Source organism: Microbacterium sp. USTB-Y (assembly GCF_023703415.1).
Taxonomy (GTDB): domain Bacteria; phylum Actinomycetota; class Actinomycetes; order Actinomycetales; family Microbacteriaceae; genus Microbacterium.
In genome coordinates this window covers 1-226,001 of the sequence record NZ_JAGMTU010000006.1, presented here as the reverse complement: position 1 = coordinate 226,001, position 226,001 = coordinate 1, and the positions used below count along the sequence as shown (strand labels likewise).

Here is a 226,001-nt window from a genome sequence, read left to right as displayed (position 1 = left end):
GGCCTTCACCTACATCGCCTACACGCTCACCGAGGTCAGCGGCTTCGCGTCGAGCATGGTGCCGTGGCTGCTGGTGTTGTTCGGCGTGGGACTGTTCCTCGGGAACTGGGCCGGCGGCAAGGCGGCAGACCGGTCGATCGACGCGACCCTCCTCGTCTTCATCGCGGCCCTCCTCCTCGTGCTCGTGGGTTTCGCGCTCGTGGCATCGAGCGGGCCGGCCACCGTCGTCGCGCTCTTCCTCATGGGCGGCTTCGGGTTCGGCACGGTCCCCGGCCTGCAGTCGCGGATCATGGGCTATGCCGCATCGGCCCCGACACTGGCTTCCGGAGCGAACATCGGGGCGTTCAACGTCGGCAACGCCCTGGGCGCCTGGGCCGGCGGTGTCGGCATCGCAGCGGGCCTCGGCTACACCTCCCCCATCTGGATCGGCGCCGGGATCACCGCGCTGGCCCTCGTCGTGATGGCCGTAGCAGCCCTGGCCGCCCGCCGCGGCGGCGCCGGCGCGCGCACCACGACGCCGGCCACCACGACCGCGACTCCGGTCCCCGCGGGCTCGGGGCGCTGATCCCGCTCCCCTTCGGCGACACCCCGCCGCCGCATCGACACTCTTCGCAAACCGACAGAAGGACGAACGACATGACCGTTCCCACCATCACGCTGAACAACGGCGTGGCCATGCCCCAGCTCGGCTTCGGGGTCTTCCAGGTCCCCGACGACGAGACCACCGCCGCCGTCGCGAGCGCCCTGCAGACCGGGTACCGCAGCATCGACACCGCGGCGATCTACGGCAACGAGCGCGGCGTCGGTCGCGCGATCGCCGAAGCCGGCATCGCGCGCGACGACCTGTTCATCACCTCGAAGGCATGGAACGCCGAGCAGGGCTACGACGCGACCCTGCGCGCCTACGACGCGAGCCTGGAGAAGCTGGGCCTGGACGCCCTCGACCTCTACCTCATCCACTGGCCCGAGCTCGGCGACGGCGACTACGCCGGCACCTGGCGCGGGCTCGAGGCGCTCTACGCCGAGGGCCGGGTGCGCGCGATCGGCGTCTCCAACTTCGAGCCGGTCCACCTCGCGCGGATCCTCGAGACCGGATCCGTCATCCCCGCCGTCAATCAGGTGGAGCTGCACCCCGCCTTCCAGAACCGCGCGGTGGTCGCGGCGGACGCCGCCGCCGGCGTGGCGACCGAGGCCTGGAGCCCGCTCGCCCAGGGCGCGGTGCTGCAGGATCCGGCCGTCACCGCGATCGCCGCCCGGCACGGCCGCACGCCGGCGCAGGTCGTGCTGCGCTGGCACCTGCAGCAGGGTCGCGTGGTGATCCCGAAGTCGGTGACGCCGAGCCGCATCGCCGAGAACTTCGACGTGTTCGGCTTCGACCTCGACCCCGCAGAGCTCGCCGCCGTCGACGCGCTCGACCGCGATGGACGCACGGGCCCGCACCCGCAGGAGTTCCACGGCTGATCGCCCGACGAAGCGAGTGGATCCGGTCTCAGTAGACTGGATCCACTCGCGGGAGTGGTGAAATTGGCAGACACGCAGGATTTAGGTTCCTGTGCCTCCGGGCGTGTGGGTTCAAGTCCCACCTTCCGCACATGAGCGCCGGGGCGGCCGCAGGCCACCCGCCGGCGCCCTTTCCGTTCCGTGCGCCGCACTCCCAGCCGGACGAGACCTGGCCGCTCTAGACTGCAGAGCAGCCGGCATCTCGGCATCACTCCAGCGACGACTCCACGGACGGGAATCACCTGTGCACCACGCCGCCCTCATCCCCTGGCTCGACCCGAACGTCATCATCAACGGCGCCGGCCCCTGGGCGCTCGCCGTGGTGCTGTTCATCATCTTCGCCGAGACCGGTCTGCTCATCGGATTCCTGCTTCCGGGTGACACGCTGCTGATCATCTCGGGTCTGCTCACCCACACGAACCACGTGTTCGGGGTGGACATCTGGGTCGTCGGCCTGCTGATCGCCCTGGCGGCCTTCCTCGGCGGCGAGGTGGGCTATCTGATCGGGCACAAGGGCGGTCCCGCCGTGTTCGAGCGCAAGGAGTCCGGCCTGTTCAGCCGGAAGAACGTCGAGCGCACGAACCACTTCTTCGAGCGCTTCGGCGGACTGACCGTGATCCTGGCGCGCTTCGTGCCTGTGGTCCGCACCTTCGCGCCGGTCGCGGCGGGAGTCGGGCACATGCCGTGGCGCAAGTACAGCCTGTACAACCTCATCGGCGCGCTGATCTGGGGCTTCGGCCTCACCTACGTCGGCTACCTCATCGCGTACATCCCCTGGATCGCCGACCTCGTCACCAAGTACATCGACGTGATCCTGCTCGGCGTCGTCGCCCTCACGCTCGCGGTCACCGTCTGGCACTACCTCAACGAGCGGCGCAAGGCGAAGAAGGAGTCCGCCGCAGGGATCCCGGCCGTCGAGCCGGAGATCTGAGCCGGGCTCAGCCCGCGTCGCGGACGCCCGCGTCGCCCTTCTCGGACGAGGCGGCGCGCGCGGCCTTCGACTTCTCGACGCTCGCCCGCAGGGCCTCCATGAGGTCGATGACCTCGCCACCCTTCTCGGCCGGCGCGAACGTCTCCTCCGTCTCGAACGCCTCCCCCTTCTCGATCTTGGCGTCGATGAGGGTGCGCAGCTCGACCTGGTACTCGTCGACGAACGCGTTCGGATCGAAGTCGCCCGAGAAGCCCTCGACGAGGCTCGCGGACAGCTCCAGCTCCTTGTCCGAGATCGTGACGTCCTCCGTGAGCGCGGGGAAGTCCGCCTCGCGCACCTCGTCGGCCCAGAGCAGCGTCTGCAGCACGAGCACGTCGCCGCGCACCCGCAGCGCCGCCAGGCGCGTCTTCTGCCGCAGCGTGAACCGCACGATCGCCGTCCGATCGGTGGCTTCGAGGGTCTTGCGCAGCAGCACATAGGCCTTGGGGGACTTCGAGTCCGGCTCCAGGTAGTACGCCTTGTCGAGCGTCAGCAGATCGACCTGGTCCGAGGGCACGAACTCCACGACGTCGATCTCGCGGCTGCGCTCGGCGGGCAGCGACTCCAGGTCCTCCTTGGTCAGGACCACGGTCTGCGTCTCGTCCTGATAAGCCCGGTCGATCTCGGAGTAGGCGACGGTCTCGCCGCAGATCTCGCACACCCGCTTGTACCGGATGCGCCCGCCGTCCGCATCGTGCACCTGGTGCAGCGCGACATCGTGGTCCTCCGTCGCCGAGTACACCTTGACCGGCACGTTGACCAGGCCGAAGGTGAGCGAGCCCTTCCAGATCGTCCTCATGGCACCAGTACACACCACGCGCACGGGGGCGGGATAGCCTGACCGCATGGCAGAGGGCCCGCAGTTCGTGCGCATCGGCGAGCGAAAGCTGCGCGTCACGAACCTCGACAAGGTCGTCTATCCCGAGACCGGCACCACCAAGGGCGAGGTCATCGACTACTACGCGCGGATCGCCCCGCTGTTGTTGCCGGTCGTCGAGGGACGCCCCGTCACGCGCAAGCGCTGGGTCGAGGGCGTCGGCACCGAGGCGGATCCGCAGGGCTCGTTCTTCGCGAAGCAGCTCGAACCGGGCGCCCCCGGGTGGATCCGCCGCCAGGAGATCCCGCACTCCGGCGGCGCCAAGGACTACCCGCTCGTCGACGAGGTCGCGACCCTCGTCTGGATGGCCCAGGTCGCCGCGATCGAGCTGCACATCCCGCAGTGGCGCTTCGCCCCCGACGGGGGCCGGGGCAATCCCGATCGGCTCGTGCTCGACCTGGATCCGGGTCCGGGCGTGACTCTGGCGCAGTGCGCGGAGGTCGCCTTCCTCGCCCGCCGGATCCTGGACGGGATGGGCATGGACGCGGTGCCCGTGACGAGCGGCAGCAAGGGCATCCACCTGTACGCACCGCTTCCCGGCGACCGCACGAGCGACGAGATCTCCGCCTTCGCGCACGCCCTGGCGCGGGCGATCGAGACCGATCGGCCCGACCTCGTCACGAGCGTCATGACCAAGACCCTGCGCGCCGGGAAGGTCTTCCTCGACTGGAGCCAGAACAACGGCAAGAAGACGACGATCGCGCCCTATTCGCTGCGCGGCCGCCCCCAGCCCTGGGTCGCGGCCCCGCGCACCTGGGAGGAGCTGCAGGATCCCGACCTCCGCCAGTTGCGGTTCGACGAGGTGCTCGAGCGGGCCGGGCGCGGGCTCGATCCGTTCGCCGCGATCACGGCCGCGGCTCCGATGCGGGCCGCAGCCTCGACCCGGGCCGCGACGCCCCATTCCGGGGCATCGGACGCCGGGGAGTCCGGCTCCGCTCTCCCCCGCAGCACGCCCCCGCGCCTCGACGCTCCCCAGGCGGAGACGCCGGACACCCCCGTCCCCGTCTACTCCCCCATGCTCGCGGAACACGGCACGCCCGGCACGGCGCGCGGGCTCGGCTGGGCCGAGATCAAGTGGGACGGGATCCGCGCGATCGGCACCTGGTCGGGGGGCCGCTTCCGGCTCAGGGCCCGCAGCGGCACCGACATCACGGACCGCTATCCCGAGCTCACCGCCGACGGCGCTCCGGGCTTCCCGGTCGGGGAGGCCGTGGTCGACGGCGAGATCGTGGCGTTCGACGCGGCGGGCCGGCCCAGCTTCCACCGCCTGCAGGATCGGATGCACCTGACCCGGGCGCGCGAGATCGAGCGCGAGGTCGTCCGCACCCCGGTGCGCTACCACCTGTTCGACCTGCTGCGCCTCGAGGGCCACGACCTGACCCGTCTGCCTTTGCGGGATCGCCGGGAGCTGCTGGAGCAGATCGCGACGGACCTCCCCGCACCGGTGATCGTGCCGCCCGTCTTCGACGATGTGGACGCCGCCCTCGCGACCAGCGCCGCGCTCGACCTCGAAGGAGTGGTGGTGAAGGATCCCGCCTCCGGGTATCTTCCCGGCGCACGCTCCCCGCGGTGGCAGAAGCTCAAGCTCACCCGCACCCAGGAGGCGGTGATCGTGGGGATCCGGCCCGGGAAGGGCGACCGCGCGGGGCGCATCGGGTCGCTGCTGCTCGCCATCCCCGAGCCCGCGCTGCCGTCGGGGCTGCGCTACGTCGGACGCGTCGGGACCGGCTTCACCGACCGGGCGCTGCACGACCTCGGCGCACGGCTGGAACCGCTCCGCTCCTCCGCGCCCGCCGTGGACGGCGTGCCGGTCGCCGACGCCTCGGACGCGCTCTGGGTGCGCCCCGAGCTCGTCGGAGAGGTGGAGTTCGCGAACTGGACCGACGACGGCGTGCTGCGGCACGCGCGATGGCGCGGACTGCGGCCCGACAAGCGCCCGGACGAGGTGGTCGTGGAGGGCTGAGACCCTGCGAAGCCCTCAGGGACCGCCCTCAGGCGTGCACGGCCTCGCAGTCGCCGGCGCTGCCGGATCCCGAGGCGTCCGGCTCGATCTGGAACGTGGAGTGCTCCACGTCGAAATGATCCGCGAGGCAGGACTGCAACTGCGCGAGCAGACCCGACGCGCCCCCGTCGGCGAATGCCGCGGGCTGCACGGACACGTGCGCGGTGAACACGGGCGCCCCGCGGGTGAGCTGCCACACGTGCACGTCATGCACGCCGGTCACACCGGGGTAGTCGAGAAGGTGCTGACGGATCTCGCTCACCGCGGTGCCCTTCGGCGCCGACTCGGCGAGCACCGAGAACACCTCGCGCAGCAGCGAGACCGCCCGCGGGATGATCATCGCGGCGATGATGAGCGAGGCGATGGCGTCGGCGGGCATCCAGCCCGTGGTGATGATGACGATCGCGGCGACGATCACCATCGCGGAGCCGATCAGATCCCCCATGACCTCCAGGTACGCGCCGCGCACGTTGATGCTCGTGCGCTGCGCGGCGCTGAGCAGCCACATCGAGACGCCGTTCGCCACGAGCCCGACGGCGGCGACGGTCAGCATGAGGGGACCGGCGACCTCGACCTCGGACGGATGCAGCAGCCGCGAGACGCCTTCGAACGCAACCCAGGCGGAGAGCAGGATGAGGATGATCGCGTTGACGAGCGCTCCGAAGACCTCGGCGCGCTGGTATCCGAAGGTGCGCCGGTCGTCGGCGGGACGGGCGGCGACCGCGCTCGCGATGAGCGCGATGACGAGGGCGGATGCGTCGGTGAACATGTGCGCCGCGTCGGCGAGCAGTGCCAGCGACCCGCTGAGGATCGCCCCGACCACCTGCACCAGCATGATCGTGCTGGTCAGCGTGAGGGAGATCGCGAGCAGGCGACGGTGACCTGCGGAGCGGATCCCGGAGGCGGGGGCGTGATCGTGCATGCCTCCAGGGTAGAGCCGGGATCCCCCGGTCGGAGGCGTTTTCGCCTAGTCGGGAATGGGGATGATTCTCACTAGCGACCGACGCGACCCTGCCGGGCCGCGACCGCCGGGTTCAGAGCTCGGCGAGCAGCGGCACGAGCGCCACGAAGGCGCGCGCGCGATGCGACTGCGCCTGCTTCTCGTCGGAGGTGAACTCCCCGACCGTGCGCTTGGGATCGGACTGCCCCTCGGGCACGAACACCGGGTCGTAGCCGAATCCGCCCTCGCCGGCGGGGGCGTGCGCGAGGCGGCCCGGCCACTCGCCGCGGACGGTCCATTCCCGCCCGTCGGGCAGGGCGAGCGCGATGACGCTGACGTAGCGGGCGGCTCGGTGCGGATCCGCGATGTCCCGGAGCTGGTCCAGGAGGAGCTCCCGGTTCGCGACGTCGTCCTTCTTCTGCCCCGCCCAGTACGCGGAGAACACCCCGGGCGATCCGCCCAGCACGTCCACCGCGATCCCCGAGTCATCGGCGAGCGCCGGGAGTCCCGTGTGCGCGGCCGCGGCGCGCGCCTTGATGAGCGCGTTCTGCTCGAAGGTCACGCCGTCCTCGACGGGCTCCGGTCCGTCGTAGCCCACGACCTCGAGATCGGGCCGGGTCGCGGCCACGATCTGGCCGAACTCGGCGACCTTGTGCGCGTTGTGCGTCGCGAGGACGATCCTCACGCCCGCTCCTCCGCGAGGGTCGCCACCTGGCGGTCGCGCAGGTCGGCGCAGCCGTTCACGCCGAGCTCGAGCAGGGCGTCGAGCTCGCGCTTGTCGAAGGGGGCGCCCTCGGCGGTTCCCTGCACCTCGACGAAGAGACCGCGTCCGGTGACGACGACGTTCATGTCGGTCTCGGCGCGCACGTCCTCGACGTAGGCCAGATCGAGCATGGGCTCGCCGTCGATGATGCCGACCGAGACCGCCGCGACGGAGTCGTGCAGCACCTGGGCCTTCTGCCCGATGAACTTCTTGCGCCGACCCCACTCGATCGCGTCGGCCAGGGCGACGTACGCCCCGGTGATCGCCGCGGTCCGGGTGCCGCCGTCGGCCTGCAGGACGTCGCAGTCGATCACGATGGTGTTCTCGCCGAGCGCCTTGGTGTCGACCACGGCGCGCAGGGCCCGGCCGATCAGGCGGGAGATCTCGTGCGTGCGTCCGCCGATGCGGCCCTTGACGCTCTCGCGGTCGTTGCGGTCGTTGGTGGCCCGCGGCAGCATCGCGTACTCGGCCGTGACCCAGCCCTTGCCCTTGCCGGTCAGCCAGCGCGGCACGCCGTTGGTGAACGACGCCGTGCACAGCACCTTGGTGTTCCCGAAGCTGATGAGGGCGGATCCCTCGGCCTGGGCGCTCCAGCCGCGCTCGATCGTGATCGGGCGGAGCTGGTCGACGGTGCGGCCATCGGCACGGACGGTGGACTCGGTCATGGGATCTCCTTGAGGTGGGGAAGGTCGATGACGCCGGTCTGCACCAGCCGGACGCCGCGCACCTCCTGGCCCATCAGGCGGTTGGCGAGGGCGGTGAAGTCGTCGGCCGAGGCGCCGGTCGCCTCGTACACGTAGCGCGGGCGGGCATCGGTCGAGGCGAGCAGGTCGCCGCGAACGAGCTGCCGGTACACGTCGCCGGCGGTCTCGTCGTCGCTGGAGACGAGCGAGACGCCCTCCCCCATGACGTAGCCGATCGCGCCGCGCAGGAACGGATAGTGCGTGCAGCCCAGCACGAGCGTGTCGACCTCCGCATCGCGCAACGGCGCCAGGTACTCCTCGGCGACCCGGAGCACCTCGGGGGTGTCCGTGATCCCCGCCTCGACGAACTCGACGAAGCGCGGGCATGCCGCCGTGAACACGGCGAGGTTCTCATTCACCTCGAGCATGTCCTGATACGCGCGGGATCCGATCGTGCCGATCGTGCCGATCACGCCGATCCGGCCGTTGCGCGTGGTCGAGATCGCCCGGCGGACGGCCGGGCCGATCACCTCGACGACGGGCACGTCGTAGCGCTCGCGGGCATCGCGCAGCATCGCCGAGGAGGCGGTGTTGCACGCGATCACGAGCATCTTCACGCCCTGGTCGACAAGGGTGTCGAGCACTTCGAGCGAGTAGCGGCGCACGTCGGCGATGGGCTTCGGCCCGTACGGCGAATGGGCCGTGTCGCCGATGTAGACGAAGGACTCCCGGGGCAGCTGCGCGCGGATCGCGCGCGCCACGGTGAGGCCGCCGACTCCGGAGTCGAAGATCCCGATCGGCGCGTCGTTCATGATGATCCAGCCTAGTCGGCGCACGCGTCCCCACGCGCAGGTCGCGCCCCGCGCCCGTATGCTGATCGCCATGACCGCGTCCAGCGCCCTCAAGACCGATCGCTACGAGCTCACGATGCTGGAGGCGGCGCTGCGCGACGGCACCGCCTCGCGGCAGAGCGTGTTCGAGCTGTTCTCCCGGCGTCTGTCCGGCGGACGCCGCTTCGGAGTGGTGGCCGGCACCGGGCGCCTGCTCTCCCTGCTTCGCGACTTCCGGTTCGGCGACGAGGAGCTGAGCTACCTCCGTGACGCGAAGGTCGTGGATGCGGAGGCGCTCCGCTACCTCGAGGGCTATCGCTTCTCCGGCACGATCCGCGGCTACCGCGAGGGCGAGCTGTACTTCCCCGGATCCCCGATCCTCACGGTCGAGGGCACCTTCGCCGACGCCGTGATCCTGGAGACCCTGGCGCTGAGCGTGCTGAACCACGACTCGGCCGTCGCGACCGCGGCCTCGCGGATGAGCATCGCCGCCGGAGAGCGCCCGCTGGCCGAGATGGGGTCCCGGCGCGCCGCGGAGGACTCGGCCATCGCGGCCGCTCGGGCCGCGTTCATCGCGGGCTTCGGCGCCACCAGCAACCTCGAGGCGGGGCGCACCTGGGGCATCCCCACGATGGGTACCGCGGCGCACTCGTGGACCCTGCTGCACGACAGCGAGGAGGACGCCTTCCGCGCCCAGATCGCCGCGCTCGGCACCGGCACGACGCTGCTCGTCGACACCTACGACATCCGGCAGGGCGTCGAGACGGCCATCCGCGTGGCGGGCACGGAGCTGGGCGGGGTGCGCATCGACTCCGGCGACCTGCCGATCATGGCGGCCGAGGTGCGCGCGCAGCTCGACGAGCTCGGCGCGACCGGCACGCGGATCACCGTGACCAGCGATCTGGACGAATACGCGATCGCTGCCCTCGCCGCGTCGCCGGTGGACGCCTACGGGGTCGGGACCTCGGTCGTCACCGGCTCCGGCTACCCCACCGCGAGCATGGTCTACAAGCTCGTCGCCCGCCAGGGCGCGGACGGAGGCTGGGTCGCGGTGGCCAAGGCTTCGGCGGACAAGGCCTCGAAGGGCGGGCGCAAGGCCGCGTTCCGGGTGCTGGCCGACGGGGTCGCGCAGTCCGAGACCGTGCTCGTGGCCGACGGCTTCGAGGAGCTGGGTGCACAGGACCACCCCGAGGGGCGTCCGCTGCAGGTCACCCTCGTCGAGGGCGGCGAGATCGACACCGCGTTCGAGGGCCCCGCCGGCACCGTCGCGGCCCGCGAGCACCACCTCCGGGTGCGGGAAGAACTGCCGGTGCGCGCCCTCGCGCTCAGCAAGTCGGATCCGGCGATCCCCACCGTCTTCGAGGACGTCCGCTAGACCCGGGCGTTTCCCGAGCGAGAGGCGGAGCGACGCGTCGAAAGGTCGTCAGCCGACCATCGACTCGTAGATCTCCTTGCAGGTGGGGCACACGGGGAACTTCTCCGGATCACGACCCGGGGTCCATTTCTTTCCGCACAGGGCCCGCACGGGCTTGCCGGTCAGAGCGGACTCGAGGATCTTCTCCTTCTTCACGTAGTGGGAGAACCGCTCGTGGTCTCCCGGCTCCTGGAGCTCCTCGTTGAGGAGCTGCTCGAGTTCGCGATCGAGGGTGGCGACGCCGCCCTGATCCGGGGCGTCCAGCGGGGTACTCATGACGGCGAGTCTAATCGCGCGGCGCCGCTCGGGCGCCGCGCGATCGAGGATCCGTGATCCGCTCAGACCGTCTCGACGAACTCCATCAGCTCGGCACCGCGTCGATCGAACGCCCAGGCACCCGTGCGGACGCCCGCGGCGAGGACCACCACGCCGGTGACCAGCCCGGTCCACACCGCCGGCGCCGTCGACACCGTGTCGTCGGTGAGCGCGTGCCACGCCAGCAGAAGGGTGGGCAGGCTCAGCACCACGGCTCCGATCAGGGCCCCGGCCTGGCCCAGCGCGCCGCCACGCGAGCGCTGCGGCTGCTGGAAAGGGCTGTCGCCGGGACGGGACACGCCGTACGGCGCCACCGCCGAGACCACGCTGGAGATACCGAGGCCGGTCAGCAGCAGGCTCGTGACCACGCCGATGAGCACCGGGAGCAGCGACCAGCGTCCGATCACCGCGAGGGTGACCGGGATCGCCACCGCGAGCGTCGGGACGGCGATGAGCACGACCGGGACGAGGCGTCCGAGTCGATCGGGCACCCCGCGGACGCCGCTGGCGACGTGGATCCAGAACGCCGTGGAGTCGTAGGCGACGTCGTTGTGCGGCAGCCATCCGAAGAACAGGGCCATCACCGCGACCGGCAGTGCCGCGGCGACCGAGATCGGCACACCCGCGACGAGCAGCGGCACGGCGGTGAGCACTCCGGCGACGGGCACGATCACGACGTTGATGATGTAGCGGCGATCACGCAGCCAGTACACGAGGCTCCGCGCCGCCACGGCGCCGAACGCGTTCGACGGCAGCAGCGCGAACCAGCCGAGGCCGGGTCGCTCGCGCACCGCAGTGGGCCGCTCCCGGGTGGTCAGGGCACGGTGCACGAGCGCGAGCCAGCCTGCCGCGACACCCGCGACGCTCAGCACGGCGACGACCCCGGCCACCCAGGCGGCGCCGGTCTGCCCTGCGGTGACCAGGAACGGGAAGGCCGCGGAGGCGCCGAGGGGCGTCATTCCGAGCACCGCGGCCGCCGAGTGCAGGAGCGGCGGAACCGCGCCGGCCCAGCCGAGGGAGGCGACGAACACGCCCACCGGCACGGCCACCACGATCACGGCGAGCGCGAACAGCGCAGTGAGCTCCCGCGAGCGCCGCTCCGGCAGCAGTCGAGCACTGAGCGCCATCCCCGCCCTCGCCGCCAGCACCGCGGTGGCGAGCGTGACCAGTCCGGACAGCACGGCGACCGCCCACGGCGCGCCGAACGAGATCGCGACCCCGACCACCGCCCCCTGGACCAGCAGCAGGGCCAGGCTCGGCACGCTGACGAAGGCGGCGAGCGCGAGGATCGCCGGGAGCCGCCGCTCGTCGACGCCGAAGACGGCGAAGCGGCGCGGATCCAGCTGATCCACCGAGCCTGCGAGGATGGGCGCGACGAAGAAGCCCAGCACCACGGCCGAGCTGCCCAGCACGATCACCGTGTGCGCGGCAGCCTCCGAGGTCTGCGACAGGCTGCGGATGGCGATGACGGCGACGGCCGTCGCGGCGGCGGTGAGCAGCAGCGCCGCCACCGTCCTGGCCACCCGGCTGCGATCGCCGCGCAGGGCGCCGAGCGCGAGCATCAGCCTCAGGCGGAGAACGTGTGCAACCACTCCAGGCCCTCCACCTCGCCGGCCGAGCCGGACAGCTCGACGAACCGCTGCTCGAGGGTCTGGCCCGCCCGCACCTCGTCGACGGTGCCCTCGGCGAGGACCTCTCCGCCCACGATGATCGCGATCCTCTCGCAGACCTGCTCGATCAGGTCCATGCCGTGACTGGAGAGGATGACCGTGCCGCCGTGGGCGACGTACGCACGGAGGATGTCGAGGATGACGCCGGACGACACCGGGTCGACCGACTCGAACGGCTCGTCCAGCACCAGCACGCGCGGGGAATGGATCATCGCACCGGCGAGCATGATCTTCTTGGTCATGCCGGCGGAGTAGTCGGAGACCACCCGGCTGAGCGCGCCGGTCAGATCGAAGGCGCGGGCGAGATCCGCGACGCGCTTCTCGACGACATCGGCGGCGAGGCCGCGCAGCAGCCCGTAGTAGTGCAGCAGCTGTCGGCCGGTGAGCCGGTCGAAGGTGCGCAGCCGGTCCGGCAGCACACCGAGCGCCTTCTTCGCCGCGGCGCTGTCGGCCCTCTGGTCGATGCCGCTGATCAGCACCGTCCCCGCGTCCGGGCGCAGGAGCCCCGCGATGATCGACAGCGTGGTGGTCTTGCCCGCGCCGTTCGGGCCGACGATGCCGTAGAAGGACCCCGCGGGGGCGGTCAGGTCGATGCCGCCGACCGCGACGGTGTCCCCGAAGCGCTTCACCAGCCCGCGGACGACGAGCGCCTGACCCTCGTGCGACGCCGGTACCCGGTCGTCTTCGCCCGGAGCATCAGGCTCGGGCGCCGACGGTGCCGGAGCGGCCGCGCTCTCGGCGCCGATCCCGACGGGGTCGGACGGCTCGTCCGCCACGGCCGGTTCCGATGCCGTCGTGCTCTCCGGCGCGGTCGGTGCGACCGGCACCTGCTCGGCTTCCGTCACCGCTGCGTCCGCCGTCGCCTCCGCCGCCCTCGACGTGGCTTCCCCCACCGGCCCAGCCGCCCCAGAATCGCTGTCCACAGAAGCATCATGCCCTGCGGCATTCCCTTCAGGCGAGGGGTTCTCGACGGTCTCGTCCGCCGCAGGGGTCGTCTCCTCCGCGGCGGGGACGGTTCCGGCGCCGGCGGTGGCCGTGTCATCCACCGTGGCGGTCGTCTCCTCCGCGGAGGAGGTCGCCTCGTCCGCGGTGGTGGTCACCTCGTCCGCGGAGGTGATCGTCTCCGCGGTCGTGGTCGTCTCGTCGACGGTCGTCGCCGGATCGGCGGGGGCGGTGGGCGCCTCACCCGCGGTCGCGGCCGCAGCGGCAGCGACAGCGGCAGCCGTGGGAGCCTTCCGTGGCGCCCGCCGGGCAGTCGTAGCCTTCGGGGTGGTGCTCTTCGCCGGGGTGCGCTTCGCGGCCGCGGTCCTCGACGCGGTGGTGCTCTCCCCCGCGGCGGCGCTCTTCGCGGCGGCGGTGCTCTTCGCCGTCGTGGTCTTCGCGGCCGCGGTCTTCGCCGTCGTGGCCCTCGCAGCCGTGGTCTTCGCGGCGGTGCTCTTCGCGGTCGTGGTCCGCGGTGTCGCGGCCTTGGCCGCTGCGGTCCGGGCCGTCGAGGTCTTCGCGGCTTGCCGCTTCGGCGCAGCGCCGGCGCCTTCGTCCGCGGCGCCCCCCGACGCTGCGGCGGGTGCCGTCGCACTCTTCGCGGCCGTCGCCTTCTTCGTCGTCGTGCGCGCCGTCCGCGCGGGAGCCGGCGTCGCGGCCTTGACCGCCGCGACCTTGGCCGCCTGCGCCTTGGCGTTCTCGGAGGCGGCCTGCGCCTTGGCGGCGGCCGCCTTCTCGTTCGCGGTCTTCGTCGCGGCGGTGCGCGCCGCGGTCGTGCGCGCTGCCGTGCGCTTGGCCGTGGCCGAGCGCACGGCAGCGGCCTCCCCTTCGGCCTTCACGCGCGCGGTCTGCGCGGCCGACTCCTTTGAGGTGCCGGAGGCGGTCCGGCGAGGCCTCGAGGGAGGAGAGGAATCTTTGGGCGCATGGGGGTCATGGGATGCTCCGGTCATGCCTTTCACGGTATCAACCGACGACGGCGAGGACGGGGGCGACGACCCGAACCGACGTGATCGGGGCCGGAACCGGATCCTCTGACGAACCTGGGAATGCACCGAGCACTCGATAACGGAATGGCATCTCGCCCCTCCTCCGCATGTCCCGCGCGGGGCGGATCGATACCATGGCTTCTGGCACGAGGAAGTGTCCCATCGGTGACTTGACCGTGAACACACGTAACAGGAGCATTTCTGTGACTCTTCAGACCATCATTCTGGCTGCCGGGATGGGCTCGCGCCTCGGGCGCTCCCTCCCCAAGCCGCTGACCGAGCTCAACGACGGACGCTCGATCATGCAGCAGCAGCACGACAACATCCATGCGGCCTTCGGCGAAGACGTGCGCATCACGACCATCGTCGGCTACCGCGCCGAGACGATCATCGAGGCCTTCCCCGATGTGAACTACGTGCACAACGAGCGCTACGACCAGACCAACACGTCCAAGAGCCTCCTGCGCGGTCTCTCCGCGACCGGACGCAGCGGCGTGCTCTGGATGAACGGCGACGTCGTCTTCGACCCGCGCATCCTCGGCCGCGCGATCGCGTTCATCGAGCGCGACCAGTCCTTCGTCACCGTCAACACCGCCAAGGTGAGCGACGAAGAGGTCAAGTACACGGTCGACGCCGAGGGATACATCAAGGAGCTCTCCAAGACCGTCAAGGGCGGCATCGGCGAGGCCGTCGGCATCAACTACGTCTCCTCGCGCGACAAGCAGGCGTTCCTGCGCCAGCTCCAGCGCGTCGACGACCAGGACTACTTCGAGCGCGGCCTCGAGCTGGCGATCGTCGAGAACGGCCTCCTCCTGGAGCCGATGGACATCTCCGACCTCTACGCGGTCGAGGTCGACTTCGCCGAGGACCTGGAGCGGGCGAACCTGTTCGTCTGACCCCCCTCCCTCCGAGCGGGCCCGTGCGATAAGCACGGGCCCGCTCGCGTTAACGGCCGATCTTCAGACGGAGCCGTCCTAGGCTCTGGTCCATGGGGAAGAGCGATGCGAAGCGCAGCAAGCGCGACCAGTCCGTGCAGCGGATCCACTCCCTGCCCGACGACGCCCCGTGGGCCGGCGGGCTGCCTCCGGCGGGATCCTCCGAGCACCCGATGCACATCCGCGGTCTCGACCGGGTCCTCGCCGTGCAGCGTCCGCTCGTGCTCGCGCACATCCGCAGCATCCGGCTGCGGCACCCCGACGCCACACCGTCGCAGATCATCACGCTGCTGGAGCGCCGTTACCTCGCCGCGGTGACGACCGGAGGAGCCGCGGTCGGCGCGACGGCCGTGATCCCCGGCATCGGCACCGGGGTCACCCTCGCGCTGTCGGGCGTCGAGACCGCGGGGTTCGTCGAGACGACGGCGCTGTTCGCCCAGTCGATCGCCGAGGTCCACGGCATCACCGTGGAGAATCCCGATCGCGCCAGGGCGCTCGTGATGACCCTCATGCTCGGCAAGGAGGGCGTGGATCTGATCCGCCAGCTCGCCGGGCAGGCGACGGGCAAGGGCGCAGGCCGTCCCGCCTACTGGGGCGAGCTCGTGACCAAGTCCCTCCCCCGGGCGGCGGTGGGTCCGCTGGCCGACCGGCTCAAGAGCATGCTGATCAAGCAGTTCGCCGGCGTCGGCGGCGCCTCGTTCCTCGGCAAGGCGCTTCCCTTCGGCGTGGGGGCGGTGATCGGCGGCGCGGGCAATCACGTGCTGGGGCGGCGCGTGCTGACCAGTTCCCGTCGTGCCTTCGGGCTCCCGCCGCAGACGCTGCCCGCCGAGCTCGAACCGCAGGAGGGCGCCCAGCGCATCGAGCGCAGGATCGCCCGGGGTGCGCAGCTCGCAGGCGCCGCCGTCGCCGGAGCGGCCGGATCCGCGGCGCGCGGCGTCGGCGTGGTCGGCCGACGCGCGGCGGAGGTCGTGCGACGCCGCCCCGCGCCGGTGTCGGCACCCGAGGCGCCCGGCCCGGAACTGCATCCGACGGCGCCGGATCGGGAGCTCTGAGCGGTCCGCACAGCGGCGCTTCCGGAGGAGTTCTGCACAGCCGTCGTCGCGACCGCGTCCGACGGCGCCGAGCCGTCGGCACCCGCTCTTATCGTGGCGCCATGACCCGCCCATCCGATCCCCCGTCGGCACGGTTCCCCGACGTCTCGTACCCTGTGCCCTGGCGCGTCGATCGGCGCGATCGCACGCATCCGGTCGTGACCAACGCCGACGGCGGCCTCGATTTCGTGCGCGCCTTCGCCCGCACCTCGACGAATCCGGGGCGCACCCTGCTCTGGGGAAGGGTGCGCCCCGGCGAGCAGATGGAGATCTGCCTGTGCGACACCGACGTGGACGACGTGGTCGTCACCCTGGCCTGGTTCCGCCCGGAAGACGGCCTGGAGTACGTCTGGCGGTTCGTCGTCTGAGCGCCGCGGCCGCCGCGGTACTCTCGAATCCGCTCCCCGGGGAGCGCCGAGAACGAGGACGGGATCATGAGCTCTACACTGACCGGCAACAGCCGCACCACACGGCTGGCGCTGCTCGTGGGCGTCGCCGCCGCAACCGTGGGCATCATCTACGGCTACGACTCCTCCAACATCGGCGGGGCGATGCTGTACCTGGCCAAGGACTTCCACCTCGATCCCGCCGCGCAGTCCTGGGTCACCACCACGGTGGTCGTCGGCGAGATCCTCGGGGCGCTCTTCGGCGGCGCGCTGGCCAACCGCATCGGCCGTAAGCCGACCATGGTCGCCGTCGCCCTGGCCTTCGCCGTGTTCTCCCTGCTGTCCGGTCTCGCCCCGGCCCTGTGGGTGCTGGTCGCCGCCCGTTTCCTGCTCGGACTCACCATCGGCGTCTCGGTCGTCGTCGTCCCGGTCTTCGTCGCCGAGTCCGCGCCCACCCGCTCGCGCGGCGCGTTCCTCGTGCTGTACCAGGTCGCCACCGTCTCCGGCATCATCCTCGGCTACCTCGTGGCCATGGCCCTCGCGCCGACCGAGAGCTGGCGATGGATGCTGGGGCTCGCGGCGATCCCCGGCGTGGTCATCACCCTGGTCCTGCTGCGCCTGCCCGACACCGCGCGCTGGTACGTCATGAAGGGCCGCACCTCGGAGGCCCGTGCCACCCTCGCCCGCATCGAGGGCCCCGAGATCGACGTCGACGCCGAGATCGAGACGATCACCGCGGGCTTCGCCTCCGCGCACACCGCATCGTGGCGCGATCTGCTGCGCAAGCCGTTCCTCCGTGCCACGCTGTTCGTCGTCGGACTCGGGTTCTTCGTGCAGCTTACCGGCATCAACGCGATCGTCTACTACAGCCCCCGGATCTTCGAGGCGATGGGGTTCACGGACGACATCGTGAAGCTGGGACTCTCCGCCCTGGTCCAGGTCGCCGGGCTCGTCGCGGTCTTCATCGCCCTGCTCGTGATCGACCGGATGGGGCGCCGCCCGGTGCTGCTGATCGGCATCGGAACCATGATCCTGGCGAACCTGCTGCTCGTGATCGTGTTCGCGATCGGGGGCGGCCACTTCGACGGCGCCCTCACGATCGCCGGGTTCATCGGACTCGTGCTCTTCACCGCCGGCTTCACGTTCGGTTTCGGTTCCCTGGTCTGGGTCTACGCCGGCGAGGCGATGCCGGCGCACCTGCGCTCGCTCGGTGCGAGCGTGATGCTGACGAGCGACCTGGTGGCGAACGTCATCGTCGGCGCGCTCTTCCTGACGATGCTCAATGCCCTCGGCGGCGCGGGCACCTTCGCCGCCTTCGGGGTGATCGCGATCCTCGCCTTCTTCTTCGTGGTGTGGCTGGCTCCCGAGACCAAGGGGCGCCCGCTCGAGGACATCGGCCAGTACTGGCAGAACGGCGGACGCTGGTAGCCCGACGCGCCCGGACGGCCCTCCCGCCGGTCTTGCAGGCCGGACGTGCAAGGATCGACGGGTGAGCCACCCCGACCCGTCCTCCCCCGGCGCGGATGCCCCGCTGTCCGGCGCGGGCGTGTCGTTCGTGATGCCGGTGCTGAACGAGCGCACCTATCTCGAGCACGCCGTGGAGTCGGTGCTCGCGCAGGACGTGGACGGCCCCACGGAGCTCGTGCTCGCGCTCGGCCCGTCCTCCGACGGCACCACCGACCTCGCCGAGCGCCTGGCGGCCCGCGAGCCGCGGCTGCGGATCGTGCACAACCCGGCCGCCGACATCCCGGTCGGCCTCAACGCGGCGATCCGCGCCAGCGCGCATCCGACCATCATCCGGGTCGACGCGCACTCCGAGCTCTCCCCCGGGTACGCCCGGCGCGCGATCCAGACGCTGGAGCGAACCGGCGCCGCGAACGTCGGAGGGGTCATGCGTGCCGACGGCCGCACCCCGTTCCAGGCGGCCGTGGCCCGCGCGTACAATTCGCCGGTCGGTCTCGGCGGCGGCAGCTACCACGGAGGGACCAGGGAGGGAGCCGCCGAATCGGCCTACCTGGGCGTCATGCGCCGCAGCGTGCTGGACGAGGTCGGCCTGTTCGACGAGTCGATCCGCCGCGGCGAGGACTGGGAGCTCAATCTGCGGATCCGCCAGGCGGGGTACGCGGTGTGGTTCGATCCGCAGCTCGCGGTGACCTACTGGCCGCGGGAGAGCTGGATCCGGCTGGCGCGGCAGTTCCGCTCGACCGGAGCCTGGCGCGGCGAGCTGGTGCGCCGCTACGGGCGCAGCAACGGCGTGCGCTTCTTCGCGCCCCCGGCGCTCCTCGTCCTCCTCGCGCTCGCCGTGGTCACGGGGGTGCTGCAGCTCACGGGCGTCCTCTCGGGCGTCGCCGGCGTGATCGCGTCGGCGGTGTATCTGCCGCTCGTCGCCTATGCGCTGCTCGTGATCGCGATGGCGCTGGCTCCGGGGCGCCCGACCGATCCGCCGCGGAGCCCGCGGGAGCGCATCTGGACGCTCGCCGTGCTGCCGACGATGCACCTCTCCTGGGGGCTCGGGTTCCTCATGGGCGTGCTGCGCGGCGCGCACGACACGGTCGACACCTCACGGCTCGGCACGCGGAACACCCCGCTGCCCTGAGCGGCCTCCGCGCTCGGCGGCCCCGGGCGGGACGGCTCAGCCGTCGAGCCAGCCGAGATCCAGGATCCGGTCGACGACCCGCGCGGACGCGGACCCGTCGTCGCGGCCGTTGAACTGCGCCTGCCAGGCGACGTAGGACGCGGCGTGCTCCGCGACCGCCGACACGTCGGAGAGCGCCGCCACGAGCTCCTCCTGCGTGCGCACAAGGGGGCCGGGCGCACGGGCCGGGAGGTCGAAGTAGAAGCCGCGGAGCTTGCCGCGGTAGTGCTCGAGATCCGGCACCAGGAAGTAGATGGGCTTGCCGGTGGCGCTGAAGTCGAACATCACCGACGAGTAGTCGGTGATCAGCGCATCGGCGGCGAGCAGCAGCTCCGCGGTATCGGGATAGCCGGTGACGTCGATGACCCGGGATCCGGCCTGGTCGCGGCCGGGGCGGATGGTGCGGGAGTGGCCGCGGACGAGCACGACCGCGTCGGCGGCCTCGGCGAGCGCGGTCGGATCCAGGAAGTCGACCATCTCCGACCGGTCGTCCCGCCAGGTCGGCGCGTACAGCAGCACCCGCTCCGACGGACCGATGCCGAGCGCATCGCGGATGCGCGCGGCATCGCCGGTGACGAGCACATCGTTGCGCGGGTAGCCGTCCACCCACACCGGCCGCTGCAGGAAGGCGTAGGCCTTGCGCAGCACCCGCTCCGCGTACGGGTTCTGGGCGAGCAGGGCGTCCCAGCGTCGCGATTCGCGGAACACGGCGAGCCAGCGCCGCGGGTGCAGGCCGGGGCGATGCAGGGCGAGACGCTTGAGGGGCGTGCCGTGCCAGGTCTGGAGCACGCGTTGCCCGGGCTTGCGGTCGAAGCGGCGGCGCAGCCAGTCGTTCACCACGAGCAGCCGTGCATCGGCACGCGCCCGCCACCACTCCGGCGATCCTTCCACGACCGCGATCGCCCCCTCCGGGACCGGGATCGAGAGGTCGACCACGCTCCAGTACCGGGTCACTCCTGGGGCGCGCGCCGCGAGCTCGCGGTCGATCGCGCCCGGGTTGCAGCCGCTGGACTGCCCGTAGAAGGACTCGAAGAACACCGCGTTCTCCCCCGCGCCGGGAAGCGAGGCGTAGCGCCCCTCCAGGGCGAGCCGCCCCTCGGCGGTCTCGTACACCGGGTCGACCGGCGGGTCGATGCGCACGGCGCCGTCCGCGCCGACGCGGAGCCCGGCCAGCACGACGGTCTCGAGCACGGGCACGTCGACCGCGCGTCCGTCGAGCAGGAGCGCGTAGTCGCCGCTCGGCAGCGGGAGCACCGGCCCGCCCCATCGCGCAGCCTGCAGCGGCAGCACGGCGCTCCAGCCGCGGTCGTCCCGGTCCGCATCGACGCCGGCCCGGGAGACGGCACGGCGGCCGGCGAGCTCGATCTCGGCGGGAGCGGTCCCCTCTCCGCCGATCAGCAGCGCCTGCTGCTCCTCGTCGACGCGGACGCTCGTGACGCGGCTCGTCATGGGGTTCCCTTCGCTGCGGGGGTCGGGCGGGCGGCGCTCCTGGCGTCGCCGGTACGGGCGAGGATCGCGCCGAGGACGCGGGCCGTGTTCCGGCCGTCCCGATGGGCGTGCATGCGCGCGCTGAGCGCGCGGGAGAGCTCGGCGCGGCGGTCGCGCTCTTCGACGTCGGAGAGGGTCGCCTCGAGCTGACCCCCGGCCTCCGCCCAGTCGCCCGCAGGGTCGCCGCCGGCGACCTCGGCGTACGTCCCGTAGAAGCCGCGGGCGGCGGCGTACTCCTCGGGATCCGGGGCGAGATAGACGACGGGCATGGACAGCAGCCCCACGTCATAGGCGAGTGACGAGTAGTCGGTCACGAGCACATCGACCGCGGGCAGCACGGGCGTGATGTCCGCGACGGTCGAGGAACCGATCATCCGCACGCGGTCTGTGGGGACCGGCGGGCTGTAGTCGCCCTCGCCGAGCGGGTGCGAGCGCACGAGCAGCACGCTGTCGGTGCGCTCCAGCACGCCGAGCAGATCCGCCCACTCCGCAGCGGTCGGGACCGAGGGGTCCGGCGCCCCGTCCCGCCAGGTGGGCGCGTACAGCACGACGCGCGCGCTGTCCGCGATCGGTCCGACCGCGGCGTCCCGTCGCGCGATCGCGCGCGCTCGGCGTTCCTCCGGATCCCCGGCGGAGAGCACGTCGACGCGCGGCTCGCCGGTGACGAGAACCTGCCGGACGCCGAGGGCGAACGCCGATTCCAGGCGCCCGCGGGACCGGTCGGATGCGGCGGGGAGCACCCGGATGCGCCGGGTCTGGCCGCGGTACAGGAACCCGAGCAGGCGCTGCAGCGGGACGAAGCCCGGCAGGAACGCGCTCTGCACGGTGGCCGGGGAGTCCAGCCCGATGCGCTTGAGCGGGATGCCGTGCCAGAGCTGCACGATCACAGGAGGGCGTGGGAACGCACCCGAGGTGGCGTACCGGTTGACGTCGCCGAAGCCGTGCGTGACCACGACCACTCCGGCCCGGGCGGTCGCCCACCAGCCGCGCAGACCGCTCTTCGGGATCGACCTGATGCCGAGTTCGTCCGCATCGCGTCGCTCGCGCTCGGACCCCGTCAGCCAGAGCGGCTCGAGACCGCTCTCCACGGCCGCGTGCCAGAGGGCGAGGGCGCCGTCGCCGATGCCGGCGCCGCACCCGATCACCCAGCCCCGCCCCCGCGGGACGACGAGGGTTCCCAGCCTGCCGAGCAGATACAGCGGGATCCTCAGCAGCTTGCCGGCGTTACCCGCACGGAAGGAGAAGGACGCCACCCCGCGAGCCTACCGGCCGGGGACTCGGTGCGGAAAAGGAGAGCGCCGCCGTCCCGGCCACAGCGCGGATTCGCGCCCCCGACGGAGAAGACGCCACCCGCGACGTGTCGCGGGTGGCGTCTTCCTCAGCGCAAGGATCAGGAGCGGCCGCTCACGGGGCGAGGGTCCCCAGGGTGACCTTGATCTCCTGGCTCTGACCGTTGCGGACGACGGTCAGCGTGGCCGTGCTCCCCCCGGCGACGGAGCGCACCTGCGCGGTCAGGTCGCTGGCGTCGGTGATCGGGTTCCCGTTGAAGCCCGTGACGACGTCGCCCGCCTGGATGCCGGCGTTCGCCGCGGCGCCCCCGTTCGTGACCGACGCGATCGCCGCGCCGACGACCGTCGCGCCCTTCTGAGCGCTCGCGTCCTGCACCGTCGCACCCAGCAGGCCGTGCGTGGCCTTGCCGTCGGCGATGATGTCGTTGGCGATGCGCTTGGCGATGTTCGACGGGATCGCGAAGCCGACCCCGATGTTGCCGGACTGTCCCGACGAGGAGGACGAGGATCCGGCGCTCGCGATCGCGACGTTCACTCCGATGAGCTTGCCGTCGCTGTCGACGAGTGCGCCGCCCGAGTTGCCGGGGTTGATCGCCGCGTCGGTCTGGATGACCGAGATCGAGATCGTCGCGGCGGAGCTCTGCGAGCCGGAGCCGCGGCCCGGGATGTCGAACTGGAACGGCTGCTGCGAGCCGTCCTGGTTCGGGCTCTGCTGCTGGTCGCCGCTCGAGCCCTGAGACGGGGCCGCCGAGGACTGGATCTGGATGCTGCGGTTGAGCGCGCTGACGATGCCGGTCGTGACGGAGTTGGAGAGCCCCAGCGGCGCGCCGACGGCGACCGTCATGGACCCGACGTTGAGCTTGGACGAGTCGGCGAACTCCATCGGAGTCAGGCTCGAGCCGTCCTTGACCTGGATCACCGCCATGTCGTAGGTCGCGTCGATCCCGACCACGGTGGCCTCGAGGATGCGGCCGTCCGAGGTCGTCACCGTGATGGCGGGGTCGGAGACCTCGCCGTCCAGGGTCACCACGTGCGCATTGGTGAGGATGTGCCCCTGCTTGTCGAGCACGATGCCGGATCCGGATCCTGCGGCGCTGGATCCCGAGACCTCGATCGTCACGACCGACGGCACGGCCTTCGCCGCGATCGCCGTGGCTTCCGACACGGACTCGGGGTTGTTCACGGTCACGGTGCTGGGCCCCGTCACGCCCTTCGAGGACGACGAGCTCGAGGCGGTCAGCGAGCCGTAGCCGACCGCGCCGCCGACGCCGGCGATGCCGCCGACCAGGGCCGCCGCGATGATGATGGCGGCGATCTTGCCGCCGCCGACGCCGCTCTTCGCCTTGTGCTCGATGGTCGGGGTCGCGGCCGCGCCGAAGGCGGCGCCGGTGTGGACGCCCGGGTGACCGGGGTTGCCCGGCTGTGCCGGGTGGGCCTGCCCCTGCGGCGCGTACATCCCGGTCGGCGGGAGGGGAGTGGTGGGAGCCGTCGCGCCGGCCTGTGCGGCGGCGTCGGCGGCGGGGGTGGACGAGAACGCCGGGGGCACGGAGTGTCCGGCGTCGGGGTGAGGCGTCTGCTCGTTCATGTCTGCTCCTTCGAACCTTGCCCTTACAGACTGACGGCCGTTTCTGTGTTTTTCTTATGCCCGCTGGGAGATTCCGCTATGGCGTTACCCTGGGCGCCATGGGAATCCTTCCGGGCGCATGGCGCCGCACCGCGGCCGGCGCCGGCCTGCTCTCCGAGGCCGGCGAGGTCGCCCCCACCATCTTCGCCGAGATCTCCGCGCTCGCGGCCCGCACCGGGGCGATCAACCTCGGGCAGGGCTTCCCGGACGAGGACGGGCCCGCGGAAGTGCTCGAGGCCGCGCGCACCGCCATCCTCGAGGGCGCCAACCAGTACCCTCCGGGGCGCGGCGTGCCCGATCTGCTCCAGGCGATCGCCGAGCATCAGCATCGTTTCTACGGTCTCGAGGTGGATCCGGATCGCGAGGTCGTGGTCACGGCGGGTGCCACGGAGGCGATCGCCGCGGCGCTCCTCGCGCTCGTGGACGGGCCCGCCGACGAGATCGTGGTGTTCGAGCCGTACTACGACTCCTACGCCGCCATCGCGGCGCTGAGCGGCGCGACCCTGCGCACCGTGCCGCTGCGCCTGCCCGATTTCCAGCCCGACCTCGAGGAGCTCGCCGCGACGGTGACGGATCGCTGCCGCGTGATCCTCGTGAACGATCCGCACAACCCGACCGGCGCGGTGCTCAACGACGCCGCGCGGGCGGAGATCGTGCGCCTCGCACACGCGCACGACGCGATCATCGTCACCGACGAGGTGTACGAGCACCTCTCGTTCACGGCGCCGCATGTGCCGATCGCGACCCTGCCGGGCGCCGCCGAGCGCACGCTCACGATCTCCTCCGCGGGCAAGACCTTCGCGGTCACCGGATGGAAGATCGGCTGGATCCACGGGCCGGCCGAGCTCATCACGGCAGTGCTCAGCGTCAAGCAGTTCCTCACCTACGTCAACGGAGGCCCGTTCCAGCCGGCGGTCGCCGTCGGATTGCGCCTGCCCGAGACGTTCTTCACCGATGCGGCGGAACGACTGCGGGCGAAGCACGACCTGCTCGCGGAGGGCCTCGCCGCGGCGGGCTTCGAGGTGCACCGCCCCGACGGCGGCTACTTCACCGTCGCCGACGCGACCGCGATCGGGGGCGTCGATGCGGATGCGTTCTGCCGGACCCTCCCCGAGCGGATCGGCGTGGCCGCGATCCCGCTCACGGCGTTCGTGCGCCCCGAGCACCGCGACGCCTACCGGGGCCTCGTCCGTTTCGCCGCGTGCAAGCGGCCCGAGGTGATCGCCGAGGCGTCGGAGCGGCTGGCCGGGCTGCGGTAGTCCGCGCGCCGCGATCAGCGCGGCGAGACCCGGTAGCGCCGCAATCGCAGCACGGGGTTGACCTCGCGCACCCGTGCGACCGCGGCGGGATCGAGCTCGGCGACCGCGATCCCCTCCCCCGTGCCGACCCCGGCGACGACGACGCCCTGCGGATCGACGACCGCGGAATGACCGACTCCCACCGGCACCGGGTGATCGGCCGCGACGACGTAGGCCGTGCTCTCGATCGCCCGCGCCGCGAGGAGAGTGGTCCAGTGGTGCTCCTTGAGCGGACCGCGCACCCACTCGGCGGGGATGACGAGCACGTCGGCCCCGGCGTCGACGAGGGTGCGCGCCACCTCGGGGAAGCGCAGGTCGTAGCAGGTCATCAGCCCGAACGTCAGGGCGTCCACGACGAACGTCGCCGCTCCCCCGACCCGGCCCGGCTCGATCCACCGCGACTCGGTCTGCCCGAACGCATCGTACAGGTGCTGCTTGCGGTAGACCGCCAGGATGCCCGTGGCATCCACCGCGACGACCGCGTTGCGGATCCGCCCCTCGTCCGCGCGCTCCACCAGCCCCGCGACGATCACGGCATCGTGCCGCGCGGCGAGGCGGCGCAGCTCACCGGTGAACTCGCCGTCGAGGTCCTCCGCGTTCGCGGCGAGGGTCTCGTCGAACGGGTCCACGAAGTAGCTCGAGTACTCCGGCAGCACGACCACCCGCGCCCCGCGCGCCGCCGCGCCTGCGACGAGCGCGCCGATGCGCTCGCGGTTGGCGGAGCGATCCGCCACGGGCGAGAACTGGCAGACGGCGACGATCACGGATCCGGAGGGCATGGATCCATCATCCCGTACGGGCGACGACCGCGCCCGGCCCGGACGGCATCCGCGTCAGAGCTCCCAGCGCCGCATGATCGGCACTCCGACCCGCGACGCGAGCGCGCCGAGCGCGGCGATCGCGCGGCGCGTGGCCGCCGGAAGATGGGCGGCCTGCACGGCGCTGTATTCGATCGCCGGCTCCCCTCCGCGGAGCCGCTTGAACTGCGCGGCGCCCGCCCTGAGGTTGAGCTCGGCGCCCCGCTGCCGCGTCGAGCGCAGCACGTGCGCCATCAGCAGACGGTAGAGGCCCGCCTGCTGCGGCCAGGACGTGTCGTAGCCCACGACGGGTGCGGTGAGCGCCGCGCCCTGCCCGAACATGCCCACCACCGCCCGGAGGGTTCCCTCCGCGTCGCGGAAGCCTGCGAGCTCGAGCAGGCCGGCACGATGCCAGGCTCGGAGGAACGCGGCGCTGTAGCGCGGGTTCAAGGTCGAGTACTTGTGCAGGTAGAGCTGCGCGTACAGTCGCTCGGCCTGCGCGAAATCCTCCTCCGTGAAAGCGTCGTGGCGGACCGCGGTGAGCTCCGTGCGGTCGAGAAGCCGCAGATCGCGGCGCAGGTCCCTGCTCGGGCGCACCGCGGAGAGATCGCGGAACAGGTAGACCTGACGGCTCGGGATGAGCGTGAAGCCCGCCTCCGCGGCCGCGCGCAGCCAGTCGGGGTGCTGGACGGCGTTCAGCGAGCGCATCCAGATCGCATGCTCGGGCCAGCGCTCCCGCGCCTCCCGGACGAGCCGGTTCAGGTCGATCCCGGCGAGGTCGGGATGCAGGTTCGTGCTCAGCAGCCAGTTGTCCACCGCCACGGCCCGATCCAGGCGTCGGCGCCGCATGCCGCGGTCCACGCCGGCGATCGTCGCGCGCAGCGGAGGACGCAGCAGCCCGGGAAGAAGCCGCTCCGATTCCTCGAGCGCGTACCGCCCGTAGGTGGTGGTGGGCGAGCACACCCAGGCGTTGCCCGGAGGCTCTGATGCGTCGTTCACGGTGACGGGGAGGATCAGGTCGCCCGCCGTCACCGCGTCGATCCGGGTGACGAGATTGCCGGCGAAGTACGTGGAGTCCTGCCCGCGGTGCACGTCCAGGAACGCCCGCGCCTTCTCCGCGAAGAGCGCGTGCGGCACGCTGCCGGGACGGCTCACTCCGGACCGCCGGGAACGGAGGCCGACGGCGCCCCCGAGAGAGCCGGCCGCGCCTCATCGCCGTCCCACTCGATGTCCGCCGTCGCAGCCTCACGCAGACTCTGCCGCGCGGCGCGCGCCCGCCTGGCATGCCCGGCGAGGTCGCGCAGCCCGCCCCGCAGCGGCGCGCGATCCCCGGCGACCGCCAGCACATCCTCTGCGGCCCGCCGGTCCGCCGCCCACTGCGCGATCCGTCCGGTTCGCACGGCCTCGCGCAGGCCCTCGGTGAGCATCATCGGCGCGATCATCCGCGGCCGCGGATCGATCGGCTCGATGCAGCCGTCGAGCTCGCCGGCGAGCGCCGCGGGCAGCGGGTCGTCCGCCCCGAACAGGTGCAGGCCGCTCGTCGCGCGCGGATTGCACTCGAGCGGGCGGATCCGGCCGTCGGCCTGCCGGATCCAATCCAGCGAGATCTGCCCGGTGAAGCCGATCCCGGCCACCAGCCGCCGTACCTCCGCACGGATGAGGTCGTCCCGAGCGGGGGCGAAGTAGAAGCTCGCACCGCCGGGCATCGACCATCGCGGGCGATACACGGCGTGGGCCAGCACGCGCCCCCGATGGGCCACGGCGTAGGAGCACCGTTCATCGCCGGTGAGCAGCTCCTGCACGACCCAGGCGCCGCCCTCCCCCAGTTCCGGCGCGTCCCGCGGGATGCCCGAGGCATACCGCCGCACGTGCACGCCGAACCGGGAGAACTCGGGTTTGAGCACCACGCCGCGTCCCTGCGCCCATGCGCGCGCCTCACGCAGCGTGCGCACCCGGGCGGTCTCCGGAACGTCCAGCCCGTGCTCCGCCGCGAGGACCGGGAACTCCGCCTTGCTGTGCAGGCGGCGGAGCGTGCCGAGCTCTTCGGCGAGCACCGACACGTACTCGGGCAGCCGGTGCCGCCACCGCGCGACGTGGAAGACCTCCTCGCACGTCGGCAGGACCAGATCGATCGCGTGCGCGCGCACCGCCCCCTCCAGGTCGGCGGCGAAGCGCTCGGGCTCGCGCCGGGGCGAGGCGAGTCGCACGACCGAGGCGACCGACACCGAGGATCCGCTGATCCGGCAGGGCGCGCTGTCGGCGACCCGCGCGGTCCAGCCCGCGTGCGCGAAGCGGCGGGCGAGATCGAGCGCGACCGGGGCGCGACCGCCCAGGATCAGCACGTTCGGCATGTGCGGCGATCCCTTCGAGCCGGCGCCGTCGCGGAGCGCGCGGCGGGTCCGGCCAGTCTAGGCGCGGCCCACCCGCGGACCTGCGTCGATCCCGCCCCCGAACGGCGCCGCCGTCCGCGGGCGGGAGGAGAATGGGAGCACGGCCCGCGGCACGTCACCGGAGCCGGAGGAGGCGGTCCCCATGACCCCGCTCATCATCCTCAGTGTCGTGGTGATCCTCGCGATCATCGCGTTCTTCCTGTCCGCGCGGATCGTGCGGCAGTACGAGCGCGGCGTGGTGCTGCGCTTCGGCCGTCTGCACAACGTGCGCGAGCCGGGGATCCGGTTCATCCTCCCCCTCGCCGACGTGCTGATCCCGGTGTCGCTGCGGATCGTGACGATGCCGATCCAGTCGCAGGGCATCATCACCAAGGACAACGTCACCGTCGGCGTCTCGGCGGTCGCCTACTTCCGGATCCAGGATCCGGTGAAGTCGGTGATCGCGATCGAGAACGTCCGCGCCGCGATCGATCAGATCGCGCAGACCACGCTGCGCCGGGTCGTCGGCCAGCACCACCTCGACGAGATCCTCTCCGACACGGCGGCGCTGAATGCGAACATCCGCGAGATCCTGGACGTCACGACGGTCGAGTGGGGCGTCGAGGTGACCCTCGTCGAGCTCAAGGACATCCTGCTGCCCGACTCGATGAAGCGCGCGATGGCCAAGCAGGCCGAGGCCGAGCGGGAGAAGAGGGCCAAGATCATCGCCGCGGAGGGCGAGGCGCTCGCCGCCGCCCAGCTGGGCACCGCGTCGGACACGATGATGTCGCACCCCCTCGCACTCCAGTTGCGCACCCTGCAGACGCTCGTCGAGATCGGCGTGGACAAGAACACGCTCGTGATCGCGCCGGCCCCGCTCGTGAACTCGATCGGCGACGTGATGAACCTGATCGATCGGGAGGCGGCGGTCGCGCAGATGCGCGCGCACTAGCGACGGCGGCCGCGATCCGGTCTCCGAAGCGCTGAAGAACCCGGGAAAGCCGAAGGCCCCCGATCGGGATTTCTCCTGATCAGGGGCCTTCTCTTGTTGCGGGGACAGGATTTGAACCTGCGACCTCCGGGTTATGAGCCCGGCGAGCTACCGAACTGCTCCACCCCGCGGCACAAGAAATGAGCTTAGCACGGGATTCGGCAGTGCGCGAATCGGGACCCCTTCCGACTACTTCCCGGGCGTGTTGGCGTTGCCCTGCAGCTGGATCAGCTTGTTCACCGCATCGGTGAGCTGCTGATCCGCGGTCGCGAACGCCGCGAGGTCGCCCGCCTTGAGCGCCGCGTCGCGGGCGAGCATGGCCGCCTTGGCGTCCGACAGCGCGGCCTGGAACGCCGCATCCCCCGTGGGAGCCGTCGTGCCCGTCCCGCTCCCGGTGCCGGGCGTCGGCGTGGGCGTCGGGGTGACGTTGCCGTCACCGCCGGTCGCGCCGGCGTCGCCGCCGAAGAGCTGATCCAGCGCCTCGGTGAGGGTGTCCGCGAAAGCGATCTTGTCGCCGAACGCGACCAGGATCTTCTGCAGGCGCGGCACCTGCGTGCCGCCCGAGGACTGCACGAACACCGGCTGCACGTAGAGGAAGCCGCCGCCGACCGGCAGGGTCAGCAGGTTGCCGTGGGTGACCTTGGACTGCCCCTGCTTGAGCAGGTTCAGCTGCTGGCCGACGGTCGGATCCGAGTCGAACGAGTTCTGCACCTGGCCGGGGCCCGGCACGGTCGTATCCGCATCGATCTCCAGCATGCGCAGCTTGCCGTACGAAGCCGACTTCTTGCCCGACGTCGACCCCGCGTCGGCATCCACCGACAGGTATCCCATCAGCACGTTCCGGCTGTTCGCCCCCTGTGATGCGGGGATGAACGTCGTGTACATCGAGAACTGCGTCGCGTCCTGTCCCGGCATCTTCATGCTCAGGTAGTACGGCGGCTGCAGTTCGGGGTTCGCCGAATCGCTCTGCGGGTCGTTCGGGGTCTCCCAGAGGTTGTCCTGGCGCGCGAAGGACGCGGCGTCGTTGACGTGGTAGGTGCCGAGCATGGCGCGCTGCACCTTGAACAGGTCCGTGGGGTAGCGCACGTGGCTCATCAGCTGCGACGACATGTCGCTGATCGGCTTGAGCGTCGACGGGTAGATCTTCTGCCACGTCTTCAGCACCGGATCGGTCGGATCCCAGGCGTACAGGGTCACCTTGCCGTCGTAGGCGTCGACGGTCGCCTTGACCGAGTTGCGGATGTAGTTGATGTCGTCCGTCACGAACCCGGGCTGCGTGTTGACGGAGTCGCTGATGGCCTTGGGCAGGTTCACCGTCGTCGAGTACGGGTAGCTCGAGCTCGTGGTGTAGCCGTCGACGATCCACACGATCCGACCGTCCACGATGCTCGGGTACGGGTCGCTGTCGAGCGTGAGGTAGGGCGCGGCCTTCTGCACGCGCGTCGCCGGGTCCCGGTCGTAGAGGATCTGGGAGTCCGGGTTCACGCTGTCCGAGAAGAGGATCTGCTCGGACTGGAACTTCAGCGCGTACAGGAGCTTCGTGAAGAAGTTGCCGATGCGGGGGCCGCCGTCGCCCGTGAAGGTGGTCTTCGTCTGGTTCTCGCTCGAGTCCTGACCGCGCGGGTAGTCGATCTCGATCGGGGACGTGCCCTTCGGGGCGCCCACGATCGAGTAGGGCGGCGAGTTCTCACCGAAGTACACCCGCGGCTCGAACTTCTCGCTGTTCGTCAGCACGCCCGAGGTCGGGATGCCCCGCTCCAGGAACACCGGCTCGCCGTCGTCCGTGCGCTGGTTGCCCGCCGCGGCGACCAGGCCGTAGCCGTGCGTGTACACGAGCGTGCTGTTGTTCCAGGTCGGGCTGGGGATGCGGTTCGTGTCGATCTCACGGACCGCGACCACCGCGTCCTGCGTCTTGCCGTCGATCGCGTAGCGGTCGACGTCGAGCTTCGTCGGGAACTTGTAGTAGCTGCGGTACTGCTCCAGCTGCTGGAAGGTGGGGCCGATGACGTTCGGATCCATGATCCGGATGGACGCCGTGGTGTCGGCGTCGCTGCGCAGCTGCCCCGTCTCGGCCGTCGTCTGCGCCTTGAACGGCGTGGTCTCCACTCCGTCGATGCCGTAGGCGGCCTTCGTCGCCTTCAGGTTGCGCTCGTAGTACTGGGCCTGCAGCTGGTTCTGGTTCGGCTTCACCTGGAACGTGTTCACGGCCCAGGGGTAGGCGATGCCCAGTACGAGCGCGGCGACGATGAGCAGTGCGGTCGCCGCAAGCGGGAAGCGCCAGCGGCCGATCACCGCGGTGACGAAGAACAGGACGGCGACGAGCGCAGCGATGATCGCGAGGATCGCGAGGCCGGGGATCGTCGCGTTGACACCGGTGAACGCCGCACCGGTGATCTTGTCCTCGGGCGCGGTCAGGGTCTTGTACCGGTCGACCCACAGGCTCACGGCCTGGACCAGCAGGTACACGCCCGCGATCACGGCCAGCTGCACGCGCGCGGCCTTGGAGATCCGCAGCTCCCCCTGGCCGATGCGCACCGAGCCGTAGAGGTACAGCACCAGGGCCGACACCAGCAGGCACAGGATCAGGACGGCGGAGACGAAGCCGAGCAGCGCCTCGTAGAAGGGCAGGTCGAACAGGTAGAACCCGGTGTCGAGATGGAACTGGGCATCGGTCTGCCCCGTGGCGGTGCCGTTCGCCCACTGCCACACGATTTCCCACTGCCCGGCCGCGGCGAAGCCGGCGAACAGGCCGAAGAACACCGGCATCCCCCACATCGCGAGGCGCCGCAGCGGCTCCACGACCTCCTGATAGCGGTCGAGCTGCGAGCTCAGACGCACGTACACGGGGCGCAGGCGATAGGCCAGCTGGATGGCGACGAACATCGGCGCCGCCATTCCGAGGAAGCCGACCACGAACATCGTGGCCGTGGCGATCCACCGGGTGGTGAGCACCTGGGCGAAGTTCAGCTGGTCGTACCAGAGGAAATCGGTGTACATCGTCGCGAACACGAAGAACGCGGCGATGAGCACGGCGAGGATCACCACCGTCGCGAGGACGATGCGTCGGGCAGTTCGGGGCGCGGCCGGTGCGGGTGAGGTCACCGTTCCATCCTAGGTCGGCGGATTCCCGTCGTCCTGAGCGCAGCCGCGGCCGGCTTCGCCCGTCGCGAACGCACCCCCGCCTGCGGCGGCTACTTCTTGACGTCGGCGGCGGTGCAGGCGGGGAGCTTCGCGACGTCCCCGCCGTCGGCGATGACCTTCAGCGCATCCAGCGACTGGCTCAGGCTGTCGGTGCGCACGACCGTGAGACCCGAGGGGATGTGCCCGTAGACCTCGTCGCAGTTGGATCCCGGGGCGAGGAAGTAGGTCGCCCCCGCGGAGCGGGCGCCGTAGAGCTTCTGCCTGATGCCGCCGATGGGACCGACCGTGCCGTCGGCGGTGATGGTGCCGGTGCCCGCCACCTGCTTCCCGCCGTTGAGCGCACCGGGGGTCAGGGTGTCGATGATCCCGAGCGCGAACATCATGCCGGCGCTCGGCCCGCCCACGTTGTCGAGCTGCAGCTTCACGTCGACCGGGAAGCTGTACTCCTGCTGCAGGGTGATCCCGAGCAGCCAGCGGCTCGTACCGTCGACGGTCTGCTCCCGCGGGGTGACCGAGACGTCCTGGCGCTGTCCGTCGCGCTCGATCGTGAGCGTGACCGGGGATCCCTTCGCGTCCTGGATCTCGGCGCGCATCGCGTCGGAGTCGGCGGGGTTGGCGCCGTTCACGGCCACGACCGTGTCGTCCTTCTGGAGAATGCCGTGCGCCGCGCCGTCATCGGTGACCGAGGCCACCTGGATCGTCACCGGGACCGTGTAGCCCAGCTCGCGCAGGGCCGCGGCCGTCGCCTCCTGCTGCGAGTCGACCATCATCAGCTGGTTCGCCTGATCGCGCTGGGTCGTGGTGACGCCCTGCGGGAACACCGCGTCCACCGGGACGACCGCCTTGGACGAGTCGAACCAGGCCAGCACGATCTGCATCCAGCTCGGCGGCGCCTCCCTGTTGCCGACCACCTGGACGGTGGTGAGGTCGAGTGCGCCCTTGGTCGGGTGCGTCTCGGCGCCGCTCACGGAGATCAGCGGCACGCTCTTGCCCTGGGCGTCCTTCACCTCGCCCAGCGTGTTGAAGACCGGCCCCGGCTGCTCGATCACGTACGGGAGCGGAAGGAACGTGAGCACCAGCAGCGCCGCGAGCGAGGCGATGAACGCGATGAGACCGATCCGACCTGCGCGGCTGGAGCGCGTGCTCGTCACTGTGTCTCCCCCCGGGGTCGTGGATGCTCGTTCGCGAGCGGCGTACAGCGGGGCGGCCCGGTTCGGGGCACTCCCACTGGTGGTGCAACTAGCGTAGTCAGCACGGGCTATACACGTGCTGAGAGGGCTCCCCATGGCTGACAACGACCCGAACCCCGACGACTTCATGGAGATGCTGCGCCGCATGCTCGGCGGATCGGCGGAGGGCCTCGATCTGAGCGCCCTGCAGGGCATGGAGGGGCTGAACATCGACCCCGCCATGATGCAGCAGCTGATGCAGCAGATGCAGCACGCGATGAGCGTCGACCCCTGGGAGACCGCGCTGCGCCAGGCGCTGCACATCGCCAACCGCGACGGACTGGGCATCGACTCCGGAGCGCGGTCGTCGATCGCCGACGCGTTCGCCCTCGCGGACCTGTGGGTCGGCGAGGCGACCACGATCTCCGAGCTGGGCTCGCCTCCGCGCGCGCTCACCCGCGGCGAGTGGGTCGAGCAGACCATGCCGGTGTGGAAGGAGGTCGCGGCCCCGGTGTCCACGAGCATCGCCGACGCGCTGATGAGCGCGCTCGAGGGGCAGACCCCGGAGGAGATGCAGGGCGCCGTGCAGGGCGCGGGCCGTCTCATGCGCGGCATCGGCAGCTCGGTGTTCGCGATGCAGTTCGGCCAGGTGCTCGGCAACCTGTCGCTCGAGGTGGTCTCGGGCGGCGACGTCGGGATCCCGGTCCTGCCCGCGGGCACCGCGGCCGTCATCCCGCAGAACCTGTCGGCGTTCGGCGAGGGCCTGGAGATCCCCGAGGACCAGATCGCGCTGTACCTCGCGGCCCGGGAGATCGCCTACGCCCGCCTCTACCGGCACGCGCGCTGGCTGCACCTGCACGTGATGACCCAGATCACCGAGTTCGCGAAGGGCGTGACCGTCGACGTCGCCAAGCTCGAGGACGTGGCGGGGCGCCTGGACCCGTCCAACCCGGAGGAGCTGCGCGAGGCGATCGAGGGCGGCGCGCTCCTGCCCGAGCTCTCCGAGGTGCAGCGCGAGGCGCTGGAGCGCCTGGAGAACCTCATCGCCACGATCGACGGCTGGGTCGACGTGGTCACCACGCAGGCGACGTCCCGCCTGCCCGACAGCGTCCGCATCGCGGAGGCCGCCCGGCGGCGCCGCGCGGCAGGCGGTCCGGCCGAAGACGCTCTCGGCGCGCTGGTCGGGCTGAAGATCCGTCCCCGCCGGCTGCGCGAGGCCGCGGCGATGTGGCGCGCGGTCACCGACGCGGTGGGTGTGGAGGCCCGCGACGCCCTCTGGGACTACCCCGATCTGATGCCGGACGCCTCGGACATCGACGACCCCGCCGCACTGGTGGCGCGCCTGCAGGCGCGCGCCCGGGGCGAGCAGCCGGTGCAGGACGAGATGGACGAGGCGCTGGAGCGCCTGCTCCGGGGCGACGACTTCGGCGGCCCCGATGCCCCCGGCGACGACCCCGCACCGGACGCACCGGCGTCGGACGGCCCGGACGGCGGATCCGGCGAGAAGCCGGTCTGAGCGAGTTCTCCACCGATTCCGGAACGGGATCCGGCCGCGGCGGCGATGCGGTCATGATCGGGGCATGCCCACGATCCGACTCGACCCCGCGCTGCCCGTGCTGTGGCGCGATGCCGACTGCGTGCAGCTCGGCGCCGACGCCGCTCTGACGCTGTCCGTGGACGGACCATGGATCCCGCGGATGCTGCAGAAGCTGACGCACGGGATCGACGAGCGCGCGTTCGAAGTGGTCGCCCACGGCCTCGGCGCGCCGCTCCCCGCGGCACGCCGGCTCCGCGCCCTGCTCGGTCCGGCTCTCGTCGGCGATCTCCCCCGCTCCCTCGTGCGCCTCGACGCCGCCGCGGTCGGCGTGCGCACAGCGCTGCGGCTGGAGGAGGCGCTCGCGGACGCGGGCGTCGACGTCACCGACGCCCGCGACGCCGTCACCGTGGTGGTGCGCCACGGTGCGGTGGCGGCGCGGGATGCGATCGGTCTCCTCGCCGACGACCGCCCTCATCTCCCGGTCGCCATCGACGCCGGAGGATCCACGGTCGGCCCCCTGGTGGTGCCGGGGAGCACGCCGTGTCTCTCCTGCCGCGACGGCCACGATCGCGCGCGGGACCCCGCCTGGGCGGCCCTGCACGTGCAACTGCTGGAGCGCGATCCGGGACGGGTGCCGTTGCGTGCCGTCGCCGCGGCCGCGGACGCGGCGGCGGACCTCCTCGCCGTGCGAGCCGAGTCGGAGCGGGACGGATCCGGCCGGCGGATCAGGATCCGCCGCGACGGGACCCGATCATCGCAGACGGCGGAATTTCACGCAGACTGCCTCTGCCGATCTCCGCGAGGAAGCGCGAGGGACGCCGCCCTGCCCGATCCACGTCGCGCGACCAGGTCAGCGTCAGCGCTCGCGCGGCCCGCGTGACGCCGACGTACGCGAGGCGCCGCTCCTCGTCGATCGCCTCGAACCCGCTCGCGTACGAGATCGGCAGGAGCCCCTCCGAGCACCCCACCAGATACACCTCGGGCCACTCGAGACCCTTCGCCGCATGCAGCGTGGACAGGGTCACGGTGCGCAGCACGGGTTCGTGCTGGTCCTTGGCCCGCGCGAAGAGGTCATCGGCGAAATCGCGCATCGTGGTGCCGACCGGCGCGTCCTCGGCGAGACGCAGCACCGCGCGTCGCGCCTCCCAGGCGTCGCGCAGGGCTCCGCCGGCCTCGGGAGGGTCGTCGCTGTACCCGAGACCGCGCAGCACATCCCGCACCGCGTCGAGGAAGGAGTGCTGCTGCGGGGCCACGGCGGCCGCCCGCAGGGCCTGCACGGCCTGGCGCACCTCCGGCAGGTCGAAGAAGCGCTTGCCGCCGAGCACGGTAGCGGCCACGCCGGCGGCGGCGAGCGCCTGCAGCAGCGCCGCGGACTGCGAATGCGCCCGGTAGAGCACCGCGATCTCCTCGGGCGGCACGCCGGACGCGATGCGGCCGGCGATCGCGGCCGCGACCCCGCGGGCCTCGTCCGCGTCGTCGTCGAACGCGACGACCACCGCGGTCTCCGCCACCGCGCGTTCCGCGGGCGCCCCGGCCTGCGACGCGGCCGACTGTACCGCAGGGACGAGCTCGAGGGCTCCGGGGCGCCCCTTCATCAGAGCGTTCGCGACGTGCAGCACTCCCTCGGCGGAACGGTAGTTGGTCTCCAGCCGCACGACCGTGGCATCCGCGTGCCGCCGGGCGAAGTCGAGGAGGTAGCCCTGATCGGCGCCGGCGAACGAGTAGATGGTCTGGGACGCATCGCCCACGACGCAGAGGTCGCCCCGATCGCCGAGCCACAGCTCCAGCAGACGGTGCTGCAGCGGCGAGACGTCCTGGTACTCGTCCACCGTGAAGTGCCGGTACTGCTCGTGCACGGCCGCCGCCACCCGCGGTTCGGCCTCCAGCATGCCGGCGCAGGCGAGGAGCACGTCCTCGAAGTCGAGCTGATGCCGGTCGTCCTTGAGGGTCTCGTAGGCGCGGGAGAGATCGGCGACCTGACCGGGATCCAGCCGGCCGATCGATCGGCCGCGGGCGGCCGCCTCCTCGATCGAGAGCATCGAGACCTTGCGCCACTCGATCGCGGACGCCAGGTCCCGCAGCGTCGCTGTGTCCGGCCGCAGCCGCAGCATGTCGGCGGCCTGCGCGAGCAGGCGGACCTTGTTGTCGACGATCGCCGGGGCCGGGGCACCGGCCAGCTGCGGCCAGAAGAAGCCGAGCTGCGCGAGCGCCGCCGCGTGGAAGGTACGGGCGGAGACGCCCTGCACCCCGAGGCCGCGGAGGCGACCCCGCAGCTCACCGGCCGCCTTCGCGGTGAACGTCACCGCCATCACCCGTGCCGGGGAGTACGCGCCGGTCTCCACGCCGTGCGCGATGCGATGCGTGATCACGCGCGTCTTGCCGGTCCCTGCCCCCGCGAGGACCGCCACCGGTCCGCGCAGCACCGATGCGGCCTCCCTCTGGCGTTCGTCGAGTCCGTCGAGCGCGCTCACCGCCGATACCAGTCGACGATGAGGCGATGGGCGATGGACGCCTCGCCCGGAAGCCCCACGGGCCCGTCTCCGGCGAGGGCGGATCCGATCTCGGCGCGGCTCAGCCAGCGCACGTCGACGATCTCCTCGCCGTCGCCGTGCACCTCGGCGTCGTCAACGGCCGTCGCGTGGAACCCCACCATGAGCGAGCGCGGGAACGGCCACGGCTGCGACGAGAAGTACGTCACATCGCGCACGCGCACCCCCGCCTCTTCGAACAGCTCGCGGTGCACGGTGGTCTCCAGCGCCTCCCCCGCCTCGACGAAGCCGGCGAAGCAGGAGTAGAAGCGGCCCTTCCACTGCGCGTTGGCCCCGAGCAGGAGCCGCTCGCCGTCGGCGCTCTGCACGGCGACGATGACGGCCGGGTCGGTGCGGGGGAAGTGCTCGCGTCCGCAGGACCCGCAGTGCCGGGACCAGCCGCTCTGCCGCAGCTCGGCCGGGCTGCCGCACGCGGGGCAGAAGCCCGCGTCGCGCAGCCAGCCGGCCAGGGCGATCGCCGCGACGACCAGCTCGCCGTCGGCCGCGTCGACGAGGGGAAGCGCCTCGCGCAGATCGCTCCAGCGCGGAGCCCAGGATCCATCGGCGTCGGTGTCGTCCTCCGGCTCCTGCAGCGCGAGCAGCAGCCCGCTGCCGTCCGGCCTGCGGCCCAGCAGCGCCCACTCGCGGGTGCGGGCCAGCACGGCGTCGTCGGCCGGCACCAGGATGAGGCCGTCGCCCAGGGGCACCCGGCGCTCGCGCACCACCAGGACCCGGGTGCGGGGATCGGCGCGCAGGCGCGGCAGCGTCTGCGGATCGTCGCGCCACTCCGCCGCGCGGTCGAGCGATGCGCCCTCGGAGGCGGCGTCGGCGAGAGGCGCCACGCCGACGGCGGATGGTTCGGGGACGGTCTCCGGCACGGTCACGACTCCCCTTCTCACAGGCGTGGCGGGCCCTGTGCGGACGAGGCTCGACCTACCCTGGTGACATGGCTCGCTCACCCTTCACTCTAGCCGCGGCGGTCACGGCGGCGGTGCCCGGAGCCGATGTCGTCGGCGTCCGCGCCCTGTCATCGGACGGCGACGCCCGTTTCGACTCCGCCGTGGCGACCCTCGCGGACGGCACGGAGGTCGCGATCCGCGCCTCGAACGATGACGAGACCGCCTCCGAACTCGCCCGGGAGAGTCTGGCGCTGCGCGCGCTGACCCCCGGCGCCCGCTCGATGCTGCGCTTCGACGCGCCGGAGCACCTGGGCGACGGCCGGGTCGGCGACGCCCGCGCCCTCGTCACCACGCTGCTCCCCGGCTTCCAGATCGACGCCGCCGACGTGCCGCCGGGTCCCGGCGCCGCGGTGGCGATCGGCAAGGCCATCGCCGGCGTGCATGCGCTGCCGGCCTCCGTGGTGCGCGGGGCGGGCCTCGCCGAGCGCACCCCCGCGGACGCCCGCGACGACGTCCGCGTGCTCATCGACCGCGCTGCGGCCACCGGACGCGTCTCGGCGCGGCTCACCGTGCGCTGGCGCGAGGCGGTCGACGCCGACGACCTGTGGCGGTTCGAGTCCGCGGTCACCCTCGGCGGCGCGCATGCGGAATCGTTCCTCTTCGCCGATGACGACGAACGCGGTCCGCGCGTCACGGGGGTGCTCGGCTGGCACGCGCTCGCGATCGGCGACCCCGCCGTCGACCTCGCCTGGCTCACCATGGCCGCGGACGCCCGCGACGACGTGCTGGACGCGTACGCGTCCGCGACGCTGCGCGCCCCCGACGCCGGCCTCGGCATCCGCGCCCGCCTGCTCGCCGAGCTCGAGCTGGCGCGCTGGCTGCTGCACGGCCACGACACCCACCGCCCCGACGTCGTCGACGATGCCGCGCAACTGCTCGATGCCCTGGCGGACGGGATCCACGACGACCTCGCCCCCCGGGCGAGCGCGGGGGCGGGGGTCGACGAGGCGATGTCGGCGCTGGACCGTGTTCCGGCGACGGGGGCCACACGCGTCGACACCTCCATGCAGACCGACGCCTACGATGCCAGCGCCTTCGTGGGGATCACGATGGACGACACGTCCGCGTTCGGTCCGCGGGGGCTGTCGTCCGAGCGCGACTCCGCCGCGGCGGCGGACGAGCACCGGGACTCCGCGGACGCGGCCACCGACGACGCCGCCGACCGGGACGCGCAGGATCTCACCGCGACCGGCGCGCTCGAGGATCTGGATCCGAACGCCACCGAGGACCTCAGCGACCTGCGCCCGTCCGCCGAGGTCCGCGACGACCGCGACTCCCGGGGCGACGAGGACGACCGTCCGGCCCGCTCCGGCACGCTGCTGCCCAGCGAGGGCGGGATCGCCGGCTCGGAAGCGGACGTCGCCGACGCTCACCGTGCGGCGCGCGCCGCGTTCCAGCGCTGGACCAGCGCCTCCTCCGAGTAGACCGTGTCGCCGCGGAGCACGAGGTCGTCGGCGACGTAGAACAGCGCGACGTCGATCTCCTCGAGCGGCACGCCGTAGCGGCGGTGGTACGCGAGCCGATACAGCGCGAGCTGCAGCATGCGCTCCTCGCGCTCCGCCGCAGTGGCCGGCGGTCGCCCCGTCTTCCAGTCGACGATCTCGATCCGCCCCCCGCGATCCGCACGACGATAGACCGCGTCGAGCTTGCAGATGACGATGCGCGGCGGCTCCCCCTCGCCCACCGGGAGCGCGAAGTCGATCTCGGTCTCGACCGCGATCGGCTGCAGCTGCGCCCACTCGCTCCGTTCGAAGACGGCCCGCAGACGGGCGAGGTCCTCGGCGTCCGCACGGGCGATCTCGTCATCGGCCGGGGCGTCCAAGCCGCCCGATGCCCCGGGAGCGGCGAAGTCGTCGTCGAGATCCCAGAGCGCATCGTCCAGCGAGGTGCCGACGCCCACGGATCCGGACCGGTGCTCGACCCAGGCGTGGAACAGGGTGCCGAGTCGGGTCTGCCGATAGGGCCGCTCGGGCATCGGCCGGGTGAGGGCGCTGATCGTGCCGCGGTAGTCGGACACGTAGTCCTTGAACCGCGACGCGGGAACGCGCGTCGGGGCGTCCGCCGCGGTTCCGCGCTGACGGGCCGCGCGCTCGGCGAGCAGTCGCTCGAGCTCCTCCGTCGGCGTGGCGCGCTCCGCATCGCTCATCGCCCGGCGCACCTCCTCGGCCGCCGCGGTCACCCTGCCCCGGCGGGCGCCGAGCGGATCCAGCGGCCACGCGCTGGTCCGCGCAGCCCCCTCGTAGGGGTTCTCCGCACCTTCCGGCTCGCCGATCGGATCGAGGCCGAGCACCTCGATCGCCTCGGCGAGGTAGGGGCTCACCCGGCGCGGGTTCTTCTGCCCCGACCAGTGCGCGCCGGTGAGGAGCAGGTCGGTGCGCGCGCGGGTGACGGCGACGTACGCGAGCCGCCGCTCCTCGGCCCGCTGATAGTCGCGATAGGCGTCCTTGAACCGCCGCAACGCCCCGCCATGCGGATACTCCTTGGTCTCGCCGGCGAGGAGGGAGGCCTTCGCGGCCTTCTCCCGCTTCGCCGGATCCGGCCCCGCGGCCTCGCGCGCCGCATCGGGATCCCAGGAGAACCGCGGCAGGGCCGCCGCGTCGCCGCGCAGCGCGAACGGCACCACGCCGAAACCGAACCAGCCCTGCGTGTCGGCGATGCGGCCGGGCAGCTCGTCCTCGACGAGGCGGACCACCGCCACCGCATCCCATTCCAGCCCCTTCGAGCCGTGGATCGTCAGCAGCTGCACGACGCCGGGCTCGGGCGGCTCCGTGCGGGGCATCAGCTCGTCGGTGACCTCGGCCTTGTCGAGCCACGCGAGCAGGCTGGAGATCGTGCCCCGGTCGTCGGCGGCGAGGAACGCGCGTACCTCGTCTCCGAAGGCGCGCAGCTGGGTCGCCGCGACCCTGGCGGGCCCGCGCGTCTCGTTCACGGCGAGCTCGATGTCCAGCCGCAGCTCGATCTCGATGAGCCGGATCAGCTCGAGGATCGGCTGCCCCGCGGCGCGCCGCAGCCGCTCCAGCAGGTCTCCGGCCTGGCGCAGCCTCGCCCGCCCCTCCGCGCTGATCCCCTCCAGGAGCCGGTAGTCGTCGCGCGCGGTGCGCACGAAGTCGACGGCGTCCACGATCGAGACCGCCTCGTCCGCGCCCTGGGACGAGCGCAGCCGCTGCTTGAGCTCGTCGCCGAGGGGCGCGAGCGCGCCGTCGCGCTGGGCGAGTTGCGCGGCCAGGTCGTAGAGCGCGCCCATGTCGGCGACGCCGATGCCGAACCGCGGCCCCACCAGCAGCCGGATCAGGGCGGATCCGGCCGTCGGGTCGTGGATCACCCGCAGAGCGGAGACGACGTCGACCACCTCGGGCGTCGCGAGCAGTCCGCCCAGCCCGAGGATGCGGTGCGGGATGCCCCGGGCGGCGAGCCCGGCCGCGAACGTCTGCATGTGCCGCTTCGAACGGAACAGGATCGCGCCCGTGTGCGGCCGCCCCGCGGCCGCTTCGTCGTGCGCGGCACGGCGATCCGCGAACCAGCGCGCGACCTCGTCGGCCTCGTCGTCGACGGTCTCCGGGAAGCGGACCTCGACGCGGCCCTGCCCCGATCCCGGACGCGGCTCGAGCGCGGGCACGTCCAGTCCCGGCCGCTGCAGCGGCTCGAGCACGCGGTTCGCGACGTCGAGGATCCGCGCATCGTTGCGCCAGCTGGTCATGAGCGAATAGCTCGCCGGCGCCTGCTCCTCGGCGAAGGTGCGCCCGAATGCGTAGAGGTTGTCCGCGCTCGCACCGCGCCAGCCGTAGATGGACTGATGCGGATCGCCCACCGCCATCACGGCACCGTCGCGGAACAGCGCCGACAGGAACCGGGTCTGGATGACCGAGGTGTCCTGATACTCGTCCAGCAGCACGACCCGATGCTCGGCGCGCAGTTGCGCGCGCACCTCGGGCGAGGCCTCCACGATGTCGAAGGCGCCGCCGACCTGATCCGCGAAGTCGAGCACGCCGCGGCGCTCCTTCTCGGCCCTGTAGTCGCGGACGAGTCCGGTGAGGACGGGCATCGCCCGCAGGTTCGCGACGATCTTGTCCAGGTCGGTCTGCGGCAGGAAGGGCTCGAACTCGTCCGCCTGCCGGGCGGCGATGCGCATCATCGCATCCAGGTCGACGCGATGGTCGAGCACGTCCCCGGCGAGGCGCTGCACGGCGTCGATCACCCCCGTCGCGCTGCGCTCGATGTCGCCGAGCCCTGCATGATCCGAGCGCAGCACGACCGCCCGCGCGATGAGCCACGATGCCGACTGGCTGAGCATCGCCGAATCCGGGTCGCGGCCGATGTGCGCGGCGTGCTCGCGCACGATGCCGTCCGCGAACGCGTTGTAGGTCGACACCCGGGGCCGGCTGATGAGGTCGTCCGCGGAGCGCGGGGCGGTCGGATCCCAGCCGGTGTCGAAGCGCTCGGCGAGCGCGTCCAGCACCTCCCGCTGCAGGAGCGCCCGCTGAGCGGGCGTGCGAGCGGCGTCCAGGCGGGCGAGGGCGCCGGTCGCGACGATCTCCGGCAGGTGCGGCAGCAGGCCGCGTCGGCCGTACTCGTCGATGCGGTCCAGGCGCAGTGCGATCCGCTCGGCCAGCTCTCCCGCGGCCTTGCGCGTGAACGTGAGTCCGAGCACCTCCTCCCGGGCGACGAGCCCGTTCGCGACGAGCCACACCACGCGGCCCGACATGGTCTCGGTCTTGCCGCTGCCCGCACCGGCGACCACGAGCGCCGGTACCGGCGGCGCCTCGATCACCCGCTGCTGCGCCGGGGTCGGCGACGGCAGGCCCAGGGCCGCGGCGATGTCGGTGGCGGCGATGCCGTGCCCGCCCTCCCAGCCGGCCGCTCCCGTCGCCGCGCTCACGCGCTCACCGCCGGGATCGTGTGGATCCGGCAGATCTCGACCCGGTTCGCGGAGGTGTCCGCGCAGTGCGCCTCGACCTGGGCGGTGAAGCTCGACGCGGCCATGCCGCGGCCCGCCTCGACGACGCGGTCCAGGAACCGCTCGCGGGCCTCGTCCTCCAGCCGGTGCTGGTGCGCGACCCGGTAGGTGCTCCGGCCGATCGTCTTGGAGACGATCACGAGACGTGCACCGGCCAGCCCGTCCGGATCCGCCCCCGGCACGAGCCCCTCCTCCACCGCCAGCTGATACGCCGCCAGCTGGGCGTGCTCGCGCACCTTGTCCTCCGTCACGTTCGTCTCGCTCTTGCCCGTCTTCAGATCCACCACGACGACCCGCTCCTCGGCGGCGCCTGCCGACATCGGCGCCCAGTTGCGGGCCGGCCCCCGGGCCTCGGCATGGTCGCCGGCCCCGGGCGGATACGCCTCGACCCGGTCGATCGCTCCGCTCACGACCACCTGTCCCGCGGGGCGCTCGGGATCGACCGGATGCGTGCGCGGCTGCGCGTCGGGATCCAGTTCGATCGCGAACCGGAACGTGCCCTCCGCGGAGAGCAGCCGCCCCTCGTCGCGCTGGACCGCGGCGAGGTAGTCGTGGAGGCTGTCCAGGTACTGCTCGGCGCGGCGTCGTTCCTTGGCCGCCATCCAGGGCGCCTCGAAGTCGAGCTCGCCCCAGCGCTCGTCGAGCACCGCCCGCATGCGCTCCCGGTCGCCGTCCGGGACGCGCTCCATCGCCGCATGCACGATCGTGCCGATGCCGGCGGACGGCGAGCTGCTCGTGTCCCCGCCGAGCGCCGCGATCGCCCAGTTCACCCCGCAGGTCTCGAACGCCTCCAGCCGGGACGGCGAGACCCGCACGGAGCCGGTCTCCAGGTCCTCCAGCGGACCGGCATCGGACACGGGCCGCACGCCGAACCACTCCCCCGGATCCGCGCCCGGCACCTCGGCCTCCGCGAGCAGGCGCAGCTGCCCCGCCGCAGCGGCACGCGCCGCCGGATCCGCCGAGGTCGTGAGCACCCGGCGGTGCCGGGCCACGAGCCCGCGCAGCGTGAGCGGGTGCGCGTGCCGCTCGTCGACCGGCAGCGGATCCGGCAGGAAGCCGAAGAACGCGCTCGGACTCTGATCGTCGTCGTCCACGGCGGTCACCAGCAGCCGATGGCGGGCGCGGGAGGCCGCGCGCACGAAGAGGCGCAGCTCGTCGTGGAGCGCGGCGCGGCGCCGGTCGAGCGTGGAGTGCACGTGCTCCGGCTCTCCCGAACGCGCGGCACCGGTCGCCTCGACGAGCCGCCAGGTCTCGAGCAGGCCGCCGCGCAGCCGCACGTTCGGCCACACCCCGTCCTGCACGCCCGCGATGACGACGGCGTCGAACTCGGTGCCGAGCGCGGTCGCCGGCGTCATCAGGGTCACGGTCCCCGGCCGCTCCGGCGCCGAGAGGGAGTCCTCCGGCACCTCGCTGTCGAGGATGTCGTGGATGAACGCCTCAGGGCCCTTCTCCGGCGCGCGTTCGACCGATCGCTTCGCCGCATCGAAGAGGGCGACCAGCGCGTCCAGGGCGCGCGCGGTCTCCGTCCCCGCCGCACCGGAACCCCGCGCCGAACCGCCCGAGCCCGGCCCGTCGGCGATCTCCCGCCAGGCGACGGCGAGCCGCCGGCCGTCCGGCGCGCGGGAGCCGTCCCACACCCGCCAGAGCAGCTCATGGATCGTCTCGCCGCGCTGCCAGCCCTCGCGCACCTCGCGCAGCACCGTGCCGAAACGGTCCGCCGTGCGCGCCTCGGCGGTGTCGACGCGGGCGAGCTGAGCGGGCTCCGCGATCCCGTCGCGCAGCAGCAGCCGCGCAGGGGCGGATCCTCCGGCCTCGAGCTCGAGGTGCCGCAGCCGTGCGCGCAGCCGGCGCAGCCCGACGCCGTCCAGCCCTCCGAACGGCGTCCGCAGCGCCTCGGCGAGCAGCTGCGGGTCGCGCTCGGCCGGCTCCGTGAGCGCGAGTCGGACGATGCCGACGATGTCGCGCACCACGGTCTCGCTGCCCAGCGGACGCTGCACGCCGGCTGCCCTGGTCGGAACCTCCCGGGCGGCGAGCTCGGCCTCGAGCGCGGCGACCTGGCGGGTGTCGTGCGCGATCACCGCCATCCGCTCCCACCGCACGCCCTGCAGCAGGTGCCATTCCCGCAGCGTCCGCGCGATGAGATCGTGCTCCTCGTGGGGCGAAGGAGCGATGTACGCCTGCACCGCGCCGGGATGATCCGCCGCGTCGGACGCGATGGGGGCTCTGCGGTGCTCGACCCGGCCCGATGCGCCGATCGTCTGCACGACGGTGCGGGTGAGCGCGGTGAGCGGCGGATCCTGCCGATGCGGCTCGTCGAGCACATGGACGTCACCGAGCATGCCCACCAGCTCCGCGAACAGTTCGGGCCCGGCCCCGCGGAAGGCGCCGGAGGAGATGTCCGGATCCCCGAAGGCGAGCACGGCGACGCCCCGCGCGCGCAGGGCGTCGACCAGCGCCACCCCTCCGGCGGTGAGCTCCTGCGCGTCGTCGATGAGCACCGTGCTCAGCCGGCTCAGGGCGCCCAGCTCGTCCGGTGCTGCGCCGCGCAGGGTCGTGGCGGCCTCGGCCAGCAGGTCGGCTGCGTCCCGGTGCGCGGAGCGGGCGCGGTCCAGCACCCGGCGGTAGGAGCGGGCGAAGGATCCCACCGCGCGCCAGGCGGGACGCTCGGAGGTCTCGAGATCGGCCAGGGTCAGGCCGAGCTCGGTGCACTCGGCGAGGAACGCGCGCAACTCCGATCGGAACGCCCGCGACGCGCGCACGGTGGCGCCGAGGCTCTCCGGCCAGCGGCTGCGGATCCCCTCGCGCTCGTCCTCCGCGTCTCCCGCGAGGAGGTCGGCGATGATCCGGTCCTGGTCGGCGCCGGTGAGCAGCGCGGGCGGCTCGAGGCCCGCATGCACCATGGCCCCGCGCACGAGCTGGAACGCGAAGGACCCGAGCGAGCGCGCCATCGGTCCGGGCGTGGCGACCCGCACGCGCACGCCGATCCGATCGCGCAGAGCGGTGGCCGCCTGCCGGCTGGGCGTCAGCGCGAGCACCTGCTCGGGAGCGAGGCCGCGCTCCAGCAGCGTTGCGACGCGCTCCACCAGCGCATGCGTCTTGCCGGTGCCCGGGGCTCCGATCACCGTGCCGACGGCGTTCGCCGGGGCATCGATCACGGCCGCCTGCGCGGGAGTCGGAGCGGAGGCGTCGGGCATGCCTCCACGCTATCGGCCGCGGCCGACATCGATCCGGCCGAGCAGGACGTCCATCCACGGAGAACATCGAAGCAGCCGGTCTCGGGAACTGCGGCCGGGTCGGCGGCGCTGCTCAGGCGAGTTTTTCGGTGCGTGCTCTGCCGCCGGGGCGGGGTGGGGCACCGGTTCCGAGTGGGGGCAGGAACCAGACCTTCGCGTGGATGCCGGTGCCATCGACGCGGATGGTCCAGTCGTTGTCGTGGACGAGGTGGTGGCAGGTCTCGCACAGCAGCACCCCGTTGTTGAGGTCGGTTTCGCCGTGGTCGCGGGCCCACCACGCGATGTGGTGCGCTTTCGTCATCCCGGGTGGGAGCCCGCAGAACGCGCACCCACCATCGCGTTCGACCAGGGCGAGACGCTGCGCGCGACTGAACAACCGCCGATCCCGCCCCCAGTGCAGAACCTCCCCATCCTCCCCGCACACCCACCGGCTCACCCCGCCCCCGCCCGCCATGCGGCGCACCGTGTCCATGCTGACGGGCTGGTCGAGCCCGTCGATGAGCCCGAACCCGGTCCCGGCCTCCAGGTCGGTCGCGTTCACGCGGACGATCACCGTCGCCCCGTTCAGGGTCCCCTTGCCCTCACAGGTCAGGGCGTGCTCAGCGAGGTGCACGAGCGCGTCAGCCTGGACCTGGACCACCGTGCGCCGATCCGCGTCCGGCGCGTTCGGATCGCGGCCGTCCCGCTTCGCGGCGAACTCCGCCGACACGAACCCTCCGATCGCGGTCTTCACCGCCGCACCCCGCACAGGGTCCAGGACCGCGGTCACATGCAGCATCCCCTCCCGCTCGAACAGGGTCACCGACGCCCGGGCCCGCAGCTCCTCCTCCCGCGGGGCCACCCCGTCCGGATCCAGGTGTGCCTCCAACCGGGTGAGCATCCGCCGCACCTCATCGTGCGACAACCCCGGCGCCTTCCCGACCAGGAACTCCTCCGCCTCCGCGGTCTTCTCCCGCCCCACCCTCACGATCATCCGGTCCAGAAACCCCACGATCACCCCGGCCGTCGCCGCCCCGATCCGCCCCGCGACCAGCGCCTCCCGCACATGAGGGAACTTCGCCGGCAACACCTCCCCGACCAGGTTCGCCCGCGGCGCCGTCGCCTCACCGACCTTGACGAGTCGGGCCGCATCACCGGTCGACGCCCCGGTGGTCGTCGCGATCAACTGGGCCGTGTTCCGGAACCCCTGCTGCCTCGCCAACGACCCCGGCCCCAACCCCGGCCGGGACTCCTCCGCCAACCGGGCAGCCACCTCCGCATGCACCCCATCCGCGGTGCGCTTCACCCGCCCGATCGCCTCATTCACCGCCACCAACTGCGCCCGCGACAATCCCGCCCCGGACGCCGCCGCACCCCACGCATCCACCAGAAGCCGAGTGGCCTCCAGGAGCGGATCAAGAGTGCTGGTCATACCCCGATTCTACCGAGAATCGAAACTAGCTTCGAAAGTTATCCACAGGCATTCCCCTCTTGCTCTGAGGAGTCCCCGCGCGCAACGGCGACGGACCGCCGAAGAGGATCCGGGGCATCCGACCCGACAAGGCCCGGCACCGGGCTCCGCAATCGCCCTCGGCGAACACCGCCCCGCACACGATCCCACCCCGCAGAGCCCGCGATAGAGTGACGGAACCTCAACCTTTCAAGGAGCATTCCGTGGAGATCCGCATCGGCATCATCAACACCGGCCGCGAGCTCAGCTTCGAGACCTCGGCCGACGCCTCCGAGGTGCGCGCGGCCATCGCCGGCGCGCTCGACCAGGGCGCGAGCCACGTCGAGCTGAGCGACACCAAGGGCAACTCCTACATCGTGCCGACGGCGAGCCTCGGCTACGTCGAGCTCGGGACCGAGGAGTCCCGCCGCGTCGGCTTCGTGGCCTGAGCCCCGTGTACATCCTGCTCGCGCTGATCGCCGCCTGCGTGCTGGGCGTGATCGTGCACTTCGCGATCCCCCATCGGGATGTGCGAGGGGTCGCGCTCGTCCCGGCGGTCGCGACCGCGGTCGCCGCGGCGGCCTACACGCTCGGGCAGTGGGCCGGGTTGAAGGAGTCCAGCTTCTGGCTGTGGCTGATCGCCCTCGGCGGTGCGGTCGTGGTCTCCGCCCTCGTCGGAGTGGTCCTCACCCGCGTGCGGCACCACGGCGACGCGGTGCGGCGCGCGGAGCTCGGCGTCTGAGCCGACGGTGACGGCCTCCGCGAGCGGGGACCGTGTCCGCACCCTGCGCGGGATCAGGATCTGCCTCAGCATCCTCATCCTCGGACTGATCGTGAGCGGCGTCACCGCCTTCCCGCTGCGGGAGGAGCTCGGCCTGGCCGCCAGGATCCTGGACGGATCCCCCGTGTCCGCGCTCTTCCCCGACGCTGCCGGGTGGGTGGACCGCGTGGCCGCCGCCCTCGCCGACACCGGCGCGCGATACCCCTTCCTCGCCTACGGCACGGATTGGCTCGCCTTCGCGCACCTGATCATCGCGGTGGTGTTCCTGGGCCCGCTGATCGATCCGGTGCGCAACATCTGGGTGATCCAGTTCGGGGTGATCGCCTGCGCCGGGATCATCCCGCTCGCCCTCATCGCGGGAACGCTGCGCGGAATCCCGCTGGGGTGGCAGCTCATCGACATGTCGTTCGGGATCCTCGGGGTGATCCCGGTCGTCATCGCCTGGCGGCTGACCCGGCGCCTCGAAAGGCTTCCGGTCGAGGCGGGCTGAGCCCGTCGCCGGTCCCGCCTGCTAGGACGCGAGCCCCATCGCGTCCATGCGCCGCGCGTGGGCGCCCATCAGCTCTGTGAAGACCGGCTCGAGACGATCGTCCTCGGCACCGGGCAAATGCGGGCGCAGCGCGGCACGCGCGACGAGGATCGTGTCGCCGACGAGTCTCCGGCCCCACATCGACAGCAGGGAACGCCACTGCTCGTCGCTCGCGATCGTGGCCTGCACGATCCCGATGATCTCGTGGCGGTCGTCGGCCTCGGAGAGGATCGTTGCCACCTTCGCCCCGGTCTCGCCGTAGCTGGACGCGAGCGCGATGTAGAAGTCGTCGAGCATGCCGGCCGTGAGGTAGACCGCGAGCATGGTCTCCGCGATGCGCGGGCCGAGGGTCTTGCGGCGGAACGCGTCCAGCTGCTCCCGGAACGGCAGCATCACCTCGGTCGGGTCGTCCCCGTGCGCGGTGATGATGTCGACGATCCCGCGGTGCTTGACCAGGGCGGCGCCCGCGGCACGCGAGAGGATCTCCTTCTCCGCGAGATCGCTCGTGGCGCGGATGAGGCGCGTGAGCGTCTCGAAGTAGCCCAGCTGCAGATACGCGGCCTGGCCGAGGAAGGTGTTCAGCTCGGGCGCCAGCTCGGCGAAGTCGACGCGGGTCGCGTCGCCCACGTCGCCCCGGGAGCGGAGCACCAGGGCGCGTCGCGGCGCCTTGTCGCGCTGCCAGAACCACCTCACCACGCGCCCAGCCTAGTGGAGCCGCTCCCCCGGGATCGGCGGCGGCGCGCACCGTGCGCACTCCGCTCCCGGAGTCGGGGGCGCACTCCGGTAGGCTGGATCCCGCTCCGGCGACGGATCGGAGCCCCGCGCCTGTGCATTCGGATTCGGCGTGGACCCCATCAACGAGGCGGCGCCGCGATCGCAAGGCCCGCCGGACAGGCAATCAAAGACTGTGACTTCTTTCGCCGATCTCGGCATCGATCAGGACATCGTGGACGCCCTCGCGGCGAAGGGCATCGTCGACGCCTTCCCGATCCAGGAGCAGACCATCCCCCTGGGCCTGCCCGGCCAGGACATCATCGGACAGGCCAAGACCGGCACGGGCAAGACCTTCGGCTTCGGCATCCCCGTGGTGCAGCGCCTGGGCCTCGACCCCGAGCCCGGCGTCAAGGCGCTCATCGTCGTCCCCACCCGCGAGCTCGCGGTGCAGGTGTACGAGGACATGGACCTGCTCACCTCCGGCCGCTCCACGAGCGTCGTCGCGATCTACGGCGGCAAGGCCTACGAGGGCCAGATCGAGCAGCTCAAGGCCGGCGCGCAGATCGTCGTCGGCACGCCCGGCCGCCTCATCGACCTCGCCAACCAGCGCCTGCTCGACCTCTCGCACGCCACCGAGGTGGTGCTCGACGAGGCCGACAAGATGCTGGATCTCGGCTTCCTGGCCGACATCGAGAAGATCTTCTCCAAGGTCCCCGCGGTGCGGCACACGCAGCTGTTCTCGGCGACCATGCCCGGCCCGATCGTGGCCCTGGCGCGCCGGTTCATGACGAACCCGATCCACATCCGCGCGAACGACCCCGACGAGGGCCTCACCCAGGCGAACATCCGCCACCTGGTCTACCGGGCGCACTCGCTCGACAAGGACGAGGTCATCGCCCGGATCCTCCAGGCCGAGGGCCGCGGCAAGACGGTGATCTTCACGCGCACGAAGCGCGCGGCCCAGCGTCTGGTCGACGAACTCAGCGACCGCGGCTTCAACGTCGGCGGTGTGCACGGCGACATGGGGCAGGACCAGCGCGAGCGCTCCATGGCCGCGTTCAAGGCCGGCAAGCGGGACGTGCTCGTCGCGACCGACGTCGCCGCCCGCGGCATCGACGTCGATGACGTCACCCACGTCATCAACCACACCATCCCCGACGAGGACAAGACGTACCTGCACCGCGCGGGCCGCACCGGCCGCGCCGGCCGCACCGGCATCGCGGTGACGTTCGTGGACTGGGAGGACCTGCACAAGTGGGCCCTCATCAACCGCGCCCTCGAGTTCGGCCAGCCCGAGCCGATCGAGACCTACTCGTCCAGCCCGCACCTGTACGAGGACCTCGACATCCCCGCCGGCACCAAGGGCCGCCTCGTCACCGCTCCGGTGTCCGAGAAGCCGGCCCGCAAGCAGCGCGAGCCGCAGCGTGCGACCGAGGCCGCCGCCGAGGGCACGAGCGAGGGCACGACGCGCCGTCGCCGCCGCCGTCGCCGTGCGGCGGAGGGCGTGGGATCCACGTTCACCGAGGGCGCCGAGACCGCCGTCGCCAAGGGCGCACCGGCGGGCGACGCCGACCGCGGCGCGGAGGGATCCGGCACGCACGACGGCCAGGGCGCCGAGCACCACGACGGCAAGCCGGCCGCGCAGCGTCGTCGCCGTCGGCGTCGCCCCTCCGGGGGCGCGGCCGGTGGCAGCGCCCCGCAGACCGGGGCCTGAGGCTCCCTCCCGGTCGCGGGCGCTCAGCCCCCGACCGGGTAGACCGGGGCCGCTCCGGATCCGCGGTCGATGATCCGCTGCAGCATCGCCGGGGTCGTGGTGTTCTCACCCGGCACGTTGGGCTTGCCCGCCCCGTGGTAGTCGCTGGATCCGGTCACGATGAGGTCGTGCTCGGCGGCGATGCGGTGCAGCCAGGCCCGCCCTTCCGGGGTGTTCTCGCGGTGGTCGATCTCAAGGCCCGCGAGGCCCGCGTCGATGAGACGGCGCAGCGTCGCGTCGGTCATCCGCTCCCGGCCGGCCGGATGGGCGATCACGGCGACGCCGCCGGCGGCGGCGATCAGCTCGATCGCGGTGACCGGATCCGGCGCGTAGTGCCCCTCGTAGTAGCCCTCGCGCGGGTGCAGGATCCCGTCGAACGCCTCGCCGCGGTCACGTACGATGCCCTGCGCGACGAGCGCGTCGGCGATGTGCGGGCGCCCGACGGTGGCGTCGGGGTCGGTCTGCTCCAGGACGTCCTCCCAGCGCAGCGGATAGTCGCGGGCGATGTTGCGGACGATCCGCTCGGCCCTGCCGATCCGGTCCTCGCGGATCCGTGTGGTCTCCGCGACGAGATCCGGATCCGTCGGGTCGAACAGGTAGGCGAGCACATGGACGCTGCGCCACCCGTCCTTCGACGACATCTCCATGCCGGGGATGAAGGTCATCCCGTGCGCGGCCGCCGCGGCGGCTGCCTCACCCCAGCCCGCCGTCGTGTCGTGGTCGGTGAGCGCCAGGGTGCCCAGGCCCTGCTGCGCCGCCTGCGCGACGAGCTCGGCCGGATCCTCGGTGCCGTCGGAGCGGTTCGAGTGCAGATGCAGATCGATCGGGCCTGCGAACAGGGCGGGTCGCGGCGTCGGATCGGCATCGGTCATCCTTCGAGCGTAGCGATGCAGGGGCGCCACCGGCGCACGGCGCTTCCCCGGCTCCGCACCAGACGGCTCACAGACGCGGTCGCCTAGGCTCGAGGGCGATGCTTCGTCTGATCGGGATCCTGCTCACCGTCCTCTTCGCGATCGCTGCAGCGGTCGTGACCTGGCCGCAGTTCTTCCATCTGGAGCAGACGTTCCCGATCACGCAGATCGTCGCCTCCCGGGCGGTGCTCGTGCTCGCGTTCGCGGGCATCCTGCTGCTCGCCCTCCTGCTGATGCTCGCCCGGCCCCTGCGCGGGTTCGCGGCCTCGATCGCCCTGATCGCGCTGCTCGCCGGCGGCGCGTCGGCGGGGATCCTCGCGCTGCGCGGAGTCGACACCGCCGACGCGCTGCCGGCGAAGGCGGCGAAGAGCGTGCGGGTACTCGCGTGGAACACCGCGGGAGAGGCCGTCTCCGCGGACGAGATCGCCGACACCGTCGTCGCGCAGCAGGCCGACATCGTCGCCCTGCCCGAGACCACGGAGGCGGTCGGCGAGGACATCGCGCTGAAGCTGCGCGAGGCGGGGCACCCGATGTGGGTGCACCATGTGCAGTACCGTCCGGAGGTGACGCAGGGGCCGGATTCCTGGCAGACGACCGTGCTCATCTCCCCCGCCCTGGGCGACTACTCGGTGATCCCCTCCTCCGCCGACGGATCGAGCAACACGTCCTCGGTGCCCAGCGCGGTGGTCATGCCCGTGAGCGGCGACGGCCCGACCGTCGTCGCGGTGCACACGGTCGCCCCGCGGCAGGACGAGATGGACGGCTGGTCGCAGGATCTGCGCTGGGTGGCCGATCAGTGCCCCGCCGGAAAGAACGTCATCCTCGCCGGCGACTTCAACGCGACGCTGGACCACATGGCCGGCCTCGGCACGGCCGGAGGGGACCTCGGCGCCTGCCGCGACGCGGCATCGCGCACCGGCTCGGGCGCCGTCGGCACCTGGCCGACGTCGGTGCCCGCGCTCGTCGGCGCGCCGATCGATCACGTCATGGCCACCGAGCAGTGGCGGCCCTCCGGATCCGCTGTGCTCCCCGCCGGCGCCGGCGGGAGCGATCACCGGGCGCTCATCGTGCAGCTGGAGCCCGCGAAGTCCTGAGGCCGACCGGCCGCGCGCTCAGCGGCTCGAGCGCACCCGGGCGACGAGCGCCGCGATCCCGCGCCACCCGACGAGGAACACCAGCAGCGTCACCGTGGCGACGATGATGAACGCGACGGCGGTGGTGCCGCCCGCGAGGACGCGCAGCAGCATCCCCAGAACGACGGTGATCACGACCAGTCCGACGCCCGTGCGCAGCGGCGCGGCCGGCGCCCGCCACGCCCGCAGCACCAGCCAGCCGACCGCGAGACCCGCGAGGAAGGGCCAGGCCGTCTCCAGCACGCCCAGGGCATCGACTCCGTGCTCGTGGCTCGCACGCCCGATCGCGGCGAACACGATCACGAGCACGACGTCGATCCCCGCGGCCCACGGCCAGGACGGAGCGGATCGGCGGACGGAAGCGGCTTCGGTCATGCCTCCACGCTAGCCCGGCCGGCTGTGCGCTCGGACGGCCTCGGCCCGCGGACCGGCGTCCGCACGCGATGGGTCCGCCGGTGCTCTGCGCGAGGGAGTGTGTGACGATCAGCACAGCCCGGCACGATCTGCACACGGATCCGGCCGATCCGTGTGCAGATCGTCACAACGTGTGCGGATCGTTGCATGGCCGGCAGACGCCACGCGAGAGGGCGGGGCGACGCGGTGAGAGGATGGATCCATGACCTCCGAGCAAGACACGATCGAGCAGCCGGGCGACGCCGCCACCGCGACCACCTCGACCACGACCAACCGCCGCCAGCCCTTCCCCCAGGGGTTCCTCGACACGATCTCCACAGGCTGGGCCGAGCGACCCGAATCCCTGCCCGCACCGCGCGCGCAGGCAGAGTACGCGGCCGCCCGTCGCGCCGCCGTCTCCGCGGCCTTCCCCGGCAAGCGCCTCGTGATCCCGGCCGGATCCCTCAAGCAGCGCAGCAACGACACCGACTATCCGTTCCGCGCCCATTCGGCGTTCGCGCACCTCACCGGGTGGGCCGCCGACTCCGAGCCCGACTCGCTGTTGGTCTTCGAGCCCACGGCCGGCGGCCACGACGTCACCCTGTACTTCCGCGAGCGCGCCGACCGCACCACGAGCGAGTTCTACTCGGACGCCACGATCGGAGAGTTCTGGATCGGCCCGCGTCCCGCCCTCGCCGGCGTCGCCGCCGACCTGGCCGTCGCCACCGCGCACCTCGACGACTTCGCCGCGGGCGAGTCCGACCTCGTGGTCGACGAGGACGACGAGCTCACCCGATTCGTGTCCGAGTTGCGCCTCGTCAAGGACGAGTACGAGATCGCCGAGATGCGCCGCGCCGTCGAGATCACCGCGAACGGCTTCGACGACATCATCCGCGACCTTCCGCGGGCGGTCGCCCACCCGCGCGGCGAGCGCATCGTCGAGGGCGCCTTCCACCAGCGCGCCCGTAGCGACGGCAACTGGGAGGGCTACGACACGATCGCGGCATCCGGTCCGCACGCCTGCTACCTGCACTGGACGCGCAACGACGGCGCGGTGCTGCCGGGCGACCTGATCCTCATCGACGCGGGCGCCGAGGCCGACAGCCTCTACACCGCCGACATCACGCGCACGCTGCCGGTGAACGGCACGTTCAGCGACGTGCAGCGCCGCATCTACGACACCGTGGTCGAGGCCGCAGACGCCGCGTTCGCGGCGGCGCAGGTCGGTGTGCCGTTCCGCGAGGTACACGGCGCCGCGATGGACGTCATCGCCCGCCGCACCGCCGAGTGGGGCCTGCTTCCTGTCTCCGCCGAGGAGGCGCTCGACGCCGACAAGGGCGGCCAGCACCGCCGTTACATGGTGCACGGCACGAGCCACCATCTCGGCATCGACGTGCACGACTGCGCGCAGGCGCGGCGCGAGATGTACTACGACGGCCTCATCGAGCCGGGCATGGTGTTCACGATCGAGCCCGGTCTGTACTTCCAGATCGACGATCTGACCGTGCCCGAGGAGTACCGCGGCATCGGCGTGCGCATCGAGGACGACATCCTCATCACGGCCGACGGGCCCGTGAACCTCTCCGCCGGCATCCCGCGCACCTCGGCCGAGGTCGAGGCGTGGATCGCCCGCGTGCAGGGATCCGCGTCCTGACCGAGGACATGCATCCGGGGCAGCTCCGGGTGGGCGAGGCCGCCGCGGCCGCACGGATCGCGGCGGCCTTTCCCGAACTCGCGGGGCTTCCCGTGTCCGCGCTCGCGACACCGGGTACGGTGAACGCGCTGTTCCGGATCGGCGCGACGCACGTCGCGCGCTTCCCGCTGCAGCCGACCGCGCATGCCGAGATCGCCGCCGAGGTGGCCGCACTCGAGGAGTTCGCCGCGGTCGCGCCCTTCCCCGCTCCGGTCCCCCTGGGCGTCGTCGACGGCGACGCCGCCTACCCCTCGGCCTGGTCGGTGCAGACGTGGATCCAGGGACGCACGGCGGCGGAAGCGCTCCCCGACGCGGATCCGGGTCCGCTCCCCGGCCTCGCCGACGATCTCGCGCACCTGATCGGGGCCCTCCGCCGCGCCTCGCTGCGCGGACGCTCCTTCGACGGCCGCGGCCGCGGCGGAGACCTCCGCGTGCACGAGGAGTGGATGACCGAGTGCTTCGCGCGCAGTGAGCACCTGCTCGACGTCGCCGCGGCGCGCTCGCTCTGGGCACGGCTGTCGCGGATCCCGCATCCCGGCGTCGAGGTCCTGTCGCATCGGGACCTGATCCCGCCGAACCTCGTGCTCTCCGAGGACGGGCGGCTCGACGGTGTTCTCGACGGCGGGTCCTTCGGCCCGGCCGACCCCTCCCTCGACCTCGTGATCGCGTGGCACCTGCTCGGACTCGACGACCGGCGCCGGCTCCGTGCGGCCCTCGGCTCCGACGACCGCGAGTGGCGCCGCGGGGGCGCGTGGGCGCTGCAGCAGGCGATGGGCCTGGGCTGGTACTACGAGCGGACGAACCCGGTCATGGCCGCGCTCGGTCTGCGCACGATGGGGCGCCTGCTGGAGGATCCGGATCTGGTGGGCTGATCGCCGGATCGGCTGGATCAGCCCACTGGGCCGCACTTACACGGACCGACTCCTCATGGCATGCTCGCGCAGCGCGTCCGCCATCTGTCGAACGGCCTGCTCGATGATCGGACGCGGAGTCGCGAGGATGAAGCGCAGGTGGCCCTCCCCCGCCGGGCCGCAGGCCAGCCCGTCCGTCATCGCGACGCCGGCGTGCTCGCGGAAGAACTCGGCCGGCGATCCTTCGATGCCCAGAGCCCGGGCGTCCAGCCAAGCGATGTAGGTGCCCTCGGGGGCGCGGTAGCCCATAGCGGGCATGTGCGCGGCGAGCAGCTCACCCAGGACGCGCCGGTTGCCGTCCAGGTAGCCGAGGGTCTCGGCGAGCCACTCCCTGCCTTCGTCGAATGCCGCGGTCGTGGCGACGACACCGAGGTTCGCCGTGCCGTGCTCGGCCCACGCGACCTCGGGGCGCGCCCAGGTCTCGGCGTCGGCATCGTTCGTGAGGATCACCTGAGCCGCCTTGAGACCCGGCAGGTTCCAGGCCTTCGAGGCGCTCACCGCAGTGATCGTGTGCGCCGCCGCAGCGGGACCGGTGCTCGCATACGGCACATGCCGGTGCGGGGCGAACACGAGAGGCGCATGGATCTCGTCCGAGAAGACCCGCGCTCCGCGCCGTTCCACGACGGCGGAGACGGCCTCCAGCTCGGCCCGCTCGAACACCCGCCCGAGCGGGTTGTACGGATTGCAGAGGATCAGCAGGCCGCCGCCGTCCGCCAGCGCCCGGTCGATGCCGTCGAGGTCGTACACGGAGCGACCTCCGTCGACGAGCATCGGCACTTCGATGATCTCCCGGTCGTGCATCGCGGGGATCGTCAGGAACGGCATGTACGCGGGCGTCGGGAGCACGATCTTCGACCCGGGGGTCGTGAAGAAGTCGATCGTGGTGCGCAGCGCGGTCAGCACGTCCGGGACCGGGCGGATCCGCTCGGCGGGCACCTCCCAGCCGTAGCGGTCGCGCTGCCAGCGCGCCACGGCGTCGGCCATCCGATCCCGGACCGCCGCGGGCAGGTAGCCGGTCAGCCCCCGGTCGAGGGCGTCCCGGATCGCCGCATCGACCGCAGGCGCCGCAGGGAAGTCCATCTCGGCGACGAACGCGCCAATCGCCTCGGGGAAGACCGACCACTTCAGACTGCCGTTCTCCCGCAGCCGATCGATCCCGATCGCGTCCAGCTCCTCCGCCGTGCTCATACCCCTGCTGCTCCCATCCTCACGAACTCCGCGACCAGCGGTGCGATCCCCGCGCCCACCTCGGCGGGCGGGCGCTTGCGCCCCTTCACCTCGAACGAGTGCCCGCCGCCGTCGACCCAGGCGATCCGGGCGTCCCGGCACGAGGCGACCGCGTCCTCGAGCTGCGCGAGCGGCTGCACGAACGGGTCGTTCGTCCCCTCCACGAAGAGCTGCGGCTGCCGCACCGCGGGCAGGTGCTCGATCCGCGGCTTCTCCGGCTTGCCGGGCGGATGCAGGGGGTACCCGAGGTAGGCCAGGCCGGCGACGTCGAGACCGGGCTCCTCCGCGGCCGCCATCGACGCCATCCGGCCGCCGTACGACTTGCCGCAGCCGAACACGGGTCCCCGGGTGCGCCGTCTCGCCTCCGCGACCACGGCGCGCCAGGTCACGATGGCGTGCGCGGCCGGTCCCGGCATCCGCCGGCCGGCCTCGAGATACGGGAAGGTGAAGCGCAGGGTGTGCAGCCCGTCGGCCCGCAGCGCCGCGGCGAACCCGAGCAGGAAGGGATGATCCATCCCCGCCCCGGCGCCGTGGGCGATCACGACGAGCGGTGCGTCCTCGACGGGCGCCGCGAGCGCGGGTCCGAAGACGGCGGAGACCTCGACGCCACCCGCCGGAAGCGGAACCGGAATCGGGAACCGCTCCTCGGCGGACTCCGTCATCGTGAGGAGCCGTCGCCCGGCTGCTCGTCGCCCTCCGGCTGCGGGCCCTCGTCGCCCTGCGGGGCGCCCTCGGGCGCGGGGGCCGGGGTGACCGGCGGCGCGGCGACCGGCTCGGCCGGCACCGGGGACGCGGGGACCGCGGGGGGCATCGGCGGCATCGGCGGACGCTCGGGGGTCACGCGCTCGCCGTAGCGCGGCGGCTCCTCCACGCGCTCCCCGTACTGCGGCGGCTCGGCCGCGGTCGCGGACGGCGCGGGGCGCGGGATCGGCGTGACGGCGCGCCCCAGCACCTGGCGCGCCTTGCCGACGGAGTCCGGCAGCACGGTCACCTCGTAGTGGTCGGCCTTGAGCTGCATGACGCTCGCGTAGTCGCGGCGGCGGCGCACGATCGAGTAGGTGATGAGGCTGAGGATCATGCCGATCGCGACGCCGACGAACAGGATCCCGATGAAGGCCTGCATGGGGACCGAGGGGTTGCCCAGCACGAAGATCGCCGAGAGGAAGAGCCCGATGAGCACGCCGTTCACGGCGCCGGAACGCGCGGCGTTCGCATACCCGAGGCGTCCGGTGACGCGCTCCACCGTCTGCACGCCGACGCCGACGATCGCGATCGCCCTGGCGGGGATCTCGCCCGCGATCAGCTGCGAGACGAGCTTCTGCGCGGCCTCGTACTCGGCCACCGTGGCGACCGTCTCGCCGATCTCGCCCGCCGGACCCGACGCATTCATCATGCTCATCGGTCCATTGTTCCACGCGGCCGTCCGGAGTCCGCCGGATGCCGTCACCCGCCCCGGATCCCGAGGTGCAGGACAGTACGCTGGAAGCATGAGCACACAGCGGGTTTTCGTCGCGCGCCTGGCCGGGTGCGCCGTGTTCGACCCCGCCGGCGACCGGATCGGCAAAGTCCGAGATGTCGTCGTCGTGTACCGAAGTAGCGCGGCCCCCCGTGTGATCGGCCTGGTGTGCGAGATCCCCGGCCGCCGCCAGGTCTTCCTCTCCATCGGACGGGTCGGATCGATCAGCACCGGGCAGGTCATCACGTCGGGGCTGATGAACGTGCGCCGGTTCAAGCCGCGCAACGGCGAGGTGCGCATCATGGCCGAGCTCATCGGCCGCCGGGTCGACTTCGCGGACGCCTCCGGAACGGCCGTGATCGAGGACGTCGCGATCGAGCCGAACCGGCTCGGCGAATGGTCGGTCAGCCAGCTCTTCCTGCGCAAGCCGAAGACCAGCGCATCTCCCTTCGCGAAGGGTCCCACCACGTTCGCGACCTGGACCGAGGTGCGCGAGCATCACCGTCCCGGCGAGGCGCAGTCGGCCGAGCAGCTCGTCGCGACGTTCTCCGAGATGCACCCCGCCGACCTCGCGAACACGCTGCTCGACCTCCCCCAGCAGCGCCGCATCGAGGTCGCCGAGGAGCTCCCGGACGAGCGGCTCGCCGACGCCCTCGAGGAGATGCCCGAGGACGACCAGATGGACATCCTGGACCGGCTGGGCGACGAGCGCGCCGCCGACATCCTGGACCAGATGGAGCCCGACGACGCCGCCGACCTCCTCGCCCAGCTCCCCCAGGGCCGTCTGGAGCACCTCCTCGAGCTGATGGAGCCCGAGGAGGCCGAGGACGTGAGGATGCTGCTCCGCTACAGCCCCGACACCGCGGGCGGGCTGATGACGCCGGAGCCGATCATCCTCTCCGCCGACGCCACCGTGGCCGAGGCGCTGGCGCTGATCCGGCGGCACGAGCTGCACCCCGCCCTCGCCGCGGCCGTGTTCATCACGCTCCCGCCGTTCGAGACCCCCACCGGACGCCTGCTCGGAGTGGTGCACTTCCAGCGCATGCTGCGCTATCCGCCGCACGAACGGCTGGGCGCGATCGTCGACGACACACTGGAACCGGTGCCCGCCACCGCTTCCGCCGCGGAGGTGGCGCGCATGCTGGCCAGCTACGACCTCGTCTCGCTCCCGGTCGTCGATCAGGCGCACCGGCTGGTCGGCGCGATCAGCGTCGACGACGTGCTCGACTACCTGCTGCCCGATGACTGGCGCTCGCACGACGCGGACACGTCCGTCCCGACGCAGGGCGCGGCCGGATGATGGCGAAGTCGGGCCGCCGGGGCCTGGATCTGCCCCGCGGTCGCTCCGGCATGCTCGGGCGCAGCGCGACCTCCTCCGGCTCGAGCGACACCTTCGGGCGCTTCTCCGAAGCCTTCGCGCGCGCGATGGGCACCTCGGGCTTCCTCATCGGGATGAGCGTGTTCGTCATCGTCTGGCTGTGGTGGAACATCGCCATGCCCCGGGACTGGCAGTTCGACCCCGCCGCGACGAACTTCACGCTGCTCACGCTGATCCTGTCGCTGCAGGCGTCCTACGCCGCCCCGCTGATCCTGCTCGCGCAGAACCGTCAGGACGACCGGGATCGGGTCCAGATCGAGCAGGACCGCCAGCGCGCCGAGCGCAATCTCGCCGACACCGAGTACCTCGCGCGCGAGATCGTGGCGCTGCGGATGGCCCTCGAGGAGCGCTCCTCGCAGGGCGTCACCCGCGAGGTGCTGCGCGCCGAGCTCCGGGCGATGCTGAGCGAGCTGCGCGACGAGGATCCGGCGGAGCAGACTCCGTGACCGCCGATCTCGCCGCCGCGGTCCGTCGTGCCGTCGGCGCCGTCACCGACCCCGAGCTGCGCCGCCCGCTCGCCGATCTCGACATGCTCCGCGACATCACGGTCGACGGGGCCGTCGCACACGTCGGCATCGCTCTCACGATCGTCGGCTGTCCCGCGGCGACCCGGATCGAGGCCGATGTGCGCGCCGCGGCAGCCTCGGTGCCCGGCGTCGAGGGCGTCGAGGTCGCGGTCGGGGTGATGACGCCGGACGAACGGCGCGCCCTGACCGATCGCCTCCGCGACGGCAGGGCTCCGCGGCAGATGCCCTTCGGCCCGGACTCGCTCACGCGCGTGATCGCGGTCACGAGCGGGAAGGGCGGCGTCGGGAAATCGTCGCTCACCGCGAACCTCGCGGTCGCCCTCGCGGCCCGCGGCCGCCGGGTCGGTCTCATCGACGCCGACGTGCACGGCTTCTCGATCCCCGGTCTGCTCGGCATCGCCCCCGGCACGCAGCCCACCCGCATCGACGACCTCATGCTGCCGCCCGTCGCGCACGACGTGAAGGCGATCTCGATCGGGATGTTCCTGCGGGAGGGCGAGTCCGTGGTGGCCTGGCGCGGCCCGATGCTGCACCGCACGGTCCAGCAGTTCCTCACTGACGTGTTCTTCGGCGACCTCGATGTGCTGCTCATCGACATGCCGCCCGGCACCGGCGACATCGCGATCACCCTCGGCCAGCTGCTCCCGCACGCCGACGTGCTCGTGGTGACGACACCCCAGGAGGCGGCCGCAGAGGTCGCTATCCGCAGCGGCCTGGTGGCCCGTCAGACGGGTCAGCGCGTGATCGGCGTCGTGGAGAACATGGCCGCGCTCACCCTGCCCGACGGCAGCTCGCTCGACCTCTTCGGCTCGGGCGGCGGGCAGGCGGTGGCGGAGGCGCTCTCGCAGGATGCGGATCCGGTCCCGCTGCTCGCCTCGGTGCCGCTGAGCCCCGCGCTGCGCACCGGCGGTGACGCGGGTGTGCCCGTCGTGCTCGCGGATGCGCGCGACCCTGCCGCGGGCGCGATCCTCGCCGTCGCCGACGCGATCGACCGCGCGGGTCGCGGTCTCTCCGGCAGGCGGCTGCCGGTCAGCCCGCGGTGAGCGGCCCCGATGGGGCCGTTGAGCGAGGACGCGCGAAGCGCGACCGAGACGAAACGCGGCACCCTCGCGAGGTGACCGCGTTTCGTCTCCCTCCGGCTCCGCCGGTGCTCGCTCAACGCCCCCGAAGGGGACGTCAGGTGGCTTCGCTGTCGTAGGGCGGCAGCTCTTCGGCGGAGAAGACCTTGGGCGCCCGGGAGGCCGGAGCGTCCGGCGCCGGTTCTGCGGACGCGGAAGCGGCGTTCATCGCCGTCGCGGAGGCCAGCAGCGCCGCCGCCGATCCCGCAGCGGGAGCCGCGGCCGCGGGCGTCTCGGCCGCGACGGCCGGCGCCGCGGGGCGCGCCGGGGCGGGGCTGTCGTCCATCAGCGCATCGCGGATGATGCGACGCGGGTCGTACTGACGCGGATCGAGCTTGCGCCAGTCCAGCTCGTCGATCTCGGGGCCGACCTCCTCGCGCATGCGGTCCTTGGCGCCGCGCAGGTAGTCGCCGGCCCGCTTGACCAGGCGCGCGAACGACTCCGCATACCGCGGAAGCCGCTCGGGGCCCACGAGAAGGGCCGCGATCACGCCGATCACGAGGAGCTTCTCGATGGTGATGCCGAAGAACATGTCACAAGGGTACCGCCGCGCCTGGCCGCATCGGACACGCAGGACGCCTACGCTCGTAAGATATGCGGCGCACTGAGTGACCGCGAGGGAGTCGAAGTGAGCGAGCAGGACGCCAACGCACGGTACGTACGCGAGGCCATCGTCGAACCGGACGAGATCGCCCGGGCGCGTGCGCATGCCGTCGAGCTCGGCGCGCAGCCCATCAGCGCTGCCGTCGGCGCGCAGATCGCCCTGCTCGCTGCGGCCTCGGATGCCCGTTCGATCGTCGAGATCGGCACCGGCGCCGGCGTCTCGGGGCTGTGGCTGCTGCGCGGCGCTCCGAAGGCGGTGCTCACCTCGATCGACAACGAGCCGGAGCATCTGGCCGCGGCGCGCAGCGCCTTCCAGGACGCGCGGATCGCCCCGACCAGGGCCCGCTTCATCGCCGGCCGGGCCGCCGACGTGCTGCCGCGCATGAACGAGGCCGCCTACGACATCGTGCTGGTGGACGCGGATCCGGAGAACGTCATCGAGTACGTCGAGCACGGTCTCCGGCTCGTGCGCGCGGGCGGAACGGTGCTGGTGCCCCGTGTCCTCGCCGGCGGGCGGGTCGCGGATCCGGTGCAGCGCGACGACGTGACCGTCGCCTACCGCTCGCTCATCCAGGAGACCCAGCAGTCCCCTGCCGTGCTGGCGGCGCTGAACACGGCGGGCGAGGGGCTGCTCCAGCTCACCGGCGTCTCCGTCTGAGCGGGAGGGCCTTCCCTCCGGAGCGCGAGGAAGACGTCCGGGAATGACGAAAGGCCCGCAGAACGCGGGCCTTTCGACGATCTGAAAGAACTCAGGCGGCTGCCACGACGCTGCTCAGCACGTCGTGCAGCTCCTTCGCCTCGGCGTCATTGACGGAGACGACCAGGCGCCCGCCGCCCTCGAGCGGCACGCGCACGATGATCAGCCGGCCCTCCTTCACGGCCTCCATGGGTCCGTCGCCAGTCCTCGGCTTCATCGCTGCCATCGCGGTGCTCCCTTTCCTCGGTGGTCTACAGCTTCCATATTAGTGGGTGCTGGGACACCGCTTACCGCTTCGGCGCCCGAGGAGCTCAGGGCACGCGCCAGAACGTGTCCGCATAGCCGTAGACGTTCGCGATCCAGACCCACTGGAGCCACAGGCAAACGATGAGCACGCCGACGCGGAGCCACCACGACCGTCGCCAGCCGACGGCGCCCCACAGCGGCGCGAGCGGGAACAACAGCCGCAGCGTGCTGGACTGAGGGAAGAACACCGCCAGCAGATAGAGCGCATAGCTCGCCGCGTAGAGCCGGATCTCGGGCCCGAGCCGCCGCACGCCGGGGCCCGCGATCAGCGCCGCCGCGAACAGGGCGACGAGCACACCGAGGACGACCAGCCCGAGCCAGCCGGGCAGCCCGAGCATCTTGGCCCAGTACGGCATCGCCGACAGCCAGCCCTCGAACGGGGAGAACGACGGCTTCCCGTCCTGCGGCATCCAGAAACCGCGCCAGCTCAGCTCGGTCTCCAGATAGGCGTTCGGCACTCCGGTCGCGATGCCCGCGATCACCTGCCAGGCGAAGCCCACGGCCACGGCGAGCGCACCGAGGCCGAGGTAGTGCGCGATCTCCCGGCCCCTCAGCGGATCCGTGCGGCGCCGGAGCCATCGCAGCACGAGCATGAGACCGAGCATCAGCGCGAACGCGAGCACACCGGGGCGGGTGAACCCCATGAGCACGATGAGGGGGTACAGCCGCACGTAGCGCCGGCGGATGAGGCCGTCCAGGGCCAGGAGCAGGAACAGCATGTTCAGCACCTCGGCATAGCCGACCTGGAAGAGGGCGCCGAGGGGTCCGGCCGCGAAGAAGATCACGGTCCAGACGGCGGCCATCCGGCCGATCCTGCCCCGCATCATCCGGAAGAGGACGAGACAGCAGAAGTATCCGGCGATGAGTGAGACGATCGCGGCGCCGACGGGCCAGCCGCCCTCGCCGAACGGCAGCCCGACCACCTGCGAGACCCAGGAGTACACCGGCAGGAACGCCCACGAGTTCTGGGTGACGTGTCCGTCCGCCCCGAGCGGCAGAGTGGTCGGATAGCCGTAGACGGCGATGTACCAGTACCACTGCGCGTCCCAGCCGCTCACGAACGAGGCGATCGTGGCGTGCGCGCCGAACCTCGATCCGGGGCCGCCGGAGAGCCCGGTCGCGATCAGCAGCAGCGCCGTGGTGATCAGGCGCGCGCCGAGGTAGACCGCGAGGATGCCGGCCCAGGCGGGCGTGCGGGCGTAGACGCGTCCCGCCCAGCGGGGCAGGGCCGCGAGGTCAGACACCGCGAAGCCAGGATCGCAGACCCTGCTCCGTGGCGGTGATCTGCGCGATCGGAACCCGCTCCTCGTCGTGGTGCGCGAGATGCGGGTCGCCGGGTCCGTAGTTGACCGCGGGGATGCCCAGCGCGGAGAAGCGCGCGACGTCGGTCCAGCCGTACTTGGGCTTCGGCGTCGCGCCGACGGCGGCGACGAACTCCTGCGCGATCGGCGCGTCCAGGCCGGGACGCGCACCCTCGGCGACATCGGTGATCTCCACCGTGAAGCCGGCGAACACGTTGCGCACGTGCGCCTCGGCGTCGGCCGCGGACTTGCTCGGCGCGAACCGGTAATTGACCTCGACCTCGCAGAGATCGGGGATGACGTTGCCGGCGATGCCGCCGCTGATGCGGACCGCGTTCAGTCCTTCGCGGTACTCCAGGCCGTCGACCGCGATCTCGCGGGGGCGGTACTCGGCGAGGCGCGCCAGGATCGGCGCCGCGCGGTGGATCGCGTTCTCGCCGATCCAGGCCCGCGCGGAGTGCGCGCGCACCCCGGTCGTGCGGACGACGGCGCGGAGGGTGCCGTTGCAGCCGCCCTCGACCTCGCCGTTCGAGGGCTCGCCGAGGATCGCGAAATCGGCCCGGAACAGTTCGGGCCGGCTCTCGGCGAGCAGCTTGAGGCCGTTGCGGGCCGCCTCGACCTCCTCGTTGTCGTACCACATCCAGGTGATGTCGACGGCGGGATCGACGAGTTCGGCGGCGAGCTTCAGCTGCACCGCGACCCCCGCCTTCATGTCGACCGTCCCGCGGCCCCAGATCATCGGCACGCCGTCGATCTCGACGTCGCGGGTCGGGACGTTGCCGTTGATCGGCACCGTGTCGATGTGACCGGCGATCGCCACGCGCTGCGCACGACCGAGGTTCGTGCGGGCGACGATCGTGTTGCCCTCGCGGATCACCTCGAGATGCTCGCGATCGCGCATCGCCTCCTCGATGAGGTCGGCGAGATGCGCCTCGGATCCCGATTCGCTGGGGATGTCGCAGATCGCGCGGGTGATGTCCGCCGCAGAGGCGGTGAGATCGAGCGGCATGTCCCCCACCCTAGCGCCGCGTCATGAAGCCGAAGCTGGAGGCGCCGATTCGCTACCGTGGTTCCATGACCGACGCGCGCACGATCCATGGCTCAGGGCTCACCACGATCGCGGGTGACGGCACCGTGCTGGATGCGTGGTTCGCGGAGATCGGCACCGATGCCCCCTCCGCCGGCGATCTCGCCGCCGCCGCGCTGACCCTCGAGTCCTCCGCCGGGCCCGACGAGCGGCGGAACGTGACCGTCGAGCTCGTGCAGCTGACGATCGACCTCGACGACGCGCCGGCCTCGACGGCGGACGCCTACCTCCGGTTGCACGCGCTCTCGCATCTGCTGGTGCGCCCGAACGAGGTGAACCTCGACGGGATCTTCGCGCACCTCCCGAACGTCGCCTGGACCAGCGCCGGCCCGATGCTCCCCTCCGACGCTGCGCGCCTCCGCCCGCTGCTGCAGCGGGCCGGGATCCAGATCACCGGGGTCGACAAGTTCCCCCGGCTCACCGACTACGTGCTGCCGGCCGGTGTGCGCATCGCCGATGCCTCCCGGGTGCGCCTCGGCGCCCATCTCGCCCCGGGCACCACGGTCATGCACGAGGGCTTCGTGAACTTCAACGCCGGCACCCTGGGCGCGTCGATGGTCGAGGGCCGGATCTCGCAGGGCGTCGTGGTCGGCGACGGCTCCGACATCGGCGGCGGATCCTCGATCATGGGCACGCTGTCCGGCGGCGGCACGCACCGCGTCTCCATCGGCGCGCGCACGCTGCTCGGCGCGAACGCGGGCATCGGGATCTCCCTCGGCGACGACTGCATCGTCGAGGCGGGGCTGTACGTCACGGCCGGCACGAAGATCGTGCTCGCCGACGCGGCCCCGACGGCCGACGGCGGCCGCCCGGTCGTCAAGGGCGCCGAGCTCAGCGGCGAGAACGGGATCCTGTTCCGCCGCAATTCGCTGTCGGGAGCGGTGGAGGCGGTCCGCCGGGCCGGGGTCGGAGTGACGCTGAACGAGGCGCTGCACGCCTAGGCGCGCAGCGATCCGATCGCGAGTCCCAGCACGCGGCGGCGCTGCGCCTCGTCGTCGTAGGCGACCGCGCTGACTCCGGCGATGAGCTTGACGACGTCGGCGATCGCGAGATCCGCCTTCACCGCGCCGGCGGCCTGGGCGCGCGCCAGGAGCGGCTCCCCCGCTCCGAGCATCACCCCGCGGCACTCGGCGAACACCGAGGACTCGCGGTTCAGCCCGTCCAGCAGCACGTGCTTGGTGCCGACGTATTCGACGAACCGGTCGAGCCAGGTCTCGAACGCCGGTCCGGGCTCGAGGTCGGCGACCTCGTCCGCGGCATCCGCGAGCGCGGCGACCTCGCGGAGGTAGAGCGTCTCGATGAGGTCGTCCCGCGTCGGGAAGTTGCGATACAGGGTGCCGATGCCGACACCCGCACGACGGGCGATGTCCTCGAGGGAGGCGTCGGATCCGTCCTCGGCGAACGCCTCGCGACCCGCGACGACGAGCGCGTCGAAGTTGCGCGCCGCGTCGGCGCGGCGCGGGCGCCGCTCCTCCAGCGTCGTCGCCGCCCGGTTCTGACCGCCCATCGCGTCGTCCCTTCAGAAAAGCCTTCAGAAAAGTCTCGGAAGACCCCTTGCAAAACGGAGGCGCCCTCCGGTACCGTCAATCCGGAGGCAGCCTCCGTTCGGAGGTCTCCTCCCACTTTACCTCTCTCATCCAGGCTTCGGAAGGGAACTCATGTCCCGCTCATCCACCTCGATCCTGGTCGCCATCGCCGTGGCGGTCTCGTCCATCGCACTCCTGCAGAACCTCGTCATCCCCCTCGTCCCCCTGGTGCAGGCCGAGTTCGGCGTCAGCGCCGATGCGGCCAGCTGGACGATGACCGCCTGGCTCATCGCGGCCGCGGTCGCCACGCCCACGCTCGGCCGCGTCGGGGACCTGCGCGGCCGGCGCACCACCTTCCTGATCACCCTCGGGGTCACCGCAGCGGGCGACGTCCTCGCCGCCGTCGCACCCGGCCTCGAGATCCTCATCGTCGCCCGCGTGCTGCAGGGCATCGGCGGCGCTCTGTTCCCGCTCGCCTACGGACTGCTCCGCGACGCCCTCCCGCGGGAACGCGTGACCGGCGCGATCGGCATCGTCAGCGCCGTCATCGGCATCGGGGGCGCCGCGGGCACCGTCCTCGCCGGCCCGCTCGCCGACCTGGTCGGCTGGCGCGGCACGTTCGCCGTGCCGTTCCTCGTCGCCGCGCTCGGCGCTCTCCTCACCCTCGCCGTCGTGCGCGACACGGGCGTGCGCGCCCGAGGCCGGGTGAACACGCGGTCCTCCGTGCTGCTGTCGCTGTGGCTGGTGGCGCTGCTCGTGCCGCTCAGCACCGGCGCGCGCTGGGGCTGGACCTCTCCTGCCGTCCTTGCGCTGTTCGGACTCGCCACCGCGGCCTTCGCCGCATGGATCGTGTCGGAGCTGCGCTCCGCAGAGCCGCTCGTGGATCTGCGGCTGCTCGCCTCGCCCGCAATCTGGCCGGTGAACGCGGCCTCGCTGCTCATCGGCGCCGGCGTCTTCGCCTTCTGGGGCTACCTGCCGCAGTTCCTCGAGCTCACCGAGTCGGCCGGAGGTGCGGGTCTCACGGTGCGCGACGCCGGCCTCATGCTCGTCCCGATGCTCATCGGAATGAGCGGCGTGGGCTTCGCCACCGGCGCGCTGAACCGGATCCTGTCGCTGCGCACGCTGCTGGTGATGGGCTCTCTGCTGATGGGTCTCTCCGCGGCGTCCGCCGCCCTCGCCCACTCGGCACCGTGGCAGCTCGCCGCGGCGGGCGCCGGGTTCGGGATCGGCTGCGGCCTGGCCTACGCGGCTTCCGCGGGGATCGTCGTGCAGAGCGTGCCCGCCGCCGTGACCGGTGTCGCGACCGGGGTGAACGCCAACCTCCGCACGATCGGCTCCGCGATCGGCTCCGCGGCGACCGGTGCGATCGTGTTCGGCGCGGCTCCGCACGGCACGGGCTCCGGCTTCGCCACCGCCTGGATGCTCGTCGCGGTCGCCACGCTCCTCGCCGGTGCCATCGTCTGGGCGGTGCGCACGCGTCCTGCGGCGACGACGTCCGCGACCGCGCTCCCCGAGCTCGTCGAGGCGTGAACCGAGGATCCGGGGATCCGCGATAGGATGGACCCGATGTCGGATCTTCCGGCATCTCGTCGCCATCCCGGATCCCTGGATTCATCATCCCTGGAAGTGGAGCCCCGCTCCCCCTCGCGATCCGGTTCTCGAGCGGCGACCTCTCGCGTCGACAACGACGCCCTTATGCGGCCGGCGAATCCGGCCCAGGAGATATCCATGCCTTCCTTCCTCGATCTCGGCGTGCCCGCGCCGCTCGCCGCGGTGCTCGCCGCCGACGGCAAGACCGAAGCCTTCCCCATCCAGCAGGGCACCCTGCCCGACTCGCTCGCCGGTCGCGACCTGCTCGGTCGTGGCCGCACCGGCAGCGGCAAGACCCTCGCGTTCTCGATCCCTCTCGTCGCCCGGCTCACCGGCGCGACCTCCCGCCCGCAGCACCCGCGCGGCCTCGTTCTCGCGCCGACGCGCGAGCTGGCCACCCAGATCGCGGCGACCATCGCCCCGCTCGCGAAGGCGGCGGGGCTGCGCGTCACGACCGTGTTCGGCGGCGTCAGCCAGCGCCCCCAGGAGGAGGCGCTGCGTCGCGGCGTCGACATCGTCGTGGCCTGCCCCGGCCGCCTGGAAGACCTCATGAAGCAGGGCGTCGTGCGCCTCGACGAGGTGCGCGTCACCGTGCTCGACGAGGCCGACCACATGGCCGACCTGGGCTTCCTGCCCGGAGTCACGCGGATCCTCGCGGCGACCCCGCAGGGCGGCCAGCGCCTGCTGTTCAGTGCGACGCTGGACAACGGCATCGACGTGCTCGCACGCCGCTTCCTCTCGAACGCGGTCAGCCACGAGGTCGACGAGTCCAGCGTCCCGGTGGGCGAGATGACCCACCGTGTGCTCGAGGTCGCCGACGCTGAAGCCAAGAAGACCCTCGTCCAGACCCTCGCCTCGGGCACCGGCCGGCGCATCCTGTTCACACGCACCAAGCACCAGGCGAAGAAGCTCGCCAAGGTCCTGACGACGGCCGGGATCCCCGCCGTCGACCTGCACGGCAACCTCGGCCAGAACGCCCGTGAGCGCAACCTCGCGGCCTTCTCCGCCGACCCGGCCGAGGGCGGCGTGCGCGTGCTCGTCGCCACCGACGTGGCCGCGCGCGGGGTGCACGTCGACGACGTCGACCTGGTCGTGCACGTGGATCCGCCCGCCGAGCACAAGGCGTACCTGCACCGCTCCGGGCGCACCGCGCGCGCCGGCGCCGCAGGCACCGTCGTGACCGTCCTCCTGCCCGAGCAGCGGCGCGACGTGAAGGACCTGCTCCGCAAGGCCCAGATCACCGCGGCGATCGAGCAGGTCTCCGCGGCGTCCCCCGCGGTGTCCGGCCTGGTCGGCGAGACCGCGCCCTACGTGAAGCCCGCGCCGAAGCCGGTCGCGCAGCAGCCCGCCAAGAAGAAGCCGGCCGCCGCCGGCAGCGCGACCCGCCAGCGGCAGGGCCAGCCCCGTCAGGGACAGAGCCAGGCGCAGCCCCAGGGTCAGCGGCGTACCGCGGCATCCGGTGATGTCGCCGCCGCGCCCGCCCGCCGTCGCCGTCGTCGTTCGTCGCGTCCGCAGGGCACGCCGAGCGCCCGCTGAGCCGCAACGCGATGCAGTGAGGGCGGGGATCCGATCGGATCCCCGCCCTCACTGCATCATCGCGCCGTCGGCTCAGCCGCGGCGGAAGTCGCGCTCCGGGGAGCCCGTGTAGAGCTGCTGCGGACGGCCGATCTTCGTCTGCGGGTCGAGATTCAGCTCACGCCACTGCGCCAGCCAGCCGGGCAGACGGCCGATCGCGAACAGCACCGTGAACATCCGCGTCGGGAAGCCCATCGCCTTGTAGATCACGCCGGTGTAGAAGTCGACGTTCGGGTAGAGACGGCGCTCCTGGAAGTAGTCGTCCGCGAGCGCGATCTCCTCGAGCTCCTTCGCGAGGTCCAGCAGCGGATCCGTCACGCCGAGCTCGGCGAGCACCTGGTCCGCAGCGGCCTTGACCAGCTTCGCCCGCGGGTCGTAGTTCTTGTAGACGCGGTGCCCGAAGCCCATGAGCTTCACGCCGTCTTCCTTGTTCTTCACCCGCTCCACGAAGCGCTGCATGCTCTGACCGGAGTCGCGGATCTGCGCGAGCATCGTCAGCACGGCCTCGTTCGCACCGCCGTGCAGCGGGCCCGAGAGCGCCTGGATGCCGGCCGAGATCGACGCGAACTGGTTCGCCCCGGTCGAGCCGACCAGGCGCACCGTGGAGGTCGAGGCGTTCTGCTCGTGGTCCTCGTGCAGGATCAGCAGCAGTTCGAGGGCCTTCGACATGACCGGGTTGATCTCGTACGGCTCGCTGTGCACGCCGAAGTTGAGCTTGAGGAAGTTGTCCACGAAGCTCAGCGAGTTGTCGGGGTAGAGGAACGCCTGACCGATGCTCTTCTTGTGCGCGTAGGCCGCGATCACCGGGAGCTTGGCGAGCATGCGGATCGTGTTCAGCTCCACGTGCTCCGGGTTGTGCGGATCCGACTCGTTCTCGTAGTACGTCGACAGCGCGGCGACCGCGGAGGACAGCACCGCCATCGGGTGCGCATTGTCGGGAAGGGCCTGGAAGAAATGCTTCAGGTCCTCGTGCAGCAGGGTGTGCCGGCGGATCTTCTCGTCGAAGTCGGCGAGCTCGGCGGGCGTGGGCAGCTCTCCGTAGATGAGCAGCCACGCGACCTCGAGATAGGAGCAGGAGTTCGCGATCTGCTCGATCGGGTAGCCGCGATAGCGCAGGATGCCCTGGTCGCCGTCGATGAACGTGATCGCCGACTTGGTCGACGCCGTGTTCACGAACCCGTAGTCCAGCCCCGTGTGCCCGGTCTGCCGGGTGAGGGTGGAGAAGTCGATGCTGCTGTGTCCGTCGGTGCCGTGCAGGATCGGGAACTCCGCGGTCGTCTCGCCTACCGTCAGCGTCGCCTTGGTCGGCCGCTCGCCCGCTGCGCTCACGCAGTCCTCCTCATGCGTCTGTCGATTGGGGGATGTGCGATCGGTGCCGATGGGCCCGGATCGCGACGCTTCTACAGCCTATCCCCCGTGCGGTCCTACTGTGAAAACAGCCAAGACTGAAGCGGGAACGACTGTGGAGACCTACGAAACACTCCCCCGGAGCCGCTGCGCTGCCGCCTCGATGCGCTCGAGCGGCGCCGTGAGGGACAGCCGCACGTGGTCGGCGGAGTGGCCGCCGTAGAACGGCCCCGGACCGGCCAGGATCCCGAGGTCCGCCAGGCGCCCCATCGACTCCCAGGCGTCGCGCCCCTCGGTCGCCCACAGATAGAGACCGGCCTCGGAGCCGTCGATCCGGAAGCCCGCCTCGACGAGCGCCGGCCGCAGCGCATCCCGGCGCCGGCGGTACAGCTCCTTCTGCGCGGCCACATGCTCGTCGTCGCGCAGGGCGACCTCCATCGCGTGCTGCACGGGGGCCGGCGGCATCAGGCCGAGGTGCTTGCGGGCCGTGAGGATGTCGCCGACGATGCGAGCGCACCCCGCCACGAACGCCGCCCGGTAGCCGGCCAGGTTCGACTGCTTGCTCAGCGAGTAGACGCTGAGCAAGCCCGATCGGGTACCGCCGGTGACACGAGGATCCAGCACGCTCGGCACGCGTTCCGTGGCCCACGGCCCGTCCCAGCCGAGCTCTGCGTAGCACTCGTCGCTCGCGAGGACGGCGCCCAGCTCCCGCGCACGACGCACGGCCTCGGTCAGCTCCTCGACGGTCCAGGTACGGCCGTCGGGGTTCCCGGGGGTGTTGATCCAGATGAGCCGCGCGCCCTCGGGCCAGAGCGCCGGGTCGTCCTCGCTGACGACGGTCGCGCCGACGACCTGTGCGCCGACGGCGTAGGTCGGATAGGCGACCCGCGGCTGCACCACGATGTCCCCCTCGCCCAGGCCGAGCAGGGTCGGGAGCAGGGCCACCAGCTCCTTCGAGCCGATCGTGGGCATGACGTTGTCCACGCGCAGGTCGGGGACGCCCCGGCGTCGGGCGTACCAGTCCACGATCGCCTCCCGCAGCGCCGGAGTGCCCACGGTCTGCGGGTAGGAGTGCGCGTCCGTGGCCTCGGAGAGCGCCCGGCGGATGATCTCGGGCGTCGGATCCACCGGCGATCCGATGGCGAGGTCGACGATCCCGTCCGGATGCGCGGCCGCGCGCTCACGGAACGGGGCGACCGCGTCCCAGGGGTAGTCGGCGAGGTCGCGGACGCTCATGACGTCACTCGCCCTGAGGCGGGAGAGCGGCGATGACCGCGTGGTCGTGATGGATCACGCCGACCTTGGCGGCGCCGCCCGGGGACCCGATCTCGTCGAAGAACTCGACGTTCGCCTTGTAGTAGTCGGCCCACTCCTCGGGCAGGTCGTCCTCGTAGTAGATCGCCTCCACGGGGCAGACCGGCTCGCAGGCGCCGCAGTCCACGCACTCGTCGGGGTGGATGTACAAAGAGCGCTCACCCTCGTAGATGCAGTCCACAGGGCACTCGTCGACGCACGCGCGGTCCTTGACGTCGACACAGGGAAGAGCGATCACATAGGTCACCGCCCCAGTCTACGACCCGTCGGCGGGAGCCTCTCCCTGACCCCGAGGATCCTGCCTCTCCCCCGACCCCTGCCTGTCCGCCGGCCCCTGAGCCTGTCGAAGGGCGGCCTGCTCCTGCTGGATCCGGCGGATGCGCGAGAAGTCGGGCCAGGCTGCGACGAGCAGCACCATCCCGGCGACCGTCCAGGTCCACACGACGCCCAGCAGGTCGTTCGGCACGATCACCGAGCCGCCCGGGCCGCGTCCGGAGATCACGATCATCCCCGCGAGCATGCCCAGGCCGGTGAGGAGCGCCGCCCAGCGGTCGCGCAGCAGCAGGCGCACCGCCAGGAGCATCCCGCCGCACGCGATCACGCCGAGCACGATGCCCGCCCAGCCGAAGCCCCAGAGCGAGGAGGCGTGAGTGACGGTCGCGGCGAGCCCGAAGACCACGCCCACGATCAGCAGGGCCACCCAGGAGAGCACTCGATTGAGCCAGGATCCGCGCACGCCTCGAGCTTACGCGGCCACCCTGTCCGCCGCCCTCAGGCCGCCCAGCCCACCAGGCGCAGAAGGGCGGCCACCACGGCCGCGGCGATCACCACGACGAGGAACGACTGCCGCAGCCACAGCAGCCCGGCGGCCACGAGCACCGCAGGGACCCGTGCGTCCACGACGATGTGCTGCCCCGAGGCGAGCGCCTGCACGGCGACGAGGGCCGCCAGCAGGGCGACGGTGAGCAGATCCGTGATGCGCGCCGGCCGCGGCGCCTCCAGCACCGAGGCCGGCACGAGGTATCCGGCCGCCTTGAGCGCCAGACACCCGATCGCCGCGAGCAGCACCGCGTTCCACAGCGTCATGCCTCTCCCCCCGCCGGTTCGGCTCCCTCGCGCCCCAGCCAGTTGAACCACCCGACGACGACGGCCACGAGCGCGGCGACGAGCACCGGCAGCCCGGGGATCAGCACGGGCGTGAGCGCGGTCGCCACGGTCGCGGCGGCGATCCCCACCGCGATCGCCTGGCGTCGGCGCAGCCGGGGCCAGAGCAGGGCGAGGAACGCCGCGGCCGCCGCCGCGTCCAGGCCATAGGTCCTGGGATCCCCGAGGACGTCGCCGAGCAGCGCGCCGAGCAGCGTCGTCAGATTCCAGCCGGCGTAGATGCCGAGCCCGGTGATCCAGAAGCCGAGGGTGCGGGCCCGCGGCGAGGTCTGCGCGAGCGAGACCGCGGTGGACTCGTCGATGGTGAAGGGGGCGGCGGCGGCGCGCTTGAGCGCACCACGGCCGATCACCGGAGACATCCGCATGCCGTAGGCGACGTTGCGCACGCCCAGCAGCAGCGCCGAGGCGATCGCCGCCGGCGCCGCCGCGATCCCGCCGGCGCCGATCACACCGACGAAGGCGAACTGCGACCCGCCGGTGAACATGAGCAGACTGAGCACGCAGGTCTGCCACACGTCGAAGCCGCTGGCGACGGCCAGCGCCCCGAACGACACGCCGTAGGCGCTGGTGGCGAGGGCGACGCCGAGCGCCTCACGGCGCGCGCCGCGGACCTCTGCGGCGATCTCGTCGCCGTCACGGTCGACCGTTCGCTCCTCTGAACGCATGACGATCATTCTGAACATCGGCGCAATGTTTGTCAAGGCGAACGATCGTTTGGAATACTGGCCGCATGGATGATCTCCGCGAGCGCATCTCCCGATCCCTCCGTCGCGAACGCGAGACGGCCGGGATCTCCGTGTCCGAGCTCGCACGCCGCGCCGGCGTCTCCAAGGCCACGGTGTCGCAGCTGGAGAGCGGATCCACCGGCCCGAGCGTCGAGACGCTGTGGGCGATCGCCGACGCGCTGGGCCTCCCCTTCGCCGCATTCGTCGAGGAGCGCGTCAGCGCCCCGACCCTGATCCGCGCCGGCGAGCACGCCGGCGTGCCCTCGGCAGCGGCACAGTATCTGGCGACGCTGATCGCGGCCTGTCCCCCGGGTGCCCGACGCGACCTGTACATCATCCAGGCGGAGCCCGGCGAGCCGCGCCGCTCCCAGCCGCACCACGTCGGCACCACCGAGCACGTGGTGCTGATCAGCGGGCGCGCGCTGGTCGGCCCGGCGGACGGGGCCGTCGAACTGCGCCCCGGCGACTATCTGTCCTACCCGGGCGACGCCGGGCACGTCTTCGAGGCGCTCGAGCCCGGCACCTCCGCCGTGCTCGTCTCCGAGCTGCGCTGACCGGCGCCGCGCACGAGAAAGGCCCGCCTGCCGGAGCAGACGGGCCTTTGCGCGGATCAGGCGCCCGAGTCCTGGCGCTTCTGACGCGAGGCCTCGCGGCCGCGGACGGTCGCGTCCAGGATCACCTTGCGGATGCGGACCTTCTCGGGGGTGACCTCGACGCATTCGTCGTCACGGGCGAACTCGAGGCTCTCCTCGAGGGTCAGCAGGCGCGGCGGCGTCATCGACTCGAAGTTGTCGGCCGTGGAGGAGCGCATGTTGGTGAGCTTCTTCTCCTTGGTGATGTTCACGTCCATGTCGTCGGCGCGCGAGTTCTCGCCGATGACCATGCCCTCGTAGACCTCTTCGGTGGGCTGCACGAAGAACGACATGCGCTCCTGCAGGGCGATCATCGCGAAGGGGGTGACCACGCCGGAGCGGTCGGCGACGATCGAGCCGTTCTGGCGCGTCGTGATCTGACCGGCCCACGGCTCGTAGCCGTGCGAGATCGCGTTCGCGATGCCGGTGCCGCGGGTCGTGGTGAGGAACTCGCTGCGGAAGCCGATGAGCCCGCGCGAGGGGACGATGAACTCCATGCGCACCCAGCCGGTGCCGTGGTTGGTCATGTTGTCCATGCGCCCCTTGCGGTTCGCGAGGAGCTGGGTGATCGCGCCGAGGTGCTCCTCCGGCGTGTCGATCGTGAGGTGCTCGAACGGCTCGTAGGTCTTGCCGTCGATCTTCTTCGTGACCACCTGCGGCTTGCCGACGGTGAGCTCGAAGCCCTCGCGACGCATGTTCTCGACGAGGATCGCGAGCGCGAGCTCGCCGCGGCCCTGCACCTCCCACGCGTCCGGACGCCCGATGTCCTCGACCTTGAGCGAGACGTTTCCGATGAGCTCGCGGTCCAGGCGGTCCTTCACCATGCGCGCCGTGAGCTTGTGGCCCTTGACCTTGCCCATGAGGGGCGAGGTGTTGGTGCCGATCGTCATCGAGATCGCGGGGTCGTCGACCGTGATGGCCGGGAGCGGACGCACGTCCTCGGGATCCGCGATCGTCTCGCCGATCGTGATGTCGGCGATGCCGGCGATCGCGACGATGTCGCCGGGGCCGGCCTCCTCCGCGGGGTAGCGCTCGAGGGCGCGGGTCTTCAGCAGCTCCGTGATGCGGGCGTTGCTCGTCGAGCCGTCACCGCGCACCCAGGCGACGGTCTGCCCCTTCTTCAGCGTGCCGTTGAAGACGCGCAGCAGCGCGAGGCGGCCGAGGAAGGGCGAGGAGTCGAGGTTCGTGACCCAGGCCTGCAGCGGCGCCTCGTCGTCGTAGGCGGGAGCCGGCACGTGCTCGAGGATCGCCTCGAACAGCGGCTCGAGGTTGTCGTTGTCGGGCAGCGAGCCGTTCTCGGGACGCGTGCGCGAGGCCGCGCCGGCGCGGCCCGAAGCGTACACCACGGGGACGTCGAGCAGGGCGTCGACATCGAGGTCGGGGACGTCGTCGACGAGGTCGGATGCGAGGCCCAGCAGCAGGTCGTGCGCCTCCTCCTCGACCTCGGCGATGCGCGCGTCGGGACGGTCGGTCTTGTTCACGAGCAGGATGACCGGGAGCTTGGCCTCGAGCGCCTTGCGCAGCACGAAGCGGGTCTGCGGCAGCGGGCCCTCGGACGCGTCGACGAGCAGCACCACGCCGTCGACCATGGACAGGCCGCGCTCGACCTCGCCGCCGAAGTCGGCGTGACCCGGGGTGTCGATCACGTTGATCGTGATCGGGGTGTCGGTGTGCGCGCCGTTGTAGGTGATCGCCGTGTTCTTGGCGAGGATCGTGATGCCCTTCTCACGCTCCAGGTCGTTGGAGTCCATCGCGCGCTCTTCGACGTGCGCGTGCTCGCCGAAGGATCCGGTCTGGCGGAGCATGGCGTCGACCAGCGTGGTCTTGCCGTGGTCGACGTGCGCGACGATGGCGACGTTGCGGAGATCGGAACGGAGGGCGTGCGCCATGAAGGAATCCAATGCAGATGGGGTTTCGCCCGGGATTCCGGACTCTTCAGGATACAACACGGCACCTGGACGGAGCCTTACGCTCATCAGACGGCCCCGTACGCTCATCACATGAAGATCGCGGTCCCCCTGTCCCCGCCGGATGCCCCGTCCCGGATCCGGATCGGCTGGGAGATCGCGATCGTGCTCGCGCTCGGGCTGGGCCAGTCCGCCGTGTACGCGATCGTGCAGCTCATCGACAGCGCGACCCGCTCCACGCCGATCGCGCAGCAGAGCACGTCCCTGAACCCCGCACTGTCCAGCCGGGAGGTCTTCGACCTCCTCTACCAGCTGCTCGGTCTCGCCTTCGCCGTGGCGCCCGTGCTGCTGGTGTGCTTCCTGCTGTGGCGCCCGACGCGGCCGCATCTGGGCGCACTCGGCCTCGACGGCCGCCGCATCGGACGCGATACGGCCTGGGGCACTGGCCTCGTGCTCGCGATCGGCGTCCCCGGCCTCGCGCTGTACGTCGCGGGGCGCGCGCTCGGACTGTCGCTCGCCGTGGATGCGGGATCCGCGAGCGCCTACTGGTGGACGATCCCCGTGCTGCTGCTGTCGGCGGCCCGCGCGGCGCTGCAGGAGGAGTTCGTCGTCCTCGGGTACCTGTTCGCCCGCCTGCGCCAGCTCGGCTGGAGCCCCTGGGCCATCGTGCTCGGCACGTCCGTCCTCCGCGCGAGCTACCACCTGTACCAGGGCCTGCCGGGTTTCGTCGGCAACCTCGCGATGGGCCTCCTGTTCGGCACCCTCTTCCTGCGCAGCGGCCGCCTGCTGCCGTTCCTCGTGGCGCACTTCCTCATCGACGCCGCCGCGTTCGTCGGCTACCCCGTGGTCGCGGCCCTGTGGCCGTCCCTGTTCGGGATCGGCGGTCACTGACCCCCGCCCCGCCCCGTCGCCCCGTCGCCCCGCCCCGTCCCGTCCCGTCGCCCCGTCCCGCCCCCTGACCGCGAGACCGAACCTGCGTCCCGAGACCCGCGTTGCCAACGTCGGTTTCGGGACGGGAGTTCGGTCTCGCTGACGACGGCTGTCGTCCTCCACAGGCGGGAGGTGCGGCGGGTTCCTCACCGTTGCGGCGATGGGCCCCCGGGTCGTCCGGAGCGTGGTGAGAATCAGGGGGATGAACGGCACCTCCGAATCCATCGCTGTCGACGGGATCGCCCCCGTCCCGATCGAACTGCTACGAGAGCGCAGCCCGCTGAACGCGAGTCGCCTGAACCGGGCCTGGCATCGCGGCGAGATCATCCGGATCATGCCCGGTGTCTATGCCGAGTCGAAACGCTGGCAGACGCTGCCGCCGTGGGCTCGCTACCTCGCGCACGTCCATGCCGTGGCGCTGAAGAAGCCGGACGCCGTGTTCTGCGGCGTCTCCGCGGCCGCCCTGCGCGGCGTCTATCTCGGCCGGCCCGATGAGCCGGTCCATGTGCTCGAACCCCTCGGATCCAGTCGGCTCGCCGGCAGGATCCGTGTCCACACCGGCGGCCACGAGCGCGTGATCGAGGAGGTCGGCGGAACACTGCTCACCGGGATCCCGGATACGGCCGTGGATGTCGCGCGCTCCGTCCCGCCGATCGAGGGCCTCGCGTACGTCGACGCGCTGCTTCGTCGCGCCAGGAATCCGAGGCCGGACGAGCTGCGAGCTCTCAACGAGAGCCGTGAGACCTCACGCGGTCGCAGGAATGCACGATGGGCGCTCGAACGCGCGACCGGCGTGCCCGAGAGTCCGCTGGAGTCGCTGAGCCTCGGAGTCATGGAGGCGGCGGGGTTCGAGCTTCCCGAGCTCCAGGTCGAGTTCCACCTGGAGGGATGCGTCGATCGCGCGGACTTCTTCTGGCGGAGCAGGAGGATCATCGGCGAGGCCGATGGCCGGATCAAGTACGACGGAACGCTTCAGGATCCGATGAGCGCGATCATGCGGGAGAAGCAGCGGGACTCCCGTCTGCGCCGCCAGGCCTCGGGCCTCCTGCACTGGGGCTGGAGCGAGGTCCGGGACTTCGCCATCCTCACCGGCATCCTGATGAGCGCCGGCGTGCCGCGCCCGCATCGCCGGGACGCGGCGCTACTCGCGACGCTCCGGGATCTCGCGTGACGGTGCGCGGCCACCGCACCGTGAGACCGAACCTGGCGCACGAGACCGACGATGCGATCGCGAGTCTCGGCACGGAAACTCGGTCTCACGGTCGCCCGCCGGACGGCCGGAGCAAGGTACCAACGGACGGCCGCACGCCGGACGAACGGACCGGACGGACGGCCGGGTCAGCGGGTGACGGCGATCGCGATCGCGGCCCAGACGACGATGACGACCAGCGCGCCGATCGCCGGCCAGTCCCAGCTGCGCCGGATGGAGGCGTCCACGCCCTCGCCCGTCGTGCCGACCGGGCGCTCCACCGCGTTCTCCCAGCGGGCGCGCACGTCGGTGAGCGCCTGCAGACTCTGCGGAACGGTGACCTCGCCCGAGCGCTTCATCCGTGGCGACTGGATCCGGCCCGGGCCGCCCCAGCAGGCGAGCTTCCGGCCGTCGTCGAGTGTGAAGTCCAGCTGCCAGCGCAGATCGAGCTCGGTGACCCTGCGCCAGCCGAAGCGGGTGCGGCGCAGGAAGTTCTGCACCGAGGCGCCCTCCTCGTCGACGTGCACCATCGACGCCACGCTCACCACGTAGATGAGCCACAGCACGAGCAGGACCCAGGGCACGAACAGGAGCATGAGCCCCCAGCTGCCCCGCACCACCGCGTCGCCGAGCAGGAACACGGACAGCACCGCGCACACGACGAGAACGGCGACACCCGTGGTCGCGCGGTAGGTCCGCGCGCCCACGGGCGTCTGATCCATCGAGCTCACGCGCTGCGACCGCCCAGGGCGATCGAGACGCCCGGGATGGCCTGGAGCAGGCGCTCCGTGTACTCCTGCTGCGGGTTCGCGAAGATCCCGTCCACCGTGCCCTGCTCGACCAGCTTGCCCTTCTCCATCACGCACACCAGGTCGGCGGCGACGCGCACGACGGCGAGGTCGTGCGTGATGAACAGGTACGTGAGGTCGAGCTCGCTCTGCAGCTCGGCGAGCAGCTTCAGGATCTGGTCCTGCACCAGCACGTCGAGCGCGGAGACCGCCTCGTCGAGGACGACGATGTCGGGCTTGAGCGCGAGCGCACGCGCGATCGCGACGCGCTGACGCTGACCGCCGGACAGCTCGTTCGGATACCGCGTCGCCAGCTCCCGCGGCAGCGAGACCTGATCCAGCAGCTCGAGCACCCGCGCGCGGCGCGACGCCTGGTCGCCCACGCCGTGGATGTCCAGCGGCTCCGAGATCGTGTTGCCGATGTTGCGCAGCGGGTCCATGGACCCATAGGGATCCTGGAAGACCGGCTGCATGCGCCGGCGCAGCGCCAGGGTCTCGCGTCCGGAGAGACCCGAGATGTCGGCGCCATCGATCTGGATCGTTCCCGAGCTCGGCTCCTCGAGCTTGAGGACCATCTTGGCGACGGTCGACTTGCCCGAGCCCGACTCGCCCACGAGGGCGAGCGTCTTGCCGCGCGGGATGTCGAAGGACACGGCGTCGACGGCACGGAACGGCACACTGCGGAACGACCCCTGACGGATCTTGTAGTCCTTGGTGAGCTCGCGCACGCTGACGGTCGGCGGGATGCCCGCGATGTCCTCGCTCGTCTCGATGCCGCGCTTCTCGACCACGGCCTGGATCCGCTGCGAAGCGATGCTCGGGGCTGCGGCCACGAGCTTCTTCGTGTACGGATGCAGCGGGTTCTCCAGGATCTCCCGGCTCGGTCCCGCCTCGACGATCTCGCCGTTCTGCATGACGATGATCTTCTCGGCGCGCTCGGCCGCGAGCCCCAGGTCATGCGTGATCAGGAGCACCGCGGTGCCCTTCTCCTTGGTGAGCCCCGCGAGGTGGTCCAGGATCACGCGCTGCACGGTCACGTCGAGCGCCGAGGTGGGCTCGTCCGCGATGAGCAGCTTCGGGTCGGCCGCGAGGCCGATGCCGATGAGCGCGCGCTGGCGCATGCCGCCGGAGAACTGATGCGGGTACTGGTGCAGGCGCTTGGCCGCGTCCGCGAGTCCCGCCTGCTGGAGCACCTCGATCGCGCGGGCCTCGATCTCCTTGCGGCCCTGGGCGAGCCCGTTCGCACGGATCGCCTCCTTGACCTGGAAGCCGATCGACCACACGGGGTTGAGGTTGGACATCGGGTCCTGGGGCACGTACCCGATTTCGCGACCGCGGATCTTCTCCATCTGCCCCTCGGTGAGCGAGGTCAGCTCCTGACCGTCGAGCATGATGCTGCCCGCGGTCACGTGCCCGGTTCCAGGCAGCAGATTGATGATCGCGGAGGCCGTGGTGGACTTGCCCGAACCGGACTCGCCCACGATCGCCAGCGTCTCGCCCGCATACAGCTCGAGGTTGACGCCGTGCACGACCTCGCGCGAGCTCTTCTGCGTGTCGAAGGCGATCCTCAGATCGCGGATCTGAAGAAGCGGTGTGTCGGTCATCGCAGTCATCGACGGGCCCTCGCTCTCGGGTCGAGGGCGTCTCGCACGAGCTCGCCCAGCATGATGAACGCGAGCACCGTGATGGTCAGCGCGATCGAAGGGTAGATGAGCGCCATCGGGGCGACGCGCAGCGAGGCCTGGGCCTGGCCGATGTCATTTCCCCAACTCATCGTGTCGGATCCGAGTCCCACACCGAGATACGACAGAGTCGCCTCGGCGACGATCGCGGCGGCGAGGCTCAGCGTGGTGATCACGAGCAGCGGTGCGATCGCGTTCGGGATGACGTGCGAGATGAGCGTGCCGAAGCGCGACTTCCCGAGCGCTCGCGAGGCCGTCACGAAATCGGCCTGGCGCACTCTCAGGACTTCCGCACGCACCACGCGCGCCGTGGACGCCCATGCGAACCCGCCGATCGCGAACGCCAGCGTGAACACGTTGCGGTACTGCGCAAAAACGCTCATCACGACGACCGCTGCGAGGATGTAGGGAATCGAGAAGAAGATGTCGCCCACGCGGGACAGCACCCCATCCAGCCAGCCTCCGTAGAAGCCGGCCAGGGCGCCCATGACGAGGCCGATGATCGAACCGATGAGCGTCGCGATGATGCCGACGGAAAGCGACGTCCTCGCTCCCCACACGGTGCGGGCGTAGATGTCGCAGCCCTGGAAGGTGAAGCCGAGCGGATGCCCGGCTGCGGGACCGCCGTTCGAGTTCGACAGCTGGCAGTTGTTGTTCGGCGGCGTCTGCGTGAACAGCGTCGGCCAGACGGCCATCAGGAGCACGATGAGCACGATCACCAACGAGATCCAGAACATCGGACGCTTGCGGATGTCGGACCAGGCGTCGCGCCAGAGGTTGGACGGCTTGTCCGCGATCTTGATGGCGTCGACGGCGACGGTGCCCTCGGGGATGGGTGCGACGTAGTGCGTCGCGCTGGTGTCAGACATAGCGGATCCTCGGGTCGAGCAGGCCGTACAGCAGATCCACGAGCAGGTTGACGAGCACGTAGATGATCACGAACACGGTCACGAAGGACACCACGGTCGGTCCCTCGTGCTGCTGGATCGCGTGGAACAGCGTGTTGCCGACGCCGGGGACGTTGAAGATCCCCTCGGTGACGGTGGCGCCGACGAGCAGCACGCCGAAGTTCGTGGCGGAGTTGGTGATCACCGGGATCAGGGAGTTGCGCAGCACGTGCACGGGGATGACGCGTCGTCGCGGCAGACCCTTGCTGTAGGCGGTGCGCACCCAGTCCTGGTTGAGCGTGTCGATGACCGAGCCGCGCATCAGCCGCATGCTCGTCGCGTACAGGCTGACGCCGAGCACGATCGCCGGCAGCCAGAGGTCGCCCCAGTCGTTGTCGGCGCCCACGGTCGGGCTGAACCACTGCAGCTTGACCGCGAGGAAGTACTGCGCGAGGAACGCGATGACGAAGATCGGGATCGAGATGAAGATCAGCGACAAGACGAGCATCGAGTTGTCGAAGATCTTGCCCTTGCGCAGCGCGGAGAAGGTGCCGATGATGATCGCGAGCACGAACTCGAGCGCGATCGCCATGACTGCCAGACGCCCCGTGACCGGCAGCGTCGCCGCGAGCACGTCATTGACGGACCGGCCGGAGAACGTGGTGCCCATGTTCCCCTGGAAGATGCCGACCAGGTAGTACCAGTACTGCACGATGAACGGCTGGTCCAGGTGGTACTGAGCCGTGAGAGCCGCGTGCAGCTGCGGGCTCGGCTGCTTGTCGCCGAAGAGCGCCGCGATCGGGTCGCCGGGCATGGCGAACACCAGAAAGTAGATGAGCAGGGTGGCCCCGAGGAACACGGGGATGACCTGCAAGAGGCGTTTGAGGATATATCCGAACATTCGCCCTCCCTCCAGATGAGGAGGCGCCTCGGGTCCCCGGCACGATCTGTGCGGGTGCGACGCCTCGCTGAGAGAATCGTGTCACGTGTTCGACGTGCACGACACTTTGGGTTTGCGCTGTTTTGACAGCGCGCGAGGCGGTGACGTGGTCGTCACCGCCTCGCGGGTGTGATCCCTCGGGCCGGTCAGCCCTTGGTGATCTCGTAGTACAGCGGAACCGAGTTCCAACCGAACTGGACGTTGTTCACGCCCTTGGCGAAGCCGCCGTTCACGTTGGAGTACCACAGCGGGATCGCCGGGAGGTCCTGGAGGAGGATCTCCTGCGCCTGCGAGTAGTCCTTCGTGGCCTCGGACTGGTCGGAAGCCGAAGCGCCCTTCGCGAGCAGCGCGTCGAACTCGGGGTTCGAGTAGTCGCTGTCGTTCGACGAGGCCTTGGTGCCGTAGAGCGGCTGCAGGAAGTTGTACTGCGCCGGGTAGTCCGCCTGCCAGCCGGTGCGGAACGCGGTCTGGATGGTGCGGGCGTTCACGTCCTTGCGGAGCGAGGCGAAGTCGACGTAGGGGTTGCCCGAGGCGTCGATGCCGAGGTTGTTCTTCAGCTGGTTCGAGACCGCGTCGACCCACGCCTGGTGGGAGGAGTCGGAGTTGTACGCGATCTGGAACTTACCGGACCACGGCGAGATCTTGTCGGCCTCGGCCCACAGCTCCTTCGCCTTCTTGGCGTCGAACTTCAGCACGTCGGCGCCCTTGAGCGAGTCCGACCAGCCCGCGATGACCGGCGAGGTGAAGTCGCTGGCCGGGGTGCGGGTGTTGTTGAAGATCGTCTTCGTGATCGCCGCGCGGTCGATGGCGAGCGAGATCGCCTCCTTGCGGAGCTTGCCCTCGTCGCCCGTGAAGTGCGCCAGGTTGCCCGGAAGGGTGAACGACTGGAAGATCGCCGCCGGCTGGTTGACCGCACGGTCGCCCAGGTCGGACTCGAACGTCTGCTGCGCCGAGGCGGGAATCAGGTCGATGACGTCGACCTTGTTGCTCTGCAGGTCGGCGTACGCGGCGTCGGCGGTCGCGTAGAACACGAAGGTCACGCCGCCGTTCTTGGCCTGACGCGCACCCTTGTAGCTGTCGCTCTTGACGAGGTCGAGCTCGACCTTGTGCTGCCACGCGCCCGTCTTGGCGAACTTGTACGGGCCGTTGCCGATCGGGTTCTCGCCGAACGCGGCCATGTCCTTCAGACCGGCCTCGGGGATCGGGTAGTACGCCGAGTAGCCGAGACGCTGCGAGAAGTCCGCCGCGACCGGGTTGGAGAGCTTGATCGTGAAGGTGTAGTCGTCGACCTTCTTCAGACCGGTCAGCGGGGAGTCCGCGTCGGCGCTGAAGCCCTCGATGTCGCTGAACCAGGACTGGTTGAGCTGCTTGTTCGAGAACAGCGCACCGTACTGCCAGGCGTTGATGAAGCTGTCGGCGGTGACCTTCTCGCCGTTGGAGAAGGTGTTGCCCTGCTTGACCTTGATCGTGAGGTCACTGGCGTCGTCGACCTTGATCGATTCGGCCATGTCGTTGACGAGCTTGCCCTTGGCGTCGTAGAACGCCAGACCGGCGAAGATCGAGTCGAGGATCTTGCCGCCGCCGACCTCGTTGGTGTTGGCGGGGAGCAGCGGGTTCTCGGGCTCGCTTCCGCTCACACGGATGATCGACTTCGAGTCCCCACCCGTCGAGGCGGTGGCGTCGCCGCCGGACTTGCTGGAGCAGCCGGCGAGGGCGAGTGCGCCCGCCGCAAGCAGCCCGATGCCCGCGAGGGCGATCTTGTTGCGCTTCACGTTGTGTCCTCCTGTGGACAATTGACAGCAATCTGCGCACTCGTCGTCGAGTGCTCAGGGATACTCGAGCCTAACCGCCGATCCGCGGATCGCACGAATGCGCGGCGTTAACCGTTATTCACTGGTGACCTGAACGACGAGACGCCCCGGAAGCGGATTCCGGGGCGTCTCGACGGCTCTTCATCGGGTCCCGACGACTACAGCGCGAACGCCTCCACGGGCGGGCAGGCGCACACCAGGTTGCGGTCGCCGTAGGCGTTGTCGATGCGACGCACCGGCGGCCAGTACTTGCCCGCGATGAGCGCATGCGTCGGGTAGGCCGCCTGCTCGCGGGAGTAGGCGTGATCCCACTCCCCCATGAGCAGCGAGGCCGCGGTGTGCGGTGCGTGCACGAGCGGGTTGTCGTCGGCCGGCCAGACGCCCGCGGCGACCTCGGCCGCCTCGGCCCTGATCTGGATCATGGCCTCGACGAAGCGCTCCAGCTCACCGAGGTCCTCCGACTCCGTGGGCTCCACCATGAGCGTGCCCGCGACGGGGAACGACATGGTCGGGGCGTGGAAGCCGTAGTCGATGAGGCGCTTGGCCACGTCGTCCACGGTGATCCCGGTCGCCTCCTTGAGCGGGCGCAGGTCGAGGATGCACTCGTGCGCCACCCGGCCCTGTTCCCCCGAGTACAGCACCGGGTAGTGCTCGCCCAGGCGCGCGGCGACGTAGTTGGCCGCGAGGACCGCCGCCGCCGTCGCGTCGCGCAGGCCGTCGGCGCCCATCATGCGCACGTACGCCCACGAGATCGGCAGCACACCGGCGGAGCCGTACGGCGCCGCGGAGACCGGACCGCCCTCGAAGACGTAGCCGCCCGCGTGCGTCTCGCGCTGGGCCTGCGGGTGCCCGGGCAGGTACGGAGCGAGGTGCGCCTTGGCCGCGACCGGGCCCACACCGGGGCCGCCGCCGCCGTGCGGGATCGCGAACGTCTTGTGCAGGTTGAGGTGCGAGACGTCGCCGCCCAGGTCGCCGAACCGGGAGTAGCCGAGCAGCGCGTTGAGGTTCGCGCCGTCGATGTACACCTGACCGCCGGCCGCGTGCACCGCCGCCGTGATGTCGAGCACGTCGTGCTCGTACACGCCGTGCGTGGACGGGTAGGTGATCATGAGCGCAGCGATCTCGTCGGCGTGCTGCGCGATCTTGGCGCGCACGTCGTCGAGGTCGACGTTGCCCAGCTCATCGGTCGCGACGACGACCACCTTCATGCCGGCCAGCACCGCCGAGGCGGCGTTGGTGCCGTGCGCGGACGACGGGATCAGGCACACCGTGCGGTGATCGTCGCCGTTCGCGAGGTGGTAGCCGCGGATCGCGAGCAGGCCCGCGAGCTCTCCCTGCGAACCGGCGTTCGGCTGCAGGGACACCGCGTCGTAACCGGTCACGTCGGCGAGCCACGCCTCGAGCTGGTCGATCAGCTCGAGCGTGCCGCGCACGTCCGCCTCCGGGGCGAACGGGTGCAGCTGCGCGAACTCGGGCCAGGTGATCGCCGCCATCTCGGTCGCCGCGTTGAGCTTCATCGTGCAGGATCCGAGCGGGATCATGCCGCGGTCGAGCGCGTAGTCCCGGTCCGCGAGGCTCTTCAGATACCGCATCATGGCGGTCTCCGAGCGGTGCGCGTGGAACACGGGATGCGTGAGGTACTCGTCCTGACGGGCGAGGGCCGCGGGCACGCTGGTGACCGGGATGTAGGCGAAGGATCCCTCTCCCGCGCCGAAGACCGTCGCCACCGCGAGGATGTCCTCGTAGGTCGTGGTCTCGTCGGCGGCGATGCTCACCGTGTCGGCGTCGACCGGGTTCAGCAGGATCCCCGCCGCGTGGGCGTCGGCGACGAGCGCCTGCGCCCGGCCGGGGACGCGGACCGTGATCGTGTCGAAGTAGTCCGTGTGCACGATCTCGGCGCCGGCCTTCTCCAGCTGGGTGGCCAGGAAGCGCGCCTTGGACGCGACGCCGGTCGCGATCTCCCTGAGCCCCTCCGGGCCGTGGTAGACCGCGTACATCGAGGCCATCACGGCCAGCAGCACCTGGGCGGTGCAGATGTTCGAGGTGGCCTTCTCCCGGCGGATGTGCTGCTCGCGGGTCTGCAGCGCGAGGCGGTAGGCCGGGTGGCCGTCCGCATCCTGCGAGACGCCGACGAGGCGACCGGGGAGCTGCCGCTCCAGACCGCTGCGCACCGCCATGTAGCCCGCGTGCGGCCCGCCGAAGCCCATCGGCACGCCGAAGCGCTGCGTGGTGCCCACGGCGACGTCGGCGCCGAGCGATCCCGGCGAGGCGATCAGGGTGAGCGCGAGCAGGTCGGCCGCGACGACGGCGAGGGCGCCGGCGAGGTGGGCCGCGTCGATGACCGCGGACGGATCCCAGATCCGGCCGGAGGCGCCCGGGTACTGCACGAAGACGCCGAACAGCTCCTCGGGCAGCGTCTCGCCCGCGGCGAGATCGCGCTCGACGAGCTCGATGCCGACGGCGTCGGCACGCGTCGCGAGCAGTGCCTTGGTCTGCGGGAGCGCATCGGCGTCGACCACGAAGACGGAGGAGGCGGACTTGGATCCGCGCCGCGCGAGCAGCATGCCCTCGGCGACCGCGGAGGACTCGTCGAGCATCGACGCGTTCGCGGTGTCGAGGCCGGTCAGCTCCGAGACCATGGTCTGGAAGTTGATCAGCGCCTCGAGCCGGCCCTGCGAGATCTCCGGCTGATAGGGCGTGTAGGCCGTGTACCAGGACGGGTTCTCCAGCACGTTGCGCTGGATCACGCTCGGCGTGATGGTGCCGTAATAGCCCAGGCCGATCATGGCGCGGTTCACCGTGTTGCCGTCGGCCAGGGCGCGCAGCTCGGCGAGGGCCTCGGCCTCGCTCGCGGCGGCCGGAAGCACGCTGACGCGGTCTGCCGCCGAGCGGATCGAAGCGGGCACGGCCTCGCGCATGAGCGCATCGACGGGGCGCTCATCGGCGCCGTACGCGATGCCGATGGCGTCGAGCATCGCCCGCTGGGCGTCGGCCGTGGTGCCGATGTGGCGGTCTGCGAACGAGGTCACTCTCAGCCCTCCGTGTGCGCCACGTACGCGTCGCGGTCCAGCAGACCGTCGACCGCGCCCGCGGCGAGGGAGACCTTGATCAGCCAGCCGCCCTCGAAGGGGGCGGAGTTGACCAGCGACGGGTCGCCGACCACGGCGTCGTTGATCTCGACGACCGTGCCGTCGACCGGCGCGTAGAGCTCGGAGACGGACTTGGTCGACTCGGCCTCGCCGAAGACGTCGCCGCGGCTGAAGGAGGTGCCCACGGCCGGCAGCTCGACGAAGACGATGTCGCCGAGGGCGTCGGCGGCGAAGTCGGTGATGCCGATGGTGGCATTGTCGCCGTCCACGGCGACCCACTCGTGCTCTTCGCTGTAGCGCAGGGTGTTCAGATCGGTCATTTCTTCCTCCGGTAGAAAGGCAGGGCGGTGAGGGATGCGGGGATCTTCGTCCCGCGGACGTCGAGGAACAGGGGCACGGAGCCGTCGGCGACCGCGGGGTCGACGAAGGCCATCGCGATCGGGTGGCCGAGCGTGGGGCTGAGGGCGCCGCTGGTGATCTCGCCGACCACCGTGCCGTCCTCGCTCACGACCGCGTACTCCGCACGGCCGGCTCGGCGGCCCTCGGCGGCCAGGCCGACAAGCACGCGCGCGCCCTCGGCCGGCGTGATGCCGTCCTTGCCGACGAAGCTCTCCTTGTCGGCGACGACGACGCGGCCGAGACCGGCCTGGGCCGGCTTCGTCTCGCGGTTCAGTTCGTGCCCGTAAAGGGGCATGCCGGCTTCGAGGCGCAGGGTGTCGCGTGCGGCGAGACCCGCGGGGACGAGCCCGTGCTCCGCGCCGGCGGCGACGACCGCGTCCCAGAGCGCCGCGGCGTCCGCGGCGGCCACGAGCAGTTCGAACCCGTCCTCGCCCGTGTAGCCCGTGCGCGCGAGCAGCAGCGGCTTGCCGTCGTAGTCCGCACTCGCCCAGGCGTAGTACTTCTGCTCCGCCCAGGGGACGGAGACCTCGTCGATGCCCGCGGTCTCCGCGAGGATGGCCTCGGCGTTCGGACCCTGCACGGCGATGAGCGCGTAGTCGTCGGAGACGTCCGCCACGACGACCTCGCGATCGGCGGTGCGGGCGAGCAGCGCCTCGCGCACGGCGTCGCGGTTGCCCGCGTTGCTGATGATGAGGAAGTCCTCGTCGCCGAGCCGGTAGACGATGACGTCGTCGATGATCCCGCCGTCCTCGGCGAGCAGGAGGGAGTACTTCGCCTTGCCGACCGCGAGAGCCGAGAGCCGGCCGGCGAGGGCGTAGTCGAGATACTCCGCGGCGCCGGCGCCGCGGATCGTGAACTCGGCCATGTGCGAGATGTCGAAGATCCCGGCCGCCTCGCGCACGGCGTGGTGCTCGGCGAGGTCGGACGTGTAGCGGACCGGCATCTGCCAGCCGCCGAAATCGGTGAACGAGGCTCCGAGCGCCTCGTGGCGCTCGCGGAGCGGGGTGTAGCGGGCGTCTGTCATGGAGCTCTCCCGTGCGGATGGGTGAGGATCCGGGCGGCGCGCGGATCCGAGAACTCCCCCTCTGTCATGGGCCTGAGAGCTTCGCCCGCGCGCGTGCGCGAGGGCTTTCACCGTCGGCGGATCCGTCGTGAAGCAACAAGAGGTGGAGATCCGCGGGGATCTGCTCACCGGGGTTTCGGCTCGGACGCCTTCGGCGGCCTCGCTCAACCCGATTTCTTGCTTCGCTCGAAATCGCTTTTCAGAGCGGCCGGATCTGCGCGGTGCGGTTACCTGAGAGATTGGCGGGGAGGCTTGCTCCTTCGGTGTCCGGCTGCGATCACCGGACTCTCCCGCGCGGACCATGCGGCCACGTGTTCAGTTGATCCCCCCAGCATAGCGGCACGGCCCGCGCGGGCGCAGGGGTCGGCGGGCCATCGTCGCCCGAACGGGGATCCTCGCCCTAGGCTCGTGGTGTGACCCAGGCGAGGACAGAGGACGACGCGATCCGCGTCGCCGTCTCGGCCGTCATCTTCTCCCTGCGCGCCTCGGACGACGGCGACCGGCTCATGCTGCCGCTGGTCCGGCGCACCCGGGAGCCGTACCGCGGGATGTGGGCGCTGCCGGGCGGCTGGCTGGGCGTCGACGAGGACCTCGACGCGGCCGCGGCGCACACCCTGGCCGAGACGACCGGACTCACGCCGAGCTACCTCGAGCAGCTGTACACGTTCGGCGACGTGGATCGCTCACCGAACCGTACGATCTCGGTGGTCTACTGGGCCCTGCTCCGCTCGGACCTCGTCGACGCCCAGCGCTCGGCGGCCGGCGCGCCCGAGAACGTCGAGTGGCTGGACGTGGACGCGATCCCCCCGCTCGCCTTCGATCACAACCGCATCGCGGCCTACGCCCTCGACCGCCTGCGCAACAAGGTCGGCTACAGCCGGATCGCGGCGGGGCTCCTCCCCGACGAGTTCACCCTCGCGGAGCTGCGCGAGGTCTACGAGACCGTGCTCGGACGGCGTCTGGATCCGTCGAACTTCCGCCGCCTGCTCGAAGGCTCGGGCGAGCTCGTCCCCACCGAGTCGTTCCGCACCGGCAACCATCGGCCCGCCCGGCTGTACCGCTACTGCTCCGAGAGCTGAGCCCCTCAGGGCGCCGCGCTCCCGGGCCCTCCCGCCCCTCCGCTTGCACTTCTGGTCATTTCGACTTAATGTGCACTCAGCGACACTAAATGTCGATTCGACCAGAAGGCGGCGCGCCATGTCCTCCTCCCCCCTCCTCGATCCCTCCGTCGATCACGCGCTTCAGCTGATCGTCACCGGCGCCTCCACCGAGGAGACCTGCGCGACCGATCTCGCCGCCGGCCCGTGGAACTTCGACACCGTCCCGGGGTACGGCCCCGGATCCTCGATGGGCGACGTGATCCCCACGGGCGCCCCGCGCCAGGGCGAGCTGCCCGCGTCCTACCGCGAGGCCGCGGAGCCCGAGCTGCACGAAAGGATCCGGGCCGCGAAGGCCGCTCTGGGCGAACGGGTCGTGGTGCTCGGGCACTTCTACCAGCGCGAGGAGGTCGTGCAGCACGCCGACTACGTGGGCGACTCCTTCCAGCTCGCGACCGCGGCGAAGGAGCACCCGGATGCGGAGGCGATCGTCTTCTGCGGCGTGCACTTCATGGCCGAGACCGCGGACCTCCTCTCCGGACCCGACCAGGCCGTGATCCTGCCGAACCTCGCTGCCGGCTGCTCGATGGCCGACATGGCCTCGATCGACCAGGTCGAGGAGTGCTGGGAGCAGCTCGCCGAGGTCCTCGGCCCGCTCGACGCACCGGATGCCGACGGCCTCGTCCCCGTGATCCCCGTCACCTACATGAACTCCTCCGCCGCGATCAAGGGCTTCGTGGGCCGGCACGGCGGCATCGTGTGCACCTCCTCCAACGCCCGCACGGTGCTGGAGTGGGCCTTCGCGCGCGGCCGCCGCGTGCTGTTCTTCCCCGACCAGCACCTCGGACGCAACACGGCGAAGGCGATGGGCGTGCCGCTCTCCGAGATGCCGCTGTGGAATCCGCGCCGTCCGCTCGGCGGGTCCTCCGCGGCGGAGCTGCAGGACTCGCGCGTCATCCTCTGGCACGGGTTCTGCTCCGTGCACCGCCGCTTCACCGTCGCCCAGATCGACCAGGCGCGCGCCGCGCACGCCGGCGTGCGGGTGATCGTGCACCCCGAGTGCCCGATGGAGGTCGTGGACGCCGCGGACGAGGCCGGATCCACCGATTTCATCCGCCGTGCGATCGACGCCGCGACCGAGCCCACGACGTTCGCGATCGGCACCGAGATCAACCTCGTGCGCCGGCTCGCCGCCCAGTATCCGCAGCACGAGATCTTCTGCCTGGATCCGGTGGTCTGCCCGTGCTCCACGATGTACCGGATCCACCCCGGCTACCTCGCCTGGGTGCTCGAGGAGCTCGTGGCGGGACGCACGCCGAACCGGATCACGGTGACCGCCGATGTGGCGGATCCCGCGCGGGTCGCGCTCGAGCGCATGCTGGCGGCACGCCCTCCGGTGGCGGTCGGCTGATGGACGTCCTCGTCGTCGGCGGCGGCATCGGCGGTCTCACCGCGGCGCTGCACGCGCACGAGGCCGGCCATCGCGTCACGATGGTCGTGAAGGACGCCCTGGGCGACGGCGCGACCGCGCTGGCTCAGGGCGGGATCGCGGGCGCCTACGGGGCCGGCGACTCCCCGGCCGCGCACGCCGAGGACACCCTGGTCGCCGGATCCGGTCTGTCCGATCCCGAGGCCGTCGAGGTGCTGGTCGGCGACGCGAGCGCGCGGATCGCCGAGCTCATCGCGCGCGGCGTGCCCTTCGACCGCGACGCCGGCGGGGCGCTGCGGCTCGGGCTCGAGGCGGCGCACTCGGCGGCGCGCATCGCACACGCGGGCGGCGACGCGACCGGAGCCGGGATCTCCGCCGCGCTGTGCGCCCGGCTGCGGGAGACGGGTGTCCCGGTCCGCGAGCATGCGGTGCTCGCCGATCTGCTGACCGCCGACGGTCGCGTGCGCGGCGCGCTGCTCCTCGCGGAAGGCCGCCTCCAGGAGGTGACCGCCGACGCGGTGATCCTCGCGACGGGCGGCGCGGGCCAGCTGTTCCGCCACACCACCGCCCCGGTCGTCTGCACCGGCGACGGCATCGCCGCGGCGCTGCGCGCCGGCGCGGCGGTCGCCGACCTGGAGTTCGTGCAGTTCCATCCCACGATCCTCGTCTCCCCCGGTCCCGCCTTCCTCGTCTCCGAGGCGGTGCGCGGCGAGGGGGCGACCCTCATCGACGACGACGGCCGGCGGTTCGCGTTCGACGCGCACCCCGACGGCGAGCTCGCCCCGCGCGACGTCGTGGCGCGTGCCATCGTGCGCCGCGCCGCCGAGCAAGGCTCCCCGGTGCGGCTCGACGCCACGGCGCTCGGGGCCGACCGGCTGGCCGCGCGCTTCCCGACGATCGACCGGGTGACGCACGAGCGCGGCTTCGACTGGGCGCGGGAGCCGATCCCGGTGACCCCGGCGGCGCACTACCTCATGGGCGGCGTCGTCACCGACGTCGACGGACGCACCACCCTGCCCGGATTCTTCGCGGTCGGCGAGTGCGCCCGCACCGGGGTGCACGGCGCGAACCGGCTCGCCTCGAACTCGCTGCTCGAAGGCGCGGTGTTCGGCGCACGCGCGGCGGCGGCGCTCGTCTCGGCCCCTCCGCGGGACTCCTCGAGCGCGCCGCAGCAGCCCCGGGAACAGGCGACGGGTGTCGAGGACGGATCCCGCCGGACCCCGTTCTCCCGTCCCGCCCTGCAGGAGCTCATGTGGGACCTCGTCGGTCCGCTGCGCACCCCCGACGGGCTCGGACAGGCGCTCGCGACGGTCCGCTCCTGGCGCCCGCCGGAGGGCCTCACCCGGACGGCCGTCGAAGACCGCAACCTGCTCCAGCTCGCGGAGGCGATGATCGCGGCCGCCCTCTCACGCCCGGTCTCGGTCGGCGCGCATCACCTCGAAGCCCCCGCCCTGATCGGAGCGCGATGATCACCCCCGCCGTCCTGAACCGCGTCGTGGGCGCCGCCCTGGAGGAGGACGCCCCCTGGGGCGATCTGACCAGCACCGCCCTGCTCCCCGTCGATGCGACCGCCACCGCCGACCTGGTCGCCCGCGAGCCCGGGGTGTTCGCGGGGGGCGACGTCTTCACCGCCGCGTTCGCGCTGACCGACCCGACCATCTCGGTGGATCTGCACTTCGCGGACGGCGACGCCTTCGCCGCGGGTGACGTGCTCGCGACCGTGACGGGATCCGCCCGCAGCGTGCTCACGGCCGAGCGAGTGGCGCTGAACTTCACGCAGCGCCTCAGCGGCATCGCGACCCTCACGGCCGCCTACGTCGCCGCCGTCGACGGCGCCGGCCCCGACGGCAAGCGGGTCCGGATCGCCGACACCCGCAAGACCACGCCGGGTCTGCGCGCCTTCGAGCGGCACGCCGTCGTGGCGGGCGGCGGGCGCAACCACCGCTTCTCGCTCTCCGACGCGGTGATGGCGAAGGACAACCATCTCGCCGTGCTGCGCAGAGGGGGGCGGGATCTCGCGACGGCGCTGCGCGAGGCCATCGCGACACTGCCGCACACGACGCACGTCGTGGTCGAGGTGGACCGGCTGGACCAGATCCCCGCCGTGCTCGAGGGCGGTGCGGACACCGTGCTGCTGGACAACTTCTCCCTCGACGACCTCCGTTCCGGTGTCGCACTGATCGCCGGCCGTGCGACGGCGGAGGCCTCGGGCGGCGTGAACCTCGACACCGTGCGCGCGATCGCCGGCACCGGGGTCGACGTCATCTCGGTGGGTGCGCTCACCCACTCCGCGCGGGCGCTGGACCTCGGGCTCGACGTGCGGATCGACTGACATGAGCGGTCCGCTGTACCTGGATCACGCGGCGACCTCCCCCGTGCGCGCCGAGGTGCTCGAGGCGATGGCACCGTACCTCACCCGGGCGTTCGGCAACCCGTCCAGTCACCACACGGTGGGCGAGACCGCGGCGGCGGGGCTGGAGGACGCCCGCGCGCGCGTCGCCCGTGTGCTCGGCATGCGCACCGGCGACGTCGTGTTCACCGCCGGCGGCACCGAGGCGAACAACCTCGCGGTCAAGGGCATCGTGCTCGCCGCGCTCTCCCCGGGCCGCCGTCACGTCGTCACGACGCCGATCGAGCACGAGTCGATCCTGGAGTCCGTGCACCACCTCGAGCGCTTCCACGGCGTCGAGTCGACCCTCGTGCCCGTCGACGGCACGGGTCGGGTGGATCCGTCCGACATCGCGGCCGCGATCCGCCCCGACACCGCGCTGATCGCCGTCGGGCACGCGAACAACGAGATCGGCACCGTCCAGGACATCGCCGGCATCGTGGCCGCGGCGGCGGGCTCGGGCCGGATCCCGGTGCACGTGGACGCCGTCCAGTCCGCGGGCTGGCTGCCCCTGGCCGGCCTCGGGGCCGATGCCGTCGCGATCGCCGGGCACAAGCTCGGCGCTCCCAAGGGGATCGGCGCGCTGGCCGTGCGCGGACGCGTGCCGCTCGAACCGCTCGTGCACGGCGGCGGCCAGGAGCGCGGCCGCCGGTCGGGCACCGAGAACGTCGCCGGCGCCGTCGCGCTGGCGACGGCGCTGGAGCTCGCGGAGGCCGAGCGCGCCGCGGCGTCGGCGCAGGTCGGCGCGCAGTCCGCACGGCTCATCGCCGGCGTCCTCGCCGCCGTGCCGTCGGCGCGTCTCACGGGGGATCCCGTCCGGCGGCTGCCCGGCACGGTGAGCTTCACCTTCAGCGAGGTCTCCGGCGAGGCCGTGCTGCTCGAGCTGGAGCGTCGTGGCGTCGTGTCCTCGAGCGGATCCGCGTGCGCGGCCGGCAGCGACGAGCCCTCGCACGTGCTGCTCGCCTGCGGCGTCGCACCGGCCGTCGCGCAGACCTCGGTGCGGTTCACGCTCGGCCGCACCGGACTCCCCGGCGACGCGCCGGAGCGGCTGGCCGCGCTGGTCGCCGATGCCGTGGCCGCCGTGCGCTCCTGACGGCCGGCGCACGGCGCGAGACCCGCCGGCGCCACCGACCGGGCGCGCTCCTAGACTGACAGGGTGCCTGCCCCGCTCGTGACCGTGATCGTGCCCGGGCGCGACATCGCCGCCTTCGCTCCGGCCGCGCTGGACTCGTTGCGCGCGCAGACGCTGACCGCATGGCGGGCCCTGCTCGTCGACGACGGATCCGCCGACGACACCGGACGGATCTTCGCCGCCGCGGCCGAGGCGGATCCGCGGTTCGCAGTGCTGCACCACACCGAGCCCCGCGGGCTCGGCGGCGCCCGCAACGCCGCGCTCGACCTCGTCGACACCGACTACGTCGGCTTCCTGGACGGCGACGACGAGCTGACCCCGTTGGCGCTCGAACGCCTCACCGGCACGCTCGCCGCGAGCGGCAGCGACTTCGTGGCCGGTGCCTACGTGCGCTCGCGCTGGGACGGCGAGCGCTACGCGCCGGGTCGGATCCAGCCCTGGGTCGCGGCCGCGACGGATCCGGAGCGCCTGGGCACGACGATCTTCGACCACCCGGCCGCGTCGGCGAACATCGTGGCGTGGTCGAAGGTGAGCCGCACCGGTTTCTGGGACGGCCTGCGGTTCCCCGAGGGCGTCGCCTACGAGGACCAGATCGTCGCACAGCGCATGTACACGTCGGCGCGGGCCTTCGACGTGATCCCCGACGCCGTCGTCCGGTGGCGCCTGCGCGCCGACGGCAGCTCGATCACCCAGGGCAAGGACCGGCTGCCGGTGCTGCGCGACTACCTCGCCGCCCTCCGCGGCGGAATCGCGGTGCTGCACGATGCGGGCGCCCATGCCGCGGTGGCCGCTAGGCTCGGTCTCATCCTCGCGATGGACGTGCCGCCGCTCCAGGAGATCGCCGGCACCCACCCCGACCCCGCCTATCCCGCGGCGGTCCGAGCCTTCCTCGACGAGCTCGAGGCGCTCCCGGAGTTCACCGACGCCCTCGTCGATCCCTCCCTCGTCGCCGCGCTGCGCTGGTAGCCGCGGCCCGTCCCCGACCGCGCGCGCCCTGCGTCGCCGTCAGAAACAGGACCACCATGAACGCCTACCTCTCCGAACTGTTCTCCCTCGACGGCCGCACGGCCGTGGTCACCGGGGGCAGCTCCGGCATCGGCCGCGGCATCGCGACCGCCCTCGCGCGAGCGGGAGCGGCGACCGTGATCGTCGCGCGCGGCGCCGAGCGCGTCGACGAGACCGTGCGCGAGCTCACCGACCTCGGCTGCCGCGCCGCCGGCGTCGTCGGCGACCTCGGCACCCGAGAGGGGATCCGTACGGTCGCCGAGGCCGCGGCGGCGCCGTTCGGTGAGCCGGACATCCTCGTGAACTCCGCCGGCATCAACATCCGTCCCGCCTTCGCCGACATCACCGAGGACGACTGGGACGCCACGATGACCGTGAACTCCCTCGCCCCGTTCCTGCTGGGCCAGCGCTACGCCGTCGGCATGGCCGAGCGGGGCTATGGCCGCCTCATCCACATCAGCTCCCAGCAGGCCCATCGCGCCTTCGTGGGCAGCGGAGTCTACGGCGTCTCCAAGGGCGCGGTCGAGTCGCTCATGCGCTCCGAGGCCGAGGCGTGGGGAGGCACCGGAGTGACCAGCAACACCCTCGTCCCCGGATTCGTGCTGACTCCGCTGAATGCGCGTCTGCAGGAGGATCCGGTGCAGATCGCGGCCCTCGCGGCGCGGACGATGATCGGGCGCAACGGCCTTCCCTCCGATTTCGCGGGGGCGGCCGTGTTCCTCGCCGGCGCGGGCTCGGCGTACGTCACGGGGCACTCGCTCTTCGTCGACGGCGGCCTTTCGGCGCACTGAGTGTCGGATCCGGGGGTCGTCGCCGGTCCCCGGATCCGCGCTCAGGCCGAGCGGATGTCGTCGTCGATCCTCGCCGCCGCCACCTGCTGGGCGGCGAGATCCGCGTACAGGCCGCCGTGCGCGAGCAGCTCCGCGTGCGTGCCGGACTCGACGATCCGCCCCTCCTCGACCACGTGGATGACATCGGCGCCGATCACGGTCGACAGGCGGTGGGCGATGGTGAGGGTGGTGCGGCCACGGGCCGCCTCGTCGAGGGCCTCCTGCACGACGCGCTCCGAGACCGTGTCCAGCGCCGAGGTCGCCTCGTCCAGCAGCAGCACCGGCGGATCCTTCAGCAGCACCCGTGCGATCGCGATGCGCTGCTTCTCGCCGCCCGACAGGCGGTACCCGCGCTCGCCGACCACGGTGTCGTAGCCCTGCTCGAATCCGGCGATCACGTGATGGATGTTGGCCGCCGTGCACGCCGCGACCAGCTCGTCTTCGGTGGCGTCCGGCTTCGCATAGAGCAGGTTCTCGCGGATCGTCGCGTGGAAGAGATACGTCTCCTGCGAGACGATGCCGATCTCGTCGATGATCGACTCCTGCGTCAGCGTGCGCACGTCGGCGCCGTCGAACAGCACCGCTCCCCCGCTCGCCTCGTAGAGCCGGGGCGCGAGATACAGGATCGTGGTCTTGCCCGCCCCCGAGGGTCCGACGAAGGCGACGTGCTGCCCGGGCTTCGCGGTGAACGAGACCCCCTGCAGCGTGTCCCGCGCGGCCGGCGATGCGTCCGGATAGCGGAAGCGCACGTCACGGAACTCGAGCAGTCCGCGCGGACCCGGGGCGGCGGTCGCCGGCAGGGCGTCGGGGGCGTCGGTGATCTGCGGCACCATGTCGAGGTACTCGAAGATGCGCGCGAACAGCGCCTGCGAGGTCTGCACGTCCAGCGCCACGCGCATGAGCCCGATCAGCGGCATGAGCAGCCGCGCCTGCACGGTGGTGAACGCGACGATGGCGCCGGCGCTGATGGACCCGGTGCCTCCGGCGACGAGGAAGCCCGCGACCAGGTAGATGATCGCCGGGACGCTCGACATCAGCACCGAGACGACGGCGAAGAAGCCCTGCCCGCTCATCGCTGTACGCACCTGCAGACGGATCTGCGTGCGGTTCTGCGCCTGGTACCGGGCCGACTCGGAGCGCTGCCGGTTGAACGACTTGGACAGCAGGATCCCGGAGACGCTCAGCGTCTCCTGGGTGATCGCGGTGAGCTCGGACAGCGACTCCTGCGTCTCGCCCGCGATCCGCGCCCGCACCTGGCCCACGCGGCGCTGCACGAGCACGAGGATCGGCATGACGCAGACCGCGATGATGGTGAGCCGCCAGTCCAGGAGGATCATGGCGACGAGCGAGGCGATCACCGTCACGGTGTTGCCGAGGATGCTCGTCACCGTGCTGGTGAGGACGCCGGAGACCCCGCCGACGTCGTTCTGCAGCCGCGATTGGATGACCCCGGTCTTGGTACGGGTGAAGAAGCCCAGCTCCATCGCCTGCAGATGCTCGAAGAGGCGCACCCGCAGGTCGCCCGTCACGCTGTTGCCGACGGTCGAGGTGAGCCAGGTCTGCACGACGCCGAGCCCGGACGAGAGCAGGTACAGGCCGATCATCGACACGACCAGGGTGACCAGGAGCCCGAGCTGCGGACCGGAACCGTCCTGGGGGAACAGCGCGTCGTCGAAGACGCGCTGCACGAGCAGGGGAGGGATGACGCCGAGCGCGGCGCCGAGGACGACGAGCAGGACCGTCGTGAGGATCCGGTTCCGGTAGGGCCGGAACAGCGTCACCACGCGGCGACCGAGGTTCGGGATCCGGGGCGCCTCGGCGTTCTGCCTGCGCTGAGCCGCCTCGTCCACGGGCCGGCCGCCGCGCGCGCCGCCCATCCTGGCCATCATGCTCATCCGCTCACCCCTGCCCGCCGCGGGTCACCTGCACCTTCGGCACCCCGCAAGCGTATGACCACGAGCTCGGCACGGGCTTCGCGCGCGGGCCCCGTCCGCTCAGGGCGCAACGTCGCGGGCGCGGTCCAGCGGCGATGCCCCGCTTCAGGGAATGGAATGTCCGACCCTGTGGTTACGCTGATAGTCGCTGGTCGCTCTGCCGGCCCATCCCCCATCTTTCGCCCCCGCCGAGCCGGAGGAACACATGTCTGCCATCGATACCGGATCCACCCCCGCCGTCTCCGACGGGGGTCTGATCCCGCGCCGCGACATGGGCGTGATCTGGGTCCTGCTCGCCGCCGCATTCGTCGCGATCCTGAACGAGACGACGATGAACATGGCGATCCCGCATCTCATCGACGATCTCGGCATCACGCCGCTGGCGGCCCAGTGGGTCACCAGCGCCTTCATGCTCACCATGGCCGTCGTCATCCCGACGACCGGCTTCCTGCTGCAGCGCTTCACCACGCGGCAGATGTTCCTGACCGCGCTCGCGCTGTTCTCGGCGGGCACACTGCTCGCCGCGCTCGCGATCGGCTTCCCGATGCTGCTCGGTGGCCGCATCGTGCAGGCGTCGGGCACGGCGATCATGATGCCGCTGCTCATGACGACGGTGATGAACCTGGTGCCGCCGTCGTCGCGCGGCCGCATGATGGGCCGCGTCAGCATCGTGATCTCGCTGGCCCCGGCGATCGGCCCGACGCTCGCCGGCTTCCTGCTCGATCACTTCAGCTGGCGCTCGATCTTCGTGGTGGTGCTGCCGATCGCGCTGGTCGCGATGTTCATCGGCTGGCGCTGGCTCACGAACGTGGGCGAGCAGACCCACGCGCCGCTGGACGCGCTGTCCATCGTGCTCAGCGCGTTCGGCTTCGGCGGCCTCGTGTTCGGGCTCAGCCAGATCGGCGAGCTCTCCGGCGGCGAGGGCTCGCCGCTGCCGATGGCGATCGCGCTGATCGTGGGCGCGATCGGACTGGCGCTCTTCCTCTGGCGTCAGGTCGTGCTGCAGCGCAAGGACGATGCCCTGCTGGATCTGCGCGTCTTCGCGTCGCGCGACTTCTCGCTCTCCATGGTGCAGATGTTCCTGCTCTCGATCGCGTTCTTCGGCGCGATCACCGTGCTGCCGCTGTTCCTGCAGAAGGGCCTCTCGCTGGGCACCACCGAGGCCGGCCTCGTGGTGCTGCCCGGGGCGCTCGCGATGGGCCTGCTGGGACCGGTGATCGGCCGGATCTACGACGCCCGCGGCACGAGGATCCTGCTGATCCCCGGCTCGATCCTCGCCGCGAGCATGCTGTGGCTGTTCACGACCCTGAGCACCAGCACGCCGGTGTGGGTGCTCATCGTCGCGCAGACGCTGCTGTCCATGGGGCTCGCACTGTCCTTCACGCCGCTGTTCACCGCGTCGCTCGCCTCGCTGAAGCCGAGGTTCTACTCCTACGGCAGCGCGGTGATCTCGACGATCCAGCAGGTCGCGGGCGCCGCCGGCATCGCGGTGATGATGGCGGTCTTCACGGTGATCGTGAACGCGAACGGCGGCACCGAGCAGCCGGCCGCGGTGGCCGCGGGCTCCCGCACGACGTTCGTGATCGCGGCAGTCATCGCGACGCTGACGATCGTCGGCGCCTTCGTGATCCGCAAGCCGGAGGACCAGCCGCACGAGGAGGGCACCGCTCCGGCGATGCACTGACCTGGGCCTCCGCCACATTCGAGTCGTCCCCCTGCGCACGGTCCTTTGGTGGTGCTCTGGGGGACGACTCGCGTTCTGTGGAGAACTCGACGCATGATCCGCCGTGCTGCGGCACTGTTTCCAGGCATGGGATGGCGAGAGCTCGCGGGAGCGCAGGACGGTCTGATCACGCGCGCACAGCTCCGCGCTCACGGGATCGACAACGACGCGGTGCGACATCGAATCGCGACCGAGCGCTGGGTCGCCCGCTCGGCTACCGTCATCGGCACCACCACCGGTGGCCTCACCCGTGCGCAACGGATGCGACTCGGCGTTCTCCATGCCGGCGCTCCGGCGATCATCGGCGACCTCAGCGCCGCCGAGGTGTCCGGCCTGCGCAGCTGGCACCGTGAGGAGATCACGGTGCTGGTTCCCCGGGGCAGCGATCTGGGGCAACCCCTCGCCGGGATCCGGTTCGTCGAGACCCGGCGATCACTGGCCGCGATGCGCGATCCTGCTCGCCGGCTTCCGACATGCCGGTTGGAGCCCGCGATACTTCACTTCGCGGCGTACCAGCACTCCCCGCGCACCGCCGAGGGCGTCGTTGCGGCGGCGGTTCAGCAAGGCCTGACCACTCCGGCACGACTGGCTGCCTGGATCCCCCGGATGCGACCGCTGCGATGGGCACGGATGTTCCGCGAGACGCTGAGCGAGATCGCGGACGGGGCCCAGTCAGTCGCCGAGCTCGATGTGCTCCATCTCTGCCGTGCCTTCGGGCTGGCCACGCCTCGGCGCCAGACCATGCGCCGTGGCACAGACGGACGGGCCCGCTATACCGACTGCGAATGGTCGCTTCCCGACGGCAAGACGCTCATCCTCGAGGTCGACGGCGCGTTCCACATGGAGGTCGCGCACTGGGAGGCGGATCTGGCACGCCAGCGTGCGCTCGCCGCGCCGGATCGCATTCAGATCCGCTGCACATCGCGCGAACTTCGGGACTCACCGGACCGCATCGCTCGCGACCTGCGCCTCCTCGGCGTTCCACGCGCCGTATGACCGCGTCGTCCCCCTGAGCACGGCCCATAGGTCGTGCTCAGGGGGACGACTCGAATGTGGGAGGTCAGTCCTTCGCGCCCGGGAGACGGCAGAAGCCGCCGATGCAGAGTCCGGCGTCCGTCGCTTCGTCGCCCGCAAGCAGGGTGAGTCCCGGCGCGGCCGCCGGCGTCGGACGCTCGGCGTCCGCGGGGGCCTGCGATTGGGGGTCAGCTGCCGTGGTCATCCCTCGATGCTACGCCCGTCCGGATCGGACGGCGCCGTTCTCGGGATCCGGCACGGCGAAGCACGGTGGCGGATGCCCACCCATACCGTCCGGCGCGCGCCAGGCGTAGTCTTCGCTCGGGCGCTGGCACTGGGGTCCTCCCGCTCAGGAGGCGCGCCGGCGCGGACGCGAAGGAGCTTCCCATGATCATCAGCACTCCCCCCGCGGAGACCGCCGAGGGACATGTCGCCGAGATGTACGCCGACGACCTCTCCTCGGACGGGTTCGTCTTCGCCCACACGAGAGCCATGGCGGTGAACCCCGAGGCGCACGCCGCGTTCATGGCCCTCATCGCGGCGATCGTGCCGTCGATCGGCATCCGGGTCTACGAGGCGGCGACCCTGGGCGCGGCGAGGGCGATCGGCTCTCCGCACTGCCTTCTCGCCCACGGACGCAAGTCCCTCCGGGCAGAGGTCCTCGACGACGAGGCCCTCGCCGCTTTCGCGTACCGGGACGACAGCGGCTTCACCCCGGCCGAGCGCGCTGTCGTCCGCTACGCCGAGCGCCTGTCGTCGGATCCGCGATCGATGACGGACGCCGACACCGGAGCACTCCGCGATGCCGGCTTCGACGACCGCCAGATCGTGGACATCACGCTGGCCGCCGCGGCGCGCAACTACTTCAGCCGTGCGCTGCTCGCGCTCGCCGTGCCGACGGAGGACGTGCCGGGACTGACTCCCGAGACGGCCGCCGCGCTGCGCGCCGCCGCCCTCTGACAGCGGAGATCGCCCGCCGGTCCTTCGGTGGGAAGATCCTCCGAATCGGCCCGAAACGCCGCAACGCGGTTGAGGGACCGGCCCGTACGAGGAATCGTGGCCCGGACATGTCGTGACCGCGACGTGTCCGCAACCGGAAGGAGTGCCTCATGCTCACCTTGACCGACAGCGCCACCGCGCTCGTCACCACGCTCGTCCGTCGTCGCACCGACGCGGAGGGCGCGGGACTGCGCATCCACACCGCCGATGCCGCAGGGCAGGCGGACCAGCATCGCCTGGCCGCCGATGTCGTCGTCGCGCCCGAGCCGGATGACCAGATCCTGGATCTGCCCGGTGCTCCCGTCTTCCTGGAAGGGGAGGCCGCCGTCGTCCTGGACGGCAAGGTCCTCGACGCGAACGTCACGGACGAGGGCGCGGTGTCGTTCTCGCTGCTGCCGCAGGCCGTCTGACCGCCCCGCGGCCGGGCCCGGGCGGACGTCCTTCACGTCCGCCCGGGCCTTCTTCATGCGCAGCACGGAATACGCCGGGCCCTACGGTGGACGGATGTTCAAACGCCTCGCCGCACGCGTGTTCTGGACCTGCAGTCGCTGGTCGCTCCGCAGCGAGCCGGCGCCGACGCGCCCGACCGTGCTCATCGGCGCACCGCACACCTCGAACTGGGACTTCGTGCTCATGCTCGGCATCGCGTGGCGGCTGGGGATCGACGTGCACTGGCTGGGCAAGAAGAGCCTGTTCACCGGCTGGCGGGGCCCGATCATGCGCCGGCTCGGCGGCATCCCGGTCGATCGCTCGGATCCGGCGCGCGTCGTCGGCGAGGTCGTCGAGCAGATCCGCACCGGCGCGGTGTTCGGGCTGGTGGTGACGCCCGACGGCACCCGTGGCGGCAACGACCACTGGAAGAGCGGCTTCTATCGCATCGCCCGCGAGACAGGGATGCCGGTGACCCTGGGATATGTCGATCGCAGCACCATGACCACGGGCCTCGGACCGACCCTCGATCTCACCGGCGACGTCGCCGCGGACATGGATCGGATCCGTGCCTTCTACGCCGACAAGGCGGGAGTGCGCCCCGAGCGCCGCACCGAGCCGCGACTGCGCGAGGAGCTGGCGGCGGTCATCCCAGCCCCGTGACGAGATTGATGATCGTGCCGAGGATGAGCGCGCCGAACACGTAGGCGATCGTCGTCTGAGCGATCACGATCCGCCGGATCGCGTTGCGCGTGACGTTGGTGTCGGCGACCTGGTAGGTCATGCCGAGGCCGACCGAGAAGTAGGCGAAGTCGGTGTACTCGGGATCCTCGTCCTGATTGAAGAGGATGCCGCCGGATCCGTCGTAGTAGAGCTTCGCGTAGCGCAGCATGTAGTCGGCCTGGATCAGCCCCCACGAGGCGGCGACGCTGAGCACGGCGCTCCCGGCGAGGGCGAACTGCACCCAGCCGTGCGCATGCCGGGCCTGCAGCACGACGACCAGCACGGCCGCGATGCTGACGAAGCTCCCGATCACGGCCACGACCCGGGCGATGCGGCGGCCGGGGTCCTCCTCGGTGGCGTGCGAGCGCGTCTGCTCGGCGTTCATCGGCCACACCACGAGCAGGATCCACACGGTGCTGACGAGCGCCAGCGTGCCCCAGGCCGCGAGGAGTCCTGCCGCCAGCCCCAGGGAGGGCGTGACGGCGAAACCGACCGCGGTTCCGGCCAGGATCGCGACGGCGGTGCGCACACGCCAGCGATGGCGCAGGGGAAGCGGGCTCACCTCGGAATGCTAACCCGCATGCCGACTCATGCCGGGGAGCGCTCGGGCTGGCAGTGCGGGCAGAACTGTGCAGAGGCGCCGGAGAACACCCGGTCGACGATGGTCGTGCCGCACACCGGGCACGCCTCGCCGCCGCGGCCGTGCACGGCCATCGCGGCGACCTTGGCCGGCTTGAGCTGTTCGGGCGCCAGGCCGCGTCGGTCTGCGACGGCGGCGCGCAGCACCGTGGTCGTGGCAGCGAACAGTCGATCCCGCTCGTCGCCGTCGAGCAGCGCGGCGTGCACCGCGGGGGCGATCCGCGCGCGATGCAGGATCTCGTCGGAATAGGCGTTGCCGATTCCCGCGAGCGACGTCTGCTCCTGCAGCAGTGCCTTGATCTGCTTGCGCCTGCTGCCCAGGGCGCGCTCGAACGCGTCGCGGGCGAAGTCGGGACTCAGCGGATCCGGTCCCAGCGCGGCGATTCCCGCCACGTCCTGCGGGCCGTCGACGACGGAGAGCGTGACCGCGAGGAAGTCGCCGGTGTCCACGATCCGCATCGCCGCACCGTCGTCGAGCACGATCCGCGCGACCTCCGGCACGAGCTCGTCGCCGGGCTGCTCCCCCGCGTCCAGCCAGCGGATCCATCCGTTGCGCCCGAAGCCGAGCATCAGCCAGCCCTCCGGGGTGTCGAAACCGACGTGCTTGCCGAATCGGGTCAGACCGTCGATGCGCGCGCCGACGAGCGATCCCGGCGGCCGGTCGCGCGTCTTGACCACGCGGAACTCATCGATCTCGACCGCGGCGATGACGCGACCGCGGATCCGCTCGTCGAGGAACTCGACCAGCGCCTGCACCTCCGGAGACTCGGGCATGCGCCCCATCCTCGCATCGGGGTCGGACATCCGCGCGCCTGGAGGTCATGGCAGACCCAGGAAGTCCCGGAGCCAGAGGTCCACCTCGCGCATCGTCGCGACGTCGACCTGACCGAGCGCGCCGGTGATTCGGTCCCGGGTGATCGTGCGCGGCTGTTCCGTCAGCGCGAAAGTCGCTCGCGGCAGGGTCAGCTCCGGTCCGCGCAGGCGCACGTGATTGGGCCAGCCCCGATCGACGCTCGACGCCGGGACGACGATCGCGAGGCTGTCCGCCTGCTCCAGGAAAAGGTCGCTCGCGATGACCAGGACTGGCCGGCGACCGGAGTGCTCCCGTCCGCGCGTCGGATCCAGATCGGCCCAGACGACGTCGCCCCTCCGTAGCGTCGTCACGTCGTCAGTCCGCCAGCGCGATGTCCCACTCGTGGAACTCATCCCAGTAACCGCCGTCGGCCGCGCTGACAGCGCGGCCGAACGCATCCATCCGCCTCCGCCGTTCATAGGCATCCAGAAGGCGCTCGATCAGACCCGCTGCCGAAACGCCCGTCGCCCGTGCGTCGTCGTTGATCCGATCGCGCAGCTCGGTCGTCACCTTGATGGTGGTCATCGCCATGCTCCGATTCTAAGGCGGACGTATACCGATCCGTATACCTCCTCTCTGATCCCCCGCGTCGAGGATGCCCGCTCGCGCTCCCGGGGAACGCGTTCGAGGCGAGATCGGCGCGAAACCCGGAAGGTGCCCGGGTTGTGGAGGCCAGCCGCACGTCAGGCCAGCGCGACCTCGTCGTGCCGGGCGACGGCGAACTCCTGCCCCGGGTAGCGGAGACCGGAGAAGTACATGTTGGTGTGGGCGACGATCTGCTCGCCCGTGATCCGGACGCCGTCCACGGTCGCGTCGACCGTCGTGTGCGCATCGCGCACGAGCGTGACGTCGTAGCCCTCGGCGGCTGCCCGCTGCGTGGTGGTGCGCACGCAGAAGTCCGACTGCGCGCCGGCGACCACCAGGCGAGTCGCGCCGAAGGCATCGAGCACCTCCTGCAGATCGGTGCCGGCGAAGGCGTCGCGGTAGCTCTTGCGCACGAGCGGCTCCCCGTCGGCACGCGCGAGCGGCGAAGCGAGCTCCCAGTCGGGCGTGCCCACGCCGACCGGATCGTGGTGCACCCACACCACCGGAACCCCTTCGCTGCGCGCCCGGCGCACGAGGGCGTCGGTCCGCTCGAGCACTCCGCGCTCGTCGAAGCAGCCGGGCATGACGCCGTTCTGCATGTCGATCACGAGCAGGACGGTGCGTTCCGGCGAGTCCGCAATGGACCCGATCATCAGTCCCAGGCCAGGTAGTCCTCGATGGCGAAGGCCGTGTCGACCGGATCGCTCACCGGGAACAGGTGGCCGCCGCCCTCGATCGTGACGACGCTCGCGCGCTCCTTCGCGGAGTCGCGCAGCTTCTCGCCGTTCGCCGGGGGCATGACGTCGTCCGCGGACCCCTGGATGATGAGGATCGGCACGGAGGGCGCGATCGGCACGTCGACGTCCTCGACCCCGAGCAGCAGCACGCCGAGAGCACGGTCGGTGCGCTTCGCGGACAGTGCACGGGCGACGGTCCCGCCGACCCCGTGGCCGCCGATCCAGGTGGCGCCGATGCCGACGTGATCCATCACGTCGCTCGCGTCCTGGACGCGCTCGTCGAGCGTCGCGTCGTCGGCGGCGCGGTTGCCGATCCGCAGCACGCGGATCCCCTCGCCGGCGAGGATGTGCGCGACCGAGCCGAGCGCGCCGCCCTCCAGGCCGCGGCCCGGGATCAGCACCAGAACGGGCCCGTCGCCCTCCGACATCTCGTCGACGTAGGGGATCGCGCGGCCATCGGGTTCGAAGATGCTGTTGTTCTCGGTAGTCACCGAGCCATCGTACCGAGTCCCGCCGCGGCCTCTGCTGGGCCGGCGTCGGGACAGGAGAGCCGATCCGGATCCTCGTTCCGGGCTCGAGAGCCCGGAATCCCGCGGCGTACGATCGCGAGAGGGCCCGTGACCGCACGGGCGACGCGAGGAGCGGCGATGACTCAGTACATCATCTACTTCAACCAGCAGTGGGTGGGCGATCACAGCCCCGAGTGGTTCGCGGAACGCGGGCCGCTCGCCAATGCCGTCGTGTCGGACATCAGGGACGCCGGGGCCCTCGTCTTCGCCGGAGGCGTGCACGAGGACGATGCTGCGGCGTTCACCGCCGACGCGACGAGCGGAACGACGGTGATCGACGCGGGACCCTTCGCCCCCACCGAGCAGCGCATCGGCGGCCTCACGATCATCGACGTCGCCGACGACGACACCGCGAGGCACTGGGCGGGCAGGATCGCCGAAGCCTGCGGCTGGCCCCAGGAGGTGCGCCGGGTCAGCTGACCTGATCGTCCTCATCCGGTTCGGCGCGGAGCAGATCCGCGATCTCCTCCTCCGGTCGAGGTGCGATGTTCTCGTCGACCTCGAGTTCGGGGATCGTCGGCTCACCGGGTGCCGGGACATGCGGTGCCGTGGGCTGCTCATCGCTATCGGACATGGGCCGTGCCTCCTCTGGACGACACCGTCATCCTACGAGCCTCGCGTGCGCGGGGACGCTCAGCGCAGAACCCGATCCACCCAGTCGTGGATCAGCGCGCGGAGCAGCTCGGGCCGCTCGTGCGGCAGCGCGTGCCCGGCGTCGTCCAGGACCGCGGCCGTCGCGCGCGGGTAGCGGTCCACAAGATCGAGCGCGGCGGCGTACCCGACCGTCGAATCGAGCCGGCCCGCCACGACGAGCGTCGGCCCGGCGAACGGTGTGCCCTCCCCCGGCGCGAGCTCCCACTGCTCGGCGATCCGCTCCATCGCGCCCTCATCGGCGAGAGCCATACCGGGCACCACGAACCGCTCGTACCGCTCCAGCATCTCCGGCGTCTGCACGACGAAGTACCCCCGGAACTCGTCATCGCCGAGATCGCCGGATCCGTCGATCACGCGATGCTCCGGTACATCCCGGGTGTCCGGAAGCAGCGGGCAGACCAGGGCGAGGCCCGCCGTCCGCTCGGGATTCCGCGCCGCAATCGCCCGCGCAAAATGCGCACCCGCCGAGTGGGCCACGAGGAGCCAGGACTCGCCGTCGCTCACCTGCTCCGCGAAGTCGAGGAGCACGACCACGACGTCCTCTGCGCTGCGAAGATCCTCCGGCGCCGACGTGCGGCCCATGCCTGGCAGATCGGGATAGATCCTCCGGACTCCGCGGATCCCGGAGAACGCCGGCTCGAAGCAGGCCTCGGACTCGCGATGGTCGACGCCCGCGCCGTGGAGGATCAGCGCAGGAAGTCCCCGGCCATGCTCGACGTAGTGCACCGAGGTCTTGCTCCCGCGCGCTTCCACGACCCCACGGTAGTGCGCCGGTCCACGCGACGACACCCTCCCGGTGAATCCGTGTGCAGCGCATCGTGCGACGAAGCCCCGTACGCTGGACGACGCCGCGATCCGCGCGCGAGAGGACGGATTTCCATGAAGATCACCCACCTGAGGGGATTCGTCGCCGTCGCCGAGGAGCTGCACTTCCCGCGCGCGGCAGCCCGCCTAAGCATCCCGCTCGCCGCGCTGTACTCGTCCATCGAGAAGCTCGAGGAGGAGGTCGGGCACCCGCTCGTCACCCGCGGCGGTTCCACCCGTCTGACCAGTGCCGGCCTTCTCCTGCTCCCCGAGGCGCGGGACAGGATCGCCGCGGCGCCCACGCCTCCGCAGAAGTCGGATGCGCCGTCCGGCGGCAAGGCGAAGGCGTCCAAGGGAAAGGGCCGGGCACCCGCCGTGAAGGGCCAGCCCAAGCCCTACAAGAAGCGCCAGGGACGCTGACCCGGACTCGAACCCTGGCTTCAGGGGCCGGGCTCGGAACGGAGCAGCTCGGAATCGTTCCACATCACCGGCATCGCGCCTACCGGCTCGAACTGCAATCGCGCGTCATTCGACGGCACGAGACAGATGACCAGACTCTCGCGAGATGGAGCGACCTCCACGACTTGAGTCTCGCCACTCCTCAGCGTCTGCGATTCAACCGCTCAAGACGGGCTTCCAGCGCCGCGGTCTCCTCGGAATCCGAGAGCACGCCTGCCTCGATGACCTCCCGCATAGCTTCGACGTCGTCGTAGAACGCTCGGAAGACCGTCGGCACATCGATCGCATGGTCTGGGCGGGAGAGCACCGTAATCGTCTCGCCTGGCCGGACGAATCCCGGCCGCTCGACGGACAGATAGGCACCTGACAGGCCATGATCGACGAACCGCTTGAGCCAGCCCGCCTCCCCCATGTGCATGCGGAACGTGCCGCACGGGATCCGGGGTCCCTCGACCCGGAGCACCACGGCGTCCCCCACCTGCCAGCGCTCACCGATGAGCGCGTGGTCGATATCGATACCGGTCGTGGTGAGGTTCTCCCCGAACATGCCGTCATCCAGATGACGACCGAGCTCCTTGCCCCACCAGTCCAGCTCCTCACGGGAGACCGCGTACACGGCTTGATAGTCGCCGCCGTGGTGCTGCCGGTCGCCGATGAAGTCACCCACGACGCCGCTGCCGAGTCCCCCGTGCTTCGAGCCGGGTCGTCGCAGCTCGATAATCTCCACCGGCCGCTTATGGATGCCGGTAGGGGTGTCCTTGGCGGCGTTCGGTCGCTCCGCGCCGACGTTCACTGAGACGACATGGGCCATTGTGGCTCCCTTTCCAGTCTGCCGAAATGGCTCTGCAGACTGATCTGTATCTGAACGCAACCACGTTCCCCGGTTCGCAGAACGTCATGCGAGGGCACGAGCCATCACCACTTGCTGAACGGGCATCACGGAGCGCTTGAACTCGTAGCCGACGAATGACCCGTGCACGATCGCTTCCGAGCTGACTTCGCGCCCGCGGACGAAGGGCGGGCAGGGCGCGAGTCGGACCCCGGTCGGAGCCGTGTCAAGCAATATTCGCATCCGTCCAACGAAAACAGATCCGTCAACCCACTCATCCGCGACCAGGAGCAATGACATCGAGGCCAGCGGCCCGCGCCGCTTCAGCAAGCCGATGGTCGTACGTGAGGACGGCATCGACGTCCAGGCGGATCGCCGCCTCCAAATGGAGTGCGTCGAGAGTGCGCAGATAGGGCATCGGCAAGAACCCCGCCGAGCGGTACACGGCACGATCGAGCGCCGCAAGAGAAACGCCCTCGAGGATCGCACTGACCTTCGCCTGGTCCCGTCCCTCGCGCACGGCCATCCGACGCAGCTCCGTCTCGAGCAGATCGCTCGAGACGAGGCTGACGTCCGCACCGTCGAGCCACTCCACCAGCGCCTCGGTCTCGACCTGGGAGATGAGAAGCGCTCCGAATGCGGAGGTATCGACGTAGACGAGTGGAGCGCTGCTCACACCCGGTCCTCGCGAAGCTCGTCGACGATGCGCGACAAGAGTCGATCACTCTCGACGGGCTGAGGGCTCAGCGCGGCCCAGCCTCCGACGCGCTTCGCAGCCCGAACGATCGGCAGCGTGGCGGCGGGCGCGTCGAGCGGGACGATACGACCGACGGCGACGCCTCGGTTGGTCAGAACGAACGACTGACCCTCGCCGACAAGACGAAGAACACGCCCGGACTCGTTGCGCAGCTCACGCTGGGAGAGGCTCTCGATGTGCGAATCGCTCACACTCATGCGACGAGTGTAGCACCCGCGCTACGTAATTGGAGCGAAACGTCACCGAACCGTACTCCTCGGAGCCGAGAGTCGGGATCAGAAGGGTGAGGGCCTGCTGAACGTCCGACATGACGTGCAGCACAACGGCCTCCGCCACAGACATCGACACGACGACGCCGTCGGAGGTGTGAGCTGCCCTCATCCGAGCATTGCCTCAGACGTCCGATGCGAATTACGCCATCGCGCAGGCGCTAGTACCACGCCAGCTCACAGTTCAGATTCAGACGTTGAAACGGAACTCCACCACGTCGCCATCCTGCATGACGTAGTCCTTGCCCTCCAGGCGCGCCTTGCCCTTCGAGCGGGCCTCGACGACGGATCCGGTGTCCACCAGATCCTGGAACGAGATGACCTCGGCCTTGATGAAGCCCTTCTCGAAGTCGGTGTGGATCACGCCGGCGGCCTGCGGGGCCTTGTCGCCCTTGTGGATCGTCCAGGCGCGGGCTTCCTTCGGGCCGGCGGTGAGGTAGGTCTGCAGGCCGAGGGTGTCGAACCCGATGCGGGCGAGCTGGTCGAGGCCCGACTCGTCCTGACCGGTGGAGGCGAGGAGCTCTGCGGCATCCTCCGGATCCAGGTCGATGAGCTCCGACTCGATCTTCGCGTCGAGGAAGATCGCCTGGGCGGGCGCGACGAGGGCGGCGAGCTCGGCCTTGCGGGCGTCGTCCGTCAGCACGGCCTCGTCGACGTTGAAGACGAAGATCACGGGCTTCGAGGTCAGCAGACCGAGCTCCTTGATCGGCGTCAGGTCGATGCCGCTCGTGGAGAGCAGCTGGCCCCGCTCGAGCGCGTCCTTCGCGGCCTTCGCCGCCTCGAGCACCGAGGCGTCGGTCTTGCGGCCGCGCACTTCCTTCTCGATGCGCACGATCGCCTTCTCGAGCGTCTGGAGGTCGGCGAGCATGAGCTCGGCGTTGATCGTCTCGAGGTCGTTCTTGGGGTCGATCGCCCCGTCGACGTGCACGACATCGTCGTCGGCGAAGCCACGGACGACCTGGGCGATCGCGTCGGCCTCGCGGATGTTCGCGAGGAACTGGTTGCCCAGCCCCTCCCCCTCGCTCGCGCCGCGCACGATGCCGGCGATGTCGACGAACGACACCGTCGCGGGCAGGATCCGCTCGCTGCCGAAGATCTCGGCGAGCGCGTTCAGCCGCGCATCCGGCAGGTTCACCACGCCGACGTTCGGCTCGATCGTCGCGAACGGGTAGTTCGCCGCGAGCACATCGTTCTTGGTGAGGGCGTTGAAGAGGGTGGACTTGCCGACGTTGGGCAGTCCTACGATTCCGATGGTGAGAGCCACGGGGTACGAGTCTACCGGGGCCCGCGCCCGCTCACGATCCGCGGATCGCGCGGTAGGCCGCGGTCACGTACGGCATCGACAGCGTTCCGCCTTCGACGAGGGGACCTCGCGTCGCAGAAGTCGCGCAGCCTGATGATTGAACCGGCTCGACAGGCTGAGCAGGCGGTCACCGAGTCGTCGAGCCGACTATGATCTCATCGCGAACGAGACTATTGACGAGGACGACGGCGTCCCCAACTCCGACTTCGTCAACGATTGACCCGAGAGGCCTCCGATGACGAACCCGAGCGCTCCGGCCGCGTGGTACCCAGACCCCGCGGGCCGGCACCAACATCGCTATTGGGATGGGTCGTTGTGGACCGAGTACGTGGCGACCGATGGCGCCCAGAGCATCGATCCACTCGGTGTCGCTCCGCTTACCCGCCGCGCAGCACGTCAGCAAGCCGCGCAAGAGACGGTGGCGAGCAACACCCGGACAACATTTACTGAGCGTCGCGCCGCAGCACGCGCTGAGCGAGAGCGGCTGCGGGAAGAACGGGAGATGGTGACGCGCCAGCGAGAGGCTTTGCGTCAGCGCGAACAACTGGAGGAGCTCGCTCGCAAAGCTCACGCACTTGAGGAATCCCAGCAGTTGGCGCGACAGCAGGCAGAGCAGCGTGAACGGATCCGACTTGCCGAGCTCGCTCGTGTCCGTGCCGAGCAGGAAGCGGCGGAGGCTGCGAAACGAGGGGCCCGCGAGGCCGCTGCACGTGAATCTCGCGAAGCGCAGGAACGGGAAGCTCGGGTACTGGAGTATCCGTCCTTCTATCTACCGGAATACAACGGTCATGCGGGGACCGAGGTCGCTGGTGAGTTTGCCCGCCTCGATGCCATCCACAAGGTGCTGGGACGTAGGCCGAAGCTCGACGAGGAAATCGTCCGGGACGGGCTCCTCGCAGCACTTGTGCCTGAGCCATCAAATGCTTACGACCGGAACGCGGTGAAGGTCCTGATCGATGGGCAGCACGTCGGATACCTCGAGAAAGAGGTCGCGGTCGTCACGCAGCCGATCATGCGTCGCATTATCGAGGCTGGATATCTCCCGACGACCGGTGCCCGGATCTGGGCAGTGGCACGACGTGACAACTACGATGCGAGAAAGCTCCGCCACCATGCGAACGTGCGCCTTGCGCTGTCCTACACCGGATCGATGCTGCCCTTGAATGATCCACCCTTCGAGGGCTACAGCATCATTCCCTGGGGTGGGAGCTTGCAGGTCACAGGCGAGGAACATCACCAAGAAGTGCTGGCCGAGTATGTAACCGATGATCCGAGCGCACTCGTCATCGGCACTCTCACGCTCATCCAGCGCGGGACGCCGAAGGCACCGAAGGAACTCATCGAGATCAGCATCGACGGTCAGCGCATCGGACAACTCACTCCAGGGTCCAGTCAGCACTTCATCCCGACCGTTCAGCACCTCGAAAGGCAGGGGCAGACAGCGGCTGCGTGGCTGCGGGTATCCGGTAGCGCGATCGCCGCTCAGGTCACGATCCATGCAACGCGTGCTCATGAACTCCCTTCCGAGTGGTTCGATGCGCCCCACACAGCCCCGCGCCTCCACGGCGTTTCCAGGCCCAGCACTAACGATGGCGAAATTGACGATGCTGAGATCCGCACCAAGATGCGTGAGCCGATGTGGGACGATTCCTGACTGACATGCGGGTCTCAGGGCTGAGCTCGGCCCGTACCTGATTGAGATCAATGCCCCGAGCGCGCTTTCTACCGGGGCCCGCGCCCGCTCACGATCCGCGGATCGCGCGGTAGGCCGCGGTCACGTACGGCATCGACAGCGTTCCGCCTTCGACGAGGCCGAGCTCGTCGAAGAGCTCGTCCATCGCCTGCGCGATCCGCGCCTTCTCCTCCGGCGACGACGTGATGATGACACTGCGGGAGCTCGCCATCGCATGCAGCTCGGCGCGCGTCATCTCGCGCGACCACTCCCAGCGCCGCTCCTCCAGCGCTCCGAAGGGCGCCGCGACCCGCACGGTGTTCTCGCCGATCATCTGCTCCGCCGCGCTGCCGCCCATGATCGCGGTCAGCCGGCGCACCCACTCGGTGCGGCCGTCCCGTACGTTCCAGATGAGCCCGAGCACGCCACCGGGGCGCACGACGCGGCCGATCTCCGCGGAGGCGGCGACGGGGTCCACCCAGTGCCAGGCCTGCCCGAGGGTCGCGGCGTCGGCACTCGCGTCCGGCAGCGGCAGCGCTTCCGCCGTGCCGGTGACAGCCTCGACGCCGGGAGTCTTCTCGCACAGGGCCTCGAGCATCTGCGGATCCGGATCCACGGCCGTCACGCCCGTGCCCCAGAGGCCCCGCACGGCGCGGGTGAGCTTGCCGGTCCCCGCGCCGATGTCGACCACCGCCCTGTCGCCGTCCGCCAGCGGCTCCAGCAGCCAGGCGACCGCGTCCGACCGATACTCCGGCCGCCCCTTCTCATAGCTGCCCGTCTCGGATCCGAAGCTCGTCGCACGTTCCACCATGCTCCCGAGACTACGCCCGCCGATCACGCCCTCCGCGGCGCGCCTGCCCCGTCGGCGCACATGGTCGACGGAAGGTGGATCCGTGGCCCTGGACTTCACCGCGATCGACTTCGAGACGGCGAACTCCTCCCCGGCCTCGGCATGCTCGGTCGGTCTGGTCCGAGTGCGGGACGGCATCGTCGTCGCGCAGACCGGCTGGCTGATTCGCCCGCCGGCCGGGCATGACGAGTTCCAGGAATGGAACGTCCGGATCCACGGCATCCGCGCGCACGAGGTGCAGGGCGCCCCGGGATGGAGCGAGCAGCTCGATCGGCTCTGCGCGTTCGCCGGCGCGGACGTGCTGGTCGCGCACAACGCCGGGTTCGACCTCAACGTCATCCGACGTGCGTGCGAGGCGACCGGCGACGACTGCCCGCCCTACCGTTCGCTGTGCAGCCTCGCCGTGGCCCGCAAGGTCTACGACCTCGACTCCTACAAGCTCCCGGTCGCGGCCGAGGCCGCCGGGTTCGGCGCCTTCCCGCATCACGACGCGCTCGCCGACGCCCGCGCGTGCGCGCAGATCGTGATCGATGCGGCACAGCGCACCGGATCCGCCACCGTGCAGCAGCTGGCCGAGACGATCGGCGTCCGCCTCGGAGACCCTCTCGCCCCGGCCGCCCCGGCGAAGGTGCGCGCCGCGGCCTGACACGCGACCGCGCGTCCCCGGCGATGTCGGTGGCCCCGCCCATCATGGACGCATGGACGCGCTCGCACTGCTCATCGCCGCTCTCACCGCGGTCGCCGGCCTGGCCGTCGGCTGGTTCCTCGGCCGCAGCCGCGGCGCCGCCGACCTCGCCCGCGCCGATGCCGAGCTCTCGGTGGTCCGCGAAGACCGCGACCGGCAGCACGACCTCTACCGCGACGCCGTCGAGCACGCTCGCCTTCAGCAGCACGACGCGGCCGAGCGCGCCCGGCAGGAGAGCGCGGTGCTCACCGCCCTCGCCCCGGTGCGCGAGAGCCTGCACCGCATGCAGCAGACGGTGACCGTGCTGGAGCGCGAGCGCCACGCCCAGTTCGGTCAGCTCAGCGAGCAGCTGCGCCGCACCGAGGAGAGCGGCGAGGCGCTGCGGTCGACGACCGAGTCCCTGGCCGGTGCACTGCGCTCCACCTCGGCACGCGGGGTCTGGGGCGAGACCCAGCTGCGCCGCGTCGTGGAGGCCGCCGGCCTCACCCGGCACGTCGACTTCGACCTGCAGACGACCATCCGCTCCGATGCCGGCCAGGGGCGCCCCGACATGGTGATCCGCCTCGCCGGCGGCGCCTCGATCGCCGTCGATGCGAAGGCTCCGCTCGACGCGTTCCTCGCAGCCGGCGCGCTCGGCTCCGAGGATCCGCAGCGCCGGATCCTGATGCAGCAGCATGTCAAGGCGGTGCGCGCGCACGTGGACGCACTCGCCAAGAAGGCGTACTGGTCGGGACTCGAGGTGAGCCCCGAGTTCGTCATCTGCTTCCTGCCCAGCGAGTCGCTGCTGTCCGCCGCCCTCGACGAGGATCCGGCCCTGCTCGACTACGCCTTCGGCAAGCGCGTGGCCCTGGCGACCCCGGTGAATCTCTGGGCCGTGCTGAAGACCGTCGCCTACACGTGGAAGCAGCAGGAGCTGTCGGCCGAGGCCGCCGTGCTGCTCGAACTCGGCACCCAGCTGTACGACCGGCTCGGCGTGCTCGCCGGCCATGCGGACGACCTGCGCCGGGCGCTGGAGCGCACGGTAGAGAGCTACAACCGCTTCGCGGGGTCGCTGGAAGGGCGGGTCCTCGTGACCGCCCGGCGGTTCCCCGGTGTCGATGCCGACGCGCTGGCCGCACCCTCGCCGGTCACCGGCGCGACCCGGCGGTTCACCGCGGAGGAGCTGACCTCACCCACGACGGTGGAGGATCCCGCGTCGTCTGCCACCGCGGACGCGATGCAGGCGGACCTCGGCGAGCTGCGTGCGCGACTGGCCGGGCAGGACGAAGCCCGGGAGGAGGTCAGGCGCTCCCCGGAACCCCGCTGAGCAGGAAGACGACGGTCGCGGAGAAGAGCACGAACGCGCCGATCATCCACCAGGCGCTGATCTCGTGGCCCTCTTCGCGACGGACGCGGAAGAGCACGTCGGGGCGGCGCGCGGCCTCCATCTCGACGACCTTCACCGTGCCGGTGTCGGTGACCGTCTCATGGCGATAGATGTTCTCCGTAGCCATCCTCATCACCTTCCTGCTCCGCATTCCGCGTCGCGCCGAATGCGCCGTGCACGCCGATGGCGCCTCCCCCATTGTGCCAGGTGCCGAGGGAATCAGCCGGACTGAGGCCAGGTCGTTATCGCGACCCGGCCCGCCGCCGCGGGATGAGGATCAGAGCCACTTGGAGACGAGGTGCTCCGAGGCGATGCGCCGCAGGGTGCCCGAGGCACTGCGCAGCACGACGCTCTCGGTGTAGAGGTAGTCGCCCTCGCGGCGCACGCCGGCGACGAGCTGCCCGTCCGTCACACCCGTGGCGACGAAGATCGTGTTGTTTCCGCTCACCAGGTCGTCGGCCTCGTAGACCTTGTCCATGTCGAGGCCGGCATCGATGCCGCGCTGGCGCTCATCATCGTCGCGGGGCCACAGCCGGCCCTGGATGTGACCGCCGAGAGCCTTGATCGCGCAGGCGGTGACGATGCCCTCCGGGCTGCCGCCGATGCCGATGCACATGTCGGTGCGCGCGCCGTGACGGGCGGCGTTGATGCCGCCCGCGACGTCGCCGTCGCTCATCAGACGCGTGCCGGCACCGGCCTCGCGGATCTCCCGGATGAGCTTCTCGTGACGAGGACGGTTCAGCACCGAGACGACGAGCTCCTCGACCGGCTTGCCCAGGGCGCCGGCGAGACGCTGGATGTTCTCCGCGACGGGGAGGCGGATGTCGACCACTCCGACGCCCGCGGGGCCGGTGACGAGCTTGTCCATGTAGAAGACGCTCGAGGCGTCGAGCATCGTGCCGCGGTCGGACACCGCGATGACGGACACGGCGTTCTGGCGCCCCTCGGCGGTGAGGGTGGTGCCGTCGATCGGATCGACGGCGATGTCGTACTGCTGCGCCCACTCGACGCCGCTGCCGACATGCTCGCCGTTGAAGAGCATCGGGGCGTTGTCCTTCTCGCCCTCGCCGATCACGACGCGACCGTCGAAGTCGACCGTCCCGAGGAAAGCCCGCATGGCGTCGACGGCGGCGCCGTCGGCCTCCTCCTTCGCACCGCGGCCGATGAAGGGGACGGCACGGATCGCCGCCGCCTCCGTGGCACGGACGAGTTCCAGTGCGAGGTTGCGGTCGGGGCTGAGGGGGCTGAGATCGGCTGTGAGGCGCACCATGGCCCCCAGCGTAGGGCCGCGAAGCGTACGGATCAGCAGTTTTCCGCTCCGGGAAAGCGAAAGATCTTCCCTTCTTTACCAGGCGGAAGATCCGGCTCCCCAGGCCGTCGGTCACGCGCTCTGAAACGCGGATCCTACGGCGCTAGAGTGGCACCGACCCCCGTCATCCAGCACAGGAGAAGCCATGCCCGTTGCCACCCCGGATCAGTACGCCGAGATGCTCGACCGCGCGAAGGCGGGCGGCTTCGCCTACCCGGCGTTCAACGTCTCCAGCTCGCAGACCATCCACGCCGTGCTGCAGGGTCTCACCGAGGCCGGCTCCGACGGCATCATCCAGGTCACCACGGGCGGCGCCGACTACTTCGCCGGTCAGACCGTCAAGGCCCGCGCCACGGGCGCGCTGGCCTTCGCCAAGTTCGCCACCGAGGTCGCGAAGTCCTACCCCGTCACCGTCGCGCTGCACACCGACCACTGCCCGAAGGACGCCCTCGCCGGCTTCGTCGAGCCCCTCATCGCGGCAAGCGAGGAAGAGGTGCGGGCCGGACGCAACCCCATCTTCCAGTCGCACATGTGGGACGGCTCGGCCGTGCCGCTCGCGGAGAACATCGAGATCGCCAAGGATCTCCTCCCCCGCATGAAGGCGATCAACGCGATCCTCGAGGTCGAGATCGGCGTCGTCGGCGGCGAGGAGGACGGCGTCGCGCACGAGGGCTCGAACGAGGCGCTCTACACCACCTTCGCCGACGTCGACCAGGCCGTCCAGGCGCTGGGCCTCGGCGAGCAGGGCCGCTACATCGCCGCGCTCACCTTCGGCAACGTGCACGGCGTGTACAAGCCCGGCGGCGTGAAGCTGCGCCCCGAGCTGCTCGGCGAGATCCAGGCGCAGGTCGCCGCGAAGTACGGCACGGGCGCGAAGCCGCTCGACCTCGTCTTCCACGGCGGATCCGGTTCCACCGACGCGGAGATCGCCCTCGCGGTCGCGAACGGCGTCGTGAAGATGAACATCGACACCGACACGCAGTACGCGTTCACCCGCTCGATCGCGGGCTACATGTTCAGCAACTACGACGGCGTCCTGAAGGTCGACGGCGAGGTCGGCAACAAGAAGGTCTACGACCCGCGCGCCTGGGGCAAGGTCGCCGAGACCGCGATGGCCCAGCGCGTCATCGAGTCGACCCGTCAGCTGGGCTCGTACGGCCAGTCGAAGAGCTGACCGCACCTCAGCCGCATCGGAAGCGCCGCCGGGATCCGTCCCGGCGGCGCTTCCGTCGTCTGCGGGTCAGCCGCCGATCTTCGCGCCCGTCGCGTCCACGACCCACCAGATGCCCTGCACGCCCTGGCCCTTCACGTCACCGGCCGCCGCGTCACCGGAGTAGGTGTAGAGGGGCCAGCCGTCGAGCGTGACCTGCTTCTTGCCGTCAGGCGTCGGGATCGTGCCGAGCGTGCCGGTGATGCCGTCTCCCTGGGGCGTGCCACCGGTGGCGAGGATGGGCGGCCACAATCCGACGCAGGCCCCCGTGCACGCGCTCGCCTGCGTGCCCTGGGTGTCCTTATCGAACATGTAGGCGGTCATGCCGGCCGAGGTCACCACGACCTCGCCGAGAGACGTCTTCGCGACCTTCAGGCCCGTGCTCGCCGCGGTACTGCTCGTCCCGGAGCCGTAGCCGCCGCCCCCGTACCCGTCGCTCGATGCCGGAGGCGCCGAGGATCCGGTCGTCGCCGGCGAGCTGCATCCGGCCAGCAGCAATCCCAGTGCAAGGGCTCCGATCGCCCAGGTTCTGCGCATGTCCTCATCCTTTCGACCGCGCTCCGTGCGGTGCGCTCCAGGGGAAGAACGAGGGCGAGCGCGTGGCGGTTCACCCCGACGCGGATCCGCCGCGGATGTCCCGGCTCAGCACGACGTCTCCGGCCGCCGTGCGGATCTCGACCGTCCGGATGTCGTCGAGCGCCGCCGCGGTGCCCGCGGAGAGCGTCGCCGTCCGCCCCGGCTGGACCTTCCAGGTCGACAGGTCGGTCGCTGTGCCGTCCTTGCCCACGACGGTGAGGACGTAGGTCCACCCGGCATCGGGCGCCCCGGCGTCGTACAGGCACGCCATGTCGATCCTCGTGCCCCAGGCGACGGGCGTCAGCGAGACCGTGGCGCTCACCGGAACGGATCTCTCCGCCTCCAGCGCCACGGACACCGCCGGGCGCGGCGCGATCGCGACGACGGTGACGGGTACGGCGATCGCGAGCGCGGCGGCGATGCCGATGCCGGTCCAGAGCGCACGGCGGCGACGCCGGCGGCGTGCACGCGCGATGGAGAGCAGCTTCGGAGCGACCGGATCGGGTTCGCCCGTGCCGATGCGCTCCGCGTCCTCGGCGCGCACGCGCGACAGCAGGCTCACCGCCGGCACGAGCTCGGCCACGGCGGCACGGCAGTCCGGGCATTCCGCCAGATGCGCCTCGTAGCGCGCGCGGTCCGGCGCGGACAGCGCACCCATCGCATAGGCGGCATCCCACGTGGCGAACGGGTCCGGATCGATGCTCACCGGATCACCCCTCTCTCCTGCAGCGCGAGCCGCAGGGCCCGCAGTCCATAGTGCATGCGCGACTTCACCGTTCCGGCGGGGATCGCGAGCTCCTGTGCGATCTCGTCGACGCTGCGACCGCCGTAGTATCCGGCCACGATCACGGCGCGATGCTCGGCGCTGAGGTCGGCGAGCGCGTCCTCGATGAGGATCGCGTCGAACAGGCGATCCGTCGTGTCGTCGGTGCCCTGCTCCGGCACCTCGGCGACGGGATGCTCATGGCGCCGGCGCGCGCTGCGGGCCTCGTCGATGACGAGATGCCGCGCGACGGTGAACATCCAGGACCGGGTCGTCGCGACCTCCTGCTCCAGGATCCGCGGGGTGCGCCAGGCCCGCAGCAGCGTCTCCTGCACGACGTCGTCCGCGGAGGAGCTGCTGCCCGTCAGGTGCACGACGTAGCGACGGATCGGCCCGGCGTGCACGTCGTAGAGCGCGGTCAGCCGCTCGTCCTCATCCTCCATCGTCGCCTCCTACCGGGGAAACGAGATCCGGGAACGAAAGGTTCATCGCGGACGGATCGGATCCGCGCCGATCGGATCCGGTGAACCCGGTGCGCCCGCGCGCCGTTCTCCCAGTATGACCGCCTTGCTCGCCTCCGGCCCCTTCACGCTTCTCGGCCTCCCGCTGCACCCGCTGCTGGTGCACGCCACGGTGATCCTCGCTCCCGTGACGGCGCTCGCCGTGGCTCTCACGGCGATCTGGCCCGCTGCCCGACGCCGTCTGGGCCTGGCGATGCCGATCGCCGCGGCACTCGTCGCGGTCCTGGTGCCGGTGACCGTTCTCGCCGGCCTCGACCTGGCAGCGAAGGTCGGATCCACGCCCGCGATCCGGCAGCACGAGGCGCTCGGGCTCCTGCTGATCCCCTGGAGCATCGCCCTCCTGATCGCGGCCGTCGCCGTTCACCTGCGGGAGCGGATGACGGCCCGGATCCGGCGGATCCGCATCGCGTCCGCGATCTCCGCGACGATCACCACCATCGCGGCGGTGTGCGCGATCGGGACGATCGTCACCGTCGTCCTGGCGGGCGAGGCCGGCGCACGTGCCGTCTGGGGCGGGATCGCCTGACGGCACCGGCAGCCCGATTCCGGGATCATCCGCCCGATGGCACCGGAAGTAGCCGATCGGCTGATGCGACGATCGGGGCCCGATTCCTAGCGTGGAAGACATGAACATCACCTTCTCCCGCAAGCTCATCGCCGCCTCGACGATCGCCCTCGCGGCCGTCACCATCGTCCCGACGGTCGCCGCCGCAGCCGCTCCGGCTGCCGCGACCGCATCGTTCGCCTCCGGCCACCGGGCGCTGACGCCGTTCGAGACGCTGGCCTCGACCCCGTGGAAGACCACGAGCGCGCTCGACGCCCAGGGCCGCCGCGTCGCTCTCGACGACCCGGCCGTGAAGAACTTCGTGGGCTGGGCGTACTTCAAGGCCGACGGCACGTTCACGATGTACAACCTCGACGACAGCCCGAAGATGCACGGCGACTGGAACGTGCCCGCTGACGGCGCCACGCGGTGGATCGCCGCGAAGGACGCGAACGGCGCCGTGCTGTTCGAGCGCGTCGTCCCGATCGTGGAGCTCAACAAGAACGTCTTCACCTACCGGGTGTTCCCGAACGCGGCCGACACGAGCGTCTACTACGACATCGTGCACACCAAGACCAACCACGTCGAGCCCGGCACCGGAGGTCGCGGCCCCGGGGCGCACGGCAACGGTCACCACAAGGGCGACCACCACTTCAACAACGGCAACGCGCACTGACGGGCCGCTCGTCGTTGGTCCGGCTCCCCGAGGGGGCCGGACCTTCGGCGTCCGCGGACGCTACTTCTGGAGCTGCCCGTTCAGGAACGAGACGACGCTCGGATCCGTCATGAAGGGCACCGCGATGCAGACCGACGCCAGCATGCCGAACACGATGCCGCCGGCCACCGGGAGCCACCACGTGAGCTTGCCGCGCCGCAGCCGGGCCACGGACCATGCGGCGGTCACGATCCAGCCGACGATGAGGACGATACCCGCGACGATCCCCGCGGTCCGCGCCGGTCCGTAGTTCGAGAAGGTGCCGGTGATCCCCATCATCCGCATCATCGAGGTCATGAGCGAGGACGGGTCGAGGTAGGCGATGACCGTCGTGATGACGTTCCAGACCCCGTAGGCGAGCAGCGCGATCGACGCCATCCTGTCGACGGGGTGAGCCGGGCGCTCCGCCGTGTCCTGCGCCGGTGGGACCACCGGAAGCACGGTCGGCGGAACGGGCACGACGGGCGGCGGCATGGGCCTTCCCGCCCGCCTGCTCTGCTCCTCCGGAGTCGCGTACTCGCCGAAAGCCGGCCGTCGCGGCTGCTCCGCGGGCCCGGAGCCGGTCATCGGCTGCGTCCTCCGAGCGCCCGCTCGTCGCGCTGGCCCGTGATGTCCTGGCGCAGCTCCTTGGGGAGGGAGAACATGAGGTCCTCCTCGGCCGTGCGCACCTCCTCGACGTCTCCGTAACCCGCCTCGGCGAGGGCCGCGAGCACCTCCTGCACGAGCACCTCGGGCACGGAGGCCCCGCTCGTCACCCCGACGGTGGCGACGCCGTCCAGCCACTCCTGGCGCACCTCGTCGGCGTAGTCGACGCGGTAGGCGGCCCGGGCGCCGTATTCGCGCGCGACCTCGACCAGGCGCACGCTGTTGGACGAGTTCGCGGATCCGACCACGATCACGAGATCCGCGTCCTTGGCGACCTTCTTAATCGCGACCTGCCGGTTCTGCGTCGCGTAGCAGATGTCGTCGGAGGGCGGATCCTGCAGCTCGGGGAACCGGGTGCGCAGCCGGTTGACGGTCTCCATCGTCTCGTCGACGGAGAGGGTGGTCTGCGACAGCCACACCACCTTGCTGGGGTCGCGCACCTCGACCGTGTCGGCCTCGGCCGGCGAGTTCACGACCGTGACGTGGTCGGGCGCCTCCCCGGCGGTTCCCTCGACCTCCTCGTGGCCGTCGTGGCCGATGAGCAGGATCTCGTAGTCGTCGCGGGCGAAGCGCACCGCCTCGCGGTGCACCTTGGTCACCAGAGGGCAGGTCGCGTCGATCGCGTGCAGGTGGCGGTCCTCCGCGGCGGAGACCACCATCGGCGAGACGCCGTGGGCGCTGAAGACCACGTGGGATCCCTCGGGGATCTCGTCCACCTCGTCGACGAAGATCGCCCCCTGCTCCTCGAGCTCGGTCACGACGTGGATGTTGTGCACGATCTGCTTGCGCACGTACACGGGCGCACCGTAGCGCTGCAGCGCCTTCTCGACCGCGACGACGGCGCGGTCGACCCCCGCGCAGTAGCCGCGGGGCGCGGCGAGCAGCACGCGCTTGACGCCCTCGACCGGGCGGTTCTGGAGCGGCTCGCGCGCGCCCTCGGGGCGACGGCGGGGAATCTGCGGCACGGGCAGCGCGACGGGAGAACTCACCCCGCGATTCTATCGGCGCCTCCTGGCAGGAGGCCGGGACGGGCCGCCCTGCGTACCGGGCCGGGCCGCGTCGGGAGCCCGCGTTATCCTGAACCCGCCCCGATCGACAGGATGCGATGACCGTCTTCGAAGCCGCCCCCGGCGAGACCCCGCCGGCCGACGCCGTCTCCCCCCGCGACTCGACCGCGGACGCGCCGACCTCCATCGCCCGCCTCAACGCCACGATCCGCGACTTCGTGGCCCAGTGGGGCACTGTCTGGGTCGAGGGCGAGATCACGAGCTGGAACCTGCGTGCCGGCAACGTCTTCGCCCGGCTCAAGGACACCCGCTCCGATGCGCAGATCTCGATCCGGATCTGGTCGAGCGTGCGCGCGCGGATCCCGGCCGATCTCGCGGTCGGCGACCACGTGGTCGCCGCAGTCAAGGCGGACTACTTCGTCAAGGCCGGCGACTTCAGCTTCGCCGTCTCCGCCATGAAGCACGTCGGGCTCGGCGATCAGCTCGAACGCCTGGAGCGGCTGCGCGCCCAGCTGCGCCAGGAAGGGCTGTTCGACGCCTCCCGCAAGAAGCCGCTGCCGTTCCTGCCGCACATGATCGGGCTGATCACGGGCGAGAACTCCGACGCGGAGAAGGACGTGCACCGCAACGCCGAGCTGCGTTGGCCTCAGGTGCGCTTCCGCACCGTGCACGCCGCGGTGCAGGGCGACCGCTGCGTGCCGGAGACGCTCGCCGCACTGAAGCGGCTCGATGCGGATCCGGAGGTCGACGTGATCGTGATCGCCCGCGGCGGCGGTGACCCGCAGACCCTTCTCGGCTTCAGCGACGAGCGTCTCGTGCGGGCGGTCGCCGCCGCGACGACCCCCGTGGTCAGCGCGATCGGACACGAGAACGACCACCCACTGCTCGACGACGTCGCCGACCTCCGCGCCTCGACGCCGACCGACGCCGCCAAGCGCGTCGTGCCCGACGTCGGCGAGCAGCGCGCGCTCGTCGCCCAGCTGCGCGCGAGGGCCGCCACCCGCGTCTCCCAGCGCATCGCGCACGACATCGCCCAGCTCGAGCAGCTGCGCTCCCGTCCGGCGCTGCGGGATCCGGATCCGCTCATCGAGCGCCGCGCACAGGAGGTGTGGCTGCTGTCCGCACGGTCGCGCGACGCGCTCGGCCGCACCGTCGACGCGGCGGCCCGCCGTACCGCAGAGCTGCGCGCCTCCTTGCGCGCGCTCTCGCCCGCGGCGACCCTCGCCCGCGGGTACGCCATCGCGCACCGCGACGACGGGCGCATCGTGCGCGACGCCGCCGACGCCCCCTCCGGCACCGTGCTCACGCTCACGGTCGACCGCGGTTCGCTGCGCGCCGTGTCGGAGGGCGAGATCGCCGAGGCCGCGGACGGCGGTGCCGACGCGGCCGGTGGCGCCGACGCACGCCGGTAGGATGGAGGCGTGACTGTGTCGAACGAGCCGTCCGCCTCCGCAGGGACCTCTGCGCCGACCGTCGCCGATCCGGCTTCTCTCAGCTTCGAGCAGGCCAGGGACGAGCTGGTCCGCGTCGTCGCCGAGCTCGAGCAGGGCGCGCCCACGCTCGAGCAGTCGCTCACGCTGTGGGAGCGCGGCGAAGCGCTCGCTGCACGCTGCGAGGAGTGGCTGCTGGGTGCGAAGCGCCGCCTCGACTCCGCGCGCTCGCACGCCGAGTCCGAGGAGGCCGGACGATGAGCCGCGCACCGAAACAGCCGCCCGTCGTCGCCGAGCTGGGGCGCCCGGAGACCGCGCAGGAGACGGCCGACCGCAAGGCGGCGTCGTCGGCCGCCTACCGGGGCAGCCAGACCTTCCGCGGCCTCATCGCCGCCCTCATCGCCACCGTGGGCGTCGTGCTGCTCATCGTGCTGATCGTGCCGCGCGGCGACTTCACCGGCACCAACGCCGTCGACCTCCCCGCCGCGGCCAGGAACGCGCAGAGCAGTCTGAACCGCCCCGTGCTGCTTCCGACGCCGCCCAACAACTGGCGTGTGAACAAGGCCGTCCTGGTCGACGGCAAGCCGATCGTGTGGGACATCACCATCGCCCCGCAGGCCGATGACGCCCGCGGCTACGCGCACATCGCGCAGGCCTTCGACGCCGACGCCGACTGGGCGCTCACGCCGCTGCGCGGCACGGCTTCGAAGAACACCGTGACCATCGGCGGACGCGCCTGGGACGAGTACGTGATCTCGCGCCCCGACGAGTCGGCGAACATCAACTACGCCCTCGGAACGCAGGTCGGCAAGGACTACGTCCTGGTCTACGGCGCGCTCGGCAAGGCCGGCACGGCGGAACTCGTGGCGAAGATCAGCCCCCAGATCGACGAACTCGGAAGCGGACGATGACCGGTAACAGCACTCTGACCCCCGACGAGGCCTGGCGGCTCATGAGCGAGGGGAACCGGCGGTTCGTCGCCGGCACGCCCCAGCACCCGAACCAGGACGTCGGCAAGCGTCACGAACTCGTGGACGGGCAGGCGCCGATGGCGACGCTGTTCGGCTGCTCCGATTCGCGCCTGGCGGCGGAGATCATCTTCGACAAGGGCCTCGGCGACCTCTTCGTCGTGCGCAACGCCGGTCAGGTGATCGGCGAGTCGATCGTCGCGAGCCTCGAGTACGCGGTCGCCGTCCTCGGTGTGCCGCTCATCGTCGTCCTCGCGCACGACAGCTGCGGCGCCGTGCGCGCGGCGATCGACGGCACCGCCATCGACGCGGCCCCGCTGCCGCCGCACATCTGGAAGCTCGTGGCGCCGATCGTCCCCGCAGCACGCAAGGTGCTCTCCGAGCAGGGCGGATCCACCGTGGCCGACATCGATCCCGAGCTCGTCGGCCAGGAGCACCTGCGCAACACCGTGCACGATCTGCTGCAGTCCTCCGAGCTCATCGCCCAGGCCGTGACGGAGGGCCGTCTCGGCATCGTCGGCGCGAACTACCGGCTGAACGAGGGCACGGCCGTGCCCGTCGTCACCGCGGGTCTCGGCGACCTCCCCTGAACATCCCCCCACATCACCCCGGCACAACTGGAGGAACAGCAGTGACCGACACACACCAGCGGAGCGGCGAGAACTCGCTGCAGTACCGCATCGAGCACGACACCATGGGCGAGGTGCGCGTGCCCGTGAACGCGCTCTACGGAGCCCAGACGCAGCGCGCCGTCGAGAACTTCCCGATCTCGGGCAAGGGGCTGGAGTCGACGCAGATCGCGGCGCTCGCCCGGATCAAGAAGGCCGCGGCGCTCGCGAACAAGGAGCTCGGCACCCTGGACGGCGCCATCGCCGATGCGATCGCCCAGGCCGCGGACGAGGTCGCCGCGGGCAAGCACGACGGCGAGTTCCCCGTCGACACGTACCAGACCGGATCCGGCACCTCCTCGAACATGAACATGAACGAAGTGCTCGCGACCCTCGCGACCCGGATCCTGGGCGCGACGGTGCACCCGAACGACCACGTGAACGCCTCGCAGTCCTCGAATGACGTGTTCCCGACCTCGGTGCACATCGCCGTCACCCAGGCGCTCATCGACACCCTCATCCCCTCGCTCGACCACCTCGCGGTGGCCCTCGAGGCGAAGGCGGAGTTGTGGAAGGACGCGGTCAAGTCCGGCCGCACCCACCTCATGGACGCCACCCCGGTCACCCTCGGCCAGGAGTTCGGCGGCTACGCCCGCCAGATCCGCCTCGGCATCGAGCGCGTGCAGGCGGCCCTCCCCCGCGTCGCCGAGGTCCCGCTCGGCGGCACCGCGGTCGGCACCGGCATCAACACCCCGCTCGGCTTCCCGCAGAAGGTCATCGCCCTGCTCGCCGCCGAGACCGAGCTGCCGATCACCGAGGCCAAGGACCACTTCGAGGCCCAGGCGAACCGCGACGGCCTCGTCGAGGCGTCGGGTGCACTGCGCACGATCGCGGTCTCGCTGACCAAGATCAACAACGACCTGCGCTGGATGGGCTCGGGCCCCAACACCGGCCTCGGCGAACTGCACATCCCCGACCTGCAGCCGGGCTCCTCGATCATGCCGGGCAAGGTCAACCCGGTCATCCCCGAGGCGACCCTGATGGTGTGCGCGCGCGTGATCGGCAACGACGCGACCGTCGCATGGGCCGGCGCCTCCGGCTCGTTCGAGCTCAACGTCGCGATCCCCGTCATGGGCACCGCGCTGCTCGAGTCGATCCGCCTGCTCTCGAACGCCGTGCGCGTGCTCGCCGACAAGACCGTCGACGGCCTGCAGGCCAACGTCGAGCGCGCCGCCGCGTTCGCGGGCATGAGCCCGTCGATCGTCACGCCGCTGAACAAGGTCATCGGCTACGAGGCCGCGGCGAAGATCGCGAAGCACGCCGTCGCCCAGGGCATCACCGTCCGCGACGCCGTGATCGACCTCGGCTACGTGGAGCGCGGGGAGATCACCCTCGAGGAGCTCGACGCCAAGCTCGACCTGCTCTCGATGACGCACGCCGGCTGATCCCGGATCCCTCACGCGGATGCCGCGGTCCCCTCGGGGCCGCGGCATCCGTCGTCTCCGGCGGGCCGTGCGGGCCTCGGGCCGCCGACGCGAAGCGCGTCAGGCCGGCAGGACGCGGAAGCGGACGAGCACGGCGGGGGTGCCGTCGTCGACCGTGAAGGACGGATCGCCGATGGCCGAGCGGTACTCGGCGCCGTGCCAGAAGCGCTCGTGACCGGCGCGCCACGCGGCGACCGTCTCGAAGCCCTCGCCCTCGGCGACCGCATGAGCGAGATCCACGTCGCCGACGCAGGCGACCCGCACGTCGGTGATCTCCTCGACCGCGATCCGTTCACCGGCTGAGTCCACGATCGCCGCACGATCGCCGACGGACGGCAGTGCCTCGCCCTCGAGCTCGTAATCGGCCACGAGGCTCGTCGTCGCGGTCTTCTCCCCGCCCAGGATCGCCGCGATCAGCCTGTCGCGCAGAGGTCCGGGGAAGGCGTACTCGGAGACGGGGAGGTCATCGATCGAGGTCACGGCTCCAGCCTAGGTCCGCCCGCGCAAGGGAGGATGACGGCGTCACCCCGTGCCTGAATCAGGTCGGATCCGGGCCGGAAGCCCGGATCCGACCTGATTCACGCCATCCGATGAGCTCTGGCCTGAGTTCGGCTCCCGAACCCGGCCCGCCCCGTTCTCAGCTGAGCTCGCCGACCTCCAGGAGCTCGGTGACGAGGGCTGCGATCGCCGACCGCTCGGAGCGCTGCAGCGTGACGTGCCCGAAGAGGTCGTGCCCCTTGAGGGACTCGATCACGCTCGCGATGCCGTCGTGCCGTCCGACGCGCAGGTTGTCGCGCTGCCCGACGTCGTGGGTGAGCACGACGCGCGAGTTCTGGCCCATCCGGCTCAGCACGGTGAGCAGCACGTTGCGCTCGAGCGACTGCGCCTCGTCGACGATCACGAACGCGTCGTGCAGCGAACGTCCGCGGATGTGCGTGAGCGGGAGCACCTCGAGCATCCCGCGCGCCACGATCTCCTCCACGACGTTTCCGGAGACGACGGATCCGAGCGTGTCGAACACCGCCTGCCCCCACGGGCTCATCTTCTCGTCCTTGTCGCCGGGCAGGTAGCCGAGCTCCTGACCGCCCACGGCGAACAGCGGGCGGAAGACGATGATCTTCTTCTGCTGCTGCCGCTCCAGCACCGCCTCGAGCCCGGCGCACAGGGCGAGGGCCGACTTGCCGGTGCCCGCGCGTCCGCCGAGCGAGACGATCCCGACCTCGGGGTCGAGGAGCAGGTCGATCGCGATGCGCTGCTCGGCCGAGCGCCCGTGCAGGCCGAACACCTCGCGGTCGCCGCGGACGAGCGCGTACTCGCCGTCCCCCGTGACGCGACCGAGGGCGGAGCCCCGCTCGGAGTGGATGATGAGCCCGGTGTTCACGGGGAGACCGAGCGCCTCCTCGCTCGTGCCGACCTCGCTCTCGTACAGGTCGCTCATCTCATCGCCGGAGAGCGAGATCGAGCTGATCCCGGTCCAGCCCGAGTCCACGGCCTGCTCGGCCAGGTACTCCTCGGCGTTGATGCCCAGCGACGCCGCCTTGACGCGCATCGGCAGGTCCTTCGAGACGACGGTGACGTCCTGCCCGTCGTCGGCGAGGTGCATCGCGACGGCGAGGATCCGGCTGTCGTTGTCTCCGAGGCGGATGCCGCTCGGCAACACCGAGAGGTCGGTGTTGTTGAGCTCGACGCGCAGGGTGCCGCCGTCGCCGATGGGCACCGGGAAGTCGAGCCGGCCGTGCTCGACGCGCAGCTCGTCGAGATGGCGGAGGGCCCGCCGGGCGAAGTATCCGAGCTCGGGATCGTGGCGCTTGCCCTCCAGCTCGCCGATCACGACGACCGGCAGGACGATGGAGTGCTCGGCGAAGCGGAAGAACGCCTGCGGATCCGACAGCAGCACGGACGTGTCGAGCACGTACGTCTTCAGATCCTGATCGGGCGCTGCCCCTCCTCGAGATCCCGCCGTCTCGTCGACGGCAGGTCCTGCCGCTTCGCCGGCGGCGTTCACGGCGCTGGTGCGAGTGCTGCTGTTCAGTGCGGTACGTGCGGCCACGACCCTCTCCCGACCCGGGGATTCCCGGAACTAGGCGAGTCGGCCAGGGCCACGAGTCGCGATCCTTGAGGCCGACTCGATCGGACGCCGTGTCCGATGCCATGACCGTACGACTTCCCCGCACCCCGGCGCATCCGCGACACGCGTGGTTGAAGGTTAAGAGCCGATGAACTCCTGAGCGCCGGCCAGCGCCGCGTCGAGCATCGCGAGGGTGTCCTCCGACGTGCCCGCGTGCGGAGAGACGCGCACCGTCCCGGCGCGCTGGGTCACATCGACGCCCGCGGCGGCCAACGCCGCGCCGAGCTCCTCCGGCCGGGCGACCTCGAGCACCACGATCCCCGCGCGCTCGGCCTCGCCGCGTGGCGAGGCCACCGGGATCCGGTGCCGGTCGGCGATGGCGAGCACGGCGTCGACGCGGTCCGCAAGCGCCGCGGCGACAGCGGCGACGCCGGCGCCGCGGATCTCCGTCGCGGCCGCGGCGAGCCGGGCGGCCGCCAGGGGATCCGGCGCGCTCACGGCGAAGGCCTGCGCGGAGGCGACGGGCGCGGGGAGCGCATCGGTGGGCAGGCCGTCCGCCGCGGTCGCGATCCGGCCGCTCAGCACCGGGCGGATCCGCTCCCGCGCGGCGTCGCCGAACCGTGCGAAACCGGTGCCGCGCCCCGCTCTCAGCCACTTGTACCCGTGCCCGACGACGACATCGGCCACGGACCAGTCCTCGTCCACCACGCCGAACGACTGCACGGCATCGACGATCAGCAGCCGATCGGGACCGAGCACCTCGCGCAGCGCGGCGAGGTCGGCGCGATAGCCGGAGCGGAAGTCCACGTGGCTCACGACGAGGGCGGACACCGCCGGATCGAGCGCCTCGGCGACGGCGCCGGGGGTCACGCGGGTCCGGGCCGGCGAGATCCAGCGCGGCAGAAGGCGCCCCTGGGCGGCCGCCGCGGCGCGGTCGAGGGTGATCGTCACGCTCGGGAACTCCGCGGCGGAGGCGATGACGGCGCCGTCCAGCCCGGCGAGCGCCTGCTGCAGCGCATGGGTCGACGAGGGATGCAGCGTGACCTCGTCGGACGCGGCGCCGAGCAGGTCGGCGACTCCGGTGCGCGCGGCGACGCCGGCCGCCGACGCCGCATCGACATCGGCTCTCCGCCCGGTCGCGAGCAGCGCGGCGGTGTCGCGCAGCGCGGTCGCCGCCCCGGGGGACATCGGCCCGAACGCGGCCCAGTCCAGGTATCCGGGCTGCTCGCCGAAGGTGTCCGTGTACTGGTCGATGGCGCGCATCCGGCCAGTCTGACACGGCCGATCGACGTCAGCGCCCGAAGCGCCGGTCGCGGTCGGCGTAGTCCCGGATCGCGCGCAGGAAGTCGACCTGACGGAGGTCCGGCCCCAGCGCCTCCACGAAGTAGAACTCGCTGTGCGCGCTCTGCCAGAGCAGGAAGTCGCTGAGCCGCTGCTCGCCGCTCGTGCGGATCACGAGATCCGGATCCGGCTGGCCCCCGGTGTACAGGTGCTCGCCGATCATCTCGGGCGTGAGATGCGCGGCGAGATCCTCCATCGTGCCGCCCGAGGCGTCGTGCTGGGCGAGGATCGACCGCACGGCGTCGACGATCTCGTTGCGCCCGCCGTAGCCGACCGCGAGGTTGACGTGCAGGCCCGTGTGCGTGCGGGTGCGCTCCTCGGCGTCGGCCAGCACCCGCGCCAGTTCGGGCGGGAGGATCTCGGCGCGGCCGACATGCTTGACCCGCCAGTTGCCCTCGCGCGAGAGGGCGTCGGCGAGCTCTCCGATGATCTCGATGAGGTCGGCGAGCTCGGCGGAGTCGCGCTTTCGCAGGTTGTCCGCGGAGAGCAGATACAGCGACACCACGCCGATCCCGAGCTCGTCGCACCACCCCAGGAACTCGTGCATCTTCGCGGCCCCCGCCCGATGCCCGTGCGCCGGAGTCGCGTAGCCGAGCTGTCGCGCCCAGCGGCGGTTGCCGTCGATCATCATGGCGATGTGGTGCGGCACGGTCGACGGGTCGAGCCTCCGCCGCAGCCGTCGGGTGTACAGCCGATAGAGGGGGCCGCTCCCTGGCTGATCGGACCGTGCGCTCACGTGAATACGCTACCGCGCGCACGGCGCCCCGCGATGTGCGGGTGCCCATGTCGCGCTCGGGATATGTACGGCTCGCGGCATGCGGGGCGGCCTAGCATGCAAGCATGCGCAGAGCGACCCGAACCGCTGCCGAAGTGCCCGAGCTGCCTCTCATGGAGGCGGCCACCGTCGATGCGCAGGTCGAGCTCAAGCCGACCTGGCGCGGCTGGATCCACGCGGGCACCTTCCCCGTCGCAGTCGCCGCGGGCATCGTGCTCATCGTCCTGGCGCAGGGCGCGCCCGCCAAATGGGCCGCGGTCGTGTTCACCGCCACCTCGATGCTGCTGTTCGGCAACTCCGCGCTCTACCACCGCTTCAACTGGAAGCCGCGGACCAAGTCGATCCTCAAGCGGATCGACCACGCCAACATCCTCCTGCTCATCGCCGGCACGTACACCCCGCTCGCGGTCCTCGCGCTGCCGCCCGGCAAGGGCGCGCTGCTCCTGATCGTGGTCTGGTCCGGAGCGCTGCTCGGGATCCTGTTCCGGGTGTTCTGGATCAACGCGCCGCGCTGGCTCTACGTCGCGCTGTACCTCCTGCTCGGCTGGGCCGCCGTGATGTACATGGTGGACCTGGTGCAGGCGAACGTCGCGATGATGGTCCTGGTCTGCGTCGGCGGACTGCTCTACACCGGCGGCGCGATCGTCTACGCGCTGAAGAAGCCCAACCCGTGGCCCGGGCGGTTCGGCTTCCACGAGATCTTCCACGTGTGCACGGTGCTCGCCTTCCTCTGCCACTGGACCGCGTGCCTGCTCATCTCGCTGGCGCCGCTGCAGCCCTCGCTGGGGATTCCCGGCTGAGTCCGATCGCCTCGCCGAGGTCAGGCCTTCGGGTCGGCCTCTCCCGCGCCGTCGCCGTTCGTCGCCGCCTCCTCGGCGTCGAGCTCGGCACGGACCTCTTCGCGGTAGCGCACGCGCCGGATGCGGCGCTGCATGTCCCAGATGAGGAGGGCGGCGAACACGACGACCACCGCGACGATCACGAAGCCCACCGGCCCCGGGGTGACCAGGTTCGGGTCGACCGTGGGGGTGGGGGTGGGGGTGGCCGCCGCAGCGAGGATCGCCTCGATCATCAGAACGCCTTTCGTCTTCACCCCTCCGGGCCGATCGGCCTGCGGACTCGAGCCCTTCGGGTACGGGGCTCTCGAGGTGGTCGGCCGCGTTCGGGCGGAGGCCCTGCGCGGGATAACCTGGAACCTCAAGCCTAACGATCGGATGCACCCCGCCGTGACGACCCCCGCCCAGCTCGACGAGCGCTACGGTCGCGGACCCCGTCGGCGCCTTCCGATGATCCTCGCCATCGCCGTCGCCGCGGTCGTCGTCGGCGTGTTCGGCTGGTGGACCTGGCAGGGATCGGCCGACACCGTCGACGTGACGGGAACGGGCTTCCACCTCGTCGACGATCACAGCGTCACGGTGTCCTTCCAGATCACCGCGCCCCCGAACCGGCCCGTGCACTGCATCGTGGAGGCGCAGGACGAGGAGTTCGGGATCGTGGGCTGGCGCCTCGTCACCTACCCCGGATCCGAGAAGCACTCCCGTGCCTTCACCGAGCACGTGCCGATCGTCTCGGCGGCGACGACCGGTTTGGTGAACTCCTGCTGGGTGTCCTAGGCTCATCGTGTTGATCGACGCCCCGGCAGGTGCCGGGGCGTCTTGGCATATCCGGGGCGCTCTGCATCCGGATCCGATTCGCAAGGAGTTCACCGTGTCGAACGACGCACAGGTCCCCTTCCTCACGCAGGAGGCCTACGACCGTCTTGTCGCGGAGCTGGAGAACCTCTCCACGGTCGGCCGCGAGGAGATCGCCAAGCGCATCGAGGTCGCGCGCGAGGAGGGCGATCTCAAGGAGAACGGCGGCTACCACGCCGCCAAGGACGAGCAGGGCAAGATCGAGGCGCGCATCCGCACCCTCGAGACCCTGCTGAAGACGGCCAAGGTCAGCGAGGCCCCGGCCAGCCGTGGCATCGTCGAGCCGGGGACCGTCGTCACGGCCACGGTCGCCGGCGGCGAGGAGGTCTTCCTCCTCGGCAGCCGCGAGATCGCGGGCGGCACCGACCTCGACGTCTACAGCGAGGCGAGCCCGCTCGGATCCGCGATCCAGGGCCTCAAGGTCGGCGACAAGACGTCCTACGAGGCGCCCAACGGCCGCTCGATCCAGGTCGAGATCCTGAAGGTCGAGACCTTCGCGGGCTGACCGCATCCGCAGACGACGAACCCGCCGCGCCATCGAGGGCCGGCGGGTTCGTCGTCTGCTCTGGTCTCCGCGGGGCCGTCAGTCCTGCACCACGATCGGATCGAAGCCGGCCGCGCGCAGCGTGTCCAGGGTGAGCTCGGAGTGCTCCGGACCGCGGGTCTCCACGCTGAGCTCCAGGATGACGTCGTTGATCTGCAGGCCGTGCCCGTGTCGCGTGTGCATCGCCTCGATGACGTTCGCGCCGGCGTGCGCGATGAGCTCGGAGACCTGGGCCAGCTGGCCGGGGCGGTCCGGCAGCGGGATCCGCACGGTCATGTAGCGCCCCGAGGCCGCCAGACCGTGCGAGACCACGCGCTGCAGGAGCAGCGGGTCGATGTTGCCGCCGGAGAGCACCGCGAGCGTCGTGCCGGTGCCGGCCACCTTGCCCGCGACGATCGCGGCCACGCCCACGGCTCCGGCGGGCTCCACCACGACCTTGGCCTGCTCGAGCAGGAGCAGCAGCGCTCGGGCGATGTCGTCGTCGCTCACCGTCACGACCTCGTCGACCAGCTCCCGGATCATCTCGAACGGCACGTCACCGGGGCGCGCCACGAGGATACCGTCGGCGATCGTGGGCTGCGTGACGATCTCGACCGGATGCCCCGCCTCGAGGGACGGCCCCATGGCCGCGGCGTTCTCCGCCTGCACGCCGACGATCCGCACCGTGCGCCCCTGCTCGGCCGCGCGGGCCTTCACGGCCGCCGCGACGCCGGCGATGAGACCGCCGCCGCCGATGCCGACGAGGATCGTGTCGACGTCCGGCACGTCCTCCATGAGCTCCAGGCCGAGGGTGGCCTGCCCGGTGACGATGTCGCGGTGGTCGAACGGCGGGATCAGCACCGCGCCGGTGCGCTCGGCGAACTCGGCCGCCAGGCGCAGCGAGGTCGCCACGGTCTCCCCCTCGAGCACGACCTCGGCGCCGTACCCGCGGGTCGCGAGCAGCTTCGGCACCGGCACGCCCATGGGCATGAAGATCGTCGCGGGGATGCCGAGCGCCTGGGCGGCGAGCGCCACGCCCTGGGCGTGGTTGCCGGCCGACGCGGCGACGACCCCGCGGCTGCGCTCCTCGGGCGTGAGCCGGGAGAGGCGGTGCACGGCGCCGCGGATCTTGAACGACCCGGTGCGCTGCAGGTTCTCCATCTTCAGCAGCACGGGCGCGCCCAGCACCTTGGTGAGCGCGACCGAGGGCAGCGTCGGGGTGCGCACGATGACGCCGTCCAGGCCGTCCGCCGCCTGCTGGATCTCCGCCAGGGTCGGGATCTCGGCGAGCGTGGGGGTCGCGTCGTTCGTCATCGCTTGCTCCTTCTCCGCGCCCGCGGCACGGTCTGCCAGATGTAGTCGCCGTCGGGATCGGCGCCGGTGCGCCACGCACCGGAGTTGATGGTCACGGCCGCCACGTTCACGAACGCCGCGAGCGGCACCGCGAACAGGGCGCCGGGGATGCCGGCGATCAGGGCGCCACCGGCCACGACGAGCACCACCGCGAGCGGGTGCACCTTGACCGCGGATCCCATCAGGATCGGCTGCAGGATGTGCCCCTCGATCTGCTGCACCGCGAGCACGACGACGAGCATCCACAGGGCGATCCACGGCCCGTTGTAGACGAGGGCGAGGAAGACCGCCAGGGTTCCGGTGACGACCGCGCCGACGATGGGGATGAACGATCCGAGGAACACCAGCACGGCGACGGGGACGGCCAGCGGCACCCCCAGCAGGAACGCGCCGAGGCCGATGCCGAGCGCGTCGATGAAGGCGACCAGCATCTGCGTGCGCGCGTAGTTGATCACGGTGGCCCAGCCGTTGCGCGCGGCGGCGTCGACCGCGGGGCGCGAGGCCTTCGGGAAGAGCTTGAGGGTCCAGTTCCAGATGCCGCCGCCGTCGGCGAGCAGGCAGAGCAGGATGAACAGGGTGAGCACGGCCCCGGTCGCGACGTGCCCGAACGTGGTGCCGACCGCGATCGCCCCGCTCTTGAGCAGCTCCCCCTGCTCGCTGAGGAAGGTCACGGCCTGGTCGAGCAGATCCTGGATCTGCTTCGCGGTCAGGTGCAGCGGGCCGTCGAGGAGGAACTGCTGGAACTGGCCCCAGGCGGCGACGGACCGCGCCTGCACCCCGTCCCATTGCTGGGTGATCTGCCAGATCGCGAGCCACAGCAGGCCGACCACGATCGCCAGGGTTCCGATGAGGGCCACCACGATCGCGAGCCAGCGCGGCCAGCGCGCCCGCAGCATGGTGCTGAACACGGGCCAGAGCAGGGCCGTGAGCAGGATCGCGACCAGGAGCGGGATCACCAGGATCTTGAACAGCATGACCAGCCAGATGATCACGCCGAGAGCCGCCGCGATGACGAGCAGCCGCCAGGAGTACGCCGTGGCGATGCGCAGTCCCGACGGCAGCGTGCGCTGCACGTCGTCGCGCACATCGATACGGCCGGTGACCGAGCGCTGTCGGAGCAGATCGCGCAGCCGGGGTGTGCTTTCCTCGCTCATCGACCCAGTCTACGGGCGTGTCGGACCGCTCCCCGCGCCGTGTCGGCCCCGGGGTACGGGGACGTCCGGGCGGTGTCGGCGGCGGTCGCTACGCTGGCGGACGTGACAGGATCCGCCGCCGTCCCCTCCCCCGTCGACACCCTGAGCGCGGCCGAGGCCCGGAGGATGGCGCTCGCGGCGCAGGGCTTCTCGCGCCGTCGCCCCGCCTCGCCGGGAGTGCGGCACCTGCACACGGCGATGGAGCGCATGGGCGTGCTGCAGATCGACTCGGTGAACGTGTTCGCCCGGTCGCACTACCTTCCGCTGTTCTCGCGGCTGGGCGCATACGACCCCGCGGTGCTGGAGCGCGCGTTCCTGGCTCGGCCCGGCATCGGGCGGACGGGGCGCTACACGGAGTATCTGGCGCACGAGGCCACGTTCCTGCCCGTCGAGGACTGGCCCCTCTGGGGCTTCCGCCGGGATGCGTTCCGGGCCAAGCGGGGCGCATTCTGGGGGCAGAGCTCCTCGGCGCGCACGCTGGACTGGGTGCGCGCCGAGCTGCGGGACCGCGGCCCGTCCCGCCCCGCCGAGATCCGCGGCGACGCGCCCGGCGGGCGCGGCGGCTGGTGGGAGTGGGACGAGGTCAAGCACGCGCTCGAGTACCTCTGGCGGATCGGGGACGTGGCGATCGCCGGGCGGGACGGCTTCGAGCGCCGGTATGCGCTGGCGGAGGACGTCGTGCCCGCCGAGCTGCTCGGCCGGGACGCCGACCGCGCGACGGCCGTCGGCGAGCTCGTCCGGCGGGCGGCGAGATCGTCCGGGGTGGCGACCGCCGCCGACATCGCGGACTACTACCGCATCAAGGACCGGGCTCTGGTGCTGGCGTCGATCGCCGACCTGGTGGAGCAGGGCGAGCTGGTGCCGGTGCGCGTGCGCGGCTGGGAGCGCGACGGACGCCCCGTGCGGGCCTGGCGCCACGCCGAGGCGTCCCTCCCCCGGCGCATCGACACGACGGCCGTCCTCACCCCGTTCGACCCCGTGGTCTGGTTCCGCGATCGCGCCCTGCGGACGTTCGGTCTGGACTACCGGATCGAGATCTACACACCGGCGGCGAAGCGGCGCTACGGCTACTACTCGCTCCCCGTGCTGGTCGGCGACCGCATCGCGGCGCGCGTGGATCTCAAGGCCGACCGGTCGACCGGGACGCTGCGCGTGCAGTCGGCATGGTGGGAGCCGTCGGCGCGGCCCGCCGAGGACGCGGAGCCCATCGCGGCCGAGCTCCGCGCGGCGGCACGATGGCAGGGGCTGGAGCACGTCTCGGTCTCAGGGTGGGGCAACGCGTCGAGCGCCCTGGCCGGCGCTCTCGACGCGCATCCGGAGCGCGTGCGACGGCATGACGCGGGGCGCGCGGATCAGGTGCCCCTGGGGGCGTGAACACCTCCGCGGACGTCGAACGACGTCCCGTCAGAACTGGACGCGGGGCGGCTCGGCGATCGCCGTGCCGTCGGCCACCTCGAAGAACTCCCGCTCGGTGAAGCCCAGGTTGCGGGCGAACAGGTTGTTCGGGAACACCTTGATCTTGGTGTTCAGCTCCCGGACGCCGCCGTTGTAGAACCGGCGGGAGGCCTGGATCTTGTCCTCGGTGTCGACGAGGGCGGACTGCAGTTGCAGGAAGTTCTGGCTCGCCTGCAGCTGCGGGTAGGCCTCGGCGACCGCGAACAGGCTCTTCAGCGCCTGCTGCAGGTGCCCCTCCGCCGCCCCGGCCTCACCCGGTGTGGAGGCCGAGAGCGTCTCCGCCCGAGCGCGCGTGACGTTCTCGAAGACGGCCTTCTCGTGCGCGGCGTACCCCTTGACGGTGTCGATGAGGTTCGGGATCAGATCCGCTCGGCGCTTGAGCTGCACCGTGATGTCGCTCCACGCCTCGTCGACGCGGACCCCCAGCTGCACGAGCGAGTTGTACGTGGCCCACAGATAGATGCCGACGGCGACGATCAGAACGACGATCACTCCGACGACGACGAGCACTGGAACGAGAACATCCACGGACGACGACCCCCCTTTGCAGACGCGATTTCGCCCATCCTATCCCGGCACCCTTCGTGTTTGCCGGGCTGCCAGGCAACAGTCAGGCGCCGAGGACGCGCTCCAGATACCGATTGCCGAAACGGCGTTCCGGGTCCAGCCGATCGCGCAGCGCGACGAAGTCGCCGAAGCGCGGATAGAGTTCGCGGAACCGCTCCGCGTCGAGCGAGTGCATCTTGCCCCAGTGCGGCCGCCCGCCGTGCTCGACGCAGATCGCCTCGACCGCGCCGAAGTACTCGCGCGGATCGTGCCGCCAGTAGCGGTGCACGGCGATGTAGGCGGAATCGCGTTCGTGCGCCGTGGACAGCCACCGGTCGTCGGCGGCGGCGAAGCGCACCTCGATCGGGAACTCCACGCGCCAGCCGCGCCTCGCGATCAGCGCCTGCACCGCGCGGAACACGGGCACCACCTGGTCCCGGGGCAGCGCGTACTCCATCTCGCGGAAGCGCACCGTGCGGCTCTGCGTCAGCACCCGATGCGAGAGGTCGGTGTACTCCCGGTCGCCCGTGAGCTTCACCGCGAGCCGGCTGAACGGCGGCGTGATCGCCGGCACGGCGACCCCGGCGGCGCACACCGCCCGGTACACGCCGTTGGAGAGGAGGGTCTCGTCGATCCACTTCCCCACCGCGGGCAGCGGATGCCGGACCGCGGACTCGGGCAGGCGTTCGGTGGTCTTCGTCAGCGCGACGTCGGTATGCGGGAACCAGTAGAACTCGAAGTGGTCGGCGGCGGCGACCCGGTCGTGCACGGTCTCCAGCACCTCGTCCAGGGGCGCCGGCGCGTCCACCGCGTGCATGACGAACGCGGGGACGCACTGCAGCGTGACCTCGACGAGGATTCCCAGCGCGCCGAGCCCGAGCGCGACCGCGGGCAGCAGCTCGGCGTTGTGCTCCTCGTCGACGCGCAGGAACTCGCCGGCGGCGGTGATGAGCGTGACGCCGACGACCTGCGCGGCGATGCCGCGGAAACCCGCGCCGGTACCGTGCGTCCCGGTCGAGATCGCGCCGGAGATCGACTGCCGGTCGATGTCGCCGAGGTTCTCCATCGCCAGCCCGAACGGCGCGAGCAGCGCCGGGATCCGGTGCAGGCGGGTGCCGGCGAGAAGCGTGACGCGTCCTCGCGCCTCATCGACGGACACCGTCCCCTGCAGATCGTCGAGCTCGAGCAGGACGTCGGGAGCGACGGCCACGTCGGTGAAGCTGTGCCCGGCGCCGACCGCCTTGATGCGCAGGCCCTGCGCCGCCGCGGCCCGCACGGCGCGCTGCACGCCCTCCGGCGAGCGCGGACGCTCCACCCGGATCGGTCGGATCGAGGTTGAACGGCCCCAGTTCTGCCAGGTCCCGCCGGGTCGTGTCACAGGAACGCCTTTCCCTCGCCGCGATACGTCGGCAGCTCGCCGACGACACGGTCGCCGTCGACGAGGTGATAGCTCAGGATCCGCTCGGCGGGCTCGCCGCTCTTCGCATGCCGCAGCCAGACGCGGTCGCCGACCCGCAGCGTGCGGGCGGCGTCGCCGCGCAGCGGCGTCTGCACCTCGCCCGCGGCTTCCCGGGGCGCGGTGCGCAGCCCCTGCGGCCACACCGGCAGCGGTTGCCGCGACGCCACAGGCGGCCCGGAGGCGATCCAGCCGCCGCCCAGGATCGTGGCGATGTCGGCGGCGGGCCGGCGCACCACGTCGAAGGCGAAGGCGCTCGCCGGGGCGAGCTCGAAGGAGCGGTAGCCGTCGAACAGGTGCCCGGCGAGCAGGCCGCTGCCCGCGGTGATCTCGGTGAGGGCGGGATCGGATCCGGTGTACTCCAGAGATCCGGTGCCGCCGCCGGTGACGAACTCCAGCGGCACCAGCGCGCGCACGGCCTCGGCGATGCGGGCGCGGCGCTCGCGCAGCTCCTGACGGGACTGCGCCTGCACCGTGCGGATCACCGCGTCGCCGCTGCCGGTGTCGTCGCCCTGTCCCGCGATCTGGGCCTCGTACATCTGCAGCCCGACGAGGCGGAACCCGTCGCGCTCCGCCGCGCGCCGGGCGAAGCGCGCCACCTCGTCCGCGGAGTGCAGCGGCGAGCGGAACACCCCGATGTGCCCGAGGGCCGGCGCTCGCCAGGAGGCGTCCGCGTCGATCGCGATGCGCACGCGCGGGCGCTGCGCGGGCGCGACGACCGCATCGATGAGGTCGAGCTGCGATTCGTCGTCCACCATGAGGGTGATCCGCTGGCAGGCCTGCTCATCGGCCAGCAGGCGCCGCAGCGCCGGGCGATCGGCCGTGGGATACGCCAGCACGATGTCGTCGTGGTCTTCGGCGAGCCACAGCGCCTCGGCGAGGGTGAAGGCCAGCAGGCCGCGGTATCCGGGTACCCGCAGGGCCGCGTCGATGACCTCGCGCACCCGGACCGACTTCGTCGCGACGCGGATCGGCAGCCCGCCCGCTCGCACGACCATGTCCATCGCGTTGTAGCGCAGCGCCTCGAGGTCGATCACGGCGACGGGCGCGGGCAGGTGCGCGGTGGCCGCGGTCAGCCGGGGCCACCATCGCGCGGGGTCCCGCCACGGGTGGGCGCGCAGGGGCGCGGACGCGGGGATGCTGCCCTGATCGGCGATGAGCTCGAGCACCCCTCCACCCTATTGGCTCGGAGTCAACATCGCGCCGGCCCTCCCCCTCGCTAGGCTCGGGACAGGCCCCCGTAGCCCAACGGCAGAGGCAGGCGACTTAAAATCGCTTCAGTCCGGGTTCGAATCCCGGCGGGGGCACTGCGAAGTACTCAGATTGATCTGCAGACCGTTCCGGCGCGCGCCTCGCACCGGTTCCGGCCCAGGTTGCGCGGCCATCGGAGGGCGCCGATAGCGGAGGGGAACACCCCCCTTCGCAGGAGGAGTCAATCCCACGTCGGGTGAGCACGTCGGTGGCGAACACCGCGGCCACAGCCGTCGAACGCACCGTCGACATCGGACCCGACACGCTGCGCCGCGACCTCAGTTGACGTCTTCACCACGGCCCCCTTGCCTTCTTGAGTTCTCGTGGCCTTCTTGAGTTCTCGTGGTCGTTACGGCCCAGCCCGCCTACCGCCTTCGTTCCGGGTCGCGCAAGCCCGTAGCTGCTCTCGTTGTTCAGGCCGTAGCTTGCCAGGACACGAGCACACAGGTCCGCGGTTGCCGCGGCTTTGCGAGAGCGAGGAACGCGATGGCCGCCACGAATCCGAGGTCGGAGGAGAAGTCCGGTCGGTCAGGAGAGACGGTCGGGTCCGACGATGGGGAGAACAAGAAGCGCAATCCGGTGATGCGTTTCCTCCGGGTGCTGGGGCCGGGGCTCGTGACGGGCGCCGCAGATGACGACCCCTCTGGTGTGGCGACGTACTCACAGGCCGGTGCGACGTTCGGTAACGGGCTGCTGTGGACCGTTCCGCTGTCGTTGCCGTTGATGATGGCGGTGCAGGAGATCTGCGACCGGATGGCGCTCGCGACCGGAGACAGCCTCGGCGCGTTGATCCGTCGCAGATTCCGTCGAGGTGTCGGTATCGCGATCGGTGTGCTGATCGTCGCTCTGATCGCGGCGAACTGCCTGAACCTCGCCGCGGACCTCAACGCGATCGGACAGGGCATGCAACTCCTGCACGCCGGACCGGCGTGGATCTGGAGCATCGTCGCAGGCATCGCGATCCTCGTCACCGTCGTCGTCGGGTCCTTCGAACTGATCGGGAAGATCTTCAAATGGCTGTGCCTGGTCCTGCTCGTCTACATCGGAGTGCTCTTCGCAACGCACGTGAACTGGGGCAGCGTCGCCTCCGGCCTTGCAGGGTTCCAGCTCCAGCTCTCGCCGGCGTACCTGGGCCTCGCGGTCGGTGTCCTCGGGACGACCGTCTCGCCGTACATGTTCTTCTGGCAATCCGCGCAACGCGTTGAAGAGCTCCGGGAGGAGAAACGCGGCGGCGATGAAGCACCCGCCCTTGACGAGCGGCCCGCGCGGGAAGCGCATCGCCGGCTTCGCAACGGGCGAGTCGACGTGTTCACCGGGATGATCTTCAGCGTCCTCATCATGTTCGCGATCATCGCCTCGTCCGCCGCGACCCTCGGAGCGCACCACAAGACGGTCTCCAGCGCGGCCGAAGCGGCGAAGGCTCTCGAGCCCATCGCGGGCAATTTCGCCAGCGTCCTGTTCGCCCTCGGATTCATCGGCTCGGGAATGCTCGCCGTCCCCGTCCTCGCCGCTGCAGGGGCGGCGGGCCTGTCCGCGCTGATGAACAAGAACTGGGGGCTCGAAGAGGGCCCCCGCAAGGCGCCCCTGTTCTACGTCCTGCTGGGCGTCGGGATGATCGGCGGCACGATCCTCGCGGTGGTCTCGACGGACCCTATCGGACTGCTCGTGCTCAGCGCGATCGTCAACGGGATCGCCGCGGGCCCGTTCCTCATCGTGCTCATGCTCATCTCCCGCGACAAGAACATCATGGGCGAGTACCGCAACGGCAAGCTCGCGGCCACCCTGGGCTGGCTCACGACCGTGCTCATGTGCATCGCCGGAATCTACGGGATCTGGTTCACGATATGGGGCGGATAGCCCGCTATCCGAGGATGTGCTCTTCGGGGATGAGGATCCCTCCGGACGTGTTCGCGGAGTTCGCATACGCCTGAATCCGCTCCGGATCCAGCGGTGGGGGTGTCGGCTCGTCGAACTCGAATCGGAGCTGGATCGCGGGGTGCAGCCAGATCGTGGAGCGCCCGCGCGGCTGCGTGTCGTCATGCATCCAGGAGAGCGTGAAGCTCTCGTTACGACGGAGCTTGGTTGCGATCACGACCTTGAGATGCGCGAGGGCGACATCCTCGATCTCGATCGCATGCTCAGAGCTGCCATAGAAAAGCACACCCATGAGGATCACCATTCTCGTCTGCTTGCCGCCACGGGAACCCGTTGCCAGGAGGCACGACCAAGGTGATCGCTCTGTGGTGACGACATCCACCGTCCCACGCATAGACGCCGAAAGACAGGCGACACGGGTGCGTCCACCGACGTATCGGCCCCGACCTCGCACGGCAGGCACGATCACGGTCGGGGCGTCACGGACGGTGCGGACGCTCTTCGCCTCAAGATCGATGACGTGCTCATCGATCGCAGCGGTCTCCGCCACGGGGCGCTTACGCCTGTGAGCCTGCACAGGTTGGGGGCGTAACGTCGATTCATGAACACACAATCGAAGATCGCGGGGCAGCGCCCCGGTTTGCTGGGTTTGGATTCCGTCCTTGTTGGCTCGCTTCCGGCGACGTTGATGACGGATGATGCTCCTGACCGCTACACCGTGGAAGCGGTGTTCACACGGAAGGCGGATCGTGACGAGGTCGCCGCGATCCAAGGCAGTCAGACGCGTGACTACTTGTCCGATCGCGGGTTCTCGACCGTGGAGCTGCACGTCTCTGATCGTCGGTTGGAGATCGGGAACACCAATCTGGAAGAACTCCGTGACGCGCTTGCCGCGGTGATCGCGGATCGACTCGCGGAGATCAGCACGACTCTTCGAGCGGACCGTGAAACGGCCCGCAATCGGGTCCAAGATGCCTCCGATCGGGAGCAGGAGCGCGCAGCGCTGGTTGCTGCCTTGGCTGGCTCGGTGGCATTCGCTCGTCACCCCACGGCTGCCTCCGATGATGCTGCGGAACTGGCCGTGACGACCAGCCGCCCATGATCCACTGATCCGGGGTTATGCCGGCCCCAGTGCGGGTGTAGCGTGCGACCTGGGGCTGGCCGCGACACTCTGGGGAGTGCTCCGGCTCACGGCCCTGGTTGATGGGAACGCTCGCCCGCGCTGCTGCGAAGACGCCGGTAAGGGTGACGTTCCCATCCCTGCTACCCGATCATCGGTCCCCGCATCGGTACAGCGAGGTCGTCGAGCGGGCCTCGTTCCCAGGGAGATGGGGTATGGTCGATCTCAGGTTATTGAGGTTGCGTTTCTGCCGGAGTCAGCTCCGGACCTTCTTCTGGCCCTGGATCGACATCCGGGCGGGCATTCAGTTCAGTGGCTCTGGTCGCATCAGCCAACGTGATGTGCTTCTCCGCCGATTGGCCCCCCCATCTCTCTCATCTCTTTTCCGGCTGTCTCGTCGTCACCGACCTCGCCAACTGTATGGCGACAAGCCGCCGACGATGTGTTCGCAGCGACATCACGCTCAGGCGAGTTCGCAGGCTTCGTCGCGCAGGACGAGTCCGGTTATGCGGCCTACGACGCCCAAGGACGTCGACTCCGTCGCGCAGCATCGTTGGGCGACGCCCGAGCCTCGGTAGAAGCCGCGACCGCTTCGACCCAATCCCGGCACACGCCCGCGCCGACCGGCGCCCACCACACGTCGCGACGAGATCGTCGCGCACTCACGGATCACACACTTGGTCCCAGACAACAAAGGAATGACGTCATGGCCACTGGCACCGTCAAATGGTTCAACTCCGAAAAGGGCTTCGGCTTCATCGCTCCCGACGACGGCACCGCCGACGTCTTCGCGCACTTCAGCGCGATCACCGGCGACGGATACCGCAACCTCGAAGAGAACCAGAAGGTCTCCTTCGACGCGGAGCGCGGCCCGAAGGGCATGCAGGCGGCGAACATCCAGCTCGTCTGACTGCAACACGCGAGGGTCAGGGTCCCGGTCTTGTACCGGGACCCTCACCCTCGTTCTACGGCGGATTGAAGGGCACCCGGACGAGCCGCACATTGCCGCCACCTGCGCTGTCGGCTCGCTCATGGAGGAGCCATCGGCTCGATTTCGTCGTCATACACCCGCGTTGGTGATAGCGCTCACTCACCGGCAGAGTCAGATGTGGCTGGCAATGTTGATGATCTGACCCGCGGGATCCCTGAGAAAGAACCTGCGGATGCCCCACTGCTCGTCGCGGATATCTCGGACGATCTCGAGTCCGTCCGCCTTGGCCCTCACGTACGCAGCGTCCACATCGGCAACCTCGATCGACACGTCCACGGATACGAGCTCCGGGTCTGCTGCCGTCTCACTCGCCCAGGCCACGATCATCTGGGTCGTCGGGTTGCTCGGCGAGGCGAGCATGAGCATCCCGTCCTCGTCCATCGCAGTTCGGAAGCCGAGAAGGCCCTCATAGAACTTGCGTGTCTCGGCGGGGTGACTGGTTGTGATCACTGGCATCGCCCGACGAATGTCCATGGTCGCAGTCTGTCGCACCAGTAACGATGAGTCCAGCGGTGCCGCGCGGACTGTCCGCGGCTCCAGTAGGTATTGAAGCCATGAACGTGCGGGTGACGTCTCGGAGCGAACCATCGGATGCCGCTTGGCGGCGGTCTGGTGACATCGGAGCCCGGATCCTCGTCAACCTCGCAGAGCGCGATCGCGAGGCACAGGCCGCCGCAAAAGCAGAGGCGGCCATCGTTTACTCATCGAGGAAACACCTCGCCCACCCGGACGAAGTCCACACCCCGGATCGTAGCCCTCGCCGCTTCCTCACGCGGACGACGTCATGCCGATACCCCGCACCTGACGACCCCTGCTAGCTTGTCGGTTGCAGAGCGCTCAGGACTCCGGGGAGGTCGTGCGATGCGTCTTCCACGTACAGCGGGCCCGTTCGTCGGGCGGGAGCAGGACCTGGCGAGCGTGGAGGCCCACCTGGCGGCCCACCGTCTCGTGACGCTTCGCGGTCCGGCGGGAGTCGGAAAGACCCGTCTGGCGATCGAGTTCGCCACGGGGCTGATCGCCGGAGGGCGGGACCGGGTGTGGTTCGTCCCTCTCGGGACGCTGGGTTCGGGTGCGCTGCTCGCCGAGACCGTCATCGCCACGCTGGGCATCAAGTCGACCCTGGCCGAGCCCCTCGCCGCGCTGAGCTCCTACCTGGATGAGGAGCCGAGTCTCGTGCTCCTGGACAACTGCGAGCACATCGCCGCGGCCGTGTCGGAGTTCGTGAGCGCTCTCCTGGCGACGACCCGCAACGTGCGGGTGATCGCGACCAGTCGGCAGCCGCTGGGCGTGGATGAGGAGGTCACCGTCGCGCTCGGCGGCCTGGACACCTCTGCCCGGGGCGCCTCGGTGGAGCTGTTCGCGGCCGTGGCGCGGCGGTCGGATCCGGCCTTCCGCGGCACCGGCACGGGCGACGGCGAGGTCGCCGAGATCTGCCGCCTCGTGGACGGCCTGCCCTTGGCGATCGAACTGGCGGCCTGCCGCATCGGAGCCCTCTCGCCTCTCCAGATCCTGGAGCAGACGCGGACGTCGATCGGCCTGCTGCGGCGCGCGGGCCGCGAGCCGGGACGCACGACGTCGCTGATCGCGTCGATCGCGGACAGCTACTCGCTCTGCAGTGCGCGGGAGCGCCTGCTGTGGGATTCCCTGTCGGCCCTGGCGGGTCCGTTCGCGCTCGACGACGCGGTCCAGGTCAGCGGACTGGAGGCCGCCGAGGTCCTGGATCTCATCGAGGCCCTCCTCGAGAAGTCGGTGCTGCTTCGCGCCGACGACGACCAGGATCGACGGGCGCGCTACCGCATGCTCTACGTGCTGCGCCGGTTCGGGCGGGAGCGGCTCGCCGAGGACCCGGAACGGGAGAGCGCGGTGCTCGACGCGCACGCCCAGTGGTTCGCGACGGTGGCCGCCCGCGCTGAGGAGGAGTGGATCGGTCCGCAGCAGCAGCGCCTCGTCGCGAATCTCGAGGCTGCCTTGCCGGACATCCGGGCCGCGAGCGAGCACGCGATCGGCCGCGGCGACGCCGCGACCGCGTACCGCGCGTGCGTGGTGTGCACCCCGCAGCTGTGGTGGGCTTCGGGACGCATCGACGAGGGCCGCCACTGGGTCGAGCGGGCTCTCTGTCTCATGAGCGAGCCTTCGGACGAGCTGCTGATCGCACTGCTCGATGCCGAGTCGCTCGCCCTGGCGAAGGGTGACCTCGCGTCCGCGGACGCTCATCTCCGGCGCGCGGCAGAGGTGGCGGCGGCCCCCGGCGTCGCCTCCGCGGACTCCCGTGCCCGGATGGCGTTCGGGCGTGCGTTCCGGCACCTGCTGCTCGGGCAGTTCGACGATGCGGCTGCCGTCGCCACGGCCGGCATCGAGCACTCCCGGACGATGGACCCCGCGGACGCGACACCGTACCGGCTCCGCCAGGTGCTGGTCTACGCCTGCAACGCACTCGGCGACGTGGAACGGGGAACCCGCTCCTGCAACGAGCTGATCGACCTGTCGGCCGCCGCGGGCGAGACCTACTACCGGGCGTTCGCCCAGCACGTGCTCGCCCTGTACGCCTGGCGGCAGGGGGAACTGGGCGATGCGCGCCGTCTCTCCGACTCGGCGATGCGCTCCTCGGTGTGGGTGCCGAACCGCCCGGAGAACCCCGACGCGCTGCTGATCGCAGGCTTCATCGCCGCCGCGGACGATCAGACGGAGCGTGCGGCGACGCTGTTCGGCGCGTCCGTGGGGACGTCGACGACCCACATCGCATCCACCGCGCTCTTCTCCGAGACGATCGAGGAGCGCGACCGCCTCGCGCAGCGGCACGCCCAGATCACCGAGGTCCTCCACCCTGCCGCCACCCTTCGCGGCTACCGGATGACTCCCGCGCAGGCCGTGGAGTACGCCCTGCAGCGGCACCCCGCTGCGGACGCCGCGGTCCTGTCCCCCCGGGAGCTCGAAGTGGCGGCGTTGATCGCGGAAGGCCGCATCAACAAGGAGATCGCCGCAGCCCTGACCATCTCCGTGCGCACCGCAGAGGGCCACGTCGAGCGCATCCGCCGCAAGCTCGGAGTCCGCTCCCGGGTCGACATCAGCACCTGGTATGTGCGCCGCACCGTCGATGGCGCGAACGGCGCAGCGGGATCGGAGTAGCTCCTCCGCCGCCGCTCCGCGCGCGGGCGACCAGGTAGTCGAACAGGTAGTTCCACGGATCGCGGCCGACGGATCGTGCGCGACAGCATGGTTCTTAGCTGCGCGTCACGCGTCGTGCTCTCACCCAGGGGGGCTTGAGGGACGACCGGCGGTATCCGGCGTCAACGTCGGCAAGCCATCTCAGAACAACCAAGGGGAGAACCATGCTCGAAACCCCACAGCCGAACGATCAGGCCACGGGGGCGACGACGTCGCGCGGGATCGGCCGCCGTGCGATCGTCAAGGGTGCGGCCTGGAGCGTGCCGGTCATCGCCGCAGCGGCCGCAGCGCCGCTGGCGGCGGCGAGCGGCTGCACGCCGGGTACGCTCACGATCCTTGGCACAGGCGCGACCCTGTCCATGACGACCGTGACGATTCCAGCCTGTGCGAAGAAAGTCACGTTCGTCCTGGCCGGCGGGGACGGCGGTCGCTACAGCGGGACCGCCGCCGGTCGCGGCGCCACGATCTCGGGCGACCTCGTGCTGACCCCGGGGACCCATGTGCTGACGCTCATCGCGGGCGGTGCGGGTGCCGGAGGCGGATCCACCAACCCGCGTGCGGGCGGAGCCGGCTTCGGCAGCGGCGGCGATGCCTGGGGAGCCGTGGGAGCCGGCGGCGCGGGCAGCGCGATCCTGGTCGACGGCACGCCCGTCGTCGTGGCCGGTGGCGGCGGAGGCGGAGCCAACGTCAACATCTCCATGAGCGGCACCGGAACCGAGACGCTCACCGCGCCGAAGTACGGTGTCGACGCCGGCCTCGGCTCATCGGGCGGCAGCGCGGTGGGCTACGGCTTCGGCTTCAGCAACAGCGGCACGCTCGTGTTCGCTGCGGGCGGCGGCGGCGCAGCGATCGGTGCCGTCGGGGGCGCCGGCGCGGCGCCCCTGGTCAATGGCAGCGGCACGGCGACCGAGTACCCCGGCGGCGCGGGCGGAGCCAACGGATCCGGCGCCAATGGCGGCGGGGACGGCGGCGACGGTCCGTTCATCAGCTCCCCCACCGGGCAGGGCCTGTCCAGCGGCGTCAACGGCGGGGGCGGCGGAGGCGGCTGGGCTGGCGGCGGTGGCGGTCGTGCGTTCTCGAAGACCTCAGGCCCCTCTGGGCTGCTCGAAGGAGGCTCCGCCGGCGGTGCGGGATCCAGCTTCGTGAACGCTTCCGGGGCCACCGCGACCGCACCCGTGCCACGCTCGGACGCACGAGGCGAAGGCCTCGTCACCGTCACCTGGTCATGATCCCGGGGACTCCGGCTGCGACTTCGCCGCACACCGGTTGACATCAAGACCCGCAGGCGCTGCTGCTGCCTGCGCTCTCCGCACAATGGGGATGTGCGGAGACCGCCCCTGTCTCTCGTTTCCCGCTTTGGCGAGGGGCAGGGGCCTCCACACCCTTCACCATCGGTCCCTCCCCGGTCGATGGTGAAGGGCGGAGGGAGGGGGGAAGCTCCCGTCCGCCGAGAGGCGGACGGGAGCTTCCGATTTCTCCGCCCTTCAGAACGTGATCCGGCGCAGAGGACGGGTCAGTGCGTGAAGCCGGTTCCAGCCGTCGAACGGTCGGGCAGCGGTGAGGTCAGCGCATCCAGGTAGGCGACCTCTTCTCGGATCGTGGCGAGCAGCGCCTCGGCCAGATCCATCGTCACGCCGTTGCGGATCACGATCCGCTGCACGGTGATCTGCTCCAGATCCGCGGGAAGCGGATACGCCGGCACCAGCCACCCCCGCATGCGCAGACGGTCCGACAGGTCGTAGAGCGTCCAGTTCGCGGTGTGACCGTCGAGCAGCCGCCAGGCGAACACCGGGATCGTCGAGCCGTCGCTGATCAGGGCGAACGGCTCGAGGCCGCCGATGCCGTCCGCGAGATAGCGCGCCACCGCCCGCGACGTGCCCTGCACCTCCGCGTAGCCCTCCCTGCCGAGCCGCAGGAAGAGATAGAACTGCAGCAGCACCTGGGCGCCGGGACGCGAGAAGTTCAGGGCGAGCGTCGGCATGTCCCCGCCGAGATAGCTGACCCGGAACACCATCGACTCCGGCAGCGCCTCGGCGTCACGCCATACGACCCAGCCCAGGCCGGGATACACGAGACCGTACTTGTGACCGGAGGTGTTGATCGACGCGACGCGCTCCACGCGGAAGTCCCAGGCCAGATCCGGATCCAGGAACGGCGCGACCATCCCGCCCGACGCGGCATCGACGTGGATCGGCACGTCGTGGCCGGCCGTGGCCGCGATGCGGTCGAGGGCCGCCGCGATCTCGGCGACCGGCTCGTAGGCACCGGTGTAGGTGACGCCGAGGATCGCGACGACGCCGACCGTGTTCTCGTCGACGTACTGCGCGAGCAGATCGCCGTCCAGGGCCGGGTGCTCGGCGCTCACCGGCACGTACCGGGGCTCGACCTCGAAGTAGTTGCAGAACTTCTCCCAGCACACCTGCACAGCGCTCGACATCACGAGGTTGGGGCGAGTGGCATCCGCGCCCGCCTGGCGCCGCTTCTCCTGCCAGCGCCGCTTGAGCGCGATGCCGGCGAGCATGCACGCCTCGCTCGATCCGATCGTCGAGGTGGCCGGCGCCGCGGCGGGATCCGGCGCGTACCAGAGTTCGGCGATCATGCGCTGGCAGTAGGTCTCGATCGCCGCGGTCTGCGGATACTCGTCCTTGTCGATCATGTTCTTGTCGACCGCTTCCGCGTACAGCCGCTGCGCCTCCTCGTCCATCCACGTCGTGACGAAGGTGGCGAGGTTGAGGCGGGCGTTGCCGTCGAGCATGGTCTCGTCGCTGACCACGTGATAGGCCGTCAGCGGGTCCATGCCCCGATCGGGGATCCGGTGCTTGTCGACGGAGACGCCGGATCCCGCCCGGCGATGCAGCGGGTTGATGTGGATGCGTTCCTGCGACATGGGCCACTCCCGAATGCGTTCGCGATGTTCGGGCGTCACCCTAGCATCGCCGGCGATCGGTGCGGTGAACGAAGAACGCCCCCGCTCCGTGGAGGAGCAGGGGCGTTCCCGAGGGGTCTTACTTGGCTGCGGCCTCGGCCGGCTTCTTGGCCGCGGCCGCCTTCGGCGCGGCGACCGGCTTGCTGTCGGCCGGAGCGGGCGCGGCCACCGCGGCGGGCGCCGGAGCGGCGTCGACCGCAGGGCGCGGGCGGGCGGCGAACTCGTCGAACACCGCGCGCGGCGTCTGCACGGCCTCGAGGCCGACGATGTCGCGGCCGAGCCACAGGTTGTTCCACCAGCCCCACAGCACGCGCCACTTGCGCTCCCAGGACGGCATCGCGAGGCCGTGGTAACCGCGGTGCGCGAGCCAGGCGATGAAGCCCTTCAGCGCGAGGTTGCCGGACTGGAACACGCCGTTGTAGAGACCGAGGCCCGCGACGGCGCCGAGGTTCTTGTGCACGTAGTCCTTCGGCGTCTCTCCGCGCAGCACCGCGACGAGGTTCTTCGCGAGGAGCTTGGCCTGACGGACGGCGTGCTGCGCGTTGGGCACGCACATGCCGCCGACGCCGCCGCCGGACAGGTCGGGGACGGCCGAGACGTCGCCCGCGGCCCACGCGCCCTCGACGAACGCGTCGGGGGTGCCGACCCGCAGGTCGGCACGCGTCTGGATGCGTCCGCGCTCCTCGACCGGCAGATCGCCGCCGCGCACGACGGTGGGGTTGGCCATGACGCCCGCGGTCCAGACGATGAGGTCGGTCGGGATGACCTCACCGGTGGAGAGCTCGACGTTGCCGTCGACGGCGCCCTTGACCTGGGTGTCCAGGTGCACGTTCGCACCGCGCTTGGCGAGGTCCTTGAGCACCCACTCGCTCGTCTTCAGGGAGACCTCGGGCATGATGCGGCCCATCGCCTCGATGAGGTGGAAGTGCGTGTCCTCGAACGACAGCTGCGGGTACTTGGAGATGAGCGCCGAGGCGAACGAGCGCAGTTCGGCGAACGCCTCGATGCCGGCGAAGCCGCCGCCCACGACGACGACCGTGAGCAGCCGGTCGCGCTCCGGCCCGGCAGGGATGGAGGCGGCCTTGTCGAAGTTCGAGAGCAGCTTGTCGCGCACGGCGACGGCCTCTTCGATCGTCTTGAGCCCGATCGCGTTGTCGGCGATGCCGGGGATCGGGAACGTGCGGGAGACGGCGCCGGCCGTGACCACGATCTGGTCGTATGCGAACTCGTAGGGCTCGCCCACCGACGGCGTGATCGTCGCGACCTTGTCGGCGTGGTTGATGCCGGTGACCTTCGCGGTGACCACGTGGGTGCGCTTGAGGTGGCGACGGTGTGCGACGACGGCATGCCGCGCCTCGATCGACCCGGCAGCGACCTCGGGCAGGAAGGGCTGGTAGGTCATGTAGGGCAGCGGGTCCACCATCGTGACCTCGGCCTCACCCTTGCGGAGGTGCTTCTCGAGCTTCCACGCGGTGTAGAAACCGGCGTAACCACCGCCCACGATCAGGATCTTGGGCGCAGCAGCGCTCTTTGCCACGGTGCTCTCAGTCACGGAGGCTAACTCCTCAGTCATCGGGATTTTGGCGTGCGGAAGCGCGCGCCGAACGGATGCGCCGGGCAGCAGCGGTGACGCCAAGCGCTATAAGGATACCAGGCACCGTGAGCGCCGCGAGCGGGAGGGTACCGTACAGCAGCGAATCCGGGCTGGGGATCAGCGGCGAGGTCGCCTTCGTCGGGGCATCGGCCTTCGGCAGAGGCGGGATGGCGAGCGGTGTCGAGGTGGACTGCGCGGGCGCCGGAGCCTCGGCGCGGCGGTGCAACCGGATCCAGTCCGACAGGTCGCCGAGCGGGTTCTCGTCGACGGGCGGCACGGCCGAGCTCACGGCGGCGGAGGCGTCGATCAGTCCGTAGCCGTACAGAGGATCCGGATGCGCCGTCGCCTGCGGCGCGGGCCGGGCGGTCTGGATGATCTGGTTGATCACGTTGTTCGCATCCATGTCCGGATGCGCGGCGCGCACCAGCGCCACCACGCCGGCGACGATGGGGGCCGCGCCGCTGGTCCCGTTCCAGGTCTCGACGGTGCCGTCGGCGTCGACGCCGAGCAGCGACTCGCTGGGTGCCGAGACCGCGATCGAGATGCCCTGCGTCGAGGCCGCACGGCTGGCGACCCCGCGCTGGTCGACGCCTCCGACCGCGAGCACGCCCGGGATGGTCGCGGGGGCCCCGACCATGGCGGTGCCGCTGCCACGGTTGCCGGCCGCGACGACGACCACGACATCGTGCTGGAACGCGTAGAGGAACGCGTCGTCCCAGCTGCGGTCCCACTCCAGGGTGTTCGTGGTGAAGGACAGGTTGATCACGTTCGCGCCGTGATCCACCGCCCACCGCATCGCGTCCGCGACCTGCTTCGTGAAGGGCACCGGGGCCGTCGTGCCGAACCCCAGCGAGATCGAGAGCAGCTTGGCCTCCGGCGCCACCCCGATCATGCCCGTCCCGTCGGCGTTCGGGCGTCCGGCGGCGAGCGAGGCGACCCGGGAGCCGTGGTCGCTGTCCAGGGGCCCGAGCGGCGTGCGACCGTCGTCGGATCCGATGCCCGACACGTCCGTGCCGTCGGTGACGGCGCCCTGGAACGCGCTCGGCCCGTTCGCGATGCCGGTGTCGATGATCGCGATCGTCACGCCCGCGCCGCGCGTGGTCTTCCAGGCGGCGTCGATGTGCGCACCCTCGAGCCAGTACTCCGCCGCGCGCTCGGGATCCGCCGTCGGAGTCGGGGTGGGCGTCGCCGCCATCGCCAGCGGCGTCGCGACGGCGAGCACGAGGAGCGCGACGACGGTGCGGAGCCGTCGGGCGCGGGGCGTGATGCGGGGCGCGGTCATCGGGCTCGGCTCACCGTCCCCGCGCGGCTCCCGGCTCGACGCACTCGCAGCGCTCCGGCGACCACCGGGCGCGGCGCAGAGCCTCGTCCCCGATGGGGTTGACGCCCTCCCCCGCGGCGAGCGCGTGGCCGGCCAGCGCGTGCAGGCACTTCACGCGAGTGGGCATGCCCCCCGCGGACACCCCGGCGATCTCGGGCACGTCGCCGTACTGCGACCGGTCCGCGAGGAAGGCCTGATGCGCGCGCAGGTAGGCGGCGGCGACCTCCTCGTCGTCGAGCAGCTGGGCGAGCTCCGGCATCGCGTGCTCGGCCTCGAGGGTCGACATCGCGGCCGCCGCGACGGGGTGCGTGAGGTAGTAGAACGTGGGGAACGGCGAGCCGTCGGGCAGCCGCGGCAGCGTCGCCACGACCGTCGGGTTGCCGCACACGCAGCGGGCGGCGATGCCCACGACTCCGCGGGCCTCGCGGCCGAGCTGTGCGGAGACGACCGCGATCTCGGCGTCGGTGGGCGGGGCGAAGGGCGGCGTGGTCACCCCTCCAGGGTACGGGGTCGAACCGGGAGGGTCCTCAGCGGCCGGTCGAGCCGGTCGCGGTCTTGGCGAGCCCGGCCTCGGTCACGCTGCGCAGCAGCTGGCCCGCCCAGTCGGAGGACTTCTCCTGCACGGTGTCGCTGACCCTCGCCTGCTCGACCGGACGAGCCGCGGGATCGATGTCGTTGTCGATGAGGTAGACGACCTCTCCCGGCTTGACGTAGAAGAGCCGCTGACGCGCCTGCGCGGTGATGTACGCGGGGTCGTTCCAGCGCGCCCGCTCGGCCTTGAGATCGTCGATCTGCTTCTGAGTGACCGTCACGGAGTGCTCGAGCGCCGCGATCCGCTGCCTCTGGTCGAGGTAGGTGCCCAGCGTCGGCACCAGGACCCAGGCTCCCAGCACGACGAGGGAGAGCATGATCACCATGAACCCGCTGAGCCGGATGCCGCCGACCCAGCCCCGCACGTCCACGGCGCGGGCGCCGGCCTGGCGCGGCGCGGCGGTCGCTCTCGGAGACGACGAAGGAGGAGTCCGCCGTTCGGTCATGACTCCTCCTCCACCGTCAGCCGGTTGACAGAGCGTGTCAGCAGATGTGCTGGTCAGCCCTTGAAACGCGGGAAGGCGGAACGCCCGGCGAACACCGCGGCGTCACCCAGCTCCTCCTCGATGCGCAGAAGCTGATTGTACTTCGCGACGCGCTCCGACCGAGCGGGCGCGCCGCTCTTGATCTGGCCCGAGTTCACGGCGACGACGAGGTCGGCGATCGTGGTGTCCTCGGTCTCGCCCGAGCGGTGCGAAAGCATCGTGGTGTAGCCCGAGCGGTGCGCGAGGCTGATCGCGTCGAGGGTCTCGGACAGCGTGCCGATCTGGTTGACCTTGACGAGCAGCGAGTTGGCGACGCCCAGGTCGATGCCCTTCTGCAGACGCTCCGGGTTGGTGACGAACAGGTCGTCGCCGACGAGCTGGATCTGCGAGCCGAGCTTCTCGGTGAGTGCCTTCCAGCCGTCCCAGTCGTCCTCGGCGAGAGCGTCCTCGATCGTGACGATCGGGAAGTCCTTCACCAGGCTCACGTAGTAGTCGGTGAGCGACGCCGCGTCCCAGTCCTTGTCGTCGAGGCGGTACGCGCCGTCGTTGAAGAACTCCGTGGCGGCGGCGTCGAGGCCCAGGGCGATGTCGGTGCCCGGCGTGAAGCCGGCCTTCTCGATGGCCTTGACCAGGAACTCGAGGCCCTCGCGGTTGCTGGGCAGGTCGGGGGCGAAGCCGCCCTCGTCGCCGAGGCCGGTGGCGAAGCCCGCCGCCTTCAGCTCTCCCTTGAGCACGTGGTAGACCTCGGTGCCCCAGCGCAGCGCCTCGGAGAAGCTGTCCGCACCGATCGGGGCGAGGAAGAACTCCTGCATGTCGATGCCGTTGTCGGCGTGCGAACCGCCGTTGATGACGTTGAACAGCGGAACGGGCAGCAGGTGCGCGTTCGGGCCGCCCAGGTAGCGGAACAGCGGCAGGTCGGCGGAGTCCGCGGCGGCCTTGGCGACCGCGAGGCTGACGCCGAGGATCGCGTTCGCGCCGACCCGGCTCTTGTTGTCGGTGCCGTCGACCTCGATGAGGATCTCGTCGATGATGCGCTGCTCGCTGGCCTCGACGCCTTCGATCGCCGGGCCGAGCTCGTCGATGACCGCCTCGACGGCCTTGAGCACGCCCTTGCCGCCGTAGCGGCTCTTGTCGCCGTCGCGCAGCTCGTACGCCTCGAACGCACCGGTGGACGCACCGGAGGGGACGGCGGCGCGCTGCACGATGCCGTCGTCGAGGAGCACCTCCACCTCGACGGTCGGGTTGCCACGGGAGTCGAGAATCTCGCGTGCGCCTACAGCCTCGATCAGTGCCACAGGGTGCTCCTTGTTCAAGAGGTGAGTGGGTGGGTGGAGCGACGTCGATCCGCCGCCCAGTCTAGTCAGAGCGGCCCTCGCGGCGCTGATGATGAAGCACCACCCGCGCGCACGACGCCGCTGCCCTGCGCCCGGTGCGGCTCGCTATCCTTTCGACATGGTCCTCGACTCCGCCGCGGCGCTGGTCGCCGCGCCGCGGCGGCGATCGCGCGACGGGAGCGGGAACGTGCGCTCGATCGCCGAGGTCGCGGGAGCCGCACCGCTGTGGTTCTCGGTGCCCGAGGAGCACGCGGACCTGCTCGGCGATCGTGCGGACCACGTGGCCGTCGCCCTGCTGCTGCCCGCCATGCGCTACGGGCGCGCGCTGCACGTCGGAGGATCCGTCACGGACGTGCTCCTGCACCGGCTGAACCACGATCTGCAGGCGCTCGTGCGCGCGGTGCACGCGGAGTACCGTCGCATCCCCGTGACCGCCGACGGCACCGTCGCCTCGGGTGCGCCGGCACCCGGCGTCGTGACCGGCTTCTCCGGCGGCGTCGACAGCTTCGCGACGCTCGCGGAGTACGCGCTCGCCTCGGACATCCCGGCCGGCATGCGCATCACCCACCTGCTCAACAACAACGTCGGCGCCCACGGCGACCGCAACGACGCGCTCTGGGAGGCGCGCTGGCGGGCGCTGGCACCGCTGGCCGCGGAGCTCGGGCTGCCCTTCCTCCGCATCGACAGCAATCTCGACGCGCACTATCCGCAGATGGGCTTCATGGAGACCGTGACCTTCCGCAACGCGGCCGCGGCGCATCTGCTCGGCGGCGGGATGGGGCGCTCCTACCATGCCTCGGAGGGCGCCTACCGGAACGTGCGGATGCCGCCTCCGCACGGCGACATCGGCCTCGCCGGCGCGATGACCTTCCCGATGCTGTCGACCCCGGCGCTGACGCTGGAGTCGACGAGCTCCGGCCTCTCCCGCATCGATCGGACCCTCGCCCTCGCCGGCACGCCGTACGCGAGGTATCTCGATGTCTGCGTGGAGGCGGATCCGGGACGCGCGACCAACTGCTCGCGCTGCTGGAAGTGCATGCGGACCATGCTGACGCTGGACATCGCCGGCCGGCTCGAACCGTTCCTGCCGACGGTCTTCCGGCGCGAGCCGTATCTGGCGAGGCGCGCCGAGTACTCGGTCGCGCTCCTGGCCTCGGAGGAGCCGAACGACATCGAGCTCGTCGCATTCGGCGACGCGCACGACTGGCGCTGGGGCGTCTCCGCCCGCCCGCGCGCGGCCGTGCTGCGCGCCGTGCGCACCGCACGCAGCACGGCCGCCGCCGCACGACGGCGCCTGCGTGCGCGACCCGGCGCCGACCGCCGCGGAACGGCCTGATCCTCCGCCCCTCGGGCCGGGTACGACGAAGGGCCGCGCGGTGCTGTCCGCGCGGCCCTTCGCGATACGGGTGTTACTTGTACGACTTGACGATCTCGAGGAGGTTCGGGACGTTGGCGTACGCCTCCGCCGCGTTCTCCTTGGTCACGATGACCGGAGCGAGCAGGTAGGACGGGACGACCTTGACGCCGTTGTTGTACGACTTGGTGTCGTTGACGTCGACCTTCTCGCCCTTCTGCAGCTGCTCGGTCATCTTGATCGCCTGGGCGACGAGCAGCGTGGTGTCCTTGTTGATCGTGGAGTACTGCACGCCCTCCATGATCGACTTGACGGACTCGACCTCGGAGTCCTGGCCGGTGACGACCGGAACCGGCTTGCCGGCCTGCTGCACCGAGGTGATGATGGCGCGGGCCAGGGTGTCGTTCGGGCTCAGCACGCCGTCGATCGTGGCGGAGCTGTAGTTCGCCGTGAGCAGGGCGTCCATGCGGCGCTGCGCGTTCTCGGCCTTCCAGCCGTCGGTCGCCGTCTGGGTGATCTCGGTCTGGCCGGAGACCACCTTGAGCGTGCCGTCCTTGATCTTCGGCTCGAGCACGTCCATGGCGCCCTTGAAGAAGACCGCCGAGTTCGCGTCGTCCGCGGATCCGGAGAACAGCTCGATGTTGTACGGCGCCGGGTGGCCCGCGCGCTTGGCGAGACCGTCGAGCAGGGCCTGGCCCTGCAGCTGGCCGACCTTGAAGTTGTCGAACGCGACGTAGTAGTCGACCGCGTCGGTGTTCTCGATCAGGCGGTCGTAGGCGATGACGGTCGCGCCGGCGTCGTGCGCCGCCTTGACCTGGGTGGACAGCTGCTTGCCGTCCTTGGCGCCGATGATGATGACCTTCGCACCACCGGTGACCATCGCCTGGATCTGGTTCTGCTGCTCGGCGACCGTGTTGCTGGCCGGCGCGTACTGCACGTCGGGCTTGAAGCCCGCCTTGGTCAGCCCGTCGGTGAACAGCTTCCCCGCCAGCACCCAGTTCTCACTGGTCTTGTCCGGCAGGGCGACACCGATCTTCGCGTCGGCTGCGAAGCCCTTGGCCGTGCTGTCGCCGCTCGCGGCGGGGGTTCCGCCACGCTCGGACGAGCAGCCGGTCAGGGCGAAGGCACCCGCGACGACGAGCGCTGTCGCCGAAAGGAGGATCTTCTTCATTGGGATCTCTTTCTCTCTTGGTGTTGCATCTCAGGTGAATGCAGGATCGCGCCGCGCGAGCGGCCCGGACCTCTTCTTACTTTCCGCTCGCAGTGCCGCCAGCGGTGGTGGGGAACGGCTCCTCCGCGCGGGAGAACCGTCGGGTGATGAATCCGGTGATGGACGGCCGGCCCTGCTGCTTGTTCCAGACGTCGACGGCGACGGCCCCGAGCAGCACGAGTCCCTTCACCATCGCGACCGTGTCGGCGCCCGCGCCGAGCAGCGCCATGCCGTTGTTGAGGAAGGCCATGACCAGGCCACCGATGATCGAGCCGATCACGGTGCCGATGCCGCCGGAGACGGCCGCGCCGCCGATGAACACGGCCGCGATCGCGTCGAGCTCCCAGCCGTTGCCGTCCTGAGGACCGGAGGCCGTGGCGCGGGCGACGTAGATCATCGCCGCGACCGAGGCGAGCACCGACATGTTCATCATGACGAAGAAGTCGGTCCACCGGTCCTTCACGCCGCTGAGGCGAGCCGCCTGGCGGTTGCCGCCGACCGCGTAGATGTGGCGGCCGAAGACGGTGTTGTTGGTGACGAAGGTGTAGACGATGACGAGCACCAGCAGGATGAGCCCCGAGATCGGGAAGCTCGTGCCCGGCCGTCCGTTGGCGAACAGCCAGCCGGCCGCGAGGATGATCGCGGCGAGGACCACGATCTTCACCACGCTCACCCAGAGCGGGGCGCTCTCGGTGCCGGCCTTGCGCTGCGAGGCGCGCATGCGGAACTCGAAGAACACGACCCATGCCGCGGCCAGGACCGCGAGCAGCATCGTCAGCACGTTGAAGTTGAGCGGCACGGCGAGCTCGGGAAGGTAGCCCGCGCCGATGAACTGGAAGTCGGCCGGAACCGCCACCGACGTCGACTGCCCGACCGCCTGGTTGGCGCCTCGGAAGAACAGCATGCCGGCGAGGGTGACGATGAACGCGGGCACCCGCACGAACGCGACCCAGAAGCCCTGCCAGGCGCCGACGAGCGCGCCGAGGGCGAGGCCGAGCAGGATCGCCGCCCACCACGGGAAGTGCCAGTTCGCCATGGACTGGGCCACGACGATGCCGACGAACGCGGCCACCGAGCCGACCGAGAGATCGATGTGGCCCATGATGATGACCATCACCATGCCGATGGCCAGGATCAGGATGTAGGAGTACTGGCTGACGACGTTGATCAGGTTGCCCGACGACAGCGTCAGACCTCCGGTCCAGACCTGGAAGATCAGGATGATGACGATCAGTGATCCGAGGATGCCGAACTGACGTCCGGTGGACTGGCCGCCGCCCATCATCTTGCCGAGATCGCGGAAGCGGAAGCCCGGCTCGGGCGCGGGTACCTGCGGTGCGGGCGTGGTCGTGGTGCTCATGCGGACGCCTTCTGAGTAAGGGAGGTCATGCTGCGCATGAGCGCCTCCGGGGTTGCTTCGGATGCGGGGAGGCAGTCGGTGACGCGTCCCTCGAACACGGTGTAGATGCGGTCGGACATGCCGAGCAGCTCGGGCAGCTCGCTGGAGATCACGATGACGCCCTTGCCCTGCGCCGCGAGCTCGTTGATGATGCCGTAGATCTCGTACTTGGCGCCGACGTCGATGCCGCGGGTCGGCTCGTCCAGGATCAGCAGATCCGGATCCGTGAACATCCACTTGGCCAGCACGACCTTCTGCTGGTTCCCGCCCGAGAGCGTGCCCACGCCCTGGTCGACCGTCGGCGTCTTGATGCGCAGGGACTTCCGGTACCGCTCGGCCACCTGCGCCTCCTCGATGTCGTTGACGACGCCGTTGCGGGAGATCTTGGAGAGCTTCGCCGAGACGATCGAGCGCTTGATGGTGTCCAGCAGGTTGAGGCCGAGCACCTTGCGGTCCTCGCTCACGTAGGCGAGACCGTGCCGGATCGCGCTGCGCACGTCGGGCAGCGCGATCTCCTGGCCGTCCTTGACGATCGTGCCGGAGAGGAACTGCCCGTAGGAGCGGCCGAAGATGCTCATCGCGAACTCGGTGCGCCCTGCCCCCATGAGGCCGGCGATGCCGACGACCTCCCCGCGGCGCACCTCGATGCTGGAACCCTTCACGACCATGCGCTCGGAGACCGAGGGGTGGCGCACCCACCAGTCCTTGACCTCGAAGAACACCTCGCCGATCTCGGGGGTGCGGTCGGGGTAGCGGCTCTCCAGCGAGCGGCCGACCATGCCGCGGATGATGCGGTCCTCGTTGATCTCGCCGCGTCCGACGTCGAGCGTCTCGACCGTGCGGCCGTCGCGGATGATCGTGATCTCGTCGGCGATCTGCTCGATCTCGTTGAGCTTGTGGCTGATGATGATCGACGTGATCCCCTTGGCCTTGAGGCCGAGGATCAGGTCGAGCAGGTGCTGCGAGTCGTTCTCGTTGAGCGCCGCGGTGGGCTCGTCGAGGATCAGCAGCTTGACGTCCTTGTTGAGCGCCTTGGCGATCTCGATGAGCTGCTGCTTGCCGACGCCGAGGTGCTTGATCGCGACGTCGGGATCCTCCTTGAGGCCGACGCGGGCGAGGAGCTCGACCGTGCGCTGCTTCTGCGCGGTCCAGTCGATGCGGGCGCCGCGGCGGATCTCATTGCCGAGGAAGATGTTCTCGGTGATCGAGAGCTCGGGGATCAGCGCGAGCTCCTGGTGGATGATCACGATTCCGGCATGTTCGCTCGCGGCGATGTCTCGGAAGCGCTGCTCCTGCCCGTAGAGCAGGATCTCGCCGTCGTACGTGCCGTAGGGGTAGACCCCGGACAGCACCTTCATCAGGGTCGACTTGCCCGCGCCGTTCTCGCCGCAGATGGCGTGCACCTCGCCGGTGCGGACGGTGATGGACACATCGGAGAGGGCTTTCACGCCCGGGAACTCCTTCGTGATGCTGCGCATCTCGAGGATCGGTCCCGCCACGGTGGGCAACGCCGTCGTCTCGCTCACGGATCTCCTTCGATACCAGGTCCGATGATGTTCCGGTCAATGTTACCGTTCACATCGGGTTACATGGTGCCTTGCGCGCTTCGGCAGTGTCAAGTGCCGACGCCGATTTCGTGTCCTTACCGTGACGCGGCGGACTCGCGTCCGCACAGCACCGGCACGACCGGCCCGAACTCCGGCGCCGCGTCCCCGCGCAGCTGCGCCAGCAGGATCCGCACCGCCCGCCGGCCGAGCTCGGCGAAGTCCTGGTGCACGGTCGTCAGCGGCGGCGCGACGTGCGCCGCCACCGGGATGTCGTCGAAGCCCACGACGCTCACATCGATCGGCACCCGCAGCCCCGCGTCGCGGAAGCCGTGCATCAGGCCGATCGCCATCAGGTCGTTGGCGGCGAACACGGCGGTGAAGTCACGGCGCCGCGCGAGCTCCTGACCGGCGAAGTAGCCGAAGTCGGCGGTCCAGTCGCCGCGGATGGGCGGGATGGTGGGCAGATCGGCGTCGCGCATCGCATCCAGGTACCCGCGCATGCGCGACTCGGCCTCGATCCAGTCCTGCGGACCCGCCAGGTGCAGGATGTCGCTGTGCCCGAGCCGGATGAGGTACTCGGTGATCATGCGCGCGCCGGCGAGCTGATCCGCGGAATGGCTGAAGCCGTCCGAGCCGGAGGCGGTCTGCAGGCTGACGAACGGCACCGTCACCGCCATCCCCCGCAGCACGTTGAACACCCGCACCTGCGGCGCGAGCACCACGATGCCGTCGACGGACTCGCCGACGAGCTGCCGCACCGCGGCGCCGATCGCCTCCGGGGTGGTGTCGGGCAGGTTGAGCGTGCTGACCGAGTAGCCCTCGGCCCGCGCCGCGTCCTCGATCGCCGCGATCGAGGACGTCGGGCCGAACTCGCCGGTGGTCGCCGAGAGCACGCCCAGGATGTTCGACCGGCTCGTGGCGAGCGCGCGCGCCGCCACGTTCGGCCGGTAGTCCAGCACGCGGATCGCGTCGAGCACCCGCTCCTTCGTCTCCGGCCGGATGCTGGGGTGGTCGTTGAGCACCCGCGAGACGGTCTGGTGCGAGACCCCGGCCAGGCGTGCCACGTCGCGGATGCTGGGCATCCGGGCACGCTCGGAGGAGGTCGACATGCAGAGCCTCCTCGATGTGCACGGTCACATGGATGAGTCCATTATGGAGGCCAAGCCGCCGACGCGCACGCACGGACCCGATCCGCCCGGCGCGAGACGGAGGATCGGCTCAGGACTCGATCGAGACGACGTGCGCGCCGCGCACCGGCCCGTGCGCCCGCAGCGCCGTGCGCCCCCAGCCGCGGAGCATCTCGGCGGTGGCGTCCGCCCCCTCGGCCGTCTCGCAGAGGAACGCGAGGGTCGGACCGGACCCCGACACGATCCCGCCGACGACCGGCCCGCCGCCTCCGCCGATCACCCTGTCGATGGTCTCCTCCAATTGCGGGCGCAGCCGGAAGGATCCCGCCTCCAGCTGGTTGCGCAGGCTCTGCCCGAGCTCGAACGCCTCCCCCGAGAGGAGCGACTCGAAGAAGGACGGAGGCACCTGCACGGGGTCCAGCCGGCGCCGCTCGGCGTGGCGCTCCGCATCGCTCTGCCGGTCCTCCGCCATCACCAGGTCGAAAGCCCGGTACACCGCGGGAGTGGACAGCCCCTCGTCGTCGAGGAGCAGCACCCACTGGTACCGGCCACGGGAGAGCGCGGGGGTCAGCACATCGCCGCGCCCCGAGCCGACGGCGGTGCCGCCCAGGAGCGAGAAGGGCACATCGGCGCCGAGCCTGGCCCCGAGCTCCTGCAGGCGACCGTGGTCGAGCCCCGTGCGCCACAGCTCGTTGCAGGCGACGAGGGCGGCCGCGGCATCCGCGGATCCGCCGCCCATCCCCCCGGCGACCGGCACGCTCTTGCGCACGTCCAGGTGCGCTCCCCCCGCGTACCCCGTGGCCGCGGCGAGGAGCTTCGCCGCGCGCATCGCGAGGTTGCGGTCGTCGAGCGGGACCGTGGACGGATCCGCGACGCCCGACACGCTGATCGTGAAGTCGTCGGCGGGCGTCGCGATGACGTCCTCGTAGAGGGACACCGCCTGGAAGACCGTGGACAGCTCGTGATAGCCGTCGTCGTCGAGGTCTCCCACGCCGAGGAAGAGGTTGACCTTCCCCGGAGCCCGCACGTGCACCCGGCGCACGGGCTGGTCGTCCGGCGCCTCCTCCGCGATGCTCATCGCCTCAGAGCTCCGAGGAGACCGACCACAGGTTCACATCGAGACCCGCGCCGGCCACCCGATCGATGCGCGCGAGCTCCTCGGCCGTGAGCTCGGGCGCGTCGAGCGCCCCGAGGTTCTCGTCGAGCTGCGCGGGCCGCGAGGCGCCGATGAGCGCCGAGGCCACGACGCCGTCGCGCAGCACCCACTGCAGGGCCAGCTGGGCGAGACTCTGACCGCGCTCCCGGGCGAGGTCGTTCAGCGCACGCAGGACCCCGAGGCCCTCGTCGCTGAGCGGGCGGTCCGGCAGGGAGCCGCGCTTCTGGGCGCGCTCGGCGGTGCCGTCGTCGAGGTACTTGCCGGTGAGCAGCCCCTGCGCGAGCGGTGTGAACGCGATCGCCCCCATCCCCTCCTCGCGGAGCGTCTCGGTGAGACCGTCCTCCACCCAGCGGTTCAGGATCGAGTACGAGGGCTGATGGATCACGAGGGGCGTGCCGAGCTCGCGGGCGATGTCCGCCGCGGCCTCCGTGCGCTCCGCGCTGTAGGACGAGATGCCGACGTACAGCGCCTTGCCCTGCCGGACGAGAGTGTCCAGCGCGCCGATGGTCTCCTCGATGGGCGTCTCCGGATCCACCCGGTGCGAATAGAAGATGTCGACGTAGTCCAGCCCCATCCGGGTCAGCGACTGCTCGGCGCTGGCCAGGATGTACTTGCGGCTGCCGAGGTCTCCGTACGGCCCCGGCCACATGTCCCAGCCCGCTTTCGACGAGATGATCAGTTCGTCACGGTAGGGCCGCAGGTCCTCGGCGAAGATCCGCCCGAAGTTCTTCTCCGCGGAGCCGTACGGCGGGCCGTAGTTGTTCGCCAGGTCGAAGTGCGTGATCCCCCGGTCGAACGCGTGCCGCAGGAGGGCGCGCTGATCGTCCATCGGGATGTTGTCGCCGAAGTTCCACCACAGCCCGAGCGAGATCGCCGGCAGGAAGAGGCCGGACGACCCGACCTGCCGGAAATGGGCCCCCTCATAGCGGTCCGCGGCGGCGGTGTGGGGGCGATGGATGTCGAGGACGTCTGGGCGGAAGCGCGGCTCGGTCACCGTCCCAGGTTAGCGGCGCTGCGCCTCGTCGCACCCGATTCCCCGGCTCTCTTTCCGCAGTTCGGGCGGGCCGGGGCCCCGGGCGGCGCTCGCCGATATCTCGCAGACTCGCTAGGATGATCGGCCAACCGCGGACCGAGCCCGATCCGCGTCCGATCACGCTCGCCCCCAGTGCGGATCTCCACCCGAAAAGTGCATTCGCCCGAGCGTGCGGCGACAGGATCCGTCATGCACTGGCCTCGGCGTACCCCCCTCGTGCTCCTGGCCGCGGGAGTGCTCTGCGTATGCATTCCCGCAGCCGCGCTGACCACCGCCGACCCCCGGTGGTGGCTCTCCTGCTTCAGCAGGCTCGGAGCGATGCAGGACGACTCCAGCGCGTACTTCAACCTCGGGATGGTGCTCGCGGGTGCGGTGATCGCCCTCGCCGCCGTGCCGGTCCGTCGCGGCCTCAAGAGCGGATCCCTCGCGGGAATCGGCGCGAATGCGGCTGTTTCGACGGTCGTGCCGCTGCTCATCGTCGGGCTCGGCCTCAGCCTCGCGCTCGTCGGCGTCCTGCCGCTCTCCTACAACGTGTTCGCGCATGAGCGCGCCGCCAACGGCGCCCTCGCCTCCTCCGCGGGGCTGCTCCTCATGCATCGCCTGCACCTGCGCGGGGCGTCCCGCACGCTCGACCGCCTCGCCGTCGGAGCGACGATCGTGCTCGCCGTCGGCATGACGGCCCTGGTCGCCGGGGTCATCACGCTCACGGTGTTCGAGGCGCTCGCCTTCGGCTCCGTGATCGCCTGGCTGCACACCCTCGAGACGCGGGTACGGCGCCCGCGCCCCGCCGCGCCGCGCCCATTCACGGCAAACTCTCAGCATTTGTCCTTGTCCCCCATTTGGGGGACAAGGTGATCCGGTGTTATTGTCGAGACCTCAGCTGAGGAAGTCGACCGGGATCTGGGGACTCGGTCGACGTGAAGGTACCTCCAAGTGAAGTGAATGTGCCCTCTCGGGAACCCGAAACCCGAGAGGGCACAACTTCGGGGGAAACGGATCCGGGCTCGATCCGCTCAGTCCTTCGGCGCGACCCGCGCGATGCGGTGATAGTCGTCCACGGTGAGATCCTCACCCCGCGCCGTCGGCGCGACGCCGGCCGATTCGAGCACGGCGGAGGCCTCGGCGGAACTGCCGAAGATCCCGGACAGCGCCTGACGCAGCATCTTGCGCCGCTGGTTGAACGCGGCGTCCACGATCGCGAACGTGCGCAGACGCTCCTGGTCGGATCCGCGCGGCTGCGGATCCCGATGGAACCCGACGAGCAGGCTGTCGACGTTCGGCACCGGCCAGAACACCTGTCGCGACACCGTGCCGCTGAGCTTCCACGGCCCGTACCAGGCGGCCTTGACGCTCGGGGCTCCGTAGATCTTGGAGCCGGGCTTCGCCGCCAGCCGCTCCGCGACCTCGGCCTGCACCATGACGACGCCGCGCTGGAGGTAGGGGAAGGTCTCGAGGAAGTGCAGCAGCACCGGCACCGAGACGTTGTAGGGCAGGTTCGCGACGAGCACGGCCGGCTCGCCCGGCAGCTCCGTCACCCGCATCGCGTCGGCGTCCACGACGGTCAGCGCCCCCTCCGGCACGCCGCGGTCGCGCGCGGTCTGCGGCAGGCGCGCGGCGAGGCGGTGGTCGATCTCCACCGCGGTGACGCTCGCGCCCGTCTCGAGGATCGCCAGGGTCAGCGATCCGAGACCCGGGCCGATCTCCACGACCCGCTCCGACGGCTGCACGGCGGCGGCCTGGACGATCTTGCGCACGGTGTTCGCATCGACGACGAAGTTCTGGCCGAGCTTCTTGGTGGGCGTCACATCGAGTTCGGCGGCGAGCCGGCGGATATCGGCGGCGCCGAGCAGGGAGACGGTCATCTGACCATTGTCCCCTACCGTCGATAGTCTTCTCGGATGTCCTGGATCGGTGAAGTCGTCGCGCCGCGCCGCCTGGGCACCGACTTCCGCTGGCTGCTCGCCTCGAGCTGGACCAGCAACGTCGGCGACGGCGTGGCGCTGGCCGCCGCCCCCCTGCTGATCGCGTCGATGACCTCCTCGCCGATCCTCGTGGCGGCCGGGGCGATCCTGCAGTTCCTGCCCTGGCTGGTGTTCGGCCTGCACGCGGGCGCGATCGCCGACCGCTTCGACCGCCGCCGGCTGGTCATGGTGGCGAACGGTGCGCGCGCGCTCGTGCTGCTCGCGCTGTGCGCGTTCCTCGTGACCGGCATGGCGAACATCTGGATCGTGCTGGCCTCCGCGTTCCTCTACGGCACCGCGGAGGTGTTCGTCGACACCGCGGGATCCACACTGCTGCCGATGCTCCTGAAGCCGGTGGACCTCGGGCTCGGCAACGCCCGCCTGCAGGCGGGGTTCCTCGTCGCGAACCAGTTCGCCGGTCCTCCGCTCGGCGCGTTCCTGTTCGCCGCGGGCCACGCCTGGCCGTTCCTGCTCGAGGCCGTGTGCGTGAGCCTGGCGGTCGTGCTGATCTCCCGGATCGCGCGGACTTCGGTGCCTCCGCGCGACGCGGGCGGCTCGACGACGGCCGCTGCGGATCCGCGCCCCGCGAAGGTGCACACCGACACTTCGACGAGCTCAGTGCATCGCATCGCCGAGGGCCTGCGCTGGCTGTGGCGGAACCCTCCGGTGCGGATGCTCGTGGTGATCATCCTGCTGTTCAACGTGACCTGGGCGGCACCCTGGGGCGTGCTCGTGCTCTACGCGACCGAGCATCTGCGCATGGGGGCGATCGGCTACGGCATGCTCACGACCGCGTCGGCCGCCGGCGGACTGCTCGCGACGATGAGCTTCGGCTGGCTGGAGCGGCACGTGTCGTTCGCCACCATGATGCGCGTCTGCCTCTCGCTCGAGGTCGTCATGCACCTCGCGTTCGCCCTGACCACCCAGGGCTGGATCGCCCTGATCATCATGTTCGTGTTCGGCTTCTACGCGTTCGTCTGGGGCACGATCTCGACCACGGTGCGGCAGCGGCTCGTGCCGCATGAGCTGCAGGGCCGGGTGTCGTCGGTGAACTCCGTCGGGGTGTTCGGCGGGATGGTCATCGGCCAGGCGCTCGGCGGGGTGCTCGCGCAGGCGTGGGGGCTCACCGCGCCGTGGTGGTTCGCCTTCGCCGGAGCGGCGCTCACCCTGCTGTTCGTCTGGCGGCCGATCTCGCAGATCGTCTCCGCGCGTCCCGTGCTCGACGAGGTTCAGGCGAACGAGCCGTAGACCTCGAGCGTGTTCGCGGCGATCTGCGCGGCGAGCTCGTCGACGTCGACGCCGAGTTCGGCAGCCAGGAAGCGCAGCGTGATCGGGATCAGGTAGGGCGCGTTCGGGCGCCCCCGCAGCGGCACCGGCGTCAGGAACGGCGCATCGGTCTCGACGAGGATCCGCTCACGCGGCGTGACGGCGAGCGCGTCGCGCAGGTTCTGCGCGTTCTTGAACGTCACGTTCCCGGCGAAGGAGAGGTAGTACCCGGCATCGGCGCAGACCCGCGCCATCGCCTCGTCGCCCGAGAAGCAGTGGAACACCGTGCGCTCCGGGGCGCCGACGCGGCCCAGGGTCTCCAGCACGTCGTCGTGGGCGTCGCGGTCGTGGATCTGCATCGCGATCCCGTGCTTCTTCGCGAGCGCGATGTGCGCCTCGAACGAGGCGTGCTGGGCGGCGCGCCCCGGCTCCTCGGTGCGGAAGTAGTCCAGCCCGGTCTCGCCGATCGCCCGGGTGCGCGGGCGGGCGGCGAGACCGTCGATCACCGCGAGCGCCTCGTCCAGACGTCCGGCGTCGGCGTAGGCGGGAGCGTCATTCGGGTGGATCGCGACGGCGGCGAGCACGCGCGGATCCGACTCGGCGGCATCGACGGCCCAGCGCGACGACTCGATGTCGCCGGAGGCCTGCACGACGCCGGCGATCCCGACGGCCTCAGCCCGGTCCAGCTGCTCGGTGAGCGACAGGCCCACGTCCCCGTCGGCGATCTCGAGGTGGCAGTGGTTGTCGTACACCGGCACCGCGAGCGGCTCGGGCGCCTCGGGGTAGCGCAGGTCCTTGCGCCCCTCGGTCGCCCGCTCGCGCACATAGGTGTCCGGGGTCTCGCTCATGCGGTCAGGCCGTGGCCTCGATGCGCGGGAAGAGCGGTGCGAGCGCCTGCACGCGGATCCCCGCCGGCAGCTGCCCCCAGCGCCCGGCGTCGCGCAGCGGCTGCGCGGTGAGCGCGCCGAGGCCGCCCTCCGCGCCCAGGGCGTCCCAGAGCTTCGCGGTCGACTGCGGCATCACCGGCGACAGCAGGACCGCGAGCGCACGCAGCCCCTCGGCACAGGTGTACAGCACGGTCCCGAGGCGGTCGCGCTGCTCCTCGTCCTTGGCGAGCGCCCACGGCTCGTTCTCGGTGATGTAGCCGTTGAGCGCGTCGACGATCGTCCACACATCGGCGATCGCCTCGTCGATGCGGAACCGCTCGACGGCGGCGTCCGCGTCGACCGCGGCCTTCGCCACGAGCTCCTGCACCGCGAGATCCTGCGGGGTGTACTCCCCCGCCGCCGGCACGACGCCGTCGAAGTAGCGCTCGATCATCGCGATCGTGCGCGAGGCGAGGTTGCCGAACCCGTTCGCGAGCTCGGCCTGGTAGCGGGCGGAGAGGTCCTCCCAGGAGAAGGATCCGTCCTGCCCGAACGCGATCGCGGAGAGGAAGTAGAACCGGTAGGCGTCGGATCCGAAGACGTCGGTGATCTCGGTCGGCGCGATGCCGGTGAGCTTCGACTTCGACATCTTCTCGCCGCCCACGAGCAGCCAGCCGTGCGCGAACACGCCCTTGGGCACCTCGAGGCCCGCCGCCATGAGCATGGCCGGCCAGATCACCGCGTGGAAGCGCAGGATGTCCTTGCCCACCACGTGGTACGCCGGCCAGCGGCGCGCGAAGGTCTCCTCGTCGGAGCCGTAGCCGACGGCGGTCGCGTAGTTGAGGAGCGCGTCGACCCACACGTAGATGACGTGCGAGGTGTCCCACGGCAGCGGGATACCCCAGTCGAACGTGGAACGCGAGATGGAGAGGTCCTTGAGTCCCTGCGAGACGAACGAGACGACCTCGTTGCGCGCCGAGTCGGGGCGCACGAAGTCGGGCTCGGTCTTGTAGAGCTCGAGCAGGCGGTCCTGGAATTCGCTGAGCTTGAAGAAGTAGTTCTTCTCCTGCAGCAGCTCGAGCGGCTTGGAGTGGATCGCGCAGACCTTGAGGCCCTCGAAGGGACCGGTGCCGTCGACGATCTCGGACTCGGGCTTGAACTCCTCGCAGCCCACGCAGTACAGCGCCTCGTACTCGCCTGCGTAGATGTAGCCCGCGTCGTAGAGCTTCTGGAAGAACACCTGCACGTTGGTCTCGTGCCGCTCCTGGGTGGTGCGGATGAAGTCGTCGTTGGCGACGTCGAGGGTCTTCAGCAGCGGGAACCAGCTCTCGCTGACGAGCTTGTCCACCCACTCCTGCGGGGTCACGCCGTTCGCGGCCGCCGCACGCAGCATCTTCTGGCCGTGCTCGTCGGTGCCGGTGAGCATCCAGGTGTCGTCACCCGACTGGCGGTGCCAGCGCGCGAGGGTGTCCACGGCGACGCTGGTGTAGCCATGCCCGATGTGGGGCACGTCGGAGGGGTAGTAGATCGGCGTGGTGATGTAGAAGGACTCGCCTGCGGGCATGCGTTCGATTCTAGGCGGGATGCGGGGCGCGGTTCCGACGATGACGACGGCGGACGCTTCGCTCGGAGAAGGACGCGATCTTCGGACGGGATCCGCAGATCCGGTCCGAGCCCGGCGGGCGCCTCGCGCGGAGATGTGCGCTTCGATCGGACGGAATCACCCGTTTCGTCCGAAGCAATCGCACATCTCCGAGCGGCGCGCACGCCGCTGCGCGCGGCGGAACCCCCTGCCAGGGGCCCGGACCCTGTCTCGACCCGTCTTCAACGGCGTTCGGCGATCACGGCCCCGTGCGGTCGGACGCTGCCCGCGGCGCCCGGCTCTCGCTCCCGTCGTTCGGCGTGCACGACGTCGAGCCCCGCGTCGCCGAGCCGCGCGGCAAGGGCCGGCGCCGACCAGTAGCGGGCGGGTGCGACGGCGTGGGCGAACTCCTCGCCCGGTGCGCCGTCGAAGAAGCCGATGAGGATCCGGCCTCCGGGGGCGGTCACCCGCGCCAGTTCGGCGAGCATCCCCGGCAGCTCCTCGGGCTCCGCGTGGATCAGCGAGTACCAGGCGAGGATCCCTCCGAAGGCGCCGTCGGGGTACGGAAGGTCGCGGATCGACGCCGCCTCGAAACGCAGGCCCGGATGCGCGGCACGCGCCGCGGCGAGGAACTCGACGGAGACGTCCGCCCCGATCACGTCCCGTCCGCTCTCCGCGAGGAACGCGGTCCACAGGCCCGGCCCGCAGCCGGCGTCGAGGAGCTGTCCGGGGGTCTCGTCCCGCCAGCGCGCGATGAGCGCCACATCGGCGTCCTCCAGCTGCTCGATGCTCCCGATCAGCGCGATGTACTCGGCCGCCCGCGCGTCGTAGGCCGCCGCCACCTGCTCATCCCGCATCCTCCCAGCCTTCCCTTCGACCCGGATCCACGGCCCGCGCCGCGCCGTCGAGGACGCCGAGGAGGCCCCACCCGGAAGAATCGTGAACACGAACGACTCCTCCGAGGAATACAGGATGTGAACAACGACAACACGGTGATCGCGAGGTCGGTGACGGATCCGTCGGCCTTCGGCGAGATCTTCCACCGCTACGCAGGAGCAGTGCATCGCTACGCGGCCCGACGGGCCGGTGACGCCGTCGCCGACGACGTCACGAGCGAGACCTTCCTGATCGCGTTCCAGCGCCGCGCCCGGTTCGATCCCGCACGGGAGGATGCCCGACCCTGGCTGTTCGGCATTGCGACGAACCTCATCCACCGCCATCGCATCGCCACCGCGCGGGTGCTGAAGGCGATGGAGCGCAGCGCGCCATCGCCGGTGACGACGCACCACCCCGACGAGGCGCTGGACGCGCAGCTCGCGGTCGGACGTCTCGCCGGGCGGATCCGCCGGCTCTCCGCCGGGGACCGCGACTGCCTGCTGCTGTTCGCCTGGGCCGAGCTCTCGTACGACGAGATCGCCGAGGCCCTGCACATCCCCGTCGGCACGGTGAAGTCGAGACTCAACCGTGCCCGGCGCCTGCTCCGCTCCACACCTGAGGAGGGTGAAAATGGACGACCTGACCTTGCTCCGCAGACTGCGTGACGACGTCGCCGAGCCCGACGCGGCCCGGCTCGCTCCTGCGTACCGGAAGCTCGAGACCGCGATGCGCGCGGCCGAGAAGACCTCCGCATCCCGCGCGCCGCGCCGCCGGCACCCGGTGCGCTGGGCCGCCGTCGGCCTCACCGCCGCGGCCGCCGTCGCCGCGGCCGTCGTCGTGGGCGGCGTGCTCGCCCCGCCGCATCCGCAATCGGCGAGCGCCGCGGCGATCGTGCTGCGCCAGGCCGCCGCCGAGGCGATCACCTACAGCGATCCCGAGGCGGGACCGGGGCAGTACCTGAAGTTCCACACCCGCGCCGACTGGGCCAGCTACCAGGGCACGTCCGACCAGACGGTCACGAGGCTGCCGTCGAACATCCAGAACGTCGACGTCTACATCCCCTCCGATCCGGGCGCCGAATGGGCGCTGTACCGGGACTGGGAGCACGGCCAGACCGGAGACGGCGCGTTCGTCGCGGAGACGATCCACGCCCCGGAGGGCCGGTTCTACGGCAGCCCCTGGGCCTCGCAGGACCTGAGCGCGATCCCGATCGGATCCGGCGCCGAGACCCTCGCCTACTTCGACGCGCAGTACCAGGGCGGCTCGGCGAGCCGGGACGAGGACGACTTCGTGCGGATCACGGATCTGCTGCGCACCTACCCGGTGCCGGCTCCCGTGCGCGCGCGTCTCTTCGAGGCGCTCGCGCTGATCCCGGGCACCACGTCGACCGACGGCGTGGCGAACCTCGACGGGCGGGTCGGCGTGGCGATCGGGCGTGACGAGCCGCAGCGCTCGGGCGAGCGCCAGGAGATCATCATCGACCCCGGCACGGGCCAGGTCATCGGAGAACGCCGGTTCTTCCCCGCGGGCGCGGTGGCGGCGGGCGAGGAGCAGACGGTCCTGACCGCGATGTCCGTCACGGTCGTCGACACCGCACCACCGGCGACCACGCCCGCGCGCGACGAGAACGGGTGACGGCGATGCGACCCGCACTCACCCCCTCCGCGCTGACGCTGCCGCCGACGATCAGCGTGCCTGTGCCGCCGATCTTCCGACCGCCCGCCGATCCCGCCGTCCCCGACCCGCGGCAGTGACGCGACGACAGGATCCGGTGCTCCTCGAAGGCACCGGATCCTGTCGAGTGCACGGGAACTCCGCGCGGAAGACCCGTGCGCTCGACGGCACGGCGTGCCCTCGACAGCGCAGCGAGCGCGCGGCCGGCGCCGGAGGCACGGCGTCGGAGGGGTCAGGCGCTGCGGGCGGCGAGCGCCGCCTGGTACAGATCGCGGGATCCGAGTCCCGTGGCGGCGGCGACCTCGGCGCAGGCGTCCTTCAGCCGCACCCCCGAGGCCACCAGCGCCTGCACCTGGGACAGCGCGTCCTCCGGCGAGACGACGCGGGGCGCCGCGCCCTCCACGACGACGACGATCTCGCCCTTCACGCCCTCGGCCGCCCAGGCGGCCAGCTCGGCCGCACCGCCGCGACGCACCTCTTCGAACAGCTTCGTGAGCTCGCGGCACACGGCGGCGCGGCGGTCCGCGCCGAACGCCGTCGCCATGTCGTCCAGGGTCGCGGCCAGGCGCGACGGCGACTCGAAGAACACCATCGTGCGGGGCTCGGTCGCGAGCGCCGCGAGTGCGGAGCGGCGCTCCCCCGGCTTGCGCGGCAGGAACCCCTCGAACGTGAACCGGTCGGTGGGCAGCCCCGACACGGCGAGGGCCGTCACGACCGCGCTCGGCCCCGGGATCGCGGTGACGGTGACGCCCCGCGCGGCGGCCGCGGCGACCAGCCCGTACCCGGGGTCGCTCACGGTCGGCATGCCCGCATCGCTGAGCACCACGATGTCCTCGGAGGCGGCGAGCTCGGCGAGCTCCGCGGCCTTGGCCTTCTCGTTGTGGTCGTGCAGCGCGATGAGCCTCGGCCGGTTCGCGATGCCGAGGGCCTGCAGCAGCCGCTGCGTGGTGCGGGTGTCCTCCGCGGCGATGATCGTGGCGCCCTCCAGCACCTCGACCAGGCGGCGGGACGCGTCGCCGAGATTTCCGATCGGAGTGGCCGCGAGGATGATCACCCGCCCCAGCATAGGCTGAGCGGGTGACCGCGCCCCTGCTGCCGCCCCTCGAGGAACGGCACGACGACCGTCCCACCGGCTGGGAGCGTCTGCGCGACGCGTGGCTCGGGGATCCGGCGAGGCTGCGGCTGGTGAGCTGGCTCGCCCCGGCCCTCGTCACGCTGCTCGCCGCGGTGCTGCGGATCACGGGGATCGGGCATCCGCACGCGATCGTCTTCGACGAGACGTACTACGTCAAGGACGCCTGGTCGCTGTGGGTGCAGGGCTACGAGGGCACCTGGGGCGACAAGGCGAACGAGCTGTTCGCGTCCGGCGACACGAGCGCCCTGCAGACCGCGGGCTCCTTCGTGGTGCACCCGCCGCTCGGCAAATGGCTGATCGCGCTGGGCATCGCCGCCTTCGGCCCCGGATCCAGCTTCGGCTGGCGCATCTCCACGGCGATCATCGGCACGCTGACGGTGCTCGTCGTGTACCTGCTCGCCAAGGCGCTGACCCGCTCCGTCGTCGCGGCCACCCTGGCCGGACTCCTGCTGGCCGTCGACGGGCTCGGCATCGTGCTGAGCCGGATCGGCCTGCTGGACGGGATCCTGACGTTCTTCATCGTGCTCGGGATCCTCTTCCTCGTGTACGACCGGCAGCGGGTGATGCCCCGCCTGGAGGACCGGACCTCGCACGAGCGCGGCGACGCGCCGACGCTGTGGGGCCGGGTGTTCTGGGGCCGCCCCTGGGTCGTCCTGGCAGGACTCGCGCTCGGCGCCGCGACCAGCGTGAAGTGGTCGGGCGCCTACGTCCTCGCCGCCGCGGGGATCTATCTCGTCGTCACCGACGCGCTGGCGCGACGCCGCGCGGGCGTCGCCCTGTGGCCGACCGATGCCGTGCTGCGCCAGGGGCCGGTGAGCTTCCTGCTGCTCGTGCCGGTGGCCGCCGCCACCTACCTCGCGTCCTGGAGCGGATGGTTCCTGACCTCGGGCGGCTACGACCGCAACGCGGCGGACGGCGCGCTCGCCTCCTGGCTCAAGTACCACTCGGACATCCTGGCGTTCCATGTGGGGCTCACCTCCTCGCACCCGTACGCCAGCCCGGCGTGGCAGTGGCCGCTGCTCATCCGCCCCACCGCGTTCTGGGTCGGCGGCCAGGACGCCCCCTGCTTCGGCACCGATCACTGCATCGGCACGATCACGTCGATCCCGAACCCGCTCATCTGGTACCTCGGCGTCGCCGCCGCGGTCTACCTGCTGGTGCGCTTCGTGCGCGGCCTCGTGCTGCGCTCCCCGATGCCCTGGAGCTACGCGATCCCGCTGGTCGGGCTCGCCGCCACGTACCTGCCGTGGCTGGCGTTCCCCGAGCGCACGATCTTCCAGTTCTACACGGTGGTGATGGCGCCGTTCCTGATCCTCGCCCTGGTGCTCGCGCTGCGCGACATCGCCGGACGACGCAGCGCTCCTCGCCATCGCCGGCAGGCCGGTCAGCGCACCGTTCTGGTGATCGTGGTGCTGATCCTGCTCGTCAGCGCCTTCTGGTATCCGCTGTGGATCGGGCTGCCGGTGCCGTGGTGGTTCTGGCAGGCCCACAACTGGATGATCACCTGGATCTGACATGCGCATCCTGGACACGTTCGACGAGGAGCTCATCGCGCAGCTGCGCGCGCAGGACGAGTTCTTCTGGCTGGATCTGATCGCGCCCTCCGCCGAGGAGATCCAGCGGATCGGGACGGCGCTGGGCTGGCATCCGCTGTCCATCGAGGACACCCAGAGGATGGGGCAGCGGCCCAAGCTGGACGTGTACGGCGACGGGGCGCTGCTCGTGCTGCAGGCCGCGATCGCCGCGCACCCGGAGGACGAGAACGACCATCCGCTGGAAGAGGTGCACTGCCACCTCACCGGCGACTACGTCATCACGGTGCACGGCGGCCGGTTCACCGACCTGAGCCAGGTGCGGACCCTGCTGCAGAACTCGACCAGTCCGAAGACCGAGCGGTACTACGTCTACAAGATCATCGACGTGATCGTGGACAGCTACTTCCCCGTGCTCAGCGACCTGGACGAGGAGATCAACGCCCTCGAGGACGCGATCGTCGCGGGCGGCGGCCGCAAGGAGCTGCAGCAGACCTTCGGCCTCAAGCGCCTGCTGCTCACCCTGCGCCGCGCCGTGGTGCCGATGCGCGACCTGTTCGCCCGGCAGGTCGAGGTGATCACGGATCTCGCGGGTCTGGAGGCCGACAGCCACGACTACTTCCGCGACATCTACGACCACCTCATCCGCATCACCGATGAGCTCGACGGCTACCACGACATGGTCGCCGGCTGCACCGACCTCTACCTCTCGATGGTCGCGAACCGTCAGGGCGAGACCTCCAAGCAGCTCGCGATCATCGCGTCGATCTTCCTGCCGCTGAGCTTCCTCACCGGCTTCTTCGGGATGAACTTCGACTGGTCGATCGCCCACGTGCTGTCCGGTCCGTGGTCCTTCTTCCTGCTCGGCATCGGATCCATGGTGATCTCGGGGGCGATCATGTGGTGGTGGTTCCGCCGCAAGGGCTGGACCGGGAACGACGAGTAGGACGATGCCGGCACCTTCGGGCTTCACCTACGCCGTGCGCGGCGAGGACGTCGTCATCACGCACCGCGGCGCGGTCGCGACCACGCTGCGCGGCCGTCGCGCCGCCGAGTTCCTCGACCAGGTGCAGACGCAGGATCCCCAGCTGCTCATGGCCCGGGTCACGGGGAACTACCGGCGCGGCAACGAGCGGGCCGCCCGGCGTCATCCGCGCAACAGCGGCTGACGCCGGATCCCGCCCCTGCGGCCCGCGCGGTGTCAGCCGCGGGCGGCGTGCTCCACGAGCGGCAGCACGCGTCCGCTGAGGTGCGTGCGCATCGCGATCGAGCTGGCGGTGCGGGCCACCCCGGGCACCAGCGCGATGCGGTCCAGCACCTCCTGCAGCTGCTCCGCGCTGTGCGCCACCAGGCGCAGCTGCATGTCGCTCGCCCCGGTGACGGTGTACATGTCCACGACCTCGGGGATCGCCGACGCCAGAGCCTCCGCGACGTCGTCGTGCCCGACCTTCTGGTCGATCTCGACCTGACAGAACGCCGTCAGGGCGTATCCGAACCCGCGCGGGTCGATGCGCGGAACGATGCCCTCGATCACGCCGTTCTCGTGCAGCCGGGCGAGCCGGCTGGTGACGGTGCCGCGCGCCACGCCGAGCCGCCGCGCGCACTCCAGCACGGGCAGCTGCGGCGAGTCGGTGAGCAGCCGGATGAGGGCCGCGTCGAGAGCATCGATGCGCATCGTCAGCTCCGGAACACCTCGTCGGCGGAGTCCTTGAGCACTCCGGGACGGGACAGGCCGCGCGTGAGGCGCGCCACCACGAGCAGCACCACGGTGAGGCCGATCGTGAGCAGCAGCTGCGTGCGCGCGCCGGCGTCGAACATGGTGAGCACGATCACGGCGCCCAGCAGCACGATGGTGACGATCGACAGCCACGGGAAACCCCACATGCGCATGGGCAGCGGGGTGCCCTCGGCGTCGGCGCGGCGGCGCAGGATCAGCTGCGTGACCGCCGTCGCCGTCCACATCACCAGCAGGGTGGATCCCACCACGTTCAGCAGGGTGGGAAGCACCTGCTCGGGCCAGATCCAGTTCAGGATCACCGTGACGAAGCTGAACGCGACCGAGGCCAGCACGGCGACGCGGGGCACCCCGGCGAGACTCGTCCGGGTGAGCGCGAGCGGGGCGAGACCGCGCTCGCCCAGCGAGAACGCCATCCGGGAGGCGCCGTAGATGTTGGCGTTCATGGCCGACAGCAGCGCCACGATCACGATGAGGTCCATCACGAGACCGACGCCCGGGATCCTCAGGGTGTCCAGCACGGCGGAGAAGGGACCGGCGAGCACCTCCTTCGAGTTCCACGGCAGCACCGCGACGATCACGAAGATGGATCCGACGTAGAACACCAGGATCCGCACCATCACCTGGCGCACGATGCGGCTGATGTTGCGCGCGGGGTCGTCCGACTCGGCTGCCGCGATCGCGACCACCTCGGTGCCGCCGAATGCGAAGACCACGATGAGCAGGGCGCCCGCGATCCCGGCGATGCCGGTGGGCGCGAAGCCGCCCTGGTCGACGAGGTTCCCCACGCCGGTCGCGGGGGTGCCGGGGATCAGTCCGACGATCGCGAGCACGCCGACGACGAGGAACGCGATGATCGCGGCGACCTTGATCGCCGCGAACCAGAACTCGAACCGGCCGTAGTTGCGCACCCCGAGCAGGTTCACGATCGTGAGCGCGAGGACGAAGAGCAGCACCCACGCCCACTCGGGCAGGCCGGGGAAGCGGTGCGCGACGATGCCGGCGGCCCCGGTCGCCTCCGCGGCGATCACGACGACGAGCTGGATCCAGTACAGCCAGCCGACCGCGCTGCCGACGCTGCGGCCCATCGCCTTCTGCGCGTAGGAGCTGAACGCACCCGAGGACGGGTTGGCGGCGACCATCTCGGCGAGCATCGCCATCACGAGCACGACGATCGTGCCCGCGACGAGGTAGGAGACGATCACGGCGGGGCCGGCGATGCCGATCGCCTGGCCGGAGCCGACGAAGAGGCCGGCGCCGATCGCGCCGCCGAGGCCCATCATCGAGATCTGCCGACGGGTGAGCCCGGGATGCAGTCCCTTGGTCGTGGTCGTGGTCAGCGGGACTTCGGTGGTCATGCGGTCGCCTCCTCGCGAACGGCAGCGGTGGGGTGGGCGGGGTTGCGCGTCGAGGCGGCGAGGGCCGCCGCGACGCGGTCGACGTCCTGGGCGGATCCGGCCGAGATGCGCACTCCCTCGCCCGGGAACGTGCGGGCGACGACGCCGCCGTCGTGCAGGAGGCCGTCGAGCTCGGCGGAGCGCTCCCCCGCCGGAATCCACACGAAGTTCGCCTCGGAGCGCACCGCGGGCCAGCCCGCGTCGATGAGCACGTCGTGCAGGCGGTCGCGCTCGGCGGTGACCTCGGCGATGCGCACCGCGAGCTCGTCCTGCGCGTCGAGCGAGGCGACGGCGGCGGCCTGGGCCAGGTCGGTGACGCCGAAGGGCACGGCGACCTTGCGCTGCGCGGCGGCGACCGCGGAGGGCGCGATCGCGTAGCCGATCCGCAGGCCTGCAAGCCCGTAGGCCTTGGAGAACGTGTGCAGCACGGCGACGTGCGGGTGGCGGCGGAACAGCTCGAGGCCCGCACCGCGCTCCGGATCCGTCGCCCCGGGGGCATCGGCGAAGTACGCCGAGCCGTCGAAGTGCACATAGGCCTCGTCGATCACGACGAGCACGTCGCGCGGCACCGCCGCCACGAAGCGCTCGAGCTCCTCGGGGCCCACGACCGTGCCGGTGGGGTTGTTCGGGTTGCAGACGAAGACGAGGCGGGTGCGCTCGGTGATCGCCGCGAGCATCGCGTCGAGGTCGTGCCGGTGCTCCGCGTCCAGCGGGACCATCACCGGGGTCGCGCCCGCGATGCGGACGAGCGACGGATACGCCTCGAAGGAGCGCCAGGCGAACACGACCTCATCGCCCTCGCCCGCCACGGCGTGGATGAGCTGGGAGGCCAGCTCGACGGATCCGGCGCCGACCGTGACGAGCGCGGGGTCGACGCGGTAGCGCTCGGCGAGGCGGCCGATGATCTCGGGCGCCGCCATCTGCGGATAGCGGTGGAGGGATCCGAGCCGGTCGGCGACCGCCGAGACCACGGAGGGCAGCGGCGGGTGCGGGGACTCGTTCGAGGAGAGCTTCGAGGCGCCGGCCGGGGCGGAGCGTCCCTGCCTGTAGGCCGGAACGGCGTCGAGCCGCGGATTGGTGGGCGGGATCTCGGCGGGCGGGGTGACAGGGAGGGGCATCGTCGTGGCGTCCTTGCTGCGGTTCGTTCGGGCCGGAGGGCGGCGCGTCGGGCGGCAGGGCCGGTGCGGCGACGTCGCCGGGGTCCGGCCACTGTATCCACGGCGACGATCGCTGGACAAACGGGACAGCTGAGCCTGCGCATGTCGCACAGCCTGTCGCCCTTCTACCGCTCAACCCTGGTCAGAATGTACAGCAATCGATCCGCGGCGCTCAGCGTGCCGCAGGAACGAGCGCCGGATCCGACACCGGCAGACGGCAGACGAAGCCGCGGCAGTCATAGGCGACGCCGTCGACGCCGTCGCGCCCCTCGAACAGCGTGAAGCCGACCTCGGCGAAGGCCCGCGCCTGCTGCGGGCTCAGCACCGCCGCGAGGTCGGCGTCCGCCGCGCGCACCGCCGCCGCGAGCGGTCCTCGCGGATCCGAGGTCACCGCGACGATCTGCCGCGGCGGGCGGGCCAGGCCCGCCGCCGCGCGCAGCAGCGCACCGGATCCGAACGGGTGGCGCAGCGCCTGCGCCGCGCCGGCGCGGACGAGGGCGGCCGCGCGCTCGCGATGCTGCTCCCCCGCGCCGAGCCGCCAGGCGGTGAGGTGCGCGGCCGCGCGGGCGGAGGCGCCCGAGGGGAGATCGCCGTCTCCGCCGTCGACGGACCCGGGGATCCCCTGCCCGGCGAGCACGGGGTCGGCGACCGCGTCAGCCGCCAGCACCTCCAGCCCCCGTGCCGCCCACCGAGGGTCGCCCGTGGCGAGTGCGAGGGCCAGCAGGCCGTCGGCGAGCAGCCCGAGGTCGGCGTCGGTGGCGACGGCGGCCGAGGGAACGCCGTCGAGCGAGGTGCGCACGAGTCGCCCGCCGGCGTCGCGGTTCACCGTCAGCACGAGCTCCGCGGCGCGCACGGCGGCGTCGATCCACGAGGACTCGCCGAGATCGGCTCCGGCCCGGGCGAGCGCACCGATCACGAGCCCGTTCCAGCCCGTGATGATCTTGCCGTCCACCGCGGGCGGCTCCAGCTGTGCCCGCGCGTGGAGCGGGACACGGTAGTAGCCGCCCTCGCTGCGCTGCCCCTCGATCCACGACTCCGAGTCCTGCGCGGCGCCGAAACCGCCTCCGGGGCGCTGCAGGACGGCGAGGAGGAAGTCCGCGATGCCCCGCGCGACATCGGCCCGTCCGGCATCGATCGCCACATCGAGCAGCTGGGCGTTGTCGATGAGCATCCGCTCGTAGTGCGGCACCGACCAATCCTGCTGCGTGGCGTAGCGGAAGAACCCGCCGTCCTCGTCGCGGAGCTCCGAGGCCGCCATCGCGTCCAGGGCGCGCGCGACGACCTCGTTACGGCCCTCGGCCTGCAGGAAGCGCAGGGTCGTGGCGACGGGGAACTTCGGCGCCGTGCCGAAGCCGCCGTACCGGCGATCCTCCCGGGCGACGATCTCGTCCGCGGCGGCGGCGAGCGCGCGTTCGTCCGGCAGCGGCGCGGCCTCGGATGCCGCCGAGGCCGCGAGGACCTCGGCGACCGCCCCGGCCTGCGCCTCCACCTCCGCGCGACGATCGGTCCACGCCTCGCGCACGGCCGCGAGCACCGTGCGGAATCCGGGCATCCGGCCGCGATCGACCGGCGGGAAGTACGTCCCCGCGTGGAAGGTCCGCCCGGACGGCGTGGCGAAGACCGTGAGCGGCCAGCCCAGATCGCGGGTGAACGCCGAGGCAGCCGCCAGGTATGCGGCATCGACCTCGGGGTGCTCCTCGCGATCGACCTTGATCGACACGAAGCTGCTGTTGAGCTGCGCAGCGGTGTCCGGATCCTGGAACGACTCGCGCGCCATGACGTGGCACCAGTGGCACGTGGAGTAGCCGATCGAGATGAGCACCGGGACGTCCCGGCGCCGCGCCTCGGCGAACGCCTCCTCGCCCCAGGGGTACCAGTCCACCGGGTTGTCGGCGTGCGCGCGCAGATAGGGGCTGCCGGTGCCGGCGAGGCGGTTGCTCATGGCCTCACGCTACGCCGGCCGCGGGCCGCGGCCCTGCTCGCCCGCGATCCCGGGTGCGGAGGTCAGTTGACCTCGTCCGGGTGCGAGGCGACGCGACCGGATCCGTCTCCCGGGTCGAGCGCCGAGATCGCGGCGAACTCGGCATCGCTCAGCGCGAAGTCGAACACGTCGAGGTTCTCCCGCAGACGCTCGGCGTGCACCGACTTCGGGAAGACGATGTTGCCCTTCTGGAGGTGCCAGCGCAGCACGACCTGCGCCGGGGTCTTGCCGTGCGCGGCGGCCGCTTCGGCGACGGCCGGGATCCCGAACAGGTCGTACTTGCCCTGACCGAGCGGGCCCCAGGCCTCGATCTTGACGTCATGGTCGCGCGCCCAGGAGGCGACGTCGCGCTGCTGGTACGCCGGGTGCAGTTCGATCTGGTCGACCGCGGGGGTGACGCCCGTCTCGGCGACGATGCGCTCGAGGTGCGGCACGAGGAAGTTCGAGACACCGGCGGAACGCGCGAGCCCCCGATCGCGGATCGCGACGACCTTCTCCCAGGCGTGCACGTAGTTGTCCTTCGCCGGGGTCGGCCAGTGCACGAGGTAGAGGTCGACGTGGTCGAGGCCGAGCTTCTCCAGGCTCTCCGCGATGGCGGCATCCGGCTCGTCGCCGTCGTGCCGGTCGTTCCACAGCTTGGTCGTGATGAACAGCTCGTCGCGCGGGATGCCGCTCTTGGCGATCGCCGCCCCGACGCCCGCCTCGTTGCCGTAGATGGCGGCGGTGTCGATGTGGCGGTATCCGATCTCGAGGGCTTCGCTGACCGCGCGCTCGGTGTCGGCCGGATCGACCTTGAACACCCCGTAGCCGAGCTGGGGGATCGTGTGGCCGTCGTTGAGCAGGATTCCGGGGATCGTCATGATTCCACCCTAGGTTCCCGCGCCGGCCCGCGGGCCGGCGCCCTCGTGCTCGTCCGTGCGGGGCAAGCGCTCAGCGCCCCGGCGCAAGGGCCGCGTAGGCGCGGGCATCGCTCAGGCGAGGGTGCCGACCGCCTCTTCGATGAGGGCCCAGAACCGGTCGACGTCGAGATCCATCGCGATCGTGGCATTCGGCGCCGTGCCGAGCGCGCCGAGGAGGTCCACGCTCGTCGCACCGCGCGTGAACACGCCCTCGGTCTCGACGTCGAGCCGGGCGCGCACGGTCGTCGCCACGGAGGGGTCGATGAGCATCGCCACCGTGATCGGATCGTGCAGCGGTCCGTCGGGCATGTGCTCGGCGATCTCGTAGGTGGCGCAGAAGAACTCCAGCAGCTCCGCGCCGAACGCCGCGGACCGCGTGCCGATGCGCCGGATCCGCTCCCGCACCTCTCGAGTGATGAGCGCCTGGTGCGAGATGTTCAGCCCGACCATCGTGAAGTCCACGCCGCTGTCCAGCACGAGCGCGATCGCCTCGGGATCGGTCCAGGCGTTGAACTCCGCGTAGGGGGTCGCGTTGCCGCGGCCAGTCGACCCGCCCATCCAGACGACGCGGGCGACGCGGGGCAGCAGGTCGGCGTGGTCGCGCACGAGCAGGCCGATGTTCGTGAGCGGCCCGGTCGCGACGATCGTGACGGGCTCCTCGGCCTCCTCGAGCACCGCGCGCATGAGCGCCAGCGCGTCCCGCGGATCCTCCGGGACGGTCGGCTCCGGCAGTTCGGGACCGCCGAGCGCGTTCGCGCCGTGGATCTGCTCGGCGGGATGCAGCCGGCCGTGGAGCGGCCCGGCCGCACCCGCCGCGATCGGTACCCCCTCGATGCCCGCGACCGTGCACGCGATGCGGGCGTTGCGCGTCGTGAACTCCAGCAGTCCGTTGCCGCCGACGGTGGTGAGGGCGCGCAGGTCGATCGCGGGATGCGCGGCGGCGAGCCAGATCGCGAAGACGTCGTCGTGGCCGGGATCGCAGTCGAGGATGACGGGTGTGCTCATGATGCCCCCAGTATCGCGGCTCATCGAGACGGCACGAAGACCCGATACAAGGGCTTCTCCCGCGATAGGCTGGAGGGCTATGTCTGCGCCCGTGATCTCCTATCCGCCGGAACTCCCGGTCAGTGCCGCGCGCGACGAGATCGCCGCGGCGATCCGCGACCATCAGGTCGTCGTGGTCGCGGGCGCGACCGGATCCGGCAAGACGACGCAGCTGCCGAAGATCCTGCTCGAGCTCGGCCGCGAGCGCATCGCGCACACCCAGCCGCGTCGGCTCGCCGCCCGGACGATCGCGGAGCGCGTGGCGGAGGAGCTCCGCGTGCCGCTCGGCGGGCTCGTCGGCTACAAGGTGCGCTTCACCGACCAGGTCTCGGACGAGACCCGGATCGCGCTCATGACCGACGGCATCCTGCTCAACGAGATCCACCGCGATCGGCTCCTGCGCCGCTACGACGCGATCATCATCGACGAGGCGCACGAGCGCTCCCTCAACGTCGACTTCCTCCTCGGCTACCTGCACCGGATCCTCCCCGAGCGCCCCGACCTCAAGGTCGTCATCACCTCGGCGACGATCGATCCGCACAGCTTCGCGAAGCACTTCGCCGACGCGGAGGGCGAGCCCGCCCCGGTCATCGAGGTCTCCGGGCGCACCTATCCCGTCGAGATCCGCTACCGGCCCCTCGTCGAGGAGGGCGAGGACGCCGGCGCGCCCAAGTCAGCCCGCACCGCGAAGTCCGAGCCCGAGGACGAGGTCACCGCGATCGTGCGCGCGCTGCGCGAGCTCGACCGCGAGGAGCGCGGCGACGTGCTCGTCTTCCTCCCGGGCGAGGCCGAGATCCGCGACGCCGCCGACGCGATCCGCGGCGCCTACCGTTCCCAGACCGCGCCGGTCGAGGTGCTGCCGCTGTACGGGCGGCTCTCCGCCGCCGAGCAGCACCGGGTCTTCGAGCCGTCGACCGTGGCGGGACTGCGGCGGCGCGTGATCCTCGCCACGAACGTCGCCGAGACGAGCCTCACGGTCCCCGGCATCAAGTACGTGATCGACACGGGCACGGCCCGCATCTCGCGCTACAGCAGCCGGTCCAAGGTGCAGCAGCTGCCGATCGAGGCCGTGTCGCAGGCGTCCGCGAACCAGCGCTCCGGGCGCGCCGGACGCACGAGCGCCGGCATCGCGATCCGCCTCTACGGTGAGGACGACTTCGACAAGCGCCCGGAGTTCACCGAGCCCGAGATCCTGCGCACCTCGCTCGCCGCGGTGGTGCTGCAGATGCTGAGCCTCGGATTCGGCGACATCGCGGAGTTCCCGTTCCTCACGCCGCCGGAATCCCGCGACGTGCGGTCGGCCTTCGACCTGCTCGTCGAGCTCGGTGCGGTGCAGGTGCCCCCGAGAACCGCGGGGACCGGATCCGAGGCCCCTCGGCTCACCCGGATCGGGCGTGACATCGCGCGCATGCCGATCGACCCGCGCTTCGCCCGCATGCTCGTGGAGGCCGTGCGCACCGGCGTCGTCGCTCCCGTGCTCGCGATCGTCGCCGGGCTGTCGATCCAGGACGTGCGCGAGCGCCCCTCCGCCGACGCCCCGCAGGGCGTGCGCGACGAGGCCGAGCGGATGCACGCGCGGTTCGCGGATCCGACGAGCGACTTCCTCTCGATCCTGAACCTCTGGAATCACCTGCGCGAGCAGCAGAAGGAACTCGGATCCAGTGCGTTCCGCCGGCTCTGCCGCGCAGAGCACCTGAACTACGTGCGGGTGCGCGAGTGGTTCGACGTGCACCGGCAGCTGCGCACGCTCGTCCCCGCGAAGGGTCTCCGCGAGACGAAACGCGGCGATCTCACGGGTGACCGCGTCTCGTCTCAGTCGGCTTCGCCGTCCTCGCTCAACGACCCCATCTCCGCCGATCCGGATGCGGTGCACCGCGCCCTGCTCGCGGGGCTCCTCAGCCACATCGGGATCCTCGACGAGCGCGCCCTCACGAAGGGGCCGCCGGCCAAGGGCGGGAAGAAGGATCCGAAGCGCCGCGCCGCCGAGTACCGCGGCGCGCGCGGGATCCGGTTCTCGCTGTTCCCCGGCTCCGCGCTGCGCAAGAAGGCGCCGCGCGCCGTCATGGCGGCGGAGATCGTGGAGACCTCGCGCACGTTCGCGCGCACGGCCGCCGCGATCGACCCGGCCTGGGCCGAGGCGCTCGCGGGCGATCTCGCCAAGCGGCAGATCTCCGAGCCGCACTGGTCCAAGGAGTCGGGGGCCGCGGTCGCGTTCGAGAAGGTGACGCTGTTCGGCGTCGAGATCGTGACGCGCCGTCGCGTGCAGTTCGCCCGCATCGATCGGCCGGCCGCGCGCGAGCTGTTCCTGCGGCATGCGCTCGTCGAGGGCGAGTGGGATCCGGGCCGGATCGACAAGCGGGTGTCCGCCTTCTGGCGCAGCAACGCCGAGCTGCGCAAGCGCCTGGAGAAGCTCGAGGAGCGCGAGCGCCGCCGCGACATCCTCGTCGGCGACGAGGCCGTCTTCCGGTTCTACGATCAGCGCATCCCGAGCGACGTCTTCGACGTGCGCTCCTTCGAGGCGTGGTGGCGTGACGCCCTGGCGACGACGCCGAGGCTGCTCGTGATGCGCGAGGCGGACCTGATCGACGACGACGAGCGCGCCGACCAGCAGGACTTCCCCCCGCGCTGGGCGCAGGCGGATCAGGTGCTCGGCCTCGCGTACCGCTTCGAGCCGGGAGCCGCGGACGACGGCGTGAGCGTCGTGATCCCGCTGGCCCTGCTGCAGCAGGTGCAGGACGCCGGGTTCGACTGGCAGGTGCCGGGTCTCCGCGCCGAACTGGTGACGGCGCTGCTGCGGGCGCTGCCGAAGGCGATCCGCCGGCACGTGGTGCCCGCGGCGGACTGGGCCGAGAAGTTCGGCGCCGAGCTCTCCGCCGAGGGGCCCGAGGCCCATCAGGGCCTGCCCGGCCGGAGCCTGCGCGAGGCGCTCGCGCGACTCATCCAGCCCCTCGCGAACCAGCCCGTGTCGGCCGCGGAGTTCGACCTGGAGCGCGTGCCCGCGCACCTGCGGATGAACTTCCGGGCGGTCGACGAGCGCGGACGCGTGGTGGGCTCCGGCCGGGACCTCACGCTGCTCCAGCGCGAGCTCGCGGATCGCTCGCGCGCGAGCGTCGCCCGCTCGATCGAGCGCGGCCCTGAGGCCGCTCGTCCCGCACGAGGGCGCGGCGCCGCGGCGGTGGCCGCGGCCTCCCCCGCTCCGGCCCTCACCCAGCGCGACGGCATCACGACGTGGGACCTCGGCGACCTGCCGGAGGTGCTGGACACCCGCGTGGCCGGGGGCGTGGTGCGCGGCTATCCCGCCCTCGTCGACCAGCGCACCTCGGTCGCCCTGCGGGTGGAGGCGACGGCCGAGGCGGCGCTCTCCGCGACCCGCGAGGGCGTGCTGCGGCTGGTGCTGCTCGGGATCCCCTCCCCCGCGTCGTACGTGCAGCAGCATCTGACGAGCGCCGAGAAGCTCGCGCTCGCCGCCTCGCCCTACCCGAACGTCGCGACGCTCATCGAGGACGCCCGCGCCGCGGTCGCACGGGCGGCGATCGATCGGCTGACCACCCCGGCGACGGGCACGGGGACCGCGGGGATCGTCCGCACCGAGGCCGACTTCGCCCGTGTGCGCGACGGCGTCTCCACGGTCGTCGTGGACGAGCTGTTCGCGCTCGTCTCGCTGGTCGCCAAGATCCTCACGAAGGCGCGCGAGGTCGAGCGGGCCCTGAAGGGGCAGAACTCGCTCGCCCTGCTCGGGCCCCTGAACGACATCCGCGGCCAGCTCGCGGGCCTGCTCCCGAACGGCTTCATCTCGGGTGCCGGCGCCGAGCGCCTCGCCCAGTTCCCGCGGTACCTCGACGGCATCCTGGATCGGCTGCGCACCCTCGCGGACGCCCCGGGCAAGGACCGCACCCGGCAGAGCGAGTACGAGCGCATGGCGCAGGCCTACGCCGATGCCGGGGGCGCGATCCCGCTGCCCGCCGGATCCGCGCCCCGGCTCGTCGAGGTGCGCTGGCTGCTCGAGGAGTACCGCGTGAGCCTGTTCGCCCAGCGCCTGGGCACCGCGCAGCCGGTCTCGCCGCAGCGGATCATGAAGGCGCTCGCCGAGAAGTGAGCCCGGGCGGTCGGGTGGCCTCGATCCGCCTCCGCCCCGGCCTGCGGCACCCGCGGTCCGGCCCCTTCCCCGCGCCCCGCCGCTCCGCCGCGTCGTAGCCTGGAACCATGGCGCAGGCGATCGTGCAGACCGAGCTCGGCGGACCGGAGGTCCTCACCCTCGTGGAGGTGCCGGATCCGGTCCCCGCCGCCGGCGAGGTCGTGGTGCGCATCGAGGCGGCCGGTGTGAATCCGATCGACGTCAAGCAGCGCAGCGGCTTCCGCCCGCTGCCCCCGATCACCGAGCCCCGGCACCAGGGCTTCGACGGCGCGGGCGTCGTGACCGCGGTCGGTCCCGGCGTCGACGATCTCCGCGTCGGCGATCGCGTCGCCGTCCGCGACACCCGGGGCACGTATGCGACCGCGCTCACGGTGCCGGCGGCGCACGCCTCCGTGATGCCCGACGAGGTGACCTCCGCCGAGGGCGCCGCCCTCGGCATCCCCGCCGGCACCGCGTACCAGTCCCTGCGCTCGCTCGGCGTCGGCGAGGGCGACCTCCTGCTCCTGCACGCCGGTTCCGGCGCGGTCGGCCAGGCCGCGATCCAGTTCGCCGTCGCGTGGGGCGCCGACGTCATCGCCACCGGCGGCGCGACCTCGCAGGAACGGCTGCGCGAGCTCGGCGCGATCCCCGTCGTCTACGGCGAGGGCCTCGAGCAGCGGATCCGCGACGCGGCGGGCGATCGCGAGATCACGGTCGCGCTCGACGGCGCCGGCACGGATGAGGCGATCGCCGCCTCCCTCGCCCTCGTCGCCGACCCGGACCGGATCGCGACGATCGTGCGCGGACCCGATGCCGCGTCGTTCGGGATCCGCGCGTTCAGCGGCGGGAGCCCCGTCCCGCTCACCGCGCAGGAGCTCGCCTGGCGCGCCGAGGCCGTGCCGGTCGCACTGCGGCTCATCGCCGAGGGCCGCTTCTCGATCGAGTTCGGCCCGGAGCTGCCGCTCGCGGAGGCCGCCGAGGCGCACCGCCTCGTGGAGGCGCACGCCGCGCGGGGCAAGATCGTGCTGATCCCGTGACCGCCGGCACCGCGACCTCGATGCTCGCCGTGCCCGGGGGGCGGCTCGCGGTCGAGGAGAGCGGCGCGGCCGACGGGGCACCGGTGCTCCTCATCCATGCCGGGGTGACCGACCGGCGATCCTGGTCCGGCCTCGTCGACGTGCTCGGTCCGTCCGTGCGCAGCATCCGCTACGACGCGCGCGGTTTCGGTGAGACGACGACGGAACCGCACGACGACTGGTCTCCAGTCGAAGACGCGCGCGCCGTGCTCGACGCCGCCGCCGCGGATGCCGCCATCATCGTCGCCTGTTCGATGGGCGGACGCACGGCGATCGACCTCGCCCTCGTCGCCCCCGGACGCGTGCGGGCCCTCGTGCTCATCGCGCCGGCCATCAGCGGCGCCCCCGCACCCGAGCTCGACGCCGTCACCGCCGAGCTCGACCGCCGCGGGGACGCGGCGATCGAGCAGGGCGACCTCGCAGAGCTCAACCGGATCGAGGCCGAGCTCTGGCTCGACGGACCCGGCCGTGCCGGACGGGTCGGGACGGAGGCGCGCGAGCTCTTCCTCGCGATGAACGGCGCCGCCCTCGCCGCCGACGATCCCGGCGCGCGGGCGCAGGACGCCGTGGCCTGGCCGCGCCTCGGCGAGATCCGCGTCCCGACGCTCGTGCTCGTGGGCGCGCTGGATCTCCCGCACGTCCGCGCGGCGGCACGCCATGCAGCCACGACGATCCCCGGCGCCGCGCTCGTCGAGCTCGAGGCCGCGGCGCACCTCCCCCACCTCGAGCGGCACGCCGTCGCGCTCTCCGAGATCGCCGCGTTCGTGCGCCGCCTCGCGGAGGCCTGACCGCGGGACGCCCGGCGGATCCGCAACAGTCGGAAACATCCCAGCGCGGCCGGCACGGCGCGCCGCAGGATGGGTCCGTGACCGATCCCGCCGCCTCCGCCCCCGCCACCCGTTTCGCGACGAGGCAGGTGCAGGCGGCGTACGTGCCCGGCGCGCCGCAGAACACCGCGGTGCCGCCGCTGTACCAGTCGGCGGCCTACCAGTTCACGAACCTCGCGGAGGCGCGCGACCTCTTCGCGCTGCGCCGCGCCGGCAACATCTACAGCCGCAACGCCAGCCCCACGCAGCAGCTGCTCGAGGAGCGCGTCACCGCGCTCGAGGGCGGCGTCTCCGCGGTCGCCGTCGCCAGCGGGCAGGCCGCGGTCGCGGTCACGATCCTCGCCCTCGCGGGCCGCGGCGGCCACGTCGTCGCCGCCGACCGGCTGTACGGCGGCACGGTCGACCTGCTGCAGGACACGCTCGACGACTTCGGCATCACGGTGACCTTCGTCGACCAGGACGACCCCGCGGCCTGGCGCGCGGCCGCGAACGAGCGCACCCGGCTGTTCTTCGCCGAGTCCGTCGCGAACCCGCTCGCCCAGGTGCTCGATCTCCGGACGGTCGCCGACATCGCCCATTCCGCGGGCGTCCCCCTCGTGATCGACAGCACGGTCGGCACGCCCTTCCTGATCCGCCCCGGCGAGCACGGCGCCGACTTCGTCGTGCACTCCGCCACGAAGTTCCTCAGCGGCCACGGCACCTCGCTCGGCGGCGTCGCCGTCGACCTCGGATCCTTCGACTTCGGCGCAGACCCAGCCCGCTGGCCGCAGTTCACCGCCGTGCACGCCCGGTTCGGCCCCCAGTCGCTCTGGGCGCGGTTCGGGCAGGGGTTCGCGTTCGGGGCGCTGGTGAAGGCCAAGTACGTGCACGACCTCGGGCCCTCGCTCTCGCCGTTCAACGCGCACCAGATCCTGCAGGGCATCGAGACGCTCGACCTGCGCGTCTCCCGGCAGAGCGCGTCGGCCCAGGCGATCGCCGAGTCCCTCGTCGTGCACCCCGCGATCGCCGCCGTGCACCACCCCGGACTCGCCGGCAACCCCTGGCACGAGCTCGCCGCGCGCTACCTCCCCCGCGGGATCCCCTCGGTCTTCTCGATCGACCTGGTCTCCACGGGCGACGAGGAGCGGGATCAGGAGCGCGTGGAGCGCTTCGTGGACGGCCTGAAGGTCGTGCGCCTCGTGGCGAACATCGGCGACGCGCGCTCGCTCGTCTCGCACCCCGCCTCGATGACGCACTCGCACCTGAACGCCGCCCAGCGTGCCGCGGCCGGGATCGGCGCGACGACCCTGCGCCTGTCGATCGGGATCGAGGATCCGGCCGACATCCTCGCCGACCTCGAGCAGGCGCTCGCCCTCGCCGTCGTGGAGCCGGCGCTCGCCGCGGTCTGAGCCCTCCGGGGTCGTTGAGCGAGGACGAGCGCAGCGTGCTCAACGTCCCCACCACGGTGCTCGGTACTCTGGACCGGTGCCGATCCTGAACAAAGACATGACCCTGTGCATCTCGCTCTCCGCGCGACCCAGCAACAACGGCACCCGGTTCCACAACCACCTCTATGAGGCGCTGGGGCTGAACTGGATCTACAAGGCGTTCGCCCCGACCGACCTCGCCCAGGCGATCGCCGGCGTGCGCGGACTCGGGATCCGCGGCTGCGCGATCTCCATGCCCTACAAGGAGGACGTGATCGCCCTGGTGGACCGGATGGATCCCTCCGCCACCGCGATCGACTCCGTCAACACGATCGTCAACGACGACGGCGTGCTCACCGCCTACAACACGGACTACTCGGCGATCGCGCAGCTCATCGTCCGCAACGCCCTGGATCCGGCGTCCTCGGTGCTGCTGCGCGGGTCGGGCGGCATGGCGAAGGCGACGGCCGCGGCCTTCCGCGACGCGGGCTTCGCCGACGTCACGATCGTCGCGCGCAACGAGCAGGCGGGCCGCGCGCTCGCCGGCCTCTACGGCTTCGGGTGGGCCGCCGACGTCGACGACCGCACGGCCGACATCCTCGTCAACGTCACCCCGATCGGGATGGCGGGTGGTGCCGAGGCGGACGCCCTCTCGTTCCCGCCCTCCGCGATCGACGCCGCGGCGGCGGTGTTCGACGTCGTCGCCCTTCCGGCCGAGACCCCGCTCGTGCGCGCCGGCCTCGCCGCGGGCAAGACCGTCATCAACGGCGCCTCGGTCGCCACGCTGCAGGCGCTCGAGCAGTTCGTGCTGTACACCGGGATCCGTCCGACCGATGAGCAGGTGCGCGAGGCCGAGGAGTTCATGCGCGCCGGTTGATCCCTCGTCCGGGGGCGTTTCCCGCGCGGGTGTTCCGAACTCAGGCTGGAGAGCGCCCGAGGGGCCAAGAAACGGTGTCCGACGTCTCCGCCGGGAGATTCAGCCTGAATTGCGCGCACCGCTTCGTCTCGCTGCCCGGTCCCTGAGCGAGCCGAAGGCGAGACGAAGAGCCCGGTAGACTCGGACGGTCATGCCCTCCGTGTCGAACTACCCCGCTCCGCGCCTGGATTCCCGCCCCGTCGAGACCTTCCGCGCCACGCTCGGCGACCTCGCCGCACACCTCGGCGCGGAGGCGCCCGACGCCGCGGACACCGGCTTCACGGGTGTCGCGCTCGGCACCGACCACGTGCGGCCGGGCGACCTCTTCCTGGGGATCCCGGGAGCGAACGCGCACGGCGCCCGGTTCGCCGAGAAGGCCGTCGCCGCGGGTGCGACGGCGGTCCTCACCGACGCCGAGGGCGCCGCGCTCGTCCCCTCGGACGTGCCGACGCTCGTCGTGGACAGCGCGCGTCTGGCCGCCGGCCCCGCCTCCGCTTTCCTCTACCGCGACCCCGCCGCGTCGATGACGTCGATCGGGATCACCGGCACGCAGGGCAAGACCACCACCGCGTTCTACGTGGCCGCCGCGGCCGGCATGGCGCAGTCCGGCACGATCGGATCCATCGGCACGACCGTCGGCGACGACTTCTTCCCGCCCGTGCTGACCACTCCGGAGGCACCGGAGCTGCAGGCGCTCTTCGCGGTCATGCGCGAGCAGCACCTCGGCACGGTCGCCGTCGAGGCGTCCAGCCATGCCCTCACCCTGGGACGCGTGGACGGCTTCGCGTTCGACGCGGGCATCTTCCTCAACCTCGGGCACGACCACCGCGACTACCACCCGACCCAGGCCGACTACTTCGCCGCGAAGGCGCTGCTGCTCACCCCCGAGCACTCCCGGATCGGCATCGTCGACATCGACTCGCACTGGGGGCGCATGATGGCGGCTCAGGCGACCGTCCCCGTGCGCACGACGTCGGCGAGCGGATCCGAATCCGCCGACTGGGTGGCTTCGGACGTCGAGCTGCGCGCGCACGGATCCTCGTTCACCGTCCGCTCCCCCGAGGGCGAGCGGGTGCGGTTCACCACGCAGCTCACCGGCGCGTTCAACGTGAACAACATCCTCGCCGCGGTCGCCGCCCTCGCCGAGACGGGACGCGACCTCGCGGGGCTCGCCCCCGGCGTCGCCGCGCTGCCGAGCGTCGAGGGCCGCCTGCAGCGGTTCGACTTCGGTCAGCCGTTCACCGCGATCGTCGACTCCGCGCACAAGCCGGAGGCGATCAACGCGGCCCTGCGCGCGATCCGCACCACGACGCCGGAGGGCCGCCTGATCGCGGTGCTCGGCGCGAACGGCCACCGCGACGCCGCCAAGCGACGAATGATGGGCCGCTTCGCCGCGATGTTCGCCGACGTGCTGGTCATCACCGACGACAACCCCTACGACGACGACCCCGCCGAGATCCGCGCCTCCCTCATCGACGGCGCACGCTCCAGCGTCGTGGAGATCACCGAGATCGCCGATCGCCGCGAAGCCATGGCCGCCGCGGTGCGGATGGCCCGGCCCGAGGACACCGTGGTGATCCTCGGCAAGGGGCACGAGCGGTACCACGCCCTCGCCGACGGGGAGATTGCCTGGTACGACCCCGACGTGCTCCGCGAGGTCATCGAAGCGCTCTGACCCGCCCCGCGCGGTGCCGTCCCGCGGGGTCGGCTCAGTCCTCCAGCGGGTCCGCCTGGGCTCAGTCCTCCAGCGGATCCGCCTCGGCCGGCACGGGTCCGCGTTCGACCGGGCGCCCCGGCGCGTTCGACCAGGCGCTCCACGATCCCGGGTACACGGTCACCTCGCGGCCGATCAGGGCACCCGCGAGCGCGAGCTGCGCCGCCGTCACGCCGGATCCGCAATAGGCCGCGATCGGCACCTCCTCCCCCGCGCCGACGGCCTCGAACGCGGCCTCGATCTCGGCGGGGGTGCGGAACCGCCCCTCGGCGTCGAGCACCTCGGCGATCGGCAGGTTGCGGGCTCCGGGGATGTGCCCGGCGACCGGATCGATCGGCTCGGTCTCGCCGCGGAACCGCTCGGGTGCTCGGGCGTCCAGCAGCACCCCGGTCCACGCGGCGACCTGATCGGCATCCAGCACGTCGGCCGTTCCCGGGCGGGCGAGCACGACGTCTCCCGACGGTGCCACGACCTCACCCTCCTCGACGGCTCCCCCGGCGGCCCGCCAGGCGCCGAGTCCGCCGTCGAGCACGCGCACGTCGGCCACGCCGGCGCGGCGCAGCGCCCACCACGCCCGAGAGGCGGGAAGCGAGCGCGCGTCGTCGTACACCACGACCGCCTGCCCCTGACGGATCCCCCAGCGGCGCGCGGCCTGCTCGAGCTCGTCGTCGGACGGCAGCGGGTGACGCCCGTCCGCGGGGGCGCCGTGAGCGGCCAGCTCGCCCTCCAGGTCGGCGAACACCGCCCCGGGGAGGTGCCCGGCCCGGTAGTTCTCCCGCCCGTCGGTGAACCCGAGTCGGTAGCGCACGTCCAGGATCCGCAGATCCTCGCCCTCGTCGAGGAGGGAGCGGAGTTCGGCGGCGGTGATGAGATCGGCCATGCCCCCATCCTCCCAGCCCGGCGACGGGACCGCACGGGCCTCGGATGTCGCGCGCACGATTCCTCCCCCTTATCGGAAGCCCGTACGCTTGTGCCCATGACCGCCCACTCCCCGCAACCAGCTCTGCGCTGGGGCATCCTCGCCACCGGCGGCATCGCCGCCGCCTTCGCCGCCGATCTGCGCACCGCGGGGCTCGACCTCGTCGCCGTCGGATCCCGATCGCAGGAGTCGGCCGACGCGTTCGCCGCCCGCTTCGACATCGCCCGCGCGCACGGCTCCTACGAGGCTCTCGCGGCGGATCCCGAGGTCGACATCATCTACGTCGCGACGCCGCACCCGATGCACCACGACGACGCCCGCCTCGCGCTCGAGCACGGCAAGCATGTGCTCGTCGAGAAGGCGTTCACCCTCAATCGCGCCGAGGCGCAGGATCTCGCCGACCTGGGTCGCGAGAAGGGCCTGCTGGTCATGGAGGCGATGTGGACGCGGTATCTGCCCCACATGGTCCGGATCAGGGAGATCATCGCGGCCGGCACGCTCGGCGAGATCCGCGCGGTCTCTGCCGACCACACGCAGTCGCTGCCCACGGATCCCGCCCACCGCCTGAACGCTCTGGAGCTCGGCGGCGGCGCGCTGCTCGATCTCGGCATCTATCCGATCTCGTTCGTCCACGACCTGCTCGGCGCACCCGAGACCGTCCAGGCGACGGGGCGGCTGATCTCCACCGGCGCCGACGCCGAAGTCGCGACGATCATGACGCACGCCGGCGGGGCGATCTCGACCACCCTGTCCTCCTCGCGCGCGGCCGGTCCCAACACCGCCGTGGTGCTCGGCACCCTCGCACGCATCGAGATCGACCGGGTCTGGTACTCGCCCACCACGTTCCGCGTCGTGGCGACGGACGGCACGGTGTGGGAGGAGTTCGACGGCCGCACCACTTCGGACGAGCGCGGCGGCGGTCGAGGCATGCAGTACCAGGCCCTCGCCGCGGAGCGCCACATCGCCGACGGATCCCTCGACAGCGACCTGCTGCCGGTCGCGGAGTCGGTCGCGATCATGGGCCTGCTCGACGAGATCCGCGCGCAGATCGGCGTCCGCTACCCCGGCGAGACCGCCTGACCGCCTGACCCTTCCGGAGGAGGATCCCATGGCCGAGCCCCAGGACACCCGCGTCGCCGTCTACCTGGACTTCGACAACATCGTCATCTCCTGGTACGACCGCGTGCACGGGCGCAACGCCTACAGCAAGGACCGCCAGCGCATCCAGGACGACCCCGCCGACGCCGAGGTCGCGGAGCGGCTCAAGTCCGCGACGATCGACGTCGGCGCGATCATCGACTACGCGTCGTCGTTCGGCACCCTCGTGCTCACCCGCGCGTACGCCGACTGGTCGTCGCCCGTGAACGCCGTGTACCGCTCGCAGCTGGTCGCCCGCGCCGTCGACCTCGTGCAGCTGTTCCCCGCCGCGGCCTACGCCAAGAACGGCGCCGACATCCGCCTCGCCGTCGATGCGGTGGAGGACATGTTCCGCCTCCCCGATCTCACCCACGTGGTGATCGTCGCCGGCGACAGCGACTACGTGCCGCTCGCCCAGCGCTGCAAGCGCCTCGGCCGCTACGTGGTCGGCGTCGGCGTCGCCGGTTCGACCGCGAAGTCGCTCGCCGCCGCGTGCGACGAGTTCGAGGCGTACGACTCCCTGCCGGGTGTCGAGCGCGCCGCCGCCCAGGCCGAGACCCCGCCGAAGAAGCCCACCGCCAAGCAGTCCCAGGGCGCGCGCAAGGAGTCCAGGGCGTCCGCGGAGAAGGACGAGCCGACCACCGACGATCAGGAGCAGGCCACGGCGACGCTCGTGCGCGCGCTGCGCCTCGGCCACGACAAGAGCGACGGCGACGAGTGGCTGCACAGCTCGGCGGTGAAGACGCAGATGCGGCGCATGGATCCGTCCTTCAGCGAGAAGGCCCTGGGCTACCGCTCCTTCAACGCCTTCCTGAAGTCGCGCGCCGACATCGCCGAGCTCGAGGAGTCCGGGCACGAGCGCCTGGTGCGCCTGATCGGGAGCTGACCGGCGCCCACCCCGCCGACGGCCCGCCACGGGGCGAGGGCCACGTTCATTCGCCTTTTTTGAACATGTTCGATATTGTGAAGGCATGACACCGGACCGGCTCTCCCCCTACGCCGCGGCCCTCGGCGCACGTGCGGAGCGGCTGCATCCTCGCATGCGCGCCTACGTCGCGGCGATCCCCTCGGGACGGGGCGGGGTCGGGCACGGCGTCTTCGAGCGGGTCGGCTGCCGCAGCCGCGCGGTCCGCGTGCTGCTCGGCCCGCTGCTGCGCTTCCTCGAGCGTCGTGGCGCGGTCTACGCCGGGTGGGCCGAGGACGTTCCGTTCACGGTGCGCAATCGCGACGGCGGAGGCAGATCCGCCGAGCGCACGCTGCACCTCCCGCACGGCGACCTGACGCTGTGCGATCGCGTGCGATCTCTGCCGCGAGGGCGGATCGCGGACCGCCTCGGGCAGTGCGGGGTGCTCGCCGCGGTCTTCCGGGCGACGGCTTCCGACGGCGCGCTGGAGCTGCGCAGCACGCGCGTCGGGCTGCTGCTCCTGGGAGGCCTGCGGATCCGGATCCCGTCGTGCATCGCTCCGCGGATCCGGCTCATCGACGGCATCGAGTACGCCACCGGCCTGCAGCGGGTGGCCCTGACCGTGGACGTGCCACTGCTCGGGCGGATCCACGAGTACGCGGGGACGTTCCGCTACCGGATCGAGGAGGACGCATGAACGAGGAAGACGGCCGCACCCGAGGCAGGGTCGTGCTGGGCGGGTCGACGGGGTTCATCGGGCAGGACCTGCAGCGGCGCTGGCGTGCGGCGGGGCGCGAGGTCGTGACCGTCTCCCGGCACGGCGCCGACCTGACCTGGGACGACCAGGCGGGGATCGACGCCGCCGTGGACGGGGCGAGCCTGGTCGTCGGCCTGGCCGGGAAGAGCGTGAACTGCCGGTACACGGCGGCGAACCGGGCGGAGATCCTCCGCTCCCGCGAGCAGACGACGGCCGCCCTGCGGATCGCGGTGCGCAACGCCGTCACCCCGCCTCCGCTCTGGATCAACTCCTCCACCGCGACGATCTACCGGCACGCGGAGGACCGCCCGCAGACCGAGTCCACGGGCGAGCTCGGGACGGGATTCTCGGTCGAGGTGGCGAAGGCGTGGGAGCGTGAGCTGTTCGCCGGCGACCTCCCGCGCACGCGACGGGTCGCGCTGCGCACGGCGATCGTGCTCGGCGACGGCGGCGTCCTCGGCACCCTCCGCCGGCTCGCCCGGTGCGGCCTGGGCGGAACCCAGCACGACGGCCCGTGGCCGATCGGCCGCGCCCGGCGAGCCGCGGGAACGGCGCACTACTTCCGTGCATGCGGCGGGTTCCAGCGTTTCAGCTGGGTGCACCTGGACGACCTCGCCGGCATCATCGCCTTCCTCGAGGAGCACCCCGAGCTGGAGGGCCCCGTGAACGCCGTCGCGCCGCAGGCGAGCGACAACCGCACGCTCATGGCGACGATCCGGCGCGCCCTCGGCATGCGGGTGGGCCTGCCGTCGGCTCGCTGGATGCTGGAGCTGGGCGCGGTCGCGCTCCGCACCGAGACCGAGCTGATCCTGAAGAGCCGATGGGTCGCCCCGGAGAAGCTGCTCGACGCGGGCTACGCCTTCCGGCACCCCGCCCTCGACGAGGCCGTCCGCGCCTCCTTCGCCCTCGCCCCCGCGCCCTGACCCCGATCCCCCCTGACTCGGATCCGGATCCGCTCCCGTCGCGGACCCGGATCCGTCGCGCCCCTCCCGTCGCGGACCCGGATCCGCTCCCGTCGCAAAAACTGTCGCTCTGGACGCCGCTCAGCGACATCTTTTGCGACCGGAGCGACCGTTCTGCGACCGGAGCGACCGTTCTGCGACCGGAACGACGGTTCTGCGACCGGAGCGATCGGGCCGGCCCGTCAGCGCCCGACGATGGCCTGCACGGCGCCCGCGAGCTGCGGGTAGCGGAAGGCGTACCCGGCGTCCTCGAGCACCTGCGGCAGCACCCAGCGACTCTTGAGCACGAGCTCCGACTCGGTGCGCAGCACCGCCATGCCCGGCTCCAGCACGAAGCGCGGCGCCGGCAGGCCGAACGGCGCCCGGACCGCGCGGCGCAGCGTGCGCATGAGCTCGATATTGGTCACCGCATTCGGCGACGCCATGTTCACGGGACCCGCGATCTCGTCGTGGTCACGGAGGAACCGCACCGCCTGCACGAAATCCTGCTCGTGCATCCAGCTCAGCCGCTGCCGGCCCCGGGAGTGCTCGTAGTCGGGGCGGTCGGGCTCGGTGGGGTGGGCGCCGATCCCGCGATAGCGCCGGTGCGGGAACCACCAGCCGTCGTACTGCGGGCCGCCCAGTCCCAGCCGGGCCAGGCGCAGCAGCATGTCCATCACGGGTGCGCCCCGGCCGAGCACCAGCGAGGTGCGCAGGGCGATCCGCCGCGTCCCCGGAGTCTCGCCGTCGAACAGCGCGGCCTCCCACTCCCTGGTCACATCGGGCGAGAAGCCCTTCTCGTCGAGCGGATCCGCCTCGGTGCGCGGCGAGACCAGCGAGTAGCGGTACGCCGTCGCCGAACTGCCGTTCATCCACACCGCCGGAGGAGCCGCCGCCGCGGTGACCGCACGGTGCAGCGCCTGCGTGGTCCGCAGGCGGGAGCGCAGGATCTCGTCGCGGTTGCGGTCGGTGTACCGGCAGTCGATCCGGCGGCCGGCGAGCCCGATCACGAGGTCGGCGCCGTCGACGAGGCGGAGGACCCCCGCCGGATCGTCCCAGCGCGCGTCCGCGCCGGTGCGCCCGATCGTGCGCACCTCATAGCCGTCGACCCGCAAGGCTCGCGCCAGCGCGGTGCCGAGGTAGCCGCTGCCGCCGCCGATCACCGCGCGGCCCAGCTGCGGAGTCGCGTTCATCCGACGTCCGTCCCATCCTGCTTCTTGCGCTTCTCGATCTCGGCGCGCAGCCGCCATTCCTCGATCTCGCGGTCGAGGTCGGCGATCTGCTGCTCGGTGCTGCGGGTGTCCGCGGGAGGCGAGGGCGCTGACGGCGCGGGCGATGCAGGGCGTCGCTCGCGCGGGCGCGGCAGCCGGATCCCCTCCCCGTCGTACTCGCGTCCGACGAGGAACCAGATGAGGGATCCGGCCAGCGGCACGATGATCACCAGGATGATCCAGAACACCTTGGGCAGGTGCTTCACCTGGTCGTCACGGCGGGTGATGATGTCGATGAGCGCGCCGACCATCAGCACCAGCACGAGGATCGAGAACACCAGGCCCATGACGACAGCCTGCCAGAGAAGCGGGGATCCTGCGTCCGCTGCGCGCCGGACGGCGGTCAGGGCAGCGTGTGCCCTGCGGCCCGGAACAGCTCGTACCATTCCGCGCGGCTGAGCTCGACGTCGGCTCCGTCCGCCGCCTCCTGCACGCGCGCGGGCGTCGTCGTGCCGAGCACGACCTGCATCCCGGCGGGGTGCCGGGTGATCCACGCGGTGGCGATGCCGGTCGGGGTCACGCCGTGCGCGGCGGCGATCCGGTCGATCGCGGCGTTCAGCTCGGGGTAGGCCGGGTTGTCCAGGAAGACGCCGGTGAAGAAGCCCGCCTGATACGGCGACCAGGCCTGGATCGTGATGCCCTCGATGCGGCAGTACTCCACGATCCCCCCGCCGTCCCGCACCACGCTCTGGTCGAGCGCGGCCATGTTCGCCGCGATGGGCTGGGAGATGATCGGCGCGTGCGTGATCGACAGCTGCAGCTGGTTCGCGACGATCGGCTGCGTCACCGCGGTCTTCAGCAGGGCGATCTGCCCCGGGGTGTGGTTCGAGACGCCGAAGGAGCGCACCTTGCCGGAGGCGTGCAGCTCGTCGAATGCGCGGGCGACCTCCTCGGGCTCGACGAGCGCGTCCGGGCGGTGCAGGAGCAGCACGTCGATCCGGTCGGTGCGCAGGGCGGCGAGGGATCCCTCGACCTGCCGGACGATGTGCTCGTAGGAGAAGTCGAACATCCCCTGCGCGGGCACGATCCCGCACTTGGTCTGCAGCGTGATCTCGTCGCGCTCCGCGGCGGACAGCCCCAGGGCGGCGCCGAAGCGCTCCTCGCAGACGTGCATGGCCCCGCCGTAGATGTCGGCGTGATCGAAGAAGTCGATGCCGTTCGCGCGCGCGGTGTCGTAGAGCTCCCGGATCTGCTCGTCGGTGCGGCCGTCGATGCGCATCATCCCGGCGACGACGGCGGGGGCGGATCCGGATCCGAATCGCACCTGCTTCATGATCTGCTCTCCTTCTGCGCAGCATCCTGCGCCGTGCTCGGTGCGGCATCGGGCGCCGCGTCGGCGGCCCGCGCGGCGAACGCGCGGTAGTCCTCCGCGGCCAGGTCGGCGTAGGCGCCCGCCCAGCTCACCAGCGTATCGGCGAGCTGCGCCCCCTTGCCCGCGTACCCGGCGATCTGCGCCGCGGCCGGCGCCTGCGCATGGGCGCGGGCGAGCGTGATCGCGCAGGCGACCGCGTACTCGCGATACCCCTCGTCCTCGATGACGTCGGTGTCGATCGAGCCTTTCATGTCGTGGAACTGGCGCACGTAGTAGTCGTCGCGGGCGCCCTTGATGTGTCCGAGGAAGGGATCCGAGAACGCCTGCAGCACCCGCTGCATGCCGACCACCCGCGCCCCCTCGCCGCGCTCGTCGACGCGCCGCTGCAGCTCGTCGGGCTGCACGATCCCGCCGTACTCCACCAGCACGCTCCGCCCTGCCTCCTTCACCTGCAGCAGCAGCGGCTCGGCGTCCGCCGTGCCGAGCACCGCCAGGTAGCAGCGGGTTCCCACGCTGCCCACCCCGACCACGCGCCGCGCCACGTCGCGCACCCGGTACTGCCGCAGCAGCAGCTGGATGTCGACGTTGGCCGTCGCCGCGTACTGCACGAAAGCGGTGTCGCTGAGCTCACGGATCCAGGGGTCGGCGTGCGTCATGACCGGGGGCTGCTCGATGAAGCGCAGATGCCCGTCGTCCCCGCGCACGGTGAGCTTGCGCGCGGCGCGCTCCCCCGTCCTCTTCTCGGCCGAGGCGATCGCCTTCTGCAGGGCGCGCTTCGAGTCGACGTCGATCCCGTCCCTGGTCGCGGTCGCGTCGAAATGCGCGAAGTAGCGCTGCAGCGGATCCGCGCGGACGCCCGCGCGCAGCGCCCTCGCATACGCGAGGACGCACTGGCGGGCCGCCTCGTCCGCGACAGACGGCCCCCTGGTCTCGCGGGCGCCGATCACGACGCTCGCCACGAGGCGCTTCAGATCCCACTCCCACGGAGCCCAGGCGGCCTCGTCGAAGTCGTTCAGGTCGAACATCAGGGTGCGCTGCGGCGACGCGAAGAACCCGAAGTTGCCGATGTGCGCATCCCCGCAGGACGGCACCAGGATCCCCGTGTGGGGCGTCCGGGCCAGATCCGCGGCCATGAGCGCCGCCGTCCCCCGGTAGAAGGCGAACGGGTTCGCGGCCATGCGCTCGGTGCGGAGGGCGATGAGATCCGGCTGCCGCGTGCTGTTCTGCCGGTCGAGGATGCCCAGCGGATCCCGCCCCGACGTCTCGATCTTCGCCAGTGCCGCGCGCGGCGTGCGCTCCCGGACCGCGCGGCCCGCGGCCAGCCCCTCCGCGCGCGTGAGCATGCGGTCGCCGACGAGGTTGGTTTCGGTCATGCCTCATTGTCACCCTCCGCCGGTTCGTTCGTTGCCCTGCGCATACGATCCCGGGCAAGATCTCCGATGCACACAAGACCGGCTGTCGTCCCGGGGCGGCCCCAGGGAAAGGCACCGCATGAGCGACAAGAACCCCGGCCCGACGCTGGATCCCGAGGATGCCCTCGAGAACGAGCGCGAGCTCACCGGCGACCGCACGATGGCGGTCGAGGACTTCTCCCGGGAGGACGCCGGCTACCACAAGGCCCTCAAGCCCCGCCAGATCCAGATGATCGCGATCGGCGGCGCCATCGGCACCGGCCTGTTCATGGGCGCCGGCGGCCGGCTCGCGTCCAGCGGCCCGGCCCTCATCCTCGTCTACGCCGTCTGCGGCTTCTTCGCCTTCCTCATCCTCCGCGCCCTCGGCGAGCTCGTCCTGCACCGCCCCTCCTCCGGATCCTTCGTCTCCTACGCCCGCGAGTTCTACGGCGAGAAGATGGCCTTCGTCAGCGGCTGGCTGTACTTCCTGAACTGGGCCATGACCTCGATCGTCGACGTGACCGCGGCCGCCCTCTACGTGAAGTTCTGGGCGCAGTACTGGGAACCCCTCCGCGCCGTCCCGCAGTGGGCGATCGCGTTCATCGCACTCGTCGTCGTGCTCTCGCTCAACCTCGTCAGCGTCAAGCTCTTCGGCGAGATGGAGTTCTGGTTCGCGATGATCAAGGTCACCGCCCTCGTCGCCTTCCTCATCGTCGGCACCGTGATCCTCATCATGCAGGCGCCGACCGACGTCGGGCCGACGGGCTTCTCGATCCTGGCGGAGCACGGCGGCGTGTTCCCGATGGGCTTCTTCGCGCCGTTGATCGCGATCTCCGGCGTCGTGTTCGCCTACGCCTCGATCGAGCTCATCGGCACCGCGGCAGGCGAGACCGCGGAACCCGCGAAGGTCATGCCCCGGGCGATCAACACGGTCGTCATCCGGATCGCGATCTTCTACGTCGGATCCATCCTGCTGCTCTCGCTGCTGCTGCCGTTCAGCACCTACAAGTCCGGCGAATCGCCCTTCGTCACGTTCTTCTCCCACCTCGGGGGCGCCGACACCGGCGCCGTCGCCGGATCCGTGATGAACTTCGTCGTCCTCACCGCGGCCCTCTCCAGCCTCAACGCCGGCCTGTACTCCACCGGCCGCATCCTGCGCTCCATGTCGGTGAACGGATCCGCGCCGCGCTTCACCGCCCGGATGAGCCGCAACGGCGTGCCCTACGGCGGCATCCTGCTCACGTCGGTCATCACGCTCGCGGGCGTCCTGCTGAACGTGCTCGTGCCGTCCCAGGCGTTCGAGATCGTGCTCGAGGTGTCGGCGCTCGGCATCATCGGCGGCTGGGCCACCATCATCCTCTGCCAGCTGAGGCTGCACGCGCTCACGAAGAGGGGCGTGCTGCAGCGCGCGTCGTTCCGCATGTTCGGCGCGCCCTACACGGGATATCTCACGCTCGCGTTCCTGCTCTTCGTGCTCGTCACGATGGGGTTCACCGAGACCGGGCGCTGGGTGCTGCTCTCGCTCGTCGCCATCGTCCCCGCGCTCATCGTGGGGTGGTTCGCCGCACGGCGCCGGATCCTCGCCGCCGCCGCCGAGCGCGGGGGCTACACCGGCATGCACTCCGTGCTCCCGCACCGGCAGGCGACCCAGGCTCTCCGCGACGACCGCTGAGCGCATGCACGACGACGGGCTGAGCGCACGAAACGTCCGCGCGCCCGGCCCGTAACAGCGCCGTCATCCAGTTGCGTCACAGTGGATCCGTCGTCGGAGGGAGGCGCTGATGATCGATCCGCTGGGCGTGGTCGTCCTCGTCGGGACGCTCGTGGTGGCCGGGAGCTGGGCCGCACCCTGGCTGCGCCTCCCCGCGCCGCTGCTGCACCTGTTCCTCGGGCTGCTCAGCGGCTTCGTGCCCGCGGTGCGCGAGATCCATCTGCCGGCCGAGGTCGTGCTGGTGCTCTTCCTGCCCGCGCTGCTGTTCTGGGAGGCGTTCACCACGCCGCTGCGCGAGGTGCGCCGGGACATGCGGGTCATCCTGCTGCTCAGCACGCTGCTCGTCGTCGCCACCGCGTACGGCGTCGCGGGCGCGGGCGTCGCGCTGGGCTGGAGCTGGATGGCCGCGCTCGTGCTCGGCGCGGCGCTCGCCCCGACGGACGCCACCGCCGTCGGCGGCCTCGCCCGTGCGCTGCCGCACCGCAACGCGATCCAGCTGCGCGCGGAGAGCCTCGTCAACGACGGCACCGCCCTGGTGATGTTCACCATCACGGCCGGCGTGGCGGTGAGCGGCGTCTCCCTCACGGGATGGCAGGTGACGGGCCTGATCGTGCTGGCATACCTCGGCGGCGGCGCCATCGGACTGGCCGCCGGGCTGCTGGGGACCCTCGTGCTGAAGAGGCTGCCGGACGCGATCACCGCGAACGCGGCGATGGTGCTCCTGCCGTTCGCCGCCTTCCTCGCCGCGGAGCAGGTGCACGCCTCGGGCGTCATCGCCGTGGTCGTGGCCGGGCTCGTGATCAGTCAGACCGTGCCCCGCACCGGCACCGCCCAGTCGCGTCAGCAGATGACCTCGTTCTGGACGCTCACGACGCGGAGCCTCAACGGCGCCCTCTTCGTGCTCATCGGGATCGAGGCCCAGTCGGCCGTGCGCGCCGTGCCGGCCGCGTCCCTCCCCGGCCTGCTGCTCTTCTGCGGGATCGCCTGGATCGTGCTGCTGCTGATCCGGTTCGTGTTCCAGGTCCTCACCGCGTGGCTGCTCCGCCTCGTCGACCGGCGGCCGTCGCAGCGCGGCCGCCGCATGTCGCACCGTGCGAGGGTGGTGTCGACCATCGCCGGCTTCCGCGGCGCGGTGTCGCTCGCGGTCGCCCTCGCCGTGCCGTCGGGGATCCCGGGCCACGACCAGATCGTCTTCGTGGCGACGGGCGTCGTCGTGCTCACCCTCACCGTGCAGGGCGTGCTGCTGCCCTGGGCGATCCGCTGGGGGCGCTTCGAGCCGGACACCGCGATGGCCGACGAGCTGTCCACCGCCCAGCGGCGCTCGACGCTGGCCGCGCTGGAGGCCGTGGAGGACCTGGCTCTGCGGGTGGGCGCACCGGACCCGGTGCGCGACAGGCTCATGGGCGAGTACCGGGACCGCCTGCGGCGCATCGACGGCGCAGGCGACGGGTCGGACCCCTCGCTCTGGGCGGCCGACCCCGAGTACGCCGCGCTCGGTCTGGCCGTGCTGGAGCACAAGAGGTCCGTCCTGATCGGAATGCGCGACGGGAAGGCCATCAGCGACACGACACTGCGGGTGCTGCAGACCCGGATCGATCGTGACGTGCTGCGGCTGGCCCCGCCGCCGCCCATCGAGTGAGCATCACGGGCGGCGAGCGATCCTCGGGAGGGCGCCGATGTCGGTGCCCCGGCGTAGCGTCGTGCCCGACGGCGGATCCGCCGAGGTTCTCCCCACCGAAGGAGTGTGCAGCATGGACTGGAAGATCGAGCTCATCTTCGTGCCGGTCACGGACGTCGACCGCGCGAAGGAGTTCTACACCCGGATCGGGTTCACCCCCGACCACGACCAGACGCCGTTCGACGGCCTCCGCTTCGTGCAGATGACCCCTCCGGGTTCGGCGTGCTCGATCGCGTTCGGCACCAATCTCGGGATCGACCTCGAACCGGGCAAGCAGAACACGATCCAGGTCGTCGTGCCCGACGCCGATGAGGCTCTGGCGCACCTGCGCGGCCTCGGCGTGGAGGCCGACGGCGTGGACGAGCTGTCCTGGGGCCGGTTCGTCACCTTCGCCGACCCCGACGGCAACCGCTGGACGCTGCAGCAGCTGCCCGACCGCAGCGCACGGGCCTGAGATCGCCGGGGCGGATCGGAGCCCGGCGGCTCCGGTCCGCCCCGTGCCCCGCGGCGCGCGGTCATTTCGCACGCGCGCCCTCGCGCGGCGCTAGCGTGGGGGCATGACCTCCCCGATCGACGCCACCGCGACCCCTGCCTGGACCGAGCTCACCGCGCTGCGGGAGTCCTTCTCCCCCGATCTGCGGGGCTGGTTCGCCGATGACCCGGAGCGTGTCGAGCGCCTGACCTTCGGCCTGGCCGACCTCCGTGTCGACCTGTCCAAGAACCTGGTCACCGCGGAGGTCCGCGAGGCCCTGGTGCGTCTCGCGGAGCAGACCGGCGTCGCCGAGCGTTTCGCGGCCATGCTCGCCGGGGAGCACATCAATACGACCGAGGACCGCGCGGTCCTGCACACGGCCCTCCGCCGTCCCGCGGATGCGTCCCCGGCGCTGGTCGTCGACGGGCAGGATGTGGACCACGACGTGCACGAGGTGCTCGACGCGATGAGCGCGTTCGCCGACCGGGTGCGCTCGGGCGACTGGCGCGGCGTGACGGGCAAGACCGTGACCCACGTCGTGAACATCGGCATCGGCGGATCCGACCTCGGCCCGGTCATGGTCTCTGAGGCGCTGAAGCCCTACGGCGGCGGGATCCAGGCCCGTTTCGTGTCGAACATCGACCCCACCGACATCGCGGAGAAGACCGCTGACCTCGACCCCGAGACGACGCTGTTCATCGTCGCCTCGAAGACGTTCACCACACTCGAGACGCTGACGAACGCACGGCTCGCCCGCGACTGGCTCTGGGAGGGCCTCGCCAAGGCCGGCGTCGACGTGTCCACGGACGAGGCGCGCAGCACTGCGGTCGCACACCACTTCGTCGCCGTCTCGACGGCGCTCGACCGGGTCGCGACGTTCGGGATCGACCCGACGAACGCCTTCGGCTTCTGGGACTGGGTCGGCGGACGCTACTCGGTCGACAGCGCGATCGGCCTGTCCCTGGCGATCGCCTTCGGTCCCGCCGTGTTCCGTGAGCTGCTCGCGGGCTTCCACGCCGTCGACGAGCACGTGCGCACCACCCCCCTCGACCGCAACGTGCCGGTTCTCATGGGGCTGCTGAACGTCTGGTACGTGAACTTCTTCGACGCCCAGTCGCATGCGGTGCTTCCTTACGCGCAGCAGCTCAGCCGCTTCCCCGCGTACCTGCAGCAGCTGACGATGGAGTCCAACGGCAAATCGGTGCGCTGGGACGGCTCTCCGGTGACCACCGACACCGGCGAGGTGTTCTGGGGCGAGCCCGGCACGAATGGCCAGCACGCGTTCTATCAGCTGATCCACCAGGGCACGCGGCTGATCCCGGCCGACTTCATCGCGTTCGTCAACCCGGCGTATCCGCTCACCGACGACGGCCGCGACGTGCATGCCCTGTTACTGGCGAACTTCCTCGCCCAGACCAAGGCGCTCGCGTTCGGCAAGACCGCGGCGGAGGTCGAGGCCGAGGGCACCACGGGCGCGCTCGTCGCCGCCCGCACCTTCGCCGGCAACCGTCCCACGACCTCCATCTTCGCGCCCGCGCTCACCCCGGCCGTGCTCGGACAGCTCATCGCGCTGTACGAGCACATCACCTTCACCCAGGGCGCGATCTGGGGCATCAACTCGTTCGACCAGTGGGGCGTCGAGCTCGGCAAGCAGCTCGCCCTGCAGATCGCCCCGGCCATCGAGGGCGACCAGGATGCGATCGCGGCGCAGGATCCGTCCACCCGCGCGCTCCTCGCGTACTATCACGAGCGCCGGAACGCCTGAGCGGCGCTCATGGACGACGGCATCGAGATCGGAGCGCTCGCACTGAACGTGTCGATCCCTCCGGCGATTCGGTGGGAGGACGAGCGCCGCGGCGAGCGGTTCGAACTGCAGTCGCTGACGGTGCGCCTGCTTCCCGACGGGACGCTCGCGGCGAAGGCGTACGGACGCCCGGTCGCCGGCGGACGCGGCGCCTACGTGTCGTTCCCCGTGCGACACTCCCCCGAGATCGACGCGTTGATCCTGGATGCCGCGACGAGCGCCGGCACTCGCTGGGCCGATCACCGGGGGCTGTGAGCGGCGCTCCTCAGAGCAGATCCTCTTCGTTCGCCGGAGGGGTGCGGCGGCCGCGCCGCGTGATGAGCAGGATCAGGCTGAGCAGGAACACGACCGCGCCGGCGATCATCAGGATGTAGCCGACGAGATGCAGGTCGATCCACGAGACCTGGACGTTGAGCGCGAACTCGAGGATCGCGCCGATGACGAAGAGGACGATGCCGGTTCCGATGCCCATGAGGAGTGCCTCCGTTCGTAGCGGGATGCCGTAGAGACCGACCGTAGGCCGGATCCCGCGGACTTCCACGGGGCTTGACAACCGGCCGCGGAGGCGTCGTGCCGGCTCCATGCTGGACGCCCGCCGGGTCACGGCGCATACTCGACGTGACACGTTCAGGGAGCGCGAGATGACACAGGCAGATCACGTCGCGACCGCCGAGGTCGCGATCACCGCACCGGCCGAACAGGTCTGGGAGGCGCTCGCTGATCCCGATCGGCTGCCGGAATTGTGGTTCGGCGCCACCGTGCGGACCACCTGGCAGCCGGGATCCCCGATCACCTGGGACGGCGTCTGGAAGGGCACCCCCTACCAGGACAGGGGCGAGATCCTCGTCTTCGATCCGCCGCGCCTGCTGCGGCTCACGCATTTCAGCCCTCTGAGCGGAGAGCCGGATGAACCCGAGAACCACCACATCCTGGAGTTCGCGCTCTCTGGCGACGGCGCGACGACGCGCGTGGTGCTGTCGCAGAGCAACAACTCCTCGGCAGAGGCCGCTCGGCATGCCCAGGAGATGTGGGAGCAGCTGCTGCAGACGCTGAAGGAGACCGTCGAGTCATCCTGAGGCGCGAGCCCCCGGCGGGCGCGCCCGCCCGCCCTGAGGCGCGAGTCCGATCCCGAGTCCGCCGCCGCGCGCCTCCCGCCTAGGCGGCGGAGAGCAGCCGCCCCTCCTGGTCCGCGGCATCGAGCGCGGACTCCGCGGCGCGGCGGCCTTCGGCGATGAGGCGCGGCACGTCCTTCATCACCCACTGCGCCATGCGCTCCATCTCGGGCTGGATCAGGAGCACCGTGGGGTCCGCGACGAGATCCGCGGTGGCCGTGACGGTGCGCATCATGCGCACGTTCTCCCACTTGGCGTGCAGCCGCACCACGATCGTGCGCTCCGCGCCGATCGCGCGCGTCACGGCATCGGGAACGTTGTCGATCATCCCGCCGTCAGCGAGCAGGGCGCCATCACGGCGCACCGGCGGCAGCACGCCCGGCACGGCGATGGTCGAGCGCAACGCGGTGCTGAGCGGCCCCCGATCGAGGATCACGCCGCGGCGGGTGCGCAGATCCGTCGCATAGGCGCCGAAGCGTCGCGGCAGCTCCTCGATCAGCGGATCGCGGCCGAGGATCCCGTGCACCGCATCGGTCACCGCATGCGTGTCCAGCAGACCCCAGCGCGGCCGGAACGACCAGCGCGCGATATCGCTCCAGCGGAACCGGCGCACCGCCTGCTCGATGGTGTCCGCATCCATCCCGGCCGCATACGCGGCGCCGATGAGCGCACCGGCGCTCGTCCCCGCGACGATCCCGGGACGGATCCCCCGCTCGGCGAGCACCTGCAGCACGCCGGCCTGCGCGGCCCCGTAGGCGCCGCCGCCGCTGAGGGTCAGGCCGAGGGTCGGGTCGTCGGTCACGGGGCTCCTGTCGTGGGCGTTCCCGCGACGCTACCAGGGGCCGCCTGCGCAACGGCTGACACGCCCGGCCGGTCTTCGCTCAGCGCCGCACCCGCGGCTGCCCTCGGTCCCCGCCCTTGCTTCCTCCATCCGGTTGATGTTATAAAAGTTATGCCACTCACTGAACTATCTAGCGAGTGTTTCTTATCGAAACGGAGAAGACATGAGCGCTGACGACAAGCTGTCCGCCGGAGTCGACAAGGTGAAGGGCAAGGTCGAGGAGGTCATCGGGAAGGTGACCGGCGACGACGCCAAGGTGGCCGAGGGCAAGGCGACCCAGGCGAAGGGCGATGTCAAGCAGGCCGCGGAGAAGGCCGAGGACGCGGTCAAGGACGCCCTGGGCAACTGATCGGCATTCGATTCACGACTCAGATCGACGATTGAAGGAGTAGGACGATGGGATTTCTCGGGTTTCTTCTGTTGGGGCTGATCGCCGGAGCGATCGCGAAGGCGATCCTCCCCGGTAAGCAGGGCGGCGGCTGGATCGCCACGCTGCTCCTCGGAGTGGTGGGAGCGCTGCTCGGCGGCTGGCTCGGAAGCGTTCTGTTCAACGCGCCGCTCCAGGACTTCTTCTCGCTGCAGACCTGGCTGCTGGCGATCGTGGGATCGATCGTGGTCCTGCTCGTCTACGGCCTCATCGTCGGGCGAGGCAAGCGGGCGTAGTCGAAGGGGACGACGCCCCGCCAGCACTGCCGCGGCGGCCCCTCCCGTTCTCGGGGCGGGCCGCCGCGGAGCAGGATCGCACAGCCGCTGCACCTCGCAGCAACTGTGTAGACGAGCAACTGTGTAGACAACTGAGTCAGATAGTTCTGCGGGTTTATCATGAGGAGTGATCATGACGATGGCCGTCACGGTTCCCGTCCGGACGAATCCGGCCCACGAGGCCGTCTGGGTCCAGGTGGAGAGCGGCTTCTGGGCAGGCAACCGCACGGGCGAGTTCCTCGGGACGATCGAGGCTCGGGGATCGGGATTCGTCGCCATGGACTCCGCACATCGCTTTCTCGGCTCCTATGCGGAGTTCGAAGCGGCCCGCGACGCGATCACCGGTGAGCAGTGAGCCGGGTGGAGACCTCAGGAGGAGAAGATGCCGCAGACGATCATCCGACATGAGCAGGAGCATCTCTACGCCGAGCAGGCCGGCACGGCCGCGGGCCGCGAGCTGACGCTCGCACTGCTGCGCCTGCGCCGCGCGGAGCACATCCAGGAGACCCGCGCCCTGAGCGCCTCGGGACTGTCGAACCTGGATCTCCGGGCACTGCGCTATCTCGTCCAGGCGCAGCGGGACGGCAGGGATCTGGGCCCGAAGGATCTCCTCACCATGCTCGACACCTCCAGCGCGAACATCACGAACGTCGTCGACCGGCTCGTGCGGAAGGGCTACGTCGAACGGGTCGACCACCCCACGGACCGGCGCGCCCGCTACCTGCGCGCCACCGCCGCGGCCGTCCAGCACGTCGACTCCGCCGTCGGGGCCCATCATGCCGAACTGGTCGCCGCGATCAATGAGATCGACGAGAAGCAGGCGCAGCTGGCCGCATCCGTGATCAGCCGGATCGTCGCCGCCCTCGACCAGCTCTCCGAACGCCAGCTGACGGCCTGAGCAGGTCGGTCAGCCGCCCTCTCGGAGTGCCTCGTGGACGCGCAGGGCGAGCGCGATCTCCAGCGGATCGGTGGAGCGCCCGGCGCGTTCGCTCTGGAACCGGGCCACGCGCTGGCGCACGGTGTTGCGGTGCAGGCCCAGCTCGGTCGCCGTGCGGGTGTGGTTCTCCCCCGTCGCGTAATAGACGCGCAGGGTGTCGCGGATCTGCTGAGCGGCTGATCCGGGCGCGGCGAGCGTGCCGAGGGTCTCCGCGATCCACGCTCGGGTGGCGGCCGGATCCTTGGTGAGCAGGGCGAGCACCGCCACGTCGGGATCGTCGTATCCGACCGTCGCGGCGCGTGCATAGCGCCGGGTGCCGAGTGCGATGAGGCGGGCGGTCGCAGCCTGCTCGTGCGAGCGCCGGAAGCCCTCGGTTCCGCTGCCCGGCAGGCCGAATGCGACCCTGATGCCTCCGCTCGACGCGACGAGGTCGTCGATCCCCGCGCGCGTGACATCGTCGATCCTGTGGCCCGCTCCCGCTATCCAGGCCCAGGCCGTGGCTCCGTCGGCGGCGGAGGTCAAAGGCGGCCGCGGTGAGCGCAGGAGTCCGGCGATGCGGCGGATCACGGTGTCCATGCGCTGCTGCGCCTCGTTGTCCGGTTCTCCGTCGACCCAGCTGATCAGCGCGAGGTGCGAGCCGGCGAGCTCGTAGGTTGTCGCTCCGGCGAACGCCTTCTCGCCGACCTCGTCGCCGCGCAGCACCTTCAGCACCGTCGAGGCGTTGAGCGTCGCACGCGCCGACCACCAGCGCCGCCGCTCGGTGTCGTGCACCGTGCTGACGTACTGCAGGATCCAGTCGATGTAGCGATGGATCGTCTCGGCGACGCCCCGCACCACCTCCATCCGCGCGCTCTCGGAGACGTCGAGGTGCTCCACCTCGTCGAGGGCGAGCCGCAGCAGCATGCTCTGGCCGAGGTAGTAGGCGCGAGTGAGCGCACCCAGGGACACGTCGCGCTGCGCGAGCCGCACCGCGTACTCGACGGCGGCGGTCGTCGGCTGCAGCGATTCGATGCCGATGTCGTTCGCGAGCACATGGCAGATCGTGGCGACGTTGCCCTCGATGCTGGACTGCAGCATCTCGACGAGCAGCGGATCCCCGCCCAGATCGTCGATGCGGGTCGCGAGGTGGTCGCGCATGTCCCGCACGATCTCGGGGAGCCTTGCGTCCAGGCGGCCCGCGACGACCGCGAGCAGCTCGGTGGTCGTCGGCTCGGCCGCGCGGCCCGCGTCCGCTCCGCCCGGGGTCGCCCCGCCGCGCTGCGGCCCGCGCCCGCCGTTCACCCCGCGCCCACCGGCATCGGCTCGTGCTCGTGCTGGTGCGCCGACGTGCGGAGACCGAGCTGCTGCAGCGCGCGGCGGGCGGCGTTGTACCCGCTCATGCCGTGGATGCCGGGGCCGGGCGGGGTCGCGGCGGAGCAGAGGAGATAACCGGGCACACCGGTATCGTACGGACGCGGCGTGATCCGCGGACCGGTGAGGAACCGGATCGGCGTCTTCGCTCCCGTGAGGATGTCCCCGTTCACGAAGTTCGGGTTCTCCAGGGCGGAAGCCATCGTCGTGCGCGCACGGGTCGCGAGGATCCGGTCGCGGAAGCCGGGGGCGAAGCGTTCGATCTGCCGGACGATCGCCGCGGTCGCGTCACCGCGGTACCCGCTCGGCACGTGCGCATAGGCGTACACCGGGACCGTGTCACCGTCGGCGCGGGACGGATCCGCGAGGTATTGCTGGCCGACGAGCACGAACGGACGCTCCGGCATCCGCCGGAGCACGGCCGCGTCGTGCTCGGCCGCGACGATCTCCGCCGCCGAGCCGGCGACGTGCACGGTTCCGGCGAGACGGGCCTCCTCGTTCAGCCAGGGGATCCCGCCGCGTACGGCGAAGTCGACCTTGAACGCCGCGGGTCCCGACCGGGAGCGACGGTAGGCGCGGCGGATCCGCTCCGGCAGGGCGCCCTGCAGGATGGTCGCGGCATCGTGGGGGTGCACGTCGAGGATCGCCAGGTCGTGCGCGGGCAGATCCTCCCGGCGCCTGATGCGCCGGGAGGTCTCGAACGTCACGCCCATCCCGTCCAGCATCCGGACCATCGCATCCGTGAACACTCCGGTGCCGCCCTCGATCACGGGCCAGCCGACCGCATGCCCTGCGGTGATGATGCCGGCGCCGATCCCCCCGACGAGGGGCACGTCGATCCGGTTGATCGCGTGCGCCGCGACGCCGAGGAAGAGCGCGCGCGCCCGCTCGGTGCGGAAGAACCGCGCGACCCACGTGGGCGGCGGGCCCGCGACGAGTCCGAACCGGGCAAGCGCGAACGGGTGCCGGGGCACGCCCAGCATCGGCGTCATGATGTCCTCGGAGAGCTTCGCGAAGGCCCGGGAGGGCCGGCCGAACGCGGCCTCCCAGCGCGGACCGTCCGCGCCGAGCCCGGCCGCGGTCTCCGTGACGGAGGTGTGCAGCACCCCGGCGGATCCGTCGTCCAGCGGATGCGCGCAGTCGATCGGGGCGTACCGCAGCGCGATGCCCATCGCGTCGAGGTCGAGGGTGCGCCAGAAGGCTCCCATCGGCGCCATCGGGTGCACGGCCGCGCAGTGGTCCTGGATCAGCCCCGGGCGAGGCGAGGCGACCGAGCGGGCACCGCCGCCGAGCACGTCGGCGGCCTCGACGACGGTGACCTCGACCCCGGCCCGGGCGAACACGGTGGCGGCCGCGAGCCCGTTGGGCCCGCTGCCGACCACCACCGCCCTCGTCACCGCCGCGACTCCTCCGCGAGCTCCCCGACCGCGGCGTCGGCCTTGATCGCGGGGATGCCGTGCGCGTTCGTCGCGGTCACCGGCGGCTGCAGCGCCGCCCGCCAGGTGACGTCGAGCGGGATCGGACCGTCGGGCAGCCAGGGCTGCGCGGCGACCGCATCGGACACGAGCCACGTGCCCCGCTGGATCACGCCGAGCGCCGCATCGATCACCTTGTACTCCTGCGTCTTCTTGTGGATCGGCTGCGACTCCACCCACACCACCACGAACTCGCCGGGGGCGAAGTGGCAGCGGGCCTGGATCGCACGGATCAGGTCTTCATTGTGCAGGTGCCCGTCGCCGAAATTGAAGCCGATGATCGAGTTGCAGGCGAACTCGCCCTCGCGCACGGTGCGGGTCTCCAGGTCCGGCAGAGTCTCGTACAGCACCGAGTAGAGGCCGCGACCCTGGCTGTGCATCGAGCGCCAGGCGATCGTCTGCTGCATCGTGATCTCGGCGACCTCGAACGGATACCCGAGCTGCTGCAGCTGGTCGACCTGATTGCCGGTGGGCCGGATGATCGCGTCGAGCTTCTTCTCCGCCCCCGGCGTGAAGGTCCACAGCGCCGAGGCCCAGTTGCCGGCGTACTGCCGCAGCGAGGGCAGGAACGAGACCTTGTCGGGCCGCAGGTTGCCGAGGATCGGGAAGAACAGCATCGCGGCGACGATCCCGGCGAGCAGCCACGGGCTCGAGAAGTCGGTGATCGCGAACCCGCCCCAGGCCGGGAAGCCGAGGAAGAGGACGGCGGCCCCGACCGCGAACAGCAGGTTCCATTCCAGCGGCACGGCGAGCGGGAAAGTCGACACGATGAAGAAGCAGAACCCGACCATCAGCACGAGCGCCGCGAACGTCACCCACTGGTTCGTGGAGAACAGCAGCACGAGCGGGGCGCCGAGCTCGACGACCGTGCCCATCACGTGCGCCATGAAGTGCGCGAGACGGGAGGGGCGGATGTCCGAGGGGAAGCTCCGGTACATCGAACGCTTGAACCACTTCGGCGGCCAGAACGGGGTGTTGCTGAGCATCGGCGGGATGACGTTGACGAAGTGCGCGTTCATCTTCGACACGGCCGCGCCCACCCAGACGATCACGAGGAGCAGCTTCAGCCCGATGATCATGTCGGTGAAGCCGAGGGTCGCGAAGAACACGAGCGCCGGAAGGTACTGTTCGCCGCGGGCGGCGAGGAAGATCGTCTTGTCACGCACGCCCGTGAGCATCAGGAAGACGATCGCAGCGGCGACCGGCCAGACCGGGACCAGGCCCGAGGTGTTGTCCGGCAGCACGGCGTGCAGGGACGGGGTGACCGTGCCGGGCAGCACCAGTGCCACCGCGAGCGAGGCGAGGAAGCCGAGGTAGAGGGCGACGTCGAAGCCGGTGCGTCGGTCGCCGTTCGTCCCGGGCAGCCATGCCCAGGGTCGCAGCCGGATCGTGCCGGGACGCGCCCAGAAGAGGATCCCGCCCGTCATCGGCTTGAACTTGCCGGCACCGGGCCCCCAGGACCCGGCGACGCCGATCGCCTCGAGGAGCATCGTCCAGATGATGAGCTTCTGGTACACGATCGGCTGGTTCCACCAGGTGCCGATCTCCCAGAACCAGCCGACGCCGCTGGTGGACGTGATGATGATGCTGCCGACGAACAGCCAGAGCACGGCCATCTTCACGATGTACGTGAGCGGGATCATCGCCGCCGAGCCGAAGCCGTACTCGACCCAGTGCAGGGCGAGCGTCTTCACGCGGTGGCGGAGGGGTTCTTGCAGGAATGTCTCCAGGTCGACGGGAGGGAAGTTCCCGGTCTTCAGGCCCATGTCAGCTCCTTCGGTGCAGGGTCTTGTTGCGTGCGGATGGGGGGGTCGCCGTTGCCGGCGCTCAGAGGACGGCGGGTTCGAGCCGCCGCAGCGCAGGCTTGTCGATCTTGCCGACGGGATTGCGCGGGAGTGCCTCGACGATCTCGAGGCGGGCAGGGATCTTGATCTTGGTGAGACCGGTCCGGCAGTGCGCGAGCAGATCATCCGCCGTGGCGGATCCGCCCGGGAGCAGCACGACGTACGCGACCGGGACCTCCCCCAGCACGTCGTGCGGCGCCCCGACGACGGCGGACTCCAGCACCTCGGGATGCGTGGCGAGGAACGCCTCGATCTCCTTCGGGTAGAGGTTCTCGCCGCCGCGGATGATCATGTCCTTGATCCGGTCGACGATGGTCAGATACCCCTCGCGGTCCAGGATCCCGACATCGCCCGTGTGCAGCCAGCCGCCGTGCACCGTCGCCGAGGTGGCGTCCGGGCGGCCGAGGTACCCCCGCATCACCGTCGGGCCCGAGATGATAATCTCGCCGCGGCGTCCCGTCGGCACCAGCCGGCCGTCCTCGTCGACGATCGCGATCTGCTGACCGGGCAGGGCCCGGCCCACGGTGCCGGGCTTGCGGATCCCCCAGAGCGGGTTGCAGGCCGAGGCGCAGGTGCTCTCGGTGAGCCCGTAGCCCTCCAGGATCGCGAAGCCGAACCGCTCCTCGCAGCGCCGCAGCAGCTGCTTCGACACGGGTGCCGCGCCGCAGATCGCGAACCGGAGCGAGCGCACCTGCGCGGTCCGCTCGGCCGGCAGCTCGGCGAGGCGGGCGAAGATCGCCGGCACCGCCGAGAAGTACGACGGGCGGAACCGGTCCAGGGCGTCGAGGAAGGGCTCCGGCGAGAAGCGCTCGAGGATCGTGACCCTCGCCCCGGCCGCCATCGGCGCCAGGAAGCTGATGCAGATCGAGTTCACGTGGAACAGGGGCAGCACGAGCAGCGCATGATCGCTCGACGAGAGATCGAGATGCGTGACGAGGGATCCTGCCATCGCCGCGAGGTTGTCGTGGTCGAGCATCACGCCCTTGGGCTGCCCGGTCGAGCCGCTCGTGTACACGAGCAGCGCGAGATCGGCGCCGAGGATCCGGGGATCCTCGATCGGCTCCTCCGGGAGCGCTCGCATGTGCTCCGGCAGGATCACCGGCACATCGACCGCGGGAGCCGTGGGCGGAGCGAGCAGGATCCGAGCGCGCGAATCCGCGACCTGGTACTCGAGTTCGCGGACGGTGAAGGTCGGGTTGACCGGCGTGACCGCCGCGCCGATCCGCCACGCGCCGAGCATCCCGATCAGCAGTTCGACGCTGTTCGGGAGCATGATCGCGACGACGTCTCCGGCTCCGACGCCGAGTTCGAGCAGCTGCTCGGCGAAGGCCGCGGCGCGCCGCTCGACGGCGCGGTAGGACAGGATCCGCTCCGCGTCCGCGATGCACGGGGCATCGGTTCCCGCGGCCGGCGAGGTCCAGGGCAGGTGGGGCAGCGACATCGTGGTTCCTCTCGATCACCGTCGATCGTTGATAGTGGAACGCTACGAGTGCGGATCGCAGCCCGGTCCCGCCGATGCCGTCCCGATTCAGGACGACGGCAGTGCAGAGTGCACATCCGCGAGCGGCGTCGCCAACCCGCCGAGACTCAGTCGTCCGTGCCACCCGCGCGCCGATCCGAACGGATGACGAGGTTCACCGTCGTCGTCCTCCGCGCTTACGAGACGACACGAAAGGCCTGGACCTGCAGAAATCCGCAGGTCCAGGCCTTTCATCAGCCCTTTCGGGCCCCGGGGTGAGTCAGCGACTCAGAAGTCCCAGTCCTCGTCCTCGGTGGCCTCGGCCTTGCCGATGACGTAGGAGGATCCGGATCCGCTGAAGAAGTCGTGGTTCTCGTCCGCGTTGGGCGAGAGCGCCGACAGGATCGCCGGGTTCACGTTCGTCACGGTCGCCGGGAACATCGCCTCGTAGCCGAGGTTCATGAGCGCCTTGTTCGCGTTGTAGTGCAGGAAGCGCTTGACGTCCTCGGTGAGGCCGACCTCGTCGTACAGGTCCTGCGTGTACTGCACCTCGTTGTCGTAGAGCTCGTACAGCAGCGAGAACGTGTAGTCCTTGAGCTCGTCCTTCTTCGCCTGGTCGAGCGTCTCGAGACCGCGCTGGTACTTGTAGCCGATGTAGTAGCCGTGCACGGCCTCGTCGCGGATGATGAGGCGGATGAGGTCGGCCGTGTTGGTGAGCTTCGCCCGCGACGACCAGTGCATCGGCAGGTAGAAGCCCGAATAGAACAGGAAGCTCTCCAGCAGGGTCGACGCGACCTTGCGCTTGAGCGGCTCGTCGCCCCGGTAGTAGTCCATGACGATCTGAGCCTTCTTCTGAAGGTTCGGGTTCTCCACCGACCAGCGGAACGCCTCGTCGATCTCCTTCGTCGAGCACAGCGTCGAGAAGATCGAGGAGTAGCTCTTCGCGTGCACCGACTCCATGAACGCGATGTTCGTGTAGACGGCCTCCTCGTGCGGGGTGATCGCATCGGGGATGAGCGACACGGCCCCGACGGTGCCCTGGATCGTGTCGAGCAGCGTCAGACCGGTGAACACGCGCATGGTGAGGGTCTGCTCCTCGGCGGTGAGCGTGTTCCACGACTGGATGTCGTTCGACAGCGGCACCTTCTCGGGCAGCCAGAAGTTGTTCACCAGACGGTTCCAGACCTCGAGGTCCTTGTCGTCCTGGATGCGGTTCCAGTTGATCGCCTGCACGCGGTCGACCAGCTTGAGCGGTTCGGGAGTCATGTCAATCCTTCAGAAGAGTGGCTGATCAGAGCGTCACAGCATGCAGCTGACGCACTCGGCCATGTCCGTGCCCTCGAGCGCCATCTGACGCAGGCGGATGTAGTAGATCGTCTTGATGCCGTGGCGCCAGGCGTAGATCTGCGCCTTGTTGATGTCGCGCGTGGTCGCCGTGTCCTTGAAGAACAGCGTGAGCGACAGGCCCTGGTCGACGTGCTGCGTGGCCGCGGCGTACGTGTCGATGACCTTCTCGTAGCCGATCTCGTACGCGTCTTCGTAGTACTCCAGGTTGTCGTTCGTCATGAACGCCGCCGGGTAGTAGACGCGGCCGAGCTTGCCCTCCTTGCGGATCTCGATCTTCGACGCGATCGGGTGGATCGAGCTCGTCGAGTTGTTGATGTACGAGATGGATCCGGTCGGCGGCACGGCCTGCAGGTTCTGGTTGTAGATGCCGTGCTTCTGGATGGACTCCTTCAGCTCGGCCCAGTCGGCCTGCGTCGGGATGTGGTGGCCGGCGAACAGCTCGACGACCTTCTCCGTCGCGGGCGCCCACTCCTGGTCGATGTACTTGTCGAAGAACGCGCCGGACGCGTAGGTCGAGTCCTCGAAGCCGTCGAAGGCCGTTCCGCGCTCGATCGCGAGCTTGTTCGACGCGCGCAGCGCGTGGAACAGCACCGTGTAGAAGTAGATGTTCGTGAAGTCGATGCCCTCTTCGGACCCGTAGTAGACGTGCTCGCGGGCGAGGTAGCCGTGCAGGTTCATCTGACCGAGGCCGATCGCGTGGGAGCGGTCGTTGCCGTCCTCGATCGAGCGCACCGAGGCGATGTGGCTCTGGTTGCTCACCGCGGTGAGGCCGCGGATCGCGGTCTCCACGGTCGCGCCCAGGTCGCCGCCGTCCATCGCGAGCGCGATGTTCATCGAGCCGAGGTTGCAGGAGATGTCCTTGCCGATCTGCGCGTACGAGAGGTCCTCGTTGTAGGTCGTCGGGGTGTTGACCTGCAGGATCTCGCTGCACAGGTTGGACATGTTGATCCGGCCCTTGACCGGGTTGGCCTTGTTCACCGTGTCCTCGAACATGATGTACGGGTAGCCCGACTCGAACTGGATCTCGGCGATCGTCTGGAAGAACTCGCGCGCGTTGATCTTCGTCTTCTTGATGCGCGGGTCGTCGACCATCTCGCGGTACTTCTCGGTGACCGAGATGTCGCCGAACGGCACGCCGTAGACGCGCTCCACGTCGTACGGCGAGAAGAGGTACATGTCCTCGCCGTTCTTGGCGAGCTCGAACGTGATGTCCGGCACGACGACGCCGAGCGAGAGCGTCTTGATACGGATCTTCTCGTCGGCGTTCTCGCGCTTGGTGTCGAGGAACCGCATGATGTCGGGGTGGTGCGCGTTCAGGTACACCGCGCCGGCGCCCTGGCGCGCGCCGAGCTGGTTGGCGTAGGAGAAGCTGTCTTCGAGCAGCTTCATGACGGGGATGATGCCCGAGGACTGGTTCTCGATCTGCTTGATCGGCGCGCCGGACTCACGGATGTTGCTCAGCAGCAGCGCCACGCCGCCGCCGCGCTTGGAGAGCTGCAGGGCGGAGTTGATGCCGCGGGCGATCGACTCCATGTTGTCCTCGATGCGCAGCAGGAAGCAGCTGACGAGCTCGCCGCGCTGCGCCTTGCCGGCGTTGAGGAACGTCGGAGTGGCCGGCTGGAAGCGGCCGGAGATGATCTCCTCGACGAGGTTCTTCGCCACGCCCTCGTCGCCGTCGGCGAGCGCGAGAGCGGTCATCACGACGCGGTCCTCGAAGCGCTCCAGGTAGCGCTTGCCGTCGAAGGTCTTGAGCGTGTAGCTCGTGTAGTACTTGAACGCACCGAGGAAGGTCTCGAAGCGGAACTTCTTCGAGTAGGCGAACTCGTTGAGCTCCTTGATGAAGTCGAACGAGTACTTGTCCAGGACGGCGCCCTCGTAGTATTCCTTCTCGACGAGGTAGTCGAGGCGCTCCTTGAGCGAGTGGAAGAACACCGTGTTCTGGTTGACGTGCTGCAGGAAGTACTCGCGGGCCGCGCGCTTGTCGGCGCCGAACTGGATCTGCCCGTTCGCGTCGTACAGGTTCAGCATCGCGTTCAGGGCGTGGTAGTCGAGCCCCTCGTACGCCTGGTTCGCCTTGTAGTCGGCCTCGGCCTTCACTGCTGCTGCTGCTTCCACCATCGTTCCAATCCGTCGCTCACGCGATCGACGTCGTCCTGTGTGCCGTAGATCTCGAGCCGATACAAGTGGGGCACCTGGCACTTGCGGCTGATGATGTCACCGGCGGCGCAGAACGCGTCGCCGAAGTTGGTGTTGCCTGCGGAGATCACTCCGCGGATGTGTCGCCGGTTGCGCTCGTCGTTGAGGAACCGGATGACCTGCTTGGGCACGGCGCCCTTCTCGACGCCGCGCCCCTGTCCCCCGCCGTAGGTCGGAGTGACCAGCACGAACGGCTCATCGACGACGAGCGGCTCCTCCGTGCTGTGCAGCGGGATCCGTCGCGCCTCGAGGCCCAGCTTCTCGATGAACCGGGCGGTGTTGCCCGAGATGCTCGAGAAGTAGACCAGCAGCGGCGCGGCGGTCGCGGTGGCGGCGTTCATGAGATCGCCTCCTCCGTGGTTACGCCAGACGAGCGGCGAGTTCGTCGATCTTGTCGGGACGGAACCCCGACCAGTGGTCCTCGTCGGTGACGACGACGGGCGCCTGCAGGTAGCCGAGCGACTTCACGTGCTCGAGCGCCGCGGCGTCCTCGGAGACGTCGTGCACCTCGTACTCGATGCCCTTCGCGTCGAGTGCGCGGTAGGTCGCGTTGCACTGCACGCAGGAGGGCTTGGTGTAGACCGTGATGGACATGTGTTGCGCCTCTTCTTCCCCTCAGAACCCGGCTTTCGAGCAGGTGGCCCTGCCGGGAGTTCAATACTACATATAGGTGCGGACATTCGGGTCGACCACAAGGGCTAGTAGTTACAACTGTGTAGTTTTCCACCGTATTCCACCGCTTCGACACAGGTTCTCCACGACTTTGTCCACAGTCGGAGGCGTCGTCCCGGTGCCTTCGATCCGCGATTTCCCGCGGCTCCGGAAGCCCCGGATCGGATCCCTCCACAGATCCGACGCTAGGCGGGGCTTCGGACATTCCCCAGCCTGTGGAATTCGCCCCTCGGCGTGTCGTCGGCGTGTCGCACGGAGGGGTCCGCCGGCGGCGATGGGGGGTGCCCCCCCACCCCCCCCCCGGGGCCCCCCCCAAGAGGGGAACCCGGCCCCCCCCCCCCGGGCCCCCGACCCCG

The 226,001-nt window shown here is 71.0% G+C and carries 212 protein-coding genes, 3 tRNA genes and 1 riboswitch (1 of these 216 running past the window's edge); of the genes, 95 read left to right on the top strand and 120 right to left on the bottom strand.

The annotated features are described in order from the left end of the window. From J8G10_RS15980 to J8G10_RS15965, 4 genes are all read left to right on the top strand, one after another. A protein-coding gene (locus J8G10_RS15980) for an MFS transporter (RefSeq protein WP_251447136.1) crosses the window boundary here: on the top strand, positions 1-565 show its 3' end. 650 nt of this gene lie to the left of the window's left edge; the window shows 565 of its 1,215 coding nt (coding positions 651-1,215); the start codon falls outside the window, past its left edge; it ends in the stop codon at positions 563-565. Between the two features lie 71 nt (positions 566-636). Continuing rightward, on the top strand, positions 637-1,461 hold the full coding sequence (locus tag J8G10_RS15975; protein WP_251447133.1) for an aldo/keto reductase: 825 nt from the start codon (positions 637-639) through the stop codon (positions 1,459-1,461). A gap of 48 nt (positions 1,462-1,509) precedes the next feature. Then, a tRNA-Leu gene (locus J8G10_RS15970) sits at positions 1,510-1,591 on the top strand. Positions 1,592-1,744: 153 nt separating this feature from the next. Next, entirely contained in the window at positions 1,745-2,431 is a 687-nt protein-coding gene (locus J8G10_RS15965) for a VTT domain-containing protein (RefSeq protein WP_251447130.1), read from the top strand. A 7-nt stretch (positions 2,432-2,438) separates the two neighbouring features. Here J8G10_RS15965 and J8G10_RS15960 read toward each other — a convergent pair whose 3' ends face one another. Then, positions 2,439-3,269, bottom strand: coding sequence for a Ku protein (locus J8G10_RS15960; protein WP_251447127.1), 831 nt, complete (start codon positions 3,267-3,269; stop codon positions 2,439-2,441). Between the two features lie 46 nt (positions 3,270-3,315). Between J8G10_RS15960 and ligD the strand changes: the two genes are divergently transcribed. Beyond that, on the top strand, positions 3,316-5,310 hold the full coding sequence (gene ligD, locus J8G10_RS15955; protein WP_251447124.1) for a non-homologous end-joining DNA ligase: 1,995 nt from the start codon (positions 3,316-3,318) through the stop codon (positions 5,308-5,310). Positions 5,311-5,338: 28 nt separating this feature from the next. Here the strand turns inward: ligD and J8G10_RS15950 are convergent, their stop codons facing one another. The 4 genes from J8G10_RS15950 to murI all read right to left on the bottom strand — a co-directional run bounded on the left by J8G10_RS15950 (position 5,339) and on the right by murI (position 8,547). Further along, on the bottom strand, positions 5,339-6,271 hold the full coding sequence (locus tag J8G10_RS15950) for a cation diffusion facilitator family transporter (RefSeq protein ID WP_251447121.1): 933 nt from the start codon (positions 6,269-6,271) through the stop codon (positions 5,339-5,341). Positions 6,272-6,383: 112 nt separating this feature from the next. Beyond that, positions 6,384-6,974, bottom strand: coding sequence for an RdgB/HAM1 family non-canonical purine NTP pyrophosphatase (gene rdgB, locus J8G10_RS15945; protein ID WP_251447119.1), 591 nt, complete (start codon positions 6,972-6,974; stop codon positions 6,384-6,386). Continuing rightward, positions 6,971-7,717 (bottom strand): ribonuclease PH, encoded by a 747-nt coding sequence (gene rph, locus J8G10_RS15940; RefSeq protein ID WP_251447115.1) that lies wholly within the window; start codon positions 7,715-7,717, stop codon positions 6,971-6,973. The genes rdgB and rph overlap by 4 nt, the downstream gene beginning before the upstream one ends. After that, positions 7,714-8,547: a glutamate racemase gene (gene murI / locus J8G10_RS15935; protein WP_251447112.1), complete on the bottom strand. Its 834-nt coding sequence runs from the start codon at positions 8,545-8,547 to the stop codon at positions 7,714-7,716. Before murI ends, rph begins: the two co-directional genes overlap by 4 nt. Positions 8,548-8,617: 70 nt before the next feature. Here murI and J8G10_RS15930 point away from each other — a divergent pair, with 70 nt between their 5' ends. Further along, positions 8,618-9,940 (top strand): nicotinate phosphoribosyltransferase, encoded by a 1,323-nt coding sequence (locus J8G10_RS15930; RefSeq protein WP_251447109.1) that lies wholly within the window; start codon positions 8,618-8,620, stop codon positions 9,938-9,940. 48 nt (positions 9,941-9,988) lie between these two features. Here J8G10_RS15930 and J8G10_RS15925 read toward each other — a convergent pair whose 3' ends face one another. The 3 genes from J8G10_RS15925 to J8G10_RS15915 form a co-directional block, all read right to left on the bottom strand. Continuing rightward, positions 9,989-10,255, bottom strand: coding sequence for a DUF3039 domain-containing protein (locus tag J8G10_RS15925; protein ID WP_045272272.1), 267 nt, complete (start codon positions 10,253-10,255; stop codon positions 9,989-9,991). Between the two features lie 62 nt (positions 10,256-10,317). Next, complete coding sequence (locus J8G10_RS15920; RefSeq protein ID WP_251447106.1) at positions 10,318-11,886, bottom strand: hypothetical protein; 1,569 nt, start codon at positions 11,884-11,886, stop codon at positions 10,318-10,320. Further along, on the bottom strand, positions 11,862-13,784 hold the full coding sequence (locus J8G10_RS15915) for an ABC transporter ATP-binding protein (RefSeq protein WP_251447104.1): 1,923 nt from the start codon (positions 13,782-13,784) through the stop codon (positions 11,862-11,864). Before J8G10_RS15915 ends, J8G10_RS15920 begins: the two co-directional genes overlap by 25 nt. Positions 13,785-14,134: 350 nt before the next feature. Between J8G10_RS15915 and J8G10_RS15910 the strand changes: the two genes are divergently transcribed. The 5 genes from J8G10_RS15910 (at position 14,135) to J8G10_RS15890 (ending at position 18,939) form a co-directional block, all read left to right on the top strand. Beyond that, positions 14,135-14,827 carry a phosphocholine cytidylyltransferase family protein gene (locus tag J8G10_RS15910; protein ID WP_251447102.1) on the top strand — a complete coding sequence of 231 codons (693 nt, stop codon included), beginning with the start codon at positions 14,135-14,137 and terminating at the stop codon, positions 14,825-14,827. Positions 14,828-14,919: 92 nt separating this feature from the next. Next, positions 14,920-15,918 carry a hypothetical protein gene (locus J8G10_RS15905; protein WP_251447100.1) on the top strand — a complete coding sequence of 333 codons (999 nt, stop codon included), beginning with the start codon at positions 14,920-14,922 and terminating at the stop codon, positions 15,916-15,918. 101 nt (positions 15,919-16,019) lie between these two features. Then, the gene (locus J8G10_RS15900) at positions 16,020-16,325 is read left to right on the top strand and encodes a hypothetical protein (protein WP_251447098.1); all 306 of its coding nucleotides are present in this window, start codon (positions 16,020-16,022) and stop codon (positions 16,323-16,325) included. A 27-nt stretch (positions 16,326-16,352) separates the two neighbouring features. After that, on the top strand, positions 16,353-17,771 hold the full coding sequence (locus J8G10_RS15895) for a sugar porter family MFS transporter (protein ID WP_308220721.1): 1,419 nt from the start codon (positions 16,353-16,355) through the stop codon (positions 17,769-17,771). Between the two features lie 130 nt (positions 17,772-17,901). Beyond that, positions 17,902-18,939: a glycosyltransferase family 2 protein gene (locus J8G10_RS15890; RefSeq protein ID WP_251447282.1), complete on the top strand. Its 1,038-nt coding sequence runs from the start codon at positions 17,902-17,904 to the stop codon at positions 18,937-18,939. 36 nt (positions 18,940-18,975) lie between these two features. Here J8G10_RS15890 and J8G10_RS15885 read toward each other — a convergent pair whose 3' ends face one another. The 3 genes from J8G10_RS15885 to J8G10_RS15875 all read right to left on the bottom strand — a co-directional run bounded on the left by J8G10_RS15885 (position 18,976) and on the right by J8G10_RS15875 (position 23,340). Further along, on the bottom strand, positions 18,976-20,427 hold the full coding sequence (locus J8G10_RS15885; RefSeq protein WP_251447093.1) for a CDP-glycerol glycerophosphotransferase family protein: 1,452 nt from the start codon (positions 20,425-20,427) through the stop codon (positions 18,976-18,978). Beyond that, a complete protein-coding gene (locus J8G10_RS15880; RefSeq protein ID WP_251447091.1) occupies positions 20,424-21,719 on the bottom strand; it encodes a CDP-glycerol glycerophosphotransferase family protein in 1,296 nt (431 codons plus the stop codon). Before J8G10_RS15880 ends, J8G10_RS15885 begins: the two co-directional genes overlap by 4 nt. Before the next feature lie 151 nt (positions 21,720-21,870). Then, on the bottom strand, positions 21,871-23,340 hold the full coding sequence (locus tag J8G10_RS15875) for a S1C family serine protease (protein WP_251447089.1): 1,470 nt from the start codon (positions 23,338-23,340) through the stop codon (positions 21,871-21,873). Positions 23,341-23,438: 98 nt separating this feature from the next. Between J8G10_RS15875 and J8G10_RS15870 the strand changes: the two genes are divergently transcribed. Next, positions 23,439-24,638 carry an aminotransferase class I/II-fold pyridoxal phosphate-dependent enzyme gene (locus J8G10_RS15870; RefSeq protein ID WP_251447087.1) on the top strand — a complete coding sequence of 400 codons (1,200 nt, stop codon included), beginning with the start codon at positions 23,439-23,441 and terminating at the stop codon, positions 24,636-24,638. A 14-nt stretch (positions 24,639-24,652) separates the two neighbouring features. On the opposite strand, the gene J8G10_RS15865 is transcribed toward J8G10_RS15870, so the two are convergent. From J8G10_RS15865 to J8G10_RS15855, 3 genes are read right to left on the bottom strand one after another with little or no spacing between them, the layout of a single operon-like run. Next, positions 24,653-25,456, bottom strand: coding sequence for a carbon-nitrogen hydrolase family protein (locus J8G10_RS15865; RefSeq protein WP_251447085.1), 804 nt, complete (start codon positions 25,454-25,456; stop codon positions 24,653-24,655). 54 nt (positions 25,457-25,510) lie between these two features. After that, a complete protein-coding gene (locus J8G10_RS15860) occupies positions 25,511-26,629 on the bottom strand; it encodes a hypothetical protein (RefSeq protein ID WP_251447083.1) in 1,119 nt (372 codons plus the stop codon). Further along, complete coding sequence (locus J8G10_RS15855) at positions 26,626-27,825, bottom strand: hypothetical protein (protein WP_251447081.1); 1,200 nt, start codon at positions 27,823-27,825, stop codon at positions 26,626-26,628. Before J8G10_RS15855 ends, J8G10_RS15860 begins: the two co-directional genes overlap by 4 nt. 181 nt (positions 27,826-28,006) lie before the next feature. Between J8G10_RS15855 and J8G10_RS15850 the strand changes: the two genes are divergently transcribed. Then, positions 28,007-28,795 (top strand): slipin family protein, encoded by a 789-nt coding sequence (locus tag J8G10_RS15850; protein ID WP_251447079.1) that lies wholly within the window; start codon positions 28,007-28,009, stop codon positions 28,793-28,795. A 96-nt stretch (positions 28,796-28,891) separates the two neighbouring features. On the opposite strand, the gene J8G10_RS15845 is transcribed toward J8G10_RS15850, so the two are convergent. The 3 genes from J8G10_RS15845 to J8G10_RS15835 all read right to left on the bottom strand — a co-directional run bounded on the left by J8G10_RS15845 (position 28,892) and on the right by J8G10_RS15835 (position 33,126). Then, positions 28,892-28,965, bottom strand: a tRNA-Met gene (locus tag J8G10_RS15845). A gap of 58 nt (positions 28,966-29,023) precedes the next feature. Further along, positions 29,024-31,936, bottom strand: coding sequence for a UPF0182 family protein (locus J8G10_RS15840; RefSeq protein ID WP_308220719.1), 2,913 nt, complete (start codon positions 31,934-31,936; stop codon positions 29,024-29,026). Between the two features lie 89 nt (positions 31,937-32,025). After that, complete coding sequence (locus J8G10_RS15835) at positions 32,026-33,126, bottom strand: S16 family serine protease (RefSeq protein WP_251447077.1); 1,101 nt, start codon at positions 33,124-33,126, stop codon at positions 32,026-32,028. Between the two features lie 133 nt (positions 33,127-33,259). On the opposite strand from J8G10_RS15835, the gene J8G10_RS15830 reads away from it, so the two are divergent. Beyond that, a complete protein-coding gene (locus J8G10_RS15830) occupies positions 33,260-34,660 on the top strand; it encodes a zinc-dependent metalloprotease (RefSeq protein WP_251447075.1) in 1,401 nt (466 codons plus the stop codon). Positions 34,661-35,406: 746 nt separating this feature from the next. Here J8G10_RS15830 and J8G10_RS15825 read toward each other — a convergent pair. Then, complete coding sequence (locus J8G10_RS15825; protein ID WP_251447073.1) at positions 35,407-37,152, bottom strand: ATP-dependent helicase; 1,746 nt, start codon at positions 37,150-37,152, stop codon at positions 35,407-35,409. Continuing rightward, the gene (gene nudC, locus J8G10_RS15820; RefSeq protein WP_251447071.1) at positions 37,149-38,093 is read right to left on the bottom strand and encodes an NAD(+) diphosphatase; all 945 of its coding nucleotides are present in this window, start codon (positions 38,091-38,093) and stop codon (positions 37,149-37,151) included. The genes J8G10_RS15825 and nudC overlap by 4 nt, the downstream gene beginning before the upstream one ends. Before the next feature lie 62 nt (positions 38,094-38,155). Here nudC and J8G10_RS15815 point away from each other — a divergent pair, with 62 nt between their 5' ends. Continuing rightward, positions 38,156-39,592, top strand: coding sequence for a phosphotransferase (locus tag J8G10_RS15815; protein WP_251447069.1), 1,437 nt, complete (start codon positions 38,156-38,158; stop codon positions 39,590-39,592). Here J8G10_RS15815 and J8G10_RS15810 read toward each other — a convergent pair. The 3 genes from J8G10_RS15810 to J8G10_RS15800 form a co-directional block, all read right to left on the bottom strand. Continuing rightward, positions 39,538-43,044: an ATP-dependent DNA helicase gene (locus J8G10_RS15810; RefSeq protein WP_251447067.1), complete on the bottom strand. Its 3,507-nt coding sequence runs from the start codon at positions 43,042-43,044 to the stop codon at positions 39,538-39,540. The genes J8G10_RS15815 and J8G10_RS15810 overlap by 55 nt on opposite strands. After that, on the bottom strand, positions 43,041-46,316 hold the full coding sequence (locus J8G10_RS15805) for an ATP-dependent DNA helicase (protein WP_251447065.1): 3,276 nt from the start codon (positions 46,314-46,316) through the stop codon (positions 43,041-43,043). Before J8G10_RS15805 ends, J8G10_RS15810 begins: the two co-directional genes overlap by 4 nt. Before the next feature lie 112 nt (positions 46,317-46,428). Then, positions 46,429-47,766 carry a DUF222 domain-containing protein gene (locus tag J8G10_RS15800; RefSeq protein WP_251447063.1) on the bottom strand — a complete coding sequence of 446 codons (1,338 nt, stop codon included), beginning with the start codon at positions 47,764-47,766 and terminating at the stop codon, positions 46,429-46,431. Positions 47,767-48,008: 242 nt separating this feature from the next. Between J8G10_RS15800 and J8G10_RS15795 the strand changes: the two genes are divergently transcribed. The 3 genes from J8G10_RS15795 to J8G10_RS15785 are packed head-to-tail and all read left to right on the top strand — an operon-like array spanning position 48,009 to position 49,055. Then, positions 48,009-48,233: a DUF3107 domain-containing protein gene (locus tag J8G10_RS15795; protein ID WP_251447061.1), complete on the top strand. Its 225-nt coding sequence runs from the start codon at positions 48,009-48,011 to the stop codon at positions 48,231-48,233. Positions 48,234-48,238: 5 nt separating this feature from the next. Then, positions 48,239-48,526: a hypothetical protein gene (locus J8G10_RS15790; RefSeq protein ID WP_251447059.1), complete on the top strand. Its 288-nt coding sequence runs from the start codon at positions 48,239-48,241 to the stop codon at positions 48,524-48,526. A 7-nt stretch (positions 48,527-48,533) separates the two neighbouring features. Then, complete coding sequence (locus J8G10_RS15785; protein WP_251447057.1) at positions 48,534-49,055, top strand: hypothetical protein; 522 nt, start codon at positions 48,534-48,536, stop codon at positions 49,053-49,055. Positions 49,056-49,076: 21 nt separating this feature from the next. Here the strand turns inward: J8G10_RS15785 and J8G10_RS15780 are convergent, their stop codons facing one another. After that, on the bottom strand, positions 49,077-49,790 hold the full coding sequence (locus tag J8G10_RS15780) for a ferritin-like fold-containing protein (RefSeq protein ID WP_251447055.1): 714 nt from the start codon (positions 49,788-49,790) through the stop codon (positions 49,077-49,079). Positions 49,791-50,001: 211 nt separating this feature from the next. On the opposite strand from J8G10_RS15780, the gene J8G10_RS15775 reads away from it, so the two are divergent. Continuing rightward, complete coding sequence (locus J8G10_RS15775) at positions 50,002-51,522, top strand: DEAD/DEAH box helicase (protein ID WP_251447053.1); 1,521 nt, start codon at positions 50,002-50,004, stop codon at positions 51,520-51,522. 23 nt (positions 51,523-51,545) lie between these two features. On the opposite strand, the gene J8G10_RS15770 is transcribed toward J8G10_RS15775, so the two are convergent. Then, a complete protein-coding gene (locus tag J8G10_RS15770; RefSeq protein WP_251447051.1) occupies positions 51,546-52,433 on the bottom strand; it encodes a PHP domain-containing protein in 888 nt (295 codons plus the stop codon). 98 nt (positions 52,434-52,531) lie between these two features. Here J8G10_RS15770 and J8G10_RS15765 point away from each other — a divergent pair, with 98 nt between their 5' ends. Continuing rightward, positions 52,532-53,566 (top strand): endonuclease/exonuclease/phosphatase family protein, encoded by a 1,035-nt coding sequence (locus J8G10_RS15765; protein WP_251447049.1) that lies wholly within the window; start codon positions 52,532-52,534, stop codon positions 53,564-53,566. Positions 53,567-53,584: 18 nt separating this feature from the next. On the opposite strand, the gene J8G10_RS15760 is transcribed toward J8G10_RS15765, so the two are convergent. Further along, entirely contained in the window at positions 53,585-53,980 is a 396-nt protein-coding gene (locus tag J8G10_RS15760; RefSeq protein WP_251447046.1) for a DUF3054 domain-containing protein, read from the bottom strand. 241 nt (positions 53,981-54,221) lie between these two features. On the opposite strand from J8G10_RS15760, the gene J8G10_RS15755 reads away from it, so the two are divergent. Together J8G10_RS15755 and J8G10_RS15750 are read left to right on the top strand one after the other, a co-directional pair. Then, positions 54,222-55,652: an aminopeptidase P family protein gene (locus J8G10_RS15755; protein WP_251447044.1), complete on the top strand. Its 1,431-nt coding sequence runs from the start codon at positions 54,222-54,224 to the stop codon at positions 55,650-55,652. Next, on the top strand, positions 55,619-56,563 hold the full coding sequence (locus tag J8G10_RS15750) for a phosphotransferase (protein ID WP_251447042.1): 945 nt from the start codon (positions 55,619-55,621) through the stop codon (positions 56,561-56,563). Before J8G10_RS15755 ends, J8G10_RS15750 begins: the two co-directional genes overlap by 34 nt. Positions 56,564-56,599: 36 nt before the next feature. On the opposite strand, the gene J8G10_RS15745 is transcribed toward J8G10_RS15750, so the two are convergent. The 3 genes from J8G10_RS15745 to J8G10_RS15735 are packed head-to-tail and all read right to left on the bottom strand — an operon-like array spanning position 56,600 to position 59,228. Beyond that, on the bottom strand, positions 56,600-57,790 hold the full coding sequence (locus J8G10_RS15745) for a MalY/PatB family protein (RefSeq protein ID WP_251447039.1): 1,191 nt from the start codon (positions 57,788-57,790) through the stop codon (positions 56,600-56,602). After that, on the bottom strand, positions 57,787-58,491 hold the full coding sequence (locus tag J8G10_RS15740) for an alpha/beta family hydrolase (protein WP_251447038.1): 705 nt from the start codon (positions 58,489-58,491) through the stop codon (positions 57,787-57,789). The genes J8G10_RS15745 and J8G10_RS15740 overlap by 4 nt, the downstream gene beginning before the upstream one ends. Next, positions 58,488-59,228 carry a general stress protein gene (locus J8G10_RS15735; RefSeq protein ID WP_251447035.1) on the bottom strand — a complete coding sequence of 247 codons (741 nt, stop codon included), beginning with the start codon at positions 59,226-59,228 and terminating at the stop codon, positions 58,488-58,490. Before J8G10_RS15735 ends, J8G10_RS15740 begins: the two co-directional genes overlap by 4 nt. Before the next feature lie 88 nt (positions 59,229-59,316). On the opposite strand from J8G10_RS15735, the gene J8G10_RS15730 reads away from it, so the two are divergent. Genes J8G10_RS15730 through J8G10_RS15720 form a run of 3 tightly spaced genes read left to right on the top strand, consistent with a single transcriptional unit; the run spans position 59,317 to position 62,233 of the window. Further along, positions 59,317-60,585 carry a magnesium transporter gene (locus J8G10_RS15730; protein ID WP_251447032.1) on the top strand — a complete coding sequence of 423 codons (1,269 nt, stop codon included), beginning with the start codon at positions 59,317-59,319 and terminating at the stop codon, positions 60,583-60,585. Continuing rightward, positions 60,585-61,109: a DUF1003 domain-containing protein gene (locus J8G10_RS15725; protein ID WP_251447277.1), complete on the top strand. Its 525-nt coding sequence runs from the start codon at positions 60,585-60,587 to the stop codon at positions 61,107-61,109. Before J8G10_RS15730 ends, J8G10_RS15725 begins: the two co-directional genes overlap by 1 nt. Next, positions 61,106-62,233 (top strand): Mrp/NBP35 family ATP-binding protein, encoded by a 1,128-nt coding sequence (locus J8G10_RS15720; RefSeq protein ID WP_251447029.1) that lies wholly within the window; start codon positions 61,106-61,108, stop codon positions 62,231-62,233. The genes J8G10_RS15725 and J8G10_RS15720 overlap by 4 nt, the downstream gene beginning before the upstream one ends. A 133-nt stretch (positions 62,234-62,366) precedes the next feature. On the opposite strand, the gene J8G10_RS15715 is transcribed toward J8G10_RS15720, so the two are convergent. After that, a complete protein-coding gene (locus tag J8G10_RS15715; protein ID WP_251447026.1) occupies positions 62,367-62,840 on the bottom strand; it encodes a Sec-independent protein translocase TatB in 474 nt (157 codons plus the stop codon). A 96-nt stretch (positions 62,841-62,936) separates the two neighbouring features. On the opposite strand from J8G10_RS15715, the gene J8G10_RS15710 reads away from it, so the two are divergent. Then, positions 62,937-63,569 (top strand): class I SAM-dependent methyltransferase, encoded by a 633-nt coding sequence (locus J8G10_RS15710; RefSeq protein ID WP_251447023.1) that lies wholly within the window; start codon positions 62,937-62,939, stop codon positions 63,567-63,569. A 91-nt stretch (positions 63,570-63,660) separates the two neighbouring features. Here J8G10_RS15710 and J8G10_RS15705 read toward each other — a convergent pair whose 3' ends face one another. The 3 genes from J8G10_RS15705 to dapE form a co-directional block, all read right to left on the bottom strand. Next, complete coding sequence (locus J8G10_RS15705) at positions 63,661-63,834, bottom strand: DUF3117 domain-containing protein (protein WP_082072398.1); 174 nt, start codon at positions 63,832-63,834, stop codon at positions 63,661-63,663. Between the two features lie 85 nt (positions 63,835-63,919). Beyond that, on the bottom strand, positions 63,920-65,158 hold the full coding sequence (locus J8G10_RS15700) for a hypothetical protein (protein ID WP_251447020.1): 1,239 nt from the start codon (positions 65,156-65,158) through the stop codon (positions 63,920-63,922). Further along, the gene (gene dapE / locus J8G10_RS15695; protein ID WP_251447017.1) at positions 65,151-66,224 is read right to left on the bottom strand and encodes a succinyl-diaminopimelate desuccinylase; all 1,074 of its coding nucleotides are present in this window, start codon (positions 66,222-66,224) and stop codon (positions 65,151-65,153) included. The genes J8G10_RS15700 and dapE overlap by 8 nt, the downstream gene beginning before the upstream one ends. A 65-nt stretch (positions 66,225-66,289) precedes the next feature. Between dapE and dapD the strand changes: the two genes are divergently transcribed. Beyond that, on the top strand, positions 66,290-67,243 hold the full coding sequence (gene dapD, locus J8G10_RS15690; RefSeq protein ID WP_251447014.1) for a 2,3,4,5-tetrahydropyridine-2,6-dicarboxylate N-succinyltransferase: 954 nt from the start codon (positions 66,290-66,292) through the stop codon (positions 67,241-67,243). On the opposite strand, the gene J8G10_RS15685 is transcribed toward dapD, so the two are convergent. Further along, the gene (locus J8G10_RS15685; protein ID WP_251447011.1) at positions 67,240-67,809 is read right to left on the bottom strand and encodes a TetR/AcrR family transcriptional regulator; all 570 of its coding nucleotides are present in this window, start codon (positions 67,807-67,809) and stop codon (positions 67,240-67,242) included. The two genes, dapD and J8G10_RS15685, sit on opposite strands and share 4 nt — an antisense overlap. A 151-nt stretch (positions 67,810-67,960) precedes the next feature. Between J8G10_RS15685 and J8G10_RS15680 the strand changes: the two genes are divergently transcribed. Next, positions 67,961-69,358: an MFS transporter gene (locus J8G10_RS15680; protein WP_251447008.1), complete on the top strand. Its 1,398-nt coding sequence runs from the start codon at positions 67,961-67,963 to the stop codon at positions 69,356-69,358. A 198-nt stretch (positions 69,359-69,556) separates the two neighbouring features. After that, a complete protein-coding gene (locus J8G10_RS15675; RefSeq protein WP_251447005.1) occupies positions 69,557-70,954 on the top strand; it encodes a DEAD/DEAH box helicase in 1,398 nt (465 codons plus the stop codon). A 72-nt stretch (positions 70,955-71,026) separates the two neighbouring features. On the opposite strand, the gene J8G10_RS15670 is transcribed toward J8G10_RS15675, so the two are convergent. From J8G10_RS15670 to J8G10_RS15645, 6 genes are all read right to left on the bottom strand, one after another. Further along, entirely contained in the window at positions 71,027-72,322 is a 1,296-nt protein-coding gene (locus tag J8G10_RS15670) for a citrate synthase (protein WP_251447002.1), read from the bottom strand. A gap of 141 nt (positions 72,323-72,463) precedes the next feature. Then, entirely contained in the window at positions 72,464-73,576 is a 1,113-nt protein-coding gene (gene dapC / locus J8G10_RS15665; protein ID WP_251446999.1) for a succinyldiaminopimelate transaminase, read from the bottom strand. A 4-nt stretch (positions 73,577-73,580) separates the two neighbouring features. Continuing rightward, positions 73,581-73,901, bottom strand: a complete 321-nt coding sequence (fdxA, locus tag J8G10_RS15660; RefSeq protein WP_251446996.1) for a ferredoxin — start codon at positions 73,899-73,901, stop codon at positions 73,581-73,583. A gap of 9 nt (positions 73,902-73,910) precedes the next feature. Next, positions 73,911-74,390 carry a histidinol dehydrogenase gene (locus tag J8G10_RS15655; protein WP_251446993.1) on the bottom strand — a complete coding sequence of 160 codons (480 nt, stop codon included), beginning with the start codon at positions 74,388-74,390 and terminating at the stop codon, positions 73,911-73,913. A 35-nt stretch (positions 74,391-74,425) separates the two neighbouring features. Then, positions 74,426-74,740: an AzlD domain-containing protein gene (locus J8G10_RS15650; RefSeq protein ID WP_251446990.1), complete on the bottom strand. Its 315-nt coding sequence runs from the start codon at positions 74,738-74,740 to the stop codon at positions 74,426-74,428. Continuing rightward, complete coding sequence (locus J8G10_RS15645) at positions 74,737-75,483, bottom strand: AzlC family ABC transporter permease (protein WP_251446986.1); 747 nt, start codon at positions 75,481-75,483, stop codon at positions 74,737-74,739. Before J8G10_RS15645 ends, J8G10_RS15650 begins: the two co-directional genes overlap by 4 nt. A gap of 65 nt (positions 75,484-75,548) precedes the next feature. Between J8G10_RS15645 and J8G10_RS15640 the strand changes: the two genes are divergently transcribed. Further along, positions 75,549-76,097 carry a helix-turn-helix domain-containing protein gene (locus tag J8G10_RS15640; protein WP_251446982.1) on the top strand — a complete coding sequence of 183 codons (549 nt, stop codon included), beginning with the start codon at positions 75,549-75,551 and terminating at the stop codon, positions 76,095-76,097. A 56-nt stretch (positions 76,098-76,153) separates the two neighbouring features. On the opposite strand, the gene typA is transcribed toward J8G10_RS15640, so the two are convergent. Then, on the bottom strand, positions 76,154-78,064 hold the full coding sequence (typA, locus tag J8G10_RS15635; protein WP_251446979.1) for a translational GTPase TypA: 1,911 nt from the start codon (positions 78,062-78,064) through the stop codon (positions 76,154-76,156). Positions 78,065-78,175: 111 nt separating this feature from the next. On the opposite strand from typA, the gene J8G10_RS15630 reads away from it, so the two are divergent. Beyond that, positions 78,176-78,973, top strand: coding sequence for a CPBP family intramembrane glutamic endopeptidase (locus J8G10_RS15630; RefSeq protein WP_251446975.1), 798 nt, complete (start codon positions 78,176-78,178; stop codon positions 78,971-78,973). 241 nt (positions 78,974-79,214) lie between these two features. Next, positions 79,215-80,183: a hypothetical protein gene (locus tag J8G10_RS15625; protein ID WP_251446973.1), complete on the top strand. Its 969-nt coding sequence runs from the start codon at positions 79,215-79,217 to the stop codon at positions 80,181-80,183. A 167-nt stretch (positions 80,184-80,350) separates the two neighbouring features. Here the strand turns inward: J8G10_RS15625 and J8G10_RS15620 are convergent, their stop codons facing one another. From J8G10_RS15620 to gcvT, 8 genes are all read right to left on the bottom strand, one after another. Then, a complete protein-coding gene (locus J8G10_RS15620; RefSeq protein WP_251446970.1) occupies positions 80,351-80,908 on the bottom strand; it encodes a PH domain-containing protein in 558 nt (185 codons plus the stop codon). A gap of 20 nt (positions 80,909-80,928) precedes the next feature. Beyond that, positions 80,929-82,602, bottom strand: a complete 1,674-nt coding sequence (locus J8G10_RS15615) for a dipeptide ABC transporter ATP-binding protein (RefSeq protein ID WP_374208785.1) — start codon at positions 82,600-82,602, stop codon at positions 80,929-80,931. Beyond that, on the bottom strand, positions 82,599-83,540 hold the full coding sequence (locus J8G10_RS15610; RefSeq protein ID WP_251446964.1) for an ABC transporter permease: 942 nt from the start codon (positions 83,538-83,540) through the stop codon (positions 82,599-82,601). Before J8G10_RS15610 ends, J8G10_RS15615 begins: the two co-directional genes overlap by 4 nt. Continuing rightward, positions 83,533-84,459 (bottom strand): ABC transporter permease, encoded by a 927-nt coding sequence (locus tag J8G10_RS15605; RefSeq protein ID WP_251446961.1) that lies wholly within the window; start codon positions 84,457-84,459, stop codon positions 83,533-83,535. Before J8G10_RS15605 ends, J8G10_RS15610 begins: the two co-directional genes overlap by 8 nt. A gap of 185 nt (positions 84,460-84,644) precedes the next feature. Continuing rightward, positions 84,645-86,270, bottom strand: a complete 1,626-nt coding sequence (locus J8G10_RS15600; protein ID WP_251446958.1) for an ABC transporter substrate-binding protein — start codon at positions 86,268-86,270, stop codon at positions 84,645-84,647. Positions 86,271-86,467: 197 nt separating this feature from the next. Further along, positions 86,468-89,284 carry an aminomethyl-transferring glycine dehydrogenase gene (gene gcvP / locus J8G10_RS15595; RefSeq protein ID WP_251447275.1) on the bottom strand — a complete coding sequence of 939 codons (2,817 nt, stop codon included), beginning with the start codon at positions 89,282-89,284 and terminating at the stop codon, positions 86,468-86,470. A gap of 56 nt (positions 89,285-89,340) precedes the next feature. Further along, complete coding sequence (gene gcvH, locus J8G10_RS15590) at positions 89,341-89,718, bottom strand: glycine cleavage system protein GcvH (RefSeq protein ID WP_251446955.1); 378 nt, start codon at positions 89,716-89,718, stop codon at positions 89,341-89,343. Beyond that, positions 89,715-90,821 carry a glycine cleavage system aminomethyltransferase GcvT gene (gene gcvT / locus J8G10_RS15585; protein ID WP_251446952.1) on the bottom strand — a complete coding sequence of 369 codons (1,107 nt, stop codon included), beginning with the start codon at positions 90,819-90,821 and terminating at the stop codon, positions 89,715-89,717. Before gcvT ends, gcvH begins: the two co-directional genes overlap by 4 nt. A gap of 248 nt (positions 90,822-91,069) precedes the next feature. Next, a riboswitch (glycine riboswitch) is annotated at positions 91,070-91,163 on the bottom strand. A gap of 110 nt (positions 91,164-91,273) precedes the next feature. On the opposite strand from gcvT, the gene J8G10_RS15580 reads away from it, so the two are divergent. The 7 genes from J8G10_RS15580 to J8G10_RS15550 all read left to right on the top strand — a co-directional run bounded on the left by J8G10_RS15580 (position 91,274) and on the right by J8G10_RS15550 (position 98,703). Then, positions 91,274-91,939 (top strand): NUDIX domain-containing protein, encoded by a 666-nt coding sequence (locus J8G10_RS15580; protein ID WP_292884618.1) that lies wholly within the window; start codon positions 91,274-91,276, stop codon positions 91,937-91,939. Positions 91,940-92,057: 118 nt separating this feature from the next. Further along, entirely contained in the window at positions 92,058-93,368 is a 1,311-nt protein-coding gene (gene nadA / locus J8G10_RS15575; protein WP_251446949.1) for a quinolinate synthase NadA, read from the top strand. Continuing rightward, positions 93,368-94,855, top strand: a complete 1,488-nt coding sequence (nadB, locus tag J8G10_RS15570) for an L-aspartate oxidase (RefSeq protein ID WP_251446946.1) — start codon at positions 93,368-93,370, stop codon at positions 94,853-94,855. The genes nadA and nadB overlap by 1 nt, the downstream gene beginning before the upstream one ends. After that, positions 94,852-95,718, top strand: a complete 867-nt coding sequence (gene nadC, locus J8G10_RS15565) for a carboxylating nicotinate-nucleotide diphosphorylase (protein WP_251446943.1) — start codon at positions 94,852-94,854, stop codon at positions 95,716-95,718. The genes nadB and nadC overlap by 4 nt, the downstream gene beginning before the upstream one ends. A 1-nt stretch (position 95,719) precedes the next feature. Continuing rightward, on the top strand, positions 95,720-96,868 hold the full coding sequence (locus J8G10_RS15560; RefSeq protein WP_251446940.1) for a cysteine desulfurase family protein: 1,149 nt from the start codon (positions 95,720-95,722) through the stop codon (positions 96,866-96,868). Between the two features lie 63 nt (positions 96,869-96,931). After that, complete coding sequence (locus J8G10_RS15555; protein ID WP_251446937.1) at positions 96,932-97,873, top strand: glycosyltransferase family 2 protein; 942 nt, start codon at positions 96,932-96,934, stop codon at positions 97,871-97,873. Positions 97,874-97,929: 56 nt separating this feature from the next. Then, complete coding sequence (locus tag J8G10_RS15550) at positions 97,930-98,703, top strand: SDR family NAD(P)-dependent oxidoreductase (RefSeq protein ID WP_251446934.1); 774 nt, start codon at positions 97,930-97,932, stop codon at positions 98,701-98,703. A gap of 41 nt (positions 98,704-98,744) precedes the next feature. Here the strand turns inward: J8G10_RS15550 and J8G10_RS15545 are convergent, their stop codons facing one another. Continuing rightward, positions 98,745-100,628 (bottom strand): ABC transporter ATP-binding protein, encoded by a 1,884-nt coding sequence (locus J8G10_RS15545; protein WP_374208787.1) that lies wholly within the window; start codon positions 100,626-100,628, stop codon positions 98,745-98,747. Between the two features lie 253 nt (positions 100,629-100,881). Here J8G10_RS15545 and J8G10_RS15540 point away from each other — a divergent pair, with 253 nt between their 5' ends. Next, positions 100,882-102,360, top strand: coding sequence for an MDR family MFS transporter (locus J8G10_RS15540; RefSeq protein ID WP_251446928.1), 1,479 nt, complete (start codon positions 100,882-100,884; stop codon positions 102,358-102,360). Between the two features lie 93 nt (positions 102,361-102,453). Next, positions 102,454-103,395: a hypothetical protein gene (locus J8G10_RS15535; RefSeq protein WP_251446926.1), complete on the top strand. Its 942-nt coding sequence runs from the start codon at positions 102,454-102,456 to the stop codon at positions 103,393-103,395. 64 nt (positions 103,396-103,459) lie between these two features. Here the strand turns inward: J8G10_RS15535 and J8G10_RS15530 are convergent, their stop codons facing one another. After that, positions 103,460-103,618 carry a hypothetical protein gene (locus J8G10_RS15530; RefSeq protein WP_251446924.1) on the bottom strand — a complete coding sequence of 53 codons (159 nt, stop codon included), beginning with the start codon at positions 103,616-103,618 and terminating at the stop codon, positions 103,460-103,462. Between the two features lie 182 nt (positions 103,619-103,800). On the opposite strand from J8G10_RS15530, the gene J8G10_RS15525 reads away from it, so the two are divergent. The 3 genes from J8G10_RS15525 (at position 103,801) to J8G10_RS15515 (ending at position 105,504) form a co-directional block, all read left to right on the top strand. Next, positions 103,801-104,373, top strand: a complete 573-nt coding sequence (locus J8G10_RS15525) for a carboxymuconolactone decarboxylase family protein (protein ID WP_251446921.1) — start codon at positions 103,801-103,803, stop codon at positions 104,371-104,373. A 149-nt stretch (positions 104,374-104,522) separates the two neighbouring features. Further along, positions 104,523-104,822 (top strand): Fe-S cluster assembly protein HesB, encoded by a 300-nt coding sequence (locus J8G10_RS15520; RefSeq protein WP_251446918.1) that lies wholly within the window; start codon positions 104,523-104,525, stop codon positions 104,820-104,822. Between the two features lie 94 nt (positions 104,823-104,916). Then, complete coding sequence (locus J8G10_RS15515) at positions 104,917-105,504, top strand: 1-acyl-sn-glycerol-3-phosphate acyltransferase (RefSeq protein ID WP_251446914.1); 588 nt, start codon at positions 104,917-104,919, stop codon at positions 105,502-105,504. On the opposite strand, the gene J8G10_RS15510 is transcribed toward J8G10_RS15515, so the two are convergent. The 6 genes from J8G10_RS15510 to J8G10_RS15485 form a co-directional block, all read right to left on the bottom strand. Next, entirely contained in the window at positions 105,488-106,126 is a 639-nt protein-coding gene (locus tag J8G10_RS15510; protein ID WP_251446911.1) for a DUF1345 domain-containing protein, read from the bottom strand. The genes J8G10_RS15515 and J8G10_RS15510 overlap by 17 nt on opposite strands. A 26-nt stretch (positions 106,127-106,152) precedes the next feature. Continuing rightward, positions 106,153-106,977 (bottom strand): Fpg/Nei family DNA glycosylase, encoded by an 825-nt coding sequence (locus tag J8G10_RS15505; protein WP_251446909.1) that lies wholly within the window; start codon positions 106,975-106,977, stop codon positions 106,153-106,155. A gap of 45 nt (positions 106,978-107,022) precedes the next feature. After that, positions 107,023-107,367, bottom strand: a complete 345-nt coding sequence (locus J8G10_RS15500; RefSeq protein ID WP_251446906.1) for a type II toxin-antitoxin system PemK/MazF family toxin — start codon at positions 107,365-107,367, stop codon at positions 107,023-107,025. 4 nt (positions 107,368-107,371) lie between these two features. After that, a complete protein-coding gene (locus J8G10_RS15495) occupies positions 107,372-107,587 on the bottom strand; it encodes a hypothetical protein (protein WP_251446903.1) in 216 nt (71 codons plus the stop codon). 152 nt (positions 107,588-107,739) lie between these two features. After that, positions 107,740-108,294 (bottom strand): cysteine hydrolase family protein, encoded by a 555-nt coding sequence (locus J8G10_RS15490; RefSeq protein WP_251446900.1) that lies wholly within the window; start codon positions 108,292-108,294, stop codon positions 107,740-107,742. Then, positions 108,294-108,869 (bottom strand): alpha/beta fold hydrolase, encoded by a 576-nt coding sequence (locus J8G10_RS15485; protein WP_251446898.1) that lies wholly within the window; start codon positions 108,867-108,869, stop codon positions 108,294-108,296. The genes J8G10_RS15490 and J8G10_RS15485 overlap by 1 nt, the downstream gene beginning before the upstream one ends. Before the next feature lie 156 nt (positions 108,870-109,025). Here J8G10_RS15485 and J8G10_RS15480 point away from each other — a divergent pair, with 156 nt between their 5' ends. After that, on the top strand, positions 109,026-109,367 hold the full coding sequence (locus J8G10_RS15480; RefSeq protein WP_251446895.1) for a YciI family protein: 342 nt from the start codon (positions 109,026-109,028) through the stop codon (positions 109,365-109,367). Here J8G10_RS15480 and J8G10_RS15475 read toward each other — a convergent pair. Together J8G10_RS15475 and J8G10_RS15470 are read right to left on the bottom strand one after the other, a co-directional pair. Further along, positions 109,360-109,521, bottom strand: coding sequence for a hypothetical protein (locus tag J8G10_RS15475; protein ID WP_251446892.1), 162 nt, complete (start codon positions 109,519-109,521; stop codon positions 109,360-109,362). The two genes, J8G10_RS15480 and J8G10_RS15475, sit on opposite strands and share 8 nt — an antisense overlap. Before the next feature lie 59 nt (positions 109,522-109,580). Continuing rightward, complete coding sequence (locus J8G10_RS15470) at positions 109,581-110,354, bottom strand: alpha/beta fold hydrolase (RefSeq protein WP_251446889.1); 774 nt, start codon at positions 110,352-110,354, stop codon at positions 109,581-109,583. 126 nt (positions 110,355-110,480) lie between these two features. Between J8G10_RS15470 and J8G10_RS19460 the strand changes: the two genes are divergently transcribed. Next, positions 110,481-110,825 carry a LysR family transcriptional regulator gene (locus tag J8G10_RS19460; RefSeq protein ID WP_285814407.1) on the top strand — a complete coding sequence of 115 codons (345 nt, stop codon included), beginning with the start codon at positions 110,481-110,483 and terminating at the stop codon, positions 110,823-110,825. A 181-nt stretch (positions 110,826-111,006) separates the two neighbouring features. Here J8G10_RS19460 and J8G10_RS15460 read toward each other — a convergent pair whose 3' ends face one another. The 4 genes from J8G10_RS15460 to ychF all read right to left on the bottom strand — a co-directional run bounded on the left by J8G10_RS15460 (position 111,007) and on the right by ychF (position 113,983). Continuing rightward, positions 111,007-111,675 carry an MOSC domain-containing protein gene (locus tag J8G10_RS15460; RefSeq protein ID WP_251446886.1) on the bottom strand — a complete coding sequence of 223 codons (669 nt, stop codon included), beginning with the start codon at positions 111,673-111,675 and terminating at the stop codon, positions 111,007-111,009. A gap of 292 nt (positions 111,676-111,967) precedes the next feature. Continuing rightward, positions 111,968-112,369: a type II toxin-antitoxin system VapC family toxin gene (locus tag J8G10_RS15455; RefSeq protein WP_251446883.1), complete on the bottom strand. Its 402-nt coding sequence runs from the start codon at positions 112,367-112,369 to the stop codon at positions 111,968-111,970. Beyond that, complete coding sequence (locus tag J8G10_RS15450) at positions 112,366-112,641, bottom strand: type II toxin-antitoxin system Phd/YefM family antitoxin (protein ID WP_374208784.1); 276 nt, start codon at positions 112,639-112,641, stop codon at positions 112,366-112,368. The genes J8G10_RS15455 and J8G10_RS15450 overlap by 4 nt, the downstream gene beginning before the upstream one ends. Before the next feature lie 268 nt (positions 112,642-112,909). Beyond that, complete coding sequence (gene ychF, locus J8G10_RS15445; RefSeq protein WP_251446877.1) at positions 112,910-113,983, bottom strand: redox-regulated ATPase YchF; 1,074 nt, start codon at positions 113,981-113,983, stop codon at positions 112,910-112,912. A 274-nt stretch (positions 113,984-114,257) separates the two neighbouring features. On the opposite strand from ychF, the gene J8G10_RS15440 reads away from it, so the two are divergent. Next, the gene (locus tag J8G10_RS15440) at positions 114,258-115,676 is read left to right on the top strand and encodes a DUF2510 domain-containing protein (protein WP_285814406.1); all 1,419 of its coding nucleotides are present in this window, start codon (positions 114,258-114,260) and stop codon (positions 115,674-115,676) included. A gap of 88 nt (positions 115,677-115,764) precedes the next feature. On the opposite strand, the gene J8G10_RS15435 is transcribed toward J8G10_RS15440, so the two are convergent. Then, complete coding sequence (locus J8G10_RS15435) at positions 115,765-116,505, bottom strand: class I SAM-dependent methyltransferase (RefSeq protein WP_251446871.1); 741 nt, start codon at positions 116,503-116,505, stop codon at positions 115,765-115,767. Positions 116,506-116,587: 82 nt separating this feature from the next. On the opposite strand from J8G10_RS15435, the gene J8G10_RS15430 reads away from it, so the two are divergent. Continuing rightward, complete coding sequence (locus J8G10_RS15430) at positions 116,588-117,190, top strand: 3'-5' exonuclease (protein WP_251446868.1); 603 nt, start codon at positions 116,588-116,590, stop codon at positions 117,188-117,190. Between the two features lie 52 nt (positions 117,191-117,242). Then, positions 117,243-118,535 carry a DNA recombination protein RmuC gene (locus tag J8G10_RS15425; RefSeq protein WP_251446865.1) on the top strand — a complete coding sequence of 431 codons (1,293 nt, stop codon included), beginning with the start codon at positions 117,243-117,245 and terminating at the stop codon, positions 118,533-118,535. Here the strand turns inward: J8G10_RS15425 and J8G10_RS15420 are convergent. Both J8G10_RS15420 and glpX read right to left on the bottom strand, forming a co-directional pair. After that, a complete protein-coding gene (locus tag J8G10_RS15420) occupies positions 118,510-118,722 on the bottom strand; it encodes a UDP-N-acetylmuramyl pentapeptide phosphotransferase (protein ID WP_251446862.1) in 213 nt (70 codons plus the stop codon). The two genes, J8G10_RS15425 and J8G10_RS15420, sit on opposite strands and share 26 nt — an antisense overlap. Positions 118,723-118,872: 150 nt before the next feature. Then, the gene (gene glpX, locus J8G10_RS15415) at positions 118,873-119,865 is read right to left on the bottom strand and encodes a class II fructose-bisphosphatase (RefSeq protein ID WP_251446860.1); all 993 of its coding nucleotides are present in this window, start codon (positions 119,863-119,865) and stop codon (positions 118,873-118,875) included. Positions 119,866-120,049: 184 nt separating this feature from the next. On the opposite strand from glpX, the gene fbaA reads away from it, so the two are divergent. Beyond that, positions 120,050-121,078 (top strand): class II fructose-bisphosphate aldolase, encoded by a 1,029-nt coding sequence (gene fbaA, locus J8G10_RS15410; protein WP_251446858.1) that lies wholly within the window; start codon positions 120,050-120,052, stop codon positions 121,076-121,078. A gap of 66 nt (positions 121,079-121,144) precedes the next feature. Here the strand turns inward: fbaA and J8G10_RS15405 are convergent, their stop codons facing one another. The 3 genes from J8G10_RS15405 to J8G10_RS15395 form a co-directional block, all read right to left on the bottom strand. Beyond that, complete coding sequence (locus J8G10_RS15405) at positions 121,145-121,651, bottom strand: hypothetical protein (protein ID WP_251446856.1); 507 nt, start codon at positions 121,649-121,651, stop codon at positions 121,145-121,147. Positions 121,652-121,721: 70 nt separating this feature from the next. Beyond that, a complete protein-coding gene (locus J8G10_RS15400) occupies positions 121,722-122,396 on the bottom strand; it encodes a zf-HC2 domain-containing protein (RefSeq protein ID WP_251446854.1) in 675 nt (224 codons plus the stop codon). Next, entirely contained in the window at positions 122,393-122,896 is a 504-nt protein-coding gene (locus J8G10_RS15395) for a sigma-70 family RNA polymerase sigma factor (RefSeq protein ID WP_251446852.1), read from the bottom strand. Before J8G10_RS15395 ends, J8G10_RS15400 begins: the two co-directional genes overlap by 4 nt. Before the next feature lie 115 nt (positions 122,897-123,011). Here J8G10_RS15395 and J8G10_RS15390 point away from each other — a divergent pair, with 115 nt between their 5' ends. Both J8G10_RS15390 and J8G10_RS15385 read left to right on the top strand, forming a co-directional pair. Then, complete coding sequence (locus tag J8G10_RS15390) at positions 123,012-123,500, top strand: DUF2231 domain-containing protein (protein WP_251446851.1); 489 nt, start codon at positions 123,012-123,014, stop codon at positions 123,498-123,500. Positions 123,501-123,600: 100 nt separating this feature from the next. Beyond that, positions 123,601-124,194, top strand: a complete 594-nt coding sequence (locus tag J8G10_RS15385) for a DUF4822 domain-containing protein (RefSeq protein ID WP_251446849.1) — start codon at positions 123,601-123,603, stop codon at positions 124,192-124,194. 60 nt (positions 124,195-124,254) lie between these two features. On the opposite strand, the gene J8G10_RS15380 is transcribed toward J8G10_RS15385, so the two are convergent. Beyond that, entirely contained in the window at positions 124,255-124,800 is a 546-nt protein-coding gene (locus tag J8G10_RS15380; RefSeq protein ID WP_251446845.1) for a DUF6264 family protein, read from the bottom strand. Further along, the gene (locus J8G10_RS15375; RefSeq protein WP_374208786.1) at positions 124,797-125,834 is read right to left on the bottom strand and encodes a 4-hydroxy-3-methylbut-2-enyl diphosphate reductase; all 1,038 of its coding nucleotides are present in this window, start codon (positions 125,832-125,834) and stop codon (positions 124,797-124,799) included. The genes J8G10_RS15380 and J8G10_RS15375 overlap by 4 nt, the downstream gene beginning before the upstream one ends. Before the next feature lie 149 nt (positions 125,835-125,983). Between J8G10_RS15375 and xseA the strand changes: the two genes are divergently transcribed. From xseA to J8G10_RS15350, 5 genes are read left to right on the top strand one after another with little or no spacing between them, the layout of a single operon-like run. Next, positions 125,984-127,297, top strand: coding sequence for an exodeoxyribonuclease VII large subunit (gene xseA / locus J8G10_RS15370; RefSeq protein WP_251446842.1), 1,314 nt, complete (start codon positions 125,984-125,986; stop codon positions 127,295-127,297). Positions 127,298-127,312: 15 nt separating this feature from the next. Further along, positions 127,313-127,576 carry an exodeoxyribonuclease VII small subunit gene (locus tag J8G10_RS15365; RefSeq protein WP_251447269.1) on the top strand — a complete coding sequence of 88 codons (264 nt, stop codon included), beginning with the start codon at positions 127,313-127,315 and terminating at the stop codon, positions 127,574-127,576. After that, positions 127,573-128,226: a DUF4245 family protein gene (locus tag J8G10_RS15360; RefSeq protein WP_251446839.1), complete on the top strand. Its 654-nt coding sequence runs from the start codon at positions 127,573-127,575 to the stop codon at positions 128,224-128,226. The genes J8G10_RS15365 and J8G10_RS15360 overlap by 4 nt, the downstream gene beginning before the upstream one ends. Continuing rightward, positions 128,223-128,873 carry a carbonic anhydrase gene (locus tag J8G10_RS15355; protein WP_251446837.1) on the top strand — a complete coding sequence of 217 codons (651 nt, stop codon included), beginning with the start codon at positions 128,223-128,225 and terminating at the stop codon, positions 128,871-128,873. The genes J8G10_RS15360 and J8G10_RS15355 overlap by 4 nt, the downstream gene beginning before the upstream one ends. Before the next feature lie 41 nt (positions 128,874-128,914). Beyond that, on the top strand, positions 128,915-130,336 hold the full coding sequence (locus J8G10_RS15350; protein WP_292884541.1) for an aspartate ammonia-lyase: 1,422 nt from the start codon (positions 128,915-128,917) through the stop codon (positions 130,334-130,336). 99 nt (positions 130,337-130,435) lie between these two features. On the opposite strand, the gene J8G10_RS15345 is transcribed toward J8G10_RS15350, so the two are convergent. The 4 genes from J8G10_RS15345 to J8G10_RS15330 form a co-directional block, all read right to left on the bottom strand. Further along, on the bottom strand, positions 130,436-130,855 hold the full coding sequence (locus tag J8G10_RS15345) for an ASCH domain-containing protein (protein WP_251446834.1): 420 nt from the start codon (positions 130,853-130,855) through the stop codon (positions 130,436-130,438). 157 nt (positions 130,856-131,012) lie between these two features. Next, positions 131,013-132,299: a PhoH family protein gene (locus tag J8G10_RS15340; protein ID WP_251447265.1), complete on the bottom strand. Its 1,287-nt coding sequence runs from the start codon at positions 132,297-132,299 to the stop codon at positions 131,013-131,015. Positions 132,300-132,581: 282 nt separating this feature from the next. Next, positions 132,582-133,706, bottom strand: a complete 1,125-nt coding sequence (locus J8G10_RS15335) for an aminotransferase class V-fold PLP-dependent enzyme (RefSeq protein ID WP_251446831.1) — start codon at positions 133,704-133,706, stop codon at positions 132,582-132,584. A gap of 28 nt (positions 133,707-133,734) precedes the next feature. Then, complete coding sequence (locus tag J8G10_RS15330) at positions 133,735-134,520, bottom strand: isoprenyl transferase (protein ID WP_251446828.1); 786 nt, start codon at positions 134,518-134,520, stop codon at positions 133,735-133,737. Positions 134,521-134,624: 104 nt separating this feature from the next. On the opposite strand from J8G10_RS15330, the gene J8G10_RS15325 reads away from it, so the two are divergent. Further along, a complete protein-coding gene (locus tag J8G10_RS15325; RefSeq protein ID WP_251446825.1) occupies positions 134,625-135,359 on the top strand; it encodes a hemolysin III family protein in 735 nt (244 codons plus the stop codon). A gap of 20 nt (positions 135,360-135,379) precedes the next feature. Here the strand turns inward: J8G10_RS15325 and J8G10_RS15320 are convergent, their stop codons facing one another. Next, positions 135,380-135,631 (bottom strand): hypothetical protein, encoded by a 252-nt coding sequence (locus J8G10_RS15320; RefSeq protein ID WP_251446822.1) that lies wholly within the window; start codon positions 135,629-135,631, stop codon positions 135,380-135,382. A gap of 154 nt (positions 135,632-135,785) precedes the next feature. On the opposite strand from J8G10_RS15320, the gene J8G10_RS15315 reads away from it, so the two are divergent. Together J8G10_RS15315 and greA are read left to right on the top strand one after the other, a co-directional pair. Then, positions 135,786-136,172: a DUF4307 domain-containing protein gene (locus tag J8G10_RS15315; RefSeq protein ID WP_251446819.1), complete on the top strand. Its 387-nt coding sequence runs from the start codon at positions 135,786-135,788 to the stop codon at positions 136,170-136,172. Between the two features lie 94 nt (positions 136,173-136,266). Further along, positions 136,267-136,755 carry a transcription elongation factor GreA gene (greA, locus tag J8G10_RS15310; RefSeq protein WP_045251388.1) on the top strand — a complete coding sequence of 163 codons (489 nt, stop codon included), beginning with the start codon at positions 136,267-136,269 and terminating at the stop codon, positions 136,753-136,755. A 78-nt stretch (positions 136,756-136,833) separates the two neighbouring features. Here greA and ilvA read toward each other — a convergent pair whose 3' ends face one another. Further along, positions 136,834-138,087: a threonine ammonia-lyase gene (gene ilvA, locus J8G10_RS15305; RefSeq protein WP_251446816.1), complete on the bottom strand. Its 1,254-nt coding sequence runs from the start codon at positions 138,085-138,087 to the stop codon at positions 136,834-136,836. Continuing rightward, positions 138,084-139,280, bottom strand: coding sequence for an AI-2E family transporter (locus J8G10_RS15300; protein ID WP_251446814.1), 1,197 nt, complete (start codon positions 139,278-139,280; stop codon positions 138,084-138,086). The genes ilvA and J8G10_RS15300 overlap by 4 nt, the downstream gene beginning before the upstream one ends. A 165-nt stretch (positions 139,281-139,445) precedes the next feature. Here J8G10_RS15300 and J8G10_RS15295 point away from each other — a divergent pair, with 165 nt between their 5' ends. Continuing rightward, positions 139,446-140,693, top strand: coding sequence for a DNA glycosylase AlkZ-like family protein (locus J8G10_RS15295; RefSeq protein ID WP_251447263.1), 1,248 nt, complete (start codon positions 139,446-139,448; stop codon positions 140,691-140,693). Between the two features lie 30 nt (positions 140,694-140,723). On the opposite strand, the gene J8G10_RS15290 is transcribed toward J8G10_RS15295, so the two are convergent. The 3 genes from J8G10_RS15290 to J8G10_RS15280 form a co-directional block, all read right to left on the bottom strand. Further along, on the bottom strand, positions 140,724-141,302 hold the full coding sequence (locus tag J8G10_RS15290; RefSeq protein ID WP_251446811.1) for a LemA family protein: 579 nt from the start codon (positions 141,300-141,302) through the stop codon (positions 140,724-140,726). Between the two features lie 82 nt (positions 141,303-141,384). Further along, the gene (locus tag J8G10_RS15285; protein ID WP_251446808.1) at positions 141,385-142,698 is read right to left on the bottom strand and encodes a D-arabinono-1,4-lactone oxidase; all 1,314 of its coding nucleotides are present in this window, start codon (positions 142,696-142,698) and stop codon (positions 141,385-141,387) included. Further along, positions 142,695-143,945, bottom strand: a complete 1,251-nt coding sequence (locus tag J8G10_RS15280; protein WP_251446805.1) for an alanine racemase — start codon at positions 143,943-143,945, stop codon at positions 142,695-142,697. The genes J8G10_RS15285 and J8G10_RS15280 overlap by 4 nt, the downstream gene beginning before the upstream one ends. A gap of 65 nt (positions 143,946-144,010) precedes the next feature. On the opposite strand from J8G10_RS15280, the gene J8G10_RS15275 reads away from it, so the two are divergent. Both J8G10_RS15275 and J8G10_RS15270 read left to right on the top strand, forming a co-directional pair. Continuing rightward, positions 144,011-144,083: transfer RNA gene (locus J8G10_RS15275), tRNA-Leu, on the top strand. A gap of 526 nt (positions 144,084-144,609) precedes the next feature. Continuing rightward, positions 144,610-145,884: an Nramp family divalent metal transporter gene (locus tag J8G10_RS15270; RefSeq protein WP_251447260.1), complete on the top strand. Its 1,275-nt coding sequence runs from the start codon at positions 144,610-144,612 to the stop codon at positions 145,882-145,884. 4 nt (positions 145,885-145,888) lie between these two features. Here J8G10_RS15270 and J8G10_RS15265 read toward each other — a convergent pair whose 3' ends face one another. Further along, a complete protein-coding gene (locus J8G10_RS15265) occupies positions 145,889-146,194 on the bottom strand; it encodes a hypothetical protein (RefSeq protein ID WP_251447258.1) in 306 nt (101 codons plus the stop codon). Positions 146,195-146,503: 309 nt separating this feature from the next. On the opposite strand from J8G10_RS15265, the gene J8G10_RS15260 reads away from it, so the two are divergent. Together J8G10_RS15260 and J8G10_RS15255 are read left to right on the top strand one after the other, a co-directional pair. Beyond that, the gene (locus J8G10_RS15260) at positions 146,504-147,004 is read left to right on the top strand and encodes a hypothetical protein (protein ID WP_251446802.1); all 501 of its coding nucleotides are present in this window, start codon (positions 146,504-146,506) and stop codon (positions 147,002-147,004) included. 724 nt (positions 147,005-147,728) lie between these two features. Beyond that, a complete protein-coding gene (locus tag J8G10_RS15255; protein WP_251446799.1) occupies positions 147,729-147,932 on the top strand; it encodes a cold-shock protein in 204 nt (67 codons plus the stop codon). A 192-nt stretch (positions 147,933-148,124) separates the two neighbouring features. On the opposite strand, the gene J8G10_RS15250 is transcribed toward J8G10_RS15255, so the two are convergent. Further along, complete coding sequence (locus tag J8G10_RS15250) at positions 148,125-148,487, bottom strand: VOC family protein (protein WP_251446796.1); 363 nt, start codon at positions 148,485-148,487, stop codon at positions 148,125-148,127. Between the two features lie 387 nt (positions 148,488-148,874). Between J8G10_RS15250 and J8G10_RS15245 the strand changes: the two genes are divergently transcribed. Beyond that, positions 148,875-151,139 (top strand): LuxR C-terminal-related transcriptional regulator, encoded by a 2,265-nt coding sequence (locus J8G10_RS15245; protein ID WP_251446793.1) that lies wholly within the window; start codon positions 148,875-148,877, stop codon positions 151,137-151,139. Positions 151,140-151,342: 203 nt separating this feature from the next. Next, on the top strand, positions 151,343-152,407 hold the full coding sequence (locus J8G10_RS15240) for a hypothetical protein (protein WP_251447291.1): 1,065 nt from the start codon (positions 151,343-151,345) through the stop codon (positions 152,405-152,407). Between the two features lie 284 nt (positions 152,408-152,691). On the opposite strand, the gene J8G10_RS15235 is transcribed toward J8G10_RS15240, so the two are convergent. The 6 genes from J8G10_RS15235 to eno all read right to left on the bottom strand — a co-directional run bounded on the left by J8G10_RS15235 (position 152,692) and on the right by eno (position 159,390). Then, positions 152,692-154,065 carry a glutamate decarboxylase gene (locus J8G10_RS15235; protein WP_251446789.1) on the bottom strand — a complete coding sequence of 458 codons (1,374 nt, stop codon included), beginning with the start codon at positions 154,063-154,065 and terminating at the stop codon, positions 152,692-152,694. A 118-nt stretch (positions 154,066-154,183) separates the two neighbouring features. Further along, on the bottom strand, positions 154,184-155,656 hold the full coding sequence (locus tag J8G10_RS15230) for an FAD-dependent oxidoreductase (RefSeq protein WP_251446786.1): 1,473 nt from the start codon (positions 155,654-155,656) through the stop codon (positions 154,184-154,186). A gap of 13 nt (positions 155,657-155,669) precedes the next feature. After that, positions 155,670-156,980, bottom strand: a complete 1,311-nt coding sequence (locus J8G10_RS15225; RefSeq protein WP_251446783.1) for a S8 family serine peptidase — start codon at positions 156,978-156,980, stop codon at positions 155,670-155,672. Between the two features lie 10 nt (positions 156,981-156,990). After that, complete coding sequence (locus tag J8G10_RS15220; RefSeq protein WP_251446780.1) at positions 156,991-157,512, bottom strand: DUF501 domain-containing protein; 522 nt, start codon at positions 157,510-157,512, stop codon at positions 156,991-156,993. A gap of 34 nt (positions 157,513-157,546) precedes the next feature. Then, positions 157,547-158,056, bottom strand: coding sequence for a septum formation initiator family protein (locus J8G10_RS15215; protein WP_251446777.1), 510 nt, complete (start codon positions 158,054-158,056; stop codon positions 157,547-157,549). Positions 158,057-158,109: 53 nt separating this feature from the next. Next, entirely contained in the window at positions 158,110-159,390 is a 1,281-nt protein-coding gene (gene eno / locus J8G10_RS15210) for a phosphopyruvate hydratase (protein WP_251446774.1), read from the bottom strand. 157 nt (positions 159,391-159,547) lie between these two features. On the opposite strand from eno, the gene J8G10_RS15205 reads away from it, so the two are divergent. Beyond that, on the top strand, positions 159,548-160,765 hold the full coding sequence (locus tag J8G10_RS15205) for a hypothetical protein (protein ID WP_251446771.1): 1,218 nt from the start codon (positions 159,548-159,550) through the stop codon (positions 160,763-160,765). A 73-nt stretch (positions 160,766-160,838) separates the two neighbouring features. Here J8G10_RS15205 and J8G10_RS15200 read toward each other — a convergent pair whose 3' ends face one another. From J8G10_RS15200 to mgrA, 6 genes are all read right to left on the bottom strand, one after another. Next, positions 160,839-161,954, bottom strand: coding sequence for a sugar-binding protein (locus J8G10_RS15200; protein WP_251446768.1), 1,116 nt, complete (start codon positions 161,952-161,954; stop codon positions 160,839-160,841). Between the two features lie 76 nt (positions 161,955-162,030). Beyond that, a complete protein-coding gene (mmsB, locus tag J8G10_RS15195) occupies positions 162,031-163,353 on the bottom strand; it encodes a multiple monosaccharide ABC transporter permease (protein ID WP_251446764.1) in 1,323 nt (440 codons plus the stop codon). Further along, complete coding sequence (gene mmsA, locus J8G10_RS15190) at positions 163,350-164,870, bottom strand: multiple monosaccharide ABC transporter ATP-binding protein (RefSeq protein ID WP_285814422.1); 1,521 nt, start codon at positions 164,868-164,870, stop codon at positions 163,350-163,352. The genes mmsB and mmsA overlap by 4 nt, the downstream gene beginning before the upstream one ends. A 164-nt stretch (positions 164,871-165,034) precedes the next feature. Beyond that, positions 165,035-166,048: a LacI family DNA-binding transcriptional regulator gene (locus tag J8G10_RS15185; protein ID WP_251446761.1), complete on the bottom strand. Its 1,014-nt coding sequence runs from the start codon at positions 166,046-166,048 to the stop codon at positions 165,035-165,037. Between the two features lie 109 nt (positions 166,049-166,157). Then, positions 166,158-167,144 carry a 4-(cytidine 5'-diphospho)-2-C-methyl-D-erythritol kinase gene (locus J8G10_RS15180; protein WP_251446758.1) on the bottom strand — a complete coding sequence of 329 codons (987 nt, stop codon included), beginning with the start codon at positions 167,142-167,144 and terminating at the stop codon, positions 166,158-166,160. A gap of 4 nt (positions 167,145-167,148) precedes the next feature. Beyond that, the gene (gene mgrA, locus J8G10_RS15175; protein WP_308220712.1) at positions 167,149-168,216 is read right to left on the bottom strand and encodes an L-glyceraldehyde 3-phosphate reductase; all 1,068 of its coding nucleotides are present in this window, start codon (positions 168,214-168,216) and stop codon (positions 167,149-167,151) included. Between the two features lie 228 nt (positions 168,217-168,444). On the opposite strand from mgrA, the gene J8G10_RS15170 reads away from it, so the two are divergent. Beyond that, a complete protein-coding gene (locus J8G10_RS15170; RefSeq protein WP_251446756.1) occupies positions 168,445-169,110 on the top strand; it encodes a DUF998 domain-containing protein in 666 nt (221 codons plus the stop codon). A gap of 158 nt (positions 169,111-169,268) precedes the next feature. On the opposite strand, the gene rsmA is transcribed toward J8G10_RS15170, so the two are convergent. Then, the gene (gene rsmA, locus J8G10_RS15165; RefSeq protein WP_251446753.1) at positions 169,269-170,117 is read right to left on the bottom strand and encodes a 16S rRNA (adenine(1518)-N(6)/adenine(1519)-N(6))-dimethyltransferase RsmA; all 849 of its coding nucleotides are present in this window, start codon (positions 170,115-170,117) and stop codon (positions 169,269-169,271) included. Positions 170,118-170,153: 36 nt separating this feature from the next. Between rsmA and J8G10_RS15160 the strand changes: the two genes are divergently transcribed. After that, positions 170,154-171,464, top strand: a complete 1,311-nt coding sequence (locus tag J8G10_RS15160) for an MFS transporter (RefSeq protein ID WP_251446750.1) — start codon at positions 170,154-170,156, stop codon at positions 171,462-171,464. Here the strand turns inward: J8G10_RS15160 and J8G10_RS15155 are convergent. From J8G10_RS15155 to J8G10_RS15145, 3 genes are all read right to left on the bottom strand, one after another. Further along, positions 171,446-172,330, bottom strand: coding sequence for a TatD family hydrolase (locus J8G10_RS15155; RefSeq protein WP_251446747.1), 885 nt, complete (start codon positions 172,328-172,330; stop codon positions 171,446-171,448). The genes J8G10_RS15160 and J8G10_RS15155 overlap by 19 nt on opposite strands. 4 nt (positions 172,331-172,334) lie before the next feature. Beyond that, positions 172,335-173,912 carry a methionine--tRNA ligase gene (gene metG / locus J8G10_RS15150; RefSeq protein ID WP_251446744.1) on the bottom strand — a complete coding sequence of 526 codons (1,578 nt, stop codon included), beginning with the start codon at positions 173,910-173,912 and terminating at the stop codon, positions 172,335-172,337. 260 nt (positions 173,913-174,172) lie between these two features. Next, on the bottom strand, positions 174,173-174,787 hold the full coding sequence (locus J8G10_RS15145; RefSeq protein WP_251446741.1) for a class I SAM-dependent methyltransferase: 615 nt from the start codon (positions 174,785-174,787) through the stop codon (positions 174,173-174,175). A gap of 117 nt (positions 174,788-174,904) precedes the next feature. Here J8G10_RS15145 and J8G10_RS15140 point away from each other — a divergent pair, with 117 nt between their 5' ends. Beyond that, complete coding sequence (locus J8G10_RS15140) at positions 174,905-175,471, top strand: sigma-70 family RNA polymerase sigma factor (RefSeq protein ID WP_251446738.1); 567 nt, start codon at positions 174,905-174,907, stop codon at positions 175,469-175,471. After that, a complete protein-coding gene (locus J8G10_RS15135; protein WP_251446735.1) occupies positions 175,437-176,441 on the top strand; it encodes a CU044_5270 family protein in 1,005 nt (334 codons plus the stop codon). The genes J8G10_RS15140 and J8G10_RS15135 overlap by 35 nt, the downstream gene beginning before the upstream one ends. A 271-nt stretch (positions 176,442-176,712) precedes the next feature. On the opposite strand, the gene rsmI is transcribed toward J8G10_RS15135, so the two are convergent. Further along, complete coding sequence (gene rsmI, locus J8G10_RS15130) at positions 176,713-177,534, bottom strand: 16S rRNA (cytidine(1402)-2'-O)-methyltransferase (protein WP_251446732.1); 822 nt, start codon at positions 177,532-177,534, stop codon at positions 176,713-176,715. Between the two features lie 23 nt (positions 177,535-177,557). On the opposite strand from rsmI, the gene J8G10_RS15125 reads away from it, so the two are divergent. From J8G10_RS15125 to J8G10_RS15115, 3 genes are read left to right on the top strand one after another with little or no spacing between them, the layout of a single operon-like run. Continuing rightward, on the top strand, positions 177,558-179,129 hold the full coding sequence (locus tag J8G10_RS15125; protein WP_251446728.1) for a phospholipid carrier-dependent glycosyltransferase: 1,572 nt from the start codon (positions 177,558-177,560) through the stop codon (positions 179,127-179,129). 1 nt (position 179,130) lies between these two features. Then, positions 179,131-180,093 carry a magnesium transporter CorA family protein gene (locus tag J8G10_RS15120; protein ID WP_251446724.1) on the top strand — a complete coding sequence of 321 codons (963 nt, stop codon included), beginning with the start codon at positions 179,131-179,133 and terminating at the stop codon, positions 180,091-180,093. A gap of 4 nt (positions 180,094-180,097) precedes the next feature. After that, complete coding sequence (locus J8G10_RS15115; RefSeq protein WP_251446721.1) at positions 180,098-180,316, top strand: hypothetical protein; 219 nt, start codon at positions 180,098-180,100, stop codon at positions 180,314-180,316. Positions 180,317-180,348: 32 nt separating this feature from the next. On the opposite strand, the gene J8G10_RS15110 is transcribed toward J8G10_RS15115, so the two are convergent. The 6 genes from J8G10_RS15110 to J8G10_RS15085 form a co-directional block, all read right to left on the bottom strand. After that, a complete protein-coding gene (locus J8G10_RS15110; protein WP_251446718.1) occupies positions 180,349-180,822 on the bottom strand; it encodes an Lrp/AsnC family transcriptional regulator in 474 nt (157 codons plus the stop codon). 2 nt (positions 180,823-180,824) lie between these two features. Continuing rightward, positions 180,825-182,240 (bottom strand): amino acid permease, encoded by a 1,416-nt coding sequence (locus tag J8G10_RS15105; RefSeq protein ID WP_251446715.1) that lies wholly within the window; start codon positions 182,238-182,240, stop codon positions 180,825-180,827. Further along, positions 182,237-183,397, bottom strand: a complete 1,161-nt coding sequence (locus J8G10_RS15100; RefSeq protein ID WP_251446712.1) for a histidinol-phosphate transaminase — start codon at positions 183,395-183,397, stop codon at positions 182,237-182,239. The genes J8G10_RS15105 and J8G10_RS15100 overlap by 4 nt, the downstream gene beginning before the upstream one ends. A 211-nt stretch (positions 183,398-183,608) precedes the next feature. After that, positions 183,609-185,378 (bottom strand): thioredoxin domain-containing protein, encoded by a 1,770-nt coding sequence (locus tag J8G10_RS15095; RefSeq protein ID WP_251446709.1) that lies wholly within the window; start codon positions 185,376-185,378, stop codon positions 183,609-183,611. 62 nt (positions 185,379-185,440) lie between these two features. Further along, entirely contained in the window at positions 185,441-186,277 is an 837-nt protein-coding gene (locus J8G10_RS15090; protein ID WP_251446706.1) for an aldo/keto reductase, read from the bottom strand. A gap of 111 nt (positions 186,278-186,388) precedes the next feature. After that, complete coding sequence (locus J8G10_RS15085; RefSeq protein ID WP_251446704.1) at positions 186,389-187,321, bottom strand: nucleoside hydrolase; 933 nt, start codon at positions 187,319-187,321, stop codon at positions 186,389-186,391. A 79-nt stretch (positions 187,322-187,400) separates the two neighbouring features. Here J8G10_RS15085 and hrpA point away from each other — a divergent pair, with 79 nt between their 5' ends. The 6 genes from hrpA (at position 187,401) to J8G10_RS15055 (ending at position 197,374) form a co-directional block, all read left to right on the top strand. Continuing rightward, complete coding sequence (gene hrpA / locus J8G10_RS15080) at positions 187,401-191,456, top strand: ATP-dependent RNA helicase HrpA (RefSeq protein ID WP_251446701.1); 4,056 nt, start codon at positions 187,401-187,403, stop codon at positions 191,454-191,456. Positions 191,457-191,563: 107 nt separating this feature from the next. Continuing rightward, on the top strand, positions 191,564-192,511 hold the full coding sequence (locus tag J8G10_RS15075) for an NADP-dependent oxidoreductase (protein ID WP_251446698.1): 948 nt from the start codon (positions 191,564-191,566) through the stop codon (positions 192,509-192,511). Beyond that, positions 192,508-193,338, top strand: a complete 831-nt coding sequence (locus J8G10_RS15070; RefSeq protein WP_251446695.1) for an alpha/beta fold hydrolase — start codon at positions 192,508-192,510, stop codon at positions 193,336-193,338. Before J8G10_RS15075 ends, J8G10_RS15070 begins: the two co-directional genes overlap by 4 nt. A gap of 77 nt (positions 193,339-193,415) precedes the next feature. Beyond that, positions 193,416-194,765 (top strand): PLP-dependent transferase, encoded by a 1,350-nt coding sequence (locus J8G10_RS15065; RefSeq protein WP_251446692.1) that lies wholly within the window; start codon positions 193,416-193,418, stop codon positions 194,763-194,765. Between the two features lie 76 nt (positions 194,766-194,841). Then, positions 194,842-195,660: a shikimate 5-dehydrogenase gene (locus tag J8G10_RS15060; protein WP_308220710.1), complete on the top strand. Its 819-nt coding sequence runs from the start codon at positions 194,842-194,844 to the stop codon at positions 195,658-195,660. Positions 195,661-195,850: 190 nt separating this feature from the next. After that, complete coding sequence (locus J8G10_RS15055; protein ID WP_251446689.1) at positions 195,851-197,374, top strand: Mur ligase family protein; 1,524 nt, start codon at positions 195,851-195,853, stop codon at positions 197,372-197,374. 61 nt (positions 197,375-197,435) lie between these two features. On the opposite strand, the gene J8G10_RS15050 is transcribed toward J8G10_RS15055, so the two are convergent. Further along, positions 197,436-198,293 carry a sulfurtransferase gene (locus J8G10_RS15050; RefSeq protein WP_251446686.1) on the bottom strand — a complete coding sequence of 286 codons (858 nt, stop codon included), beginning with the start codon at positions 198,291-198,293 and terminating at the stop codon, positions 197,436-197,438. 96 nt (positions 198,294-198,389) lie between these two features. Between J8G10_RS15050 and J8G10_RS15045 the strand changes: the two genes are divergently transcribed. From J8G10_RS15045 to J8G10_RS15030, 4 genes are all read left to right on the top strand, one after another. Beyond that, on the top strand, positions 198,390-199,412 hold the full coding sequence (locus J8G10_RS15045; RefSeq protein ID WP_251446683.1) for a Gfo/Idh/MocA family protein: 1,023 nt from the start codon (positions 198,390-198,392) through the stop codon (positions 199,410-199,412). A gap of 28 nt (positions 199,413-199,440) precedes the next feature. Then, positions 199,441-200,355 (top strand): NYN domain-containing protein, encoded by a 915-nt coding sequence (locus J8G10_RS15040; RefSeq protein WP_251446680.1) that lies wholly within the window; start codon positions 199,441-199,443, stop codon positions 200,353-200,355. Between the two features lie 85 nt (positions 200,356-200,440). Beyond that, positions 200,441-201,070, top strand: a complete 630-nt coding sequence (locus tag J8G10_RS15035) for a DUF4166 domain-containing protein (protein ID WP_251446678.1) — start codon at positions 200,441-200,443, stop codon at positions 201,068-201,070. After that, positions 201,067-202,053 (top strand): epimerase, encoded by a 987-nt coding sequence (locus tag J8G10_RS15030; RefSeq protein ID WP_251446676.1) that lies wholly within the window; start codon positions 201,067-201,069, stop codon positions 202,051-202,053. The genes J8G10_RS15035 and J8G10_RS15030 overlap by 4 nt, the downstream gene beginning before the upstream one ends. Positions 202,054-202,274: 221 nt before the next feature. Here J8G10_RS15030 and J8G10_RS15025 read toward each other — a convergent pair whose 3' ends face one another. Genes J8G10_RS15025 through J8G10_RS15010 form a run of 4 tightly spaced genes read right to left on the bottom strand, consistent with a single transcriptional unit; the run spans position 202,275 to position 206,027 of the window. Next, positions 202,275-203,264, bottom strand: a complete 990-nt coding sequence (locus J8G10_RS15025; RefSeq protein WP_251446673.1) for an epimerase — start codon at positions 203,262-203,264, stop codon at positions 202,275-202,277. After that, the gene (locus J8G10_RS15020) at positions 203,261-203,629 is read right to left on the bottom strand and encodes a PLD nuclease N-terminal domain-containing protein (protein WP_251446670.1); all 369 of its coding nucleotides are present in this window, start codon (positions 203,627-203,629) and stop codon (positions 203,261-203,263) included. Before J8G10_RS15020 ends, J8G10_RS15025 begins: the two co-directional genes overlap by 4 nt. A 56-nt stretch (positions 203,630-203,685) precedes the next feature. Then, positions 203,686-204,615: an aldo/keto reductase family oxidoreductase gene (locus J8G10_RS15015; protein ID WP_251446667.1), complete on the bottom strand. Its 930-nt coding sequence runs from the start codon at positions 204,613-204,615 to the stop codon at positions 203,686-203,688. Continuing rightward, positions 204,612-206,027 carry a DUF2252 domain-containing protein gene (locus J8G10_RS15010; RefSeq protein WP_251446664.1) on the bottom strand — a complete coding sequence of 472 codons (1,416 nt, stop codon included), beginning with the start codon at positions 206,025-206,027 and terminating at the stop codon, positions 204,612-204,614. The genes J8G10_RS15015 and J8G10_RS15010 overlap by 4 nt, the downstream gene beginning before the upstream one ends. 118 nt (positions 206,028-206,145) lie before the next feature. Here J8G10_RS15010 and J8G10_RS15005 point away from each other — a divergent pair, with 118 nt between their 5' ends. The 5 genes from J8G10_RS15005 to J8G10_RS14985 all read left to right on the top strand — a co-directional run bounded on the left by J8G10_RS15005 (position 206,146) and on the right by J8G10_RS14985 (position 211,965). After that, the gene (locus J8G10_RS15005) at positions 206,146-207,717 is read left to right on the top strand and encodes an amino acid permease (RefSeq protein ID WP_374208783.1); all 1,572 of its coding nucleotides are present in this window, start codon (positions 206,146-206,148) and stop codon (positions 207,715-207,717) included. Positions 207,718-207,826: 109 nt separating this feature from the next. Beyond that, positions 207,827-209,395 (top strand): Na+/H+ antiporter, encoded by a 1,569-nt coding sequence (locus J8G10_RS15000; RefSeq protein ID WP_251446661.1) that lies wholly within the window; start codon positions 207,827-207,829, stop codon positions 209,393-209,395. A gap of 112 nt (positions 209,396-209,507) precedes the next feature. Further along, positions 209,508-209,888, top strand: a complete 381-nt coding sequence (locus J8G10_RS14995; protein ID WP_251446658.1) for a VOC family protein — start codon at positions 209,508-209,510, stop codon at positions 209,886-209,888. Positions 209,889-209,991: 103 nt separating this feature from the next. Next, complete coding sequence (pgi, locus tag J8G10_RS14990; protein WP_251446655.1) at positions 209,992-211,671, top strand: glucose-6-phosphate isomerase; 1,680 nt, start codon at positions 209,992-209,994, stop codon at positions 211,669-211,671. A 9-nt stretch (positions 211,672-211,680) separates the two neighbouring features. Beyond that, positions 211,681-211,965: a hypothetical protein gene (locus J8G10_RS14985; RefSeq protein WP_251446652.1), complete on the top strand. Its 285-nt coding sequence runs from the start codon at positions 211,681-211,683 to the stop codon at positions 211,963-211,965. A gap of 10 nt (positions 211,966-211,975) precedes the next feature. On the opposite strand, the gene J8G10_RS14980 is transcribed toward J8G10_RS14985, so the two are convergent. After that, positions 211,976-212,182, bottom strand: a complete 207-nt coding sequence (locus J8G10_RS14980; protein WP_374208782.1) for a DUF6458 family protein — start codon at positions 212,180-212,182, stop codon at positions 211,976-211,978. Between the two features lie 169 nt (positions 212,183-212,351). Between J8G10_RS14980 and J8G10_RS14975 the strand changes: the two genes are divergently transcribed. Further along, positions 212,352-212,786, top strand: a complete 435-nt coding sequence (locus J8G10_RS14975) for an SRPBCC domain-containing protein (protein WP_251446649.1) — start codon at positions 212,352-212,354, stop codon at positions 212,784-212,786. A 79-nt stretch (positions 212,787-212,865) separates the two neighbouring features. Here the strand turns inward: J8G10_RS14975 and J8G10_RS14970 are convergent, their stop codons facing one another. Next, positions 212,866-213,624 (bottom strand): patatin-like phospholipase family protein, encoded by a 759-nt coding sequence (locus J8G10_RS14970; RefSeq protein ID WP_251446646.1) that lies wholly within the window; start codon positions 213,622-213,624, stop codon positions 212,866-212,868. Between the two features lie 202 nt (positions 213,625-213,826). On the opposite strand from J8G10_RS14970, the gene J8G10_RS14965 reads away from it, so the two are divergent. The 4 genes from J8G10_RS14965 to J8G10_RS14950 all read left to right on the top strand — a co-directional run bounded on the left by J8G10_RS14965 (position 213,827) and on the right by J8G10_RS14950 (position 215,263). Further along, the gene (locus J8G10_RS14965; protein WP_251446643.1) at positions 213,827-214,012 is read left to right on the top strand and encodes a CsbD family protein; all 186 of its coding nucleotides are present in this window, start codon (positions 213,827-213,829) and stop codon (positions 214,010-214,012) included. Positions 214,013-214,059: 47 nt separating this feature from the next. Next, positions 214,060-214,326 (top strand): GlsB/YeaQ/YmgE family stress response membrane protein, encoded by a 267-nt coding sequence (locus J8G10_RS14960; protein ID WP_251446640.1) that lies wholly within the window; start codon positions 214,060-214,062, stop codon positions 214,324-214,326. Positions 214,327-214,498: 172 nt separating this feature from the next. Continuing rightward, entirely contained in the window at positions 214,499-214,720 is a 222-nt protein-coding gene (locus J8G10_RS14955; RefSeq protein WP_251446637.1) for a hypothetical protein, read from the top strand. A gap of 27 nt (positions 214,721-214,747) precedes the next feature. Continuing rightward, on the top strand, positions 214,748-215,263 hold the full coding sequence (locus J8G10_RS14950; protein ID WP_251446634.1) for a MarR family winged helix-turn-helix transcriptional regulator: 516 nt from the start codon (positions 214,748-214,750) through the stop codon (positions 215,261-215,263). A gap of 9 nt (positions 215,264-215,272) precedes the next feature. Here J8G10_RS14950 and J8G10_RS14945 read toward each other — a convergent pair whose 3' ends face one another. The 8 genes from J8G10_RS14945 to nrdH form a co-directional block, all read right to left on the bottom strand. Then, a complete protein-coding gene (locus J8G10_RS14945) occupies positions 215,273-216,583 on the bottom strand; it encodes a helix-turn-helix domain-containing protein (RefSeq protein WP_251446631.1) in 1,311 nt (436 codons plus the stop codon). Continuing rightward, positions 216,580-218,049 (bottom strand): NAD(P)/FAD-dependent oxidoreductase, encoded by a 1,470-nt coding sequence (locus J8G10_RS14940; RefSeq protein ID WP_251446628.1) that lies wholly within the window; start codon positions 218,047-218,049, stop codon positions 216,580-216,582. The genes J8G10_RS14945 and J8G10_RS14940 overlap by 4 nt, the downstream gene beginning before the upstream one ends. Then, positions 218,046-219,893 carry a DUF3556 domain-containing protein gene (locus J8G10_RS14935; RefSeq protein ID WP_251446625.1) on the bottom strand — a complete coding sequence of 616 codons (1,848 nt, stop codon included), beginning with the start codon at positions 219,891-219,893 and terminating at the stop codon, positions 218,046-218,048. Before J8G10_RS14935 ends, J8G10_RS14940 begins: the two co-directional genes overlap by 4 nt. A gap of 61 nt (positions 219,894-219,954) precedes the next feature. After that, positions 219,955-221,412: a class I adenylate-forming enzyme family protein gene (locus J8G10_RS14930; protein WP_251446621.1), complete on the bottom strand. Its 1,458-nt coding sequence runs from the start codon at positions 221,410-221,412 to the stop codon at positions 219,955-219,957. A gap of 306 nt (positions 221,413-221,718) precedes the next feature. After that, positions 221,719-222,696: a class 1b ribonucleoside-diphosphate reductase subunit beta gene (gene nrdF, locus J8G10_RS14925; protein WP_251446618.1), complete on the bottom strand. Its 978-nt coding sequence runs from the start codon at positions 222,694-222,696 to the stop codon at positions 221,719-221,721. 33 nt (positions 222,697-222,729) lie between these two features. Continuing rightward, positions 222,730-224,895, bottom strand: a complete 2,166-nt coding sequence (gene nrdE / locus J8G10_RS14920) for a class 1b ribonucleoside-diphosphate reductase subunit alpha (protein WP_251446616.1) — start codon at positions 224,893-224,895, stop codon at positions 222,730-222,732. Beyond that, on the bottom strand, positions 224,871-225,314 hold the full coding sequence (gene nrdI, locus J8G10_RS14915) for a class Ib ribonucleoside-diphosphate reductase assembly flavoprotein NrdI (RefSeq protein WP_251446613.1): 444 nt from the start codon (positions 225,312-225,314) through the stop codon (positions 224,871-224,873). The genes nrdE and nrdI overlap by 25 nt, the downstream gene beginning before the upstream one ends. Positions 225,315-225,333: 19 nt before the next feature. Continuing rightward, positions 225,334-225,567: a glutaredoxin-like protein NrdH gene (gene nrdH, locus J8G10_RS14910; RefSeq protein WP_045251249.1), complete on the bottom strand. Its 234-nt coding sequence runs from the start codon at positions 225,565-225,567 to the stop codon at positions 225,334-225,336. Positions 225,568-226,001 lie beyond the last annotated feature (434 nt).

Bases quoted from the DNA above. Each gene is read 5' to 3' on its own strand.
- J8G10_RS19460 (WP_285814407.1), top strand. From the start codon at position 110,481: ATGAAGATCACCCACCTGAGGGGATTCGTCGCCGTCGCCGAGGAGCTG.
- J8G10_RS14975 (WP_251446649.1), top strand. From the start codon at position 212,352: ATGACACAGGCAGATCACGTCGCGACCGCCGAGGTCGCGATCACCGCA.
- J8G10_RS15925 (WP_045272272.1), bottom strand. From the start codon at position 10,255: ATGAGTACCCCGCTGGACGCCCCGGATCAGGGCGGCGTCGCCACCCTC.
- J8G10_RS15530 (WP_251446924.1), bottom strand. From the start codon at position 103,618: ATGACCACGGCAGCTGACCCCCAATCGCAGGCCCCCGCGGACGCCGAG.
- J8G10_RS15760 (WP_251447046.1), bottom strand. From the start codon at position 53,980: ATGACCGAAGCCGCTTCCGTCCGCCGATCCGCTCCGTCCTGGCCGTGG.
- J8G10_RS15520 (WP_251446918.1), top strand. From the start codon at position 104,523: ATGCTCACCTTGACCGACAGCGCCACCGCGCTCGTCACCACGCTCGTC.
- J8G10_RS15390 (WP_251446851.1), top strand. From the start codon at position 123,012: ATGACCGCCTTGCTCGCCTCCGGCCCCTTCACGCTTCTCGGCCTCCCG.
- dapD (WP_251447014.1), top strand. From the start codon at position 66,290: ATGACCGACGCGCGCACGATCCATGGCTCAGGGCTCACCACGATCGCG.
- J8G10_RS15930 (WP_251447109.1), top strand. From the start codon at position 8,618: ATGACCGCGTCCAGCGCCCTCAAGACCGATCGCTACGAGCTCACGATG.
- J8G10_RS15425 (WP_251446865.1), top strand. From the start codon at position 117,243: ATGGACGCGCTCGCACTGCTCATCGCCGCTCTCACCGCGGTCGCCGGC.
- J8G10_RS15005 (WP_374208783.1), top strand. From the start codon at position 206,146: ATGAGCGACAAGAACCCCGGCCCGACGCTGGATCCCGAGGATGCCCTC.
- J8G10_RS15815 (WP_251447069.1), top strand. From the start codon at position 38,156: ATGGCTCGCTCACCCTTCACTCTAGCCGCGGCGGTCACGGCGGCGGTG.
- nrdF (WP_251446618.1), bottom strand. From the start codon at position 222,696: ATGACTCCCGAACCGCTCAAGCTGGTCGACCGCGTGCAGGCGATCAAC.
- J8G10_RS15805 (WP_251447065.1), bottom strand. From the start codon at position 46,316: ATGCCCGACGCCTCCGCTCCGACTCCCGCGCAGGCGGCCGTGATCGAT.
- J8G10_RS15010 (WP_251446664.1), bottom strand. From the start codon at position 206,027: ATGACCGAAACCAACCTCGTCGGCGACCGCATGCTCACGCGCGCGGAG.
- J8G10_RS14960 (WP_251446640.1), top strand. From the start codon at position 214,060: ATGGGATTTCTCGGGTTTCTTCTGTTGGGGCTGATCGCCGGAGCGATC.
- J8G10_RS15225 (WP_251446783.1), bottom strand. From the start codon at position 156,980: ATGACCGCGCCCCGCATCACGCCCCGCGCCCGACGGCTCCGCACCGTC.
- J8G10_RS15735 (WP_251447035.1), bottom strand. From the start codon at position 59,228: ATGAGCATGATGAATGCGTCGGGTCCGGCGGGCGAGATCGGCGAGACG.
- J8G10_RS15800 (WP_251447063.1), bottom strand. From the start codon at position 47,766: ATGACCAGCACTCTTGATCCGCTCCTGGAGGCCACTCGGCTTCTGGTG.
- glpX (WP_251446860.1), bottom strand. From the start codon at position 119,865: ATGGTGCGCCTCACAGCCGATCTCAGCCCCCTCAGCCCCGACCGCAAC.
- nadC (WP_251446943.1), top strand. From the start codon at position 94,852: ATGATCACCCCCGCCGTCCTGAACCGCGTCGTGGGCGCCGCCCTGGAG.
- J8G10_RS15270 (WP_251447260.1), top strand. From the start codon at position 144,610: ATGCGTTTCCTCCGGGTGCTGGGGCCGGGGCTCGTGACGGGCGCCGCA.
- J8G10_RS15405 (WP_251446856.1), bottom strand. From the start codon at position 121,651: ATGCGCAGAACCTGGGCGATCGGAGCCCTTGCACTGGGATTGCTGCTG.
- J8G10_RS15145 (WP_251446741.1), bottom strand. From the start codon at position 174,787: ATGCGGGATGAGCAGGTGGCGGCGGCCTACGACGCGCGGGCGGCCGAG.
- J8G10_RS15480 (WP_251446895.1), top strand. From the start codon at position 109,026: ATGACTCAGTACATCATCTACTTCAACCAGCAGTGGGTGGGCGATCAC.
- J8G10_RS15490 (WP_251446900.1), bottom strand. From the start codon at position 108,294: ATGATCGGGTCCATTGCGGACTCGCCGGAACGCACCGTCCTGCTCGTG.
- J8G10_RS15045 (WP_251446683.1), top strand. From the start codon at position 198,390: ATGACCGCCCACTCCCCGCAACCAGCTCTGCGCTGGGGCATCCTCGCC.
- J8G10_RS14995 (WP_251446658.1), top strand. From the start codon at position 209,508: ATGGACTGGAAGATCGAGCTCATCTTCGTGCCGGTCACGGACGTCGAC.
- J8G10_RS15325 (WP_251446825.1), top strand. From the start codon at position 134,625: ATGCGCAGAGCGACCCGAACCGCTGCCGAAGTGCCCGAGCTGCCTCTC.
- J8G10_RS15650 (WP_251446990.1), bottom strand. From the start codon at position 74,740: ATGACGCTGTGGAACGCGGTGCTGCTCGCGGCGATCGGGTGTCTGGCG.
- J8G10_RS15615 (WP_374208785.1), bottom strand. From the start codon at position 82,602: ATGACTGCGATGACCGACACACCGCTTCTTCAGATCCGCGATCTGAGG.
- rph (WP_251447115.1), bottom strand. From the start codon at position 7,717: ATGACCGAGTCCACCGTCCGTGCCGATGGCCGCACCGTCGACCAGCTC.
- J8G10_RS15360 (WP_251446839.1), top strand. From the start codon at position 127,573: ATGAGCCGCGCACCGAAACAGCCGCCCGTCGTCGCCGAGCTGGGGCGC.
- J8G10_RS15170 (WP_251446756.1), top strand. From the start codon at position 168,445: ATGCACTGGCCTCGGCGTACCCCCCTCGTGCTCCTGGCCGCGGGAGTG.
- J8G10_RS15730 (WP_251447032.1), top strand. From the start codon at position 59,317: ATGAGCACACAGCGGGTTTTCGTCGCGCGCCTGGCCGGGTGCGCCGTG.
- J8G10_RS15535 (WP_251446926.1), top strand. From the start codon at position 102,454: ATGATCCGCCGTGCTGCGGCACTGTTTCCAGGCATGGGATGGCGAGAG.
- J8G10_RS15715 (WP_251447026.1), bottom strand. From the start codon at position 62,840: ATGTTCTTCGGCATCACCATCGAGAAGCTCCTCGTGATCGGCGTGATC.
- J8G10_RS15320 (WP_251446822.1), bottom strand. From the start codon at position 135,631: ATGATCGAGGCGATCCTCGCTGCGGCGGCCACCCCCACCCCCACCCCC.
- J8G10_RS15740 (WP_251447038.1), bottom strand. From the start codon at position 58,491: ATGACGGAGTCCGCCGAGGAGCGGTTCCCGATTCCGGTTCCGCTTCCG.
- murI (WP_251447112.1), bottom strand. From the start codon at position 8,547: ATGAACGACGCGCCGATCGGGATCTTCGACTCCGGAGTCGGCGGCCTC.
- J8G10_RS14950 (WP_251446634.1), top strand. From the start codon at position 214,748: ATGCCGCAGACGATCATCCGACATGAGCAGGAGCATCTCTACGCCGAG.
- J8G10_RS15625 (WP_251446973.1), top strand. From the start codon at position 79,215: ATGAACGGCACCTCCGAATCCATCGCTGTCGACGGGATCGCCCCCGTC.
- J8G10_RS15385 (WP_251446849.1), top strand. From the start codon at position 123,601: ATGAACATCACCTTCTCCCGCAAGCTCATCGCCGCCTCGACGATCGCC.
- xseA (WP_251446842.1), top strand. From the start codon at position 125,984: ATGACCGTCTTCGAAGCCGCCCCCGGCGAGACCCCGCCGGCCGACGCC.
- J8G10_RS15755 (WP_251447044.1), top strand. From the start codon at position 54,222: ATGACCTCCGAGCAAGACACGATCGAGCAGCCGGGCGACGCCGCCACC.
- J8G10_RS15610 (WP_251446964.1), bottom strand. From the start codon at position 83,540: ATGTCTGACACCAGCGCGACGCACTACGTCGCACCCATCCCCGAGGGC.
- J8G10_RS15855 (WP_251447081.1), bottom strand. From the start codon at position 27,825: ATGCCGAACGTGCTGATCCTGGGCGGTCGCGCCCCGGTCGCGCTCGAT.
- J8G10_RS15560 (WP_251446940.1), top strand. From the start codon at position 95,720: ATGAGCGGTCCGCTGTACCTGGATCACGCGGCGACCTCCCCCGTGCGC.
- J8G10_RS15865 (WP_251447085.1), bottom strand. From the start codon at position 25,456: ATGCCCTCCGGATCCGTGATCGTCGCCGTCTGCCAGTTCTCGCCCGTG.
- J8G10_RS15300 (WP_251446814.1), bottom strand. From the start codon at position 139,280: ATGAGCGAGGAAAGCACACCCCGGCTGCGCGATCTGCTCCGACAGCGC.
- J8G10_RS15380 (WP_251446845.1), bottom strand. From the start codon at position 124,800: ATGACCGGCTCCGGGCCCGCGGAGCAGCCGCGACGGCCGGCTTTCGGC.
- J8G10_RS15255 (WP_251446799.1), top strand. From the start codon at position 147,729: ATGGCCACTGGCACCGTCAAATGGTTCAACTCCGAAAAGGGCTTCGGC.
- J8G10_RS15105 (WP_251446715.1), bottom strand. From the start codon at position 182,240: ATGACCACCGAAGTCCCGCTGACCACGACCACGACCAAGGGACTGCAT.
- J8G10_RS15850 (WP_251447079.1), top strand. From the start codon at position 28,007: ATGACCCCGCTCATCATCCTCAGTGTCGTGGTGATCCTCGCGATCATC.
- J8G10_RS15100 (WP_251446712.1), bottom strand. From the start codon at position 183,397: ATGCCCCTCCCTGTCACCCCGCCCGCCGAGATCCCGCCCACCAATCCG.
- mmsA (WP_285814422.1), bottom strand. From the start codon at position 164,870: ATGCGCAGCATCACGAAGGAGTTCCCGGGCGTGAAAGCCCTCTCCGAT.
- J8G10_RS15515 (WP_251446914.1), top strand. From the start codon at position 104,917: ATGTTCAAACGCCTCGCCGCACGCGTGTTCTGGACCTGCAGTCGCTGG.
- J8G10_RS15250 (WP_251446796.1), bottom strand. From the start codon at position 148,487: ATGGACATTCGTCGGGCGATGCCAGTGATCACAACCAGTCACCCCGCC.
- J8G10_RS14965 (WP_251446643.1), top strand. From the start codon at position 213,827: ATGAGCGCTGACGACAAGCTGTCCGCCGGAGTCGACAAGGTGAAGGGC.
- J8G10_RS15680 (WP_251447008.1), top strand. From the start codon at position 67,961: ATGTCCCGCTCATCCACCTCGATCCTGGTCGCCATCGCCGTGGCGGTC.
- J8G10_RS15090 (WP_251446706.1), bottom strand. From the start codon at position 186,277: ATGACGATCCCCGGAATCCTGCTCAACGACGGCCACACGATCCCCCAG.
- J8G10_RS15180 (WP_251446758.1), bottom strand. From the start codon at position 167,144: ATGAGCATCGCGGAGGAGGCGCCGGACGACCAGCCCGTGCGCCGGGTG.
- J8G10_RS15630 (WP_251446975.1), top strand. From the start codon at position 78,176: ATGAAGATCGCGGTCCCCCTGTCCCCGCCGGATGCCCCGTCCCGGATC.
- J8G10_RS15435 (WP_251446871.1), bottom strand. From the start codon at position 116,505: ATGGTGGAACGTGCGACGAGCTTCGGATCCGAGACGGGCAGCTATGAG.
- J8G10_RS15890 (WP_251447282.1), top strand. From the start codon at position 17,902: ATGCCGGTGCTGAACGAGCGCACCTATCTCGAGCACGCCGTGGAGTCG.
- J8G10_RS14930 (WP_251446621.1), bottom strand. From the start codon at position 221,412: ATGTCGCTGCCCCACCTGCCCTGGACCTCGCCGGCCGCGGGAACCGAT.
- fbaA (WP_251446858.1), top strand. From the start codon at position 120,050: ATGCCCGTTGCCACCCCGGATCAGTACGCCGAGATGCTCGACCGCGCG.
- J8G10_RS15645 (WP_251446986.1), bottom strand. From the start codon at position 75,483: ATGCGTTCAGAGGAGCGAACGGTCGACCGTGACGGCGACGAGATCGCC.
- J8G10_RS15120 (WP_251446724.1), top strand. From the start codon at position 179,131: ATGCGCATCCTGGACACGTTCGACGAGGAGCTCATCGCGCAGCTGCGC.
- J8G10_RS15545 (WP_374208787.1), bottom strand. From the start codon at position 100,628: ATGGCCAGGATGGGCGGCGCGCGCGGCGGCCGGCCCGTGGACGAGGCG.
- J8G10_RS15030 (WP_251446676.1), top strand. From the start codon at position 201,067: ATGAACGAGGAAGACGGCCGCACCCGAGGCAGGGTCGTGCTGGGCGGG.
- J8G10_RS15025 (WP_251446673.1), bottom strand. From the start codon at position 203,264: ATGAACGCGACTCCGCAGCTGGGCCGCGCGGTGATCGGCGGCGGCAGC.
- mmsB (WP_251446764.1), bottom strand. From the start codon at position 163,353: ATGAGCACCACGACCACGCCCGCACCGCAGGTACCCGCGCCCGAGCCG.
- J8G10_RS15745 (WP_251447039.1), bottom strand. From the start codon at position 57,790: ATGAGCACGGCGGAGGAGCTGGACGCGATCGGGATCGATCGGCTGCGG.
- J8G10_RS15870 (WP_251447087.1), top strand. From the start codon at position 23,439: ATGGGAATCCTTCCGGGCGCATGGCGCCGCACCGCGGCCGGCGCCGGC.
- J8G10_RS15085 (WP_251446704.1), bottom strand. From the start codon at position 187,321: ATGAGCACACCCGTCATCCTCGACTGCGATCCCGGCCACGACGACGTC.
- J8G10_RS15885 (WP_251447093.1), bottom strand. From the start codon at position 20,427: ATGACGAGCCGCGTCACGAGCGTCCGCGTCGACGAGGAGCAGCAGGCG.
- J8G10_RS15110 (WP_251446718.1), bottom strand. From the start codon at position 180,822: ATGCGCATCGATGCTCTCGACGCGGCCCTCATCCGGCTGCTCACCGAC.
- J8G10_RS14980 (WP_374208782.1), bottom strand. From the start codon at position 212,182: ATGGGCATCGGAACCGGCATCGTCCTCTTCGTCATCGGCGCGATCCTC.
- J8G10_RS15185 (WP_251446761.1), bottom strand. From the start codon at position 166,048: ATGTCGACCTCCTCCGAGCGTGCCCGGATGCCCAGCATCCGCGACGTG.
- pgi (WP_251446655.1), top strand. From the start codon at position 209,992: ATGACCTCCCCGATCGACGCCACCGCGACCCCTGCCTGGACCGAGCTC.
- J8G10_RS15215 (WP_251446777.1), bottom strand. From the start codon at position 158,056: ATGACCGAACGGCGGACTCCTCCTTCGTCGTCTCCGAGAGCGACCGCC.
- metG (WP_251446744.1), bottom strand. From the start codon at position 173,912: ATGCCCGCAGGCGAGTCCTTCTACATCACCACGCCGATCTACTACCCC.
- J8G10_RS15725 (WP_251447277.1), top strand. From the start codon at position 60,585: ATGGCGAAGTCGGGCCGCCGGGGCCTGGATCTGCCCCGCGGTCGCTCC.
- J8G10_RS15240 (WP_251447291.1), top strand. From the start codon at position 151,343: ATGCTCGAAACCCCACAGCCGAACGATCAGGCCACGGGGGCGACGACG.
- J8G10_RS15020 (WP_251446670.1), bottom strand. From the start codon at position 203,629: ATGGGCCTGGTGTTCTCGATCCTCGTGCTGGTGCTGATGGTCGGCGCG.
- J8G10_RS15525 (WP_251446921.1), top strand. From the start codon at position 103,801: ATGATCATCAGCACTCCCCCCGCGGAGACCGCCGAGGGACATGTCGCC.
- gcvT (WP_251446952.1), bottom strand. From the start codon at position 90,821: ATGACAGACGCCCGCTACACCCCGCTCCGCGAGCGCCACGAGGCGCTC.
- J8G10_RS15765 (WP_251447049.1), top strand. From the start codon at position 52,532: ATGCTTCGTCTGATCGGGATCCTGCTCACCGTCCTCTTCGCGATCGCT.
- J8G10_RS15040 (WP_251446680.1), top strand. From the start codon at position 199,441: ATGGCCGAGCCCCAGGACACCCGCGTCGCCGTCTACCTGGACTTCGAC.
- J8G10_RS15050 (WP_251446686.1), bottom strand. From the start codon at position 198,293: ATGGCCGATCTCATCACCGCCGCCGAACTCCGCTCCCTCCTCGACGAG.
- J8G10_RS15770 (WP_251447051.1), bottom strand. From the start codon at position 52,433: ATGACCGATGCCGATCCGACGCCGCGACCCGCCCTGTTCGCAGGCCCG.
- gcvP (WP_251447275.1), bottom strand. From the start codon at position 89,284: ATGCTCGACGCCATCGGCATCGCGTACGGCGCCGATGAGCGCCCCGTC.
- dapC (WP_251446999.1), bottom strand. From the start codon at position 73,576: ATGAGCGTCCGCGACCTCGCCGACTACCCCTGGGACGCGGTCGCCCCG.
- typA (WP_251446979.1), bottom strand. From the start codon at position 78,064: ATGGCGCACGCCCTCCGTTCCGATCTCCGCAACGTCGCCATCGTCGCG.
- J8G10_RS15355 (WP_251446837.1), top strand. From the start codon at position 128,223: ATGACCGGTAACAGCACTCTGACCCCCGACGAGGCCTGGCGGCTCATG.
- gcvH (WP_251446955.1), bottom strand. From the start codon at position 89,718: ATGACCGATCTGAACACCCTGCGCTACAGCGAAGAGCACGAGTGGGTC.
- J8G10_RS15975 (WP_251447133.1), top strand. From the start codon at position 637: ATGACCGTTCCCACCATCACGCTGAACAACGGCGTGGCCATGCCCCAG.
- J8G10_RS15540 (WP_251446928.1), top strand. From the start codon at position 100,882: ATGTCTGCCATCGATACCGGATCCACCCCCGCCGTCTCCGACGGGGGT.
- rsmA (WP_251446753.1), bottom strand. From the start codon at position 170,117: ATGACCGTCTCCCTGCTCGGCGCCGCCGATATCCGCCGGCTCGCCGCC.
- J8G10_RS15460 (WP_251446886.1), bottom strand. From the start codon at position 111,675: ATGGCCCATGTCGTCTCAGTGAACGTCGGCGCGGAGCGACCGAACGCC.
- J8G10_RS15905 (WP_251447100.1), top strand. From the start codon at position 14,920: ATGGGGAAGAGCGATGCGAAGCGCAGCAAGCGCGACCAGTCCGTGCAG.
- J8G10_RS15295 (WP_251447263.1), top strand. From the start codon at position 139,446: ATGGCGCTCGCGGCGCAGGGCTTCTCGCGCCGTCGCCCCGCCTCGCCG.
- J8G10_RS15495 (WP_251446903.1), bottom strand. From the start codon at position 107,587: ATGGCGATGACCACCATCAAGGTGACGACCGAGCTGCGCGATCGGATC.
- J8G10_RS15675 (WP_251447005.1), top strand. From the start codon at position 69,557: ATGCCTTCCTTCCTCGATCTCGGCGTGCCCGCGCCGCTCGCCGCGGTG.
- J8G10_RS15705 (WP_082072398.1), bottom strand. From the start codon at position 63,834: ATGGCAGCGATGAAGCCGAGGACTGGCGACGGACCCATGGAGGCCGTG.
- ilvA (WP_251446816.1), bottom strand. From the start codon at position 138,087: ATGACGAACGACGCGACCCCCACGCTCGCCGAGATCCCGACCCTGGCG.
- J8G10_RS15015 (WP_251446667.1), bottom strand. From the start codon at position 204,615: ATGAAGCAGGTGCGATTCGGATCCGGATCCGCCCCCGCCGTCGTCGCC.
- J8G10_RS15395 (WP_251446852.1), bottom strand. From the start codon at position 122,896: ATGGAGGATGAGGACGAGCGGCTGACCGCGCTCTACGACGTGCACGCC.
- J8G10_RS14935 (WP_251446625.1), bottom strand. From the start codon at position 219,893: ATGGGCCTGAAGACCGGGAACTTCCCTCCCGTCGACCTGGAGACATTC.
- J8G10_RS15160 (WP_251446750.1), top strand. From the start codon at position 170,154: ATGTCCTGGATCGGTGAAGTCGTCGCGCCGCGCCGCCTGGGCACCGAC.
- J8G10_RS15235 (WP_251446789.1), bottom strand. From the start codon at position 154,065: ATGTCGCAGGAACGCATCCACATCAACCCGCTGCATCGCCGGGCGGGA.
- J8G10_RS15685 (WP_251447011.1), bottom strand. From the start codon at position 67,809: ATGGGCGGTCAGAACCGGGCGGCGACGACGCTGGAGGAGCGGCGCCCG.
- J8G10_RS15000 (WP_251446661.1), top strand. From the start codon at position 207,827: ATGATCGATCCGCTGGGCGTGGTCGTCCTCGTCGGGACGCTCGTGGTG.
- J8G10_RS15155 (WP_251446747.1), bottom strand. From the start codon at position 172,330: ATGAGCGAGACCCCGGACACCTATGTGCGCGAGCGGGCGACCGAGGGG.
- J8G10_RS15605 (WP_251446961.1), bottom strand. From the start codon at position 84,459: ATGTTCGGATATATCCTCAAACGCCTCTTGCAGGTCATCCCCGTGTTC.
- dapE (WP_251447017.1), bottom strand. From the start codon at position 66,224: ATGCCGCTCGATCTCACCGCCTCTGCGGCGGACATCACCCGCGCGATC.
- J8G10_RS15055 (WP_251446689.1), top strand. From the start codon at position 195,851: ATGCCCTCCGTGTCGAACTACCCCGCTCCGCGCCTGGATTCCCGCCCC.
- nadA (WP_251446949.1), top strand. From the start codon at position 92,058: ATGTCCTCCTCCCCCCTCCTCGATCCCTCCGTCGATCACGCGCTTCAG.
- J8G10_RS15135 (WP_251446735.1), top strand. From the start codon at position 175,437: ATGGACGACCTGACCTTGCTCCGCAGACTGCGTGACGACGTCGCCGAG.
- nrdH (WP_045251249.1), bottom strand. From the start codon at position 225,567: ATGTCCATCACGGTCTACACCAAGCCCTCCTGCGTGCAGTGCAACGCG.
- J8G10_RS15205 (WP_251446771.1), top strand. From the start codon at position 159,548: ATGGTCCTCGACTCCGCCGCGGCGCTGGTCGCCGCGCCGCGGCGGCGA.
- J8G10_RS15950 (WP_251447121.1), bottom strand. From the start codon at position 6,271: ATGCACGATCACGCCCCCGCCTCCGGGATCCGCTCCGCAGGTCACCGT.
- J8G10_RS15550 (WP_251446934.1), top strand. From the start codon at position 97,930: ATGAACGCCTACCTCTCCGAACTGTTCTCCCTCGACGGCCGCACGGCC.
- nrdE (WP_251446616.1), bottom strand. From the start codon at position 224,895: ATGGTGGAAGCAGCAGCAGCAGTGAAGGCCGAGGCCGACTACAAGGCG.
- J8G10_RS15440 (WP_285814406.1), top strand. From the start codon at position 114,258: ATGACGAACCCGAGCGCTCCGGCCGCGTGGTACCCAGACCCCGCGGGC.
- J8G10_RS15335 (WP_251446831.1), bottom strand. From the start codon at position 133,706: ATGCGCGCCATCGACCAGTACACGGACACCTTCGGCGAGCAGCCCGGA.
- J8G10_RS15960 (WP_251447127.1), bottom strand. From the start codon at position 3,269: ATGAGGACGATCTGGAAGGGCTCGCTCACCTTCGGCCTGGTCAACGTG.
- J8G10_RS15265 (WP_251447258.1), bottom strand. From the start codon at position 146,194: ATGGGTGTGCTTTTCTATGGCAGCTCTGAGCATGCGATCGAGATCGAG.
- J8G10_RS15640 (WP_251446982.1), top strand. From the start codon at position 75,549: ATGGATGATCTCCGCGAGCGCATCTCCCGATCCCTCCGTCGCGAACGC.
- J8G10_RS15900 (WP_251447098.1), top strand. From the start codon at position 16,020: ATGACCCGCCCATCCGATCCCCCGTCGGCACGGTTCCCCGACGTCTCG.
- J8G10_RS15035 (WP_251446678.1), top strand. From the start codon at position 200,441: ATGACACCGGACCGGCTCTCCCCCTACGCCGCGGCCCTCGGCGCACGT.
- J8G10_RS15075 (WP_251446698.1), top strand. From the start codon at position 191,564: ATGGCGCAGGCGATCGTGCAGACCGAGCTCGGCGGACCGGAGGTCCTC.
- J8G10_RS15245 (WP_251446793.1), top strand. From the start codon at position 148,875: ATGCGTCTTCCACGTACAGCGGGCCCGTTCGTCGGGCGGGAGCAGGAC.
- J8G10_RS15505 (WP_251446909.1), bottom strand. From the start codon at position 106,977: ATGCCCGAGTCTCCGGAGGTGCAGGCGCTGGTCGAGTTCCTCGACGAG.
- J8G10_RS15875 (WP_251447089.1), bottom strand. From the start codon at position 23,340: ATGAACGAGCAGACGCCTCACCCCGACGCCGGACACTCCGTGCCCCCG.
- J8G10_RS15420 (WP_251446862.1), bottom strand. From the start codon at position 118,722: ATGGCTACGGAGAACATCTATCGCCATGAGACGGTCACCGACACCGGC.
- ligD (WP_251447124.1), top strand. From the start codon at position 3,316: ATGGCAGAGGGCCCGCAGTTCGTGCGCATCGGCGAGCGAAAGCTGCGC.
- nrdI (WP_251446613.1), bottom strand. From the start codon at position 225,314: ATGAACGCCGCCACCGCGACCGCCGCGCCGCTGCTGGTCTACTTCTCG.
- J8G10_RS15260 (WP_251446802.1), top strand. From the start codon at position 146,504: ATGAACACACAATCGAAGATCGCGGGGCAGCGCCCCGGTTTGCTGGGT.
- J8G10_RS15095 (WP_251446709.1), bottom strand. From the start codon at position 185,378: ATGAGCAACCGCCTCGCCGGCACCGGCAGCCCCTATCTGCGCGCGCAC.
- J8G10_RS15115 (WP_251446721.1), top strand. From the start codon at position 180,098: ATGCCGGCACCTTCGGGCTTCACCTACGCCGTGCGCGGCGAGGACGTC.
- J8G10_RS15200 (WP_251446768.1), bottom strand. From the start codon at position 161,954: ATGAAGAAGATCCTCCTTTCGGCGACAGCGCTCGTCGTCGCGGGTGCC.
- hrpA (WP_251446701.1), top strand. From the start codon at position 187,401: ATGTCTGCGCCCGTGATCTCCTATCCGCCGGAACTCCCGGTCAGTGCC.
- nadB (WP_251446946.1), top strand. From the start codon at position 93,368: ATGGACGTCCTCGTCGTCGGCGGCGGCATCGGCGGTCTCACCGCGGCG.
- J8G10_RS15475 (WP_251446892.1), bottom strand. From the start codon at position 109,521: ATGTCCGATAGCGATGAGCAGCCCACGGCACCGCATGTCCCGGCACCC.
- J8G10_RS14955 (WP_251446637.1), top strand. From the start codon at position 214,499: ATGACGATGGCCGTCACGGTTCCCGTCCGGACGAATCCGGCCCACGAG.
- J8G10_RS15830 (WP_251447075.1), top strand. From the start codon at position 33,260: ATGGCTGACAACGACCCGAACCCCGACGACTTCATGGAGATGCTGCGC.
- J8G10_RS14985 (WP_251446652.1), top strand. From the start codon at position 211,681: ATGGACGACGGCATCGAGATCGGAGCGCTCGCACTGAACGTGTCGATC.